General features: G+C 60.8%; 197 protein-coding genes, 3 tRNA genes, 10 pseudogenes and 1 riboswitch. Of the genes and pseudogenes, 92 read left to right on the top strand and 118 right to left on the bottom strand.

Annotated elements, in window-relative coordinates; all coding sequences use genetic code 11:
* The 3 genes from FJW06_RS15805 to FJW06_RS15795 all read left to right on the top strand — a co-directional run.
* Nucleotides 1–2,729, top strand: a 2,729-nt coding sequence (locus tag FJW06_RS15805) for a type I secretion C-terminal target domain-containing protein (protein ID WP_140753154.1), incomplete at its 5' end; no start/stop codon positions are given.
* 72 nt (nucleotides 2,730–2,801) lie between these two features.
* The gene (locus tag FJW06_RS15800) at nucleotides 2,802–3,170 is read left to right on the top strand and encodes a hypothetical protein (RefSeq protein ID WP_140753153.1); all 369 of its coding nucleotides are present in this window, start codon (nucleotides 2,802–2,804) and stop codon (nucleotides 3,168–3,170) included.
* 33 nt (nucleotides 3,171–3,203) lie between these two features.
* Nucleotides 3,204–4,559 carry an ABC transporter substrate-binding protein gene (locus FJW06_RS15795; RefSeq protein ID WP_348644047.1) on the top strand — a complete coding sequence of 452 codons (1,356 nt, stop codon included), beginning with the start codon at nucleotides 3,204–3,206 and terminating at the stop codon, nucleotides 4,557–4,559.
* Nucleotides 4,560–4,569: 10 nt separating this feature from the next.
* Here the strand turns inward: FJW06_RS15795 and FJW06_RS15790 are convergent, their stop codons facing one another.
* The 7 genes from FJW06_RS15790 to FJW06_RS15760 form a co-directional block, all read right to left on the bottom strand.
* A complete protein-coding gene (locus FJW06_RS15790) occupies nucleotides 4,570–5,211 on the bottom strand; it encodes an isoprenylcysteine carboxylmethyltransferase family protein (protein WP_181178338.1) in 642 nt (213 codons plus the stop codon).
* 19 nt (nucleotides 5,212–5,230) lie between these two features.
* Complete coding sequence (locus tag FJW06_RS15785; RefSeq protein WP_140753151.1) at nucleotides 5,231–6,028, bottom strand: sterol desaturase family protein; 798 nt, start codon at nucleotides 6,026–6,028, stop codon at nucleotides 5,231–5,233.
* Between the two features lie 110 nt (nucleotides 6,029–6,138).
* Nucleotides 6,139–6,651 carry a prepilin peptidase gene (locus FJW06_RS15780; RefSeq protein ID WP_140753150.1) on the bottom strand — a complete coding sequence of 171 codons (513 nt, stop codon included), beginning with the start codon at nucleotides 6,649–6,651 and terminating at the stop codon, nucleotides 6,139–6,141.
* 1 nt (nucleotide 6,652) lies between these two features.
* Nucleotides 6,653–7,192: a tetratricopeptide repeat protein gene (locus FJW06_RS15775; RefSeq protein WP_140753149.1), complete on the bottom strand. Its 540-nt coding sequence runs from the start codon at nucleotides 7,190–7,192 to the stop codon at nucleotides 6,653–6,655.
* Nucleotides 7,193–7,247: 55 nt separating this feature from the next.
* Nucleotides 7,248–8,183, bottom strand: a complete 936-nt coding sequence (locus FJW06_RS15770) for a type II secretion system F family protein (protein WP_181178337.1) — start codon at nucleotides 8,181–8,183, stop codon at nucleotides 7,248–7,250.
* Nucleotides 8,184–8,213: 30 nt separating this feature from the next.
* Nucleotides 8,214–9,185 carry a type II secretion system F family protein gene (locus tag FJW06_RS15765; RefSeq protein ID WP_140753147.1) on the bottom strand — a complete coding sequence of 324 codons (972 nt, stop codon included), beginning with the start codon at nucleotides 9,183–9,185 and terminating at the stop codon, nucleotides 8,214–8,216.
* Nucleotides 9,185–10,570: a CpaF family protein gene (locus FJW06_RS15760; protein ID WP_140753146.1), complete on the bottom strand. Its 1,386-nt coding sequence runs from the start codon at nucleotides 10,568–10,570 to the stop codon at nucleotides 9,185–9,187. The genes FJW06_RS15765 and FJW06_RS15760 overlap by 1 nt, the downstream gene beginning before the upstream one ends.
* Before the next feature lie 501 nt (nucleotides 10,571–11,071).
* On the opposite strand from FJW06_RS15760, the gene FJW06_RS15755 reads away from it, so the two are divergent.
* From FJW06_RS15755 to FJW06_RS15710, 10 genes are all read left to right on the top strand, one after another.
* Nucleotides 11,072–11,245, top strand: a complete 174-nt coding sequence (locus FJW06_RS15755; RefSeq protein WP_140753145.1) for a Flp family type IVb pilin — start codon at nucleotides 11,072–11,074, stop codon at nucleotides 11,243–11,245.
* 97 nt (nucleotides 11,246–11,342) lie between these two features.
* Nucleotides 11,343–12,362, top strand: coding sequence for a Flp pilus assembly protein CpaB (cpaB, locus tag FJW06_RS15750; RefSeq protein ID WP_140753144.1), 1,020 nt, complete (start codon nucleotides 11,343–11,345; stop codon nucleotides 12,360–12,362).
* A 51-nt stretch (nucleotides 12,363–12,413) separates the two neighbouring features.
* Nucleotides 12,414–13,859: a type II and III secretion system protein family protein gene (locus FJW06_RS15745; RefSeq protein ID WP_140753143.1), complete on the top strand. Its 1,446-nt coding sequence runs from the start codon at nucleotides 12,414–12,416 to the stop codon at nucleotides 13,857–13,859.
* Nucleotides 13,846–14,157, top strand: coding sequence for a hypothetical protein (locus FJW06_RS15740; protein ID WP_140753142.1), 312 nt, complete (start codon nucleotides 13,846–13,848; stop codon nucleotides 14,155–14,157). The genes FJW06_RS15745 and FJW06_RS15740 overlap by 14 nt, the downstream gene beginning before the upstream one ends.
* Before the next feature lie 67 nt (nucleotides 14,158–14,224).
* The gene (locus FJW06_RS15735) at nucleotides 14,225–15,724 is read left to right on the top strand and encodes a pilus assembly protein TadG-related protein (RefSeq protein ID WP_140753141.1); all 1,500 of its coding nucleotides are present in this window, start codon (nucleotides 14,225–14,227) and stop codon (nucleotides 15,722–15,724) included.
* A 5-nt stretch (nucleotides 15,725–15,729) separates the two neighbouring features.
* Nucleotides 15,730–16,251: a TadE/TadG family type IV pilus assembly protein gene (locus tag FJW06_RS15730; protein WP_246674631.1), complete on the top strand. Its 522-nt coding sequence runs from the start codon at nucleotides 15,730–15,732 to the stop codon at nucleotides 16,249–16,251.
* Nucleotides 16,251–16,892: a TadE/TadG family type IV pilus assembly protein gene (locus FJW06_RS15725; RefSeq protein ID WP_246674630.1), complete on the top strand. Its 642-nt coding sequence runs from the start codon at nucleotides 16,251–16,253 to the stop codon at nucleotides 16,890–16,892. Before FJW06_RS15730 ends, FJW06_RS15725 begins: the two co-directional genes overlap by 1 nt.
* Nucleotides 16,889–18,052: an AAA family ATPase gene (locus tag FJW06_RS15720; RefSeq protein WP_140753139.1), complete on the top strand. Its 1,164-nt coding sequence runs from the start codon at nucleotides 16,889–16,891 to the stop codon at nucleotides 18,050–18,052. Before FJW06_RS15725 ends, FJW06_RS15720 begins: the two co-directional genes overlap by 4 nt.
* Nucleotides 18,039–18,614: a L,D-transpeptidase gene (locus FJW06_RS15715; protein ID WP_140753138.1), complete on the top strand. Its 576-nt coding sequence runs from the start codon at nucleotides 18,039–18,041 to the stop codon at nucleotides 18,612–18,614. The genes FJW06_RS15720 and FJW06_RS15715 overlap by 14 nt, the downstream gene beginning before the upstream one ends.
* Nucleotides 18,611–19,171 (top strand): hypothetical protein, encoded by a 561-nt coding sequence (locus tag FJW06_RS15710; RefSeq protein WP_140753137.1) that lies wholly within the window; start codon nucleotides 18,611–18,613, stop codon nucleotides 19,169–19,171. Before FJW06_RS15715 ends, FJW06_RS15710 begins: the two co-directional genes overlap by 4 nt.
* A 29-nt stretch (nucleotides 19,172–19,200) precedes the next feature.
* On the opposite strand, the gene FJW06_RS15705 is transcribed toward FJW06_RS15710, so the two are convergent.
* On the bottom strand, nucleotides 19,201–19,734 hold the full coding sequence (locus FJW06_RS15705) for a hypothetical protein (RefSeq protein ID WP_140753136.1): 534 nt from the start codon (nucleotides 19,732–19,734) through the stop codon (nucleotides 19,201–19,203).
* Nucleotides 19,735–19,941: 207 nt separating this feature from the next.
* On the opposite strand from FJW06_RS15705, the gene FJW06_RS15700 reads away from it, so the two are divergent.
* Together FJW06_RS15700 and FJW06_RS15695 are read left to right on the top strand one after the other, a co-directional pair.
* Complete coding sequence (locus tag FJW06_RS15700) at nucleotides 19,942–20,652, top strand: thermonuclease family protein (protein WP_181178335.1); 711 nt, start codon at nucleotides 19,942–19,944, stop codon at nucleotides 20,650–20,652.
* Between the two features lie 229 nt (nucleotides 20,653–20,881).
* Nucleotides 20,882–21,628 (top strand): GGDEF domain-containing protein, encoded by a 747-nt coding sequence (locus FJW06_RS15695; protein ID WP_246674629.1) that lies wholly within the window; start codon nucleotides 20,882–20,884, stop codon nucleotides 21,626–21,628.
* Between the two features lie 83 nt (nucleotides 21,629–21,711).
* On the opposite strand, the gene FJW06_RS15690 is transcribed toward FJW06_RS15695, so the two are convergent.
* Nucleotides 21,712–23,169, bottom strand: a complete 1,458-nt coding sequence (locus FJW06_RS15690; RefSeq protein WP_181178345.1) for an NAD-dependent succinate-semialdehyde dehydrogenase — start codon at nucleotides 23,167–23,169, stop codon at nucleotides 21,712–21,714.
* A 173-nt stretch (nucleotides 23,170–23,342) separates the two neighbouring features.
* A tRNA-Thr gene (locus tag FJW06_RS15685) sits at nucleotides 23,343–23,417 on the bottom strand.
* 223 nt (nucleotides 23,418–23,640) lie between these two features.
* Here FJW06_RS15685 and FJW06_RS30155 point away from each other — a divergent pair.
* The 11 genes from FJW06_RS30155 to FJW06_RS15635 all read left to right on the top strand — a co-directional run bounded on the left by FJW06_RS30155 (nucleotide 23,641) and on the right by FJW06_RS15635 (nucleotide 31,574).
* Nucleotides 23,641–23,820, top strand: a complete 180-nt coding sequence (locus FJW06_RS30155; protein WP_246674628.1) for a hypothetical protein — start codon at nucleotides 23,641–23,643, stop codon at nucleotides 23,818–23,820.
* Between the two features lie 139 nt (nucleotides 23,821–23,959).
* The gene (gene murA / locus FJW06_RS15680) at nucleotides 23,960–25,252 is read left to right on the top strand and encodes a UDP-N-acetylglucosamine 1-carboxyvinyltransferase (RefSeq protein WP_140753133.1); all 1,293 of its coding nucleotides are present in this window, start codon (nucleotides 23,960–23,962) and stop codon (nucleotides 25,250–25,252) included.
* Between the two features lie 345 nt (nucleotides 25,253–25,597).
* On the top strand, nucleotides 25,598–26,032 hold the full coding sequence (locus FJW06_RS15675) for a DUF2948 family protein (protein WP_140753132.1): 435 nt from the start codon (nucleotides 25,598–25,600) through the stop codon (nucleotides 26,030–26,032).
* Between the two features lie 5 nt (nucleotides 26,033–26,037).
* A complete protein-coding gene (gene hisD, locus FJW06_RS15670) occupies nucleotides 26,038–27,330 on the top strand; it encodes a histidinol dehydrogenase (protein WP_140753131.1) in 1,293 nt (430 codons plus the stop codon).
* Nucleotides 27,331–27,332: 2 nt separating this feature from the next.
* On the top strand, nucleotides 27,333–27,818 hold the full coding sequence (locus FJW06_RS15665) for a UPF0262 family protein (RefSeq protein ID WP_140753130.1): 486 nt from the start codon (nucleotides 27,333–27,335) through the stop codon (nucleotides 27,816–27,818).
* A 214-nt stretch (nucleotides 27,819–28,032) separates the two neighbouring features.
* On the top strand, nucleotides 28,033–28,482 hold the full coding sequence (locus FJW06_RS15660) for a low molecular weight phosphatase family protein (protein ID WP_281404882.1): 450 nt from the start codon (nucleotides 28,033–28,035) through the stop codon (nucleotides 28,480–28,482).
* A 184-nt stretch (nucleotides 28,483–28,666) separates the two neighbouring features.
* Entirely contained in the window at nucleotides 28,667–28,885 is a 219-nt protein-coding gene (gene infA, locus FJW06_RS15655; RefSeq protein WP_006200926.1) for a translation initiation factor IF-1, read from the top strand.
* A 19-nt stretch (nucleotides 28,886–28,904) separates the two neighbouring features.
* Complete coding sequence (locus FJW06_RS15650) at nucleotides 28,905–29,531, top strand: Maf-like protein (RefSeq protein ID WP_140753129.1); 627 nt, start codon at nucleotides 28,905–28,907, stop codon at nucleotides 29,529–29,531.
* Nucleotides 29,532–29,544: 13 nt separating this feature from the next.
* Nucleotides 29,545–29,766: a DNA gyrase inhibitor YacG gene (gene yacG / locus FJW06_RS15645; RefSeq protein WP_140753128.1), complete on the top strand. Its 222-nt coding sequence runs from the start codon at nucleotides 29,545–29,547 to the stop codon at nucleotides 29,764–29,766.
* A 279-nt stretch (nucleotides 29,767–30,045) separates the two neighbouring features.
* A tRNA-Phe gene (locus FJW06_RS15640) sits at nucleotides 30,046–30,121 on the top strand.
* Between the two features lie 211 nt (nucleotides 30,122–30,332).
* The gene (locus FJW06_RS15635) at nucleotides 30,333–31,574 is read left to right on the top strand and encodes an integrase arm-type DNA-binding domain-containing protein (RefSeq protein ID WP_140753127.1); all 1,242 of its coding nucleotides are present in this window, start codon (nucleotides 30,333–30,335) and stop codon (nucleotides 31,572–31,574) included.
* A gap of 697 nt (nucleotides 31,575–32,271) precedes the next feature.
* Here the strand turns inward: FJW06_RS15635 and FJW06_RS15630 are convergent.
* Nucleotides 32,272–33,168 (bottom strand): annotated as a pseudogene (locus FJW06_RS15630) (aldo/keto reductase).
* A 118-nt stretch (nucleotides 33,169–33,286) separates the two neighbouring features.
* Between FJW06_RS15630 and FJW06_RS15625 the strand changes: the two are divergent.
* The 3 genes from FJW06_RS15625 to FJW06_RS30555 all read left to right on the top strand — a co-directional run bounded on the left by FJW06_RS15625 (nucleotide 33,287) and on the right by FJW06_RS30555 (nucleotide 36,450).
* The gene (locus FJW06_RS15625) at nucleotides 33,287–33,895 is read left to right on the top strand and encodes a TetR/AcrR family transcriptional regulator (protein WP_140753126.1); all 609 of its coding nucleotides are present in this window, start codon (nucleotides 33,287–33,289) and stop codon (nucleotides 33,893–33,895) included.
* A 1,230-nt stretch (nucleotides 33,896–35,125) separates the two neighbouring features.
* Nucleotides 35,126–35,626, top strand: coding sequence for a hypothetical protein (locus FJW06_RS15620; protein ID WP_140753125.1), 501 nt, complete (start codon nucleotides 35,126–35,128; stop codon nucleotides 35,624–35,626).
* A 92-nt stretch (nucleotides 35,627–35,718) separates the two neighbouring features.
* Nucleotides 35,719–36,450 (top strand): hypothetical protein, encoded by a 732-nt coding sequence (locus FJW06_RS30555; protein ID WP_246674627.1) that lies wholly within the window; start codon nucleotides 35,719–35,721, stop codon nucleotides 36,448–36,450.
* Between the two features lie 980 nt (nucleotides 36,451–37,430).
* Here the strand turns inward: FJW06_RS30555 and FJW06_RS30955 are convergent.
* On the bottom strand, nucleotides 37,431–37,694 hold the full coding sequence (locus tag FJW06_RS30955) for a hypothetical protein (protein WP_348644046.1): 264 nt from the start codon (nucleotides 37,692–37,694) through the stop codon (nucleotides 37,431–37,433).
* Between the two features lie 459 nt (nucleotides 37,695–38,153).
* Between FJW06_RS30955 and FJW06_RS15605 the strand changes: the two genes are divergently transcribed.
* A complete protein-coding gene (locus tag FJW06_RS15605) occupies nucleotides 38,154–38,591 on the top strand; it encodes a MucR family transcriptional regulator (protein ID WP_140753124.1) in 438 nt (145 codons plus the stop codon).
* A gap of 79 nt (nucleotides 38,592–38,670) precedes the next feature.
* Here FJW06_RS15605 and FJW06_RS15600 read toward each other — a convergent pair whose 3' ends face one another.
* From FJW06_RS15600 to qatA, 16 genes are all read right to left on the bottom strand, one after another.
* Nucleotides 38,671–38,940, bottom strand: coding sequence for a DUF2274 domain-containing protein (locus FJW06_RS15600; RefSeq protein WP_140753123.1), 270 nt, complete (start codon nucleotides 38,938–38,940; stop codon nucleotides 38,671–38,673).
* 2 nt (nucleotides 38,941–38,942) lie between these two features.
* Nucleotides 38,943–40,166 (bottom strand): TrbI/VirB10 family protein, encoded by a 1,224-nt coding sequence (locus FJW06_RS15595; RefSeq protein ID WP_140753122.1) that lies wholly within the window; start codon nucleotides 40,164–40,166, stop codon nucleotides 38,943–38,945.
* A 12-nt stretch (nucleotides 40,167–40,178) separates the two neighbouring features.
* On the bottom strand, nucleotides 40,179–41,207 hold the full coding sequence (gene trbG / locus FJW06_RS15590; protein WP_140753121.1) for a P-type conjugative transfer protein TrbG: 1,029 nt from the start codon (nucleotides 41,205–41,207) through the stop codon (nucleotides 40,179–40,181).
* On the bottom strand, nucleotides 41,197–41,928 hold the full coding sequence (gene trbF, locus FJW06_RS15585; protein ID WP_140753120.1) for a conjugal transfer protein TrbF: 732 nt from the start codon (nucleotides 41,926–41,928) through the stop codon (nucleotides 41,197–41,199). Before trbF ends, trbG begins: the two co-directional genes overlap by 11 nt.
* Entirely contained in the window at nucleotides 41,929–43,251 is a 1,323-nt protein-coding gene (gene trbL, locus FJW06_RS15580; protein ID WP_140753119.1) for a P-type conjugative transfer protein TrbL, read from the bottom strand. It abuts the gene before it with no gap.
* Between the two features lie 33 nt (nucleotides 43,252–43,284).
* Nucleotides 43,285–44,010 carry a P-type conjugative transfer protein TrbJ gene (gene trbJ / locus FJW06_RS15575; protein WP_140753118.1) on the bottom strand — a complete coding sequence of 242 codons (726 nt, stop codon included), beginning with the start codon at nucleotides 44,008–44,010 and terminating at the stop codon, nucleotides 43,285–43,287.
* Nucleotides 44,007–46,457 carry a conjugal transfer protein TrbE gene (trbE, locus tag FJW06_RS15570; RefSeq protein WP_140753117.1) on the bottom strand — a complete coding sequence of 817 codons (2,451 nt, stop codon included), beginning with the start codon at nucleotides 46,455–46,457 and terminating at the stop codon, nucleotides 44,007–44,009. The genes trbJ and trbE overlap by 4 nt, the downstream gene beginning before the upstream one ends.
* Nucleotides 46,451–46,723, bottom strand: a complete 273-nt coding sequence (locus FJW06_RS15565; RefSeq protein ID WP_140753116.1) for a VirB3 family type IV secretion system protein — start codon at nucleotides 46,721–46,723, stop codon at nucleotides 46,451–46,453. Before FJW06_RS15565 ends, trbE begins: the two co-directional genes overlap by 7 nt.
* Nucleotides 46,723–47,031, bottom strand: a complete 309-nt coding sequence (locus tag FJW06_RS15560; RefSeq protein WP_140753115.1) for a TrbC/VirB2 family protein — start codon at nucleotides 47,029–47,031, stop codon at nucleotides 46,723–46,725. Before FJW06_RS15560 ends, FJW06_RS15565 begins: the two co-directional genes overlap by 1 nt.
* Before the next feature lie 11 nt (nucleotides 47,032–47,042).
* Nucleotides 47,043–48,011, bottom strand: a complete 969-nt coding sequence (gene trbB, locus FJW06_RS15555) for a P-type conjugative transfer ATPase TrbB (RefSeq protein ID WP_140753114.1) — start codon at nucleotides 48,009–48,011, stop codon at nucleotides 47,043–47,045.
* Nucleotides 48,008–48,421, bottom strand: a complete 414-nt coding sequence (locus FJW06_RS15550; protein WP_140753167.1) for a CopG family transcriptional regulator — start codon at nucleotides 48,419–48,421, stop codon at nucleotides 48,008–48,010. Before FJW06_RS15550 ends, trbB begins: the two co-directional genes overlap by 4 nt.
* A gap of 116 nt (nucleotides 48,422–48,537) precedes the next feature.
* Entirely contained in the window at nucleotides 48,538–50,568 is a 2,031-nt protein-coding gene (locus FJW06_RS15545) for a conjugal transfer protein TraG (protein WP_140753113.1), read from the bottom strand.
* Nucleotides 50,569–50,939: 371 nt separating this feature from the next.
* A complete protein-coding gene (qatD, locus tag FJW06_RS15540) occupies nucleotides 50,940–51,695 on the bottom strand; it encodes a Qat anti-phage system TatD family nuclease QatD (protein WP_140753112.1) in 756 nt (251 codons plus the stop codon).
* Nucleotides 51,696–51,781: 86 nt separating this feature from the next.
* A complete protein-coding gene (gene qatC / locus FJW06_RS15535) occupies nucleotides 51,782–53,146 on the bottom strand; it encodes a Qat anti-phage system QueC-like protein QatC (RefSeq protein ID WP_140753111.1) in 1,365 nt (454 codons plus the stop codon).
* Nucleotides 53,143–54,039 carry a Qat anti-phage system associated protein QatB gene (gene qatB, locus FJW06_RS30950; protein ID WP_348644044.1) on the bottom strand — a complete coding sequence of 299 codons (897 nt, stop codon included), beginning with the start codon at nucleotides 54,037–54,039 and terminating at the stop codon, nucleotides 53,143–53,145. Before qatB ends, qatC begins: the two co-directional genes overlap by 4 nt.
* Entirely contained in the window at nucleotides 54,039–55,952 is a 1,914-nt protein-coding gene (gene qatA, locus FJW06_RS15525) for a Qat anti-phage system ATPase QatA (RefSeq protein WP_181178331.1), read from the bottom strand. The genes qatB and qatA overlap by 1 nt, the downstream gene beginning before the upstream one ends.
* 659 nt (nucleotides 55,953–56,611) lie before the next feature.
* Here qatA and FJW06_RS15520 point away from each other — a divergent pair.
* The 5 genes from FJW06_RS15520 to FJW06_RS30150 all read left to right on the top strand — a co-directional run bounded on the left by FJW06_RS15520 (nucleotide 56,612) and on the right by FJW06_RS30150 (nucleotide 60,735).
* The gene (locus FJW06_RS15520) at nucleotides 56,612–56,878 is read left to right on the top strand and encodes a hypothetical protein (RefSeq protein WP_140753108.1); all 267 of its coding nucleotides are present in this window, start codon (nucleotides 56,612–56,614) and stop codon (nucleotides 56,876–56,878) included.
* On the top strand, nucleotides 56,875–58,116 hold the full coding sequence (locus tag FJW06_RS15515) for a hypothetical protein (protein ID WP_140753107.1): 1,242 nt from the start codon (nucleotides 56,875–56,877) through the stop codon (nucleotides 58,114–58,116). The genes FJW06_RS15520 and FJW06_RS15515 overlap by 4 nt, the downstream gene beginning before the upstream one ends.
* 228 nt (nucleotides 58,117–58,344) lie before the next feature.
* Complete coding sequence (locus FJW06_RS15510; protein ID WP_140753106.1) at nucleotides 58,345–59,865, top strand: hypothetical protein; 1,521 nt, start codon at nucleotides 58,345–58,347, stop codon at nucleotides 59,863–59,865.
* A complete protein-coding gene (locus FJW06_RS15505) occupies nucleotides 59,866–60,153 on the top strand; it encodes a hypothetical protein (protein WP_140753105.1) in 288 nt (95 codons plus the stop codon).
* Between the two features lie 342 nt (nucleotides 60,154–60,495).
* The gene (locus FJW06_RS30150; RefSeq protein WP_181178329.1) at nucleotides 60,496–60,735 is read left to right on the top strand and encodes a hypothetical protein; all 240 of its coding nucleotides are present in this window, start codon (nucleotides 60,496–60,498) and stop codon (nucleotides 60,733–60,735) included.
* Between the two features lie 543 nt (nucleotides 60,736–61,278).
* On the opposite strand, the gene FJW06_RS15495 is transcribed toward FJW06_RS30150, so the two are convergent.
* The 15 genes and pseudogenes from FJW06_RS15495 to FJW06_RS15430 all read right to left on the bottom strand — a co-directional run bounded on the left by FJW06_RS15495 (nucleotide 61,279) and on the right by FJW06_RS15430 (nucleotide 74,580).
* Nucleotides 61,279–63,291: an AAA family ATPase gene (locus FJW06_RS15495; protein WP_140753102.1), complete on the bottom strand. Its 2,013-nt coding sequence runs from the start codon at nucleotides 63,289–63,291 to the stop codon at nucleotides 61,279–61,281.
* Nucleotides 63,292–63,647: 356 nt separating this feature from the next.
* Complete coding sequence (locus FJW06_RS15490; protein ID WP_140753100.1) at nucleotides 63,648–64,358, bottom strand: hypothetical protein; 711 nt, start codon at nucleotides 64,356–64,358, stop codon at nucleotides 63,648–63,650.
* A 342-nt stretch (nucleotides 64,359–64,700) separates the two neighbouring features.
* Nucleotides 64,701–64,862 (bottom strand): DUF1403 family protein, encoded by a 162-nt coding sequence (locus FJW06_RS30820; RefSeq protein ID WP_281404881.1) that lies wholly within the window; start codon nucleotides 64,860–64,862, stop codon nucleotides 64,701–64,703.
* An 83-nt stretch (nucleotides 64,863–64,945) separates the two neighbouring features.
* A pseudogene (locus tag FJW06_RS30815) lies at nucleotides 64,946–65,170 on the bottom strand (DUF1403 family protein); the annotation flags it as partial.
* Nucleotides 65,091–65,597, bottom strand: coding sequence for a DUF1403 family protein (locus FJW06_RS30545; RefSeq protein ID WP_246674624.1), 507 nt, complete (start codon nucleotides 65,595–65,597; stop codon nucleotides 65,091–65,093). The gene FJW06_RS30545 and the pseudogene FJW06_RS30815, both read right to left, overlap by 80 nt.
* 300 nt (nucleotides 65,598–65,897) lie before the next feature.
* On the bottom strand, nucleotides 65,898–67,865 hold the full coding sequence (gene rlxS / locus FJW06_RS15475) for a relaxase/mobilization nuclease RlxS (protein WP_140753098.1): 1,968 nt from the start codon (nucleotides 67,863–67,865) through the stop codon (nucleotides 65,898–65,900).
* 218 nt (nucleotides 67,866–68,083) lie between these two features.
* Complete coding sequence (locus tag FJW06_RS15470) at nucleotides 68,084–68,740, bottom strand: lytic transglycosylase domain-containing protein (RefSeq protein ID WP_140753096.1); 657 nt, start codon at nucleotides 68,738–68,740, stop codon at nucleotides 68,084–68,086.
* Nucleotides 68,728–69,276 (bottom strand): S26 family signal peptidase, encoded by a 549-nt coding sequence (locus FJW06_RS15465; RefSeq protein WP_140753094.1) that lies wholly within the window; start codon nucleotides 69,274–69,276, stop codon nucleotides 68,728–68,730. The genes FJW06_RS15470 and FJW06_RS15465 overlap by 13 nt, the downstream gene beginning before the upstream one ends.
* Nucleotides 69,273–69,512: a helix-turn-helix domain-containing protein gene (locus FJW06_RS15460; protein WP_140753092.1), complete on the bottom strand. Its 240-nt coding sequence runs from the start codon at nucleotides 69,510–69,512 to the stop codon at nucleotides 69,273–69,275. Before FJW06_RS15460 ends, FJW06_RS15465 begins: the two co-directional genes overlap by 4 nt.
* 179 nt (nucleotides 69,513–69,691) lie before the next feature.
* Nucleotides 69,692–70,015 carry a DUF736 domain-containing protein gene (locus FJW06_RS15455; RefSeq protein WP_140753090.1) on the bottom strand — a complete coding sequence of 108 codons (324 nt, stop codon included), beginning with the start codon at nucleotides 70,013–70,015 and terminating at the stop codon, nucleotides 69,692–69,694.
* Nucleotides 70,016–70,543: 528 nt separating this feature from the next.
* On the bottom strand, nucleotides 70,544–72,274 hold the full coding sequence (locus FJW06_RS15450) for a ParB/RepB/Spo0J family partition protein (protein ID WP_140753088.1): 1,731 nt from the start codon (nucleotides 72,272–72,274) through the stop codon (nucleotides 70,544–70,546).
* Nucleotides 72,275–72,358: 84 nt separating this feature from the next.
* Nucleotides 72,359–72,769 (bottom strand): DUF2958 domain-containing protein, encoded by a 411-nt coding sequence (locus FJW06_RS15445; protein WP_140753086.1) that lies wholly within the window; start codon nucleotides 72,767–72,769, stop codon nucleotides 72,359–72,361.
* Between the two features lie 14 nt (nucleotides 72,770–72,783).
* Nucleotides 72,784–72,987 (bottom strand): hypothetical protein, encoded by a 204-nt coding sequence (locus FJW06_RS15440; RefSeq protein ID WP_140753084.1) that lies wholly within the window; start codon nucleotides 72,985–72,987, stop codon nucleotides 72,784–72,786.
* Complete coding sequence (locus tag FJW06_RS15435; RefSeq protein WP_140753082.1) at nucleotides 72,984–73,949, bottom strand: zincin-like metallopeptidase domain-containing protein; 966 nt, start codon at nucleotides 73,947–73,949, stop codon at nucleotides 72,984–72,986. The genes FJW06_RS15440 and FJW06_RS15435 overlap by 4 nt, the downstream gene beginning before the upstream one ends.
* A gap of 415 nt (nucleotides 73,950–74,364) precedes the next feature.
* Nucleotides 74,365–74,580 carry a helix-turn-helix transcriptional regulator gene (locus FJW06_RS15430; protein WP_140753080.1) on the bottom strand — a complete coding sequence of 72 codons (216 nt, stop codon included), beginning with the start codon at nucleotides 74,578–74,580 and terminating at the stop codon, nucleotides 74,365–74,367.
* Between the two features lie 85 nt (nucleotides 74,581–74,665).
* On the opposite strand from FJW06_RS15430, the gene FJW06_RS15425 reads away from it, so the two are divergent.
* Nucleotides 74,666–74,926 carry a DUF2285 domain-containing protein gene (locus FJW06_RS15425; RefSeq protein WP_140753078.1) on the top strand — a complete coding sequence of 87 codons (261 nt, stop codon included), beginning with the start codon at nucleotides 74,666–74,668 and terminating at the stop codon, nucleotides 74,924–74,926.
* A 221-nt stretch (nucleotides 74,927–75,147) separates the two neighbouring features.
* Here FJW06_RS15425 and FJW06_RS30540 read toward each other — a convergent pair whose 3' ends face one another.
* The 11 genes from FJW06_RS30540 to FJW06_RS15375 all read right to left on the bottom strand — a co-directional run bounded on the left by FJW06_RS30540 (nucleotide 75,148) and on the right by FJW06_RS15375 (nucleotide 85,634).
* A complete protein-coding gene (locus FJW06_RS30540; RefSeq protein ID WP_246674623.1) occupies nucleotides 75,148–75,585 on the bottom strand; it encodes a DUF2285 domain-containing protein in 438 nt (145 codons plus the stop codon).
* Nucleotides 75,586–75,703: 118 nt separating this feature from the next.
* Nucleotides 75,704–75,961, bottom strand: coding sequence for a DUF6499 domain-containing protein (locus FJW06_RS30535; RefSeq protein WP_246674622.1), 258 nt, complete (start codon nucleotides 75,959–75,961; stop codon nucleotides 75,704–75,706).
* 37 nt (nucleotides 75,962–75,998) lie between these two features.
* Nucleotides 75,999–76,628, bottom strand: coding sequence for an acyl-homoserine-lactone synthase (locus FJW06_RS15415; RefSeq protein WP_140753074.1), 630 nt, complete (start codon nucleotides 76,626–76,628; stop codon nucleotides 75,999–76,001).
* An 84-nt stretch (nucleotides 76,629–76,712) separates the two neighbouring features.
* Nucleotides 76,713–77,462, bottom strand: coding sequence for a LuxR family transcriptional regulator (locus FJW06_RS15410; RefSeq protein WP_246674621.1), 750 nt, complete (start codon nucleotides 77,460–77,462; stop codon nucleotides 76,713–76,715).
* A 274-nt stretch (nucleotides 77,463–77,736) separates the two neighbouring features.
* Nucleotides 77,737–78,903 carry a serine hydrolase domain-containing protein gene (locus FJW06_RS15405; protein WP_140753072.1) on the bottom strand — a complete coding sequence of 389 codons (1,167 nt, stop codon included), beginning with the start codon at nucleotides 78,901–78,903 and terminating at the stop codon, nucleotides 77,737–77,739.
* A gap of 66 nt (nucleotides 78,904–78,969) precedes the next feature.
* Entirely contained in the window at nucleotides 78,970–80,013 is a 1,044-nt protein-coding gene (locus FJW06_RS15400) for a porin (protein ID WP_181178327.1), read from the bottom strand.
* Nucleotides 79,994–80,842, bottom strand: coding sequence for an ABC transporter ATP-binding protein (locus tag FJW06_RS15395; protein ID WP_140753068.1), 849 nt, complete (start codon nucleotides 80,840–80,842; stop codon nucleotides 79,994–79,996). Before FJW06_RS15395 ends, FJW06_RS15400 begins: the two co-directional genes overlap by 20 nt.
* A 265-nt stretch (nucleotides 80,843–81,107) precedes the next feature.
* Nucleotides 81,108–81,992 carry an ABC transporter ATP-binding protein gene (locus tag FJW06_RS15390; RefSeq protein ID WP_246674634.1) on the bottom strand — a complete coding sequence of 295 codons (885 nt, stop codon included), beginning with the start codon at nucleotides 81,990–81,992 and terminating at the stop codon, nucleotides 81,108–81,110.
* A 2-nt stretch (nucleotides 81,993–81,994) separates the two neighbouring features.
* On the bottom strand, nucleotides 81,995–82,921 hold the full coding sequence (nikC, locus tag FJW06_RS15385; protein ID WP_140753066.1) for a nickel transporter permease: 927 nt from the start codon (nucleotides 82,919–82,921) through the stop codon (nucleotides 81,995–81,997).
* Nucleotides 82,918–83,943: an ABC transporter permease gene (locus FJW06_RS15380; RefSeq protein ID WP_140753164.1), complete on the bottom strand. Its 1,026-nt coding sequence runs from the start codon at nucleotides 83,941–83,943 to the stop codon at nucleotides 82,918–82,920. Before FJW06_RS15380 ends, nikC begins: the two co-directional genes overlap by 4 nt.
* A gap of 50 nt (nucleotides 83,944–83,993) precedes the next feature.
* On the bottom strand, nucleotides 83,994–85,634 hold the full coding sequence (locus tag FJW06_RS15375) for an ABC transporter substrate-binding protein (RefSeq protein ID WP_181178340.1): 1,641 nt from the start codon (nucleotides 85,632–85,634) through the stop codon (nucleotides 83,994–83,996).
* A 270-nt stretch (nucleotides 85,635–85,904) separates the two neighbouring features.
* On the opposite strand from FJW06_RS15375, the gene FJW06_RS15370 reads away from it, so the two are divergent.
* Nucleotides 85,905–86,648, top strand: coding sequence for a TetR family transcriptional regulator (locus tag FJW06_RS15370; RefSeq protein WP_181178325.1), 744 nt, complete (start codon nucleotides 85,905–85,907; stop codon nucleotides 86,646–86,648).
* 128 nt (nucleotides 86,649–86,776) lie between these two features.
* On the top strand, nucleotides 86,777–87,091 hold the full coding sequence (locus tag FJW06_RS15365; RefSeq protein ID WP_246674620.1) for a LysR family transcriptional regulator: 315 nt from the start codon (nucleotides 86,777–86,779) through the stop codon (nucleotides 87,089–87,091).
* Nucleotides 87,092–87,232: 141 nt separating this feature from the next.
* Here the strand turns inward: FJW06_RS15365 and FJW06_RS15360 are convergent, their stop codons facing one another.
* Nucleotides 87,233–87,634 carry a hypothetical protein gene (locus FJW06_RS15360; protein ID WP_140753060.1) on the bottom strand — a complete coding sequence of 134 codons (402 nt, stop codon included), beginning with the start codon at nucleotides 87,632–87,634 and terminating at the stop codon, nucleotides 87,233–87,235.
* A 115-nt stretch (nucleotides 87,635–87,749) separates the two neighbouring features.
* Between FJW06_RS15360 and FJW06_RS15355 the strand changes: the two genes are divergently transcribed.
* Entirely contained in the window at nucleotides 87,750–87,926 is a 177-nt protein-coding gene (locus tag FJW06_RS15355; RefSeq protein ID WP_140753058.1) for a DUF3606 domain-containing protein, read from the top strand.
* Nucleotides 87,923–88,108, top strand: coding sequence for a hypothetical protein (locus FJW06_RS15350; RefSeq protein ID WP_140753056.1), 186 nt, complete (start codon nucleotides 87,923–87,925; stop codon nucleotides 88,106–88,108). The genes FJW06_RS15355 and FJW06_RS15350 overlap by 4 nt, the downstream gene beginning before the upstream one ends.
* Here the strand turns inward: FJW06_RS15350 and FJW06_RS15345 are convergent.
* The 3 genes from FJW06_RS15345 to FJW06_RS30140 all read right to left on the bottom strand — a co-directional run bounded on the left by FJW06_RS15345 (nucleotide 88,105) and on the right by FJW06_RS30140 (nucleotide 89,207).
* Nucleotides 88,105–88,314 carry a KTSC domain-containing protein gene (locus FJW06_RS15345; RefSeq protein WP_140753054.1) on the bottom strand — a complete coding sequence of 70 codons (210 nt, stop codon included), beginning with the start codon at nucleotides 88,312–88,314 and terminating at the stop codon, nucleotides 88,105–88,107. The two genes, FJW06_RS15350 and FJW06_RS15345, sit on opposite strands and share 4 nt — an antisense overlap.
* 140 nt (nucleotides 88,315–88,454) lie before the next feature.
* On the bottom strand, nucleotides 88,455–88,613 hold the full coding sequence (locus FJW06_RS30145; protein ID WP_181178323.1) for a hypothetical protein: 159 nt from the start codon (nucleotides 88,611–88,613) through the stop codon (nucleotides 88,455–88,457).
* A gap of 417 nt (nucleotides 88,614–89,030) precedes the next feature.
* A complete protein-coding gene (locus FJW06_RS30140; protein ID WP_181178321.1) occupies nucleotides 89,031–89,207 on the bottom strand; it encodes a hypothetical protein in 177 nt (58 codons plus the stop codon).
* A gap of 451 nt (nucleotides 89,208–89,658) precedes the next feature.
* On the opposite strand from FJW06_RS30140, the gene FJW06_RS15340 reads away from it, so the two are divergent.
* Entirely contained in the window at nucleotides 89,659–89,907 is a 249-nt protein-coding gene (locus FJW06_RS15340) for a hypothetical protein (RefSeq protein ID WP_140753052.1), read from the top strand.
* A gap of 93 nt (nucleotides 89,908–90,000) precedes the next feature.
* Here FJW06_RS15340 and FJW06_RS15335 read toward each other — a convergent pair whose 3' ends face one another.
* Nucleotides 90,001–90,099 carry a putative RiPP precursor gene (locus tag FJW06_RS15335; protein WP_140753050.1) on the bottom strand — a complete coding sequence of 33 codons (99 nt, stop codon included), beginning with the start codon at nucleotides 90,097–90,099 and terminating at the stop codon, nucleotides 90,001–90,003.
* Between the two features lie 140 nt (nucleotides 90,100–90,239).
* On the opposite strand from FJW06_RS15335, the gene FJW06_RS15330 reads away from it, so the two are divergent.
* On the top strand, nucleotides 90,240–90,542 hold the full coding sequence (locus FJW06_RS15330) for a hypothetical protein (RefSeq protein ID WP_140753048.1): 303 nt from the start codon (nucleotides 90,240–90,242) through the stop codon (nucleotides 90,540–90,542).
* Nucleotides 90,543–90,773: 231 nt separating this feature from the next.
* Nucleotides 90,774–91,523, top strand: coding sequence for an outer membrane beta-barrel protein (locus tag FJW06_RS15325; protein WP_140753046.1), 750 nt, complete (start codon nucleotides 90,774–90,776; stop codon nucleotides 91,521–91,523).
* 1,415 nt (nucleotides 91,524–92,938) lie between these two features.
* Here the strand turns inward: FJW06_RS15325 and FJW06_RS15315 are convergent.
* The 8 genes from FJW06_RS15315 to FJW06_RS15280 form a co-directional block, all read right to left on the bottom strand.
* Nucleotides 92,939–93,682 carry an amino acid ABC transporter ATP-binding protein gene (locus tag FJW06_RS15315; protein WP_140753044.1) on the bottom strand — a complete coding sequence of 248 codons (744 nt, stop codon included), beginning with the start codon at nucleotides 93,680–93,682 and terminating at the stop codon, nucleotides 92,939–92,941.
* Nucleotides 93,679–94,653 (bottom strand): amino acid ABC transporter permease, encoded by a 975-nt coding sequence (locus FJW06_RS15310; RefSeq protein ID WP_140753042.1) that lies wholly within the window; start codon nucleotides 94,651–94,653, stop codon nucleotides 93,679–93,681. Before FJW06_RS15310 ends, FJW06_RS15315 begins: the two co-directional genes overlap by 4 nt.
* Nucleotides 94,654–94,708: 55 nt before the next feature.
* On the bottom strand, nucleotides 94,709–95,542 hold the full coding sequence (locus FJW06_RS15305) for a transporter substrate-binding domain-containing protein (protein WP_140753041.1): 834 nt from the start codon (nucleotides 95,540–95,542) through the stop codon (nucleotides 94,709–94,711).
* Nucleotides 95,543–95,805: 263 nt separating this feature from the next.
* Nucleotides 95,806–96,633 carry an alpha/beta fold hydrolase gene (locus FJW06_RS15300; RefSeq protein ID WP_140753038.1) on the bottom strand — a complete coding sequence of 276 codons (828 nt, stop codon included), beginning with the start codon at nucleotides 96,631–96,633 and terminating at the stop codon, nucleotides 95,806–95,808.
* 2 nt (nucleotides 96,634–96,635) lie between these two features.
* Nucleotides 96,636–97,712 (bottom strand): LLM class flavin-dependent oxidoreductase, encoded by a 1,077-nt coding sequence (locus FJW06_RS15295; RefSeq protein ID WP_140753036.1) that lies wholly within the window; start codon nucleotides 97,710–97,712, stop codon nucleotides 96,636–96,638.
* Between the two features lie 31 nt (nucleotides 97,713–97,743).
* Complete coding sequence (locus tag FJW06_RS15290; RefSeq protein WP_140753034.1) at nucleotides 97,744–99,255, bottom strand: aldehyde dehydrogenase; 1,512 nt, start codon at nucleotides 99,253–99,255, stop codon at nucleotides 97,744–97,746.
* Nucleotides 99,256–99,277: 22 nt separating this feature from the next.
* The gene (locus FJW06_RS15285; protein WP_140753032.1) at nucleotides 99,278–100,255 is read right to left on the bottom strand and encodes a flavin reductase family protein; all 978 of its coding nucleotides are present in this window, start codon (nucleotides 100,253–100,255) and stop codon (nucleotides 99,278–99,280) included.
* A gap of 172 nt (nucleotides 100,256–100,427) precedes the next feature.
* Nucleotides 100,428–102,227 carry a helix-turn-helix domain-containing protein gene (locus tag FJW06_RS15280; RefSeq protein ID WP_140753030.1) on the bottom strand — a complete coding sequence of 600 codons (1,800 nt, stop codon included), beginning with the start codon at nucleotides 102,225–102,227 and terminating at the stop codon, nucleotides 100,428–100,430.
* 162 nt (nucleotides 102,228–102,389) lie between these two features.
* Here FJW06_RS15280 and FJW06_RS15275 point away from each other — a divergent pair, with 162 nt between their 5' ends.
* Complete coding sequence (locus FJW06_RS15275) at nucleotides 102,390–102,971, top strand: amino acid synthesis family protein (protein WP_140753028.1); 582 nt, start codon at nucleotides 102,390–102,392, stop codon at nucleotides 102,969–102,971.
* A 310-nt stretch (nucleotides 102,972–103,281) separates the two neighbouring features.
* On the opposite strand, the gene FJW06_RS15270 is transcribed toward FJW06_RS15275, so the two are convergent.
* The 4 genes from FJW06_RS15270 to FJW06_RS15250 form a co-directional block, all read right to left on the bottom strand.
* A complete protein-coding gene (locus FJW06_RS15270) occupies nucleotides 103,282–103,563 on the bottom strand; it encodes a hypothetical protein (protein WP_140753026.1) in 282 nt (93 codons plus the stop codon).
* Between the two features lie 796 nt (nucleotides 103,564–104,359).
* The gene (locus tag FJW06_RS15265; RefSeq protein ID WP_140753024.1) at nucleotides 104,360–104,617 is read right to left on the bottom strand and encodes a hypothetical protein; all 258 of its coding nucleotides are present in this window, start codon (nucleotides 104,615–104,617) and stop codon (nucleotides 104,360–104,362) included.
* A 15-nt stretch (nucleotides 104,618–104,632) separates the two neighbouring features.
* Nucleotides 104,633–105,463, bottom strand: a complete 831-nt coding sequence (locus FJW06_RS15260) for a Crp/Fnr family transcriptional regulator (RefSeq protein WP_246674619.1) — start codon at nucleotides 105,461–105,463, stop codon at nucleotides 104,633–104,635.
* A 374-nt stretch (nucleotides 105,464–105,837) separates the two neighbouring features.
* A complete protein-coding gene (locus FJW06_RS15250) occupies nucleotides 105,838–106,149 on the bottom strand; it encodes a hypothetical protein (RefSeq protein WP_181178320.1) in 312 nt (103 codons plus the stop codon).
* Here FJW06_RS15250 and FJW06_RS15245 point away from each other — a divergent pair.
* Nucleotides 106,139–106,557 (top strand): annotated as a pseudogene (locus tag FJW06_RS15245) (recombinase family protein). The gene FJW06_RS15250 and the pseudogene FJW06_RS15245 overlap by 11 nt on opposite strands.
* Nucleotides 106,558–107,054: 497 nt before the next feature.
* Here the strand turns inward: FJW06_RS15245 and FJW06_RS15240 are convergent.
* Nucleotides 107,055–107,648 carry an NUDIX hydrolase gene (locus tag FJW06_RS15240; protein ID WP_140753020.1) on the bottom strand — a complete coding sequence of 198 codons (594 nt, stop codon included), beginning with the start codon at nucleotides 107,646–107,648 and terminating at the stop codon, nucleotides 107,055–107,057.
* Nucleotides 107,649–107,844: 196 nt separating this feature from the next.
* On the opposite strand from FJW06_RS15240, the pseudogene FJW06_RS15235 reads away from it, so the two are divergent.
* The 3 genes and pseudogenes from FJW06_RS15235 to FJW06_RS30945 all read left to right on the top strand — a co-directional run bounded on the left by FJW06_RS15235 (nucleotide 107,845) and on the right by FJW06_RS30945 (nucleotide 110,339).
* Nucleotides 107,845–108,550 (top strand): annotated as a pseudogene (locus FJW06_RS15235) (SOS response-associated peptidase).
* A 1,035-nt stretch (nucleotides 108,551–109,585) separates the two neighbouring features.
* Nucleotides 109,586–109,792 (top strand): hypothetical protein, encoded by a 207-nt coding sequence (locus FJW06_RS15225; protein WP_140753016.1) that lies wholly within the window; start codon nucleotides 109,586–109,588, stop codon nucleotides 109,790–109,792.
* 184 nt (nucleotides 109,793–109,976) lie between these two features.
* Nucleotides 109,977–110,339, top strand: coding sequence for a hypothetical protein (locus FJW06_RS30945; RefSeq protein WP_181178318.1), 363 nt, complete (start codon nucleotides 109,977–109,979; stop codon nucleotides 110,337–110,339).
* Between the two features lie 169 nt (nucleotides 110,340–110,508).
* Here the strand turns inward: FJW06_RS30945 and ligD are convergent, their stop codons facing one another.
* Nucleotides 110,509–112,278 carry a DNA ligase D gene (ligD, locus tag FJW06_RS15215; RefSeq protein WP_140753014.1) on the bottom strand — a complete coding sequence of 590 codons (1,770 nt, stop codon included), beginning with the start codon at nucleotides 112,276–112,278 and terminating at the stop codon, nucleotides 110,509–110,511.
* Between the two features lie 246 nt (nucleotides 112,279–112,524).
* Here ligD and FJW06_RS15210 point away from each other — a divergent pair, with 246 nt between their 5' ends.
* Together FJW06_RS15210 and FJW06_RS30130 are read left to right on the top strand one after the other, a co-directional pair.
* Nucleotides 112,525–112,872 carry a RidA family protein gene (locus FJW06_RS15210; RefSeq protein WP_140753012.1) on the top strand — a complete coding sequence of 116 codons (348 nt, stop codon included), beginning with the start codon at nucleotides 112,525–112,527 and terminating at the stop codon, nucleotides 112,870–112,872.
* A gap of 1,190 nt (nucleotides 112,873–114,062) precedes the next feature.
* Nucleotides 114,063–114,413, top strand: a complete 351-nt coding sequence (locus FJW06_RS30130) for a PepSY domain-containing protein (RefSeq protein ID WP_181178316.1) — start codon at nucleotides 114,063–114,065, stop codon at nucleotides 114,411–114,413.
* Between the two features lie 51 nt (nucleotides 114,414–114,464).
* Here FJW06_RS30130 and FJW06_RS15200 read toward each other — a convergent pair.
* From FJW06_RS15200 to copC, 3 genes and pseudogenes are all read right to left on the bottom strand, one after another.
* Nucleotides 114,465–115,525, bottom strand: a pseudogene (locus FJW06_RS15200) (HoxN/HupN/NixA family nickel/cobalt transporter).
* A gap of 87 nt (nucleotides 115,526–115,612) precedes the next feature.
* A riboswitch (cobalamin riboswitch) is annotated at nucleotides 115,613–115,803 on the bottom strand.
* Nucleotides 115,804–115,874: 71 nt separating this feature from the next.
* The gene (gene copD / locus FJW06_RS15195; protein WP_140753008.1) at nucleotides 115,875–116,768 is read right to left on the bottom strand and encodes a copper homeostasis membrane protein CopD; all 894 of its coding nucleotides are present in this window, start codon (nucleotides 116,766–116,768) and stop codon (nucleotides 115,875–115,877) included.
* Between the two features lie 86 nt (nucleotides 116,769–116,854).
* Nucleotides 116,855–117,223 carry a copper homeostasis periplasmic binding protein CopC gene (gene copC, locus FJW06_RS15190; RefSeq protein WP_140753006.1) on the bottom strand — a complete coding sequence of 123 codons (369 nt, stop codon included), beginning with the start codon at nucleotides 117,221–117,223 and terminating at the stop codon, nucleotides 116,855–116,857.
* Between the two features lie 343 nt (nucleotides 117,224–117,566).
* Between copC and FJW06_RS30125 the strand changes: the two genes are divergently transcribed.
* Entirely contained in the window at nucleotides 117,567–117,713 is a 147-nt protein-coding gene (locus FJW06_RS30125) for a hypothetical protein (RefSeq protein WP_181178314.1), read from the top strand.
* A gap of 129 nt (nucleotides 117,714–117,842) precedes the next feature.
* Nucleotides 117,843–118,238, top strand: coding sequence for a hypothetical protein (locus tag FJW06_RS15185; protein WP_140753004.1), 396 nt, complete (start codon nucleotides 117,843–117,845; stop codon nucleotides 118,236–118,238).
* A gap of 452 nt (nucleotides 118,239–118,690) precedes the next feature.
* Here the strand turns inward: FJW06_RS15185 and FJW06_RS30120 are convergent, their stop codons facing one another.
* The 3 genes from FJW06_RS30120 to FJW06_RS30810 all read right to left on the bottom strand — a co-directional run bounded on the left by FJW06_RS30120 (nucleotide 118,691) and on the right by FJW06_RS30810 (nucleotide 122,549).
* The gene (locus tag FJW06_RS30120) at nucleotides 118,691–118,858 is read right to left on the bottom strand and encodes a hypothetical protein (RefSeq protein ID WP_181178312.1); all 168 of its coding nucleotides are present in this window, start codon (nucleotides 118,856–118,858) and stop codon (nucleotides 118,691–118,693) included.
* 2,207 nt (nucleotides 118,859–121,065) lie between these two features.
* Entirely contained in the window at nucleotides 121,066–121,950 is an 885-nt protein-coding gene (locus tag FJW06_RS15180) for a hypothetical protein (protein ID WP_140753002.1), read from the bottom strand.
* 53 nt (nucleotides 121,951–122,003) lie between these two features.
* Entirely contained in the window at nucleotides 122,004–122,549 is a 546-nt protein-coding gene (locus tag FJW06_RS30810) for a CatB-related O-acetyltransferase (protein WP_140753000.1), read from the bottom strand.
* Between the two features lie 835 nt (nucleotides 122,550–123,384).
* On the opposite strand from FJW06_RS30810, the gene FJW06_RS15170 reads away from it, so the two are divergent.
* Nucleotides 123,385–123,840 carry a MucR family transcriptional regulator gene (locus FJW06_RS15170; RefSeq protein ID WP_140752998.1) on the top strand — a complete coding sequence of 152 codons (456 nt, stop codon included), beginning with the start codon at nucleotides 123,385–123,387 and terminating at the stop codon, nucleotides 123,838–123,840.
* A 571-nt stretch (nucleotides 123,841–124,411) separates the two neighbouring features.
* Here the strand turns inward: FJW06_RS15170 and FJW06_RS15165 are convergent.
* The 5 genes and pseudogenes from FJW06_RS15165 to FJW06_RS15150 all read right to left on the bottom strand — a co-directional run bounded on the left by FJW06_RS15165 (nucleotide 124,412) and on the right by FJW06_RS15150 (nucleotide 128,349).
* Entirely contained in the window at nucleotides 124,412–125,326 is a 915-nt protein-coding gene (locus FJW06_RS15165; protein WP_140752996.1) for a zinc ABC transporter substrate-binding protein, read from the bottom strand.
* 18 nt (nucleotides 125,327–125,344) lie between these two features.
* Nucleotides 125,345–126,214, bottom strand: a complete 870-nt coding sequence (locus FJW06_RS15160) for a metal ABC transporter permease (protein WP_140752994.1) — start codon at nucleotides 126,212–126,214, stop codon at nucleotides 125,345–125,347.
* A complete protein-coding gene (locus tag FJW06_RS15155) occupies nucleotides 126,211–126,996 on the bottom strand; it encodes a metal ABC transporter ATP-binding protein (protein WP_140752992.1) in 786 nt (261 codons plus the stop codon). The genes FJW06_RS15160 and FJW06_RS15155 overlap by 4 nt, the downstream gene beginning before the upstream one ends.
* A complete protein-coding gene (locus tag FJW06_RS30115) occupies nucleotides 126,993–127,136 on the bottom strand; it encodes a hypothetical protein (RefSeq protein ID WP_181166889.1) in 144 nt (47 codons plus the stop codon). Before FJW06_RS30115 ends, FJW06_RS15155 begins: the two co-directional genes overlap by 4 nt.
* Nucleotides 127,133–128,349, bottom strand: a pseudogene (locus FJW06_RS15150) (GTP-binding protein). The gene FJW06_RS30115 and the pseudogene FJW06_RS15150 overlap by 4 nt, the downstream one beginning before the upstream one ends.
* A 103-nt stretch (nucleotides 128,350–128,452) precedes the next feature.
* Here FJW06_RS15150 and FJW06_RS15145 point away from each other — a divergent pair.
* Complete coding sequence (locus tag FJW06_RS15145; protein ID WP_140752990.1) at nucleotides 128,453–128,812, top strand: transcriptional repressor; 360 nt, start codon at nucleotides 128,453–128,455, stop codon at nucleotides 128,810–128,812.
* A gap of 126 nt (nucleotides 128,813–128,938) precedes the next feature.
* On the opposite strand, the gene FJW06_RS15140 is transcribed toward FJW06_RS15145, so the two are convergent.
* Genes FJW06_RS15140 through FJW06_RS15130 form a run of 3 tightly spaced genes read right to left on the bottom strand, consistent with a single transcriptional unit; the run spans nucleotide 128,939 to nucleotide 131,136 of the window.
* Nucleotides 128,939–129,814, bottom strand: a complete 876-nt coding sequence (locus tag FJW06_RS15140; RefSeq protein WP_181178310.1) for an alpha/beta hydrolase — start codon at nucleotides 129,812–129,814, stop codon at nucleotides 128,939–128,941.
* 4 nt (nucleotides 129,815–129,818) lie between these two features.
* Complete coding sequence (locus FJW06_RS15135; RefSeq protein WP_181178309.1) at nucleotides 129,819–130,142, bottom strand: nitrate reductase; 324 nt, start codon at nucleotides 130,140–130,142, stop codon at nucleotides 129,819–129,821.
* A gap of 31 nt (nucleotides 130,143–130,173) precedes the next feature.
* Nucleotides 130,174–131,136, bottom strand: coding sequence for a GTP-binding protein (locus tag FJW06_RS15130; RefSeq protein ID WP_140752986.1), 963 nt, complete (start codon nucleotides 131,134–131,136; stop codon nucleotides 130,174–130,176).
* 471 nt (nucleotides 131,137–131,607) lie between these two features.
* On the opposite strand from FJW06_RS15130, the gene FJW06_RS15125 reads away from it, so the two are divergent.
* Both FJW06_RS15125 and FJW06_RS15120 read left to right on the top strand, forming a co-directional pair.
* The gene (locus FJW06_RS15125) at nucleotides 131,608–132,135 is read left to right on the top strand and encodes a HupE/UreJ family protein (RefSeq protein ID WP_140752984.1); all 528 of its coding nucleotides are present in this window, start codon (nucleotides 131,608–131,610) and stop codon (nucleotides 132,133–132,135) included.
* A 76-nt stretch (nucleotides 132,136–132,211) separates the two neighbouring features.
* Nucleotides 132,212–132,916, top strand: a complete 705-nt coding sequence (locus FJW06_RS15120) for a hypothetical protein (protein WP_140752982.1) — start codon at nucleotides 132,212–132,214, stop codon at nucleotides 132,914–132,916.
* Nucleotides 132,917–133,010: 94 nt separating this feature from the next.
* On the opposite strand, the pseudogene FJW06_RS30520 reads toward FJW06_RS15120, so the two are convergent.
* A pseudogene (locus FJW06_RS30520) lies at nucleotides 133,011–133,786 on the bottom strand (metal ABC transporter permease).
* A gap of 25 nt (nucleotides 133,787–133,811) precedes the next feature.
* Between FJW06_RS30520 and FJW06_RS15110 the strand changes: the two are divergent.
* The 4 genes from FJW06_RS15110 (at nucleotide 133,812) to FJW06_RS15095 (ending at nucleotide 137,267) form a co-directional block, all read left to right on the top strand.
* A complete protein-coding gene (locus FJW06_RS15110) occupies nucleotides 133,812–134,027 on the top strand; it encodes a hypothetical protein (protein WP_140752980.1) in 216 nt (71 codons plus the stop codon).
* A 109-nt stretch (nucleotides 134,028–134,136) separates the two neighbouring features.
* Nucleotides 134,137–135,012: an FMN-binding protein gene (locus FJW06_RS15105; RefSeq protein ID WP_246674618.1), complete on the top strand. Its 876-nt coding sequence runs from the start codon at nucleotides 134,137–134,139 to the stop codon at nucleotides 135,010–135,012.
* 24 nt (nucleotides 135,013–135,036) lie between these two features.
* Nucleotides 135,037–135,759, top strand: a complete 723-nt coding sequence (locus tag FJW06_RS15100; protein ID WP_246674617.1) for an FAD:protein FMN transferase — start codon at nucleotides 135,037–135,039, stop codon at nucleotides 135,757–135,759.
* Nucleotides 135,756–137,267 carry an RnfABCDGE type electron transport complex subunit D gene (locus tag FJW06_RS15095; protein WP_140752976.1) on the top strand — a complete coding sequence of 504 codons (1,512 nt, stop codon included), beginning with the start codon at nucleotides 135,756–135,758 and terminating at the stop codon, nucleotides 137,265–137,267. The genes FJW06_RS15100 and FJW06_RS15095 overlap by 4 nt, the downstream gene beginning before the upstream one ends.
* A 7-nt stretch (nucleotides 137,268–137,274) precedes the next feature.
* On the opposite strand, the gene FJW06_RS15090 is transcribed toward FJW06_RS15095, so the two are convergent.
* The 4 genes from FJW06_RS15090 to FJW06_RS15075 all read right to left on the bottom strand — a co-directional run bounded on the left by FJW06_RS15090 (nucleotide 137,275) and on the right by FJW06_RS15075 (nucleotide 140,228).
* Nucleotides 137,275–138,618, bottom strand: coding sequence for a HAMP domain-containing sensor histidine kinase (locus FJW06_RS15090; RefSeq protein WP_140752974.1), 1,344 nt, complete (start codon nucleotides 138,616–138,618; stop codon nucleotides 137,275–137,277).
* Nucleotides 138,618–139,283 carry a response regulator transcription factor gene (locus FJW06_RS15085; protein WP_140752972.1) on the bottom strand — a complete coding sequence of 222 codons (666 nt, stop codon included), beginning with the start codon at nucleotides 139,281–139,283 and terminating at the stop codon, nucleotides 138,618–138,620. The genes FJW06_RS15090 and FJW06_RS15085 overlap by 1 nt, the downstream gene beginning before the upstream one ends.
* Nucleotides 139,280–139,609 carry a hypothetical protein gene (locus FJW06_RS15080; RefSeq protein ID WP_140752970.1) on the bottom strand — a complete coding sequence of 110 codons (330 nt, stop codon included), beginning with the start codon at nucleotides 139,607–139,609 and terminating at the stop codon, nucleotides 139,280–139,282. The genes FJW06_RS15085 and FJW06_RS15080 overlap by 4 nt, the downstream gene beginning before the upstream one ends.
* Nucleotides 139,610–139,685: 76 nt before the next feature.
* Nucleotides 139,686–140,228 carry a cytochrome b gene (locus FJW06_RS15075; protein ID WP_140752968.1) on the bottom strand — a complete coding sequence of 181 codons (543 nt, stop codon included), beginning with the start codon at nucleotides 140,226–140,228 and terminating at the stop codon, nucleotides 139,686–139,688.
* 416 nt (nucleotides 140,229–140,644) lie between these two features.
* Here FJW06_RS15075 and FJW06_RS15070 point away from each other — a divergent pair, with 416 nt between their 5' ends.
* Together FJW06_RS15070 and FJW06_RS15065 are read left to right on the top strand one after the other, a co-directional pair.
* Nucleotides 140,645–140,932, top strand: coding sequence for an SDR family oxidoreductase (locus FJW06_RS15070; RefSeq protein WP_210238959.1), 288 nt, complete (start codon nucleotides 140,645–140,647; stop codon nucleotides 140,930–140,932).
* 486 nt (nucleotides 140,933–141,418) lie between these two features.
* Nucleotides 141,419–141,719, top strand: a pseudogene (locus FJW06_RS15065) (transglutaminase-like cysteine peptidase); the annotation flags it as partial.
* Nucleotides 141,720–142,718: 999 nt separating this feature from the next.
* On the opposite strand, the gene FJW06_RS15060 reads toward FJW06_RS15065, so the two are convergent.
* Together FJW06_RS15060 and FJW06_RS15055 are read right to left on the bottom strand one after the other, a co-directional pair.
* A complete protein-coding gene (locus FJW06_RS15060) occupies nucleotides 142,719–143,378 on the bottom strand; it encodes a glutathione S-transferase family protein (RefSeq protein WP_140752966.1) in 660 nt (219 codons plus the stop codon).
* A gap of 269 nt (nucleotides 143,379–143,647) precedes the next feature.
* Complete coding sequence (locus FJW06_RS15055; RefSeq protein WP_140752964.1) at nucleotides 143,648–144,097, bottom strand: Fur family transcriptional regulator; 450 nt, start codon at nucleotides 144,095–144,097, stop codon at nucleotides 143,648–143,650.
* Nucleotides 144,098–144,215: 118 nt separating this feature from the next.
* On the opposite strand from FJW06_RS15055, the gene FJW06_RS15050 reads away from it, so the two are divergent.
* The 4 genes from FJW06_RS15050 to FJW06_RS15035 all read left to right on the top strand — a co-directional run bounded on the left by FJW06_RS15050 (nucleotide 144,216) and on the right by FJW06_RS15035 (nucleotide 147,511).
* Nucleotides 144,216–145,097, top strand: coding sequence for a zinc ABC transporter substrate-binding protein (locus tag FJW06_RS15050; RefSeq protein WP_140752962.1), 882 nt, complete (start codon nucleotides 144,216–144,218; stop codon nucleotides 145,095–145,097).
* A complete protein-coding gene (locus tag FJW06_RS15045) occupies nucleotides 145,094–145,894 on the top strand; it encodes an ABC transporter ATP-binding protein (RefSeq protein ID WP_140752960.1) in 801 nt (266 codons plus the stop codon). Before FJW06_RS15050 ends, FJW06_RS15045 begins: the two co-directional genes overlap by 4 nt.
* Nucleotides 145,872–146,675, top strand: coding sequence for a metal ABC transporter permease (locus tag FJW06_RS15040; protein ID WP_210238958.1), 804 nt, complete (start codon nucleotides 145,872–145,874; stop codon nucleotides 146,673–146,675). Before FJW06_RS15045 ends, FJW06_RS15040 begins: the two co-directional genes overlap by 23 nt.
* Nucleotides 146,676–146,854: 179 nt before the next feature.
* Nucleotides 146,855–147,511: a DUF1007 family protein gene (locus tag FJW06_RS15035; RefSeq protein ID WP_140752958.1), complete on the top strand. Its 657-nt coding sequence runs from the start codon at nucleotides 146,855–146,857 to the stop codon at nucleotides 147,509–147,511.
* A 178-nt stretch (nucleotides 147,512–147,689) separates the two neighbouring features.
* On the opposite strand, the gene FJW06_RS15030 is transcribed toward FJW06_RS15035, so the two are convergent.
* From FJW06_RS15030 to FJW06_RS15025, 3 genes are read right to left on the bottom strand one after another with little or no spacing between them, the layout of a single operon-like run.
* Nucleotides 147,690–148,433: a hypothetical protein gene (locus tag FJW06_RS15030; RefSeq protein ID WP_140752956.1), complete on the bottom strand. Its 744-nt coding sequence runs from the start codon at nucleotides 148,431–148,433 to the stop codon at nucleotides 147,690–147,692.
* Between the two features lie 28 nt (nucleotides 148,434–148,461).
* Nucleotides 148,462–148,605: a hypothetical protein gene (locus FJW06_RS30940; protein WP_348644048.1), complete on the bottom strand. Its 144-nt coding sequence runs from the start codon at nucleotides 148,603–148,605 to the stop codon at nucleotides 148,462–148,464.
* Nucleotides 148,578–149,006 (bottom strand): HupE/UreJ family protein, encoded by a 429-nt coding sequence (locus FJW06_RS15025; protein ID WP_348644042.1) that lies wholly within the window; start codon nucleotides 149,004–149,006, stop codon nucleotides 148,578–148,580. Before FJW06_RS15025 ends, FJW06_RS30940 begins: the two co-directional genes overlap by 28 nt.
* A gap of 402 nt (nucleotides 149,007–149,408) precedes the next feature.
* Here FJW06_RS15025 and FJW06_RS30935 point away from each other — a divergent pair, with 402 nt between their 5' ends.
* Nucleotides 149,409–149,756: a sensor histidine kinase gene (locus FJW06_RS30935; protein ID WP_348644041.1), complete on the top strand. Its 348-nt coding sequence runs from the start codon at nucleotides 149,409–149,411 to the stop codon at nucleotides 149,754–149,756.
* A 1,524-nt stretch (nucleotides 149,757–151,280) separates the two neighbouring features.
* On the top strand, nucleotides 151,281–151,535 hold the full coding sequence (locus tag FJW06_RS15015; protein ID WP_140752954.1) for a hypothetical protein: 255 nt from the start codon (nucleotides 151,281–151,283) through the stop codon (nucleotides 151,533–151,535).
* Nucleotides 151,536–151,800: 265 nt separating this feature from the next.
* Here the strand turns inward: FJW06_RS15015 and FJW06_RS15010 are convergent, their stop codons facing one another.
* Nucleotides 151,801–152,169 (bottom strand): PAS-domain containing protein, encoded by a 369-nt coding sequence (locus FJW06_RS15010; RefSeq protein ID WP_140752944.1) that lies wholly within the window; start codon nucleotides 152,167–152,169, stop codon nucleotides 151,801–151,803.
* Nucleotides 152,170–152,977: 808 nt separating this feature from the next.
* On the opposite strand from FJW06_RS15010, the gene FJW06_RS15005 reads away from it, so the two are divergent.
* Entirely contained in the window at nucleotides 152,978–153,226 is a 249-nt protein-coding gene (locus tag FJW06_RS15005) for a hypothetical protein (RefSeq protein WP_140752942.1), read from the top strand.
* A gap of 32 nt (nucleotides 153,227–153,258) precedes the next feature.
* On the opposite strand, the gene FJW06_RS15000 is transcribed toward FJW06_RS15005, so the two are convergent.
* Nucleotides 153,259–153,654, bottom strand: coding sequence for a hypothetical protein (locus FJW06_RS15000; RefSeq protein WP_140752940.1), 396 nt, complete (start codon nucleotides 153,652–153,654; stop codon nucleotides 153,259–153,261).
* Nucleotides 153,655–153,920: 266 nt separating this feature from the next.
* Entirely contained in the window at nucleotides 153,921–154,568 is a 648-nt protein-coding gene (locus FJW06_RS14995; RefSeq protein ID WP_140752938.1) for an RNA ligase family protein, read from the bottom strand.
* 247 nt (nucleotides 154,569–154,815) lie between these two features.
* Here FJW06_RS14995 and FJW06_RS14990 point away from each other — a divergent pair, with 247 nt between their 5' ends.
* Nucleotides 154,816–155,466 (top strand): outer membrane protein, encoded by a 651-nt coding sequence (locus FJW06_RS14990; protein WP_246674616.1) that lies wholly within the window; start codon nucleotides 154,816–154,818, stop codon nucleotides 155,464–155,466.
* Nucleotides 155,467–155,733: 267 nt separating this feature from the next.
* Here FJW06_RS14990 and FJW06_RS14985 read toward each other — a convergent pair.
* The 5 genes and pseudogenes from FJW06_RS14985 to FJW06_RS14965 form a co-directional block, all read right to left on the bottom strand.
* A tRNA-Asn gene (locus FJW06_RS14985) sits at nucleotides 155,734–155,809 on the bottom strand.
* Nucleotides 155,800–156,102, bottom strand: coding sequence for a hypothetical protein (locus FJW06_RS14980; RefSeq protein ID WP_348644040.1), 303 nt, complete (start codon nucleotides 156,100–156,102; stop codon nucleotides 155,800–155,802). The genes FJW06_RS14985 and FJW06_RS14980 overlap by 10 nt, the downstream gene beginning before the upstream one ends.
* A gap of 102 nt (nucleotides 156,103–156,204) precedes the next feature.
* A pseudogene (locus tag FJW06_RS30930) lies at nucleotides 156,205–156,419 on the bottom strand (alpha/beta hydrolase); the annotation flags it as partial.
* A 45-nt stretch (nucleotides 156,420–156,464) separates the two neighbouring features.
* A complete protein-coding gene (locus tag FJW06_RS14970) occupies nucleotides 156,465–157,238 on the bottom strand; it encodes an SDR family NAD(P)-dependent oxidoreductase (RefSeq protein ID WP_140752934.1) in 774 nt (257 codons plus the stop codon).
* Nucleotides 157,239–157,320: 82 nt separating this feature from the next.
* Nucleotides 157,321–157,929, bottom strand: coding sequence for an NADPH-dependent F420 reductase (locus FJW06_RS14965; RefSeq protein ID WP_140752932.1), 609 nt, complete (start codon nucleotides 157,927–157,929; stop codon nucleotides 157,321–157,323).
* Between the two features lie 110 nt (nucleotides 157,930–158,039).
* Here FJW06_RS14965 and FJW06_RS14960 point away from each other — a divergent pair, with 110 nt between their 5' ends.
* The 6 genes and pseudogenes from FJW06_RS14960 to FJW06_RS14935 all read left to right on the top strand — a co-directional run bounded on the left by FJW06_RS14960 (nucleotide 158,040) and on the right by FJW06_RS14935 (nucleotide 163,107).
* A complete protein-coding gene (locus FJW06_RS14960) occupies nucleotides 158,040–159,083 on the top strand; it encodes a LysR family transcriptional regulator (protein WP_140752930.1) in 1,044 nt (347 codons plus the stop codon).
* A 354-nt stretch (nucleotides 159,084–159,437) separates the two neighbouring features.
* Nucleotides 159,438–160,094 (top strand): hydrolase, encoded by a 657-nt coding sequence (locus FJW06_RS14955; protein ID WP_140752928.1) that lies wholly within the window; start codon nucleotides 159,438–159,440, stop codon nucleotides 160,092–160,094.
* A gap of 151 nt (nucleotides 160,095–160,245) precedes the next feature.
* Complete coding sequence (locus tag FJW06_RS14950; protein ID WP_140752926.1) at nucleotides 160,246–160,914, top strand: alcohol dehydrogenase catalytic domain-containing protein; 669 nt, start codon at nucleotides 160,246–160,248, stop codon at nucleotides 160,912–160,914.
* The gene (locus FJW06_RS14945) at nucleotides 160,872–161,213 is read left to right on the top strand and encodes a zinc-binding dehydrogenase (RefSeq protein ID WP_140752924.1); all 342 of its coding nucleotides are present in this window, start codon (nucleotides 160,872–160,874) and stop codon (nucleotides 161,211–161,213) included. Before FJW06_RS14950 ends, FJW06_RS14945 begins: the two co-directional genes overlap by 43 nt.
* An 80-nt stretch (nucleotides 161,214–161,293) precedes the next feature.
* A pseudogene (locus FJW06_RS14940) lies at nucleotides 161,294–161,683 on the top strand (ester cyclase); the annotation flags it as partial.
* 473 nt (nucleotides 161,684–162,156) lie between these two features.
* Nucleotides 162,157–163,107 (top strand): DUF5996 family protein, encoded by a 951-nt coding sequence (locus FJW06_RS14935; protein ID WP_140753158.1) that lies wholly within the window; start codon nucleotides 162,157–162,159, stop codon nucleotides 163,105–163,107.
* Nucleotides 163,108–163,461: 354 nt separating this feature from the next.
* Here the strand turns inward: FJW06_RS14935 and FJW06_RS14930 are convergent, their stop codons facing one another.
* Nucleotides 163,462–164,157, bottom strand: a complete 696-nt coding sequence (locus FJW06_RS14930; protein WP_140752920.1) for an alpha/beta hydrolase — start codon at nucleotides 164,155–164,157, stop codon at nucleotides 163,462–163,464.
* Between the two features lie 194 nt (nucleotides 164,158–164,351).
* Between FJW06_RS14930 and FJW06_RS14925 the strand changes: the two genes are divergently transcribed.
* Complete coding sequence (locus FJW06_RS14925; RefSeq protein WP_140752918.1) at nucleotides 164,352–165,899, top strand: winged helix-turn-helix domain-containing tetratricopeptide repeat protein; 1,548 nt, start codon at nucleotides 164,352–164,354, stop codon at nucleotides 165,897–165,899.
* A gap of 517 nt (nucleotides 165,900–166,416) precedes the next feature.
* On the opposite strand, the gene FJW06_RS14915 is transcribed toward FJW06_RS14925, so the two are convergent.
* Together FJW06_RS14915 and FJW06_RS14910 are read right to left on the bottom strand one after the other, a co-directional pair.
* Nucleotides 166,417–166,635: a hypothetical protein gene (locus FJW06_RS14915; protein ID WP_140752916.1), complete on the bottom strand. Its 219-nt coding sequence runs from the start codon at nucleotides 166,633–166,635 to the stop codon at nucleotides 166,417–166,419.
* Between the two features lie 207 nt (nucleotides 166,636–166,842).
* On the bottom strand, nucleotides 166,843–167,022 hold the full coding sequence (locus FJW06_RS14910; RefSeq protein ID WP_140752914.1) for a hypothetical protein: 180 nt from the start codon (nucleotides 167,020–167,022) through the stop codon (nucleotides 166,843–166,845).
* 167 nt (nucleotides 167,023–167,189) lie between these two features.
* On the opposite strand from FJW06_RS14910, the gene FJW06_RS14905 reads away from it, so the two are divergent.
* The 11 genes from FJW06_RS14905 (at nucleotide 167,190) to FJW06_RS14855 (ending at nucleotide 179,305) form a co-directional block, all read left to right on the top strand.
* Nucleotides 167,190–168,659 (top strand): inorganic triphosphatase, encoded by a 1,470-nt coding sequence (locus FJW06_RS14905; RefSeq protein WP_348644039.1) that lies wholly within the window; start codon nucleotides 167,190–167,192, stop codon nucleotides 168,657–168,659.
* A gap of 1,470 nt (nucleotides 168,660–170,129) precedes the next feature.
* Nucleotides 170,130–170,852, top strand: coding sequence for a heme-binding protein (locus FJW06_RS14900; protein ID WP_140752912.1), 723 nt, complete (start codon nucleotides 170,130–170,132; stop codon nucleotides 170,850–170,852).
* Complete coding sequence (locus tag FJW06_RS14895; protein ID WP_140752910.1) at nucleotides 170,849–172,726, top strand: methanol/ethanol family PQQ-dependent dehydrogenase; 1,878 nt, start codon at nucleotides 170,849–170,851, stop codon at nucleotides 172,724–172,726. The genes FJW06_RS14900 and FJW06_RS14895 overlap by 4 nt, the downstream gene beginning before the upstream one ends.
* Nucleotides 172,727–172,772: 46 nt before the next feature.
* Nucleotides 172,773–173,576 carry a substrate-binding domain-containing protein gene (locus FJW06_RS14890; protein ID WP_181178304.1) on the top strand — a complete coding sequence of 268 codons (804 nt, stop codon included), beginning with the start codon at nucleotides 172,773–172,775 and terminating at the stop codon, nucleotides 173,574–173,576.
* Nucleotides 173,573–174,106, top strand: a complete 534-nt coding sequence (locus FJW06_RS14885; RefSeq protein WP_140752906.1) for a c-type cytochrome — start codon at nucleotides 173,573–173,575, stop codon at nucleotides 174,104–174,106. The genes FJW06_RS14890 and FJW06_RS14885 overlap by 4 nt, the downstream gene beginning before the upstream one ends.
* The gene (gene coxB / locus FJW06_RS14880; protein WP_181178302.1) at nucleotides 174,103–175,116 is read left to right on the top strand and encodes a cytochrome c oxidase subunit II; all 1,014 of its coding nucleotides are present in this window, start codon (nucleotides 174,103–174,105) and stop codon (nucleotides 175,114–175,116) included. Before FJW06_RS14885 ends, coxB begins: the two co-directional genes overlap by 4 nt.
* Entirely contained in the window at nucleotides 175,113–177,089 is a 1,977-nt protein-coding gene (ctaD, locus tag FJW06_RS14875) for a cytochrome c oxidase subunit I (protein WP_140752904.1), read from the top strand. The genes coxB and ctaD overlap by 4 nt, the downstream gene beginning before the upstream one ends.
* Nucleotides 177,086–177,691 carry a cytochrome c oxidase subunit 3 gene (locus tag FJW06_RS14870; RefSeq protein WP_140752902.1) on the top strand — a complete coding sequence of 202 codons (606 nt, stop codon included), beginning with the start codon at nucleotides 177,086–177,088 and terminating at the stop codon, nucleotides 177,689–177,691. The genes ctaD and FJW06_RS14870 overlap by 4 nt, the downstream gene beginning before the upstream one ends.
* Nucleotides 177,692–178,033, top strand: a complete 342-nt coding sequence (locus FJW06_RS14865) for a hypothetical protein (RefSeq protein WP_140752888.1) — start codon at nucleotides 177,692–177,694, stop codon at nucleotides 178,031–178,033. It abuts the gene before it with no gap.
* Nucleotides 178,030–178,908, top strand: coding sequence for a cytochrome c oxidase assembly protein (locus tag FJW06_RS14860; RefSeq protein WP_140752886.1), 879 nt, complete (start codon nucleotides 178,030–178,032; stop codon nucleotides 178,906–178,908). The genes FJW06_RS14865 and FJW06_RS14860 overlap by 4 nt, the downstream gene beginning before the upstream one ends.
* Nucleotides 178,889–179,305, top strand: a complete 417-nt coding sequence (locus FJW06_RS14855) for a c-type cytochrome (RefSeq protein WP_140752884.1) — start codon at nucleotides 178,889–178,891, stop codon at nucleotides 179,303–179,305. The genes FJW06_RS14860 and FJW06_RS14855 overlap by 20 nt, the downstream gene beginning before the upstream one ends.
* Nucleotides 179,306–179,570: 265 nt before the next feature.
* Here the strand turns inward: FJW06_RS14855 and FJW06_RS14850 are convergent, their stop codons facing one another.
* From FJW06_RS14850 to FJW06_RS14815, 8 genes are all read right to left on the bottom strand, one after another.
* Nucleotides 179,571–180,080, bottom strand: a complete 510-nt coding sequence (locus tag FJW06_RS14850; protein ID WP_140752882.1) for a DUF892 family protein — start codon at nucleotides 180,078–180,080, stop codon at nucleotides 179,571–179,573.
* 73 nt (nucleotides 180,081–180,153) lie between these two features.
* A complete protein-coding gene (locus tag FJW06_RS14845; protein WP_246674614.1) occupies nucleotides 180,154–180,960 on the bottom strand; it encodes a hypothetical protein in 807 nt (268 codons plus the stop codon).
* A 56-nt stretch (nucleotides 180,961–181,016) separates the two neighbouring features.
* The gene (locus FJW06_RS14840; protein WP_040990438.1) at nucleotides 181,017–181,409 is read right to left on the bottom strand and encodes a phage holin family protein; all 393 of its coding nucleotides are present in this window, start codon (nucleotides 181,407–181,409) and stop codon (nucleotides 181,017–181,019) included.
* Nucleotides 181,406–182,020, bottom strand: coding sequence for a hypothetical protein (locus tag FJW06_RS14835; RefSeq protein WP_181178300.1), 615 nt, complete (start codon nucleotides 182,018–182,020; stop codon nucleotides 181,406–181,408). The genes FJW06_RS14840 and FJW06_RS14835 overlap by 4 nt, the downstream gene beginning before the upstream one ends.
* 162 nt (nucleotides 182,021–182,182) lie before the next feature.
* Complete coding sequence (locus FJW06_RS14830) at nucleotides 182,183–182,512, bottom strand: hypothetical protein (RefSeq protein WP_140752878.1); 330 nt, start codon at nucleotides 182,510–182,512, stop codon at nucleotides 182,183–182,185.
* A gap of 2 nt (nucleotides 182,513–182,514) precedes the next feature.
* Nucleotides 182,515–182,874, bottom strand: coding sequence for a hypothetical protein (locus tag FJW06_RS14825; RefSeq protein ID WP_140752876.1), 360 nt, complete (start codon nucleotides 182,872–182,874; stop codon nucleotides 182,515–182,517).
* Complete coding sequence (locus tag FJW06_RS14820) at nucleotides 182,874–184,094, bottom strand: divalent metal cation transporter (protein WP_140752874.1); 1,221 nt, start codon at nucleotides 184,092–184,094, stop codon at nucleotides 182,874–182,876. The genes FJW06_RS14825 and FJW06_RS14820 overlap by 1 nt, the downstream gene beginning before the upstream one ends.
* On the bottom strand, nucleotides 184,091–184,675 hold the full coding sequence (locus tag FJW06_RS14815; RefSeq protein ID WP_140752872.1) for a hypothetical protein: 585 nt from the start codon (nucleotides 184,673–184,675) through the stop codon (nucleotides 184,091–184,093). Before FJW06_RS14815 ends, FJW06_RS14820 begins: the two co-directional genes overlap by 4 nt.
* Here FJW06_RS14815 and FJW06_RS14810 point away from each other — a divergent pair.
* Nucleotides 184,674–186,347, top strand: coding sequence for a M20/M25/M40 family metallo-hydrolase (locus tag FJW06_RS14810; RefSeq protein WP_140752870.1), 1,674 nt, complete (start codon nucleotides 184,674–184,676; stop codon nucleotides 186,345–186,347). The two genes, FJW06_RS14815 and FJW06_RS14810, sit on opposite strands and share 2 nt — an antisense overlap.
* On the opposite strand, the gene FJW06_RS14805 is transcribed toward FJW06_RS14810, so the two are convergent.
* A complete protein-coding gene (locus tag FJW06_RS14805; RefSeq protein WP_140752868.1) occupies nucleotides 186,344–187,333 on the bottom strand; it encodes an alpha/beta hydrolase in 990 nt (329 codons plus the stop codon). The genes FJW06_RS14810 and FJW06_RS14805 overlap by 4 nt on opposite strands.
* Nucleotides 187,334–187,683: 350 nt before the next feature.
* Nucleotides 187,684–188,007, bottom strand: a complete 324-nt coding sequence (locus FJW06_RS14800; protein WP_140752866.1) for a DUF768 domain-containing protein — start codon at nucleotides 188,005–188,007, stop codon at nucleotides 187,684–187,686.
* Nucleotides 188,008–188,338: 331 nt separating this feature from the next.
* Between FJW06_RS14800 and FJW06_RS14795 the strand changes: the two genes are divergently transcribed.
* The 3 genes from FJW06_RS14795 (at nucleotide 188,339) to FJW06_RS30920 (ending at nucleotide 189,292) form a co-directional block, all read left to right on the top strand.
* Nucleotides 188,339–188,872, top strand: a complete 534-nt coding sequence (locus FJW06_RS14795; RefSeq protein ID WP_140752864.1) for a DUF4142 domain-containing protein — start codon at nucleotides 188,339–188,341, stop codon at nucleotides 188,870–188,872.
* A 93-nt stretch (nucleotides 188,873–188,965) separates the two neighbouring features.
* Nucleotides 188,966–189,121, top strand: coding sequence for a hypothetical protein (locus FJW06_RS30925; RefSeq protein ID WP_348644038.1), 156 nt, complete (start codon nucleotides 188,966–188,968; stop codon nucleotides 189,119–189,121).
* A gap of 3 nt (nucleotides 189,122–189,124) precedes the next feature.
* A complete protein-coding gene (locus tag FJW06_RS30920) occupies nucleotides 189,125–189,292 on the top strand; it encodes a low affinity iron permease family protein (RefSeq protein WP_348644037.1) in 168 nt (55 codons plus the stop codon).
* Nucleotides 189,293–190,066: the final 774 nt, after the last annotated feature.

Raw genomic sequence — 190,066 nt, 5'->3', positions numbered from 1 at the left:
GCATCGTGGTGACGGACCTCGACAGCCACACCGCGACCGGCACCCTCACCATCGACGTCAAGGACGACGTGCCGACGGCGAACGCCGACACCAACAGCGTCGCGGCGGGCAGCCATGCCGAGATCTCGGGCAATGTGCTGGTGACAGACGCGGCCGGCGACAAGGCGGACGTGGCGGGCGCCGACGGCGCGACGGTGACCTCGGCCTTTGGCACGGGCGCGGCGCAGGCCGTGACGGCGGCCGGCACGACCATCCAGGGCGCCTATGGCGTTCTGACGCTGCATTCGGATGGCAGCTACACCTATGACCGCGGCGCCAACACGCCCGGCGGCGTCACCGACACGTTCAACTACACGCTCACCGACGGCGACGGCGACACCTCCTCGACGACGCTGAAGATCACGATCGGCCAGGGCACGCCGACGATCACGTCGATCCCGGCGGAAGGCTCCGCCGGCGCGCTGGTCAACGAGGCGGGCCTTGCGACCGGCTCGCTGCATGACGGCTCGAACGCGACCAGCGGCACGATCGCCTTCACCTCGCAGGACGGCGTCGGCTCGGTGACGCTGGCCGGCCATGCGCTGTCGAGCAATGCGGGCAGCCCGACGGTGTTCACCGACCCGGCGACGGGCGGCACGGTGAGCGCCTACTACACCTATGACGGCACCAGCGGCGGCACGATCCACTACAGCTACACGCTCAACACCGCCTATCACAGCGCCACCGGCCCCGACGGCGCCAACATCGAGGCGACGCCGAGCTTCGGCATCGTGGTGACGGACCTCGACAGCCACACCGCGACCGGCACCCTCACCATCGACGTCAAGGACGACGTGCCGACGTTGGGCCTCGTGCAGAGCCAGCAGACCAACGACGACCCCGCCCAGGCACCTGCGGTCGGCACACTCCACTTTGTCTCCGGAGCCGACGGCGTCGGATCAGCCATGACGATCACGGCCGATACAGGCGGCCTGACCTCAGGAGGACACAACCTGGTTACGGTGCAGAACGGCAACGTCCTGACAGCGTATGCCGACGTTGACGGCAGCCACAGCTACACTCCGGGCGACACTGCGGTTTTCACACTGACCGTGAATCCCACCGCTGGCACGTCGGGGCAATATGTGTTCGATTTGCTGGCGCCGCTCGATGGCACATTGACCCCTGTCTCGATCGGGAGCGGCAGTTCCTTCGGCGCCGGCCCAACTTCATCCATCCTGGTGGATGTGAGCAAGACGAACCACGAGCATGTCGTCATGGTGACCGGCTGGGGTGCATCCATCGATAACCAAGGCGACGTTTCGTCCCCAATGTCCGCAAGCCAGGAGGCGGCCTGGCTGGCCGGCGGCAGTCCGCTATTGAAGCAGGACTCGAACGTGAATGGCTCGGCATCCGGTTGGGGGCTGGATAACAACAATTTCGATACAGGGGAGTTCATGCGTTTCGACTTCGGAACGCCGAATAGCTATCCAAACTCTTTCACTAATCCCGCTGGCACCAATCCATATGCGGCGCCGACCGGTATCACAATGGATAGTATCTCCTATGCGACGTTCACTTTTGGTGCGGTTGATCCAGTCACCAATAAGATCGAATTCGTCGCCCATTATGTCGACGGAACATTTCAAGCCTTTACTCCGCCGACCGGCGCTACGTCAGTGACCATCCAATCGCCGACCGGCGTACAGATTGCGTGGATCGATGCGTACGAGTCCTCGGGTTCGACGAAACTCAACCTGACGACCGTCGGGACCGTCTCCACCAGTGTCGACCATACGATCCCGTTTACCCTGCAACTCACTGACGGCGACGGGGATACGACAACGGCCGCGAATTTCTCCGTCCATGTGAAAGACGGCCTGACGCCTTTTGCCGTCGCCACTCCCGTGGTGCTCGATCTCAACCACGATGGCATCCAGACCACCGATCTCACGCACTCCAATGTGTCGTTCGACTACAATGGCGATGGCGTGGCTTCAAAGACTGCCTGGGTCGATTCCCATGACGGCATCCTGGCGATCGATCTAAACGGCGATGGCAAGGTGAACAACGGCTCGGAGATTGTGTTCACCCAGCATGCCCCGGGTGCCGCGACTGACCTTGCCGCGCTTGCGCAGGTCTACGACACGAACCATGACGGCAAGCTGACCGCAGCCGATCAAGATTTCGCGAAGTTCGGTGTCTGGCAGGATGTCAATGGCAACGGGGTCGCGGATGCCGGCGAATTCAAGTCTCTCGCCGCCCTGGGCATCGTGGAGATCGGCCTCGAAAGCAACCACCAGCAGTCGGTGTCCGCAGACGGCTCGGTCGTGACCTACGGCGAAGCCACGTTCACGACTGCCAACGGCCAGACGGGTACGGTGGGCGATATCGGCTTCGGCAATTATGATGGCGTCGCCTCCGGCGCCACATCGACCATAGCTGGCACCTCGGGCGCCGACACGTTCAAGATCGACAATCTGAACATCAAGGATCTGATCACCGACTACCATAGCGCCGAAGGCGACAAGATCGACCTCACCGCACTGTTCGACAAGGCGCCGGCCGGCAACATTGCCGACTATGTGCACTACAACAGCGCGACCAGCACGGTGAGCGTCGATACCGGCGGCTCCGGCAACCCGGCCAACTTCGTCGATGTCGCCGCTGTGCAGAATGCGCCAGCCGCCGGCACGATCAACATTCTCTATGACGACTCGAACCATCAGCAGCATACGGCCACGATTTAGCACTTATGCGCCACCACGCTTCCATGCTAAGCATAAGCAAAGCGTGAATTCGCAATTCGGAGAGGGGCTTACATGAAACATTCCGCAAGATTTCTGGCTTCGGCCGTGACGCTGCTCTTGGCCGGGTCGACGGGCTTCGCCGCCGACATCATCGGCGAGCCGGCGGTGAATTATTGCCGCACCGTCGGCACCTCGGACCTGGTGCTGACCGACAACATGGTCGAGCTCAAGGACCATGTGGTGAAGCTGATGGACGAATCGGTCGCCGTCGCCAACAGTCCGGAATGGATCAACTCGTCGCGCCCCGCCTTCGTCTGGGCCTCGGAAGCCAAGGTGGCCTGCGGCATGGCCTATGGCTATCTCAAGACGAACTACAAGGACGAAGACACGCTCAACAAATGCGAGTGCTTCCACGACCGCATGGTTGAGTACATGCACTGAGCTGACGGGCGTGCGCCGCGCCGACCGTTTGCAATGATGACGATGCAAGCCCGGGTGGAGGCGGATGCCTGCGCGACCACGGCTCCGGCTGGCGCGCATGCCGGCATGACGCGGGCGACCGATCTCCGGCGCAAGTATTGGCGAGCCCTGGCTCTGGCCGTTGCGGCGGCGCTTTGCGGATGCCAGTCCAAGAGCGGCGCGCCGGACGTGCTCGATCCGACGGCGATCGCGGCACCCGCCGGCCAGGCGGGCGCTGCCGCAGCGCCCGCCCAGCAGGCAAGTGTCGAGACCCCAGGCAGTCCGGCATCCGGCAGCGCGACTTCGGGCGGCCCGACCTCGGCCGCCGCCGACGCCAAGGCCCAGCTGACGCTCGGCACGGGGCCGACCAAGGTGGCCATGCTGCTGCCGCTTTCGGCGCCCGGAAGCACGGGCCAGAACGGCCGAAAGATGTATGACGGCGCGCGGCTCGCGATGGCCGATCTCGGCGACAAGCTTCTGACGCTGACGATCGAGGATACGCGCGGCGACAGCGGCTATGCCAAGGACCTCGCGGTGAAGGCGATCACCTCGGGCACGGCGAAGGCCGTCATCGGGCCGTCCGAGCTTGCGGCCGCGCAGCACCTTGCCAAGCTCTCGGGCTCCAAGCGGCCGCCGGTGCTGGCGCTGGCCGACAATTTCGCCGGCGGCCCCGGCGTCTATTCCGTGCTGCTCAGCGAAGCCGACAGCGCCGCGGCAGGCACGGCCGCGATCGCCGGCAAGGGCGCCAAAAAATTCGTGCTGATGGTGCCGGTGGGCGCCGACTCCAGCGCGGTCGAATCCCGGGTGGCCAACGCGCTCAGCATCTATGGTGCCACGCTTGCGGTGACGCTGCCCTATTCGCCGACCGACGGCGGCGCCAAGGTGGTGTCGGACATGAGCTCGCTGGTCGAGGCGCCCGACGCCGTGATCGTCGCCTGCGGCGGCGGCAGCCCTATCGCCGTGCTGGCGGCGCTGAAGGCGAAAGGCATTCCGGGCAAAACGGTGACGCTGATCGGCACCGACCGCTGGCTCGAGCGCCCGGTGGATCCGCTCTACGAGGGCGCCTATATCGCGACGCTCGACGAGAGCGAGACCGGACCGATCGCTGACCGCTTCAAGGCGACCTACAAATATCAGCCCGACGTCAACGTCGCCTATGCCTACGACATGGTGGCGCTGAGCGCGGGCATAGCGAGCGCGGCCGGCCCCGACGGCTTCAACAAGCAGGTGCTGGAGAACACGACCGGCTTCCGCGGCTCAACCGGCCTGTTCCGCTTCCGCGCCGACGGCTCGAGCCAGAGGTCGATGCCGTTTTTCAAGGTGGAGAACGGGCGGTTGAAGCTGGTGGAGAAATCGACGTCGGGGTTTTAGGGGAGCGTCGTCATGCTCCGGAAATGCTTCTTCCCCTTAGTACCGATATCGATGGAATTAGCATGGGAGTGGCCCGCGCATAGTCGTCGTATTCGGGAAAAGCCGACCGCAATACCTTCTCCTCATTGACCAAACGTCGGTACTGGAAAACGAGGGCGACTGCGCAGATCACGATTGTTGCCCATCTCGGATTGCGCAGAACGAGGCCAAGCATAACGATTGCTTCACAAACATAGAGCGGATGCCGCACCATCCGATACGGGCCTTCTGTGACGAGCCGCCTGGCTTGCGCAATTATGCTGAAAGACCTGCCGAGCCACCACAGGCACAAAATGCAAAGTACAAATCCTGCGATAGTGACAAGGTCGGCAACAAGCTGAAGCTGCGGGGCTGTCCAGACGGGAGGGACGGCAATCAAGCTTACCGTGGCAAAGGATCCAATCAGTGCCGCGATACGTGGTTCAAGCCCCCCAGCTGTTTTTACGGGCGAAAGGCGGGCTACTGTGGTTATGATCATGAGCACCATAAAACCAATCGCGGCAATGTCCGCCATAACATCAATAATCCGTGCGGCTGTCCATTCTCCGCTGCGAACGGCTGCGACGAGGCCTGCAGCCTTCAAAGTCACCCAGAACGTGAAATACAGCGTCATCGTAGCGCGACCGACGAAATCACGCGTCGCTGGCGGTGGGAGCTTCATCGGGTTTACCTTTCGGTATTAGTGGATAGGCGAGTTGCTCGACGTAAGTCGATGGAATGGGATCATCGACACCATATCGTTCCGGTAGGGCTGTACCAGGCAGGTGCATAGTTCCAAAGAGCGTATCGATGAATGAGAGCTGAGCGGCGAAGTTCTTATCATATGCAGCGCGCTCTTGGGCGTGATGCCAGTGATGGAATTGCGGCGAGGCGATCAGCCATCGAAACAAACCAATGTTCAATCTGACGTTGGCGTGAAGCAAGACGGCGTGGGCGTGGGAAATGAACGCAAATAGTGCAATCGCCGGACCGCTAAAACCTAGCAAAAGCACAGGCACGAGCGACGCGCTCTTCGTCAGAATTTGATCGACAGGATGAACCCTGTGGGCTGCCAGCCAATCAAGTTCTTCAATACTGTGATGGATCGCATGGAACCGCCACAGAAATGGAACCGCGTGAAAGGCGCGGTGCGCCCAATAAAGGCCAATGTCCGCGATGACGATGATCTCTATGACCTGCAGCCAGATTGGCTGTAGTGAGACGGCGCTGCTAGCATACTCCGGCACAAGGCGACCCACCGTCGTCGACGCGAGTGCAACTGCCGCGTTAAGACCAAGGGCTATCGGGACGCCGTTGAACACGGCATAGATCATGTCGTTGAGGAAGGCTTTCCTGAACATCTTCTGACTAGGCCGCAGAGCGAACAGATGCTCGACCGGCACGAAGATGAGAGCCGTGATCAAGAGTACTTTGAGGTTTAAAAAGTCCATACACCGCCCCGCCGACAAGCCACAATCCAAGCATCGCGCCGATTTTAGCGCAAGCTAATGGTTTCCAGAAGGTTAATCTGGGCCGTGGCTAGCTATGCTAAAGAAATGACTCAGCTGACGACATTGAGGCTGTATGTGATCTGGAGTGCTATCGTGCAGATCGCGGCAGCCGAAATCGGCACGCCGAAAGGCACCACGCGCTTGCGGTCCAAATGCTGAACATAGACTCGGAATGCACCCGCTGGCAGCAGAAATGGGTTTTTCACGAGCATAGCCGTTGCGAGGGCAAAGACCAAAAGGAGCACCGAAAACACGGCCAGCAGGGTGCCGCCCATGAGGAAGGGGGTCACCGCCATCAGCTTGACGTCGCCGGCTCCGACCTTGCGCAGCACCCAAAACGGAAATAATCCGACGAACAGCGCAAACGCCGCAATCGCACTCAATCCCATATCCCACCATGATCCTGCCACGGAAGCTGCGAGCTGCAGAGAACCTACCCCGAGGCATAGAAGCAGCAGCACGTCGCTATTGGAAATTTTTTGGGTGGTGAAATCGCGCCAAGCGATTCGCACGAGCAAGGCAGCAGCCACCACCTTCAGCAGTATTGATACGACGAGCAGCACGTCAGCGCTCGATGTTCTGCACGCTTGAGGATAGCAGCTTCAGATTGTTAGCGACCGTCGGATCGTTAGGCGCGAGTTCATAGGCTTTCAGGAAATTGCCGCGGGCGTCCTGCAGCTTGCCGCGTAGTAAATAGGAATACCCGACATTGTTGTAATATTCCGGCGTCGCGCCAAGCAGCCGGTAGGCGCGGCCGTAGGCCATGTCGGCCAGATCGAAGCGCCGGATGCGGTCGCAGGACGCCGCGAGGCCCAGCCAGGCGACGCCATCATTGGGCGACAGTCGTGTAGCCTTGTAGAACAAAGCTCCGGCATTGCCGTAATTTTCGGAACGGAACTGCGTCTTGGCCTCGGTGATTGCCTGGTCCGAGGCGTAATAATCGACGTCACTGATCGTTTTGAGTCCATCGAAGGTGTCGCCAAAGGCGGTGTAATCGCCTTTGGCCGGTTCGTTAGTGCGCACAACACCGCCGGTGGTAGCCGTCTGGCAGCCGGCAATCGCCATTATCAATAGGCCGGCCGCGGCCGCATTTTGCCATCTCATTCAGATTTCCCCGAGGGTTCCCCGACACCACATTAGGACCAATGCATATGCATAACTAGAAGAAAATGCCTTTCATACGGATGATCAACGGTAGCATGATGACCATCATCACGACCGGAAAGATGCACAACCCTAAAGGGATCATCATCTTGACCGGTAGCGCATTGGCCTGCTCTTCGGCGCGCAGAATTCTCTGACTCCTCATCTCATCGCTGTAAACGCGCAAGGCGTCCGTAAGGCTAGTGCCAAGTTCTTCAGACTGCCGGAACAGAACGGCCAAAGCCCGCGCTTCCTCAAGACCGATTCGGTCTGCGAGTTCGCGTAGCGCCTCGCGCAGCGGTTTGCCGGCGCGTAATTGCAGATTCATGATCGAAAGCTGGATACCGAGCCATTTATGGGTCCCAGCCAGTTCACCGCCCACGCGCTCAACCGCAGCCTCTAGGCTCATGCCTGCATCGGCGCAAGTGATCATCATGTCCATAAAGTCAGGAAAACCGCGACGGTAGACCTGTTTTTGAGCGTTTTCGAAACGATCTAGTGCGATGCTTGGAATGACGATGCATGCGAGCCCGAACAAGGCTGCGCCCGCAAATGCGATGAAGCCCGGCAATTGAGGCGGCAAAAGGCCCGACAGGACGGTATAAATCGTCAGAAAGCCAACACATACAGTGAAGAGACGGGACAAGGTGTAGATGACCGGTGCGCTTGATTGGTGAAAACCGGCCCGGAATAATTTCGCTTCAAGCGCATTTGGCTCGCTGCGTTCCTTTTCCAGCGCGCGGAAATAGGCATCGACGGGTCGCTGTGCGGAAATTCTGTTGAGTTCCTGCTGAGCGCTGAGCGATCGACGATTGGTGATCCCCTCAGACAAAAGGCTCTGCGTAACCAGCCTTCTCGTCTGAAGCACCGGCATCAAAACAAAGGCAGCCACCAGAAAAAGCGCTACTGCCGCCAGGAAGACGGCAATCGAGACCAGCAGGCCTACGTCCATGTTCGAAAACAGGTCTATGGCTTTCTCCCATCAAATATCGAAGTTGACCATCTTGTACATGATAAAGTCACCCAGCAGCGCCCATAGTCCAAAGAGCAGAAACACAGGCATGATAATCGGGCTATCCCAGACATCCCCATAGAATTTCGGAGCGACGACAAGCAAAATGCAGAACATCACGACCGGAAACGACGAGATTATCCAGGCCGACATGCGGCCTTCGGCGGAAAGCGCCCTTATCTTCTGCCGCAGTTTCCGCCGTTCGCGTAATACCGACGAAAGATTGGCCAGTATTTCAGTGAGGTTGCCGCCGGTCTTGGACTGGATGGAGAGGGACACGGATAGAAGGTGCACCCCTTCGAAACCGACCCTCTCCGATAGTTTTCGCACCGCCTGTTCGAGACTGAGACCGAATGTGATTTCGTCTGAAACAATACCGAATTCGGTGCCGAGCGGGTCAGGCATTTCGCGAGCGACAAGTCCGATCGCCACAGTGGTTGGGTGACCAGATCGCAATGAACGCACGATCATGTCGAGCGCGTCTGGAAGTTGCCGCGCGAACTTCTGAATTCGCTTGTCTCGCGCACGTCGTAGGAAAACAAGCGGTAGAACAAGCCCGACGAGCAGGAAGACGATAATCGCGACGATCGCCGAGAAACCCAAAAGCAATGAGAGCAACAGCGCTATCACTAGGCCGGCGAGCAGGAATATTGCCGCGAACGCCAGAGGATTGCCGGTGATGCCGGATTGCGTGTAAAGCCGGTTCAGTGCAACTGCGCCGAAAATGAAATCGCCCGAAGCGGTCAGGCCGCGTTCCTGCAGCAGCCCCTGCAGACTCTGCTCGGCCGGCGCCTCTTCTCCCAATCGCTGAAGCCGGCGGTTGATGACACCGGCCTTTGCTCGCCGCCCCGCAAACGACATATAGAACGACTCGGCTGCCAAGATCACCGACGCCGCTGCGAGCACGTAAATGAAGTAAAGCAGTGTCTGGCCAGTCGGCATCAGAGTGGCACCTGCGGATTGAAGGCGTCCTTGGAAAAATGATGACCAAGCGTCGCGACCTCCTGGGCAAAGCGCGGACGAACCCCAGTAGCCCGAAAGTCGCCTACGATCGTTCCGTCGGCGCCTACATCCCGGCGCACGAAATGATAGACCTCCTGCAGTTGAACGACATTGCCCTCCATCCCAGTGAGTTCTGAAATAGAAACGACGCGCCTGCCGCCGTCGGAAAGACGCTGTGTCTGCACGATGATGTCGATGGCCGAAGCGATCTGTGCGCGAATGGAGTCATTGGTCATCGGCATGCCGGCCATGCCGACCATCTGCTCGAGCCGCGACACCGCATCCCGCGGCGTATTGGCATGGATGGTGGTCATCGAACCTTCATGGCCAGTATTCATGGCCTGCAGCATGTCAAAGGCTTCCTCGCCGCGTACCTCGCCGACGATGATGCGGTCGGGGCGCATGCGCAGCGCATTCTTCAGCAATTCGCGCTGGCGAACCTCGCCCTTGCCCTCGACATTGGGCGGACGGGTCTCAAGTCGGCCGACATGCGGCTGCTGCAATTGCAGTTCCGCCGCGTCTTCGATCGTAACCAGACGCTCCTTGCTCGGAATGTAGCTCGACAGGGCATTGAGGAGCGTCGTCTTGCCGCTGCCGGTGCCGCCTGAAACCAGGATCGACTTGCGCGCCTGCACGGCAATCCGCAGCAGATCGACCATCGGCGGGCGTATGGAATTGAACGTAACCAGGCGTTCAAGTGAATAGGGGTGCTTGGAGAACTTGCGGATCGATACCAACGGGCCGTCGACCGAGATCGGTCGCACCGCGATGTTGACGCGCGAACCGTCGCTCAAGCGCGCATCAACCATTGGTGCGGATTCATCGACGCGTCGGCCGATGGCCGAAACGATCTTGTTGATAATACGCAGCAGATGCGCCTCGTCGCGAAAACGGATCGAGGTTTCCTCAAGCACACCCCGCCGTTCGATGAATACGTGGTTGTGGGTGTTGATGAGAATATCGGCGATCGAATCGTCCTTGAGCAGCGGTTCGATCGGACCAAGACCCAGCATCTCATCGGCGGTGTCGCTGGTGAGTTGATCGAGCTCGCGGGCATTCAGCGGCACGTTTCGGCCGCGAACGAACTCCCGCACGATCGGACGGATCTCATCCAAGATCTCGTCCTTCGATGCTGTCTCGAGCGCGGCGAGATTAAACCTGTCGATGAGATGGCGGTGCAACTCGACCTTCAGCGTCAGGAAATCCTCGCCGTGCGGTTCAGCCTCCGCGGACGGAGCGGCTGCCACGCTATTTACTGGCGCAATCACCGGCGCAGGATGCGGCATCCGCTGCTCATTCGGTCCTTTTATGAAGCGACCCAACATGCCGCCCTAGCCCCTTGCGATTTCCCCTTAATGGAAACTAAGCGTTAACCACGGGGCGGGCAAGCGGCCCGTGGCCCATTATGGATGTATACTTGCAACATAGTTAAAAAATAGAGGCGTAGATGAATCGTTTCATTCGCCTTGCTCCATATTCCATAGACCAAGGTCCTAAGACCTTCGTCGCTGCATAGACCGACCAATGACTCTAAGGGATTAGATATATTAAGTTATGTCGAAATCCTAATGTGGTGGTGGTGCGGCATGGCCAAAGCGAAATTGTGAACGAATGGTTAAGACCACTTGAAAAACCAGGCGAATCAAAGCTTTGTCGGAAAATGAAAGAGCTTTCAGTCGAGTATTGAACGGTTAATGAACTGTTAATCCGTTTGACTCTGCTTTTCCGCGAGACCTAGGATTGAACGTGACGGGGGATGCTTGGGTATGGGGTACATTCCTTGGCTCTGTCTCGTCGGGTTCGAACCTCCAAAGGGAGAAATTGACATGAAGAAGCTCATGACGATGACCCGGCAGTTCCGCGACGATGAAAACGGCGCTGCCATGGTCGAATATACTGTGCTGCTCGGCATCATCACGGTGGCAGTCATCGCTACTGTGGCTCTGGTCGGCACCTGGGTAGGTACCCAATGGACGACGTTGAACGCGGCGCTGCCGTGATATCTTGACGCTATCATCGACGCCGAGGGTACCCTCGGCGTCGATGAGCTTGGGTAACGCAGCGAGCTGCGCAAACGCATTCGGGTGGGGCAAATCCATGCGCGCAAATACCTTAATCATGATCGTGCTTGCCGGCGTGTTCGGCATTTTGGCGGTTGTGCTTGCCAACATGTGGCTGGCAAACCAACGCAGCGCGATGGCTCAGGCAGGTGAGGTTCCGCGCGACACAATTGTGGTGGCCGCGACCACTCTAAAATTCGGAGACACACTGAGCGCAGACAAATTGCGCGAGATCGCGTGGCCCGCGGGTGCCGTTCCGGCCGGTGCATTCAAGACGACCAAAGAGCTTTTGGCCGGAGATGGAAGCAAACAGGCGCTGCAGGCGATCGGTGTCAATGAACCGGTGCTTGCCACCAAGATTACAGGCCCCGGCCAGCGCGCGACACTTTCCGCTGTGCTCGCCGAAGGGATGAAAGCTGTTTCTATCCGTGTAAATGACGTGCTCGGCGTCGCTGGTTTCGTCTTCCCGGGCGACCGAGTGGACGTATTGCTGACCCGCACCGTTCGCAGCGACGAAGGCGCCGACAAGAGCTTTGTCGACGTGCTGCTGCAGAGCGTCAAGGTGCTTGCGGTCGACCAGGTGGCCGACGAAAGCAAAGACAGTCCCACCGTGGTGAAAGCAGTGACAGTCGAGGTCAGCACAAAGGACGCGCAGAAGCTGACGCTTGCCGCTGGTGCCGGCCAGCTGTCGCTTGCGCTGCGCCAGGCGGCAGCCAGCAAGTCCGAAACGACCGAGCGTGTTACGCTCACGGATCTCACGGGAGACACACCTGATGATGTCGCCAAGCGGCAGGCGGCGCTCGAAAAACAGGCCGCCGCGGATGCAGCGGCTGCGGAAGAGCGCAGGCGAGCCGACGCCAGAATCGATGGGCTGGCCAAGGCGGTCGACCAGTTGAGCAAGATAAAGCCGGCCCCAGCTGTGGCGTCGGCACCCGAAGTGCATGAAGTCGTCAAAGAAGTGGTCAAATATGTGCAGCCGGAACCACCGGCGCGGGCGACAATAGGGGTGTTTCGAGGCGTCAAGCTCGAAACCTACGATGTGCCGCGACAAGACTAACGAGGCACAATAAGGTGGGGCTGCCATCGGCAGCAATGAGGGAGACGGGGGATGCAGGGGTTGTGGGTGAAGATAGCGGCGGCCGCGCTATCCGTGATAGCGTTGTCGACGATTTCCGGCCATTCCGCCAAGGCGGCTGATCGCTTCATCGACGTTTCGAACCCGGCCCTCCACCGTGTCTTCGTGCCGGTTTCGCAATCCGTCACGATCCAGGTCAATTCCACACTCGGCGACATCGTCGTCGGCGACGAGAAGATCGCCGACGCACAACCAATGACCGACAAGACGCTCTATGTCATCGGCAAGAGCGTCGGCACCACCACCGTCAATTTGTTCTCGGATGACAAGCGCTCGCTCGGTGCCATTCAGATCGAGGTCGGCCAGGATGTCAGCGACATGGCGGCGGCGATCCGCCAAGTGGCGCCGAAAGCGCGTATAGAGATAGGTTCCCTCAACGGCAAGGTTCGGCTTTCCGGTCACGTCAAGGATGCCGCCACGCTCGCGCAGATCATGGAAGTCGCCCAGCAATATGGGCCGGAAGGTGTCATCAACTCGGTCTCGATCGACGACAGCCAGCAAGTAAACCTGTCGGTTCGCATTTTAGAGGCCAAGCGCAATGCCGGCCGTGATCTCGGCGTCTCGCTCAAGGGCGCAAGCAAAAGCGGCAAAACCATATTCGGAACTGGAGATGCGACGGTCGACAAAGATGGGACGGTACTGGGCGCCGGGGATCTCATCAGTGGCCTGCTTTCCGGCGGGAGTCCGTTCGGCGCGCTGATAACGCGCGTTATCGACAGCAACATCAAGGTGGACCTGATCATCCAGGCGCTTGAGACAAAGGGCGTCGTCAGGCTGCTTGCCGAACCGAACCTGACAACGCTTTCTGGTGAGACCGCCAGCTTCAATGCCGGCGGTGAAGTTCCCATCCGCCAAGTCGTCAACAACGACCAGGTGACCATCGTCTACAAGCAGTTCGGCGTCAATTTGAACTTCACGCCGGTGGTGCTTGACGACGACAAGATCCATATCAAGCTCGCCCCGGAAGTCAGCGACCTGACGGGGTTCACGACTGCCGGCGATCCGATTTTCACCAACCGCAAGCTCGATACTGTGGTCGAGTTGCGCGACGGCCAGAGCTTCGCGGTCGGGGGATTATTGTCGAGCAAGACAACCAGAGAACAGGACCAGGTGCCGTGGCTGGGCCAGGTACCGATCGTCGGTGCGCTATTCCACAATTCCAGCTCGCAGAAGGAAGAAACGGAACTGGTCGTTATCGTGACACCGCACCTCGTGCGGCCGGTGAAGCCGGGGGAGCAACTGGCGACGCCTCTCGACAAGACCAAGCCTGCCAATGATCCTGAACTCTTCCTGCTCGGACAACTCGAGGTCAGCAAGGACATGATCCGGAGGTACGAGCATGGCGACGGTGTCACTGGCCCCTACGGCCATATGCTGGACGTGAAATCGAAGGACAAGCTGCTCTATGTCAAGAAGTAAGCTCCTGATCATCCTCCTCGGCACCAGCCTGCTCGCTGGCTGCGCGGCCGACTATCTGAACAATTACGACACGATGACGCTGGCGTCCGGCGACACGCAGAAGGCCAATCAGTTGCTGCAGACGGTCGACCCATACAACCCGGCCTCCAACAACACAAAGATCGAAGGCGATGGAGCACGATCAGTCGCCGTCGTCCAGAAATACAAACTGCCGCCAAGCACGCCCGCGCCGACCACGAACATGACGGTCAACGTCGGAAGCTCGGGCGTAAGCGAACCGCCTACAGCGGCACAATGAGGTGAACTGCAGGATGCGGCTGGGCCGGGCGAGGAGGGCCTGCGCAAAGGAATAGAAAGCAAGGGGCATGTTGGGGACCATACGCAGATTCTGGCGCGATCAGAGGGGCGTTGCACTCATTCTGGTAAGCGTCATGTTGCCGGCGATTATCGGTTTCTCGCTGCTGTCGATCGATATGAGCCGGGTCAACAACATGCACAACGACCTGCAGAAGGCGGCAGATGCCTTTGCGCTTGCAGGCGCGGCCGAGTTGGACGGCAGTAACGGCGCCTGGGCACGGGCCGAGCGCGCCATGGCGACACTGGTTCATAATGAGAGTTATTTCTCGACGGTCGGAACGAACGGCAGGTTTATCCTCAGCGCCGGGCAGCCGGGAGGCGCTTTGCGATGCAACAGTGCGGGGAACATTTCCTGGTGCTTCCTGAAGACCATTCCCGCCGACACTGCAGCGATCACCACAGCCAACTACGCCAACACCGACCCTGCGGTGGGACAGCTGGAAACCCGCTTTGTCCAGGTGACGGTCGTGCCAACCGGCTTTGCCGCAATCTTTCCGGCATCATTCCTGACCGGCAATACGGCAAGCAACAGCTTCAATGTCGGCGCCTCAGCCGTCGCCGGCTTTAGGACGTCGGTGTGCGACTATACGCCGGTCTTCATATGCAATCCGTATGAGGGATCTCCAGGCGGAGTGTCGCTGGAGCAGGCAGCCACAACGCGGGAATACCGTCGCCGCCAGATCACCCTGCGCAATGATGGTTCCTACCAGCCGGGCAATTTTGCGTTCCTTGCTTCCCCAGACGGCAACGGCGCGCAAGCGCTGGAATTGGCACTTGCCCGGGTGAAACCGTCAGGCTGCTATGCTCAAGATGGCGTCAATACCGAACCCGGACAGAATGCCGGCCCGGTGCAGGATGGGTTGAATGCACGTTTCGGCATCAGCAAAAACTACGTCGGCACGGCAAATGGCCCGGCAGCCAACGTCCGGATGGGCCTCAAAAGCTTCAATTGCAACAACAGCACTACATTCGAAACCGACCCCACCAAGGGCATCGGCCTTGAGGAGGATTCCTGCATATCCGCAGGCAACTGCACCATGATGGGCGGCCGCATGGGGGCGGGCGACTGGAACTTCGCCAGGTACTGGGCAGCCAACCATCCGGGGCGGGCTGTCCCGTCTGCGTTGTCAGGCACGGGTGTCAATCTGCCGACTCGTTACGAGGTTTATCGCTACGAACTCGATCCGGACGGCAACCCTGCAACCAACGACAGCATTGTCGGCGATGCTTCGGTCGGCGGCGAGACCGGCACTCCATCCTGCGGCCAGACGCCCGTCACGACCGTGGACCGACGCATCCTCTACGGCGCGATCATCGATTGCAATGCGATCGGCGGCTTCAACGGTCGCGCCGACAACGTGCCCGTCCATGCCTTCGGCAGCTTCTTCATCACCGAGCCGATCAAGGACGGTAAGAACATCAACGTCGAACTCGTGGACATCACTGGCAAAGGCGGCCGCGGCACCCTCGACAATTTCTTGCGCGACGAAGCGCAGCTTTACCGGTGACGGCAATGGTTCGGCTGATCGCCCGTCATCTCACGAGATTTCGACGCGACCAGCGAGGGGCGGTGCTCGTCGAAATGACCTTGGTCGCGCCGTTGATGCTGATCCTGTCGGCTGGCGTGTTCGAGTTCGGCAACCTGATTCACGACAAATTGCTGATGGAAGCCGGTCTTGACGACGGCGCGCGTTTTGCCGCGCGCTGCAACAGCCAGCTTTACACTGACGCCGGGCTGACGGCGATCAACTGCGCCAATATCGCGGCTAACATCGCCGTGTTCGGCAATCCGGCCGGAACCGGCAGCGCGCGCGTCGCCGGCTGGCAGACGGCGAATGTAACGGTGACCATCGGCACAAACTGCCAGGACGCCGTTGTCGGAGGGGTTACCCAATACCGCTCGGTGACCCCGCAAGTCTGCATCGTCCGGGCGGCTGGCACCTATCCCTATAGCGGCGTCGGGATGCTGTCGCTGATCGGCGTTGGCCCAATCACCCTGAGCGGTCTTCACGAGGAGCGGTTAATCCGGTTCTGATGATGATCAGGCGTTTCGCAAAATCCGAGGACGGCGCGGCGATGGTCGAGATGACCATCGTATCGACGCTGCTTTTCGCGCTGACGCTCGGCTTCGTGGATTTCGGCTATGCTTTCTACCAGTGGAACGCGGCAACGAAGGCTGTGCAGATCGGCGCGCGCCTGGCCTCGATCTCCGATCCTGTTGCGACAAACCTCACCACCGCCGGTCCCACGACGACGCCAGGCGCGCCCGTTGTCGCGGGAGCCTACGGCCCGTTCGCGTGCAGCTATAGCGGCACCATCGGCGCCTGCACCAACAGCGGCACATTCGATGCCACCAATTTCAGCCGAATCTTTCGTGGCGACACGGCCGTGACGAACGACGACGCCTGCCCTGCTATCACAGGCAGCCAAAGGCCCGGCATGTGCCACTTCTTTCCGGGCCTGCGTCGGGACAACGTGGTCATCACCTACACGGCGACTGGCCTTGGCTTTCAGACACGGCTCGGTGGCCCGGTGCCGACGATCACCGTCAGCCTTCAGAACAGGACCTTCCAGTTCTTTTTCCTCCAGGGACTGATGGGGTTCGCCAACATCAACATGCCCTCCATGCTCAGCACCGTCACGGGCGAAGATCTGAAAACGAGTGCGCCATCATGAACGCCATCGACACCAGAGTCCTTCCCACGAAACGCAAGCAGGTCGCGCTATTTTCGTCCGAACCGAATTTCAAGCGGGACGTTACCACCCGCCTCGACGCGCTGGCGATCTATGACGTCAAGGTCTCGGATGCGGCGGAGTTCCTGAAGGGGCCGCCGGTCGACAGCCGGCCCGGCATCATCATCCTCGATCTGGCCAATGGCGAACTACTCGGCAATCCGGGGATCGTCGAGGCGCGTGCGGCCTGGGCGTCGGTGCCATTGATCGCGATCTCGGACGAGCTCACTTCCGAGCAGACGCGCGTCCTGGTGCGCATGAACGCGTCCGACTGGCTGCACAAGCCGCTCGACGCCAAGGAGCTGCTCAACGCCGTCACCTTCCACGACACCGGCAGCCAGGGCACCAAGAGCCGCATCGTCACCTTCATTGCCGCCAGCGGCGGCGCCGGCGCCACCACGCTGGCGATCTCGGCGGCCGAGCATCTCGCCTCGAAATCGGCCGAGCGGGCGGCGGCGACTTGCCTCGTCGACCTCGATTTCCAGAGCGCCAATTGCGGCGCCTACCTCAACCAGTTCAACCAGTTCGATCTCTCCGGCATCATCGGCCAGCCGGACCGGCTCGACGTCGAGCTCATGGACGTGATCAAATTGTCGCGGCCGTCCGGCCTGACGCTCTACTCCTTCGAGCGGCCTCAGCTGCCGTTCGAGCCGCAGGGCTCCGACTTCGTCTTCCGGCTGCTCGATCTCGTCGCCTACCGCTTCGACGACATCGTCATTGACCTGCCCAATATCGAGACGCCGTGGCATGACTCGGTGCTGCGCACGAGCGACGAGATCTTCATCGTCTTCGAGCTCAACGTCGCCTCGCTCAGGCAAGGCAAGCGGCTCTACAAGAAGATCCGCGAATTGCGCGGTAACAAGGTGAGCATCACGCTGGTCGCCAACAAGCACAAGCGCAAATGGTTCGGCAACCACTTCTCGCGCAGCGAGCTGGAGAAGATCTTCAAGGCGCCGCACATCAAGTCGCTGGCGCTGGACAACGCGCTTCTTGCCGACGCGCTGAACCGCGCCATCCTGCCTTCCGAGGTGGACGGACGCGCGCGCTTCAACAAGGACTTGAAACGCATGTTCAAGGAGCGGCTGGACAATGCCCAGCGCTAGGCGCTTTGCTGCGATACAATTGGCCGGCGCCTGCCTCGCCGGGCTGATGCTGTTGTCGGCCTGCGGTTTGGCGCAAGCCGGGTCTGGCCTGCCGCCGCTCCCCGCCATGGGCCCGAGCCTGCGCAAGGCGGTCGCCTTCCCGACCAACGAGCAGCCGGGCACGATCATCATCCGCAAAAACGAGAAGGCGCTTTATCTGGTGACGGGCCCAGGCCAGGCGCTGCGCTATCAGATCAGCGTCGGCCGCGACGGCTTCGGCTGGACCGGAACGGTCAAGGTCGCGTCCAAGACCGAATGGCCGGAATGGCGCCCGCCCAAGGAGATGCGCGCGCGCCAGCCTGAACTGCCGGTGATGGTGCCGGCCGGTCCCTACAATCCGCTTGGCGCCAGGGCGCTTTATCTGTCGCGCGACGGGCGCGACACGCTCTATCGCATCCATGGCACCAACGATCCCAAGGGCGTCGGTTTCGACGGCACGTCCGGATGCTTCCGGCTGACGAACACCGATGTGATCGATCTCTTCAAACGCGTCGCGGTGGGCGCAAAGGTGGTGGTTGAATGACGATGATCAGCGAGCCGGACGTTCCGGCAATCGAACTCGGTCACCGGGAAGCCGCGCCGGGGAAGCCCAGCCGGGCCAGGATGATCGGCGTCATCGCGGTCGGCGCGTTGCTCGTCACCGCCGTCAACGTGGCGGCCGCGGTCTATCTCTATCGCGGCGTCAGCGACCTCAAGGCCATGGAGGCGCGGCTGGGTGAGCTCGGCCAGTTCGAGCAGCGCATCGGCGCCCGCATCGACACCGTCAACAACGGTTTCCAGAGCCGGTTCGAGACGCTGGACCGCCAGCTGCAGGCGAATTTCGGCCAGATCAACGGCAATATCGCCAAGCTGGAGCAAGGCCGGCCCGTCGCCGCCAGTGAGCCCGCGCCCGGCGCGACGGAGCCAGCCATGCTCGACAGCACCACCGTGGCGGATGCGTCCGCGGCCGATGAAAGCGGCGCCGATCCCGCCTCCGCGCAACCTTCGTTCAAGCGCAAGGTCGCGCCTCCCGGCCCCAATCCGTCCTACCAGCGCATCCAGCAGCCCGACGGCAAGGTCTATTACAAGAAGATCAACTGATCGCGCGGGCGGCCGCCTGAGCCGGCCGGCTACAGATCGCGCTGCAGCGAAAGCATGCGGACCGCGCGGGCTTCGGCGCGCAGCTTTGCCTCGCACAGGAACGCGACATGGCAATAGGCGCAGGCCGCGAGACCGAGGCACAGCACCAGGCAGTTCTTCAAGCTGAAGTCGAGCATGAGCGAGAAGTGCAGGCCGTTCGGTATGGTGAAGGCGGCAATGGTGCTCGCAGTTTCCGCACTGCTGCTCAGCGCCATCATCTTGCCGGCGAAGATCAGGGCGGCGTGATTGGCGAGGAAGAAGCCGGCCGACCTCTTTGCCTGGCAAATGATCCAGCAGATGCCCGCCGCGGAGACGACAATGGCCGCATCGACGGCCATCGATCCGCCGAGATAGACGTGCGCCTGCTGCCAGAACATGGTCGAGAACGGGCGCAGCTCGAGCCAGGCGTGCCACACAGCAGGGCTCGCCGGATAGAAGCCGAGAAGCAGCGCCGCCATCCGCTCCGCCGCCAGCAGAAGCAGCATCAGGGCAGGAAAGGCAAAAAGCAGTATCGGCTTGCGCATCGTGTCATCCCCTCGACATCCGACGACCGATTCTAGGCGGCATTGGTTGCGCGACGCTTAACGCAACGCCTTGCTTTTCAAGGAATGTCGCTCATGTCTAATGTATGATCCGGTTCAACGGTCGGGAGGCGCCGTGTCGGCAGGAGCTAATAGGTTGGGCTCGGGCGACATCATCGACAGCCGGCGCGATCCCGCGGAGTGCCACGCGTGAGCAAGGCGGGTCAGTCAAGCCGTCCGCTGCTGGTGTTCGCGCTCGGCAGCCTGGGGCTGCTCGCAGGCATGGTGATGATCGCCGAGGGTAGGCGCTGGCTGCCGCCCGACCCGCCTTCGATCGCGTCGATCGAGGACACTGGCGACCCGAAGCCGACTTCGCCTGCTCCGACGCATGATAGGCGATCAGGCCAGCCGGCGCGCAAGGTCGCCGAGAACCTCATCGCGCCACCGCCGCTCGACCCTTTAGGCATAGAGCGCATCGAGCCGCGCCCTCCGCTTGGCGAGCTCGGGCTTGCAACGGCGCCGAAGACGCCGATGCCGTCGGACTGGCACGAGACGCTGCTCTTCCGCCCGGTCGCGGCCTCCGCGGCGGTCTTCGAAGCCATGGGTCGCATGGTCGCCATCAGTGGCACGGTCGACATAGCCCCCGGCAGGACCTGCACGTTCGACAACACCGCCTGGCCCTGCGGCCAGCGGGCGCGGGCCGCCTTCAACGCTTGGCTGCGCGGCCGGGCGCTCAAATGCCTGCTGCCGCCGGATGCCGACCTTTTCGCCATCGCCGCGCCCTGCGTCCTCGGCAAGCAGGATGTCGGCGCCTGGCTGGTTTCCAACGGCTGGGCGATGGCCGCTCCCACCGGCATTTACGGCGGGGCGGAGGTGGTGGCGAGACATGCCAGGATGGGCATTTTCGGCCCACCGCAATAGCGCCGCCGCGGGGAAGTCGGCGGCCGGTTCAGTCCCGGACCTGCGTGAAAGCAGAATGGTCAGGGCGGTTCGGTACTTTTAAAACTTGGCCCGGTCCAACGGCAGCCGGTGCGCCGGATCCAGCGCTTGCCATGGAGAAGATGCCGATTTGCATCAAATTGTACGCTTCCTTGAAACCGAAATCGTAACGGACCTCCTGTAAGCCATGCGTCGAACAGGAGATTGGCCCTTGACCACGAAAACACCGACCGCGCCTGCTCAAACATGGAAGCAGCTCATCTTGCTGGCCGTGCTTGGCACCGCCGTGTGCGTCGGCCTTTCGCTCGCGCTGAACTACCTGCTGCTTTTCAGCGACAGCCTGACGCCATTCGGCCGAGGGGCTGTTACGGCAATCGTCGTGCCGATCGTCATCGGTCTGCCGCTGTTTGCCCTCGTCGGCTGGCAACAGATCGAGATCCGCCGCTACCGGCAGGAACTCACCAGGTCCGGCACCTATGACCAGCTGACCGGCTGCCTGAACGGCAAGGTGTTCACCTCGATGGTCGACAGGAGGGCGCAGAGGCCGGCCGGTCCGCGCTCGGGCGCCTTTCTGGTCATCCATCCGGAACATCTGGCATCGATCAACCTGCGCTTCGGTCTCGAATGGGGCGACGAGGCCTTGCGGCTGATCGCGTCGGCCATCCGATCCGCGGTGCGCAAGGATGACCTGATCGGCCGGATCGGAACCTCGATGTTCGGCGTCTTCCTGCCGGGCGCGAGCGAAGAGGACGCCAAGGACGTCGGCGCGCGCATTCGCGGCACGGTCGGCGAAATCTATTTCGCGCCGAAAGGCGACAAGGACGTGCTTGCGATCAAAGTCGGCGGCGTCATCTTCGAGCGTGAGCTGGATTTCGAGGACATGTTCCGCTTCGCGGAGGAAGGCATAGCCGAGGCCGCGGACGAAGCCGGCCTGCGGCTGTCGCATGTCACCAACTGAGCCGCCGCGATGAACCCAGCGACCCTCGCGAGCGACGATTCCGCGGCCCATCATTCTTCAATAGCGGCATGGTCGTTTATGCCTCAGATACCGCCCATGCAGAGATATTTCATCTCGAGATAGTCCTCGAGGCCGTGGCGGGACCCTTCCCGCCCGATGCCCGACTGCTTGATCCCGCCGAAAGGCGCGGCCTCCGAGGACATGCGTCCGGTGTTGATGCCGACCATGCCATATTCCAGGGCTTCCGCCACACGCCAGACCCGCTTCAGGTTGGAGGCATAAAAATAGGCGGCGAGGCCGTAGATCGTGTCGTTGGCCTCGCGCACGACCTGATCCGCGTCCTCGAAGCGGATGACGGGGGCCAATGGCCCAAATGTTTCCTCCTGCGCCACGCTCATGGCGCTGGAGATAGCGGTAAGGACCGTCGGCTGGAAAAAAGTGCCCTCTGAGCCAATCCTACCTCCGCCGCAGCGGATCGCGCCGCCTTTTTCCACGGCATCGGCGATGTGGGATTCGATCTTGGCCAAGGCGTGGCCATCGATCAACGGGCCGATGGCGACGCCCGGATCGAAACCGTCACCGACCTGAAGCTGGCGAACCTGTTCGACGAACTTATCGACGAACTCGTCGTGAACGCCCGACTGCACGTAGAGGCGGTTGGCGGAAACGCAAGTCTGGCCGGCATTGCGGAACTTCGCCTGGACCGCACCCTCCACGGCAGCGTCGATGTCGGCGTCGTCGAAGACGATGAAAGGCGCATTGCCACCCAGTTCCAAACTGACCTTCTTGATCTGGTCCGAACACTGGCGCATGAGCAGGCGCCCGACCTCGGTCGACCCGGTGAAGGCGATCTTGCGCACCTTGGGATTGTGGCAGAGCTCGCGCCCCACCGCGGCGCCCTCGGAGGCGTAGACAAGGTTCACGACACCGTCGGGAAAACCGGCCTCGACAGCGAGCGCGAACATGGCGCCTGCGACAAGCGGCGTCTGCTCGGCGGGCTTCAGCACGATCGCGCAGCCCGCCGCCAGCGCCGGCGAGATCTTGCGCGCCACCATCGATGCGGGAAAGTTCCATGGCGTGATCGTGCCGACAACGCCGATGGGCTGCTTGATTACCAGCATGCGGCGGTCCGTCGAGGGCGCCGAGATCGTCTCGCCGTAGATACGGTTGGCCTCCTCGGCGTACCATTGCAGATAAGCGGCCGCATGCGAGACTTCCGATCTGGCCTCGGCAAGCGGCTTGCCCATCTCGGCGGTGAGAATTGCAGCAAGATCATCCGTGTGGGTGACGATCAGTTGGTGCCACTCCCATAGCATTTCGCTGCGTTCCCGGGCGGTCAATGCCGCCCATTCGGCTTGGGCGGCATAGGCCTTGTCGATCGCCGCGCGCGTTTCCTCGACGCCCATGTCAGGAAGTTCCGCCAACAGCTCGCCGGTCGATGGATTGAAGACCTCAAACGTATGTCCGCCAGCGGGCATACCAAGCGCCGGCACACGGTCAATCGCGCCGAACAGGTCGGGGCATTTCAAGTGGCGGGTCATCGGCAGGCGCAGGGGCAATACCGCTTTCCTTCTCGTCAGGCCGGCATATCGGAGACGCCACCATGTATTGCGCACGCGCCGCTTTCATAGGGCCTGGGCAGGATGGCGGTAGACCCACCCTGCATCCGCGAAATGCAATCGGCTGGCGCGGTTGAGCTCGCGTTGAAAAAGGCTGGTGCTGCGAGAGAGGATTGAACTCTCGACCTCTCCCTTACCAAGGGAGTGCTCTACCACTGAGCTACCGCAGCCTGCGATGGCGGCGCTTCTGCCATATCGAACCGGCAAGCGCAAGGCCAAGAAAAACCCAAAGCGTCGCATGCGATTCTTTGCCAACAATCATGCGGCTCGAAGCGGCATGCGCGGCTTATACACCGCCCGAAACCCGCACGACCGCCAGCTTTCATGACATCGCTAGGCCAAAATGCTAGCCATTGCGGAATCGCGGCCGGCTGACCACCGGCCAGGGGTCGGATGATGAACGACAAGGCAAATCCACCGAAAAAAGGCGGCGGCGCGCGCAAGGACCGGCTGGCCGAGGCGTTGCGCGCCAATCTGCAGAAGCGCAAGGCGCAGACGCGGTCGCGGCGCGCGGGCGATGCCGATCAGCGGTCGGAAGGGTTACCGGCTGCTGGAAAAATGCACAAGGACTGACCAAATCAGCCATACTGCCCGGCCATAGTCGGTCCGGTTCCAGGAAAATCCTATTTCTTGAACCAAGCCGGCCAATGGTCTAAGCCGGGCATACTCAACCGATTGAAGCGGCCCGTTCGGGCCGAGGGGACATTTTCTTATGGATCGCATCAGAATTGTCGGCGGCAACGAGCTGGCCGGTACCATTCCGATCTCGGGCGCCAAGAACGCGGCATTGCCGCTGATGATCGCCTCGCTGCTCACCGACGACACGCTGACGCTCGAAAACGTGCCGCATCTGGCCGATGTCGAGCAATTGATCCGCATCCTCGGCAATCACGGCGTCGATTATTCCGTAAACGGCCGGCGCGAGAGCCAGCAGAAAGGCTATTCGCGCACCATCAATTTCTCCGCCCGCAACATCGTCGACACCACCGCGCCTTACGAGCTGGTGTCGAAGATGCGCGCCTCTTTCTGGGTTATCGGCCCGCTGCTTGCCCGCATGGGCGAGGCCAAGGTGTCGCTGCCCGGTGGCTGCGCCATCGGCACGCGCCCGGTCGACCTGTTCCTCGAGGGCCTGCAGGCGCTGGACGCCGAGATCGACGTCGACAATGGCTATGTCGTGGCCAGGACCCGGAACGGCCGCCTCCACGGCAATCGCTACGCGTTTCCGAAAGTATCGGTCGGCGCCACCCACGTGCTGATGATGGCGGCCTCGCTCGCCAAGGGCGAGACGGTGCTGGAAAATGCCGCGTGCGAGCCGGAAATCGTCAATCTCGCCGAGTGCCTGACCGCCATGGGCGCCAAGATCCACGGCGCCGGCACCTCGACCATCACCATCCAGGGCGTCGAGGCGCTGTCGGGTGCCCGCGTGCGCGTCATTCCGGACCGCATCGAGACCGGCACCTATGCCATGGCGGTGGCGATGACAGGCGGCGACGTGATGCTGGAAGGCGCGCGGCCCGACCTGTTGCAGACGGCGCTCGACGTTCTCGTCGAGACCGGCGCCGAGATAACGCCGACCAATGAGGGCATCCGCGTCAAGCGCAACGGCGCCGGCATCGCACCGGTGGATGTGACGACGGCGCCCTTCCCCGCCTTCCCGACAGACCTGCAGGCGCAGTTCATGGGCCTGATGACGATGGCCAAGGGCAAATCGCGCATCACCGAGACGATCTTCGAGAACCGCTTCATGCATGTACAGGAGCTTGCGCGCCTTGGCGCCCACATCACGCTTTCCGGCCAGACGGCGATCGTCGACGGCGTCGCTAGGCTCAAGGGCGCTCCCGTGATGGCGACCGACCTGCGCGCCTCGGTGTCGCTTGTCATCGCCGGCCTTGCGGCCGAAGGCGAGACCACGGTCAACCGCGTCTACCACCTCGACCGCGGCTTCGAGCGGCTGGAAGAGAAGCTCTCCGGCTGCGGCGCGGTGATCGAGCGCATTTCGGGCTGACGCGCGCCAAACGGGTGCTCAAGATAAAATAAGCCTCTCGCGCGTTGGGGGCGGCCAAATTTTCAAAGCCGCGCTGCCCCTCACCTACGCCGGCATCTTTTCCCGTAAGCGGCGAGAAGAGGCTGACTGCAGCCTTGGCGTCTTTCCTGCACGTTCGCGATTGGCGAAATCCCTGACGAAAGCGTCCCTTCTCCCCGTAATAGACGGGGAGAAGGGCCCGGCCGGGCGATGAGGGGCAGCGCGGACCTGGCATGATTGGCTTTGGCTGCATTCGTGCCGAGGTTGCACGGACCGAAAAGACCGCCTAACAGAGGGCTGAAACCAACCTTCAGGTGCGCATTCCGCATGGCAGCTCTCAAGCTCATCGCGCTCGACGACCAGGATCTGAGCATCGTCTCGGCGCATGTCCAGGACGCCGTGATGAAGGTCTCCGACCTCGAATATCTGCCGGCGGCCAAGCGTTTCGTGCTGACCATGAACCGGTTCGTCTGGGAGGCGAAATCCGGCCTGTTCCGCCAGCACAACGAACGGCGGCAGAGCGTCCTGCATTTCGACCGCGTGCTCGGCGCCAAGACCAGCGGGATCCCGCGCGACAAGCCGGCAGAGGTGCTGTCGCTGCTGGCGGTCAGCTTCATCGCCATCAGCAAGCCGGCCGGCATCGTCGAACTGGTGTTTTCGGGCGGCGGCACCATCATGCTCGACGTCGAATGCGTCGAGGCGCGGCTTGCCGATGTCGGCGGCTCCTGGGAAGCCTCCTCGCGCCCGGTGCATAGAGGCTAAACCCAATGGCTATCACGCTCCGCCAGCAGGACGCCGATTTCGAGCAGCGTTTTTCGGCCTTCCTCACCACCAAGCGCGAGGTGTCGGCCGATGTCGAGGCCGCGGTGCGCGACATCATCGCGCGCGTGCGCGCCGAAGGCGACAAGGCGCTGATCGACTACACGCTTAAGTTCGACAAAGCCGATCTCGGCGCGCTCGGCATCGCCGTGTCGAAGGCCGACATCGCCAAGGCCTATGAAGCGGCCGATCCGGCGACCGTCGAGGCGCTGAAATTCGCGCGCGACCGCATCCGTTCGCACCACGAGCGACAGAAGCCGAAGGACGACCGCTACACGGATGCCGCCGGCGTCGAGCTCGGCTCGCGCTGGACGGCGATCGAAGCCGTCGGCCTTTACGTGCCGGGCGGCACGGCGAGCTACCCGAGCTCGGTGCTGATGAACTCCGTGCCGGCCAAGGTCGCCGGTGTCGAGCGCATCGTCATCGTCGTGCCGGCGTCGGGCGGTGTCATCAATCCTCTGGTGCTGGTGGCCGCCGACCTCGCCGGCGTTTCGGAGATCTACCGCGTCGGCGGCGCGCAGGCCGTTGCGGCGCTTGCCTACGGCACCGAGACGATCAGGCCGGTCGCCAAGATCGTCGGTCCCGGCAATGCCTATGTCGCGGCGGCCAAGCGCCAGGTGTTCGGCACGGTCGGGATCGACATGATCGCCGGGCCGTCGGAAGTGCTGGTGGTGGCCGATGCCGACAACGATCCGGACTGGATCGCGGCCGACCTTTTGGCGCAGGCCGAGCATGACGTTTCAGCGCAGTCGATCCTGATCACCGACGACGCAGAATTCGGCAGGGCGGTCGAGCAGGCCGTCGAACGCCAGCTGAAAGTCCTGCCGCGCGGCGAGACTGCCGGGGCGAGCTGGCGCGACTTCGGCGCGGTCATCCTGGTGCCGACGTTAGACGCTTCGCTGCCGCTGGTCGACAGGATCGCGGCGGAGCATGTCGAGCTCGCCTTCGACGATGCCGAGGCATTTCTTGCCAGGATGCGCAACGCAGGCGCCGTGTTCATCGGCCGACATACGCCGGAAGTCATCGGCGACTATGTCGGCGGCTCCAACCACGTTCTGCCGACGGCACGCTCGGCGCGCTTTTCCTCCGGGCTGTCGGTGCTCGATTTCATCAAGCGCAGCTCGATCCTGAAGCTCGGCCCGGAGCAGCTCAAGGCGCTGGCGCCCGCCGCGATCGCGCTTGCCGAGGCCGAAGGGCTCGACGCGCATGCCCGCTCCGTCGCGATCAGGCTGAACATGTAGCGATGTCCGGCCGCAACCAAACCCGCGACAGGCTGATCGACGTCGAGCTCGACGAATCGATCGGACGCTCGACGCCAGACGTCGAACACGAGCGCGCCGTGGCGATCTTCGACCTCATCGAGGAGAACAGTTTTCGGCCGGTCAACGACGACGGCGCCGGTCCCTACAAGCTCAAGCTTTCGCTGGCCGAGTCCCGCCTGGTCTTTGCCGTCAGCCGCGAGGACGGCGCCGAGGTGGTCACCCACATCCTGTCGCTGACGCCGCTGAGGCGCATTGTCAAAGACTATTACCTGATCTGCGAAAGCTATTACGAGGCCATCCGCTCCTCGACGCCAAGCCATATCGAGGCGATCGACATGGGCCGGCGCGGCCTGCACAATGAGGGCTCGCAAACCCTGATGGACCGGCTCGCCGGCAAGATCGAGATCGACTTCGACACGGCGCGACGGCTGTTCACGCTGGTCTGCGTGCTGCACTGGCGGGGCTAGATCAGGATGACGTTTCGTTGAATCGCCATCCTGATCCAGCTCTTTGTTGGGGCATGATCCTTTCCAAAAACCGGTTCCCACTTTTTGGGACCATGCTGTTTTGTTGGAGCATGATCTTCTCCAAAAACCGGTTCCCACTTTTTGGGATCACGCTCTTTTGTTGGAGCATGATCTTCTCCGAAAACCGGTTCCCACTTTTTGGGATCATGCTCTAGTGGCCGCCCTGCCTCACTCGATCCTGTTCTTGTGCGGCATGAATGCCGTACGCTCGCCTATCGCGGAACAATTGGCCCGCCGCATGCTGCCCGCCACCACCTTCGTCGCCTCGGCCGGCGTGCGCGCCGGCGAGCGCGACCCGTTCGTCGACGCGGTGCTTGCCGAGGACGGCCTCTCGCTCGGCGAGCGCCATCCCAGGACGCTCGAGGATCTGGAGGATGATTATTTCGACCTGATCGTGACGCTGGCGCCCGAGGCGCACCATGCAGCGCTCGAACTCACCCGCTTGCTCGCCGTCGAGGTCGAATACTGGCCGATGCCCGACCCGACCGACATCGGCGGGACGCGCGAGCACATCATGGCCGCCTATCGCGACGTGCGCGAGCGGCTGAAGGCGCGCATAAGCCGACGTTTTCTGCTTCCGGAAGCAGAAAACGCGTCGGATTAAGCATGTTCACAAGCGGACGATTATCATATAGGTTCCGCCGCAAATTCCGGCTGGAGTCGGATGATTTCGGGTCTGTTCGACCCGAAATCATCCGACTCCAGATCAAGGGTAGAGCATGATGTCGTCCGAAACTGCTTCGGCATCATGCACTGGCGCCGGAACGCAATCCAAGCAAAGGTATCGAATGCCGAAGGAAGAAGTCCTCGAATTTCCGGGCGTGGTCACGGAACTGCTGCCCAATGCGATGTTCAGGGTGAAGCTCGAAAACGAGCACGAGATCATCGCCCACACGGCCGGCCGCATGCGCAAGAACCGCATCCGCGTCCTGACCGGCGACAAGGTCCTGGTCGAGATGACGCCTTACGACCTGACCAAGGGCCGCATCACCTACCGTTTCAAGTAACAGCCTGGCACCAACCGCGATGAGCACCCTGCAGAAGCTCGTGCTTGCCTCGGGTTCGCCGCGCCGCATCGAACTCTTGCAACAGGCCGGCATCGAGCCGGATCGCGTTCTTCCTGCCGATGTCGACGAGACGCCGTTGCGCGCCGAGCATCCGCGCTCACTGGCCAAACGCCTTTCCAAGGACAAGGCCGAGAAAGCGCTTATCTCGCTGAAAAGCGAGGACGACTATGCGCCAGCCTTCATCCTTGCCGCCGACACCGTTGTGGCGGTCGGGCGGCGCATCCTGCCTAAGGCCGAGACGATCGACGATGCCGTGAACTGCCTCGGCCTGCTTTCCGGCCGCTCGCACCGGGTCTATTCCGGCATCTGCCTGATCACGCCCGGCGGTAAGCTGCGCCAGCGACTGGTGGAGACCAGGGTTCGCTTCAAGCGGCTGCCGCGCGAGGAGATCGACGCTTATGTCGCATCAGGCGAATGGCGCGGCAAGGCCGGCGGCTACGCCGTGCAAGGATTGGCCGGTTCCTTCGTCGTCAAGCTGGTCGGCTCCTATACCAACGTGGTCGGCCTGCCGCTCTATGAGAGCGTGGCGCTGCTTTCCGGCGAAGGCTTCAAGGCCCACCAGAACTGGCATGCTGCGCGCTCATGAGCATAGTCTACACATGAGTTCGGGCGACAAGGTAACGCCGCTGAGGCCGAAGCGGCCCTGCCCCGAATGCGGCAAACCGTCGGCGCGCGAGCACTATCCGTTCTGCTCGGCGCGCTGCAAGGACATCGACCTCAATCGCTGGCTGAAAGGCGCCTATGTCATCCCCGGCCGCGACGGGGAAGAGGAAGAGGACGACACGCCCAAGCCAAGTCCCTCGGCCGAGGACGAGGATTGAGCGGCGGCGGCCGCTGTTATCCAGCAATTTTTCGTTGCGACAAAGTCAGCACCTAAGCTAAGTGCTTGTTTTTACGCAGGTCAGGAGCGGCATGGAGCGCGCACTTTTCCGGGAATTGCTCTTGTTTTTTACGCAATTCCAGGGCGGAAAACCGTTGCACACTTTTCCTGGAATTGCTCTGGACAGCCAAGATACCCGTGCTATAACCCACGCGCTTTCAAGGGGCGTCGCTTGGCGTTCCTCTGAAATCCGGCGGGCGGTTCATGTTAGCCGGCGCAGGCCCAGATAGCTCAGTTGGTAGAGCAGCGGACTGAAAATCCGCGTGTCGGTGGTTCGAATCCGCCTCTGGGCACCATCCCCTTTTCTCCCGATACTCCCTCTCGCCGAAGCCTCTACGCTTCAACTTCTGCAAAGCATTGGAATTACTGACCTTTTCGCAAGATCAGGCGCAGTCAGGCGCATTTCTTGGGATTTCGGTGCATTTGGTCCAACGAGGCGCGGGGGTGGTATTTCCGTTGGTATTGGAGATCCTGATGGTATCGAAACAGCCAAGGGAGGTCTCACGAATGGCCCTTTCTGACGTGAAATGCCGAAACGCTCGCGCCGCTACTAAGCTTGTGAAACTCTCTGACGGCGGTGGGCTCCAACTGTGGGTGCAGCCTACGGGGTCTCGCCTTTGGCGGCTCGCATATCGCTTTGACGGCAAGCAGAAATTACTGGCGTTGGGCAGCTACCCACTCATCTCCCTTGCCGAGGCACGCCAAGCGCGCGATGACGCCAAACGCCTCCTGCTGGGGGGTGTTGATCCCGGACAGGACCGCAGTTTGCGAAAGGCAGGCTCAGCAAAGGACACTTTTCGCTCAATCGCGGACGAATATGTCGACAAGCTTAAGAAGGAGGGGCGTGCCGATCGGACGATCGGCAAGGTCAAATGGCTTCTCGGCTTTGCCTATCCGACAATAGGCGACAAGTGCATTAGGGAGATTGATCCGGCCAGCATCCTTAGTGCCCTTCGTCGCGTCGAGGTTCGCGGTCGATACGAGTCGGCCAGACGACTGCGCTCTACAATCGGGAGCGTGTTTCGATACGCAATCGCGACCGCACGAGCTGAGGCAGATCCGACGTTCGGCCTCAGGGGCGCGCTCATTAGTCCGACGGTGACGCCGCGTGCCGCCATTACCGATCCAAAGGCGTTGGGAGGCTTGCTGAGGGCGATCGACGCATTTGACGGTCAGCCTACAACCCGAGCGGCCCTGAAGCTAATGGCACTGCTGTTTCCTCGCCCGGGCGAACTGCGAGCGGCCGAATGGGACGAGTTCGATTTCGAAAGCTCGATGTGGATCATTCCTGAAGCACGCATGAAAATGCGACGGCCGCACCGCGTACCCCTTTCAAAGCAGGCCACAAGCGTCCTGAGGTTGCTTAAAGAAATCTCTGGTGGTGGATCGCTGCTTTTTCCTGGTGTTCGGTCGGTTTCGCGTCCGATTTCCGACAACACACTTAACGCCGCCCTTCGCCGCATGGGCTACGGCAAAAAGGAAGCTACCGCGCACGGTTTTCGAGCAACGGCATCAACTCTCCTGAACGAATGCGGAAAATGGCATCCAGATGCCATAGAGCGACAGCTGGCCCACATTGAGAACAACGACGTTCGTCGAGCCTACGCCCGGGCTGAGCACTGGGACGAGCGCGTCCAGATGATGCAATGGTGGGCCGATTATCTCGACGAACTCGAGAGCAAAAACGCGCGGCTGATCTCAAGGGATGACGGCAAGCCTGCTGTCCGCCGTCGGGAGAGTCGACTCTGAACCCAACGGCGGCGATTCACCAAACGCCAAGACGAACCCTCAACCTTCGAAGATAATGTCGATTCAAAACATGGAAACTGGAAATAAATGTTGGGTCCGGAGGACGTTCTCACGACATTGATGTTATTGGTGGGCGAAAAACGAGAACTTTCCCCTATCTTTCCGCATGGTTCCGCAGAGTCTCTAGCTGGACCTACCGTTTCTCAACCATCCTGCTGGTATCTGGCGGATGGCGCGCATGCCGTCCCCGGCGGCTATCCCTGCCTGATGCGGTAGCTGACGCTACTTGGCCCATCGGCGGCCGACCGATTTTAGGCCGTTTGCTGCGGGTCCGGTTTTGGCACAGTCTGCAAATAAGCTGCCGTTTGGTTTGCGGGATCGTTTACCGGGTCGTCTCGTCGCGTGTCACCACCCGACGCGATCAAGCATCGAGGACCGGCAAGGCGACGGTTCTCGACCCCGGAAACCGCGCTGCCAGCGTTCGAGCAACTTGGACCCGATCCGCTCGTGGCGTCAGTGCTGAGAACCTCTGTCATCGCTGAAGCTAGGCCTTAGGCGGCCGTCACCTTGGGCGCGTCGAACTCATCGACCTTGCCACCGGTGTAGCCCGGGCGGGCGCCTGCCAGCACATTGTACGGGAAAGCGGGCGGCATAGCGCTTACCTCGTCGAGACGTGCGATCTGCTCGGCCGACAGGCTCACCTTGGCCGCGGCGAGTTGGCATTGAGCTGTTCCACGGTGCGCGGTCCGATGATCGGAAGCGAGCCCTTGACCGCTACCCAGGCGATGGCCACTTCGCCGGCGGTGACGTCGACTTCATTGGCTATCGCCAGGAGGGTATTGAGGATTGCGGTGCGCTGCGGCGAGTTTTCTGGCTGGAAGACGTTGCCACCGAAGCCTTCGCGGCGGCCCGTCGCACCCTATTCGCGATACTTGCCCGTCAGCATGCCGCCGCCGAGCGGAGACCAAGCCACCAAGCCGAGGCCTAGCGACTGGCCCGCCGAGATCAGCTCTTGCTCGCTGGAACGCACGACAAGGCTGTGCTCGAACTGAAGGCCGGCGATCGGAACGGTGCCGCGAAGCTCGGCGATGGTCGCAGCCCGCGCCACGCGCCACGCCGGGAAGTTGGAAAGGCCCGCATAGAGGATCTTGCCGGCGCGGACGAGATCGTCAAAGCCGCGCACGATTTCTTCGCCCGGCGTCACGCCGTCGGCCATGTGAACCCAGAGAAGGTCGATGTAGTCGCTCTTGAGCCGCTTCAGGCTGTCCTCGACCGACACGACCATGGCCTTGCGGCTGTTGCCAGTGACGAGGATGCCGCCATTGGCGCCGGCCGGCATGGTGTACTTGGTGGCGACCACGAAATCATCCCGACGGCCGACGAGTGCATCACCGATGATCTCCTCCGACTGGCCGCCCTGATAGACGCCGGCCGTGTCGATGAAGTTGCCGCCCGCATCGGCATAGGCGTCCAGGATCTTGCGGCTGTCGTCGCGCTCCGCGCCGTAGCCCCAGCCCGTGCCGAAATTGCCGGTGCCGAGCACTAGCTCGGAGACCCGCAGACCCGTGTGCTCTCCGAAAAGTTTGTAACGCATGCTTGTTTCTCCGTTGGGAAGCTTTTAATTGCGATCACAATTAATCGCAGGCAGCGTCTAATTGACTTTGATTGCGACCGCAACTAAAAAGTGAAAAATCTGGCTCGGAGGTTCGAGAATGCGTGTTTCCAAGGAGAAGGCGGCGGAGAACCGGGAGGCTCTTCTGCAGGCGGCGAGCCGCTTGTTCCGCCAGAAAGGCATAGACGGCGTCGGCGTGGCCGAGATCGCCAAAGAAGCCGGTCTGACCCATGGCGCGCTCTACGCTCACTTCTCATCGAAGGATGAGCTAGCGGCCGCTGCCTTCTCCTACGGCTTCGCCGGGAACATGAACGACACTCGCGAGTGGGTGGGCGATCGAAGTCTAGGCTTCACCGATTACCTAGACGGATACCTGTCCCCCTACATGCGCGACAAGGTGGAGACCGGTTGTCCGATGGCGGCCTCCGCAAGTGAGATCGGTCGTCAGGACAGCGCCGTTAGCGAAAGCTTCAAACGCGCGTTCGAAGAGATGGCGACGATGCTCGAGGACTCGCTGGAGGACACGATCCCTCAGACTCAGAAGCGCCGCCTCGCCATCGCCGCGGCCGCGGCAGAGATCGGCGGCATCGCCGTATCGCGCGCGGTCGCTAAGGCCGACGCCACGCTTGCGGATGAGGTGCTGGAAGCGATCCGCGCAACCTTTGCCGCTGCTCCGAAGTGGCGAAGGCGCACCCCGGATAGGCCGTAAGGCCTCCGCGCCGCCTCACCACCTCAAATTCCGCCGAACAAAACGTCTCTGTGGAGCAGGCGCGACCGCTGCGCTCGTCTAAAGATGGGTCGCAATTACCATTGGGATGCATGCCACTCAGTCCCCTTTGGGGCGTCCAAGAAGTCGAGCCCGATGACCAACTTGAGGCGCATAGCTACTATTTCGCCATCGGCCTTGGTGCTCTATCCTAAGGTTACTTTTAAAGGCGCGGTTCACCGCGCCTAGAGGCGCTAAATTGCCAGCGCGCCAGTTTATCGCCACTCCTCGGCGCGATGATGCGCCCTCTGGTTCGTCGCGATTGCCTGCTATTCCACAAAAAACGCCCCGGTTAGACTGGGACGGTTATCCAGTGAACAACGGTCGCAGCACCAGATGGGAAGTGCCTACCGGTACAGGCGCTTCCTTGCAAGATCAAGGATTTGGTCCGACTGCGGTGTCCCCGATACGATCCGGGCCAAGGTCATGGCACCGATCATGGTGGCGTAGTCCACCATGGCTTCGCCGCGAGCTTGCTCGGAAGACGGATCCTGGGCCAGTTCGTCGATTCATCTGTTCGATGACGACCGCCGCCGCCCCCGGGTTTCACTTGAGGACCGGGCGGCCTCGCTCCCAAGGCTGCCATCGGACAGGTGGGCATAGCCGCATCGCGATGCTCACGGCTCAGATAGCGTGACGGCGTCTACAGGGGCGGCAAATCCGGATTGGCTGTTGCCGTCGCAATCGCTGGCATCCGATTGCTTTCTCGCCCTACTAGCCCGGCCAACAAGCCTTTCTTGCGAATGCAATATGTCCCGTCAAGCAGCCTTCAACGCCTCGGAAGTCATTCTTTTTTATACATTTTACTCGGGTATGAATTTTGCTGGGCGGACGTACTGTCTGGTTTCGACATGGTAACACCCCTGCAATCCTGCATCTAGACAGTTGACGGGTAGCTAAATTAGCACTACTCTGACGCCCTACGTGAAAATTTGACATGTGGCGTGGCAGATTTTGCTTTCGCTTATCTGTGTCGTCGGCGTTTGTCTTTGGACGACTTCCGGCGATGTAGATGATGGGTCTTTCTGGATTAGCAGACGTTTTCGGCTTAATCCGGATAGTAGCTGATTTCTCGAATAGGTGCGCTTCCAGAATACTATTGACCTCAGAAAATCCTGAATCACTCAAGTGCATTGAACGTTCAGTTTAATTTTCTCAGGGGAGGATGCCGCGATGGCTAGGGCTACGCTTAATTATCCTGTAGCGTTCGAGGACGAGGACGAGAAGTCCGTAGGGGATATCGGCAGGCTTGCCGTTATATCGGCTCCAGCATTCCACATAGAAGTTGAAGCGAAAAGTGGCCAGGAATGCCATCGCTTTAAACTGGTCACTATAGGGAACTGGCCTGAGGTAAAAACCGAATTCCGGCTTAAATGCGTGAAGATTTTCGGCAAGAAAATCTGTACAAAGGTGCCGGTTATCTACAATCGGACGTGCACAAAATACGCCTTTGTCGATGTTTGCTACCCCACCGGTGAACTAAAAGAGGTGCAAGATTGCGTAGTGAGCGCTGCCCTTGCTGCCGCAATTGCTGCAGTTGTCACCTCTGGTTCGGCAGCCGGTCCGACGTTTAAGGCTGCGCTTGAAGCCTGCCTTTTGGCCAAAGGGGCCAAGTGGGCGGACCAGATCACGGTAAACGCAGGTTGGGACTCGGAGTGCGGCGCATGGCATTGATTCTGGTAAGTGTCAGCCCCGTCTATAGCGTGCTCCACGGGCATCGCAGGTAATGTGACGTGAGGCCTAAAACAAAACTCGGAGGCATCTAAATGAGCGACGGAATTTTTGTACCGTGGCCTTTTCCGTGGAGCCACATGTTTCCACCGCGCTCGACGGCATTTTCCCAATTCATGGCTGCGTCCTTAGATAGTGTGCAGCCCTCGTCGGCGGAGCCGCCAAATGCGATGGATACGGTCAAAGCCAAAGCTGACAGCCTTTGTTCTAAATTCAGCGACTCTCTACCTCCGGTCAGAAGCGCGGAGGTATACCTGGTTGAGGGGGTTGCGCAGGTGAACTTTCCCGAGAGCGCAATGCCCAGCTCTGGCTTCGCCGTGACCACTTCGAAACTGGCAGTGATTTATCCGCCGGAGTTCCTTTTCGTCCTCGATGTCGGGCTTGACTGCCTGGTTGGTGGCTCGGTCTTTTGGAACCCTATAGGATATGGTGATCCTGGTTTCCCGGAGAAAAATGAGATTGCCCTCCGCAGTATTCGAAAGCGCACTGAGCCCGATCTTATTTTTCCTAGTATCGCCGGAAGCCTGATGATGGGTTTGAAGGAAGGTACCCCAGACGGTGAAGTCAAAGATGGACTTATTGATAATGGCCTTCAGGATGTGATGCTTTTCGGCACCTTCGCGACTGCGAATTGCAAGCCATTCCAAGAGCCGACGATCTGTCGTGATCTTGAGGCCGCGCTCCCATTCCTAAAGTATGCGGAGCAGAATACCCTCCGACGGATCATCGACTTCGCCCCGGGCTGGGTTGCGAAAAGATTGGTATGAGTTCGCGATGGCCGCATCGATAGTTTGCCGCAGGACGGCAGTTTTGCTGCAGCCTTGAAAGTGCGTCTCACCGCGGAGGCTTCAATCTTGTAGACCGAGTGACTGATTGGAAGTAGAAATTCTCGAATGAACGGGAGTGAAACATGAAAATCGCACCAGTCCTATTCGCTGTACTTATCGCTTCAGTAAATGCCCACCCAACCCCTGCTCCGGCGGCCACTCGAGGTGGCCTGTGCCCATTGCATTACTTGCCCGTATGTGCATGGAAGAACGGCCACAAAAAGACTTATACAAATAGCTGCTTCGCAAAGAAGGCCGGCGCGATCCACATCCGGCCTGGTGCTTGCAAGAAGTAATGCATGTCCTGCTCGGCTAAGCCGCGAGCCTATCTGGGGGATCGCTTAGGGCTCTGAGCATACCTGATGCTCCTGACCTCGGCCGGGTTCCTGGGGCGGTGCCTCGCGGGTCTAGCTGCGATCTCGCTTGCAAAGTCGCTCAGATGCGGTGGTCATAGGCAACCATCACCGCCCAGGAGAGATCGAACTCGCTGTTGTTGTGGCGCTGCCAGGTAGCGAGGGACTTAAAGCCCTACCCTTGGAGAGATACTCCAGTGAAAAAAAGTGCAGGCACATTCAACGGAACGTCGCTGAGGGCCGATTTTCACGAGGCCCTAACTAAAGCGATCGAAAGTGCAAAAGCCAAGATTCCGACCGACTACGTCGAATGGAGGCTAGTTGAAGCTTCTGGAAAGGAAGGGGGCTTCGTCCTAGTGAAGGAGTTAACTGTTACGATTGAAGTCTTCCTCCCCGCCTAGCCCTTCCGCTGACCGGAGAGGCCGCGGATCTTCGGTCGTATTTTCGCCGCGTTGCGAGGGGAGCGTCGAAGGCCGCCCACCTGTTGGCTTCACGCGACTTTTCGAGCGATGGCCTTGAACGGACGAGCAGCGTGAAAGCATCTGGCCGGACACTTGCCTCAACCTGCTACCACGTCACGGGATGCGCGATTGGGAATCCGGGGCGGGCTCGCGGAGAAAACGCGCCTACGGCAGTGTTGCCTCGGCCGTTGAGGAGGTAATCAAGGAAGATACGTCCTGTGCGGGCTGGTGGGTCGGCCGATAGAAAGTACCGCTCCGGGTCGGCGTCTATAAGGCACTGAGCGAGCGCTCTGGCTAGTTTCCGCGCGCTATCATGAGTCATGTTCGACGGCAGCGGGGCCGTAATATGGACACCCTTGCAGCCGGTCACCTTCGGCCAGCTCTCCCAGCCAGCTGCTTCAAAGATTTTGCGCAGAGACAGCGCGGGCCTCGATTAGCGCACCCCATGGCACGCCTTCGTCGGGATCAAGGTCCAGTACGGCTGGTCAGGGTGAATGCGCTTGCTTGCCCGTGCTCGATGACGATCTCAGTCCGATAGTCATCGTATTTGATCTCATGCAGCCATTCAGAATCGGCAGGAGCTCTCTCGACCAGTGTCGGCGATTGCCTACGTCCCGTGCGACGGCGGACTTTAAGTTGTAAGCACTAAGAGAAGTGCTGCGTAGGCTTTCTCAACCGTTTGATGTAGCTGAAAAGAGGCGTTCTTCAGGCGTCTTTTCTCCAGCGCAAACCTGAAGTCGTCAAGGAAGTTCCCTAGGCCGGCTGTCTTTCTTGCGGATCCGGCGATTGGGCGATATGAACCTATCGGTTTGCATCCAGGAGCGTGACGATGTCCGAAGAAGCCAATAATCTCATCGAACTTACTGCCGATATCGTTTCCGCCTATGTGCAGAAGAACGCGGTTCCCGTGTCTGGGCTGCCCGATTTGATCGCCAGCGTGAATTCGGCATTGTCTAATATTGGCCAAACAGCTCCGGTAGAAGCGCCCGTTCAGAAGCCGGCAGTCAATCCCAAGAGATCCGTGTTCCCGGACTACATCATCAGCCTTGAAGACGGCCAGAAATACAAGTCGCTCAAGCGCCATCTAGCAACCCGACACGGGATGACGCCTGACGAATACCGGGCGAAATGGGGACTGGCGAAAGACTATCCCATGGTCGCTCCAAACTATTCGGCCGCACGCTCAGCGCTGGCAAAATCGTTGGGTTTGGGAAGGAAGGCTGCTCCGGCCAAAAAGCCTGCTGCGAAACGCAAGGCGAAAGCCTAACCTGTAACCTGGCGGACCGATCGCAGAGGACGAAGGCGGCGCGGCAGGTTCAAGCCTGCCCTCCTCGGAATATCCCGCACTACGCATGGTCTGCTGATTGCCGTCCCGGTTTCTCCGACGCGCCGGCGCCAGGTACACCTTCCTTTCTGGCCTTGGCAAAAGCTCGGTCGCTTTCGAGGAACTCCGCCAGCATGAATGGGATGAGTTCGGCCACCGTTTCCGACTCGCCATAGGTCTGGCGGTAAAGCGCCGCATAGTCCTGCAGCGCTTGATTCAGGTCGGCGCGGACAGTGATGGTGATTTTCGAAGGTGTCCGGTCCGGAAGCTTTCCAAGTCTCAGGTTGGCCATGGTTACTCCTGTTCAACTGCATATGGCCGGAGCACGATGTCCTTCCGCACAATAACGCGCAGCGGCCAACCGGGGCGCACGGTGATAGTGGGCTGAATATTGAGGTTCTTTTCGGTGATGCGCTGGCCGGCTTGACTGACGTTCTGCTGGGTGGATTCCCGGATCGCCTTCACCAAGTCGCTTTCGTTTTCCCCAAAGCTCAATTCAGTGCCAACGCCTAGCAAAGTAGCCAGAGCAACGCCCTTGATCAGCTGCCAGGTGTGGAAATCCACCTTATCCTCAAGCCCTGCATAGCCGGCAGCGTCTATTGCGGGCAGATTGTCGATTTCGATGGACGAGCCGTCGGGCATGACAATGCGTTGCCAGACCAGCAACGCGCGTTTTTGTCCGAAGGCGACGACGCTGTCATAGGTGCCGATCAGGCGAGAGCCCTGCGGAATGAGTAGGGTGTTGCCGGTGACGCTGTCGTGCACGTTCTCGGTGACCTGCGCGACGACTAGGCCGGGCAAGTCGGAAGTGATGCCGGTGATGAGGCTTGCGGCGATGACGCTGCCGGCCATCAGCTGATATGGCGAAGCCGGCGTCTGCAGCGCGTGCGGATTGTAGATTCCGCTCGTGTCCTTCTGGTTGATAAAATCGAGCTTGCGCTGCTGGTTGTTTTGGTCGCCCTCGGCCGGGGCTACCGAAACCGAAGGGCGTGCCGCGTCGGATTGTGCGAGTGCCTCAGACGGCTGCTGCCTACTTGGCCCGGCACCTGCAACAGATGTCGTTTCGAGGCGATTTTCGATCCGAAATAGGACTTGCGACTCGCGCGCCGCGATCGCCTGTTGCGCGAGGCGCTGTTCCTCGGCGGATGCCTCTTGCCCCGGTGCAATGCCGAGCTGGCGCTGGCGCTCCAGGATGGGGCGACCGAGATCGCCAGGCAGCGGCGGCCCAAGCACCGGAAGCTTCGGCGTGATCCCGGAATAATCCTTGGGAAGCGCGTCGAGCCCCTCGGCAGTTGGCTTGCGCTCGGTGTTATAGCGGTCTTCCAGCTGGCCTTTGATGCGCCAAGCCGGGCCTTTAAGCGCCACTATGGTGACGCCGAAAATGGCGCTGGATCCAGCTGCCGCGATGGCTATGATCACGCCGCGCCTGAAGCGCACAGCGCGTCGGGGCGAGGCTCGCAGCTGCAACTGCTCCGGATCGAGTTTCGGCGGAGTATTTGGGCGGTGAGTATCGGTCACGGGCCTCTCCCCTCACCTGCCAAGACGCGAAAAGAGTGTTATCCGCCGGGGCGGTTGCCGGCCGTCCGTCCGGGTGATGCGAACCACCTGCTGCTGCTTGGTGCCGAAGCGAAGTTCTGCCACGGCGAACAGGCGATCGACGATGTAGTAGTTGCCGCGCATTCGGTAATTGACGAGTTGGCTGTCTCCATCAGGACCGACAACGAAGAGCGGCGGCGCCTCGCCCTGATCGATCCGACGTGGAAATTCGACATAGACCTTGCTGCCGTCATCGAAGGCGCGCGTCGGCCGCCAGGGCGGCATGTCACCGCTGATGGAATAGCGGAAGCGGATGTTCTCGAGCGCCACATTCGACGCCACCGGCGTGGCAGCCTCAGCTTGAGCGTTGCGCTGGCGAAGCGCAACGATCTGGTCCTCGCTGTACGTCCACGAAATAGCCGCCATTGCGGTCTTCTCGGTGCTTTGGAGCTGCAGGTGGTAAGTCCGCCGTTCCGTCGTGATCACCAGGTTGGTGCTGAGCCCCGGCGCAAAAGGTTTTACCAGAACATGGGTGCGCTGATTGTCACCGGTGCCGCTGACAGTGTCGCCGATGACCCAGCGCACCGTGTCGCCGGCCGACACGGCTGTGAGTTTCTCGCCAGGTTGCAGTGCGATATCGGTGACGCGCTCGGGTGCAGCATAGAGCTGATAGAGCGCGCCATCGGTGAACGGATAGACCTGCACCGCATTGACGTAGCCATACCTGGTCGGTTGCTGCGTCGCCGCTTTGTTGGCATCGGCGACACGTTCTTCAGGGGAACGCTTGTCCTCGACGACCTTGCCTGGGTCCGGTAGTAACTGGCCGGGTAACGGTAAGGGTTTTGGTACCTCGACGATCTTGACCAGCTTATCCGCCGGCTTTTCAATTGCCGCCAGTTTGAAATCGGCAGCATCGTAGGAAATCTCAGGCGGCGGCACCGCCTTCGACGCGCAGGCCCAGAGGACAGCAGCTGAGGCCGACAGTATCAGCGCGGCACGGAACGATGGGGCTCTATTTGTCATTGGCTGGCTCCTTCGAAGAAACGGATGCAGGTGCTGCGCTGTCGAGCTCGCGCGACCAGTCGATGGCGTTGATGAAGACGCCGAGCGGGTTGTTGCGCAGTTGGTCCGTATTGCTTGGCGGGCGGATCACGATGGTGAGGATCGCGGTCCAGCGCGTCGTGCTGGCCAGGCTGCCGCGTTCAAAAACCTGCTCGGTCCATTTGACCTGGAACGAGCTGTTGGATGCCCGAACCACGCTGGTCACCTGCACCGATACGCTGCGCGTACCGATCCGGCCGAAGGGGTCGTTGGCCTTGGCGTATTCGTTGAGGAAGAGTGCCGCGCGGTCGGTGGCAAAGTCGTAGGCTGCCAGCCAGTTCTGCCGCACCAGCACCGGATCGGTGGAGACAGAACGGACATTCTGGATGAAACGACCGAGATGCCAGGCGATCTGGGCGTCGGTGGGTTCATAGTCCCGGACAGCAGGCGCGACAGCGCGCGCCTCGCCGAAGCGGTCGACCTCGACGACGTAGGGCACGACGCGGCTTTGCATCGACTGCCAAACGAGTCCGCCGGAGAGGCCGGTTGCCAAAGCCAGACAGCCGAGAGCCATCAACCGCCAGTTCCTGGCCTGTACTCGGGACGAGCCGATGCGCTCGTCCCAGAGCTGGGCGGCCTTCTGATACGGCGTGACCGGCTCGGGCGTCTTGCCGTAGCGTTGAACGGGTCGTTTGAAGAGCATCTAGTCGTCCTTGTCACTGAGGGAGGGATTGGCGCTGCCGCTAGGCCTGTCGCCTTCACGGACGGCCTGCATTGCGGCGTGGCGATGGGCACGGGCGCTCTGTTCGGACCGCAGACGCCTTGCCCATCCCGGCGCGGCATTGGAGCCGGCAGCGGCCGGGCTTCCGCCCATTGATGCAATCGGCGCTCCGCCCGTCACGGTCCATGCAGCTTCGCGCCCGACATGGGCGTTGCGCCCGAAAGCACCGGAGGCGGATCTTGCTGCTCGCATTGCAGCGCCGCTGGCGGCGCCCGCTAAGCCCTGCATTCCAGCAGTCACACTGGACAGACCGGAATCAGGCGAGGTTGCCCGCCCCAGCTGCCAGGCCGTGGAAGCTGCCGATCCCATGGTTGTGCCGGCCCGGACTGCAGCAAGACTGCCGCTAGCCGCCATGCGCGTGCCGGCAAATGCCGCGCCTCCGGCAACGAGCGACGCACCGGCCGCGGCCGCCGTGGTTCCAAGTGCGGCGCCCGCACCAAACTGCGGCGCCCCGGAGACAAGGCCTGAAGCGATGCCGGGCCCAAAGATGCCGAGGCCAAGCAGCGCTAGCGCGCCGAGCACTTGCGACATGGCAGCGGCGAGGTCCGGCTCCTTGCCTTGCAGCGCGGCAGCGAACTCACCGAAGAGCGTGGAACCGATGCCGACGATGACGGCGAGCACCATCACCTTGATGCCTGATGAGATGACATTGCCGAGCACGCGCTCGGCGAGAAAGGATGACCGATTCCAGAGCGCAAAGGGGACCAGGATAAAACCGGCCAGCGTGGTGAGTTTGAACTCCAGGATGGTGATGAAGAGCTGGATGGAAAGAATGAAGAAGGCGATGATGACCAGGAACCACGCCACCAGCAGCACGAAAATGGTGAGCGCGTTGCCGAAGATTTCCGGGAAGCCTAACAGCTGGCTTGCCTGATCGAGCAGCGGCCAGGCGCCCTCGAAACCCGTCGCGGCAATGCGGCCTGGATGCAGGAGATTGTCTGCGGAGAGATTGCCGGACGAAGCGTTGATGCCGAGACCGGCAAAGGATCGATAGATGATGTCTGCGAGGTTCTTGAAATTGTTCAGGATGAAGGCGAAGACGCCGACATAAAGCACCTTGCGGGTGAGGCGGCCGAGAATGTTGGGCTCGCCGCCGAATGCCCAAGCCAGACCGGCAAGCGTGATGTCGATGCCGATCAGGGTTGTGGCGAGAAAGGCGACCTCGCCCGAGAGCAGACCGAACCCGCTGTCGATATAGCGGATGAACGTCTCCATGAAGCGATCGATGACCCCAAGGTCGTTCATGTCGCCGCCTTCCTTATCGTGAAGAACTGGTGATCAGTTGCCGGGATAGGCCGTGCCGGTGCCTAGGAAGCGCTTCGTGGTCTGGCGGGCGGCTTCCTCGGACTGAGCCTTGCGGGCCGCATCCTGGGCCTCAGCCCGAAACTGCGTCGCAAGCAGCGTCTGGATCTGCATCTGTTGCTTGGTCGAAAGCGCGATCAGTTGGTTGGTGGCCTGGCTTGCCTCGAGCGCACCGGCCGCTCCTTGGCTCCGATTGACGAGATCGGCAAGCAGATCGCCATCACCGCGAACATTCTCGACGATCTGCGACTGGACGCCCATGGTCTGGCGGAACGCCTGCATGGCGTTCTGCCAGCGTTCGCGCGCAGCGGTTGCCACGTCGCTGACCTTGATCGTGCCGTCGTAGCTTTCCGGATATTGCTGGCGCCACTGGTCCTGAAGCTTGTTGAGGTTAAAGCTGAGGCCGCTTGCCTGGTCCATGAGACCATCGATGCGATGGAGCGCGCCGGTAAGCTGGCCGACCGAGGAGAAATCCATATTCCGAAGATTGCGCGCCATGTTCTCAAGCATGGTCGCCTGGTTCTGAAGTGACTGGATCTGGTTGTTGATCTGCTCCAGCGCGCGCGCCGCCGAGAGCACGTTCTGCGTATAGTTCGAGGGATCGAACACAATCAGCGCATAGGCAGGCTGAATGTAGTCGGCTATCGGTTTGGCGATCAGGGAAACGGTGACAAGGCTTGTGAAAAGGCGGCGTCCCATCATGATGATTGCTCCGTGTATGGGTGAGGAAATTGCTGGAGAAGCTCGGCGGCCCAGTCGAGGTCGCGCGCTTTCAGGAAATGAGAGGCAAAGCTTTCTTGCCCGTGCTCGGACAGGATCCTGTCGATCAGCGTCTGTGTGGCCGGATCGGAGGCGCCGCAAAACGCAAGCGTGATGGGACCCAAGCCCAGCTCGAAGAGCCGATTGCCGCGGCGGGATTGCAGATAGTAGTGGCGCTTCGGTGTGGCGCGAGCGATCAATTCGATCTGCCGCTCGTTCAGACCGAAGCGTTCGTAGCCCACCCTCGCCTGCGGCTCCACGGCACGATCATTGGGAAGAAAAATGCGCTGTGGGCAGCTCTCTATGATTGCAGGCGCAATTGAAGAGCCGGCGATGTCGGCAAGCGATTGAGTGGCGAAGATGACGGATACGTTCTTCTTGCGCAGCACCTTCAACCATTCACGGATCCGGGCAGCAAAGAGCGGATTGTCGAGATAGACCCAGGCTTCGTCGAGCATGAGCAGCGTCGGCCGTCCATCGAACCGCTCATCGAGACGATGAAACAGATAGGTGAGCACCGGCAGCACAGCCCCTTGGCTGTGCATCAGTTCCTCGGTCTCGAAACACTGAACATCCGACAGCGCCAAGCGGTCATCGTCGGCATCGAGCAGCCGGCCAAAGGGGCCGTCGAGCGTGTAGGGCATCAAGGCGGACTTCAGCGCATTGGACTGAAGCAGAACGGAAAGACCGGTGAGCGTGCGTTCCTGTGCCGGCGCGGTGGCAAGGCTGCTCAGTGCCGACCAGATTGCCTCCTTCACCTCAGGCGTGATCGTGAAGTTCTCATGGGCAACGAGGCCGGCGATCCATTCGGCCGCCCAACTGCAGGTGGTCGGGTCATCGATGTTGCGCAAAGGCTGGAAGGAAAGCGCGCCGTCCGCACCGAGCGCGTGATGCTCTCCGTCCATGGCGAGTGTCGCCGCGCGTGCCGAGTTGCCTTTGTCGAAGACATAGACCTGCGCGCCGGCGTAACGTCGGAACTGTAGTGCGACCAGCGCGAGCAGCACCGACTTGCCGGCACCGGTCGGACCGACGATCAGCATGTGACCGACATCTTCGACATGGGTGGAAAGCCGAAACGGTGTCGACCCGCTGGTCTTGGCGAAGAGAAGCGGCGGCGCCTCTGTCCGTGTGACCTCAGCGAGATGCTCATTGGTCACCGGCCCGGCCCACACCGATGACAACGGCATGAGATGGGCGAGGTTCAGCGTGTGAACGAGCGGCTGGCGAACGTTGGCATAGACATGGCCAGGAAGAGATCCGAGCCAGGCCTCGACCGCGTTGATGCTTTCGCGGATGGTGGTGAAGCCGAGCCCGTTGACGATGCGCTCGACCGCACGAAGCTTCTCCGCGGCGGCTTGGCGATCCTCGTCCCATACCGTCACAGTGGTGGTGAGATAGCCGAAGCCGACATGATCGGCGCCCAACGCCTGAAGTGCTTCGTCGGCATCGAGCGCCTTGTTGTCGGCGTCGCTGTCAACTAGCGGGATTGGCTCGTTGGTAACGACCTCGCGTAGGATGGCGACGATCGACTTGCGCTTGGCAAACCACTGCCGCCGCAACCGGGTCAGCGTCTTCGTGGCTTCCATCTTGTCGAGAGGGATAAAACGCGTCGTCCAACGATAGGCAAAATCCTGATGGTTGAGGGCATCGAGGATTCCGGGGCGAGTGAGGTTCGGGAAACCAAAGATTGTGAGCGTACGAAGATGCTGATCGCCCAGCATCGGTTCCAAGCCGCCGGTGAGCGGCGCATCGGCCAGGATGCCGTCCAGATACATCGGCGTTTCCGGTACGGTGACCGGATGGCGACGGGTCGAGATTGTGCCGTGTAAGTAAGTCAGTGTCTCGGCATCGTCGATCGCGCGCACTTCGGGCATGAAGCCGGACAGAAGATCGAGCACACGGTCGGTCTCGTCGTGGAACCGCGCCAGCTCCTGATGCCAGTCCCGTTCGCCCTCAGAATGGTGAGCCTCGACGAGCGCGTTTTCCGCCCGCGCCTGGCTGTCCGGCGGCGGCATGAACAGCAATGTCAGGTGATAGCGGCTTTCGAAATGCGCGAGCTTGCCTTCGAAGGTAGCGCGCCGTTCTTCGTCGACCAGCCATGAGGCAGCGTCGGGAAAACTCGAGGCCGGATAGCCAAGTGCCTCAATGCGCTCAGCCTCGAAGAACAGCGCCCAGCCGGATCCCAGGCGTCTGAGCGTGTTGTTTGCCCGGGCGCAAATTCCGATAAGCTCGGCTTCTGTCGCGCTTTCGAGATCAGGTCCGCGGAACCGGAATGTCCGCTGAAAGCTGCCGTCCTTGTTGAGCACGATCCCCGGCGCGACGAGGGCAGCCCACGGCAGGTGATCGGCAAGCCGGTCGGCTTTGCCGCGATATTCTGAAAGGTTCAGCATGCCAGCCATCCCTTCAGGCGAAGATGACGGACAAGGACGGCAGCGAAGTCGGGATCGCGCCTCGCGGCAAAGACTGCAAGTGTATGGCCGGCAACCCAGAGCAGCAACCCTGCAATCCATTGCTGCAGGCCAAGGCCGACTGCCGCGGCCACAGTGCCATTGAGGATCGCCACCGCTCGCGGCGCACCGCCGAGCAGGATCGGTTCGGCAAGCGACCGGTGAACCGGTACCTCGAACCCTTCGATATGCTGCTCGCCGGCGGCCATTAGACGAGCGCCCCGCCGCCGAAGGAGAAGAACGAGAGAAAGAAGCTCGATGCCGCGAATGCGATCGACAAGCCGAAGACGATCTGGATAAGCCGGCGGAACCCGCCCGCCGTGTCGCCGAAGGCGAGCGTCAATCCGGTGGTGATGATGATGATCACCGCGACGATCTTGGCGACCGGTCCCTGCACCGACTCCAAGATCTGCTGAAGCGGTTGTTCCCAAGGCATGCCGGAGCCAGCCGCGTATGCCGGACCCGTGAGACAGAACGCGAGCGCGGTGGACGAAAGAAAGCGAAGCTTCTTGCGCATGAGGTGACCTTTCAAAGCTGCTGGAGTTGCGGAAGCGTGAGCTGGGTGAGGGTGTAGTCGCCGCTGCCGTCGAGACCGATAACCTCGGCGATCGCATCGACGCGGCGCGATGAGCCGCGTCCCGCGATGAAGACGATCAGGTCGATGGCATCGGCGATGAGCCGGCGCGGAACGGTGACAACGGCTTCCTGGGCGAGTTGCTCTATGCGGTAGAGAGCGGAGCGCGCCGAATTGGCGTGAACCGTGGCGATGCCGCCAGGGTGCCCGGTGTTCCAGGCCTTCAGCATATCGAGCGCTTCCGCGCCCCTCACTTCGCCGACGATGATGCGGTCGGGCCGGAGCCGGAGCGTCGAGCGCACGAGATCGGCCAGTGTGACCGAACCCCGCCTGGTTCTCAGGGCAACGCAGTCCTGTGCCGCGCATCGCAGTTCGCGCGTGTCCTCGATCAAGATCACCCGCTCGTCGCATTCGGCGACTTCGGCCAGCAGTGCGTTGGTAAGTGTCGTCTTGCCCGACGACGTTCCGCCAGCGACCAGAATGTTGCGCCGCTCGCGCACGGCCTTCTTCAGCGCATCGGCCTGGAGTGGCAACATGATGCGGTCGGCGACATAGTTGGCCAGCGTGTAGAGTTTTGCCGCCGGCTTACGGATCGCGAAGCATGGCGCCAACACCACCGGCGGCAGCAGACCCTCGAAGCGCTCGCCCGACGGCAGTTCGGCACTGACGATCGGATTATCCGCGTGCGCCTCGGCGCGCACATGGGAGGCGACAAGGCGGATGATGCGTTCGGCCTCGGACGGGTGCATGCGCACGTCGGTGTCGACGCGACCTTCTCCGAGACGGTCGAGCCGCAGCGCGCCATCGGGGTTGACCATCACCTCGATGACTAATGGATCGGCAAGCGCGTCGGTGATCGCCAGGCCCATTGCGGTGCGCAGCATCGCGCGACGGCGATGGTCGGCCTCGGGATGAGAGTTCATCCTTCGCCTCCCACGCCTTTGCCTTTTCCAATTGAGCGTTTCCCGGAGGCAATCTGCCGGCCGACCTGCTCGACGAATTTGTCGAAACGATCTTGGGCGATCGCCTGCGTTGCCCGATCGGGAACGGGTGTGTGGGCATGAAGCGTGATCGAAAACCGGATGAAGAGCGCCAGGCTCTCCAGGATCATCTCGGCATCGCGTGTGACATGCGCTAGGTCGCGCGAAAGACGATCAAGCCTCACGCCGTATCGCCGGTCGAGCTCGTTCTCGCCACGCCGCTCGATGAACGCCTCGATCGCCTTCGCCACGATCGCGGACTTGGTGGTCGATGGATCGCGGCTGAGGTTGTCCAGTTTCTCGCTCAACGCGGGCTCAAGCAGAAACTGATGACGAATGCGGTGGGGTTTCATGCAGCTCGTTCCAGAGGGTCGGCGTTGCGCCGGCGGCAAGAACGAGCATCCGTCAGACGCTCGAAATCACTTATGGCCGTTACTTACGCTGAGGTACGCCTGTCATTGAGCAGCCATCAGAAGCCGGGGACGATATCCTTGTCGTCGCCCCTGCCCTCGTTGATACCGTAAGCGCGTGTCGCGGTGGAAATCCGGTCCATCACGCGTTTGTCTGCAGCCGCCTCGCTATCATCATCGACGGGCTTGAACAGATCTTCCTGATCGAGCTCCTGGGTGACGACTGCCTGTTCTTCAGGCAACCCTGGATGGCGCTGCTGTTGGACGCCGCCCTCGTCTTCGATCGTGGCGCTGTCGGTTTCGCCGTCAGCAACAAGACGGCGATCGACGGTGCGCACCTGTCCGGTCCAATCGTCCTGACGCGGCGCAGGGCAGTCGCAGTAGAGACCGTCGTGAAGAACTGGCGAAGGCAGCATTCGCTCGGTGAAATTGTGATCCTCGTAATAGCGCAGCTTCTTCGCGCGGATCGGCGGCAAGCCGGAAACCAACACCAGCTCATCGGATGGCGGCAGTTGCATTACCTCGCCCGGTGTCAACAACGGCCGCGCGGTTTCCTGCCGGCTGACCATGACGTGTGACAACCAGGGTGCCAGCCGATGGCCGGCATAGTTGCGCATGGATCTAAGTTCCGTTGCCGTGCCGAGGGCGTCGGAAATGCGTTTGGCCGTGCGCTCGTCGTTGGAGGAAAAGGCAATCCGCACATGGCAATTGTCGAGAATGGCGTTGTTCTCGCCATAGGCCTTTGAGATCTGGTTCAACGACTGCGCGATCAGATAGGCGCGAATCCCGTAACCGGCCATAAAGGCAAGTGCCGTCTCGAAAAAGTCGAGTCGGCCGAGTGCCGGAAACTCGTCCAGCATCATCAGCAGTTGATGCTTGCGGCTCTTCTTTGGATCACCCTCCAGCCGCTCTGTCAGTCGCCTGCCGATCTGATTGAGCACCAATCGCACCAGCGGCTTGGTGCGCGAAATGTCCGATGGCGGCACGACGAGATAGAGCGACATCGGTCGCTCGGCATCCATCAGGTCTGCAATGCGCCAGTCGCAGGCCGATGTTGCCGCCGCCACCGTCGGATCGCGATAGAGCCCAAGAAACGACATCGCCGTTGAGAGTACGCCTGAACGCTCATTTTCTGACTTGTTCAGCACCTCACGCGCTGCCGAAGCCACAACGGGATGGACCTGAGGCTCATCCGCCGCGCCGAGGTGGTTGGTGGTCATCATCCGCTGTAGCGTTGCGGCAAAGGACCGTTGCGGGTCCGATAGGAATGTGGCGACACGGGCAAGCGTCTTTTCCTCTTCGGCGTAGAGCACGTGCAGAATGGCGCCGACCAAGAGTGAATGACTGGTCTTCTCCCAATGATTTCGCCGCTCCAGCGCGCCTTCCGGATCAACCAGGATGTCGGCGATGTTCTGAACATCCCGGATCTCGTTCGGACCCTTACGCACTTCCAGCAGGGGATTGTAGCGCGCGGACCTTGGATCGGTCGGATTGAAGAGAAGGCAGTACGAGAACTTTGATCGCCAACCAGCGGTCAGTTGCCAGTTCTCGCCTTTGATATCATGGATGACTGCTGAACCAGTCCAGGAAAGAAGGGTTGGAATGACCAATCCAACGCCCTTGCCTGAACGTGTTGGAGCGAATGCCATGACGTGCTCCGGCCCGTCGTGCCGCAGATATCGATCCTTCAGCTTCCCGAGGAAAACGCCGGCCGGCCGAAACAGCCCTGCTTTTTCGATTTCCTGCTTCACGGCCCATCGTGACGAGCCATAGGTGGTGACCAACCCGCGCTGCCGCGCGCGCCAGAGTGAGCCCGCAATTGCGGCCGCACAGCCTAGGAACCCGCTAGCGCCGGCAAGCATTCCTGCCTCGTCGAAGATTTCGGGCGCGTAGGCGTCGAAATGAAACCACCATTCGAACAGTTTCCAGGGCCTGTAGATCGGCCAGCCGGCTGCAACAAACCATGGCGTCCCGAGTTGCGCCTGATAGTTGAAGGCGTGGGCGCACCATTGAGTTGCGATCCACACGCCAAGAATGACAATGGCAAACACGACGGCAAACTGGCCAACGAGTAGTTTCGTGGGCGTCATCGGCTTTCTCCACCTCGAAGGATGGATCAAGCATCGCGCCAACCGACGATAACCGTAACGTGCCTCACGTACGATCAGGCCCAAACGAAGCGAGGTCGATGCTGATCTGTAGCGTAGGTTCCAGACTGCCCTTCTATGCGACTTTCGAAGCACAAAAGGCTAACATGTAGTACACCCTCATTATCAACGTCAGCAGCGCCGCCTCAGCGCCGCAACCGGCTCGCTTGTGAATGGCTAGAGTTGGCCCGACTCCGGACTGACAGCTTTCTGGCGAAATAGCAGAAGCTGTCAGTCGTGTTGAATCTTGGTTGCTTTTTCAAAAGTGATGCGATCGACATCGCTGCGCGGGAAGCCGTCAGTATGCTCAGAACTCATGGGGACAGCAACGCTCGCAGGTTTCTCACGATCTCGGCCTGTGCCTCATCCAGCTGAATGCCCCATGTCCGGGCCAACTCAGCTACAGCTTTGCGAACATCGCCCGGTGATATTGGAGTCCCGTCACGTTCTATGAAGGGACCGTCGGTCTCTGTGAGCACGCGATCGGATGGCAGCATACCTATGACTCTCCGACCGGCAGGGCTCGCGAACATACGCTCGTTCACGGAGAAATAGCAGCCAAGCGAGAGAGCGCGCCTAGCCTCCGACAAAGTGCCCGAGAACCAATGCAGGACAACACGCCCACGAGCCTGGGGTAGAAGCTCCTCAACATAGTCCAAAACCGGGTTCGCAGCACGAACGCTGTGAACGCTAAGAACCTTGTCACCCTGCTTTGCACACGCCGTCAGAATTCGACGGAAGACCCGGACCTGATCGGCAAAATGGGCGTAATAGGCTGGGCTTGCGTCGAGGCCAACTTCGCCCACGTAGCGCGTTTGGTCGAGAAGTGCCTCGAATAGTGGCACTTCCGACATGCGCTCCGCAGCCAACTGAGGATGCAAACCCAATGCCACGCGCACATAGTGGCCGTTGCGAGCTACCTCCTGGTTTCGCCGAAAGGCTTTCGGGGTCGTGGTGACGGCCAAGGTAGCAACCTTGGCGGTTTCGCAGGCAGAAACGGCCTTTTGGAGGTCTGGATAAAGATCGAGATGACAGTGGAAATCCACCGAACGGGGCGAAAAGGATGTCATCGGAGACGCTTGCCCCATCCTGGCCCATAGGGGAACCCCTCTAGCCGCAAATCTGCCAACCGAAGAGGCAGCTGACCGGCTGCGCCCTACCCCGGCCCGGCTTCCACGCCATCAAGCAACTCTCCGACTTCCAAAATGCCCCGACGAAACACTTCCACGAAATCGTTCAGCTCGGCCGGTTCATCATTCAGAGGTCCTGGGATTCGTGCGAGTGCGCTCGCACAAGCGGGGTTGGCTGAAAGCCTCGCGATCATGAGCTCGAAAGACCGGATGTGTTCGCCTTCAGCCCTCGTTGTGTCTAGCCTGCCTACCTCCAAGTCCGGCACGAGATAAAGTGTCGGATCGTTGGTCGACAGACCTTTCTTCAAGGCTGCGCGGCGAATGAGGCACGGTACACAGGTTCCGCAGTGGCGGGGCGAAAGGCCGCGGTACCGCGCCTTGGCCGGCGAGGAACATGACATCGACAACGGAACTGTCGCCTTCAGGAGCGCCATTTCCGCACATTCCTCAACCATTTCGCCCTTCGTTTTGTGGCGATACGGATTGTCCAGCGTGGCCGCTATGCCGAGACGGTCAAGCAAGGCGTTGAACATTGCGAGATAATGCGGATGGGTGGTGCGTGTGCTCAACGCGCCAAGGCGCAGTGGATCCAAGGGCACGTTCAAACCTATGTAACCGTTCTCGGGAACCACGATGCGAACGTTGCCGGTTAAAGCTGATGCGGCCAACGCCGCCAAAGCGAAGAACACAAATGACCGGCCCCGCTGGGTGTTTTCGATTTCTCCGGTTTGAACCTGGTATCGGTCAAAACCCAACCGGGTCCGCATGACTTTGACACCGACGTTCGAATAACGCCCCTCCAGCTTGCTCCAGACGGCCTTCTGGGCCTTGCTTGTCTCTCCGTCATACCAGTGGCTGACCAAAAGCGGCTTCCTCCCTCCGGCTATGAGGTCGATCGCGCCGATGAGACTGTCGAGACCTCCCGAGAATAAGCAAACTTCATCGAAATGTTGAAGCGGCAACCGGGTCGGGGTCGGGGCGATCTGGTTGAGACTGCTCGGCCGCTGCCGAAAGAAGATCCGCCAGTAGTCCCCGGTGAGGAATCGCAACATCTCGCCCAGCGCGCCGGCCTGTGCCGTCCAAAGCGTAGGGTCGGATACGGGGACGACCAGATCGATTTCGCGTGTCCACCCGTTCTGGGAATTTCGAACACGAGAAACCCGTGTGTCAGCGGCATTGAGTAACGCCGCCAGGATCATCAGATCGACCGCCACTTCGCTTGGCTTGAGGTCATGGGCCTTCAAAAAATCCAAGGCACTGCCGACCCCATATTCCAAGCGCTGGTATGCACCGATAAATTGAACCTCGATCACAGTGGAATCCCGCTGTACGAGAGAAATCGCCGCGTTATCGCCAACGCCCAGACGCGCCACGAAGGTAAAGCGCCTCATGAGTTCTCTCCCAAGATTCGGAGAGCTTCGAACGAGCGTTCATAGATTGTATCGACCAGGCGATCGATGTCCGCCTGTGGCAAACCCCTTAGCACTTGGCCGGAGTTGGTGAACGCATCACGCACCGATCCGTCAACGAACGAATGAAGCTCTTGTTCTATGCGCTGTACGGCCTGGATGTCCTCGGGCAACTTTATCGACCGGGTCCCCAATTCGTTGATCAGCTTTGCCTCGATCGAGCGTGCGATCGTTCCGAGAAAAATCGCATCAAGCGCCGGCAGGGGCAGTGCATCAAGCGGGAGGTCAGTCCCAGTCGTAAGTTCCGCGGCCACGGCAAGCATGGCGTCGCGGGCTATGGCCTCGTCGATCGTTCCTCCGGCCGGACACAAGACATCCGCCAAGGCGGCGAACACCACCGACACCGGCTGTCCGGCCATACTTTCCAGATTGAACGGGCGCAACGCTGAGGCCGCGCCAGTGTCGGCCACGTTGCTGAAGATACCGCCGATACGCGCCGAAACCCCTTTGGAGGGACCCATGATCCGGCTGGCTGCGCGCGCTCCACCCACAGCCCGAACGTATTTGCCGACGCCTCGGCGCAGTGACCGCCCCGTTCCGCCTTGCGCCCGGCCGGCGTGTGTAAAGTCGCTCCTCGCGCTACTCAGGCTGGCGCCCGCTGAAGGAGCCGGCAACGTAGGAAGGGGCACCGACGCTGGCGGCGGCGGCAGGGGGTGTGGCTGAGGACGTCCTGAGGGCGTGGGGCTGCCGGGTGTCGCCTGCGCTGGTGTTGGCTGAGCCGGGGGTGCCGCAGCCGGCGGTTGCGAGACAGGATCTCCCACCCACGTCGGCACGAGGCCACGTCGCGATCCCCGATTGCTCCCAGACGTGCCCATCAGTTTCGCCCTTTGGATTTGGAGGGTTTACTGACGAGCTTTGCGAGCGAGCTCAGCTTAGGATTCCCGGTTTGCTCAGCCCATTGACGGACCAGGGCATCGAATTTCGGTTTCATACTGGCCTCGAACGCTTCAGCCCATCCCGTAAGAACCCAGCCACCGAGTTTGCTGGCCGGCAGCCTCTGTAGGAACTCAAGCAGTGATGCCTGCATGGCTGGTCGATGGGCTGTAAAGAAAGCGAGACCTTCCGCCGCTTGCGGCCGGTTCTGAGTAAGGTCTTCAACGCCGTTGATCTTAGCGACAAGCCCGGCGAACACACGGTCCGCATCTGCCGCCGATAAACCCGCGATTGTGGCAGGATCAGTCGTCCTGATCGCCATTTTCGGGCCTGACAGCCTCTCGATCAGATTTTCGACAGTTCCGGCTAGCGGAGCGGCCGAGAAAATGGCCCGGCGGTCGCGACTGATGAATACATACGGCCGCAGATCAACCTCGGCCAATTTAGGCTCGATCTTGGCCCATCTGCTCGGCCATTCCACGGCCTCGCTTTTGCCGGGCGGCCTCTTGGCGGAACGATGCTTTGCGTCCGTGTCGGGCGCTTCGACCGGATCTTGCTCGAGCTGCCGGACCGTCACCGACCGCCCGTCCGCTCCGGTGTCGCGGGCGATCGCCTCGAAGATGTCCGGGGCAAAGCGCTCGGCGAGCATCAGTTTTGCCAGGACCGGTGCTTTGAGGTCATCGCCAAACCCCCGCTCCTCCGCAATGGCCAGGCGAAGTGCCATGGTGTTGACGAAACGCTTGACCTGGCGCGGGTTGCCGTGGGCGCCTTCGGTCAGGATCGGCGTGATCTCTGATGCAACCTGGATCGCCAGCTCCAGCTCTGCCGCCACTGTACCGACCTTGCGAGTGATCTCCTCGCGCGTGAAGCCCTCCTGCCAAGGCCGCTTGAGCGCAGCCTCCGCGACGTCAAGGAGGTCGGTGAACGCCTTGTCGTTCGGATCGATGCCAGCATTCAGATAGAGCAAAAGCGTCACATAGATTCGGGTCTCTAGGTTGCCGAGGGGTGGCATGCGGAAAGGTACTTGGATCAGCTTCTCGAGATAGCTTCGCGCGTAGCTGTTCACGCCCGAGGAGGCCGGCAGGTCCGGGAAGTGGTCTCGTACGGCGTACTCGATCATCCCTTCGTCAGCGGCGATGACAAACGAAGCCTTGGGCACAAACAGAAACAGCCGGATTGCCTCCAGGGTCGCTATCGCAGTCTTCGGCAGGCAACGGTCTAGGTCATCCACCAGCACGACAAGCCTGTCGATCTTCGCCACTTCAAGCAGATCCTTAAAGTCCTTGCGAAACTGATGGATGCGGTCGGGCGCGCTGTCTTCAGGCTTGTCCGCCTTGAAGTGCTCTTGGGCACCATCAAAGATCTTTTTGAACATGTCCCCGGTCAGCACCGACCGCGGGTCAGCGATGACACTCTCGGCCATCTTGCTTACACCTTGCAGGACATCACCCTGCGGCATGGCGGTGTAGAAGGTAAGCGCTGCGCTCCCCAGGATGCGCGCCACTTTGAACCAGTTGATGCTCTGCAGAACGTCGCCGGCCTTTTCCTTCACCTTTTCGAAGGTGGAACGCTGCTTGAGCAGTTCTGCAACGATCGTTTCGATCAAGACGGCCTTGGCATCGTCATATCCTTCGAACAGCCAACCGTTGAACCTGACGCACAAGGTCGAGTCTTCCTCGGCGAACGCCCGCTCGATCATTAGCAATGCGCTGGATTTTCCGGCGCCCCAATCACCGTGCAGGCCGATGCTCAGCGGCTCAGCCGACTTCTCCCGAATCAACTTCACGACGGTCCGGGCGATAGGCTCATAGTAGAGATAGTCAATATGCGTTTCGTTATCGGCAATAATCATCATTGTCCCCTTACCCATCTATGAATTTGTACTGATTTTCCTGCAATTACAAGAGTGCGGCCTACAAATACGCACCGGGGAAATCAATCGGCCGCCGCCACAAGAACAGACCGCTACTGCGTTCTATTTAAGCCCGCGATCGTCGGAAAAATACCGCCTTTTCGAATAGGACGTAGACTGGCGGTCAGCCATTTTGAGCTGCCCGAGCAGCTCGCGCCCTGCGCAATATACAAATTGGAGCCGCTAGCCAGCTAACCTTAGAGCACAAGGCCTTCGCGGCGATCTGACACGGAATGGAAGTGGAATACAGTTGTTGCAGGCAAACGCAGCTCCCCACGACAATAAGCGCTCCCGCGGAATATCCTTTGGCGAGAACTCAGGAGCAGCCGCTGCGGTCCGCGACTGACCAGCAACGACGAATGCCGCCGTCTCAGCGGCTGCGTCCCAAAAAGCCCGCGATCCATCTTAGGAATGCGGGCTTAGAAACCTCGTAGTCCCACGACGCGTTCAAAACACCCGAGTACCACGCCGCAAATCACCTGACAGAGTAACGCTCAGGTCCTTGCGCGGAGCCGACAAAAAACAAAACTGAATGAATCTTATTGCGTTTTCTCATCAACCAAGTCATCATCTTGCCGTCTACGAAAGCGGAGTAACTTAGAATGGTTTCTTTCGCTGCCGACATAAAACCTCTATTCGATCAAGGCGATATAGACTGCATGACGCCGCAAGGCGTCATACTGGATGACTACGCCTATATGTCAAACAAGGGCGGTGACGCAAAGTACGATGACCACGCAAATGCGTCCCATGTCTATGCGCGTCTAGCTGGCGACGAGAAACCACGCATGCCAAAAGGCGGACCTTTTTGGACTCAAGACAAACTTGACCTTTTCAAGAAGTGGATGGATGAGGGATATGCGCCATGAGATCGCAGCTTTTTGGCGGAGCGGCCTTGCTCTTTTCGATTTCGGTCGCCGCGGCAAATCCTGTCACGGAGATCGGCGGTGATGCGCCTGCCGCGCAATTAGCTCTGACCAATCCCGCTGAGTATGCGTGGCAGGTATTCCTGTTTGTCAATCATCCTGCCCTCTCGGGGGTCGCGGGTAAGGCGGATGGCGCCCTCAACCTCGGAGACGCCACCGACAAGTCTGTGGTTTGGGAAACCTGGGCTCAGGAATCAGGCCAGCGGACCAACACAAGCGAAGTCTATTTGCCGAAAGGTGTCAAACCAAGCGAATGGAAAGATCTGAAGCGGGGTGGAGGCGCCCGACTGCTTAGCCTCGACCCGAGCGCGGAACGGGCCGCCTTCCTAGCGGCGGGCAATCCATTCGGGCAAATAACGCCCTTTTTCGTGGAGGGGGAAGCCCTAAGCCAAGAAGTGCGCATCAACGAGGCTGGTTTTACCTTCATCCGCGACCAAGGCATGTTCAGCAAAGAAGGCCTGGAGGCGCTTTACAAAGCCGCGCGAGCTGCAACACCTAAGAGGGAGTCGATCTCGTTCCCTGCCGGCACGAAGGAGATCAAGGCACAGTGGCTTCCGATCAAGGACGCCGACAAGGGACGCTATTTGTGGAGGACTGCTCGGGTCGATGGCAAGGACGTAACCTACGGACTGGTGTCGTTGCATATCATTACGAAAGACCTGCCGATGTGGGTCTGGATCGATTTTGGACATCGTGACTGCGAGGAGGCAAAGGGAGCCTGTGACAACGGCTGGCTCGCGCAAAATCTTACGCCCAAACAGCAGAAGGCTCTTCTACCGCAAGAGCCCGCCCTGACAACTCCAGTCGATCCAACGGTGCCTACCGGCAGCGTCCGACCGGAAGTCAAAGGCACAGTCTGGGAAAACTATCTTTTGCGAGGGGTTCAGACGGCCTATACGACCCAGTATGGCTTGCCGACGGTTTTGTCGAATCCGGTCATTGAGAACGGCTTCCAGAACTCGTCCTGCATGAGTTGTCACTCACGAGCTTCTGTCGGGCCCCATTTCATAGGCAATAAGGTCAACGCACTCGCCACAGGTGACCCTACCCTTGGGCCCCCTGACCCAGCTTTGTTTGGAGCTGGCCCCGGTTTCGGGACACCCGATCTCCTGGCTTACCTCCAAACGGATTTTGTCTGGTCGGCGCCATTCCGGGCTCAGCCAGTAGATCCTTCGAAATAGCTGGACGAAATGCCTTTCGGATCAACTGCTTAATTGCGTTCCCATAATCTATCTTACGTTAACTGATTTGGGCATCGAAATGCGCTGAACTATCCTTGGCAACCCTTTCAGAGCATCTAGTCCCTTCACTCATGATGTATTCTAGACGCCATTTGAAATAGATCGGAACGATATGTACTTCCCTGATCAGAATGCCAACTAGCCTGTGAGCTCAACTCTGGAGGATGAATGCTTAAAATACTGTCTTTGATAGCCACCGCTATCCTTTTATCCACGTCGGGAGTCCACGCCGACATCTGCGACTCGAAGATTGCCGAGTTCGGCTTTGACTACATCAAGATAAAGACCGATAGCCGACTGCAAACGGCCTACAGGTCTTTCGCTTGCAAACAAACCTGGCAAACTACTCAGGAAGCCTCCCAAGACGGATTTTCCATAGATATCCTAGATTGGGTCGGAATTGATTCCAACAATTTCAGCTCAAGTTACCGCACCTGGAAGGAGCAGAACTGCCACGGCGAAGACAACCAGCTATCGAGAAGTGATGCGCTGGAAATCATCAAGCGGACGCTTAACGGAGAAGCGGCCAAGATCGTTGATATGTGCGTTAACCGCTCCGGGTTTTTTTGCGACCGGACCCCGTTCGTCGGCAAAACCGCGACCATAGTTTGCGACTGGAAACCTGCCCCCGGTAGATTAATCGCGCCCAAATACGTGGCGACGTTGACGCACGCCAAATTTGCGGTAAACGCCTCCGACAGTCCATGGAAGTCGGTCGGGGACTTGAAGGTTGGAAATAATTCGTTCTTGATCGAGCGTGACGGCGACGAGACCGAGGTCGGGTTTTTCCTGGATATTGACTTGCTGGAGTCGCAGACTGTCACTATTCCTCCAATCCCCAGCTACGCAATAACAGCCGTAATAACTAAAGATGTTCTTGCGCAGGACGTAATCGCTCAGGAGAGTGACTTTGCGAGCGAACCTGTTGGATGCACATCGGGCACTTCCTACTCCAAGCGATTTAAGCCACCTACCGGATTTATTGGTCTCTCCGGAACAGCCACAAACGTCATAACGACCTGCGGAAGCTCTGTGGAGCCCAAGCTGAAAGTCGACAACCCCGATCTGGTTGTTTCTGGTGCACTGAATGGCTGCCCCCTTACTCCAGTCTGCCACAACGAACCCGTTTGTGATCCGAGACCTGGTGAGCTGTCCCTGGGGGCGAGCACATTGCGCAAAGCGCAGGAGCAATCAACAGCAGTGACTTTAGCCGAGCATATTACTCCGCAAACGTGCCGCCAGAAGCAGGTTTGCGATGGTGCCGTCTGCAAAGACAATGGTCGCGTTTCGGGTGACGTGGAGCTCCTTTGGGCTAGGACAAAGCTGGTGCAGGGTTCGTCACAGTCGTTTTCCAAGAACGTCGGCGTTGGCGGTGGTGCTGAGTTCAACCCCACGTCGGACGGACAGGCGGGCAGATACCGCTTCACGGCGACGATAACGAATCTGCGTTCTAAAGACGACAGAGATGCGACGCAGGACCCCAATGGATCAGCGTCGCGGATCACGTTGAGTAGCGCAGTCAATGAGCCGAGGGACGTTGTTAGTTTGGGGTCCCAAGATGCGCGGGCAGTATTCACCGCCTCCACCGGGAACCTTCTTATTTCTGTTCCGGGAGCGTTCACTAGGAATTATGCCACACCTCAGACACTGACAACTCTCCGAGCTTTGACAAAGAAGGACGCCCGATAAATGGCTCTTATGAACATTGAGGTGGAAGGCGGTGACGTAAAGGGCAGCCTTCGAATAGATACCACCAAAGAAATTTGGGATGCGGTGACACCCCGCGCTTTTGGGCTGGATGGAGGAAACGTCAAGTTCAGGGATGCCGATTGCCTCTTGCTCGGTGACGGTGCCGTCGCGGCATTAGTGATGATTGGCCTGCGGGTTGATTCTACTGCGGGCGACGGTGGCGCTGGGTCAATGAACGATCCAACGGGCGCAATTCCGGCGGGCGAAATCACGTGGCGGTGCCAATAGGGCTAGGACACCGCCGGCGGCCGAGTCGGACCCATCTTTCGCGGCCATCTGTCAGGTACTTGGCTCGCTCGCGATCGCGGCTCGCCGTGCGAGCTATAGCCCGTCAAGCGCTGCCCACTTCGCGATGAGACGGAGAACTGCGCCGCGGCGACAACGAAGCGGGAAAAGATCACCGAGTACTATGCCGAGTATCCGCTGCTGCTCAAAGGCATCGAAAACTGCATCTTTCTCATCGAGGAATCCCGCGGCGACCATACCAACCGTGATGGCAACTATGCCTAGATCCGCGAGCACCTGCTCAATGAGATCATTGAGCGCTACCACAAATTCCGCGACGCCGAAGTGCAGGCGCGATTTGCCCGGGAGGAGCTCGAATACGCGCTGAAAATGGCCGAATACCAAAGGGATGTGGCCGAGGCTGCCAAGCTGAAATCGCAGCGCTTCAACTTTGCGGGCGGCCTCGCGTGCATAGTTGGCGTGATCCTAGCAGTCGTGCTCGATCTACTCTCGATCTATCTCAGGAAATACTCCTCCTCGACAATCTGCGCGCCAGGCGGCGCGTGGATTTTCACCCTCCGGTAGCTGCCACGGCTTTGCGACTAATCCCTGCGGCTGCGACGGACAGCGGCATCAGTTGATCGCTGGAATTTCTCCCCGAGTTGCCTCTCCTCGGCCATGACCGTCGTATACAGGCGGTCCAAACGGTCGAACTCCGGCTTATGGGCCATAACGCGGCCCGCAGGAGCGCCTCACCGTCGCCTGACATGTCAGGCATCTGCCCTACGGGCATTTTTCCGACACCTTCCTGAAAGTGCGGGAACAGCAGGCCGAGGCGGAGCAGGACATCACGGCGCTCGGGATTGCCCTCAAGAGCCAACGCGAGCGTGAAAGCATTGACGAGCGCTGATTTCGGTCACAGCAAAGCTGATCCCTGACCTCGCCAGCCAAGGTGTCAGCGCCAAGGTAATTGATGAACGCCGCCACCGGCCCTTTTGCCGCCGCGACCAGTTCGAGATCTTCGTGCTGAAGGTTATCGGAGCGACTTCAGCTTTCGCTTGGTCCTTCTGCTTTTTTGCAAACGGCAAGATCATGGATTTGGATGTCCTTGGCGGCGGCGCCTGAACTCTATTTCAAGGCCGCATTGATGGCGGCGATAAGCTTCGCCCACGCGTCACGCTCAGTCTGGCTAAGATCCTGGGCGGAATGGTCCCTGGTCCAGCGGACATAGGCCTTGGCAAGTTTGTATTTCGAAAAATTAGCGCCGCCCTTTGCCGTCAATAGGTCGACCAAAGGCTTTTCCGGTGTGGCCGCCGCTTCGGCGGCTATGTCGATCCCGAGCTCCGTCGCCGCAAGCGGTATAAGAACGTCCCGCAAAAGATCCTCAATCTCGGCTCTGGGCCTCGGCGGGTCGGTAAAGTCCATCGTCCTCAGGATGCGCTTGGCGCCCAGGCGGTGCACCAGCACCTCCTGCTTCGCGGCCTGGTCGCCGGCGTTGTCGGAATCCAGAAGAGCCGCGACCTTCAAATTGTGGGCGATCAGGATCGTCGCGAAATAGACGACCTTGCTCGCGGTATTGGCGGAAATCAGGGCGATCTTGTCGTTCAGGTCTGCGACGCCGCCAACCCGCAACATTTCGGCTGTGGCCTCGAGATACCAGAAATCGGTCAGGCCTTCGAGGATCAGGTTGCGTTGCTGGGCAAAAAGGCTCTGTGCGAGATCGTAGCCCAAGGCCTCTTGCAGCGGCAGGAGGGCGGCTGGATCGGCTGCGGTGATTGTTGTGTGCACCTTGGTGCCGACCTTCCGGTCCGCCATCTCGACGACCCGCACAACATCGAGCTCATTCGGGCCGACCAAGAAGGGCGAGTGTGTTGTGTAGACCGTCTGGTTGGATTCCGAAAGGATGGAAATGGTGTTTCGGAAGTCACGCTGCTTTAGCGCATGCAGGCTCATTCCCGGCTCGTCTAGGAGCAGAATGGCGTTCGCATGGTTGTCCTCGCTCTCGGAGAAAAAGACCACGAAGAACGAGACCAGCCACTGAAAGCCCTCCGATCGCTGATCGAGCTCGATCTCCACACCCAAGCCATCCTCGACGACGACTTTGAGATATTGACCGTCTGCGGTGATCCTGAGCCGGCTGGCTTCCGCCCTTTCCGGGTTGGGGTTCCAGACCTTGACAATCTGGTCCGTCAGGCGAACGCTTGCGGCGTTCAGTTGGTAGGCTCGGTTGTCGAGCTGATCCCTGTACTTCTTCTGAGCGTCCGCGTCCTTGACGCTGGGTTCGGTTGCTTTGCCGAGATTCGACAGCTCGCGCGCCGTAAAGCCGAGAAGCTTCAGGAGACACTGGTTCCCGTAGTCGTATTGGGCGTCATCAAGCAGGTTCTGTTCGACACGCGTCGCCAAATGGTCGAGGTGAATGAGAGGGCGTACGCGGAAATAGTTGCTGAACAGCACGAACACCGGCAGCCTCTTCCGCAGCGCCAGTCTCGCTGTTTTCAAGCGGCCGGCATATTGGCAGCGATCGAGCAGCCTCGTATGTCGCTCCTCTTCCTTCTCGTTACCTTCCTCCACGAGAGCATAATGCTTCTCGAGCCAGGCAACGAGGTTCGTGGCCAGCTCATCTTGGACGTAGTAATTGCGATCCTTGTAGGCCGCTAAAATTCCGTCCAGTTCCTTGCTGGGTAGGGTCTCACCTTCCTTCTGGCGGCTATCCACATGAGCAGCGAAGCGGGCGAGATCCTTTTTCAGTTCCTCGGTTGTCGCTCTCTCTGGAACGCCCTCAAGGTCATGCCACCAGGAATTGTCCAGATTCCGCCCGCAGACATAGGTGCCTGAGCGAAACTCAGACTCAATGGTCTCTTTGTCGCCATCCCCGAGCTCAAAGTGCGCGACAGCGACTTTAATGTCTTCCGGCTTGAGACGTTTGGTGGTGATGTCGTTGTAGCTGCCACGGGGATAATCACGCAGAGCATCAAAACCGGCGATGTCCGAAGGCGCATTGATCTGTTGCAGAGCTTTAAGCAGCGCCGACTTGCCGGCCTCGTTCGGACCGACCAGGATCGTTTTGTTAGGCTCGAACTCAATCCAACCCGAGTCCCTGACGCTTCTGTAGTTTGTAATCCTTGCCTTTTTAAGTCTCATCTACCCCTCCCCGTACTTTCGCGGCCGTTTGTATACGACGCATTTTTTTGAAAGAGAATGGCAACTAGCTCCATTGCCGGTGAATAAAGAAATGACTCGGGGTCACCGAGGACCAAGTGCGCAATCGACACTGAGCTCCCGCGAGTTTCGTCTAAAAGGTCGCCAATCCCGTGAGGGCGAAGGCCTGCAAGTCCTGCAGCGTGATCAGGTGTCGCACTACTCGTAGCCTCCCTCTACCGCTGGGCTGCCACTGGCGGAGTTGACGTTGACCGGGTATGTGCGCGTCGCGTCAATAGGAGCGCTCAAGGGCGGTGAAGCGCGAGCTCTTGAAGCGGCCGCGGTTAATTCCCCTCCCCTTACGGACCAATCGTCTGCGCGATATCGGCCTGGAGCCGCGCGAGCGCCCCGTCGGCTTCCAGCCGCCGTTTCACAGCGGCACTTTCGAAGACAAGGCCGATGAACATCGTCCGCTCGTAGAACCGCAACAGCCATCCCGATTCCAGCCCCGGGCTATCTTCGATCCGGCCGTACCGGTAGCTCAGAATGTCCGGCTCTGCGTCCCCGGCCTGGAGGCTCAGGACGATCTCGTCAGGCACGTTGGCCTTCAGGACATCTGCAAAGACCTCGTCGTCGCGCACCGCGGAACGCAAACCGTGATGGTGGCTTAGTCCTCTGACGATCTTGCGCAGCGTTCCTAGGATTCTGGGATCACTGCCGGGATAAATCCTGTAGCGGTTGCTTGGGTCCTGCGGCACCGGCTGCATCAAGGCATAGAGATCCAGCGCCCGTCTCCGGCCGTCAACCTGTCCGAAACTGCGCATGATTGGGCCGTCCCATAGCTCCTTGACCGCCGGGTTGGCGTCGCCGGCAATCGTGACCACGTTGCGGAAATGCGCATCATCATCTGCAGTTCCGTTGTTGCAGGTATGGCAGGTGGGGATCACGATTCGCTGGAAGCGGCTACTGGCCTTCGAATCCGGATAGAGCCCGCGCGGCACCACGTGTTCTCGGGTGACCAGTCGCAGTTCTCCGCACAATGCACAGCATGCAGGGCGCCTCTTGCCCATTTGTCAGCCCCTTGAAGCAGATTCCGCCAGTCTGCCATGGCAGGCGATCGAGGCGGTAGCGGCTGCCGGTCGTCTGCAGCAAGCACCCCACAGATTAGTGGCTCACATGTTGCGCATCATGGAAAATTGCTCCCTCGGTGCCACGAGGAATCGCCCCCTCACTGGATAGCTGAGGAGAGAGCAAATGAACGAACAACGAATCACGGAAAGCCCGTCGTGGAGTGATCCACGGGGGCAGGTGATGAAGACGCCGGACGACGTGGCGGAGATGTTGCGCCTGAAGGCCTGCGGGTGGGGATTGAAGCGGATCGCGCGGCATTTGGGCTGCAGCATCACACGGGTCTACGTGGCGGCGGACGGCGTGAAGCCGTTCAAGTCGCCGGAGCGGCCGAAACGGCTCGACGGCAGCCCGAACAGCCGGAAGGTGGTGCGGCCGGAGAGCTCGCGCACGGCTTCGAGTTGTTGCAGCCGCTCGAACAGGCTTGAACAGGCGTCGCGCCGCAAAGCGCGATAGGTTTTTGGTCGTCAGCGATACCCGAAACGGCGTCTTTATTCAGGAGCAAAAAATCACCTCGTCGGCGCCCCTTGGCGCGCAGTTTCGGCGCCACCGCCACAAGTTTCTCGCCGCGGCGCGACAGCTCAGCCGCTAACCGGCAGGCATCTGCCGCTGCTACGCAGACCGCCCGCTCAAAACCTTTTTCCCCCGGTCGGATGCGCTTGCCGCCGCCGGCCTCAGCGCGGAAGGCTGTGCCAAAAACCTGCGCCATCAACAGCGGCAGCGGCCGCGGCCAGCGCAGGCTTTGCGCCGGCACCAGGTCGCACAGCCACCAGGCAACAAGCTCGGCATCGGGGCGGATCGCTACGACGCGGGCGGGCCATCGCCGCGGCGGCGAACGGCTCCGGCCGTGGGGACGCCGCCACTTCTTGGAAGTCCTTGGAGAGGTCGGCGAGCGACGCGCCGTCCCAATGGAGGCCAAGTTGGTCGACGATCTTTTCGAGCCGGTCGGCGCCGGCGGCAACCGGCTGCACCGCCAGCTGTCGCCAGACGGCGAGGATCGCGCCAGCGGGATCGGGATCCGCGCCGGTTGGGCGCAGGTGCCAGGCGTCGCGCAGAGCGGCCCGGTCCTCGGCGCGGCCGGCGAGCCGCATGCTGGCGGCGGCGCAGTTGAGCGCCAGCCGCTGGCGCCAGGCGCTGACCCAAGCAGTCTGCGCCCGAGCAAGCACGTCGAGCGAAGCCAAGGCGCCGCCGCCGGCCAGGGCCCAGGCCGGGGTGGTCGGCGGTGCGGCGGGATGGCGGGCAATGGACTGGCTGTGAGGGGATCGAGGCGATTCATGGTTTCGAGGGTAAATGGCGCGTGCACTTTGCGCCAGAATTTCCGTATCAAAGACGCACACCTTGTCGTCGGCGCAAAATGAATGATAATGTTGCCTTATCAGGTATTTAGGTGCTGACGAAACCGGGGCTCATCCGATCGCAGGCGTAATCCTTCCGACTGAGTACCCGTATCGGAGCACAAGCCAAGGAAGTGTGCGGCCATGTCACGAAACGCTCGGACCGCTCCTCTGCCGACCCACTGTCCATGAAATCCCCTCGCCGCTAACGATCCCGGAAACCTCCCTCCCCATGTAGCGGTCAAGCACCGGCCGCCATGGCACAAGCGTGAACTCGCGCGATTTCTCAATGACGGCAAATTTGCCACTGGCAAGTTCGACGGATCGGCGCACCGTGCCCTCGATACGATCACCAGGCCGCGGCTCGGTATAGGACAAACCAAGTTCCTCCGAGAGCTGGCCGGCAACACGGTTCAGCTCGCGCTGGCGCAGCATCGAAATCATGTTGGCGCGATAGACGATCCGGTCCTGCTCTTCCTGGGCGAGGCCTTGCGCAACCAACCACTGCCGCCGGCGGGTTTGCGCCTCCCGCACCTCGCGGCCAAAGCCAGAAACGCGCAACGCCTCCGGCCGATCCGAAACCAGTTCCCGGTCGAGCCAGGTCGCACCGTCGAAGCTTACCTGGCGTTCCAGCGGAATCGACGACAGCTTGTCGACCACAACAGGTTCAACCTTGGCCCGCTGGCGCTCATAGTCGGCAACACGCTCGAGATGGTCCGGCGCGATGATCCAGGTGCCGTTCGGTTCGCGCTCCACGCCGCCAGTGGCGCGCCGGATCGCCTCAAGACGGCGGACATGGGTTTCGGCGAAGCGTTCGGTGGCGGAAGGGTCATGTTTAAGATGAATATCGACATTGTAGCGCCCACCATTCGCCGCGGCGATGTCGGCGATGGTGCGATCGACCTGTCTCGGCTTGGTGTTTCGAGGCGTGACACGGACGATGCAGCCGTCGGGCGTGGGCTCCGTGGCCTCGCCTTTGCCGATCCCGATGTAGTGACTCTTGCCGTCAAGGCCATCGACGATCATATAGTGGCGATCGTTGATCTCATGAGCCAGCCCACGCGCGACAACGCGGCCGACGACGGTCTGGGCATTCTGTTCCACATCGTGCACGACATAGTCGGCGGCGCAACGCGTGAGTCCCCTGCCAGTCAGTTCGCGATGCATGGTCTTGATGATGTCGCCGCGCTCGCCCAACCGACGGAGCATTCCTTCGAGCTCATCGTCCAGGCGCCAGCGGGCCGAGCCGATCTCCGCGGCAAGACCCATCCGCTCAAGCTTTCGCAGCCGCCCTTGGTGCAGCGAGTGGCGAAACGCACTGCGGGCATCTGGCGAGACGAGGCCATCATCATCACGCATTCGCAACAGCTGCCGGTCGATGCTGGTGAAGCGCTCCTGCTGCATCTCCTGGCGCAGACGAAGCTCGATCTCGCGATCTGTGCGTGGACCGAGGTCGAGGCTCACAAGTTCGGCCGCCCGGTCCCGCAAACCAGACGAAATGTATTCACGGGCGATGACAAGATTCTCGCCACGATCATCCCTGCCGCGGACGATGATGTGGGTGTGCGGGTGGCCGGTGTTGAAATGATCGACGGCGACCCAGTCGAGCTTCGTGCCGAGGTCCTCTTCCATCTGGGCCATGAGACGGCGGGTCAGCGGCTTCAGGTGCTCATATTCGATGCCGTCCTCGGGCGCGACGATGAAGCGGAACTGGTGGCGGTCGCCATTCGCGCGATCGAGGAACTCTTTTCCGTCGACGCGATCGTTGTCGGCCCCATAGAGCTCGCCCGGCTCACCCCCGCGCGTGACACCATCGCGCTTGAGATAACGCAGATGCGCCCGCGCCCCCTCAACAGCCTTGCCGGCCAGCTTGACGATGCGCGCCTTGACCATCACCCGACGCTGGCGAAACGCGGCATAGCGGTCGCGGGCTTTGAGGAGCGCCGCTGTCGCTCCGCCACGTCCTGTCCGACTTCCGGCAAAACGGCCGCCATGCCGGTGTTTGCCGCCTGCCCGATTGATCGCCGACCGAAGCTGGTTGGCGTAGCGCTTGCCGGCTTTCGAGCCAATCGACCGGATCCTGCCAAGCCTGGGCTTGAACTCGTCATCCTTCACGTGAGGCCTCCCGGAAATCTGGCGTTAAATCAAACAGTTGCGGGGATCAGCCTCCAAGGCACGCAAACGGCCTCCGGCAGAAACGATGTGCAGACAACCACTTAGCCGCCTCTCGGAGGCAGTGCCTTTATCTTGCCTTCCGCGAACCTGCCCTTGCCCGCCTCCAGCCAGCCATGCCGCGCGCTGCCCTCGCGGGCGATCCGACGGCATGATCCTCATCAGTGCGATCGAAGCGGCACCAAAATTTCGCCGTTCGGAGCGCTGCCAGGAACACCGTCGCGCAGGAAAAAGAGTGATCGCCCGGAGGAGGTTTTCGATGCCTTTTCGGGCGGAGATTTGCCCTTGAACCCATTGATGTCCGAAGCCGAAACCCCTGCGGCGCTGAGCTTTCTGAGGTAGTCGACCGTCTCGTCCGGCAGCGGTCGCCCGCGCTGCAGATGGTCGTCATAGCGCTCTGGCCCAGCGTTGTAGGCAGCGAACAGGCCGGGGAACCCGAAGCGGTCATACATGGCGCGCAGATACGCTGTTCCCGCCAGAATGTTGTCACGCGGATCGTACGGATCGCCGCCCAGGCCCTGCGCGACGCGCATCTCGTTATAGGTCGCAGGCATCACCTGCATCAGGCCCATGGCCCCAGCCCGCGAGGTTATCGGACGTCCATCGAGCATGGTCCTGCCGCCGCTCTCGGCATCCATGACCGCATAGATCCAGCTTTCGGGAATTCGGAAACGTTGGCTTGCTTCCGATACGAAGTGCTGCCACTTTCGAAGCTGCGGAGTATAGGAGATGGCGACCGGCTCAGCGCCCGTCGAGGCGGAACAGGCGCATGGCGCAACGGCGATCATGCCGATCATCAGGAGGGTCACTCGGTCCATAGCGGCACGAGCCTCCCGATGATGTGTTTGGCGGGGACCGGCCCGAAATAGCGGCTGTCAAACGAGCGCGAGGCCTCGCTGTTGAGCAGGAAAAACTCATCCTGCGACAGCGCGCGGCACTCATTCCACCAAGGCAGCGCACGGACCTGCGTATCGGTCGCGAGGCGACGCGCGACGATCTTTCCGCCAATGATGATCGCTTCGTTGAAGGCACAGACATGCTCGCGCGGGAGCGCGGCGATGCGCTTCACCAGCGGCACATTGCGCGGCAGGTAACCGCGTTCAGCAGCAAGATCAGCGGTGAAATCCGGTGCGCGGGCGAGCACCAGATCGCCGCGCGCTGGCGCTCCAGCCACGACGCGATAAAGCCCGATTGGCGCACTTGCCGAGGCGTTCCAGACGAGCACGGGGCTTGGTCTGGCGAAGACCGTAAAAGCAAGGAGGCCTAGGCCAATCGCCGTCGCGGAGATCGCTTTGCGGGCGCGAATCCGCCGCAGCTTACTGCCGATCAGGCGGATGGAAGGTCGCCGGCTCATGAGCGACCTCCGTCATCGGCGCCGGTCTCGTCTTGGCGTCCTTTCGACCACTCGTCGAGCTCATCGATGTGGTAGCGGACATAGCGGCCGTGCTTGCGGAATTTCGGGCCAGCACCCTTGATCCGCATCTTTTCCAAGGTTCGTTGAGAAAGGCCGATATAGAAGGCAGCCTGCGCCGTATTGAGGAACGGGCTGCCCTTCTTGGCGCGGGCGGCGCGTTCGTTTTCGTCGTCCATGATGATCCTCGTTTCGCCTATGGAAGCCGACGGCGAGGATCGGCGAGCGAGAGCACTTGCGGGACGGGCGAAGAGTCGGTTGGGAGTTTTCGCCGCCCCTCGGGCGGGCTAGGTTCGCGCTGGAGGACTTCGGAAGGGAGCCCCCGCGCCGGCGGCGCGAGGGCTATTGGTCTCGCCGGTCAGTCGACCGGGTTCCAGATGATGGCGTAGGTGTCGTCGTCATCCTGGCCGGCGGCACGGCCGAGATTGGCGTAGAGTTTGCGCGGGCCGAACTCGGGGGCTGCGATCGACAGGCTCACATAATCCTTGCCGGAGGCCTCGCCGGTCCTGATCCAGCCGGCGCCAACTTCGACACCTTGCGTCAACACCCGGAAGTCGGGATGGCTGTCGGCGCTCTTGGCCTGGTTGGGCACGATGGCGATGTCGGCGCGGACGCTGAGCGTCTTGAGCTGGCCCTTGTAGCCTCCGTTTTCCTGCTTGGTGACGTATCCGATCGCAGTCATTTCAAGTCTCCTTTTTGGTGCTCGCCGGGGACCATTCCCCTGCGATGGCTGACCGTGATGGGCGCGTCCGGCCCGCCCGAACCCGACAGGGCCGCAGCGTCAGCGGAGGACCCGAGCGGGCGGCTTTTTTGAAGCGCAGCGGCGCGAGGAAGCCGCCGCAGGCGGCGGGGAAAAAAGTTGGTGGCGAGGGTTTCGGGCGGGCTGGATCCGCCCATAGGTCGAAAAGCCAAGCGCAGGGGAATGGTCACCGTCGAGAGCAAAGGAGAGCCCTGAGAACACGCGGTCGCTGCAGCCAAGCAGCGGTCAGGCAGCGACAGGGATGGGATGGCCGGGGGCCGTGTCAACGCAACCGTGCCAGGCAGCAAACGCGCCAACTGCGGAAGCGTCCGAGGTTTGTCCAAGGCTAGCCTTGGGGGTGACTGAACCGGACCGGCGCGGTGTCATCGCGGTCTTCTGCAGAGCGGTCGCTGCGGTCGCTCTTGCGACAAGCGGCGGCGTTCCACATCGCCGCCGCCCGTCATGGATTGATCACTCGGATGCGAACAGGGGCTGGACTTTCGACCATTGGTCGGCGGTGCGGAAGCCACCGCGATCGGTGTAGCTTTCGACCGGGAATTTCAGCCAGCGCGGCAGCCAGTCATCGACCTTTTGCCTGCCATTTTCACCGGCAAGGAAGTCGCGGATGATCTTCTTTTGCGTCTTCACCTTCTCGGAAACATTGCCGTCGGCGACCTGCCTGCCGCCGACATCGGCCAGCATGGCGTTGGCAACGTCCCTGTCGCGCAAAAGGTCGAAGAAGGCATCGTCCGGCTGCCAACAGCCGCGCATGTCGAGGCCAAGATGATTGCCGAGCGCCTCGACGGCGGCGCTGCCGCAGCCAAGCGTTTCGGCCATGACGAGAGCCAGGACATGCATGACATCGTCATCCGAAAGCCCGAGCAGCCGAGCGAAGATGCTGGCGGTGGCGAAGTCGTCGCAATTGCCGCCGGCAACCGGACCATCCTCGTCAGGCTGCCCGAGCAGGGCCAGAACCTCGCGTCGTTTTTCGGCGAAAGCGGCTTGCGCCTTGCTGCCCGCGATGCTTGCCGCCACCGTCTCGTTTGCGGCGCGCTGCGGCTCGACGCGTACCTGCCAGAGGCTCGAGCCGGTGATGGCGTGCGCCACCATGAGGCGCAGGGCGATGCCCGGATAATCGAGCAGCGCGGTGCGCACGGCTGCGTGGCGGTGCAGGTCGACATAGTTCTGCATCGGGCCGCTGAGCTCGGGACGCGACGGCTTGGCCGGTGTCCCGGTCTCCTCGCCGGCCTCGCCGTTCGAACGGGCGCGGCGCGCTTCCTTGCGCGACAGATAGCCCTCATGACACTCGACCTCGCCGCGCTGAGAGACGGTGATCACGACCTTGCCGCCCTTTTTCTTCGGCGTCTTTTCATAATCCCACGAATGGAAATACTGACCCGGTTCGAGCACCACCACATCGGTCCAGCCGGCTTCAAGATAGGCGTCGCGCTTCGCGGCAATCGCCTCGTTCTGCTTCTGCCAGAACAGGTCGGCATCGGCAAAATAGCTGTCGTCGCCGAACAGGTCGGAGACGATCACGCCGGCATAGTTCTCGATGGCAAACAAGGCCACTTTGGTGGAGATCGACTGGCCCCCGAACAGCCATTGCTTCAACTGCCAGCCGCGTGGGGCATGTTGATCGGGATCGGCGAACAGCGCCAGCCAATCCTTCTGCTGCGTCTTCGAGGCCATGGTGAGATGGCGCACCGTTTCCGTGTCGATCTCTTCCCGTCGATAGGCCTCGCGTATCTTTGGCAACAGATCGCCGAGCGCCAGAATGCGCTTCACCTGATGCTCGGTGATGCCGAACGTGGCGGCGACATCAGCTATGGTGCGCCCCTGCCCGATCAGCCGCGAAAACGTTTCCCATTGCGAGACTTCATCGGGGTCGAGGCGGGCGATGTTCTCAATCAGCGAGGCTTCGAGCGCGTCGGCATCGTCGCCATCTTCCATGATAGCGCAGGGCAAGGGCTTGGCCTCGCCACGCTCGTCGGCAACGGTTCTCGCCGCGAAATAGCGTCGCCGCCCGGCGACGATTTCGAAGCTGTCGGGCGCGCCGTTGGGCCGCACCAGAAGCGGCACAAGGACGCCGCGTGCGCGGACGGATGGCAGGATGTCGGAAATGTCCGGCGCGCGCTTGGAATTGCGCATGTTGGCTGCTGAAATGCTTAAATGGTCGATTGCGACATGAGCAAGCTGCATAGTTCTGTCTCCTTTTGCACTGGTTGAAATGCCCTTTCCGCGAGGCCGGAGGCCGAGCGGCGGGCCGGTTTTGCGCTATCGGCGCTATTCTTCCGCCCGGTCGGGCGGAAGCTCGGGAAGGGAAATCGAGAGCGCGGCGGCGGCCTGCCGCAAAAGCCGTTCGGCCTCGGTGATGCGGCCGGCGATACGCGCGGCCTCGGCATAGACCGAGAGCGGAAACCGCGCCGTGAAATACACGTCGCGCTCGATGCCGAGGCCAAGCGGACCTTTGACCACTTCAAGCTCGGCGAGGCTGACGCTGCCGAGTTCCGGGAAGCCAAAGCCGAGATCACAGAGACCGAACAGCGTATCGCCATCGGCGTCGAGCTCGGTCAGGAGCCAGGTCGCTGCTCCGGTCGGATTGAAAAGTTTGACGACCGGGAGATGATCAGTTTCGGTATCGGCTGCGCCATTGGCCAGCAGCCGAGCGCGCAATTCATCGGTGATCAGGATCATAACGAAACTCCGAGTCAAAACAGGTCGAGTTGGTTGCGCTGGGCCTCATCGAAGAGGCCGATATCGAGCGGCTTCTGCGCAGCGCGCGGACGCATTGTCGCCTCCATCAGGAGGCTAAGCCGGTCGCGCGTCGTGACCGGCCGGACGCCGGGAATGAGCGTCTGCTCGCCTTCCGGGGTCGGCTCCGATTGCAGGGAATGAGGATCACGCGCGCTCATGCCGCGATCTCCCCAAGGTCCTCCGCGTCGACCGCGCCGGCCCCGAAAGCGAGCAGGAAATCGGCAGCTTTCGAAGCAAGGCTGGCGGCACGGAAGATGGCGCGGTTGTCCTCGCGCAGCACCGCGAGCCACGAGCCTAGATAGTCGGCGTGGCGCACGGTCGGCTCGATGCCGAGCGTGGAGCAAACGAAAGCTGCGGCGATCTCGGCGACCAGTTCCTCGCGAGCATAGGCCTTGGACCCGAACGAGCCGGACATGTCACGGGCGAGCCGCGTCGGGTGTCCGGTCCAGTGGCCAAGCTCGTGAAAGCAAGTGCGGTAGTAGTCGATCTGCTTGAAGAAAGCCGGCTGGGGCGGCAGCTGAATGAAGTCGCCGGCAAGCATGTAGAGCGCGCGATCGCCGCCGATGCGGATGTCCGCACCGCTCGCGCGCATGAGCGCTTCGGCCTGCGGGATGATATCGCGTTCGGGCAGCGGCTCGGCGTCAGCGTAGAGGTGTTCGGGCAGGCCATCGCATTGCGCGACGTTGAAGACAGTGAAGCGCTTGAGGAAAGGAACGGCCTGCGGCTCGTCGCCATCGGTCTTGGCGCGCTCCTTCTCGCCCTTCGGAACGAAGCGGTCGGCATGCACGATGGTGGTGCCGTGCTCGCCCTTCCGGACATTGCCGCCGAGGGCAAGCGCCTGCCGGAAGGTGAGCCAGTTCTGGCCGGAGTAACCGCGTTCGATCACCGCGCCCCACAGGATCAGGATATTGATCCCCGAATAGCTCCGCCCCGTGGCGGCGTTCTTCGGCAGGCCAAGGGAGGCATTCGCCTTCCCCCAAGGCTGGACCCAAGGCACGCAACCCCGCTCCAGATCAGCGATGATGCGGTCAGTGATCTCCGAATAAAGGCTGCGCTTAAGCGGCTCGCCCTTCTTCCCGCCAACTTCGCCGCGGGCACCATGTTTGCCGGTCTTGCGCATGATCCGATCTCCGCTCGAAAAATCTCGCTGCGCCCTTCCCCGGAAGCGGGGTGGGCGGCGAAAAACGACCGGAAAGGCCTGCCGTCGGAGGCGGCCGGCATCCGAAGGACCGGAACGAAGTGGAGGACCCGGAGCTGAAGCGGAGGGTTGCGGGCCGCCGCGGCGGGCCTAGAAGGGAGAGCCGCCCACACCGCGTCGCCGGGAAGGCCAACCCAAAAAGACTGCGCCGCCTAAAGGGCGGCGACCGTCACAGCCCGGAGGGCTGCCCGCGCCAGGGGGCGAAGCCGTATGGCCGAGACCGCCTGAGCATTGCGAAGGAAAGCGGGCTCGGTTCACGAGCACCTGGTGCGCGCCACCAGGCGCGCAGGCGCTCCTTGACCAGTCCAAAGGCGTTGCTCTGAGGCTGTTGCCAGATCTACCGTGAATCGGGATCGAGCAAATCCGCTGGCCTGACCTCTAGGACTCTGGCCAACTTTGCGACCGTATCGATACTCGCGGCGTAGACCGAGCGCTCAAGCGCGCTGATATAGGTCCGGTCGACGCCAGCCTCATGCGCCAGCGCCTCTTGTGACAGGTTCTTTCTTTGGCGTTGCTGGCGCAGATTGCGGGCAAACACCTCTCGGATCTCCATACATGGGAGGCCACTCTCTTGTCGAGAATTTCACCACGGAGTATTCTCTACAAATCGACACCTGTGAGTAGCTAGCGAAGCAAGAATGATTGAAAATGTAGCCGACGAAGTTCCCTGGGCCGACAGCCTAACCACCTACGACAATGAGCATTTCGCGATCTATCTGAGGCTCCTCGACGCGTGCTCCTACAATGCCAGCGAGGAGGAGATGGCGCACACCATATTGGGTATCGATCCAAGGCAGGAGCCAAGTCGCGCTCGCAAGGCGATCCGTAGTCACCTGGAAAGGACGAACTGGCTGATAACCAGTGGGTACAAGGCGCTGTTCGCAGGGCGTGCGGCATAAGCCGATACACATGAATTTGTTCTGTATCCAGCGGTCATGGGTGAGCTCCCGCGTGTGACCGCCCGCTGGCGCGATCAGGTCAGGATCCGACAGTGCACCGCGACCCTCGCCGCACGATGCGACATTAGGTTCGCTGGTTCGGAAAGCTCCTGGTCGGGCGGAGCCATGGCTGATGCTGATGAACTTCTTCGTGAGGAAGCACTATGCGGAAAGTCAGCATGCTAGCGCATAAATTGCCTGTAGCCGCCGTTTACAAGAAGGCGGCCCCGCCCTATCGCGCGGCGCACGGTGTCGCGCAGGTGGTCTCGGGGATCCGCCCAATCGTGGTCGACGCGGGCTTGCCCAAAAAGGACGACGCCGATCTCGCGATGCGATGCGCCCGCCACGAAGCCATCGAACGCGCGAAGGACAGAGCGGAGCCGCGGCCCGCGCGGCTCGGGCGGAAAAAATCTATCGGCCAGTCTGCCGCTCGACCGGAGCCCGTTCAGGCATGCGATCCCGGTCAGGCTCCGCTTCACGTCCGCCGGCGCCCATAAGATCGTGGAGGTCAGTCGCGCCGGTTCGAGAAGGCTTGCACCCGAAACAGCCAGTTGCAAAGCCTTGGCTTCATCCTCGAACAGAACGTGCTGATGTGCGTCGCCGGAAAGCAGGATGGACATTCGGCAACAGACCTGTGCAGGATCGAAAACTGCGTCGTCACCATTCGGAAAAATCGCGGATTCCGCGACTACCACCAGTACGCTCGAGCATTGGCGAGGACACCAGAAGACGCTCGCGTCACTCTCGCCAGAGCTTGCAAAACAGGACGCCCCACCGCGAAAGGTCGACACCGACGAGCCGAAATTGCGTGCATGCGCTGCCAGAGGGTTGACACTGCTGCGCGTGGCGCAATGCCTCCGCCAGATCGCGCCGAAAGGCTGCATTGCGGCGAAGGAACTCCCATGCCCAGCCGTGGCTGGTCAGACCTTGCGTATAGCCATAGGCGGCTTCATCCTGCCAGTGCGGCACAGCGGGATCAGAGCCTGTCGCTGTCATAATGTCGGTTCCTGGATTGGATGGATGCAAGCCGAGCTCAAGCAACCTTGTTGAGCACAGGTGCCCACAGCACCGGCCCGTTGATGCCGCCGTTGCGCCGGATCGCTGCAAGATCGTCCATAGATACGCGGAGATATCCGGCAACGGCACGCGTGCTCCCGATCGTCTGAGGGTCAGACAGGCGCTCGAGGGGCCAGCCGGCACGGCGCAGAATCCTTTCGATGCGCAGATCCGTCACCGTCACGATCCGGCTCAGATCTCGCGAAAGACCAAACTCGATCATGCCTGCGAAGAGTTCGTAGGTGCCGACGGCTATACCGGCCTGCTTCGGAGCCGACGACGGAAGATCAAGAGCGAAGCGACTGCTTTCCCAAATCCGTGAATCGGCGGGCGCGGGGCGGTTCGCAAGGAGCACGGCGAAGCAGTCGCGCAGCATCGTCGGCCCGGTCGTCGGTAGCAGGCGGACACAGCCGTCAACGCGCCGATCCAGCCCCCGGAGCAGGAGGTAGCAAGGGTTCAGCCCGTCGAAATGATCAACCTCACAATCGCCGTCGGCAGAAACGTCCCAGTTCAGCCTGTCGCTGAAGACGCGGTGCCGCAACCGGTACATCTCCTTAAGCTCGTCAGCAAAATCGGCGTAGCAATCCGGCGTGATCAACTGCAGCATGACAGCGCTCCTCCTCGCTTGAAACAAGCGCGATTGGAGGCGAACGCCGTGACCGGCTCAACCTGCGCAGGTGCACAGGTTGCTTTACTCCCGGCTAAATTTGGAAGGCCTAGATATCGCCAACCGGACAGCTGCTTGAGTGATGGTCCGCACGCCCAGTTTCTTCTTGGCATTGTCGAGATGGAACGCCGCGGTACGCTGACTGATGCCAAGGATATGGCCGATATCCCAAGCCGACTTGCCGCGAGCGGCCCATTTTAGACATTCAACCTCTCTTCGCGATAAAGCGACACCATCCACGACGCCCGTGTCTGTCAGGAACTGGCGCGCGTGGATATGGAAGAAAATTGCAATCAGCTGCAGGACGCGCTCGTACCGTTCAATCGTGCGGAGGAACAATGGCCGAGTTTCATCGGAAGCGAAGGTCAGAGCCGCAAAGTGGCCGCGGTGATCATGAATTGGAATGGTGAACCCGCAGTGAATGCCGAATTGCCTGGCCTCTTCCATCAACTCCTGTTGTCTTGCTGACCATCCGAGATCGCCGCCGTCGGCATGCCAGCTGAACGGATCCTGGCGGCTACGCGCCAGCACAATGACCGGATCGAGCTTCTCGTAAGCGCTCCGTAGATAGTGGGTCGTCCAGGGACAAGGGTAGGTGGAGATCAGGCTCGTGGCGCACGCCAGCTTGGGGGAGGCAAGAAGATATGCGAAGGAAGGCAAATCCAGCGAAGCGGCCGCCTCCGCCAGGGCGGTGCGCAGATCGAGCTCGCCGGAACTGGCTGTCAGTTGTTCGACCAATCTTTGGAAGACGTCATGCACCGCCAGATCCTGCATGCCCCGACGCCGATTGCACCGAACTGCCGATCCCACCCGTTTCATCATCTCGAGCGAGCCAAATGCCTCATACGCTCTGGACCAGATGGATTTTTTTGGCCCTGTGAGTGTCGGGTTGAGGCTAGCTCAGGCCGGCCTCACTCCTGGCATTGAAGCTCGACGGATATTTCCTGCAGTCATGACTGCACGTGCCTGAATGCGCTTACGTTCAGACCCGCGGCGAAAGCAGAAATTCCTCGTCCCATGCTCCCGCCTTCGGCCAGATTGGTTCACCTCATGCAAGCTTCGCTCCGACCAACAGGTCGTCGACCATCGAGGCCCGAAAACTGCTCGTCGCAGGGGTGCCATCGACGTTCAGCAACACAGCCACGGCATGATTCCGATCGCCGGTTAGGGCAACCATATTCAATGCTCCGTTGTCGCTGCCCGAATGGCCGACGAACTTTTGGGTCGTGGTTTCTTCTTCCGTCCAGCCGAGCCCTTGATAAGCATAGATTTTCGGGTCGACCTGTCGCCGCAGCATTTCGGCTACCGCTCGCTCGGACAGAATGGCCCGCTCGCCGGCGTCAGCGCCGATCATCGCCCGCAGCGACGATGCAAGATCGCTGACCGAGCAGCGAAGCATGCCGGCGGGAACGTCGGGATATCCCTGCTGCGGCAGCGCGACCAATCTTCCGTTCTCGAGCTCGTATGGCTTAGCCAGCACATTCGGCGCGAAGTCCTTCAGATACCAATGGGCGTTGTGGATGCCGAGCGGTTGGAGAATGTTGGTTTCCACATAGGAGGAAAAGCTCTGTTTGCTGACGTGCTCGACGACATAACCCGCCAAAGCAACGGCAACGTTGCAGTAGTCCCACTTTGCCCCAGGCTCTGCATTCAGAAACGAGTGCTGTGAATAGGTGGCACCGCCCTTGACAAGATAGTCCTTGAGGAAGCTCGACAGACTCTGTTTGGGATCACCTGGGAAAGAGACGTCGCCGTATCCTTCATCGGAAATACTGGACGTGTGGGTGATGAGTTGGTGAGGGGTGATCGGAATGCGAGGATGGCGCGGATTTCTGACCGGAAAATCGATGAAAGTGTTCACATCGCTGTGGAGGTCCAGACGTCGCCGCTCGAAGAGCTGCACCAGCGCGGAGGCGGTGAACAGCTTGCTGACGGAGGCCAGATGCATGGGCGTCTCAGGCGTGAGCTTTCGCATCTGCTCGATATCGGCAAAGCCAAATGCTGTGGCATATCGCGTGCCACCCTTCTTGGATGCTATCGCAACGGCGGCGCCGGGAACCTTCGCGGCGTTCAAACGTGCTGGAACACTCGCCTCGAAGTCGCGCCGCCAGCTTTCGAAGGACTGGCCTTGCTGGCTGGCCGAAGCATAGGATCGCGGCAATGTGAGCAGCCCTGCCACTCCGGCTTTGAGAAGTGAACGTCGCGTCGAAGTCATGATCTTCCTTCCTTTATCCGAAAGCGGGTCTGCTGATTGGTTTCCGGGCTTGGAGCCTGGACGATGTCAAAACTCGCGCTTGATGCTGACGACGCCGCCGAGCGCATCATCAAAGTCCGACTGCGAGACCGCACCGAAAGACACGTAGTCGAGTTCCGGCGTGATGATGAACCCGGGAACTGCTTCGTAGTCCACGTTGATGGCCAGCGCATATGTTCCCGAATCCGCCAAAGCGATCTGGCTGTTGAAGGTGGCCTTCGGTGAAAGGCTTGCCGAGATGCCACTCCACGCCGCGTAGGTGCCATCCCATGCGCCGAAATAGTTCGGCTTCTCGTGGTCCGATTGATAGCCGCCCATGAGGAAAGCCGAGACGCTGTCGTTCAGTTGGACGTCAAGGCGCACCTTCGCCGCGAATTCTTTGGCAACAGAGTCGTAGCCAAGGACGGTCGCGATCGCACCCCAGTCCTTTCCGAGCTTCACACCCCCGACCAAATGCGGAACGTAGCTGTCGATCAGATGATCGTCGGCTTGCAACTTCTCGCTCTCCTCGCCCTGGTCACCGCTTTCGTCCTTCGTGCCCTGCTCGGCCCCGATCAGGACGGAAAGCCCGCTCCCAAGAAAAGCTGTATAGTTGACCTGATTGGTCATGCCGCCGGCATAAGGAACCACATCATCGTCGAGAACATTGCCGGCGGATCCGAGCCAAGTATCAAACTGCGAATCCGTGGCCCCAACCTCCCAGCCGCTCAGTTCAATCGTTGCTCCGGAAAAGGCGATCCCATCATCGGCACCGTCTGCGAAACTGCCCTCGATGCCGAAATAGGTGCTCAAGATACCGAGCTCCGTCTCGGCTTTGGTGTCCAGCTGAAGCGCGGCCTTTGCAGTCTGCTTCCATGTCTTCGACGGCTTGCCGGTATAGACGTCCGGGCCTGCAGCGACATCGTATTCCACGGAGCCGGTCACCCTCAGGCAGATGTCACTTTGAGGAATGTAGAAGTAGCCCGAACCCATCACCTCGCAGACGCGAAGATATCGATCCGTGTATGGATCAGCGATCGCAACCTGCGCCGCCATGGAAGCGGATGGAACTTCAAACAGGAGAGCGCTCAAGCCCCCCACGGCCAAATCTCGTCTCATCGTTTTCGCCTCGCGGTTTGACGATCGGTTCTGCCTGGTCTCTTGAATGTTCTGGATTTCGAATGCGCACGAAGCCCCCGCTCGCTGCGAGCAGGCGCCGCGTGTAGTCCTGGGTGACACGGCCGGACACGAGGTCTTGGGCTGTGAGTTGTTCAACCGCTTCGCCGTTCTGCATCACCATGAGGCGCCCACACATGTGAGCGATGACAGCGAGATCGTGGCTGACCATCAGAAAGGTCAGACCGCGATCAAGGCGCACTTGCTCGAGCAGGTTCAGCACCTCGGCCTGAACGGAGGCATCGAGCGCAGAGGTAGGTTCGTCTAAAAGGAGGATCGAAGGTTCCAGGATGAGTGCGCGCGCTATTGCCACACGCTGGCGCTGGCCTCCGGAAAGCTGATGCGAATAGCGGAACCGGAACCCAGAGCCCAGGCCTACCTCATCAAGCGCGCGGCGGATCCGGGCTTCCCTGTCGGTCAAGCCATGGATGAGGAGGGGTTCACGTAATAGCCGATCCACCGTCTGGCGCGGATGCAGCGATCCGTAAGGATCCTGGAACACCATCTGGACCCTGCGATGAAAGTGCCTGTCGCGGCGGCCGAGCCACCTGCCGTTGAGAGCGATCCTGCCGGAAGCGATCGGTGCAAGGCCCACGATGGCGCGCAGCAGGGTCGACTTGCCTGACCCAGACTCTCCGACCAGCCCGAAAGATTCCCCTGGCTGTACTTCGAGGCTAACCCGTTTGAGCGCGCGGAAGGAGTTGAACGCAACTTCGAGCCTGGTGATGGTGAGGGCCGAGGTCATGACTGCGGCCCCGCCAAGCCGCTGAATCTGTCTTCACCCGTAATGGGCAGAGCGCCCGCCCCTGACGCTCGGCGGGAGATAAAAGCGCGCGCCCGAACTTCGTCATTCCGTTGGCGAACCCCTGCCCGCGGAGAGCCTTCACCGGCGATACGCGACGCCATCGGCAAACCCCTGCGCTGCAACGCGAAGGGGACATTGCGGCGAGCCATACGCCCCACTATGTCGAGCGAGAGGTCTGTGGGCGTTCTTGTCTTCTGTGTAGTGATCATGCTGCCCACTCCGCTTCGCGCGCCAAAACCGGCAGGGGGTGGCGCCTGGCACCGATTTTCGGCATGCAGTCGAGCAGGCCGCGCGTATAGGGGTGCTGCGCTCGAGCGAGTTCCGAGGCTGGCAATTGCTCCACCACCTTACCCGCATACATGACCGCCACTCGGTCGCAGAAGGACGAGACGAGCCTGAGATCATGCGAGATGAAGATCAGGCCCATCCCTCGCTCTGCCACCAGCCGGTCAAGGATTGCCAGAACTTCAAGCTGGATGGTGACATCCAGCGCTGAGGTCGGCTCGTCGGCGATCAGCAACTCCGGATTGGCAACCAGCATCATGGCGATCATCACGCGCTGGCCCATGCCACCTGACACTTCGTGCGGGTACAGGTCGAACACGCGTTTAGGGTCGCGGATCTGAACGGCGGCCAACATATCTAGGACCCGTTCTCGCGCTTCGACTTTCGAGACCGTCTCATGTGTGCGCAAGGTCTCGACGACCTGGCGGCCGATGCTCATGACTGGATCGAGCGCGTGCTTGGGGTCCTGGAGGATCATGGCGATGCGCCTTCCTCGCAGTGCCCGCCGTTCTCGTGGTGGCAGCGACAACAGGTTGAGGCCACGGAACTCAAGCCTGTCGGCAGCTATCTGAGCCCGGGAATCCGACAGTCCCATGATCGCGCGGCCGGTCTGCGACTTGCCCGAGCCAGACTCGCCGACGATGCCGAGGCGCTCGCGCCCCAAGGAGAACGAGACCCCGCGGACAGCGTGAACTGCACCCCTCTGGGTTGGATAGGCCACACTGAGGTTCTGGACATTTAGCAGGCTGCAACCCCTTGCCGGCGGGTCCGTAATTGCCGTCGGTTCCATATTGGCGGCCGTCATGTTCATTGGTCGGAGCTCCTGGGGTCGAGCGCATCGCGCAGACCGTCGCCGAGCAAGTTGAAGCCAAGGCTGACGATGAGGATGGCGAGACCCGGCGCTGCGGCAACCCACCACTGGTCGAGGATGAACCGTCGGCCCGACGCGATCATCGCCCCCCATTCGGGCAGCGGTGGCTGCGCGCCCAATCCCACGAAACCCAAACCTGCGGCCGTGAGGATGATGCCCGCCATATCGAGCGTCACCCTGACGATCAGGGAAGAGAGGCACATGGGCATGATATGCCGAAGCACAATACGGAACGGCGAGGCGCCTATCAGCTCGACGGCCTTGATGTAGTCGAAATTGCGCACCGCCAGCGTTTCCGCCCTGGCAAGACGCGCATATGGCGGCCAGGAAGTAATCGCGATGGCCAGCACGGCATTCTCGATGCCGGGGCCAAGCGCGGCGACGAACGCGAGAGCCAAGACCAGTTTTGGGAAGGCAAGAAAGATATCGGTGATGCGCATCAGAACCGCATCGATCCACCCTGCCGAATAACCTGCCAGCGTGCCGATGACCAAGCCTATAGGCGCCGCCGTCAAGGCGACGAGGACGACGACAAATAGGGTGATCCGCGAGCCGTAGATGACCCGCGAATAGATGTCGCGACCCAGGTCGTCCGTGCCGAACCAATATTCCGGGGAGGGCGGCAACAGTCTGGCGCTCTTGAGATCACCGACGACGGGCGAGTGGGTCGCGAGCAGGTCGGCAAAGCAGGCGATAAACAAAAGGGATATGATGATGAAAAGCCCCACCATTGCCAGCTTGTTGGCGGCGAAATCTCGCCACTTCACGTAAAACCGGCCGAGGCTGGCTTGCCATCGCGAAAGAGGCCGTTCCGAAACCAGCCATTCACGTAACGCCATCGTTGATGAGTTTGTTGTGCTCATTGCGCGTTCGTCCGTGGGTCGAGTAGGCGGTACAGCAGGTCCGAGATCAGGTTGATGGCTATGAAAACCGACCCTATGACCACGGTGCCGCCTAGCACCGCATTCATGTCGGCGTTCTGCAGCGAGTTGGTGATGTAGAGGCCAATACCGGGCCAGGAGAAAACCGTCTCCGTCAACACGGAGCCTTCCAGAAGCCCGGCATAGGAGAGCGCGACCACCGTCACCAGCGGCACTGCCGCGTTACGCAAGGCGTGCCGCCAGATGATACGTGCTTCCGAAAGCCCCTTGGCACGAGCAGCGACGATGTACTCCTGTGTGAGCTCGTTCAGCACGAAGGAGCGCGTCATGCGGCTGACATAGGCAAGCGAGACATAGCCAAGCAGCGAAGCCGGCAGCAGGATGTGGCGTAGGACGTCGTAGAAGACCTCCCATTGCCGCTGCGCTGCAGCATCCACGAGATAGAAGCCGGTGAGGGGCACGAAGGAGTATTCGTAGGCAACGTCTATGCGACCTGGAAACCCCACCCACTGCAGCTTGGCATAGAAGAGCAACAGCGAGAGCAGGCCGAGCCAAAAGATAGGGACCGAATAGCCGATCAGCCCGACGACGCGGACGATCTGATCGGCAATACTGTTGCGCTTGACGGCAGCCAGCACCCCGAGCGGAATTCCAAGGACGGAGCCGATTAAGGTACCCAGCGTCGCCAGTTCGATGGTGGCCGGGAACACCCGGCGGATGTCATCCATCACGGGGTTGGTGGTCAAAACCGACCTGCCAAAATCGCCGGCCAGCACGCTTTTCAGATAAAGGTAGAACTGCTGGACGAGCGGCAAGTCGAGCCCCATCTCGCGACGGGTTCGCTCCACCACGCTGGCCGGCGCCCGATCCCCGAGCACCGCCAACACGGGATCGATGGGGATCACCCGACCGATGAAGAAGGTTACCGCCAGCAGCCCAAGATAGGTGGCAGCGGCGACGCCGATGAACCTGATAGCGAACGCGAGGAGGGCGGAGGCATCAATGCCCCTTGACTCATTCCGCGGCGTGGCCGGGCCGGGCGATTCCACCGGGCTTATTCCTTCGCCACGTTGCCGAGATAGTTCGTGTCGAAGCTCGGACCGAGCTCAAATCCCTTGACGTTGCTGCGCACAGCGGCAACCTCGATCTGCTGAAAAATGATCACAAAGGGGCTGGTATCCAGAACCTCCTTTTGGAGATGCCGGTACATCTCGGCACGTTTGCCAGTGTCCTTTTCTAGGAGAGCGGCCTCCGTCTGCTTGCTTAACTCCGGCACGTTCCACGCGTTGCGCCAGGCAAGAGTCTGGTTTTTGCTGTCGTCCGAGTTGTCAGTGTTGGAGGCGAAGGTCTGGGCATTGGAATGGGGATCGAAATAGTCCTGCCCCCATTGGCCGATATAAATGTCGTGGTTGCGGGCGCGATATTTGGTCAGGGTCTGCTTGTCGTCCCCAGGAATGATTTCGATCTTCACTCCCGCCTCCCCGGCGGTCTGCTGGATCGATTCTGCGATGCCGGTCACAGGCTGACCACTGCGCACATCCATCGTGACGGACAAGCCGTCCTTCAGCCCAGCCCTGTCCAGAAGCTCCTTTGCCTTTGCCACATCCAGCTTGAAGGGGTTCTCCTCCAATTCGCCGAGGACACCCTTCGGCAGGAAGGTCTGATGGATCTCACCGATTCCCCTGATCAATGTGGTCCCAATGGCATCATAGTCGACGAGATATTTGAACGCCTGCCGCACCTCGGGCCTGGCCAGCTTCTCATTCCGCTGGTTCAGGCTGAGGTAATAGATCGTCCCCTTAGGCGCGCTGCTCAGGCTGATTTCGTCGTTCTTCGCCACGGCATCGAGGTCGTTCGGGTCCAAGTTACGGGCCACGTCGATGTCGCCAGCTTCCAGCGCGAGCCGCTGCGTCGAACTTTCTTTCATATGACGGTAGATGACGCGGCTGAGCTTGGCCTTCTCACCCCAAAATTGATCGTTGCGGTCGAGGACGAGCGCCTCGTTGGCGCGCCATTCCCGAAGCTTGAACGGCCCCGAACCCGCTGTATGCGTCTTGAGCCAATCGTTGCCGAAATCATTGTCATATCTGTAGTCGTCGTTTGGAGCGACGGCCTTGAGGTGATCAAGCACAAGCTTCTTGTCGACCACTGAAGCCACGGTCGAGGCTAAGCAGTTGAGCACAAAGGTCGGGGAGTATGGTTCGTCGACCGTGAGCGCAAAAACGTCAGGGCCCATCGCTTTGGCCCTTTCGGTCACGTTATCGCCGGTAAGCCCGAGCTGCTCGATAATAAAGGCTGGGGTCTTGTCGAGCCTGACCACGCGCTCAAATGACCAGGCAACGTCCTCGGCGGTAATTGGATTGCCGGAGGCGAACTTCAGGCCCGACCGCAACTTGAAAGTATAGGTCAAACCATTGGCCGACACTGTCCAACTTTCAGCCAGATCCGGCTTCACCTTAGTGGTATCGGTAAGATCGAACCGCACGAGAAGATCATAGACATTGGCGTTGACCTCGGCTGCTGACAGCTCGAAGGCTTCCCCAGGATCCATCGTGATCATCTCATCGAGGGCAAAGGCTTCGACCAGCGTACCGATCGGCGTGCCGGCAAACGTAATTGCCGGAAGCATCAGCAACACCAAGAAAGTGATGCCGACCAGCCATCGGCGCGGCTGATAAACGGCTTGTCCCATCATCATGTCGACTCCTCCCTGCTTTGTCGGCGCTAGCCGCTCCAGACCGCCTGATGGCCGTGCCGAGGACACCGGGGTGCGCCCGGGCCCGTGACCCGCACCCCGGCCTACCATTCAGACGGGCCACCTGCTGGCGAGTTTTTGTCCGGCGGACAATAAAGTTATGTATATACTTTTGCGATGTCAATCGGGATTTTGCGGTTGATCTTCTGTCGACACTTGCGGCGCGCAGCTGATTGTGCCCTCTGGGGCTCACAGCAGCCGAGATTGCCAATGACGAATAAGACCGGAGCGACGAAGCGTTATGTGGGCCGCGCCGCAGCCATCGGCTTGAATCGGGACCGGGTCGTTCACGCCGCCATTGAACTGATCGACGAAGAGGGTCTGGAGGGCTTTTCAGTGCGCGCGCTGGCGCGTCGCCTGAATGTCTACCCGGCTGCTCTCTATTGGCATGTCGGCGGCGACAAAACGAACCTGCTCGCCGAAATTTCAGGCTCGCTGATTGCCAGCCTGATGACCCTCGAGGACCTCCCCGACGACTGGCGCCAGACGATCCGCATTCTGTTCCATCGCTTCCGCGCGCGCGTTCATGAACATCCGCGCGCCGCACCCCTGCTTGGCCCGCACATCCGCTCCAACGGCGCGCCCAACGCTGCGTGGGTCGAAATCGTGCTGAAGGCGCTGACCCAAGCCGGGTTCGAGGGCCGGGGGCTCGTCGACGCCTTTAACGCCGTCATCGGTGCACTGGAAGGCTATATCACTATGGAATTGGCCGCTGAGGGAGCGACGGAAGGGTCGGCATGGGTGGAAGCCTTCGATGCCGGTCTTAGCGCGCTCGACAAAAGTCGCTTCCCATTGGTCACGGAGCACTTGCCACAGATGTACAACCGTTCCTTCGTAATGCGTTGGAAAAGCGGAGACGAGGCGCCGCTCGATGGCGGTTACAACTGTTTGATCGAAACCCTCATTCTAGGCCTCGAAGCTCAGACCAAACGTGGCGGAACAGGTGCCCGCTAAGTAACGGTCGTCACTAACACCGGCTCTCAATTCGTCGTGTCCCGCGCCTGAAAAGCAGTCCGTTTGGCTTCCGATCGACTTTCGCAGCATTCTCGGAATGCGTTGTTCAGATCGCCCGCGCCGGAAGCATGTCGAGAGCCGCGCATACCTATAACGTTCCCAAGTCCACGCTCAGCCACCACCTGCAGAGATTGGAGGATGCGCTTCAGGTGCAATTGTTCGTGCGAAAGAGCCGAGGGCTGGAACTAACGGACGCCGGGCGAGAGTACCTCGACAACTGCACGGCCATTTTCGACAGCTGCGAGAACGCGGCCAGCGCTGCGCAGCGCGCTCACTCCTCCATCAGCGGGAGTGTCGGTGTTATAGCCAGTTCCGAATTTGGGACGGCTATCATCGGCGCTGCGGCACACTTCCTCCTGCGGGACAACCCGACATCGACATAGACGTGAAGATCATCCCGAACGACAAGCTTATCGTGGGTGATTTCGATTTCGACTGCATGATCTATGTTGGCGAGCCTCCAAACTCGGCCCTGATGCGTCGAACCCTGGGGGCCATCTTCCGTTAGTGCTCGCTAATTGAGTTCAGTCGGTCCGCCAGATCTCACAGTAGATTCGTTGCTTGGAAACTGTTTGATAGAAGCTTCCGCCGGAAATTTTCCGCGCCCCCAACGATCTGGCATGAACTCGCTCTGGTTCTACGTCTGACTGGGGGCCAGTGAAGAACTCCACCCATTTAACGTTCGGGGGCGCTTTTGCCCATTTGGTCGATACAGTCGTGCCTTTTGGCGCATAGGCCGCAGGGCCGGATTGGGGCATCCGGCAGGATATGGATACAGGGATGAGGCCATCCTTCTTCTTCTGATCCCACGCCGTGAACGCTGGCGTAGTGCCATAGAAAGGCTTGCCATCGACTTTTTTATAATCGCTGACGCAGCCTGAAAGAGCGAGCGCAACAACCGCCAATGTTTGTATCTGCTTAAACATTTCACCCCCCACGGACATTTGCGTTGATCATTGAACGCCATGCAGGTGAATTGCAACGGCTACCTATACGGCGCGTTCTCACCCGCGAGCGGATTGATGCCTCGGAGTTACGTACATGGCAGACGACACAGCCAAGCAAGACTTTCGCGACCGCAATCGGGTTTCAGCCGACGAAGGCTATGAGGTGGAGTACTTCGCCCAAAAGGTCGGCCTGTCCGCCCAGCAGGTGCGCGAGTTGATCAAAACGCATGGCAACGACCGCGGGACGCTGGCAAGGAAGCTCCAAGGATGACAAGGCTTTCCGATCTCGGCCCTCCGAAAGGGGTGACGGTGCACTGCCCGTCGGAGGCTAAGGAGGATTCAGATTTCTATCGTTGCGAAACCTGCGGCCAAATCGTCGATCTCAAAGACATTCGCCAGGTCATGTGGCACCAGTTCGAGGGCGAGCATGAGCCGCTTGAGCTGGACAGCTAGTCGGATATGCGCCGATAGCGGAAGCGATTGCGAATGCGGTCGTTGAAAAAGCGGCCTTTGACGAAGGCCGACCGGAATGCCGCGTAAGTTTCCGGCGGCACCTCCTCGAATTCATAACGCTTGCCGCTTGCCGCTGGCCACGAACCAGACGGAGAGAACTCTGGTCGCCGGTCGTATTCGGTTTTTTTGATCGAGGTGGACGGCATGGCGCACAACACTGCTTTGCAAAATCGCAAACGATCCGACTGCAGCTTTTGTTTCAGGAGCTCGGAACCTACACTCGAAACACCTGCCGGTAACTCTTGAGCGCAACGGCGACTGGATGTGGCGGGGCGCAGGCCGCCGTCTAGTTTTTAGCCAAGAGATTCTTCGCCTCGCGGACAAGCGAACTCCAGTTCCGGCCCAACAAGGCGACGAGCTCCAGAGCTTGAGTTTCGGTAATGCCGATCTCCCGGACGAGCCTTTCCAGGATCCCGTCCTGCGGCGACTTGCCATCCGCTGGCATTGCTGCGTCCCTCCGGTCAATTTTGGGCTGCCCCGGGCCTGAACGACGATTAACATTTGATATGGTTCCCAAGGAACGGCGCCTGTGGATATTGATCGGCGGTTCACCAGGCTTGAAGCGCGCCGTGAGTCCAGTGCTCGCCGATCCGGGAACAAGCCTTTGCGATCATTGTTCGTCGGTTGAGCGAACGGAGCGCAGTGCATGAAAAGTTATGTAGTCGAGACAATGGCCGGTGAAGCTGTGACAGCCAATCGAAGATAGCCGAAACGCCGCTGGATGCCGCCAGGATAGGAACCGGCCGCGAGGTCCACGAGAGGCGCGACGAGTTGGAGTGGGTGCGAGTTACTGACGAAGCCGACGCCGCCGTGTTTTGGTTCGCGTTCAAATGACCTTTGGTGGAAGCCCGTCCGAAAGCGGCTAATGCAGTCGCCTTCTCTGGCGGTCCATGTCGTTCAGCAACGAGGCCAATTGGTCTGCGATCTTGAAACGAAGGCCTTCCAGCACAAGACCTCCGATTTCGCAGGTGAGCCCCGTGTCGAGGTCGACCACCGACCAAGTGCCTTCCGGATCAAGGTCGATGTCGTAGCGATGCATCCATCTCACGGACGTGCACAATGGCAGACGAACTCCTGCCAGCGGAAAGCCCGTCACAGCTACTTAACGTAGGCGACGGTCCTTCCTTAGACTTTCTCCAGCGGCTACACCCCTCCAGGGGTTCGACCCGTTGTTCCCAACTCAGCAGCGCGCGATATGTTCCATTTTGCTACGCCAAGCTGCCGTCGCGCTGCTGCATTGCTTCGAAGATCGCCACGACGAAGCCGGCGCGCGCGCTCATCAGTGAAGTATCACCTCTGACAACACGGCCAGAGCGACGGAGATCGGCACAGCCAGCAGAAGGCACAGTTCAACGATCAGTGTTTCTTTGTCACTAAACATCAGAAAGGAATGTACTCGGCTGGGGTAAAGTTCCGGCCAAGCGCGAGGGGCAGCTCAGCAACCTTTTTGGCGAGACAGCGTTGAACTGCCCGAATAAAAGGAGGTTTTCATGCAGGGCAGGAGTGCAACGGCACCAGCTTGGGCGGAAACCTATGACCCAGCGGAACTGGCGTTAAAGCACGGGCTAACGATTGAGCAGGCCAGAATCGTCATCAATTCGAACGGCCCTTCAAAACAAAAATGCGACGTCAGCGCGGTTGCTTTCCGTCGCGCGCTAGACATGTGCGGCAACGGCAAACGCGCAAGCCCGCGCAAACGATCAGGCGCAGCCCACGACCAGAACCAGGTGGCAGAATAACCACTCACTTTGCCGACATAGTGGTGGAGCGAGGGTTCACAGAGCAATAAAAACCCGCCGACCGAAGCCGACGGGCCTGGCATTCTTTAACCATCATCCAACAGTGATGGGCGGCGGCGCCGACGGTCCAGCAACGATGGCAGAAAGCTTGGCCTTGCGAACAAGAACAGGCTTTTCATAGGTCTTCTTCATCAAAAGTCCCCCGGTTGGTCCCTCATAACGCGACGTAACTGGCCCGCGCTATCGGTGGTTGTCAAGCAGGAAGGGAACCCCACGTGGCAACAAAAGTGGTTCTCTGAGAGTTGGGGTTCTGTCCAATGGGCCAGAGCAGCATGACCAGATATTTTTTCCACGTCGACAACGGCACTTTCATCCCCGACGAAGATGGTGTCGATCTCCCCGATCTGGATGCGGCGCGGATGGAAGCAGTGCGCGCTGCCGGCGAGATGATAAACGACGCTAAGCAGTCCTTCTGGGACCATATGACACCGTGGATCATGAACGTGACAGATGACCAAGATCGGCTCCTGTTCACGCTCCAATTCGCCGCAAAAGTGCCGTCAGGAGAGGCCCGTTACATCCCCGGCAGCAGTGAGCACGAAACAAAAAACCCGCCGGACGGAGCCAGCGGGTGAAAGGTTGGCATGGTTCCCGGTCCCCGCCGGGGTGACGGGGGTGAGCGAAACCATGATGCGCGCAGTCTGCGGCAGATGCTTTCACAAACGTTAAGCGGTGGACGCGCCTCAGAGACGCGCAACCCTCGCCGGTGCAACCCCTGATTTTGTCGCCGTGCGACATATCCGCCACAGTACAAAGCTCATGATACTGCTAAGCTCACCTTGGGTTCAAGTTGGGGAGCAAATACCTTGAGAAAACTTCTAGCGTTAACTGCAGTGGTCGTGTTCAGCACAACAACTGGCTATGCGGCTGACTTGGTTACTCCGGTTGCCGGGTCGGCTTACGACTGGAGCGGCATTTACGCCGGCGCACACATAGGCGTCGCCACTGGGACCGTCAGTGCGACCGACTTTACTCAGCCGAGCGGTGGCTTCTTCACCGATCTGGTTCCAGCGGGGACCGAGGGGTTTCATTTCCGCGATACAAATATTGCTGGTGGCGTACATGTTGGTGCCCAGTATCAATGGGACCAATTCGTGTTCGGCGGTGAAGCCTCTTGGACCGCGACTGGCATCCGGAAGACGATTGTCAGTCCCTACTTTCCCGACACCGACACCGAGACCGGCAGGATCCAGCACTATGCGACGGTGGTTGGTAAGGTCGGCTATGCGTTCGACCGGTTCCTGGTCTACGCCAAGGGCGGCTATGCAGGTGGCGAGGTAGGGTTCAAGGCAAGAGACAACGATGCTTTGGTTACCTACGAGCAGAACGAGTGGCACAACGGCTACGCGCTAGGTCTGGGGGTCGACTACGCCCTTACCGACAAGCTTAGCCTCGGCATCGACTACACGCACATCAATCTCGGCTCAAAGACCAGCACCGGGAACAACGTGTTCGACGACGGCTCCCTGGGCGACAATCCCGAGACGTATAAGGTCAAGGCCAGAGCGGACGCTGTTATGGCTCGCCTCAGCTATAAGTTCGGCGGCGGTTTTTAGTCGAACTTTTCGCAAGCGGGCGATGTCCGCCGGATTTGGTCGACTAAGTACACGTTCGTGACATCGGATCGGATTGGGATTCGTCTGCAAACGGACGGTGCACCCGACGGCGCCAGAGAGTGGTCGAGTACGGCTAGGCGCTAGATTTAGCCGGCTACAGCCAAGGGTGCCTACGCTCCACGACCGGCGAGGCCAGGAGCGGCGAGCGGTCTAATGGGTTGGCAAGTTCAAAGTGCCCTGGACTAGCGCGCATCGCATTCCGACAGCGAGCGCTCCCCGAGCCGGCCGCTCGACATCATGAGCCGCCGGCTTGTCGCGCAGAGCAGCTATTCCAGCGATCCGCGGAGGACGTGTAAGCACATGTCAACTCCTGCGACTTAGGCCCGGTCGTATCTGCAGAACTGCTCGTGGCGCGGTAAGCTAGATGCGACGGCGTCCGCGCGGCGTGCGAAAGCCTCTGCTGAAGTCAAGCAGCCTCGGAGCGGCCCTTGACAAACGCTGACCGGGACGCCGCACAAATGCCGGAGGGACTTCCTCGAAATAGTAGTGCTTGTCGAGGGCCACAAACCAGACTGACAAGGTCTTACTTGCGGGATCGTACTCGGCTTTCCTGATCGAAGTAGGCGGCATGGCGCAGCCGCTGGTTTGCAATTCGCAAACGATCGGACCCTGGCTTTGTTTCAGGAACACCAGCCTATAACGCCGCCATGAAAGCAACTGCGACATACGATTCGGAGACGGGCACAGTCACGCTGGAGAAGGGAATCTGGCGAGGAACGTTCCCCCTTCGGGGACGTGCCGAACTGGCTGAAGTTCTATCGGCCGCAGACGGAGCGGTATCCTGCGCTTGGGGGCAACTACGCGCCCGATGCGAAATGTCTTGACGTGCTGGCGACCGAACTCCGCAGGTGGTGGCCTATGAATAGTCATCGTCCATTCAGCTAGGCCGGGGTGCCAAGCGCACGCGTGCCTCGAGCAGGAACAAGGCTTTGCGATCATCGTTGCTCGGTGACCGATGGGAGCGCAATGCACGAAAAGCTATGTGGTCGAGACGATGGCCGGTGAAGCGGTGACAGCAAGTCAAACGGTGATAGCCGAGACACCGCTGGACACCGCCAGAATAGGAACTGGCCGCGACTTCCAGGCGAAGGCGCGACGAAATGGAGTGGGTGCGAGTCACCGACGAGGCCGAGGCCGCTGTGTTTTGGTTCGCCTTCAAAGAGAAAGCTGCGTCGTCCAGAAAAAGCTCGCCGACAGAGCCGACGGGCTCCCAAGGCTGTTGCGTAGTTATGTGGACACGACGGACGGCGGCGCCGAAGGCCCCACAACGACGGCAGAAGGCTTGTCCTTGCGAACACGGACCGGCTTTCCGGTTTCCGAAAACTTCACTCGAAAACGGCCTTCTGCTGGATGGTTTAATGCTTCAGTATCTGGCTGAGGAACAACTTTGTCCGATTATGACGCGGGTTGCCGAAAAACTCGTCGGGGGTGCCCTCCTCAAGGATCTGTCCGGCGTCCATGAAGATGACGCGGTCCGCAACCGCGCGGGCAAAGCCCATCTCGTGCGTCACGCACACCATCGTCATGCCGTCACGGGCCAGCCCCGTCATCGTCTCCAGCACCTCCGAGACCATTTCCGGATCGAGGGCCGAGGTCGGCTCGTCGAAGAGCATCACATCGGGTTTCATGCACAGGCTGCGGGCAATCGCCACGCGCTGCTGCTGGCCGCCAGAAAGCTGGACGGGGAACTTGTTCGCCTGTTCGGGAATCCGGACCCGCTCCAGGAACTGGAGCGCCGTCTGGCGCGCCTCGACGGCCGAAACACCTTTGACCCACATCGGCCCGGCCATGCAGTTCATCAGCACCGTCATATGCGGAAACAGATTGAAGTGCTGAAAGACCATGCCGACATTCGAGCGTACGGCCGCGACGTTGCTCATCCTGCCATGCAGCGCGACGCCGTTGACGACGATCTCGCCCTGCTGATGGGCTTCGAGGCGATTGAAGCAGCGGATCAGTGTCGATTTGCCCGAGCCGGAAGGCCCGCAGATGACTATGCGTTCGCCCTTGTGCACCGTCAGGTTGATGTTCTTCAGAGCATGGAACTGGCCGTACCATTTGGAAACGGCCCTGACTTCGATGATAGCCTCGGTGCTCATCGCATCTTGCTCCTGCCATAGTGCCGTTCGATGCGGGACTGGATCAGTTCGAGGCAGATAGACAGCATCCAATAGATGATGGCGGCGGAGATCAGCATCTCCATGTGCTGGAAGGTCTTCTGGCCAAGCGTGCGCGCCAGGAACATCAGCTCCCACACGCCGATGACGGAAACCAGCGAGGAATCCTTCAGCATCGAGATGAACTGGTTGCCCGTCGGCGGAATGATCACCGGCAGCGCCTGCGGCAGGATAATGCGGCGCATGGTCAAAGCGAAGCCGAACCCCATCGAGCGCGAAGCCTCCCACTGGCCGCGGTCGATGCTCTGGATGCCCGAGCGGAAAATCTCGGTCATGTAGGCGCCGTAGCACAGCGACAGCGCCAGGATACCGGCGGGCACGGCATTGATGACGAACCCGAGCTGCGGCAGCCCGAGATAGATCAGATAGACCTGCATAAGAAGCGGCAGGCCGCGGAACAAGGAGGTGTAGAAGCTGGCAATGGCATAGGCGAAGCCATTGTTGGAGAGCTTGGCGACAGCGCCGGCCACGGCAATGACTGAGGCGATGACGATGGAAATCGCCGAGACATAGAGGGTGGTGGCGACGCCCTGGGTGATCAGGAACGGCAGCTTCTCGCCGATGAAAGGCAAGCTGAGGTGGAACGTTTCGAAGAAGGCCATGAACAGGAGCAGCAGTTCCAGCCACACAATGCCGATCTGCAATTTGAGCGGCGCAAAACCAATCAGCACGACGTTGAGCGTGAACATCACGGCAATGGCAAAACCGATGGCGAAGCGCCCGTAGATGCCGCTCGTTTGCGGTTCGCCGATCACCGGGCGCATGAGTTCGGCGAAGCCGGTGCCCGACAGGTTGAAGGCCATGAAGACCAGCAGGACGACGCCAAACATCGTCGCCACGAACCAGGGCTTGTGAACGAGGACTTCGGCCTCGACGGTATCCTGATAAAGCATCTTTTCAGCACCGGCGGTTCGGCGGCCTGCTGGTGGCAGGCCGCCCTTGGAGAGATTAATTCGTCTTCGAATAATCTTGGCCGTACCATTTTTCCGACAAGTTGCTCATCGTGCCGTCCGCCTTCATCTGCTTCACGGCCTCGGCGATCTTGGCCGACAGTTCCGGGTCGCCATGCTCGATGGCGATTGCCAGCGGTTCGTAGAACACCGGATCGCCGACTTGCTTGATAGGATAGCCGGCCTTCTCGGCATCGAGGATGGACGGCAGCGACGAGACCACCGCATCCAGGCGTACGCCGTCGCCAAGGCGAAGGTCGTCGAGGGCTGTCGTCGAATTCTCGTAAGAGTGCACTTCCTTCGGATTGAGCTTGTACTCGAAAGGTGGCGCGCCGGCGGCGTCGAGCGTAAGATCTTTCTTGGCATAAGCTTCGAAAGTGGAGGTGCTGGTGGCGCCGACCACCTTGCCGTCCAGGTCGGCGAGCGTCTTGGCCTTGCTGTCCTTGTGCACAGCGACCGCTGCCGGGGTATAATAGTACACCGCCGGAAAATCGAAGATCTCTGCGCGCTTCTTGGTCGGCGTCATCGAGCCGACATGCATATCCCAACGACCCGCCCAGTTGCCGGCGGTAATGATGTCCCATCCGGGCGTGACGAACTCGACCTTGACGCCGAGATGCTGGCCGATCGCCTTGGCCACGTCGACGTCGAAGCCGTCGAGTTCATTGTTTGCATTCACGAACGATTGCGGCGCCCAATTGGCATCGGTCGCAACCTTGAGGGTGCCGGCGGCCATCACGCGGTCGAGCACCGCACCTGCGTGGGCGGGATAGGCGCCAAGCGCCAGCGCGAGTGCTGCCATCGTCAGCTGTCGTCTGTTCCAGAATGTCATTTTCGTGTGTTCCCTTGTTGTTGTTCAGTCTCATGCGTTTCATGCCCGTTCAGCGGTCATGATCTCGCAATCCCTGCCGACGGGTCGGCGCCGTCTCGACGGCTCGTGGATTTAGCGACGCCAGCGCCGGCCCAGTCTTCCGCCGCCGCGGAGGATGTTTGCCTCCGTCGTTCCTTCGCTCACACGAAAAGCTCTGGCTTGTTCCCAGCGAGGTGCCACCCGGCGCTTTGAACGAAACACCCTCCCCTGCTCCGCGGAGACCGCTACCCACGCGCGAGATCTCCTCTCCTGCAGCAGGCACCCAACAGGAAGTCGGCCATGGTTTCGGCGACGAGAGCCGGCGCCTCGATCAGGATCGAGTGGCGAAGCCCGGGCAGGATGGCGAGCTCGGAGCCCTGTACCTGTTCGTGCATCAGCCGCGCCATGCGAGGACTGGATCCCTGGTCGTTCTCGCCGGTCACGATCAACGTCGGGCAGGTGATACGGTCGAGGATGCCGCCGAAGTCGGTTTCGGCGAGAACCCGGTAAGCCGCGGCGTAGCAATCGCGGTCGTTCTCGGCGTCGCGCCGGCGCAGCTCCGCGATGATGTCAGGGTTCCTGTCCTGAAAATCCTCCGTCAGCCAGCGCGACAACGAGGCGGCGTGGTGCGCCGGGGCGTCGCTTACCATCAACGTCGCCAGCCGGCCGCGCACCGCATGGCGTTCCTCGAGCGTGCGGCCGGCGATCGTCGACAACAGCACCAGTTTTTGCAGCCGCTCCACATGCGTCAGCGCAAGGCGCTGCGCGATCAAGCCGCCCAGCGAAAACCCGGCAAGATTGAAAGTCGCGAACCCCAAATGGTCCGCCAGCGCCAACGTCTCGCCGACGAAGTCGTCGATCTCGTACCGACCTTTGACGCGGCTGGAGCGCCCGTGTCCGCGCAGATCGAAGGCAAGGACCGCGAAGCGATCCTTGAGCCGCTCGGCTACGCCGCTCCAGGCTTCGAGGTAGGAACCGACGCCATGGATGCAGACCAGCGGCACGCCGCCCTCGCCCTCAAGACGCCAGTTGAGCAGCACACCTTGCACATCAAGCTGACCGGAGCGGGCCATGATCACGCCCTCGCCACCTGTCGCGCCTTGTCGCGCTCGCGCGCGGCGAAGACCGGCATCACCTCGTCGACCCAAAGCTTGATCGTCTTCTTCTGTAGCTCAAACGGCAGGTTGAACGTCAGGCCGAGACAATACTGGTCGACGCCGGCAGTCTCGTAGTCGAGCAGCTTCTCGATCACCTCGTCCGGGGTGCCGAACATGAGGTTGCGGCGGATGTTCTCGGGATTGTAGTTGTCCTTGCCTTTGACGCTCTCGTAAGGCACCGCTTCGGGAAAGCCGCTTCGCACCGTGCCGATATTCTGGAACAAGTTCTCGAAGGCGCGGCCATAGTCGATGGCATGCCCGACCGCGACCTCCCAGTCTTGCGCCCGGTCGTAGACGCAGGTGCGCCGCTGCATCATCAGGCGCGGCCGCGGTACTTCCGGATGATCGGCAACGGCCTTGCGGAACTTGTCGCCGAGCACGCCGATCTCGGCCGGTGGTGCCGACAACGGCGTCGACAGGATCGAGGCGCCGATGCCGACCGCCCAATCGAATGTGCCGGGGTCTCGCGCGGCCACCCAGATCGGCGGGTGCGGGTTCTGCAGCGGCTTCGGGACGCCAGCGGCCACAGGGAACTTCCAGTAGTGGCCGTCATGGGCGTAGTCTTCGGCCCACAGTTTCTTCACCGCTGGCAACAGCTCCTTCAGATAGGCAACGCCTTCCTGCTGCGGCATGCCGCCGGCCATGCGGTCGAACTCGTACTGATAGGAACCGCGCGCGATGCCGAACTCCAGCCGCCCGCCCGTCAGGTGGTCGCAAAGCGCCGCCTCGCCCGCCAGACGGATCGGGCTCCAATAGGGGGCGACCAGCGTCGACGTGCCGAGCCTTATCTGCTCGGTGTGCTGCGCAAGCCAGGTCAGCGTCATCAGCGGATTGGGCGAGATCGTGCATTCGAGCGTATGGTGCTCCGCCGTCCAAAGCGTCTCGAAGCCGCCCTCGTCCGCCATGCGCGCGAGCTCGAGCAGATTGCCTTTCACCGTTGCCATCGGGGTGTCGGGTGAGAAGCGCTCCATGGTCAGCGAAACCGCGAATTTCATCTGGGTCTCCCGGTTTGGGTCGGGTTCATGGTCAGCGAAGGCGGATAATGAAGGGGTCCTGCATGGCGCCGGAATAGTCGATCACGACGTTTTTCAGGCGCGAGAACTCCTCCATGGCGTCGAAGCCGCCGCGCCTCCCGTAGCCGCTCTCCTTGAAGCCGCCATTGGCGGACATGAAGGAAGAGGCGCGATAGGTGTTGATCCAGACCGTGCCGGCCTCGACATTCCTTGCGAAGCGCAGCGCGCGATTGATGTCGCGCGTCCAGATGCCGGAGGCGAGCCCGTAGCGCGTGTCGTTGGCGAGCCGGATCATCTCGTCCTCCGACGAAAACGGGATCACGCCGACGACAGGACCGAACAGCTCCTCCTGCATGAACTCCATGCTGTTGTGGGCATTGATCATCACGGTCGGCTCGAAATACCAGCCGCCGGCGAGCTCGTCCGTTTGCGGTCGCTTGCCGCCGGCCGCTATCCGCGCGCCTTGGCGCACGCCCGAGGCGACATAGGTTTCAACCTTGCCAAGCTGCGCCGACAGCGCCAGCGGGCCGACGTCGGTTTCCTCCAGCATCGGCAGGCCGACACGCACCCGCCTTGTTCGCTCGACCAGCGCCTCGACAAAGCGGTCATAGGCGCTCGCCTCGACGAAGCAGCGCGAGCCGGCGACGCAGGTCTGGCCCGCGGCCGCGAAGACTCCCGATACGACGCCGTTCACGGCATGCTCGACATCGACGTCACCGAAGACGACATGCGGCGACTTGCCGCCAAGCTCCATCGAGCAAGGGATGAGATTCTGCGCCGCATTGGCGGCAATGCGCCGCCCGGTCCCGGTCGAGCCGGTGAAGACCAGTTTGGCGATGCCCGGATGGCGCGTCAGTGCTTCGCCCGCGACAGCTCCCGTGCCGGTCACTACATTGACGACGCCGGCGGGAAAGCCCGCCTCCATGATCAGCTCGGCCAGGGCAATCGTCGAGGCCGAAGCATGTTCCGACGGCTTGATGACCGCCGTGTTGCCAAGCGCCAGGCACGGCGCCAGCGTACCGGTGAGCAGCATCAGCGGCGAGTTCCACGGCGTGATCATGCCGACGACCCCGATCGGCTCGCGCAGGTTGAAGTTCAGCATGTCGAGCTTGTTGACGGGGATCGTGTCTCCAAGCAGCTTGTCGGCCATGCCGGCGAAGTAGGTGTAGCTGTCGGGCATGGCGCGCATCTGCGCCCGCATTTCCTTCAGCAGCTTGCCGTTATCGCGCGTCTCGATCAGTGCCAGCTCGTCGGCATTCTCCAGCACCAGTTCTGCGAGCCGTCGCACGAGTCTGCCGCGGTCGGTCTGGGTCATGCGCCGCCAGGCCGGATTGGCGAAGGCAGCCCGCGCGGCCTCGACAGCCCCGCCAACATCCTCGGCGGTCGCCTCGGCGAATTGGTACCAGGGCCTGCCGGTGGTCGGGTCGAAACTGTCGATATAGTGCCCGCTCCTCGGCGCCACGAACGCACCGTTGATGAACAGCTTTTGGCGCGAGCCTTCGAGCGATGCGACCGTCGTTTTCATGCCGTCTGTCCTGCGTGGATTGTCATTCGGACTCGGCCTGCGTCCACGAATTCGACTGGCCGTCGATCATCGCGACCCGGCCGCCGTCGCCGGAATCCATGTAGATGCCGAACCGTTTGTCCTGCCGCTCGCGAGCATAGCGGCGCAGCATGGCGCGCAACTCGGACGTGGCGATCCGCTCGTAGGGCAGCGCGTCGACGGGAAAGAAGGCATGGCCGTTCGGCAGCGCGGCTTCCGCGCTCGCGTGGCTGAGCTCGGCACGGTAGATCAGATAGCCAGGATCGCTGTCGGCGATGTCGAAGACCGAATAGACGAAAGTGGTTTCAGGGATGAGGCTCAGCGCCTCGCCCCCATCCAGCACCAGTTTGCTGTCCGCCTTGCGGCGGCGCGCCGTCGGCAGCACAAAACCGCCCTTGCCGTCGGCACGCAAGAGGACGCGGTTTCCTGCTTCGACCAGATACCCGATGATCATGTCCTGCGAGGCGAGCCAGCCGGCAGGCAGCGGATCCTTCACGCTGGCGTAGCGGCCGCGGCAAAAACCCAGCGGCGCCGACGGGCTGGTGCCGAAGGCCTGCACCTGGCCGATCAGGATGATGTGGTCGCCGGCCTCGACACGGTTGTGAACGGTGCAGTCGAACCAGGTCAGGCTGTCCGTGAGGACCGGCGCGCCGGTATGGGCGCGGTCATGGTTCACCGACTGGAATTTGGAGGCCACCTTGGACGCGAACACCGATGCCACATCGGCCTGCGCTTCATGCAGGAAATTGACCGCGAAGGACTGCGTCTCGTTGAACGCCCGAAAGCTCGACGCCGATTTGCCGACGCAGACCAGAAGCAGTGGCGGGTCTAGCGAGACGGAGGTGAAGGAATTAGCTGTCATGCCGCGCGGATTGCCGTCGCAGTCGCGTGTGGTGATAACGGTGACACCGGTGACGAAGGTGCCGAAGGCACGACGCAAGGCGATCGGATCGATCGTCCTTTGTGCCACCGCATCGGTCATTGTCTTCCTCCACATCGTTGATTCGAAGGTAGGCAGGAGCCCGCGCCCGTTCTTCCTCCGATCTGTAGGAAAGGGCTCGCGATGGGCTGCTGCCAACCCGAGCAAGCGGGAGCGCGACGCTCACGTGTCTGGGTACCGGATGCGATATGACGGCAGGAGTGTTGGGGCGCTTCTAGCGGACGACCGGCACGCGGCTGTCGATGATGCCGCTGAGGCGGATCGCCAACTCAACCGCGAAACGCTGTTCAGGCGTGTCGAGCTGGATGCCGAACAATTCCTCCATCCGCGACAGGCGGTAGCGCAAGGTCGTGACATGCAGCCCGATGGCATCGGCGCAGGCCTGGCTGCGACAGCCTTCGCGCAGATAGGCAAACAGCGTGTCCAGATAGGGCGTGCCGTGCTCGCGATCATGCGCAATCAGCGCGCCGACGCTTTTGTCGACGAAGTTGCGCACATCGGGCACGTCGGCGGCGGCCACGAGCATGGGCAGTGGACCAAAATCCTGGCCGGTGAAGACTCCGGTGCGTCCGAAGGAGCGGCCGATGCGGATCATGCGACGGCAGCGTTCCCAAGCGGTCGGGTAATCGGCCAGTACGGTGCATGTCTCGGAAACCAGCACCGCCGGCTCACGCCCGAAATAGCGGCCGAGCTCTGCGGCGATCTTGCTTGGCAATTTCGCCAAACGCAGGCCGTCCTGGCCACCATCGTCCGCAACGAGACAGACAAGGCCGCCTTCGACGGCAATCACCGTGCCCGGCACGGCTGCCTGTTCCAGCAGACGGACCAATGCATGGTGGGGATCGGCAAGATCACCGCCGCCGTCCTTGGCCTCCTCGGCGTAGTCGACGACGATCACTTTTTGCGGCGTGGTCAGGTTGACCCCCAGCCGGCGGGCGCGACTGACGATATCCGCCTCATCTCGCCAGCGGCGCTCCACGACTTCCAGGAAAAGCTCGGTCAGCGATCTGGTTTCGAAGCGGAAGCGGACGAAGCTGCGCATCATCTGCACGCTGAGTGCGAATTTGGCGCTGTCGAGCAGCATCTGGTCGAGTTGGCCAGACTGCTTGGGCGTCGGAAAAATCATCAGCCCGCCAACCACTTCATCGTCGATGGTTAGCGGCTCGACCCGCACCGAAAGCCTGACCCGGTGCTTGCCGTCGTCAACGAACAGCGTCTCGTTCTGGCGTGCGTCCGAGGCCCCGCGCGCGACCTTGACGATCTGCCGGTTGAGCACGCCGCCGACGGCCTGTTGCCAGGCGGCGGCATCGAAATGCGCTTCGCTCGGCGAGCGGCCGGCCACGACCAGGTTGGCGTGGAAATCGACGACTACGACCGGGTTGGGCAGCAGCTCGCCGACCTTTCCGGCGAGAGCGGCCACTGATCCTTCCGACAGGGCCTGCTGCAGCAGCGAGGTGTGTGCAGATAAGGCGCGCTGCAGGCGCTCGCCGGCCTGCTTCTCCTGGTGCAGGCGGTGCTGTTTCTCCACCGCGATCTCACCCAGATGCACGATCATGCCGATGAAGGCGATATCCTCGGCGCTCACTTCGGTGATCTCGCGCGAGACGACCGTCAGCACCATCGGCCGTCCGTCCTCGTCGACGCAATTCATCGGCATGACAAGCACGCTGCGGTAGTCGCGCTCGAACGCCTCGCGGCGGTAGCCGGGAAACTCCTCCGACACCCGCGCGTCCCTTATGTAGACAGGTTCATTGCGGTTGAGCGCGACGATCGAAGGACTGGTGGCGAGTTCCCAGCGATCCGGCAAGGTGCGGTGAATGAGCGTCGGGTCATGGCGCACGATCACGTAGGCGTGGCCATGCGGCGCATCGATGCTCATGATCGAGCCCAGCGTCCATTTGGCATGGCGGCAGGCTGCCAGCACGAGGTCGCGCAGCACCGACTGGAGATCGCCACCCGAATTGATGAGGCTGGCGGCGTCCCGCAAAGAGAGAATTTGCGACTCCTGATCCACGCGCGTCTTCCGCCCCGCGAGGGGTCAATTTAAGCCGCCGCGGATATACCAACGCTACACTGCTTCCAAGCGCGGTGCACGCCGATTTTTCCTACGAACCGGAGGAATACCTGGTCAGCCGGCCCGAATAGGCTGAGCCTCCAGCAACGAGGCCAAAAAATCATGGAATTGAGAAAAGTCTGCACCTTTATCGAGGAAGTGCATATCGAAGGCGGCAAGGCGGCCGCCAAGCCGGTAACATCGATTGTCGTCGCCGGCGTGGTGCGCAATCCCTGGGCCGGACGCGGCTTCGTCGAGGACCTGCGGCCGGAGATCGTGGCCATCGCACCCCGTCTGGGGTATGAACTTACGCGTCGGCTGCTCGAGCTTATGGCTTCCGAGCGCATCGAGAGCTACGGCAAGGCAGCCGCCGTGGGGGTGGCGGGCGAGATCGAGCACGCTTCCGCGATGATCCACACGCTCCGATTCGGCAACGTGTTCCGCGACGCTGTCGGCGGCACGACCTATCTCGAATTCTGCAACACGCGCAACGCGCCGGGCGCGCTGCTGTCGCTGCCGATGATGCACAAGAGCCAGAACGGCCGCCGCTCGCATTTCATCACCGCCAACTTTCAGATCGCCGACGGTCCAGCCGCCGACGAGATCGTCGTGGCCATCGGCGCGGCGGACGGCGGACGGGTCCACCCGCGGATCGCGGACCGTTTTCAGGACATGAAAGAGATGGAGCAAGAAGCCGCGATGTAATGCCATCATCGCATTCCTTGCGCGTCGCCTGCTCGGAAGAGGAGCGAGCGCCATCTGCGACATCGGCGGCACTTACTGGCCCGAGATTGCGGAGGACCGGGACGACGGTACCGCCGACCGCATGCTGCCGGAGTGAGCCGAATCGACTGTACGCCGACTGCCTATAGACGCGGATCATTCTGGCGGCGCTTGCGGCCCCCTTCGCGCCTGCGAGACAGCCTACCAGAGGTATTTATCAAGAACTCAGCATCAATTTGTTCTGCTTCTAACTGTCACGTATGAGTAAATGCCCCTCGTAAATTCACTATCCTCAGATGGCATAAGATTGTTTTGGCTGAAGTCCGCCAATTCCTCTTTCATGCGCAAGGCGCTGACTGAACGACGATCGGCAATTTCGACCGGAAGTCCAAACTCTGGCATTGAGGATCCCGACAACGCCCGAACATATTTGAAGGTCGTGATCTCCGAGAGAGGCTTCCATGAAGCTCACGACAGAGCCGTTCAGATCGTGGACATATTCAGAGGCTTGATAAACGTCTTCAATAATCAAAACCGATACGTCGGCGCGTTGAGCTCTCTTGAAAAGAGACATGCCGTCAATCGGTTCAGAATCGGTCCTTTCCGAACCCTCCACAATCTGGATGGTTCGCTTGCCACACCTATTTATTGGTATGAGCCGCGTTGGTCCCATGACCTAAAGTCGCCTTCATTCGCCGGAGGACCTCACGCACAGCGTCAAAACATCCGGAGTTGGTGGGAAAAGATTGACCGGAACCCCTCCGGCATTCTGTTTACCACGGCCTCACCATGTACTGCCGGGCGTTGGATGGTCATGAACCTGACGAAGCCCTATTGGGCCTCTGGTCTTGCTTAGAATACCTCACGGATACCCAAAACATGGGACATCTCACGATCTTACCGCCAAGCGGACAGCAGTTTTAGTAGCTGGCGACGTTGAGACCATGCAAATTGTGCAACACGTCCGACGCAGGCGAAATTCGGTCGTCCATCTCTCTATGACGAAGACGGGCGCATGACAGTCTTTCAAGCCGATTTCCTAGTCCGTGATGCGCTGGTCGCGTACATTTTCAATCGCGGGAACCATAACACGCGAGAAGACCTTGCTGCGTCACTCGACATGCCGTAACCGGTATTGCTGGCAGCACAACAGGGTATACCCCCGGGTGACGTAACTTCGCCAGTGTCGGCAGCCGTAACATCAGATCAGCTGGTAGCCATTTGTGACAGCCAGCTATCAAACCTAAAACCTGATGTAACAGGTCCGACCGCTATGCGCCCCGTCCTGGTGGCCGCCTGACCAAATTTCAAAAGATGGGGATGCAGGGAGTTCGCGTTCCTGCATGTGGGCAAGACATGCAGCTTGACCATCACCGCAAATCGCTGGCCTCTTGGTCCCTCAGTTGCGTATGCAGAGACAGGCTAAATCTCGCCAGCTTCTCACCATGCTCGTCGCGGATTTCGATGAATAACTGCTGGCCATTGAGGTCCTCAAGGGCTTCTCTCGTCAGGTCTATTAAACCTTGCATGGCCTCACGACGCGCATTCTCGATGCCATCGCATTCGATGCCCACCTCATCCTTGAGTACAGTGTCGCGGTCACCGCTGTCGAAGAAGTATCTCGCCATCGAGCCAGCTCGCCATCACAATGTTTTCGCGGTCCTTTGGTGCAGGTAGGTGGCGTCAAAATCTCCTGCTCGGACAAGCTCGCCCCAGTCAACAGCATGAAATCGCGACCCGTCGGTGATTATCAACCCGTCTCGTCGCAATTCCTGAAGCACTCGGTTCACGTGCACGGTGGACAAGCCTAACGCATCGGCAAGCGCAGTCTGGGTGATCGGAAGCTCCGCTACATGATCCTCAATGAGCCCCATGGATTGAAGGCGGACGATCAGTTCGCAGAGAATGTGAGCCATGCCAGCATAGGCGTCGCGCCTTCCGAGATTGGTGACCCATTCTCGATAAATCGCTGCGTCGATCAGTGTCGAGCGCCAAAGCACAGTTGCTATGGAGGCATGTTGATCGCAGACCGCTTGCATGGCGTCATGCCGCATGAAGCCTAGGGTGGCGCGAGTGAGGGATGAGAAGGTGCAGTCGAGAACCGAGAGATGCATTCCGTGCAGATCGGGAATATCTCCCGGGACAAAGAATGAGGTGATCTGCCGTTTGCCCTCGCCGGTAAGCTTGGTTGATCCCACCAAGCCCTCCAACACGACAAATGAATGAGTGGGTCGATCTCCCTCGCGGACAATGTCCTGATTGGCCTGATAGTCCTTCTTTAGAAGTGGGATGCCTTCTAAGATAGCTATCTCTGACTGGGTCAGGGCGGAGATGTTCTGAAGCTTACGGATTAAAACATTCGAGGACGGGTCGTGTGCCAAATCATGTGACCGGATTGAGTTACGTGCCGAACTTGCCCCGGGCGCTAATGTTCCCACGTCATTAGAAATCGGCTTGCGGACAAGCGCGAGCACTTAGAAATGCGCCTACGGCGGAGATTCCGGCGACCTCAGCTTGATGGCTTTCGCCTCTCGAAGCAGGGAGGACCAATTCGTACCGACGAGCGAGATCAACTCCAATGCCTGTGCCTCGGTGATGCCGGTCTCTGCCCGAAGCCTCGGTACGAGGCCGCGATCGGATGCAAGCGCATAGGATGGCCCCCGAATAACATCATTTGATATTCGTTCCGATCTATGCCGCTGATTTTAAAAGCGCGACTTGCTGCGCATTCATTTCCAGGCGCCTCATTGGCATTTGTGGAGCGGGGGATCAGATGAACCGTATCTGTTTGCCCCCGGTGGACGTGGATTGCCGCTCAAGCGCAATTGAGCAGCGGGGCTGAACGACGTCAGTAAACCCCCACGGCAATGACGAGGATGATTCCGATAGCCGCCAAGGCCATGACCGCGACCATTGCGGCCTCGAACAGGCCGCCGCCGTTTCTTATGCGGTTCATCATGCGTCCACCCGTGCGGCCCCAGTCTTTTTCTCCTTCCAAAGGAAGACCGAAACCTGTTCCTGCGGAATCACAATTGTTACCGGTAGGTAAAAAGTGGTTTTGACTGGCCTGAGCTGTTGAAGCCGAGGCGCTTAGCGAGACGAGCAGCGAGGGCGCGAAAGGAGCCCGGCCCGGTTGTACTGGACAGAAATTGGCGACCATCATCGACTTCCTGAGGCCGGGGGATGAGCTGGTCGTCAACCGTCTAGATCGGCTCGGTCGTGACACCCGCGACGTTCTCAACTTGATCCATGAGTGCGAGCAACGAGGGGCGTTCGTGACGGTCCTGGACCCGCACGTCTCAACGCGCGGCGAAATGGGCCATATCGTGCTTACAGTGTTAGGCATGGTCGCGCAGATGGACGCAGGTTCATCAAAGAGCGGCAACGCGAGGGCATCGAGCGAGCCAAACGCGAAGGAGTGCGTAAGGGCGGCAAACAGCGCCTCGATAGAGGACAGGTGCTGGCGCTCAGTGAGGAGAACTATAGTCCAACGCAGATTGCGAAGCTGGTGGGCTGCTCACGGATGCAGGTCTATCGAATTCTGAACGAACGCGGAGTGGCAAGATAGGCGACGTTGGCGCCCGCCCCCGCGCTCATCCGCTGGTTTGGGGCCGGGTCACGATAGTGCCGGGCTTGTGATTGGTCTTGTCTTAACATCTGGGCCCATAATGGCCTCCGGTCAGTTGTGCCTGCGGATCGTCTAGAGCCATGCCACAAGAGCCCATCCGAATTGACCAGTTTTGGGATAAGAACCCGCTGGTAATGCCATGGATGGAGAAATTCCTTCCGATGGATCGTATGTGGCAAGATGCGCTCGCCACGGTAATGGGTATTGCTGCTATCGTTTGTGTAGATCTAGCGATGCTATCCCTATTCGTCCCAAATAACGTATTCACCGGGATTGTATGCGTGTTGCCCGGCGGCTATCTTTTTGGAAGTTTCAATAAGAGAATGTCACGTGCGCAGAGGAAATTCTTCCACGCCAAGAGAGACGAGGGAAGAATTGACAGCGCTAACAGTGCAATTGCCTCAAGCGGCTCCGTCGCGGAGAGCTAGCCCCAACATTCAGCCGCAATTGCCGAGCAGCAACGGGGAGACTTTTCGCAGAAGCGCGCTGCTTTGGCAGAAGCTCCACGTCGCCGGACCGCCAAGCTCCTTGACGGCAGTGTCGTCCACTACGGACTCTAGGGTCACGAGGTGGAACGAATGTGCCTCCCGTGCATCCTTCGCTTTGCCCACATGGCGCAACATTTTATCCCCCGGAATGTTCAAAACCAGCATGACAGTTGCTTCCGGGTGGCAGTAGTGTGGGTCATATCCGATCCCGAGCAGCAGGGACGCAGATCGATCAACCTCAACCTCGCCTGTTTCTTCTCTTAGCTCCCGTTCCGCCTCAACAAACAGATCTATTGGACCATCTTTGTCTTGCGCGTCGGCATACCCGCCGACGAAGTACAGAGCTCCGGGATTCTGCTCGGCATCGAGCGCTCGTTTCGTAACGAGCACATGACCATCATTGCTGAGAGCCACAATCGTGATACCCATCGGATCGGCGCGGCTGGCATTCGGGAAGCGGCGTTCAAATCCAGGATCCCTGCTTGCCACGTATGCCGACAGGGCGGTGCGCTGGAATCGCAGATCGATGTGACCGTCACTCACTGTCACGGAATGCAGGCGAATGAGCGATCCGTCGAAAGCCTTGGGATGGCTATCTTGGAACCTATTCCAGGTTTCCTGCCGATGAATGAGGAGTAGAGGGCGAGTTGCGCGGACATGTTCGCCTTATAGCTCGTACCCAACAGTAGGCGACGCGGATATCTGGCGGAAGGCTCGGCGATAATGCAGATTGCGAAGTATGTGTAACCTCTACAACATCACCACCAGTCAAGAAGCCATCCGCCAGTGGACGCGTACCCTGCGAGACGTCTTGGGCAACCTAGAGCCATCCGTTGATATCTATCCCAACCAATTCGGCGCTGTGGTGCGCAACGCCGCGGACGGCCAGCGCGAACTCGCCAATCTCCGATGGGGAATGCCGACACCGCCGGAGCGGATCAGGGGCAACGCGGATTCCGGTACTACCAATGTCCGAAACCCTCAATATACCCACTGGCAGCAATTTGTCGGCGTCGAAAACCGGTGCGTTGTGCCGGTAACGGGCTTTGCCGAACCGAGCCCAACCCCAAACGACAGGGATCCAGAGACCGGCATACAGCGAAACTTCTGGTTCGCATTGAACGAGGAGCGCCCGTTGTTCTTCTTCGCTGGTTTGTGGACGCCGTGGCACGGAGTCCGCAAGGTCAAGGAAGGCCCCCGCGACCATCAGGTCTACGGCTTCATGACGACCAAGCCGAACGCGCTGATTGCTCCCATTCACGAGAATGGCAATGCCGGTCATCCTGACCACGCAACAGGAAACCGAGACGTGGCTTACTGCGCCGCGGTCGGAGGCGAGGCTTTTGCAGCGGACAGCACCTGACGATGCCCTGATCATGGTTGAGAAACCCGCCACGCAGATCAAGGTTCCGCAGCAAGCACCGGCTCAGGGGTCCTTGTTCTAGCCCGGTGGATGGCGACTATGAGATTTTTGAATACGGTCTTCGTGAGCGCCACGGTCGTTCTTTTCGGTATGACCTGCCTGCCAATAGCGTCGTGGGCTAAGTTGAAGGACGACCAGCGAGCCGAGCCCGTGGATTGCCGCCCAATGACCGAGGCGGATAACGCGCTCGCAAAACTGCGCAGTTTCCAGGTCACGTGGAATGTTTCGTATACCCTCTACGGGCGGCGCGAAAAGATACATGCGGAAGCCTTTACCGACAGCGGTTTGCAATACACGCGGAAAGCGCCTTACAAGTTATGGGCGGTTAAGCCATCTAAGCTGATTAACCCGGAGCATTCAGATTGTCACAGGTTGCGTGAGGAAATGCTGGACGGGGCGAAAACTGTCGTTATCTCGTACGTTAAATACTATCGGGGGTACGATCCGAGGCGATATAAATGCACCGGTTGGATCGAAGTCCCAAACTATAGGAATAGAAAAATGGAATGTGTGGGGCTGGGAGTCCCCGGACCTGATGACCCTGTGCTGAATTTAAAGCTGGAAATGCAGTGGTTTTATCGGACCGACATTAAGCCTCCGGCGGTTCCAACAGGTAGGTAGCAGAGTCGTTATTAGTCGTTTGGCGCATCATCCTTCCACATCACCCGCCGCACAATACGAACTCCTACAAGCCGCCTAATCTGTATGTTCACGCGCTGCGCGGCGCTGGGCAGCAAAATGTCCACGTCGAACTCCCGACGACGACAGCGCTCACACCGCATATGCCGCTCGACATCCCAGAACGGAATGTCCCCCATCAGCTTGGCCAGATCACCCGGCAGATAGTGCCGCGTAACGTTGCAATTGATGCAGCGAACACGGATTAACTGCCCGATCTCATGGGCTCGGTTTAGCGTCTGAACGACGCGTCGAGTTCTGCTGCTGGGCTCAGGCATGGTCCACGCATAGGAACCTGCTCCTCGCCGAGTCAATTCGACCTTGACAATTTTGTTCCCGTTTTGTTCACTAAGAGCTTGGACAGCTAGGAGTCGGTGAAATGGACCACATTGTCAGGCTCGACAGCCGCCAAGAGGCTGCGCTTCAAGCTACGGCCGATCAGTTCATTGCCCTCCACAAAGGCGATACATTGAAGGCGCTTAAGGAGATGATCGTGCTGAATGGCCGTCTTCAGCAGCGGCTTGATGCTCTGTCATCATTACGCTCCACGGCCTCCTCCTCAGACCGAAGGGCGGGAGCAACATGAGCGACGAAATCAGATTGCCACCGGCGGAATACGCGACCGCTCCCGGCGTCCACCACCATTGTTGTGAGCATCCTTCTTGCGGCAAGGATGCGGGTTGGGGCTTTGCCAAGCCGAAACAAGAGCCGCACTGGTTCTGTTTTGAGCACCGGGGAGACGGAGAGCGATTCCTTTAGGGAAAAACGACATGGACCGGAAACCACCTCATATGCCTACGGGCGTGTCAATTGGAATGCTCAGCGATGGCGAAGACAAGGTTGGAGTGCTGACACTTGAAACGTTGGGAGAGGACATCGCAATTGCGATCAACCTGCAGGCGGTGGATGTAATCACCAGAGCTCTCAACGAGCTCGGTCAGGAGTTGCGTAAATTGTTACCAGAGAAAGGCACATCGATGTCTCGCCACCAGTTTGTGGAAGAGTTGGAAAAGCCGCCGATCACATCAGCGACGCCTCGCGAGCCGATCTGCAGGTGTTGCTTCGCCGCGCCGCGCTGTTGTTGCGGAATGTTGGCGGAGTCGCCATTCAGCCCGGCACGGGTGAGATCCTGAACGATCTGGCTGCTGAGATGGGTAGGCCGAAACTCGATCTGGTGGAAACAATTTTGGCCGAGTGGTTGACGGCCAATGCCTATCGGCCAGTGCCGCATGAGTTGGACGAGGAAAGCCCTGCGGAAGGCAGCGCCTGAGCAGCGCCCCCCTGCTATGCTCTTTCTTACAATCAAGCCGCCCTTTGAGCAGCGGGCTTGAACGGATGGCTCATGGTGAAAGCGTCCGGCCTAATGCCTGCTTCAACCTGTTTCCATGTAACTGGATGGGCAATCGGAAAGCCGGGCCGCGATCGAGGTGAGAACGCACCAACTGCGGTGTTGCCTCGGCCGTTGCGAAGATAATCAAGAAAAATGCGGCCTCTCCGCGCTGCCGGGTCGGCTGATAGCAGGTACCGGTCAGGAGCGGCGTCAACGAGGCATTGCGCCATCGATCTTGCCAGTTTGCGGGCACTGTCATGCGTCATCTCCGCCGCTAGCGGGGCCGTGAGGTGGATGCCCTTACCGCCGGTGACTTTCGGCCAGCTCTCCAAGCCCGCTGCTTCCAGGATGCCACGCAGCGACAGCGCGGCCTCGATCACCGCCTCCCATGCCACGCCTTCCCCTCTGTCAAGGTCGAGGACGAGCTGGTCGGCGTGTTCGATGTCGTTAATGGTAGCGTTCCATGGATGAAGCTCGACGGCGTCCATTTCGACCAATCCAAGTAAGCCGTCGAGATCATCTACCCAGACCCGGACACCTTCGCCACCCTCGCGCTTTTGGACCCGCAGCTGGCGCACCGAAGCTGGGATCGGGGGCAGCGGCCCCTTGTGGTAGAAGGTGGCCCCATAGGCATGGCGAACCAGCTTTAATGGTCGGCGACCTAGATGGACCAACGCTCTGTCGGCGACCCGCCGCCAATAGCTCGCCAATTCCTCCTTAGAAGGCGCAACAGCTTCGGGCAGAAGCTGCAGGACGTTCTCGCGAGGAACGCCATGTTGGCCTTCCATCCTTCGCTTGGAGGGCGATGGTGGCTTCGCCGGGATGGTTTGGAGATCCTCGCGTAATCCCTTGAACACCGCCTCGCGTAGAATGCCGCGATCCGTCACGCCGCTGAATTGCACCTCGGCCAGGACCTCTGGCTTGACCCAAGTCGCCTTCGGTTTCTTGATCGCCTCCGATAAGGAAGACTTCTCTATGATCAGGGGATCAAGCCGGTCCCGAACGCGCCGGGCTTCTTCAAGCGTGTAGCCGCTTTGCGCCTTCCCGGCATAAAGCAGCCGGTCGCCTTGCCACCTGCCGATGTACAGTGACGCGATGCGGCGGGGCTGCGCGCCGAGCTTTTCAACGAACGCGACAATCGGGAACGTGTCGCTCTTTATGCATTTGATCTTGAGCCAGCTTGTTTGCCGTCCTGAGCGATATGGGGCATCGGCTCGCTTGGATACGACGCCCTCCAAGCCCATTCTGCAAGCATGATCGAACACGTCCTTACCGGTTACATCCAGATGCTCGGCATAGGTCAGCGTTGGAGCCGTTTCTTGCAAAAGGCTTTGCAGCGCGGCTTTGCGCTCAATGAGTGGTCGCTGTCGAAGATCGCGGCCGTTGAGGTGCAAAAGATCGAACGCGAAGAACATGAGCTTTGACGAGTTCGGATTCCCCAGCTCGCGCTCGAGAGCTTGGAAGTCCGGCAAGCCAGTCGCGCCGAGGACGACCGCTTCGCCATCGATGATTGCGGATTTGATCGGGAGGGTCGCAGCAGCCTGAATGATGCGCTTGTAGCGGTGGGACCAGTCGTAGCCCCGGCGCGTAAAGGCGCGCGCCTGCCCATCCTCAATGACAATCTCGGTTCGATATCCGTCGTATTTGATTTCGTGGAGCCATTCGCCGCCATCAGGAGCCCTCTCGGCCAGCGTCGGTGACTGGAATTCGATAAAGGCGAGTTGCCCCTTCGATTTACTCATACACTCAGCACTCCCTAACCGGATTCAAAGGTCGCAGCCGCGATCGGTTCCGGGAATTTTAGTAAAAGTGCATGTGTCCCCTGCTGTGGATGTCAGAGTTTGAAAGCTCTGCCCGTCGGCGGCTGCCGTCCTCACAGCGAGGTCCCACGGAACATTTTGCCACGAGCCGCTTTCCTTTCAGCATAGGCGGAGACCAGCGCAAAACAGACCGCAGCGCACGCATGATATCTCGAACGCAGGCTGACAATGGCCAAGATTGAAAGACACCAGAAGAACGAGAAGCTCAGCCGGATGGTCGTCCATAACGGAACGATCTACCTTTCCGGCCTGACGGCCGACGACAAAGAAGCCGACATAGCTGGCCAGACCAGGCAGATATTGAGAAAGGCCGATGCGCTTCTGGAGAGTGTTGGCGCCGACCGATCGCAGCTGCTGTGCGCACAGATCTGCCTGAAGGATGTCGCGGATTTCGACGCGATGAACAAGGCTTGGGTGGACTGGCTCGGTGCCGAGCCGCCGGCGCGTGCCACGGTCGGAGCGAGCTTCGCGCTGCCCGATATCCGTGTCGAAATCCAGCTAACCGCTGAAAGCTGACAGAGGCCCCGCGTTTCGATCCGCATGCCTGGGTCGACCAGTCTGCCAATCCGACCGCAATGCCTCGAAGATGATGTCGCGCCCACTGTAGGGGCTAGATGAGAGCGCTCAGGCTTCCAATCCGTTCTCCATCACAATTCGAAAACCGGAAATGGGACGTTGCTTCTATAGTCGCGCCTGGTCGAGGGCCCTTGCTGTTCTGGCCACCCTTCAACTTGACTGGCGGTCCGGCTCTTGCGCTGTGCAACGGCTTCTCCGTGTCTGGTCTGCGACCTCGATGTCGATCATCAGCCGGCATCTGAGGGACGCCACGGTTCTGAAGGTTGGGCACGCTTCGGAAACGGCGCTCGGACTGCGAACGCGACGTCCGGCCATTGCGGCCTTCTGATCCGGCTGGCCGAGAAATCGCGATCCGCCTTCTCATGTTCAAATCGCCGCGGATCGGAAAACCGTCTTCTCCTCCTCCTACGTAATGGATGCTAGCAAACGCCTTTCCAGGAGGGGATGGTGGTCAAGCGCACTGCGAACTTTTAGCGACCGACTATGTTCCTGACGGGTATCGCTTCCTCCGCAATCGACGACATATCGGCAAATGTCAGAGTCCACGCGCGTCGTGGTGGACGTCTCCGTTGTCGGCTATGTCGAAGAAAAAACGTGGCATAGCCACTTATAATCCATGTGGAGAAGGTTCTAGCCACCAGCGGATTAGGTGCCCGCCGCCTGTCTCTGCTAACCGGCGACGGGCTGGTGGTTAGCTACATCCCTGAAGGATCGACCAACCACCTAGCCTCAATTCAGGCAGACCAATCGGGTTCCGGCAATCTGGGCCGGTATTCGCATACTTCGCCGGGAATGGTCTTTCCTCACTCGGGAAGCAAAGTTCCTTTGGGGAAAAATAGCTCGTAACCCGATGTTCGGTCAGTCACGCACTCATGAGGGGGCGCCCGGCTTGCTCGGGGCGGGTACGTGCGGCTCTTAGCGAAGCAAGCCGGGCTTCGCGTCCAAAGGTGGCAACCTGGCTGACGCGCCGGCAGAGTGTCGGCTTGCCAACCCGCAATCGCGACGGACTTTGGTCCGATCGGATGGGACTTTTTTTGGGGCTATCTTCACATGTGATGGCACCGATACCAGCAACCCGTTCGGCGACCGCACCGTCCATATCGAGCGCTATACCGGCAAGGTACTTGCAGATGTGCGCTTCGCCGACTACGGGCTTGCAAGGCGATGGCGGTGGGCATCGCCCTGCACACCAAGCCAATCTCGGCTGGTGGAACACAGCGCTTAACGTGTTGTTCTGCCTGTCGATCGTCGCCATGGCGCTGTCAGGCGTCGTGATGTGGTGGAAGCGCCGGCCGGCAGGGCGTCTTGGCGCACCGCTCTATCCGAAGAACTACCGGGCGCCGGCAGCCATCATCGTGATCGCGCTCGCGATTTCGGTCATCTTTCCGCTGACGGGGCTGGCGATCGTTGCGTTCGCCATCGTCGATTTCCTGATGCCCAGGCGCTTCAAGGAGGCTGGCTTCCAGCCCGCGGGAGCCTGAACGGGCTGCGGCAAGGCCCGCTTGCACAACGCAGGCGGGCCCTGCACGCAACTACTTCCGGACAGCCGACACAACATCGGCCTCGTCGAGGCCTTTCGCCTTGTAGACGATGTGGGAGACTGCCCAGGCGGCGATGAAGATGCCGATGATGGCGAAGCCCAGATTGTTGAAGTTGTCGTTGAGCGTGCCGACGCCGTCCCAGAATCCGCCCGACAGCCCGAGCTTATCGCTGACGAGGCCGAGCGCCTCGATGCCGCCGATCAGCACCGCGACGATGACACCAGCGTGATGGTCATGTTGTAGTACAGCTTGCGGATCGGCTTGACGAAGGCCCAGTCGTAGGCGCCCAGCATCATCACGCCGTCCGTGGTGTCGACCAGCGACATGCCGGCCGCGAAAAGCACCGGGAAGACCAGGATCGCCTCGAACGACACGCCCCTTGCGGCCTGCGTGGCCGAGACGCCGAACGTAGCGACCTCGGTCGCCGTGTCGAAGCCGAGACCGAACAGGAAGCCCAGCGGGAACATGTGCCAGCTCTGCGTCACCAGCCTGAACATCGGCCGGAAGATGCGGGCGAGAAAGCCGCGATTGTTGAGCAACAGGTCGAGGTCTTCCTCGACATAGGCTCCGCCGGCCCGGACACGGCGGTAGCTTTTGTAGATCGAAAGGAAGATCATGATGTTCATTGCCGCGATAGCGAGCAGGAACAGCGCCGAGATGCCGGTGCTTATCGTGCCGCCGATGTCTTGAAAGCTCTGGAAACTGCCGAGCAGGGACGCCGCTCCGGCGACCGCCGCAGCGACGATGACCACGATCGCGGAATGACCCATGGCGAAGAAAAAGCCGACCGATACCGGTCGTTGGTTGTCCTGCATGAGCTTGCGCGTGATGTTGTCGACGGCCGCAATATGGTCGGCATCGACGGCGTGGCGCAGTCCCAGGCCGTAGATGACGAGCGCGACGCCGAGCAATGCCGGTTTGTTGTGAAAGGCGATGAAGGCCCAGATCCAGGCGCCGATGTTGAGGACAGTGAGTACGCAGTAGATTGTGACGAGCCTTGCCTTCAGGTCCGGCGTGCTTTCGTTGAATAGTTTCGATAGAGCGGTCAGCATGGTTTCTGCCTTAGACGTTGCTGTCATCGCAGGGGACTTGCCCGCCTCTCAGTCGGGCTCGCACACCGGATCACCCGTCCGGTGTTCTGCTTTGACGTCCGGGATGGCAGGTCTCCTGGCTCGCGGCTTACCACCGTTTTCGACTTCCCGACCCATGCGACCAGTGGCAAATGAAAACGGCACGCCGCTTACAGTTGCGGGGACAGCCACGGCTTGAGATCTCTCCGCACCGTGTTCCCTTTTGATCCCCGAGGGGAACCATCGGCGCCAAATTCGCCACAGCGCGGCGCATTGGTCAACGGGTATCTTGGGTATCACAGCTTCGTGTGACGGGTGCCTCAGCGACCCGTCACTGCAGTCCGGCGGGATCGAGCATGCCGAAGATCGAGACGAGCAGGATGGCTGTGAGCCCGAGCCCGATCTCCGCTAGCGTACCGGTTCGAATCGCCGCTACGGCCGCTGCCCAGTCGCGGCGGATGCGGGGTACGAACCAGTAGCGGTTGAGGATCGCCAATGCTGTCATCACGGAGACGACGGCGATCTTTGCCGTCAGCAACACCCGATAAGTCGAGCCCCAGCCCAGCGGCGGCCAGCCGACGATGAAAAAGCTATTCGCCACACCGGAAAGGATCGCCAGCGCGACCGCCCAGTGGCCGGCCGTCGAAAAGCGGCGAAGCGCGACCGATGCCTCCGCCCGAGAGGGCGGTTGGCCGAAGGCGGAGAGCACAAGGAGGAGCGGCAGGAGCGCGCCGAACCATGCCCCGGCAGCCAGCACATGAAGCATGTCGTTGAGCGGGTGCGCGACGCCCTGCCATCCCTCCTGCATGACCGCGTGGCCGCTGAGCGCAAGCGTTGCTAGCGCCAGGCCCGATGTTGCCGCCGTCGCTGCCAGTCGGTGGCGAACGGCAAGAAATTGCGCGATCACCACCACGACGACGCCGGCAAGCTGCGCCAGCCACGCCTTGCCGACGCTGGTCGACGTGATGACATCCATCAGCATCTGCCCGTTCGCGGCATCCGGCCAGCCTTCGCCGATGATCGCCGCCTGAAGAGGCAGGGCCAGAAGCGTCGTCACCGCCGCCAGCCCGGCTGCCGCGAGACGCGAGGCCGCCAGCTTGTCCGATACCTCTTTGGCCAGACCTTCCGGAACAAGCGTCGCCAGATACCCGAAGCATCCCCACAACGCCATCAGCGCTCCGTCGTGCAGGAAGCGGCATGCCGCGAGCAGCGTGTCCGGGCTCATCGAACCGCTTTCCTGCGCATGGAAGGAGCGTCTGTCATCGGCGCGAACGGTGGCGGGAACACCGACGGATTCCCACCGTCTTGCGATCAGGGCTTCACGGTGAATTTGTAGGTGCCGTGGGTCTTGTGGCCGTCCTGCGAGAGCGCGTGCCATTCGACCTTGTAGTTGCCCGCGCCGAGTCCAGCGGGAAGGTTGACCATGAAAGTCTTGTCGCCATCCATCAGCATGTCGCCGTCGGTCTTGATTTCCTTTTTGTCGGGTCCGGTCACCTTCACGCCGGTGAACTTCAGATTGAGCTCCTCGCTGAACTTGAGGTCGAGCTCAGTCGGCGCGTCCTTGACAGTCCCGTTGATGGGCGGCTGGGCCGCCTCCAGCTTGGCATGGGCGTAAGCGGGGTTCGACAGAGTGAGGGGGGCAACGGCACTGAACACTGTTGCAAGTAAGATATTGCGCATGGATTTCTTCCTTGGTGCTCTAACGACGGGATAAGGCAACGACTCTTCCAAGCGCGCGGTGACAGAGCAAGGCATTTAAGGGGTAGGCTCGCAAACAAACGCGTGATCTGGGTTTGCCTCCCCATACCATTGCAGGTCTCAGGCCGAGGCAAGCTTCAGCTTGGTAGTGCGACCAGCCCGCGCCGCAGTCGAATGGGCAATGGCAATGGGCTTCGCAATACCGAGGTGAAGCCGGAAACGAAGTGACCACTTTGAGTGGGTTCTCCCATTATCCGTCCACGTCACCCAGCACGATATCGACAGATCCCAGTACAGCCGTGACGTCCGCGAGCAGGTGAGTGGCTTGCCCGCGCTCAAGGCGGCGGAAGCGCATGGCGCGCAACATGCCGCGGGCCTGCGCTGCCTCTATCTGGACCATGCCATCTTTCTCGACCTGGGCTCCGCGGTGGCAAGACCCGGGGAGCAGCCGCCGACGTTGTTGGCTGGCTGAGGTACGAGCCCTGTCGCGATCCTCTTTCGAGGCGCCGGCGTGCGAGCCCCTTCCCTCAAACTGTGTGCCCCTTTCCCTGGATGGTCCGCCTGATCCAGGAAGCTTGCACAAGGGATGTCATAGAGCCCGATGACCATGGTCGCTGTAGGTTTTGCAGCAACAGCGAGGGGGATTCAAAAATCCCTGTTTCGTTCTATGGTTGCCTCGAAGAAATCGCAGGTGGCAACCATGGAAGCGATCTTTGACGACATTGCAGCAGCCCTGAAAGCCCCGCCCATCGCGCTTGCGGGCTCGCTACGCGCTTTGGCGCTGCGTCTGGCCGAAAGCCGCGAGCGCGGCATGAAGGCTCGCCGGCAGATCAACAAGAATAGCTCCGAGCAGGTGATGCTTGGCAAGTTCATCTTGAAGGGAAAGCCGGCGCAAGCGCGCGCCGGTTCGACTGGAAAGCCTCGCCGGCGCTGGTGGGCCTACGGGCGGCAATCGGTCTTCGATCGTAGTAACCGTCCGGTCCCTGCACATAGTTGAAGTAGTGAAGTCTCGCGTCATGTCGGGTTCCTTCGGTTTGTGGGCGATACTTCGGATGGCGCCTCGCCGCTCTTGGGCCAAGGCCAAAAGCCCTACTGGTCGTCGCAGGTCGCGAGCTGGCTCGGCAGCACTCTCAGTGCGCAGGAATTTTGCCCGCAGCGCGATCTTTCGATCAGGAGCATTGGAGCTGTGGATGCACCATCTGGTGAGCAACGATGACCTGCGCAAGCGTGCGAAAAAGCTGCAGAATTTGTGTCGCAAGAAGACCGGACGCCAGCGCAAGGCGCCGCAGCCGAAGGGTCCCCAAAGGCGGCCGCGCTATCAGCGGTGGGATCGCGCTTCGGGCGTTCTGGAGCATGCATGTCGAGGCGATGAACTGGAGCGGCATGGGCCATGCCGAGTACGCCGCAGCGCTCGACCTGATGGTGGGACGTCGCCACCCTTGGGCAGGACTACTTTTTCAGCAAAAGCGCTTCACGCACCAGCGACGGCGGATTGCTCATACCGAGCAAGTCGATAAGCTCATAGGCCTGTGTAGGGGTGATGCCAGTTCTGTCTACAAGCCAGTTGACTTGCTTTTGCTTAGCAGTCTGAGTTTCGCGGCCGCTCTCGCTGGACATAGCTTTCCTCCGGTTGGGCGAAAGCCTGATCGTCTCTTCCAAGCGTCCGTTGCCAGTTATGCGCGGGCGACCAAAACAGATTACGCCTTAACAAGACTTATGCATAGCGTTATGGAATCCGGTAATATCCCAGCTTGATTTAGCGTTGTTAGAATTGTCGGCAACTGTGGGCCGTATCAGCGTTATGGGGGCAAGCGGTCGATCCATAGGGTGTAGCTGCCCAACTTCGGCGCAACGGCGTCCATCTTCTCGCAAACGTGTTCCATCGACCTTTGCAGCGGGTTTGGACAATGGGATGGGGACCACAGTTTGAGCTGGTGTCGTCCGTCGTCGGCTTCCTCGCCAGTGGCGATGCCGATAACGCAAACGGCGTTGCCAATCACGTCGGCGGGTCTCGCTTCTGGCCTTTAGGTCCGGTTGGCATCTGGCTTGCCACTACCGGAATCCGGCTGGGTCTGCCAGCAGGAACGATATCCAACGCACGCTGCCCAATACGCGCCCGTGTGCAGCGCTTGGCCCTTACCCGTGTGCCGCGCGGGGCAGAAACGCAATCATGCTCCTTCTGCTTCGACTACGCAAATTTAGCTGTTCCTAACGAAAGCCCGTCGCAGCTAATGAGCGTAAGCGACGGGCCTTCCTGCGACTTTTTCCAGTCCAGCGGCTAACCCCCGGGGGGACCGACCGCCGCATAGACAACAGCGCGGCGTGCAATGTGTTCCATTTTGCTACGCTAGCTGCCTTCGCGGTTCTCCATAGCCTCGAAAATCACTTCGAAAATGCTGTCGATTCTGCGTTAATCTCGGGTACTGGGATGCCTTCGCGCTCCGCCGCCTTCACCAGGTCGTCCGTCACTGACCGCGACAGGAAACCGCTGGTCAGCGTAAGCTTGGGACTAGAACTTTAACCTTAGCTATCCCATCAACTTGCTCAATGGTAATGCGCTCGTTGCTCAAGTTAGGCAGCGTCGACACGCTTCTGGTTCTTACGTCCTCCAAGCGATCTTGATCTAAAAGCTCCTTCGCCCGTGCTGTCTTTAGCCGTTCCAATTGATCGATAATGATCTCGACAATGGCGTTCTCCAGTCCGTGGTACACACAAATATCGCCATAAATGATTGCCACTTCAAGCCTGCCAACAGAAATGCTCTAGCGGCAATGCTTCTAACTGCTTCGCGTATTCAGGAATTTGCCGGGTCGCACCTGGTCTTCCTGTTCCTGATCGAGACACCGGGGTCCAGAACAGGCTTCCGTCATCGGGAAAGGGAGGGCTCTGGTCGACTGCCTCGCTCCCTGCCGCCACATATGCACATTGAGTAGGGAGAGCGCGTCGCCCGCCGCCAGAAACGGTCTGGAAGACTCACCAGCGCGCGAGACGGGTGACAGACGGGGTGAGGACAGCGGAGCCTGCCAGCGGCCTGTTGCGGGTCGATGAGAAGTTGCGGTAGATGGGCTCGGCTGTTAACCGAAGCGGGTATGCTATTCGCAAATCACAAGCGCTGCCCGGAAAATTGAAGTGCGAAAGATGACTAATCTCGTAGGGCCGAAAGGATTGATCACTAGCATTGTCGGCTTCGGCACATTTCTTCCTGCGTTGTTGTTTAAAGTTATTATTTGATTTATCATAATAAAAGACTTTCCTATCATGGATCGGCAAGGGCGATATCTGACACGCTTTATATCTAGTCGAAAGAGAGAATGGAAAATTCTGCTTTTCCTCTGGTTTTTAAGTGTGGGTATGATGCTTGCCACCGCCATAATGTCAAAGTTGTAGCTTCTCCGCTATCAGCCTCCTTGGGCGAAATGAATTTCGTGCCAGCCGTAGGAAGCGCGTTTGGATTTAGAGTATCGGCAGCGCTCGACGCTGCCAGCCGTTTGCAAATGAAGTTCGTTGCCGCGAATGACAAGGGCGCGGCCAAGCCGACTAACAGAACGACCGCAACTGTTTTGGGACGCACCCTCAAGCCCACCACACTTTTTCCATTTTAATTTAGCGGCAATGAACATAGCACCTCAGCTACGAGCCCACCAGCGTGCGTTCTCGGCGACACGGTGTTCCCTCAACGTGTCAGGGCCGTGCGTGTCCTCACGCCTGTGGCCCTGCAGCCAGCGTTTCTGACCTGATTCTTACGGTCGATGATCGGCCGCAGCCTCAGCCATTCACGGGTAGAGTACTTTACCAAGAGCGCGGCATTGCCAATTCACAACTGGTCAGCATCGGCGCTGAAGCGCCGGTTCTAGCAGCCGCAAGACCGCTTCGCGCTTTCTCGCCTTTAAAGACAAGTCTCCGTCCAGGCCGACCTCATGGAGCCAAGTTCCCCGCCATTCGCAATAGGCCTGTCTGAGTTCGACCCCCGGCAAGGCAGCGAATGAAGTGATCGGCCGTTGCGGCACCGTGTTTGGGTCCGCGTGCCGATAAAGCACGTTCCAATTTGCACCGCCAGTATCTAGACGGTTGGCGAACCAGTCGAGCCCGAAATCGAGAGGCTCACGGGCGACCGCATCAAATCGAAAGAAGCAGTAGCCAGCCCAGAGAAACCACCGCGCGCCTGACCAACGCAGATCACCGTAAAAGGCCGCGTCTTTAAGGGGTTGGAAGGGGTCACATGGCTGCGTCGGGAAAAGATCCTGGTCAAGGAATCCGAATGCTGCCGGCGCGGCCGGCTTCAGAATGTTGTGCCACATCCAATTCATCGCAGCGCCGTGAGACCGGCTGGCATTTCTTGCTGTCCATGGATTGACAGGGAGCCTGACATAGACAGCGCCATGACTCGCGCATACTTGCTCGTTCTCATCGGCGGCGGCTTCACCGATGCTGTTGTCAGCAATGATGTGCAGATCGTGGCGAACCAGTCCCCTCGCCAGTCGCAACTGCATATCAAGACATTGAGCATCGCTGACTGCTATCGTCAGCAGCACACGGCGGTCCCGAGCGGCGGCGCAAATAGCCTGAATGTCGCCTTTCCGTGCTCGTTGCGACAGAAATCGTCCGTCAATAGCTCTATAGCGAATAGATTTGTATGCATGGGTAATCGGCCGAAGGCGGCTCCAATCCCGCAATTTGTACTCTCCTAATGTGATCATGGCGGCGGCCATTCCCTCCAACGGCAGCGCAGGCGGTGGGTGCCCGCCTTTTTCGCGAGATAGAGCTACTGGTATTTCGAGACGAAATCGGACACTGAGTGGTGAAAGTCGGGCATGGCGGCTTCAATCTTTTCATCGCTCCAGTCCCACCACCGAATGGCGAGCAGACCGGCTATGACTTCTGGCTCAAAGCGATGTCTGATCAGCCTCGCCGGGTTGCCCGCAACAATTCCGTAGGGCGGCACATCCTTTGTGACAACCGAGCCCGCCCCAACAACAGCGCCATGGCCAATCGTCACGCCGGAAAGTACGATGGCGCGAGAGCCTATCCACACATCGTTGCCGATAGTGATCGGCCCCTTTGTCAGATCTCGGTCCGCGCCGGCGAAAGGATACGTCGAGACCAGTGAGATGGGATGCTCGCCGGCGGCTATGAAAAGAACGCCCGCGGCGATCGAGCAGTAGCTTCCAATGATGACAGGTGCTTCGGCCGTCGCTTGGAAGACGTTGCTGACATCAACGCCGTAGGTTTTTCGCCCAACAGTAACGTGCTTGCCCGGATAGGGCTTTCGCATCCCCAACTTTGTACGCAATTCTCTAAACATCGCCATCAGGCGTCGATAGCTCAGTATAGCCAGAAAACCAAGCGACTTAACATCCTGTAGAGGGCGGCACCCCAAGGTCGGTCATCACGCCCCGATCATTGAGCGGCCTTGCGATCCTGAGCTGGCGTTGGCCTTGGCCAGAAAGCCAAGTTAGCCATAGTCTGGGAAGCCAATTTTGGCACCGAAAGCGGAACGGCGGCTTCGACGGGCAACAAAAATAACGCCCGCTAAATGTGAGCTTTCAGGAGCTTGTCCATCTGGGGCCGGGAAAGCTGAGATGGCAAAGCTTCAGCGATACCCGGAGAGCCGAATGAACATCCCAAAAATGCCCGTTTGGCGCCGTTGCGTCGAGAGGAGATAGCGCTCGCCGTTGTTGAAGGCCGCCCTTCAACAGCCGCTGCGGCGCGGACCTATGGCGTGACGGCGAAGGTCGTGGCGCGCTAGGTCGAGCATTTCGTGCCGGAAGGACCCGCCGGGATGGCAATACGGGTTGCGATGACCGACATTGGACGCAGAATTGCCGTTTGTACGTCAGCCATTTGGAGTCGCTAAAGCCCCGTTATCAGTAAGGCGAACGTGCCACAGCTCTATGCCACCAAACGTCTCCAAAGCCGAATCTAGTGTCCGACTTTGTCCACAAGCACCCGCAATTCGGGCTGAGGCGCGACCCAGAACGTTCGAAATGCTTCCAGGAACCCCCCAGGCGGATCAAATGCCCCCTGAGAGTGGCCGCCCGCCAGAGCCCAATCTAACAGTTTCAGCAGCGCTATTTGGCGCCGCCCAAAATTGCGATATAGGACAAGTGGCGAAGCGGATTTGACCCAATACGAGGAGCGAATACTTGAGCGAACAAAACGAAGCCGTGACGGCCGATCTTGTAGGGCTGACGGCAGACCTTGTCTCTGCCTACGTCAGCCAAAATCCCATGCCCGTCGCTGGGTTGCCGGACCTCATCGCCTCGATCCATTCGTCGCTGTCAGGCCTTGGCCGGCCGAGCGTGAGCGCGCTTCCGAAGCAGGATCCGGCTACCAATCCGAAAAGGTCGGTAACACCTGACTACATCATCTGCCTTGAAGACGGGAAGAAATTCAAATCACTGAAAAGGCATCTTGCGGTGCATTATGGGCTCACTCCAGACGAATACCGCGAAAAGTGGGGACTGAAGCCGGATTACCCGATGGTTGCGCCGAACTACGCAGCTCAAAGATCTACGCTCGCGAAGGCGGCGGGGCTCGGACGCAAACCGCAACCTACACCGGCCCAAAAGGGGCCGCCCAAACGAAAGCCTAGGACTTAGTGATGGCTGGCGTCAGTGCATGGGGCGCCGGGGCGGCAGTTAGCTGATCGAGACCGTGAGCCAAGCCACGTTTACGCTCTATGCTGAGCGTCGCGGCTAGCAGAAGAGTGCTTCTTCAATAGTGGGTCTCTACAAAACCCCCAGAATGAGAACTCGTATCAAGTTTGCACTAATGCGGATCGAGGCACCCTGCGTCCACATGTGCACGTGCGCAATTCGGCCGGCGCAATACAGAAAAGACGAAACCTCAAAAGAACCTCGGTCGGTCTCCTGATTGTAGATCCGTCCGGTGACGGCTTTTAGGCCGGTTCCGGATCGGCAGCTTTTGGGTCGAAGGCATGGCCAAGGCATGTAGGGCGCTGCCGCCGCCGCGCCGGCGCCAGCAGAATTCAGCGACGCACTTTGCCGGCAGCGTCGGTGGTTGTGCGGACCTTCACCGGCTAGCGGGACGAGCGATCGCAGCGCACTGGCCGTCATCGACCACCTGCCAAGTGCATCCCTCGAGATCAAGAAGCAATAGCGCGAGGGCCCCGGCTCCACCGGGCCTTTCACCACTCGACGCACGGGCCCCCTACTTCGCAGCAACCTTCTGCTTAGCCATGGCAGCAGCCAATTGGTCGACGTTGTATTTGAACATCCTGGCGTAGGTTGGCGCGGGACCGTCCTCCTTCGAAAGGGCCTCGACGTAGAGCTCTCCGCCCGCTTCGGCGCCAGTGGCGCCCGCGATCTGCTTGACGAGACGCGGATCGTTGGAGTTTTCAAAGAAATAGGTCTTCGCGCCTTCCTTCTTGATCTGCCCGATCAGCTTGGCGACGTCGCCGGCCGAGGCCTCGGACTCGGTCGACAAGCCAAGCGGCGACAAGAAAGAAACTCCGTACTCACGTCCGAAATAGCCGAAGGCGTCATGGCTGGTCAGCACCTTGCGCTTCTCCTGCGGAATCGGGTCGATCTTGGAACGCGCGTAGGTGTCGAGTTCATGGAGCTTCTTCATGTATCTCTCGGCATTCGCCTTGAAATGTCCTGCCTCCTCGGGATCGGCCGCCTCGAGCGCCTTCTCGATGTTGCCGACCCAGACCTCGACATTGACCGGGCTGTTCCAGACATGCGGATCGGTCACGGTCTTGCCGTCCTCATCCATCGTGCGGGTCTTGACGCCTTCGGAAGCGACGACCGGCGTTCCGGTGTAACCGGAACCGCTGATCAGGCGATCCATCCAGCCCTCCAGTCCTTCGCCACTGACGAAAACGACATCGGCGGCTTTGAGGTTCTTGGCGTCGTCCGGCGTCGGCTCGTATTCATGGGGATCGCCGTCGGCCGGTACGATTGTCTTGACTTCGACATTGCTGCCGCCGACTTCCTTGGCCACGTCGGCAAGCACCGTGAAGCTCGCAACGACATGCAGTGTCTTCGCGGAGGCAGCGGCCGCCACCGCCAACACGGCAACAGCGCTCAGCCCAAGCGTGGCCATCATGTTCAGTCTTCTCATCGAGACTCTCCTTGGTGATCAGCCCGTAAGGTGTGGGCGGGGAAACAGGCGCCGCACGGCACCCGACGGAGCGGCAAGCAGCGAGACGCAATAGAGGAGGCTTGCGGTCAGGATAATGCATGGTCCCGAGGCGTAGCCGAGATGGAATGAGGCGATCAGCCCGATGAAACCGGAGAGCGCTGCCGTCGAAGCCGCGACGATGAACATTCCGGGCACGCTGCGTGCCCATAGCCGGGCAATCGCGGCGGGCAGCATCATGAGCCCCACCGCCATGAGCGTACCCAGGGCCTGAAAGCCGGCGACGAGATTGAGAACGACCAGGAAGAGAAAGACGAGATGGTGGAGCGGCCCGCGTCCGCCGACCGCGCGAAGAAATCCGGGGTCGAAACATTCTGCGATCAACGGGCGGTATACGATCGCAAGGATGATCAGCGTGAGCGAAGCGATCGTCGCGACGAGGTAAAGCGCCGGCGCGTCGATCGCGAGGATGGTGCCGAACAGTACGTGCAGCAGATCCCGGCTCGATCCGCGCAGCGAGACGATCAGCACGCCGGCGGCGAGCGACGTGAGATAGAAGGTGGCGAAACTGGCATCCTCGCGCAGCGACGTCGTGCGGCTGACGATGCCCGACAGGATCGCAACGGCGAGCCCGGCGATCAGCCCGCCGATGCCCATGGCCGTCAGCGAAAAGCCCGCGAACAGGAAGCCGACCGCCGCGCCGGGAAGCACGGCATGGCTGAGCGAATCCCCGACCAGGCTCATACGGCGCAGCATCAGGAGCACGCCGACCGGGCCGGAGCCCAGTCCAAGGCAGAAACAGGCGACAAGCGCCCGGCGCATGAAGCCATAGTCGGCGAAAGGCGCCAAAAGCAGGTCGTGGAGGCTCATGCCGCCTTATTCCCCGGCCGGTGACAAACCTCGGCAAAGTCGTCCCAGTTTTCCGCCATGGCTCTTGCCTTGAGCAGATTCTCTGCGGTCATCACCGATGATGTCGGACCCCATCCGATCGGTTCGCGGGCGATCAGCAGCGTTTCGGGGAAATGTGCCCGCACCTGCTCGAAATCATGCAGGACGGCGATGATCGTGCGGCCGTCGCGGTGCCAACGCAGCAGGATATCCATCAGGTCGCGCGTGGTCCTGGCGTCGATGGCGGTGAACGGCTCATCGAGCAGGATGACCCGCGCGTCCTGCAGCAGCAACCGGGCGAACAGCACACGCTGGAACTGCCCTGCGGACAGCGAGCCAATGGGACGACGTTCGAACCCCTCCAGGCCGACGGCCGACAGCGCCTCACGCGCCTTCGCCGTGATCGCCGCGGTGATACCGCGAAACGCGCCGACGACGTGCCACCCGCCGAGCATGACCGTGTCTCCGACGCTCAGCGGGAAACTGCGGTCGATCTCCGCCGCCTGCGGCAGGTAGCCGAAGTCGCGCGAGGAAAGTTCGGCGTGGTCGATATGTCCTTCCACGACAGGGAGCTGGTTCATCAGCGCCTTGACCAGCGTCGATTTGCCGGCGCCATTCGGGCCCGCGATCGCCGTCATGCTGCCCGGAAGAAACGAGCCGGAAAGATGATGCACGGCCGGGCGCCGATCATAGGCGACTGTCACGTTCGACAGGCTGATGAGGCGGCCGCCCGCCTCGGCGGCTGCGGGATCTGTGTTGTTCATGCCAGCGACACCGCCCAGGCAACCGCCAGCCACAGCGCGACGATGATGAGGACCAAGACCCCCAGACGCTCGAACGCGGACCAGACGAGGAAGCTGCGGGCGAAGATCGTTCGCCCCGCCGAGATTCGTGGCCAGTTCATGCGGCTTCCTCCGTCCGGCGCGGAAACGGATCGGACAGATGCTTCCATTGCGCCGGCGAGAAAGTTTCGGCGGCAACCAAGCAGGAATCGAGTTTATCCCGGATGCGCGCTTCGTTCATCGGGTGCATTCCGATGAAGGCGATCTCCTGCCGGCGGTCTCCCCAAACCGGATCGAAGTAAGGCAGCATGGACTGGCGCCAGCCGTCGTTGTCGGGCCATCTGGCCTTCGAACCGCCGACCACCAGAAGCCGCGCCGGCCGCTGCGGACCAACGCACCAGCCTGGCTCAATTCGCCAACATGCCGCGGGCGCGTGGCCAGCCAGCAGAATCCCTTGGCGCGGACGACGCCCGGCCATGCGCGGTCGATGAAAGCCTTGAACCTCGTCGGATCGAAGGGCCGGCGCGCCCGGTAAACGAACGAACTAATCCCGTATTCCTCGGTTTCGGGAACGTGTTCGGAAAAGCCGTTCAGCTCCTTGAACCAGAGCGGATGCTCATGCGCCTTGTCGAAATCGAACAGGCCGGTGTCGAGGATTGCCGCAAGGTCCACCCGACCAAAATCAGTCTCGATGATCCGCGCATCCCGATTGAGCGCACGCACGATCTTTCGCGCGGCGTCGAGGTGGCCCGCCGTCGCGGCCGACACCTTGTTGAGCACGATGACATCGGCAAATTCGATCTGCTCGACCAGCAGATCGACAAGCGCGCGGTTATCCCCATTGCCAAGCGATTCACCGCGATCTTTCAGGAAATCGCTCGAGGCGTAGTCCTTCAGCAGATTGGCGGCGTCGACCACGGTGACCATGGCGTCGAGCTTCGCCACGTCCGACAGGCTGACGCCATTTTCGTCACGAAACTCGAAGGTGGAGGCAACCGGAAGCGGCTCGGAAACGCCGGTGGATTCGATCAGAAGATTGTCAAACCGGCCCTGCCTTGCCAGCGCCTGAACTTCCTTCAGAAGGTCGTCCCTCAAGGTGCAGCAGATGCAGCCATTGGTCATCTCGACCAGTTGCTCGTCGGTCCGCGACAGGTTCGCCCCGCCGTCGCGGATCAGCGACCCATCGATGTTGACCTCGCTCATGTCGTTGACGATCACTGCGACCCGCCGACCCTGGCGATTGCCGAGAATGGTGTTGAGAAGTGTCGTCTTTCCGGCGCCGAGAAAGCCGGAAAGGACGGTCACCGGTAATTTGCGCCCTGCCTCTGCCTGCATCTGATCTCCGGTAGATTTCAATTCCAGTTGACCCTTGGGTAGGTTATGTTATTACATGGGTCAACAGAAAGTTATGTTATTTTATAACAGGAATGTGAACCGAATGCTCGATCTCAATCGCGTCGGCACGATCCCCGGCGGTCTGACCAAGAACCAGGCGCTCGTGCTGGAGATCATAGAGAAGGCAGGTAAGCCGATCGGCGCCTACGAGATTTTGAGGGAACTTGGGCCTCGGGGGATCAAATCACCGGTGCAGGTTTACCGGGCGGTCAACAGTCTTATTCAATGCGGTATCGTCCGCAAGGTCGAGAGCATGAACGCCTTTGTGCGCTGCACCGACGCGCACCCCCATCGTGGACAAACAACGATCCTCGCGGTCTGCGACCGATGTGGAACTGTTGTTGAACACCACGACGAGACAGTCGATCGTCGTGTGGCCTGGGCCGAGCAAGAGGCCTTTTAGGTCGATACTGTCGCCATTGAACTCAAGGTGCGCTGCGCCAGCTGCAATGCCTCAGCTTCCTGAATCAGCAACCACAGGTCACGGTAACGCCATACCCGGCATCGCGAACCGGCCACCGATCCGACCTCAGTCGGATTCGAGGAGAAACGGGTGGATCGTCTCCCAGGTCTGGTCCGGAAACTCCTCGTAGAATGAGAGCTTGCCGCGCGGCAGTACGACGGTCCGCACATTCGTCAGCGATGCCAGGCCCGTCATCTCCGCCTTGGACTTGCGTGGGGTTCCGCCGCCGTAGACGACGAGTATCTTCGTCGAGATTCGTCTCACGCTTTCCAGGAAGGCATCGCGATCGGTGAACGGATCGAGTTCCCCGGCGACGAAGCGGAAGGAAGCGTAGCGGGCGCCGAGCGCGTCGGTGACGGTGCGTTTTTCGGCCATGCGCTCCGGCGTCAGCCAGGCCGGATCGGCATAGACATGGCCGCGCGCCATCATGCCGATGACAAGGCTGTTCACATTGAGCCGATAGAGAAAAGACCCGGCAAGTGGCAGGTCGACGGCCTTGGCCAGCCCGCGAAACAGCGCCATGCGCCTGCCGGTCATGGTTGGAAGCGGCCCACGCCAGGTTGGGGACAGCAGGCATAGGCGACCGAAGCCACCCGGATTTTCGGCGGCCACTGCCAGCGCATAGCCCGCGCCATGACCGGCAGCGATGGTCGCAGCAGGCTGAACGACACTCTGCGTCACGAAGCGCAGGAATGTACGATAAAGTTCCGGGCGCCAGGCAATCCTGGGGCGAGGCAAGGCGCCGAAGCCGGGCCAGTCGATGGCCGTCGTGGCAAAGGATGCGCCGAGCCGCTCCTGCAGCGGTCGCATTTCGGCGCGGGTCGAGATCGAGCTGAGCGCCGGCAAAAGGAGCAGGTTCTTGCCCGTTCCAAAACGGCTCAGGCCGACGGCAACCTTTTTGCCGTCCGCAATCCATTCAATTTGATCCTCGATCCAGTCCATGCCTTCAATGCTGTTTGGCGCTGACCTTCGGGGATGAACTCTCCGCATTTGCGTCGAGAAGCCGTTGCCCGATTTGCAGCGCGAGCGCGATGTCGGGCTCTGCAATCATTGCCGCGGCCTTGCCGACGCGCAAGGAGCGTATCGGCCGCTCCAATATGCTGATGACCGTCTCCAGGTCAGGACAGCCGGATTCGCGGCAGCGAACCTCCGTCACGGTGATTGCGACATCTTCCTTCAGATCAAGCCCATCGCGTATCCATTGTTTGATCCTATCGGCATGAGATGATGAAGGCCCCCGTCTGGGCGCAAAGGGATTGACGAATTTCACCAGCTTCGCGACCTCTCGTGATAGGCGAAGATCACGCCCGGCACCCCATGAACCCGCTCTCGATGATACCCTTCGGCAGATTGCGACCGATGAAGACAAGACGACTGGTCCGTTCCTCATCAGCCTTCCACGGTCGCTGGTGATCGCCTTCCAGCAGCATATGGACGGATTGCACCACAAAGCGGTCGTCGTCGTCCTTGAAAGCGAGAATGCCCTTCATGCGCAACATGTCCATGCCGAACTGCTGCGTGACCGTCTGCAGCCACGGCAGGAATTTTTTCGGGTCGAGGGGTTCCCTGGCGACCAGGGCGAAGCTGGTCACATGGTCATCGTGCTCATGCTCGTGGAACTCGTCGAGGAAATCAGGTTCAACTTCGAGGATACGGTCGAGGTCGAACGAATTGCGGCCGAGAACCTTGTCGAGATCGACGTCGCAACGCTGTGTGCGGTGGATGGAAACAGCCGGGTTGATGCGCCGGATGCGGCTTTCGACCTCCTTCAGGTCTTCGGCCGAGACGAGGTCGGTCTTGTTGAGCAGCACAGTGTCGGCGAAAGCCAACTGCTCCTGGGCTTCGTGCGCTTCGTCGATCTCGCCGAGCAGATGCTTGGCGTCGACCACTGTCACGATGGAATCGAGCCTGGTCTTGGAACGAACGTCCTCGTCGACGAAAAACGTCTGCGCGACCGGCGCCGGGTCGGCGAGGCCGGTCGTCTCCACCAGGATAGCGTCGAAACGGTCGCGACGGCGCATCAGGCTGTCGATGATGCGGATCAAATCGCCGCGCACCGTGCAGCAGATGCAGCCATTGTTCATCTCGAACACTTCTTCGTCGGCGTCGACGATAAGATCGTTGTCGATACCGACCTCGCCGAACTCGTTGACGATGACGGCAAACTTCTTGCCGTGATTTTCGGACAGGATACGGTTCAACAGCGTGGTTTTGCCCGCGCCGAGATAGCCGGTCAGCACGGTCACTGGAGTCTGGGTCTGCATGGCGGGAAACTCCGTTGAGGGGCGGTTTTCATCTTGTTATCGGTTATAGTATAACGTATCAAGCACAAAGATGTGAGTTTGGATGAGTGTCCACACGCACGATTTCTTCATAGACGGCGGAGCTCGTTCGTTCCTGATAGATGCGAGAGGCGGGGCGCCGAAGAAGAGAAATCATGGCCGTGTCTGCCGTGCCCGCGGCGGGCAAGTATGGTCCTCGCCGTGCTGGTCTGACTAACCTAGCCGCCAATGGCTGCAGCTTGTCCGCTTCTCGGTCTGGTGAATAGCGCGTAAAAGCCCTGTCCTGATGATCCCATCAATGGCAATTTGCGTTTTTGGCAATGGTAGCGGGACCGTGAATTGGCGATTTTTGGAGTGGAAGCGGGAGCCCAGCCCAGCGGCAACCGAATTCAGGGGGGCCGGCATTTTTGCAGCCTCGCGGCAGTTGCAACAGCTCTGACGGCCGGATCCACAATGGCGCAAGCGCATATCATTCAATCGGGGACGGGTGGATTTGGCAGCGGCTTCGAACATCCGCTGACCGGGGCTGATCATTTCCTGGCCATGTTTGCCGTAGGACTGTGGGGCGCCCAGATCGGTGGGCGTTCGATCTGGACGCTGCCGGTGGCATTCCCGCTGATCATGGTCGTAGGCGGGATTGCCGGAATAGCAGGTGTCCCGCTGCCCGGAGTTGAGATTGGCATTGCGCTGTCAATCATCGCCCTGGGGCTGGCCATCGCCTGCGCCTGGCGGCCGGCGGAATGGGTTGCGTTGCTGATGATTGCCGTGTTCGCCATCTGCCACGGACACGCCCACGGCGCCGAACTGCCGAATGCAGCCGACCCGGCCGACTATGCAATCGGCTTCGTCATCGCCACCGGCTTGATCCATCTGCTGGGTATCGGATTCGGACTTCTGCTGGGCAAGGCCTTCGGCGGACGGTTGTCGCAGGGCCTGGGCGGATTGATCGCGGCGGGAGGCGTCTATTACCTTGTCGCCTGAAACATATCCCAAGCGATCGGCGTGGCGATTCCTGCTTCGATGGTCAGGCCCTGTCGTAGCTGTCGCCGGCGTTGCCATGATCGGCGCACTTGCGACGTCTTCGGAAACGACGCAGACGTCCTGGTGGATCCTCAACAGCGCCCTTTCTCCTGAACGCGTCTTGCCGCTGGTCGGATTGGGCCTTGCCACCGCTCTGGTAAGCCTGAGGCTTGGAGTTCTCACGCTCGTGGCATTGCTGCTGGGCGAGGTGGTCGGGACTCTGCTTTACGATCGATTCCTTGATGTGATGGCCGGCGTACGGGGAGCGACGACTCACGCTTTCCTTACCGCGCCATTTTCGATGCTGATAATCGGCATCGTTCTCGTCGTTTCCGGTCGTTTCCGAACTTGCACAATACCCGCCGCGGCGTTGCTCATCGGCGCGTTGTTGGCAGTCGTCACAAAGTTCACCGACCCTACGTTGAACGATCTCCGAATACCGCTCTCGGGGACGATCATCGCCCTTTGGATCGTTGTCGCCGTCGGCCTTATTGGGCGGATTTTCCCGCCTGCGTGGTACACGATCGGCACACGCATTCTGGGCAGTTGGCTGGTCGCGATCGGGCTCCTCCTTGGAGGAACGGCGATCGCCACCAAGCCTCCAACAACCATGCCCCAACCATCGGGGGCTGCTCCCGCCGATGGATTGCCCACTGGGAAATACCGCTACGAGCCTCCTGTTCAGCAATTTACGCGTCCGCGCGATTCCTTGAAGCAGGGCGAACACAAGCTGATGCCGTGAACGGTATCCCGGCCAAAAAAACATCTTGGTCGCGTGGCTGCGGCAGGCCGGCTGCTGCTCTGGTGTTCCACGCTTTCAGCCGTTCATCAGGGAGTCATTGCGCCGCCTTCAAGCGCCGGATAAGACCGGCGCCCAGATAGGCAGTGGCACCGAGCGATGTGATCCAGAAGCTCGTCGGCCAGTCTGTTTCGAACGCAAGCCACAAGCTGGTCCAGGCGATGGCGACCGCTAGCGCGATCGAGACAAGGATGCCCCGTAGCACACCGCGGGTCAGGCGCAGCGTCGTTGCCGCCGGGGCGACCATCAGCGCGAAGACGAGAAGCACGCCGACGATTTGGGTGGCTTCAGCCGTCGTCACGGCGACAATGATCATGAACAATGTCGAAACCAGATCGAGGCTCACGCCCTTGGCCTCCGCCAGTTCAGGCTGCAGGCTGGCGAAGAGCAAGGGTCTGGAAATGAAGGTCAAGCCGACCAAGATCGCCAGGGAAAGCACTGCAAGGATGAGGACCGTCCGGAAACTGATGCCGAGCACGTTCCAAACAGGACATTCGTCGCCTGGGACGCGAAAGCGGTGTAGAAATGCAGGAAAAGCAAGCCGAGACCGAGCGAAAGCGTCAGCACGATGCCGATCGCGACGTCGCGATGCGCTCTTTCGCCCAGAAGGCCGATGCCGATGCCGGCCAGCACGGTGAAGATAGTCAACCCGAAGAATGGCGACAGGCCGAGCAGACCGGCGCCCGTTGCGCCGGGAAATCCGACATGAGCCAGCGCATGTCCTGCGAAGGTCTGGCCTCGCAGCACGAGGAAATATCCTACCGCCCCGGTCACGATGGCAACGACCGTGCATGCGGCGAAGGCGTTGCGCATGAATTCGTAGTCAAACATCGTGAACATGCGCGGCGCCCTCCAGTTCAACGTCGTCGGCCATCACGAAGATGCGTCCGCCTACCCGCACCACGTTGATGTGCGTTCCATAAAGCTTCGACAAGACCGGACCGTTGATGACCTCGTCGACGCTCCCGATCGCGGCGTTGCCGTTCCCGACTGTAACGGGGTCGCGCTCTTTTTTTCAAGTTTCGCCGCGATTGCGCGATATGGGGTCGACTGAAGCCTACCGTTGGGGCTCGCGCCGACAAATTCTTCCCGGGCTGAACCGCGGTGACAGCCAGTTGTCAGCTTGGTCATGGGATATTGCGTTCTAAATAGGCTGCGGAGGCTTGATTGTCGCAGGCTTCAACGTGGAAATTCAGATCCCGATGAAACAAATTGCCCTTTCGCTTTTCGTGATCGCTTCTTCGGGCGCCTATGTCTGGGATCAGGCCGGCAAGGCCCCCAGCGGCGAGGTGATCGACACGGCATCTGCCAATACCGCGGAGGAGGCCGTGGAGCAGCCGATCGGACCGGCGCCTGCTTCGGCCACGGCCGTCGCGCCGCCTGCGGTGCCGTTGCCTGCGATGGAACGGCGGAGCGTGCGACCTCCGGCGACGCCACCAGCCATGGCGCGCAGCGAAACCACGGCCGCGATCGCTGCGCCCGCCTCGACGCCGTCGGCCGCCGCAACACCGACAGCAGCCGAAAAGTCTCCGTTTGCAGTCGGCCAGCTTTCGCCAACGTCCATCCCGCCGGCTAAGCAGACGCCGGCTGGCCTCGTCGATGACGCTGCGCCGCCGACAGCAGTGTTCGCAGTAACGCCTACCATCTACATACCCATCCCCAGGCCGAGGCCGGATTATCCGCGAGCAGTTGTTCGCATCATCAAGGCCGGCATGAAGCCGTCCGTGAATCCAGCCACGAAGGCGGCTGGCCACCGCTTTACCGACGGCACATACGCTGGTCCTGTCACCGATGCCTACTATGGCCACATCCAGATTCAGGCGTCTATCCAGAGCGGCCGCCTTACATCGTTGAAAGTGCTGAAATACCCGAATGACCGCCGCACCTCGATCAACATCAACCGCCAGGCTTTGCCCATGCTGCGCGACGAAGCGATCAGCGCGCAGAGCGCTAACGTTGACATCATTTCGGGCGCAACGTTGACCAGCAAGGCCTTCAGACAGTCGCTCGCTGGCGCATTGAAGCAAGCATCGACCTAGTCCATGCGCGACACGAGGATATTGATGGGCATGCCCATCACCGTCGATGTCGGCGGTGCCTCGGGTGGCGTGCTTGTCGACGCGGTCTTCGACTACTTCGCGCACATCGACCGGCGATTCAGCACCTACAGAAGCGACAGCGAGATTGCGGCCATCAACCGTGGCGACCTTCCGGTCCGAGAATGGAGCGGCGAGATGATGGAAGTGATGGCCCTCGCAGCGCGGACGAAAACCGAGACGGACGGATATTTCGACATCCGCGGGCCTGATGGTTCGCTGGACCCGTCCGGCATCGTCAAGGGGTGGGCCATCCGCAATGCGGCCCGAATTGTTGGCGCAGCAGGAGTTGGCGATTTCTTCATCGAGGCGGGTGGCGACATCCAGTCCTGCGGCAGGAATGCTTCGGGCCTCGACTGGAGCGTCGGCATCCGCAATCCCTTCAATGCCGACGAGATCATCAAGATCGTCTATCCGCGCGGGCACGGCGTCGCAACGTCGGGCACCTATGTACGCGGACAGCATATCTACAACCCGCTTAGACTTGGCGATGCGATCACCGAGATTGTCAGCCTGACCGTCATTGGATCAGATGTGTTCGAGGCGGACCGTTTCGCCACCGCCGCCTTTGCCATGGGCCGCGACGGCATTCTGTTTCTCGAACAGACGGCGGGCGTTGAGGGGTACGTCGTCGGCAGCAATGGCCGCGCCACGCCGACAAGCGGCTTCGGAGCCTTTTGCCAATCATGATCAAGGCCATCGACCGGTTTCTCGACCACCAGACCATGTACCGGCTAGTCCTCTATTACTTGATCGCCTTGCTGGGTATGACCTTCGCACTTGGTTTCTTGAAGCTCACGCCGCATGCTCCGTTCGCGCTCGCCTTCACGACGGGGGTGATGCTGGTCGCCTGCTGGATCACCAACAGGGTTTTTGCTGTTGTGTTCAAGGTCCCGGCCAACAACGAGTCCGTCTACATCACCGCCCTCATCCTGGTGCTCATACTTGATCCGGTGGCCGCCACGGACCTCAAGGGGATCGCTGCAGTCGTGTTCGCCTGCGTCTGGGCGATTTCATCCAAGTTCATCCTCGCCATTGGCAGAAAGCACCTGTTCAATCCGGCAGCGCTGGGTGTCGCCCTAAGTGCACTGCTGCTTGATCAGCCGGCCACTTGGTGGGTCGGAGGCAATTTGCCATTGCTTCCCGTTGTGCTTGCCGGCGGACTCCTCATCGTGCGCAAGCTGCGCCGGCTCGATCTCGTCGTCACTTTCGTCGCCGTCGCGCTGGCAATGACCCTCTCGACGACCGAGTCGTCGCAATATGCGACCGCACTGACGGAGACGCTGGGCTCGTCGCCGCTGCTGTTCTTCGCCTTTGTGATGCTGACCGAGCCGCTGACGGCGCCGACGATGCGCTTGCCTCGTATCGCCTTTGCCACGATCGTCGGTTTCCTGTTTGCCCCCAACATCCATGTCGGCTCGTTCTACTTCACGCCGGAGTTGGCGCTTCTGACGGGCAATCTCTTTGCATACGCTGTGAGCCCAAAGGGACGCCTCGTGTTGACGCTCGAACGCATCGAGCAATCGGCCGTCGACACCTATGACTTCATCTTTAGCTCGCCACATAGGCTCGCCTTCGAGGCAGGCCAGTTTCTTGAATGGACACTTGGTCTCGACCATTCGGACAATCGTGGCAACCGCCGCTATTTCACGGTCGCATCTGCACCCACGGAGCAAACAATACGACTTGGCGCCAAGTTCTATCCTCGATCGAGTGCCTTCAAGCAGGCGCTGAGCACGATGAAGCCTGGCAGCACGATCCACGCCTCTCAGCTCGCCGGCGACTTCATCCTGCCGGCCGATCCTGAAACCAAGATCGCCTTCTTGGCCGGCGGTATCGGCATCACCCCATTCCGCTCGATGCTGCAATATCTCATCGACATCCATGAGAAGCGCCCAATTGTCGTGCTCTACGGAGCCGAGACCCAGCAGGACATCGCCTATCGCGACGTCCTTGACACTGCAAAGAGAGAACTGGCCGTAAAAACGGTCCTTGCCGTCGCCAGGGGAGCCGAGCGCGGCCAATATCCTGGCTACATTGATGCGCGCCTGGTGCGCCTCGTCATCCCGGACTACATGGAACGGATATTCTACATTTCCGGTCCGCAGGCCATGGTCAAGGCGCTGCGAGAGAAACTGCTGGCCATGGGCGTTCGCCGCTCGAAGATAAAGGTCGACTACTTCCCGGGCTTTGCCTGAGCGCCGGTCAAGCGTGCCGGGGCAAGGCGATGGTCACGATCAGGCCGGGATCGGCATTAGCCATCGTCAGGCTGCCGCCATAGGCTTCGACAATGTCTGAAACAATGGCGAGGCCGAGCCCGCTGCTCCCGCCCTTGCCGTCGAGCTGCACGCCGCGCGACAGCGCGGACTCTTGGTCCGCATCTGGAATGCCCGGGCCGTCGTCGGCGACCGCGATGCTAACCTCGCTGGCGGTTGCAAATGCGCGGACGTGGACCGAGGATTTTGCGAAGCGAGCCGCATTCTCCATTAGGTTGCCCAGGATCTCAGACAGGTCGCCTTCGTCGACCGGCGCCATGAAATCCTCTGCGACGTCTACAACGAACGAGAGCTGCTTACCGGCTGGCGTGCGCTTGACGACGCCGATGACGCCCGCGGCAGCCTCCCTGACCCGACATGATGTCTTGTTGGATACCTCGCGAGCCAGACGAGCCCGGGCCAGTTCCCGTTCGACATGGCGACGGATCGCCCCCGCGCTCTTCTCGATCTCATAGGCGAGCACGGTTTCGCCCTTCTTGCGCAGGGCTCGAATGTCCGCCGACAGCACCTGCAGCGGCGTCTTGAGCCCGTGTGCCAGGTCGGTGGCACGACCCCGGGCTCGTGCAAGAGCCTTCTCTTGCGCATTGAGCAGACGGTTGATTTCGTCGGCGAGCGGCTGCACCTCGCTCGGGGCCGCCACGTCAAGCCGCGCCGTCCGCTGCGCGATCACGTCTCGGACGGCGACCCTCAAGTTTTCAAGGGGCGCGAGACCAACGGTGATCTGGATGAAGAAAGCTGCCATGAGAGCAGCGGCGAGCACGATAAGCGCTGGCGCGAGATCCCAGACATATTCATTCACCGACATCTCCACGCTGCGATGGTCTTCGGCCACGATTGCACGAAAGGACCGACCATCGGTATCGGTGATGGTGCGCTCGACAGCAATGGTGAGCTCGTTGCCCGGACCTTTGAGCTCCTCGATCTTTCTCAGTTCGCCGCTGTCGACCAGATCCGGCAATGTCAGCTTTGCATCCCATAAAGAACGCGAACGGACCAGACTGTGGCTGGCCAGATCTTCCACCTGCCAATAGTGGCCGGACAATGGATTGTTGAAGCGCGGATCGGTCAGGTCCGATGTGACCGAAAGCCGGCCGTCGGCCGCGAAGCTGGCCGCGCCGATCAGTTCGTTGAGATCGACGGTCAGCTCACTGACTATGCGCCGTTCTACATTCAGTTCGAACAGATAGCGCAGGCCGACCCCGGCAATGGCAAGGGCGATCAGGATCGAGATGGTTGCCGCCGACCAGAGCCTGAAGCGGATCGAGTCGCCCATCAGGACGGCTCGTCGGGCATGAAATATCCGAACCCGCGCCGGGTCTCGATGACATCGTTGCCGAGCTTGCGGCGCAAGCGCCCGACGATGACCTCGATTGCGTTGGGATCGCGGTCATTTCCTGAGTCGTACAGGTGCTCCGCGAGTTCGGTCGGGGCGACAACGCGTCCGGCATGGTGCATCAGGAAGGCCATCAGTCGGTATTCAAGCGGCGACAGCGCGACGGGAACGCCGCGCAGCGAAATACGCATCTGGCGCGTGTCCAGTATCAAAGGTCCGGATTTCAGCACTGGCGCCGCCTGACCCGTGGAGCGGCGCAGGATCGCACGCAACCGCGCCAGCAGTTCTTCCATTTCGAACGGCTTGGGCAGGTAGTCGTCGGCGCCGGCATTGATCCCTTCGACGCGCTCGGTCCACAGGCCTCTTGCCGTCAGGATCAGGACGGGAAAGCGGCGCCCATTGGCCCGCCAACGTTTCAGGACCATCAGGCCATCGAGTTTTGGCAATCCGAGATCCAGGATCGCCGCGTCATAATTCTCGACGTCACCTGCAAACCAGGCGGCCTCTCCATCGCGCACCATGTCGACGGCCATCCCAGCCGACTTGAGCGCGGCCGCGACGTCGCCAGCAATACGGGGTTCATCCTCGGCGAGGAGAACCTTCATCGGTCGCCTCTCCGGCTTCGCATCAGCGCCCCGGCACCGGCGTCCACATCGACGATGCTGCGGTGTCCGTCGGCGGCAACGATCTGGAACCGATAGACCCATTTGTCAGCAATTCGGATGAAATCCACGGCGACAATGTCGCCGGGGACAGCGACATGAACCACGCCCAGGATGGTTGACAGGCCTTTTATTTCGCCGCGTTCGTAGAGGTCGCGCGCCCGATCATGATCGCCGTCATCATCGACATCCGCGCGCGCCGTGGACGGGCCTGCAAGGAACACCCCATACAGACCCACTATCGCCAGGCACTTCAGTGTGGACCTCATCCAGGAATGATGTGTCCCAGTGCGCAGGCATTGCAAGCGGTAAGTCGCCGCCTGCAGCTCACGAGGGTCACAGCGATCAGGAGGCACTTTTCCCCGGCAGCATTCGCTTAAGCACATCATCCTTCCAGACATAGTGATGCCAAAGGGCGGCAACCGCATGCAATCCGGCAAGGATAAGGATCAGATTGGCGCAAAGGCTATGCAGTTCCCTGATGAAACCAGCGGTGGCGCGGTCCGCGGAAACCGGAGCCGGGATGGTAAAAAGGCCGAAGAAACTCAAGACATCGCCCCGGTACCAGGTGAGCACGATACCGAGCACGGGGATGGCCACGAGCAGCGCGTAGAGCAGAACATGCGCGATCCTGGCCGCCAGACGTTCAAGCTTTGACATTTCCAGCGGCAGACTTGGCGTTCCCAGCGCCAGCCGCAGGCTGATTCGAATAACAACCAGCGCGAAGAGCAGCAGCCCAAATGAAATATGAAGCCACCAGACGAACGCGCGACCGGGATCAGCGCGCGGGAAGACATCGGCGACGTAGGTCAGGCCATAGAGGCCGATGACCAGCAGAAAGACGGCCCAGTGAATGGCTTTCTGGGAGCTGGCATAGGTAGGATTCATTCGAGGTTTCCAGTTTGAATATTTTCTTAGACAGTAGCGATGGGCCAAATCTTTGTCCGACGGGCGAACACTCGGAGGACTTGCGCCTGCGAGAACAACGGTCATGACGAGCCGCATGCGATAATCCCCGTCGATGATCACATTCCGGCATAACCAGTTTTTGGATTATGGCGAACACTGGATCATCCAAACACTGGATCATCGAACCTGTCGGGACGCTGACAATGTGACGCCCGGATGGCGCACGGCAAAGGCGATTAGCGCAGTGACTTGCTCCCTGGGATGGGGACAGCCTTTGGGCCGCAAGCGTGACCAAGTGAGCCGATAGCACCCAATCGGCGATTCACCTCTTTACCGCCGTTTGGCTCGCCGCCGCGTTGCCCAAACCTACTCTTCAGCTCCCGAAACGGCTTCAGATGAAATCAGCAGCCTTGGAACTGGGGCAATACGGCATCACCGTCAACGCCGTGATTCCTGGCTTGGTCCATACGCCGCTCACGCGCCATAGGCAGCGCTACGCGCAAGCAATCGATGATTTGTCCAATTCTGAGCCGCTGGAGCAGCTAGAAGAGGAGGCAAAACGAAAACTTATCGTTAAATCCCCGCTCGGTCTGGCTTGGCTCCTACCTGAATCAATCGCGCCCGCGGTCGTCTTTCTGGCCAGCGACGATGCCTCTATGGTTCTGGCGCTACATACGACGTGACAGGCGGCGACAGCGCGAACATCACCGCCTGAACTCGCTAGCAGGCCTGCTTAAGACCGATCCGAAAGCCAAATCGTGAACCATCATGTCCTGTAGGGCGAATGATGGTCCGATTCGGCAAGCCTGGGAGATCTAGGCATCCGATGGCATCGAACCCGAGGTCGAGGTCAATGCCCCAGGCCAGTCCGATAGGATCATTGCGTCCGGCAATGCCTTCACAAACGACGGCACGGTGAAGGCGCTGGCCGGCACGGGCAACTATGCGCCGGAGACCTAATACACCATACTCACCGCGAATGGTGTGGGGGACCGCAGCGGCTCCTTTGATGGCGTAACCTCGAACCTGGCGTTCCTGGATCCCTCGCTCAGCTACGACGCCAACAACGTCTGCCTGACGATGTCGCGGAATGCCGTTGCGTTTCAGAACGTCGGCGTCACCCCGAACCAGACTGCCGCTGGCGGGGGGCATCGAGAGCCTCGGCCTGGGACTGCAAGATCTACGCGTTGTTCAAGCGCAAGCTGCTGCTCGATGCCGGATTTCCGCGGCAAGCGCTGCTGATGACGATCGTTTACGACCTGGACGGCGTGCGCATGCCATCCTCACGGTGAAGACTGATCGGGGCGATTTCATTCTCGACAATCTCGTCGACACATCCGCTCCTGGGATGCCACGGGTTACTACTTCCTCAAGCGCCAGTCGCAAGAAAATCCGAACATCTGGCTGTCGCTCAATCTACGCGGCGATGCCGCTTACAAGCCCGACCAGCAAGCTCAGGCAAAAAACTGATCTGATCATTCCTTGCTTACTACGGGGATGCCTCCGGCAGAAGCTCGAGTCGATTCACGTAACTTGCTTGGGCACGAAACATTGCGCGCCGCTAGTTGGCGCAAATTTGCGGGTATTCTACAAAAGCATACGGAGCTGGTCAAAGCGGACTGAGGCACGGATGGAAAACGAAAATCGGAAAGCAGGTCTTGTCGTTGGCGGGACAGGAATGCTTGCCGAGGCCACGCGCTGGGTCGCGGGCCGTTACTCGCCGACATTGCTAGTTTCTCGACATGCAAAAGATTTTGCACGGGCGACCCGAGATACGTTCGGCTAAATCTTGATTGGAAACGGTCAGATTTTGTCCCGCCATGACAATTCTACCACCAATTTTCAAGGCGCTGCTGTGGATCCATCGCCCTGAGCGCGTTCTGGAAGCGCTGATTCCAATCCTGCCTTCGAGAAACACCGTTCTCGTGCTCGGAAGTATGGATGGCCGCCCTGGCTTTCTTAAAAGCGCTGGAGGGATAGCGACAGTGCGACTTGGCTCCGTAGCGACTGACTCTGGTCGACGTTGGCTCAAGCACGAAGAAATCTGTGCGGAAGCGATCGAGGGTCTGCGAGATGGGAAGTGCCACATAGTTGGGGAGCTAACTCCGAAACGATAAATGAGGTGGTTAGAGAATGACCGTGCTTGCAACGGCGGCTAGCCTTGTCGGGACGAGTGTAGGCCCATTTTCACCGGCATCGATAGAGTGCCAGTGCCATGAAAACATACGGCTAATCGGATCGCCCTTGCGCGGCTCCGCGATGCTTTCGGCTATTGTTTCGCGACGCCGCGACTCAGCTCCTGTCGCTAATCGTCGAGGCCCATATCATCGCCCACGACAAGCCTGTGGTATCGAAGGTGACTGCGGTGCCGTGCCCTTGAGCCTGCCGCAGATCCGAGGCAACATCGAGACGCCGGATCACGTGGCGCCGGCCTGTGACGGCTTGGCGGTAGGCTCAACTAGCAGACATTTAGAGGATGTCTGCAACGGCGACCCCATTGCGTTCGGCGCAAAGACTCCGCGTGCGTTGCCATGCGGGGCGCGCGAGAGCCCTCGCGTAATACGCGCCCAACCGCGGGTAGGGTTCGAGAAGATCGGTCTTGCCAACCTCGCGCAGGGCGGTGGCGAGAAGAATGTCGGCCACGGTGAACATTTCGCTGGCGATCCACTCGCGGCCTTCGAGCCGACGCTCCAACCCGTCAAACCAGCGGCAGGCCTCCCCGACAAGAATCGCCCGCCGCTCGAAGGCACCGACGCCGCCCATGCCCGCGTCGATCCCATCGATCTGAGACAGCGGCCGCTCGACGGTTGCCAGCGCGGCAAAGCACCATTGCACCACTTCCATACGCCCAATGAAGTCAGTGGGAATCAGCTTGCCAGCCTTTTCGGCCAGATAGAGTACAATCGCGCCTGACTCGGCGACGATGACATCATCGTCATCGATGACAGGTACCTGGCGGAAGATGCTGACCTGGCTGTATGTCGGACTATCAAGCTCGCCGGCGACGAAATCAAGGGCGCGAAATCGATAGGGCAACCCGACTTCCTCAAGCGCCCATTGCGCGCGAAGATCGCGGCCATGGCCAAGCATCTCAGGATAAACGCGTCCGAAGCCATAAAGCGTGATCATTGAAATCCCTCAGTATATGTCGGCATCCATCTCCAAGACGTGGAAGAGTGCTCGGTTCCGACATTCGCTTTGAGATTTCTCGATTAAAGTTGTTCCTCAGGGCCGCCCCTCACCTCAGCCCGATAACCGCTTGCGGTTCGCCTTGTCCCTTTTCGATAGGCAGCCGCCACCGATTCCAAGTTAGCTCCAGCGGCTACCATTGCCTCGCCTGGCTCGCGGCCTCCATCTTCTCAAAGATCATTCGCTGAGCTTCACGTTGCGCCAGCTTCCTAGACTTGGGTTTTAGTGGTCGCCAGGGAAGCTAAGCCACTGCACCTGGCGCAGCGCATCTTGAGTTCAATGGCAACAGTCTCGACCTCAAAGGCTTCTTGCCTCGCCCAGGCCTCAAGCCGCCGATCGACTGTGTCGTCGTGATGCTCGACAACCGCCCCGCATCCGTCGCAAATCGCGAGGATCGTTGTTTGTCCGTGATGGGGATGCCCGTGGGTGCAGCGGACGAACGCATTGATGCTCTCAACCTTATGGACGATGCCACATTGAATCAGGCTGTTGACCGCCCGGTAGATCTGCACGGGTGACTTGATCCCGCGAGGCTTCAGTTTCCCCAAAATCTCGTAAGCGCCGATCGGCTTGTGCGCCATGACGATGGTATCCAGGACCAGCGCCTGGTTTTTCGTCAGTCCGCTGAGAATCGGACCTGCCGAGAGTGGGTGGGGCATCAATTCACATTTCTGTTATGTGATAACATCGCTTTCTCGTTGACCAACGTAATAACATAACGTACCCAATGGTCAATCGGGCGACACGGGTTGCCTCGCTCTGCAAAGGGAGAAAGACATGCGTTCCTTTCCATTCGTGGCTGCGCTGATGTTCGCGGCGACGTTGTTGGCAGGTGGTGGGGCTTGCGCCGAAGAAAAGGTGAACATCGTCGCGGCCGAGAATTTTTACGGCGACCTTGCCCGCCAAATCGGCGGCAGCCATGTTTCGGTAACCAGCATCCTCTCCAATCCCAACGACGATCCGCATCTGTTCGAAACCAGCCCCTCAACGGCGCGGATGATCGCCGACGCCAAGATCATCATCTACAACGGCGCGGACTACGATCCGTGGATGGACAAGCTTCTTTCGGCGTCGACCGGCACGCAGCGCACGACGATCGTGGCCGCGGATTTGGCCGGCAAGAAGTCGGGCGACAATCCGCATCTGTGGTACAATCCGGTGACGCTGCCGGCGATCGCCAAGGAACTCGCCACCGATCTTTCAAAGCGCGACCCCACCAATGCGGCGCACTACCAAGCCAACCTGACGAAATTCCAGTCTTCGCTCGAAGCGATCAACAAGCAGATAAGCGACGTCAAGGCGGCCTATGGCGGAACACAGGTAACCGCCACGGAGCCGGTGTTCGGCTACATGGCTGAAGCCCTCGGCTTCAAGATGCTGAACTACGATTTCCAGATCGCGGTGATGAACAATGCCGAGCCGAGCCCGACCCAGGTGGCAGCATTCGAGAACAGTCTGAAGGACGGGTCGGCCAAGATCCTCTTCTATAACTCGCAGGTGACGGACGAGGCGACGACGCGCCTTCTCGACATTGCCAAGCAGAACAAGGTCACCGTCATAGGCGTAACCGAGACGGAGCCTGCCGGCCAGACGATCCAGTCGTGGTTCGCCGGTCAGATCGGCGATGTACAGAAGGCGCTTGCCGCCCGCACACAATGAAAGTCATTGCCTTCGACAGGGTCACCTTGACCTATGGGGGACGCCGGGTACTTTCCGACGTCTCCTTTTCCATTCCTCAAGGAGCGTTCGTCGGGCTTCTAGGCGCCAACGGCGCCGGCAAGACGACTATGCTGCGCGCGATCCTAGGGCTTTTCCGTCCGGCCAGTGGCGCCATTTCCGTTCTTGGCCGGCCACCGAGACGCGGCAATCCTGCCATAGGCTACATGCCGCAGGCGCGCCGCACCGTGGCCCACGCCGGCATCAGCGGCTTCGATCTCGTCGTCACGGCGGCGGGTGGCCATCGCTGGCACTGGCCGGTTGCGTCGGCCACAGAGAAGGACGCGGCCTGGCAGGCGCTCGACGAGGTCGGGGCGGCCGACATCGCCAGGCGGCCGTTCGCGGAACTATCGGGGGGCGAGCGGCAGCGTATCCTCATCGCCCAGTCGCTGATCGGCAACCCCAGGCTGCTGCTGCTCGACGAGCCTCTGATCAGCCTTGATGCCGCGCATCAGCGCACGACCATCGAACTCGTGCATGAAGTGGGCAAGCGGCTGGGCATCGCCGTGGTCTTTTGCTCGCACGAGATCAACCCGCTGCTGCGTGTCGTCGATGCTGTGCTCTATCTCGGCAACGCACACGCTGCTATCGGCAGCGTCGACGAGGTGATCAACGGTCCGGTTCTGTCGGAGCTCTACGGAACGCATATCAACGTGGTTCGCGTCGCCGGACGCATCTTCGTCATGGCCGATGACGTCGAACTGGAGGGTGCAGCGCATGTCCACGATGTTTCACTATGAGTTCATGCGCAACGCCTTCGCCGCATGCACCGTTGTCGCGATCGTGACCGGGGCGGTCGGCTATTTCCTGGTGCTGAGAGGCCAGACCTTCGCCGGGCATGCGCTGGCCCATGTCGGATTCCCCGGCGCGACCGGCGCCGGCTTGCTCGGCCTGTCGCCATTCTTCGGGCTGACCGTCTTCACCGTCCTGGCAGGCATCGGCATCGGGCTTCTGGGGGAACGGGCGCATCGCGACGTCGCGATCGGGATCGTGCTGACTTTCTCGCTCGGTCTCGGCCTGCTCTTCCTGCATTTTTATACAGCCTTCGCGTCGCAGGCGACGAATGTACTGTTTGGCAATGTGCTCGGCATCAGTTTGCGGACCGTCATCATCCTTGCAGCTCTGTCGGTGGTGATCCTGGCCGCTTTGATCTTCATCTCCCGGCCCTTGCTCTTCGCCAGCCTGCAGCCCGAACTGGCGGAGGCGAAGGGCATTAACCTCGATTTCGTCTCGACCATGTTCATGATCATCGTCGCCGTGACGACCGCCGAGGCCACGCAGATCGTCGGCGTGCTTCTGGTTTTCGCTCTGATGGTCGCGCCGGCGGCAACGACGCTGCGGCTTTCGCGAGGGATTCTGCGAGGCATCCTCCTTTCGATAGGCCTTGCGGTCGCCATCGCCTGGATCAGCCTGTGGCTTGCGTTCGAAACAGACTGGCCGACAAGCTTCTGGATCACCTCGCTCGGTGCCGCCGCCTATCTGGTCGCGGGCATCATCCAACGCGTGAAGGCGACCCATTGATCTACTAACTGGAACCGCATCGGGCCTCATTGTCGGGCGACGGGTTGGTCGATTGTCTGTGCGGCCCTTCAACGCGCCTGAACACGCGTGATGCGCTCAGTGTTGGCGCGGTCCCAATTTCGCCGGCTTTCTGGCGATTGTCGGGTCCATCTCCGAAGTCGATGGAATCGCAGCCCGGAATGCATTTGAAACGGCAAGCAGCCATGCTGGCTTCGGCCCTCGCGGCCACGTTCGCTTTGGTCGAGCAGGCCGAAGTGCACCCACATGTCTTCGCCGAAGCCCGCCTCGACGTCATCCTCAGCCAGGATCACCAAAGTGTGACGGCGCTGCGCCACCTTTGGCGCTTCGACGACCTGTTTTCGAGTACAGTGATGATGGAGTTCGACAAGAACTCCGATCTGAAACTTGACGACAAAGAGCTCAAGGAAGTGGCCGACACCGTCCATTCCTCGCTGGCCGAGTTCAACTACTTCCAGCTCGTCACCCAGGACGGCAAGGACGTGCCCATGGTGCCGCCGGCGCATCTGATGGCCAAGTTCGAGAACGACCAGCTGATCATCCTGTTCGAGTCGCAGCCGAAGGCGCCGATCAAACTGACTGGCAAGATTGACATCGGCGTCTACGATCCGACCTTCTATACGGCGATCGACTTCACCGACGACGCGAACCTCACAGTCAAAGGCCTGCCCTCGACCTGCACCAAGAAGGTCATCCGTCCCGATCCTGACGAGGCGATCAAGGAAAACCAGAAGACCCTGACGGAGGCGTTCTTCAACGATCCGACAGGCACGAACATGAGCAAGATCTTCGCCACCAAGCTTGAACTGAACTGCTAGACTAGCTCGATATATTTCGCCGGTTACGGCGTATCGGCAACCGCATCCATTCGGGCGCGCGATGGGCGCCGCTGCCTTCATCTTCGTCGTTGGCCAGCTGCTTCTATCGGGTAGCCTGTCGGAGGGCGTCTAACGGCCGGAAGGCGCTACCGGTCGTCAGCGACGACGTATGCTATGTTTACGGCATCGGCTTGTGATCGTGCGGTGAGGAGTCGCGAGGTCGACCCATTTGAGGTGCAGGCTCAGAGCGATAGCTCCCGGTGCCGATCCCCTCGTCTGGAACCACCAAAGATTGAGGCAAGGCTGCCGGGGGCTTGGCGGCGATCGCCGTGCCGCCAAGCAGAAGTCCGATCGCGACCAGCCAGCTGCCCAGGATGCGTGCGCCGATCCCAAACCAGGCGGGCCGGAGAAGCCGCCCGGTGAGGCCGACGGCGACGATGACCCAGAGGGCGACGACGGTACCCAACAGCGCTATCCGGGGATCGTTCAAGGTGGGGTCGGTGAGCTTTGTGACGACAGCAAGCAGCGCGCCGACGGGCAATGCCGACAGAGGGATCGTCCAGGTCCTGAACCGGCCGGAAACGACGAGGACGATGCCGACGATCAGCAGCGAGAACGGGGCGGTGAGGAAAGCGTGGGTTGTCGCGCCCGGAACATGAGCCATAAGGGCGAGGTATGGATCGTAGATCAGGGCTCCGGCCACCTCGCCCAGCAGAAAGGCCGCGACGGTGAAAACGACGGGCCTTGCACCCATCAGGGCGGTTGCAATGCCAAGTCCGACGAGCGGCAGAATGCGCTCGGGCGAAAGGGCGCTGTTGAGCACCCACCACGACGTCTGCGTCCGTTCGGAAAACACTGCCAGCGCAGCGACCACGGCGAGCCCGGCGACAGTCAGGACGGGGCCGGACCATCGAACCAGCAATCGCCCCGCCGAACGGCTGGGATTTGCTTTAGGCCGAAAGGAAATAGACGCCTCCCGCCGCGATCAACCCGCCCAGGCCCCGCGACAATCGTCCGCCGAAGGCCTTGCCCAGCAGAAGTCCGAATCCGATGCCCAGCAGGTGGATCAAGCCTGTCGCGATGACGAAGCCGATGGCATAGTCGGCCGGGTCGGCCGCGTACGGCAGTTCCGCGCCGTGCGCGTAACGTGGCAGATGGCGAACACGGCAATCATGAGCAGCGCGACCCATTCCGGTGGCCGCCAGGCGCATGCGATGGCCAGCCCCAGCGCCAGGATCGACAGCGCGATGCTGATCTCGACACCGGGAAGCGGGATGCGCGCAATTCCGGCGATGCCGCCCATGACCATAATCAGCGGGAATGCGACCGGCAGCGTCCAGATCGAACGCCCGCCGATCTGGGCGCCCCACAATCCGACGGCGAACATCGCCAGGAAATGATCCAGCCCGGTGAGTGGATGTTCGAAGCCGCTGCCAAATCCACCACTGCCCGATTGAACGATATGCGCGTGCGCCATCGTGGATATGGACGTCAACGCCGCTGCAGTTGTCGTGAGGCGGCAAAAATGCCGGCACCTCCGAATTCGGTTCCGGCTGGGCGGGGCTGCTGCTTCCACTCGAAAAATCCCCGTCATTCACGATCCTGCTGCCATGCCAATGGCAACTGCCATTGTCGAGTCATCAGGACAGGGCTTATACGCGCTATTCGCAAGACAGAGAAGCGGACAAGCCGAGGCCAGGTCAGGCCATGCTCAGTCACACGGGGGCAGGCCAGGGTCCGTGCTTGTCCACGAGGACCTGCGCATACGGCCATTGCTAGGGCAGCGCTTCCGTTCAATATGGAATGACCTCCGCCCCTCCATGAGAACAAGCGTCGTCGTGCGAGCCTGCCCATCCTCAATGACAATCGCAGTTCGATATCCGTCGTATTTGATTTCATGGAGCCACTCACCGCCCGTCAGTTAGAAGTGAAGTCGTATATCGAACAAAAGCAGGAGATATCAGACCGCCAGAAGTTGCTGATCCGGGAACTCCATCATCGCGTGAAAAATACGCTTGCCAGCGTGCGGGCCATGATGAGCGCAACCGCACGCAACAGTGGCAAAGTCGAGGATTTCGTTCGCGATTTTTCAGCAAGGATTGTTTCGCTGGCCGACACGCACTTCATGCTGACGGAACGGCTTCCTTGCAGAAGTTGCTGGAGGGAGAACTTCGCCACTACGATACGAGGGACGCTCCGCGCGTTACGCTCGAGGGGCCAGAAGTGGCCCTTGTCGCGGATATAGCGGTTCCCGTTGGCATGGGCTTCCACGAGCTTGCGTCGAACTCGGCAAAGTTCGGTGCACTCTCGCGGCCAGGCGGTCGTCTTGACATACGCTGGACGGTCGAGCGATCCGGTCAGAATCCAGTCGTGAGGCTAGACTGGCAGGAACGGAACGGTCCTCGGGTGCGCAGGCCGAGGCGCCGGGAGTTTGGCACGACGCTTCTCGAAAAGGTTGTCGCTGTACAGTGTCATGCCAATGTCGAATTGCATTACCGCCCCGACGGCTTCCATTTCAATATGGAGTTGCCCCTTCGTGTGACCCGATTGGTGCCGACGTACTAAAGCAGAGCGTGGAACGGTCTACTAAAGCGGGTCGCGATCTTCAGATTCGCTCTATCGCTTTATTGGTTTTGCGTGTGCATTTTCCGCAAAACCGCTTCGCACTTTCGGAAACATGCTTTAAGGGCGCCTGAAGATGTGTTGCGCTTCCGTTGCTTAGGGCTGGGTCCTCGGAGTACTCATCGGATCGCCTGAAATGCTCATATAGGCTTTATCGCCACTAAAAAGCGTCATCGTGCCGAGCTGTTGACCGGGTCCCCGCCTCGACTCGCTGTCTCGGCCCTGGTGGCGCTTCACCACAAGACCGGGCTGGCCGGCCGGGCTGTTGCCCCTCTGGCGTTGGCGCATGAGGGATGGAGAGAAGCGTTCACCGCAGAAGATCCGGCAGCCACAGCGCCCTGGCGATGTTCCTGATTCACGACGTGCTCGCCTGGCCGCAGAATGGCGGCTTGGGCCTTGTTTGGGAGGAGATTGCGGCACCACCCCACCGACGCGTCGACAACAAGGATTTGGAACGCTGGCGGGTGATGCAACAATTCGGAAACAGCTTCAGGTCGCTGCAACGCGATTGTTCGGCGCAAGGTGAGGATCGTAGCTGAAGCCCCCAACGTCACGGCCTCACGGTTAAGGGGAGGCTTTCCGCGATTGTCGAGCAGGGTGGCATCCCTCAACGGTCATGCAATCGATTGCAAGCGAGATTGTGGCGCACCTCTCCCTGGCAGCGGTCACAATCTACCGTTTTACCGGGACACCCTCTTCTGTGGGTTCCTCCCGGGCAACAGGTGCCTGCCGACGCATCCCACCTGCTGCAGACGAATATCTTGGCACCTCCGTGACAGGTGGAACATGCGAGAGATCCGGTATTTTCAACATCGCTAATGCACATCGTGCCGATTTGGCGAATTAAGCGCCTCTGGCAATTATCTTTTGATAGATGCACCCAAAAATGGTTCGGCCGCCGCCCCGACGCAGCTCCGATGCCTCTTGCCGCCAACGGTGCGCCTTTTGATGACATCGAGGCCGAACGCGACCGCGTTTGCCGAACCACACCGCTGGAGTCGATGAGGCCCGTCGCCACGGGGCCTTTCTCCTCGCCGGCAGGAGCTTCTTCCTTGAACTCGCTCGCAGAGAGAAGTTTTCCGACGTACCAAATCGGCGGAACCGAGGAACGAGATTGCCGTTCTCTCATGCCAATCAGGAGCGCTCAATGTTCAACCCATGGGTCGATCTCTCATTTTCGATACTGGAGGCACAGCAAGTGATCTGGCTTCGAGGTATGCGAATTGCCAGTGGCGGCAAAGCGGCTGAACGCGAAGCCAAGTTGATGATCGGTGAAAAAATCGAGGCTGCCGGCCGCGCAACAATGATGCTCGCCATGGGCGCACCAGCAGACAAGGTTGTAAGTTATTATGGCGGGAAGATTAGGGCTAATAGAAAGCGGCTATTGCGGTCGCCTGCCTGACCTAGCAGCTTGCCACGCACCACCGCGGGGCCCAGCATAAAAGATGAGCTGCAGGATCGCTTCGAAGGTCACTCCCGCGTTGCGCCTGCATTAAGCGCGGCCTGCGTATGCGTGGCAGTGTTCCAAGCGTAACGCAGCAGGCGGTCACCCCGAGTTCGGGGCCAATCCATCGCCGCTGAGTCCGTCGCAATGCCGCCAAGGGCGCATTCTTTCGATATGTCCGGGTCCTAATCGAACATAATCCGAGCGGTACCTCTTTTGGCGATCAACGCTCTCCGAGCTTCCTGAATCCGTAGGCGTCGCCGGTCATCGGCGACGTTTCAGCGGCGAGCCTCAGTTCGACGATTTCGCTGAGCATCGCACCGGCGTGCAGTTTCTCGGGCGGGATGCGATAGATTTCCGCGTAGCGGCGATTGCACAGGATCAGCCGTTCGTCCGGGTCGAAAAAGCAGATGCCTTGCGAGATGCTGTCGATCACCGTCTCGAAGCGCCGTGCCTGTGCTTCGAGCGCCGCGTTCGTGGCTCGAAGCGCGCCCTCCAGGGTTTCGTAGGAGGCAAGGGCCAATTTCGACAGTGTAGCCAGCTCGGGATGGTCCGAAGCCTTGGCGACGCGTCTGGATGGTTTCGTCGCCAAACAGAATTCCTCCGGTTCGGCCTGCTGAGTCATAGAAGTTGGCCGAAATCGAACAAAGGTCCGCGCAAAGTAATCGAGAGCTACTAACTGTCTGTGAACGTCTGCCGGAAACCGGTTCGTTAGTAGGCGCCTGCCGCGACGACCCACGGCATCCATATGATAACCAGCTTCGCAGACGTCTTTTACTGGTTGTTGGAATAGCGAAAATGGGCCTTGAGCGTAAGTGTTGCGAGTAGAAAGTCGGCATTGGCGTGCCAAGTTTGAGATGCTGCATCCCTTTGAGTTCATGCGCCCCAAAGGGATGTAGCTTAAGGCCGACCATACGCCACCCGCTGGTTAGGCCGCCGGTTATCAAAGTCGGTTTGGGCAGCTGCTCGATCGCGACAAGCTTGCACCAACATAATGCTGCCATCTCTGCCTTCGTGCGCTCCCGGATGCTGGAGCGTGAGCCGATTGACGCCAAGGTAGCCAGGCCTGGATGGACCAGCCTGCTTCCCGGCGAAGCCGCGTCAATCATCGGCACGGGTCGCAGCCGACGACGGTCATAGTTGGCGGCCGTCGCTGATTAAAGGACTCGTTACGTCGGTGAGCAGTTGAAGCCGCAGAATGGTTGGCAGCAGCGCGACAACTGCCTGATCGTGCCGGCGCAAGCGCGGATGTCTCGGGCCAGTGTCTGGACTACTGGCCGTCTTACGAGCGCCTGTCGCCTTCGTAGCGGACGGCCTATCTAGACGGGCTAGCCACCGACAGCGCAAACCCCGCGACACCCGTAGGTTATGTGTTCCTTTAGGGTCTGGAGCGCCGGCTCATGCTTGACCCGGCGATCGACGACCGCGATCCCGTTCTCGCCGAAGTCGAGCGCCTGATCTCCGTCTGTGGCGAGATCCGATCGTTCAGGCGCTACAGCGCAGAACTGCTCGGCGCCGCTCGTGCGTTTGAAGTCATGTCGGATCATGAGGGCGAGCCTGCCATTGGACTCGAGGACCTGCCGATCGCATGCGCGGTTCGGTGTGATCGCACCAAGCAACCTGTGCCGGGTGAAGCTCGAAGGCGGTAAGGTCGAGGAGTTCGCCTCCATCGAGGAGCTGGTCAAGGTTTGGGCGGTTGACTAGGCAGCCACATAATCTTGCCCTCGGCTTTCGCGATCGCATCCTCAACCTGATCCCATGCCTGGTTCGCGTGGTCAGGACGATGAGCCCGGATCGCCATCAACGCCGCCAGCATTTCATTAGCAGCAGCTAGAATAGTCGCGTGTGCCTTGCGTTCAGCCTTGATCTTCCGAGGCATTCGATGCGTAGACGGCAATTTGGCGATCAATTTATCGCCGTCTCGAACTTCCCATTGCCCTAAGTGATTCCTGATGGCGATCCAGCGGGATATTTCGTTGTTCACTAAATTCACCACGCGTAGCCGACCGCTTCCCGATCTCGTCGTTGCTAAATTGAAGATGTCAGCAACACAACCCTTGGATTTCAAGTAATGCACGACATCATCAAGCAGATCATCACCACGACCCTGGGCTCCCGGGGATCGATATCGCCATGCCTACGCCTACCGGACGTGGGTCGAAACACAGGCGAAGGCGTGAGCCACCACCAACCTTGTTCGCAAGATGCTGACCGATGCCGAGAGTGCCGGTCTGCACATCTCCGTCACCTGCGGTGGCGAGATTGACTACCGCGGCTATCACGATGCGGCGGCCGAAGCCGCGGAGGCGCCTGCTCCGACGACATCGACATCACCCTTCGTGACTACGGCAAGCCTGTCGGCTGAGCCAGGTGCTCGAGCGTGGCGGTCGCCTCCTCGGCTCTCACCTCCGAAAGCAACACGTCGCGCGGCAGGTCGTAGAAAAGGTTCTGGGCGATTTCCGTATCAATGCCCAGGAAGTCGGCGGCCATCGGGTCGATGTCGTCGGACTCGGCGTTAACGCCGTCCTCCCCGCTCGCGCCGGTCGCCAGGAGATAGGTCTTCGACAATCGCCCGTGGTGGGCGTAGTAGATCGTCGCGGCATCGGCCAAGGGATCCAGCGCCGACTCAGGCAGGGGCGTCTCGGAGCGCGTGGGGCTTCGTGGCATGTGGACGCCGATATTGGAACACACGCGCCGGAAGTAGTTCCTGACCTGGTATTCGCCGTCGCAAATCTCCTCCTCCTGGTTCGCCGAGCTTGGGGATCTCTTCCTCGTTGCGCTCGACCCAGCGACGAAGCCGAGGTTGTCGGTCGCCTTGCCAGGCGCGATCCAGCGGCTGCGCGAGCCGACGCCGATGATCTTGCCGTCCTCGATGACGACCTGGCTGTTGGTGCCGTCGAGCTTCTCGGTGATGACGTAGCCGAAGGACTTGTTGGCTCGGCTGATCTTGCCGAAGTCGACGACCGGACGATCGAAGATCGGGACGGGCATTCTCGTCTCCTATATCAATAAGTGTTTACCTTTTTATAGCGAGCGACGAATTGGAGTGCTGTGGGATCGTCACGGGACTGTGCGCCACACGCAACAGCTGTGGCTTCTATGCATCACCCGAGGGAATAGTCCCGCCGTCGGATGTGGGAGCGTTGACAACGGAAGGTGTCCGCGACATCGCTATCCCACTCGGATGGTGACCTTGGGGCATCCACCCGACCTAAGCAGGCAACAAAGGGTTATTCCCGTGAAACAGATTCTTCTTGCTACCGCTCTCGTCTTGGCTACCAGCACAGCCTACGCGGCTGATGTTTTGCAGGAGGCGCCGGTCGCTGCTTCCTATGACTGGACGGGCGCATATATCGGTGTGAACGCCGGCGGCGGTTTCGGCACGTTCAGTCTTGATCCTGCCGGCGGCGGCCCTGGTGGCTTCGACCTCAGCTCGAGTGGCTTCCTGGGCGGTATTCAGGCCGGTTACAACTGGCAGGTTGGTCAATTCGTCTACGGCGTTGAAGCCGACTTCCAGGGCTCCGACATTAAGGCCGAACTGTCGCTCGGCGGCCCTTCTCTGGAAACAAAGGTTGATTGGTTCGGCACGGTGCGTGCTCGCATTGGCTATACGCCCGTCGATCGCTTCCTGGTCTATGGCACTGGCGGCTTGGCCTACGGTCACGAAAAGCTCGACACATCCGCGCTGGGCGGGCCTAGCTTTTCGAAGACCAGGGTCGGCTGGACCGTTGGTGCGGGCGCTGAATACGCAATCACCAACAATTGGTCCTTCAAGTCTGAATATCTTTATACGGATCTGGGTAAGCAGACGTTCGATGTCGGAGGGCCCGGTGTCGAGGTCAAAGTGCCCTTCCACACCGTTCGCGTCGGTCTGAACTACAAGTTCTGATTTTTCGGCGGACCTGACAGAAAGCCCCGGCAGATTTGTCCGGGGCTTTTTCGCGCTCTGCATCACAAATTCTTGAGCCCGCCGGTTGTTGCGGGCACCTCACCCAAACAGGTCTCCCTGTGTGGGTACAGGCCTGGCTCCGGCTGCTCCACGCACCGCGATGCCCTCGCAGAAACGTGGCATTCGAATTTCGCTGTAGAGTTTTTTCTTGAGGGCTTTCCACGGGCTGACCTCGCTCCGCAGATGACGCCCTGTTGTTCGGCAATTTGGCTGGGAAGGCAGGGCTCGAACCTGCGACACACGGGTTAACAGTCCGCTGCTCCACCAACTGAGCTACATCCCAAGGTGCTCAGGCGCGACCCGAGTTTTTGCGGGCGATAGGCTCGCCTGCACCTTGCGCAGCTGCGGCTTTGATCCGCTGGCGTTCCGGTCCGCGCCCGGAGCACTGTCAGGATCGCCGACACGCATGGTTAGCGCGAACGTCGAGAAGCCGGAGACAATCTGCGGCACAGAGCGGTAGTTTCGCTTCAGTCGACCACGTTTGCCGCCGAGAAAATCCTCCTTGCCAAACCGGGTCATGTTGAAGGACGACGCGCCACGGAAGCGGTCGATCGACTGCTTGGCGTCGTCGACCATCCATAGATTGCGGCCGTCTGGACGAAGCGCGCTCTCAGCAACCGTACGCTGCTGCGGTTCACGTCCTGGTATTCATCAACTAGAAAGCGGGAGCCGCATTGTTGGATGGAAGGCCGCGATGTAGACGACCGCCGACACCTTCGCCCGCCTCGGGCACGACCACGCCGCCATAGGAGTGCCTACGAGCACCACCTGTCCCGCAGCCGCTGCGATAGCTCGCTTGGTGACGGCACGTCATCCGCCGGCGAGGTCGTTGGGTTCTGCATGATCGTGACGTCATATCCATCCTTCTTCGGGATGTCGTAGACGCCGTGCCACTCCAGAGCCCGGTCGGCGCAGGTACACCGGGTTAAGACAATTGATTAGTACGCGAAGCCGCCGATGGTCATTCCCCCGTCGACGATCAGCATTTGCCCGAAAACATAGCTTGAAGCGTCTGAGCAGAGCCAAACGGCGGCTTCCGCAATCTCGCTCGGCTTACCGCCTCGCTTGGCGGGTATGGCGTTCGTTGTCTGCGCCGCAAAGGCTGGATTCTGGGCGCTTGCCGCTGCGACCATTGGGGTATCGGTCCACCCCGGTGCCAAGGCGTTCACTCGAATCCCGTGAGCGGCGTTCTCCATCGCGGCGACCCGCGTCAGCCCATGAATGCCATGTTTCGACGCCGCATAGGCACACATCCCGCCTGGGCCAGTCAGTGCCGCTACCGAGGCCGTGTTGCAGATCACACCACCGCCGCTGCGCTTCAGAAGCGGAATCTCATGCTTCATGCAGAGAAAGACGCTGCGCAGGTTGACGCGCAAAACTTTGTCGAAATCATCCGTGGGATAGTCTTCGATCCGATGCGCACCACCTGTGATCCCCGCGTTGTTGAAGGCAGCGTCCAGCCGACCCGCCTCGGCGGCGATGCGCGAGAGCAATACCGCGACGTCCTCCTCTGACGAAACGTCGACACGGGCGACCTGCGCTTTACCGCCCGCTTTTTCGACGAGAGCCCGGGTCTCCGCGAGGCCCTGCTCATTGATGTCCGCGCCGAAGACAATGGCGCCGCGAGCGGCGAACGCCAAGGCGGCCTCCCGACCTATCCCCGACCCGGCGCCTGTGACCAAAACCACCTTGCCATCGAAATCATTTAACATGACGTGCTCCTGCCGAAACCTTCACTCTCGCGGCAATGGCTTTCGCCATTGCTGCCAGTTGCGTTATTCGTGCGCGGCCAGATCAGGCCATCTTGATCAGATCCTGAGCGACCAGGGTGCCGCCAAACTGCTGCAGATGGCTGGCCTGCCGCAGCGTGCCGAGGTCAAGCGCTGCATAGCCGAGGCGCTCGATGAGAGCGGCAACCTGGGACCTGGCGCCGCCGTCATCACCAGACAATGCCACAACGCGTCGGCCGCCCGCGTGTGCTGGCGGCGCTTCCAGTTTTGCGGCCGGGACCGTATTGAAGGCCTTCACGACACGGGCGCCGGGAAACGTCTCCGCAACGACCTCCGTTGAGAGCCGTCCGCCCAGGTCGGCAGGCTTGAACGACGGAAAGTCAATCGCATTGCTCGCGTCGATCACCAGGCGATTGTTCCAGTTTGCACCCGCGGCATTCGCGTTCTCGACGAACGCCTGAATGGCACCAAAGGGAATCGCCAGGATCACCACGTCGGCGTGGACCACGTCACCGATGGTGGCAGGCCTGATGTTGGGACCGAGTGCGCGGACCATGTCTGTGAGCGACGACGGTCCCCGGCTGTTAGCTACCATCACATCGATGCCTTGGCGCACGAACTGCGTTGCGATGGCATGTCCGATGGCGCCAGATCCGATTATCGCATAAGTCATTTTGCTCGGTCCCTCAAACGTCGGTGGAGTGGTCTGTTGCGTAGGCTAATGCTGCTGACCTAGGGTGCGAAACTTGTAAAAATTCGAGTCTTCTATTCGAGGAAATCGGTATGTCTGATCCCGGCACGCCAACATTTGATCAGTTGCGAGTGTTTCTAACAGTGATCGATGTTGGAAGTTTCGCGGGCGCAGCGCGCCAACTCAACCGGGCCACTTCGGTTATCAGCTACACGATCACCAATCTGGAAGCGCAGCTTGGCGTCACGCTTTTTGAAAGGGATTCCACCCGCCGGCCTCGGCTCACCGACGACGGCAAAGCGCTGCTTTCGGAAGCCCGCAATGTCGCCCTGGGCTTCAATCGATTGCGTGCGAAGGCGAAGGGTCTTCATCAAGGCCTCGAACCGGAGGTTCACGTCGCCCTCGACATGATGCTGCCGGCATCGCGCATCGTTGAGGCGCTCAAAAACTTCCGGGAGGAATTTCCCACCGTCCCGCTCAAGTTGAGGGCGGAAGCATTGGGTGCCGTGACGCAGCTCGTCCTTGATCGCACGTCGATGATTGGCGTTCGCGGACCGCCCGACGTGGAAATCGACGGACTGGAGCGGATCGGCGTGGGAAGTGTTCACCTGGTTCCAGTCGCCGCACCCGACCACCCCCTGGCGTCCCAGGTAAATGTTCTCGGGGCAGGGCGACATCATGTTCAACTGGTCCTTACCGATCGGACGTCGCTTACCGCTGGTGAGGACCTGGGCGTCATGGGCACCCACACCTGGCGCGTCGCCGACCTGGCCACGAAGCACATGCTGCTTCGGGAGGGTATTGGCTGGGGGACTATGCCGGAACCCATGGTCCGCGAAGACCTCGCGTGCGGCAAGCTCGTTTTGCTGGACCTGCCGGACTTCAAAGGCGGTCACTACCGCTTCTTTGCGATCCATCGGACGGACATGCCTCCGGGCCCGGCCGCCTCTTTCCTGATCAACCAGTTCGAATGGCAATCCCACGGCATGAACGGTGGCACCTTTGCATCGACAGATGCAGCCCCGACCATTGTTGTCGATACCTCCGCCCCTCGCGGCGCAGTACAAATCGAAAGCCGGCTCATCCACGGGCGACCGACGTCAAATCGAGCGATGAAACCAAGAACCGCGAGCTAGGCGCCGCCCACTCCAGCGGTCTTAGGGAAGCATCGCTCTGCCGTGACTATCCAAAGATCTCCTTTCTTCATCGGACCGCCCGAGCCATCGGCCTTTCACCGTGGCGACGGCCTCGCCGCGAGACCGCTCCTCTCACGCAGTGCAAGCCAACGGTAGGTCCGATGGTCGGCACGCCTCGTGACCGCTTGTCGATCGCATCGAACGTCACGCGCGACCGTATCTGGCTGTTCGCCTCAGGCGATTACGGTCAAGTCTGAGCCCGTACTAAACCAGATATTCGATCACTTGATTTGAAGATCGATCCATCATGCAGATGAGCGCAGGCCGACTGCGAAAATAACAAAAGGAAATTATATGGCCGCTGCAGTATTCCCCAAGGTTGGTCTTGAGGCGATGTTGACGCCCGAAAATTGCGTCCTTGTGCTCATCGATCATCAGGCGTTCCAGGTTGCGGGTGTTCGAAACATCGACCCGCAAATCATGATCAACAACACGGTTGCTCTCGCGAAGGTGGCCAAGGCCTTCAACGTCCCGACGCTTCTGACAACGGTGATCAAGGATCGCGGTGGTGAGCTTCTCAAGCCGATCCAGGAGGTGTTTCCCGATCAGGTGCCGATCGACCGGACCACTATCAACACGTGGGAAGACAAGGCCTGCGTCGACTGGGTGAAGAAGACCGGCCGGAAGAAAGTCGTCATCGCTGGCCTCTGGACCGAAATATGCCTCGCTTTCCCCGTGATCCAGGCGCTTGGCGAAGGCTGGGAAGTCTATTTTGTGACCGACGCTTCCGGCGGCGTCAGCACCGAAGCGCATGATCGCGGCGTTCAACGGATGATCCAGGCCGGCGGCGTGCCCCTGACCTGGATAGTGTTCGCATCAGAACTCCAGCGCGACTGGGCGCGGGAATCGACCGTTCCGGCGTTGGCGCAGGTGCTCCTGGACCACGGGGGAGCGACCGGCACCAGCCTGGCGTGGGAGTGGCAACTCCTCGGCTCGCACGGCGGAGCCTGACGGCACGGTGAAACCCGCAGCCAGGCTGTCGCGGGGCTTCACCTTTCGGACCTCATGGTTACTGCCGCATGACCTCCCCCGGCCTTCGATCGCTCTTTCAATCCGCATCGAAGTGTAGCCCGGTGAAAGTTCTCATCTCTGGAGACTGGCGATGACGACGATGCGCGCCATTCGCTTTTCAGCCTTTGGTCCGCCCTCGGTCCTGAGCGTCGAGGACATTGCCAAGCCTGTCCCGCAAGCTGGCGAGGCGTTGGTGAAAGTGGATGCTTCCGCGATCAACCCCAGCGACGTGAAGTTTGTCTCCGGCGTGTTCAGTCCGACGCTGCCGCGCACGCCTGGCCGGGACTATGCCGGGACGGTGGTCGCAGCTTCGAGCCGTTGGGCGGGCAAATCGGTATGGGGCAACGGCGCCGGTTTCGGCATCGGCCGCGACGGCTCCCACGCCCAGTTTGTCGCCGTGCCGGAAGATTGGCTTTCGGAGATGCCGGCGAACCTCTCGGTGGAACAGGCCGCCACCGTCGGCGTCCCCTTTGTCACGGCGTGGTACGCGCTTGTGGTGGCGAGTGATATCCGGGCCGGCGAAACGGTACTCATCACCGGTGCGGCCGGTGCCGTTGGCCGCGCGGCGATCCAGATTGCGCACTGGAAGAAGGCCCGCGTGATCGGTGCCGACATCAACATGAGCCAGGATTCTGAGGCGGATGTCTTCATCAACACGAAGACCAAAGACCTGCCCACCATGGTGGCGGCGCTGACCGAGAACAAAGGTGTGAACTTGTGCTGGACGCCGTCGGCGGGCCGGTCTTCGAGCCCGCGATGAAGTCAATGGGTCTGGACGGTCGTCAGGTGGCGATCACAAGCGTCGGTTCGCGCCGCGTCGAATTCGATCTGATGGACTTCTATCACAACCGGCAACGTTTGATTGGCGTTGATACCGCCAAGCTCACAGGCGTGGAAATCGCGGCGATCCTGAACGACCTTCGCCTTGGTTTCGAGAGCGGCGCGTTGCGACCGTCGCCGGTCAAGACCTGGTCACTGGATGATGCGGTGAAGGCCTATGAGGTGGTCGCCGCCGGCGATGCCTCGGCAAAACACATCCTAAATCCGCAAGGAGCTTAGCCGCTTCACCATTACAAGAAGGATCCGCTGATGTCAGACTCCGAAGCCAACAAAGCCGTCGTGCGTCGCTATTTCGAGATGTCAATTCCGGCGACCTCAGTCAGCTCGCCGACATTGTGTCGCAGGACTATGGCGACAAGCTCGAGGGGCAGACGTCAGGGATTGAAGTCATCCGAAGTTACCTCGAAGGCCTGAAGGCCAGTTTCCCCGACTTCACCTGGACCATTGAGCAGATTATCGGCGAAGGCGATCGGGTGGCGGTGATGAACCGCGTCAGCGGCACCCAGGTGAATGATTTCGGGGACATCAAGGCGACCGGGAACCGCGTCGATTTCGCGGCCTTCCAGTTCTACCGGATCGCCGATGGCAAACTCGCGGAGCACTGGGAAGTCGCTGACTCGCCAAGTTCCAGGAGCAACTCACCGCAAAACCTGCCGCGTCGGCCTTCAAGTCCTTCCAAAATAACCTGAAGGGCTGATCTCCAAACGACGCATAGAAGCGGCGTATTGTTGAACCCGTTGTCCGCGGCCAGGGCGAACGCCGCATCGGCCTTAGCCGAGCGTCGTTGCAGAGATTGGACATCATGTGCTGAGCTGACACGCCCCAAGCGGCGCGGTGCTGCGCATCGTTCACCAGCGGCGTGTGTCATGCTCGTCAAGTGCGAACACCAGCCGGGGTCAATGGCTGAGAGTCGACTTCGTGGCCTCCCAGACCGAGTTGGCCCGTCAAGCGCCTCAAGGAAGATGTGATGCAAGGCTCGTCCATTGGCGAAGCCAACGCTCCGCCATAGCCGCAAGCCGGCGACCGCCATGTGGCATGCTGGTCGCTCACGAATATCGACCATCGCTCCGAGCCCCGAATGGGCTGCCAGTATGCAGGCACGTTCCCTATAGTGCGCGTCTATCGCGGCCTGCAGTCAATCGCATCGAACCCAGGAGAAGCCATGTCGTCTGCCACGAAATCGGAACGCTGGCCGGATCTCCCTTTCGCCGCCTGGAAGGACACATATGAAACCCTACACCTTTGGACTCAGATCGTCGGCAAGATCCGCTTGATGCACGAGCCTTGGCTGAACCATTCGTGGCATGTGCCTCTCTATGTGACGGTTCGCGGCTTGACGACCTCGCCGATTCCCATGGGTGGGCGAGCAGTCCAAATGGATTTCGACTTCATGGACCATCTGCTGTGGCTGAGGACGAGCGACGGTCACATCCGCCAGATTATGCTCGCGCCAAAGACAGTGGCGGAGTTCTACGACGAAGTGCTGGTCGCGCTCGACGAACTCGGGCTCACGACGCCGATCTTTGGCCGGCCATCCGAGATCGCCGACGGTATTCCGTTCGAGCAAGACCGAGTCCACGCCTCCTACGATCGCGACTATGCCAACCGCTTCTGGCGCATCCTGCTCTCGACTCACGAGGTCCTTTCGCGATTTCGCACCGGTTTTCTGGGCAAGGTCAGCCCGGTCCATTTTTTCTGGGGCGGCTTCGACCTAGCGGTCACGCGCTTTTCAGGCAAACGGGCGCCGCGGCATCCGGGCGGCATTCCGCACTTGCCCGATGCCATCACCCGGGAGGCCTATTCGCATGAGGTGAGCAGCGCCGGGTTTTGGCCGGGCGGCGGCCTCATCGACTACGCAGCCTTCTATTCCTATGCCTATCCTTCCCCGGAAGGCTACGCCTCCGCGGCGGTCCAGCCGCAACAAGCATTCTTCTCCAAGGAGTTCGGTGAATTCCTCTTGCCCTACGACGAGGTACGTCAGGCTGGAAGCCCGGAAGCCATGCTCATGTCGTTTCTGCAGAGCACCTACGATGCGGCGGCCGATCTCGGCAAATGGGATCGCGATGCGCTAGAATGTCCCGTCGGCGAGCCCTGCCGGCCACGCCCGCTTTAGATTAGGTCCGCAACGGTGACGTGGCAGATAAGGCGTCCTGGCCGAAAGCTGCTGCTTCGCGACATGATCGAAAGAAAACTTAGGCAGCCAAGTTTGCGAACCGCTTGCCGTATTCCGCCGGCGTCACGCGCCGGTGTCGCAGCCTCTCTTGGACGGCTCGCGGTGAGGTCGAATTTTTGCGTTTATAACCCCTTTCGACGAGGTTGTGGTGGCACCTTTCGTCGGTTCTGCCGCGCAAAGACGCTAACCTTGGCAATGTTTCGTGTATTCCCTCGTCAACACGGATGCAAAACATCCTTCGCATAAATCACTCGGGCGCCCACCAAGCGCCCGAGTGATCTTAGTAAATGGGTTTCAGTTCCTCGCGCCGACGGCCTGCCTGATGAGATCGGCAACGGCCTTGGGGTTGGAGACGTAGACAGCGTGGCTGCCGGGCACTTCCACTGTCGTCGCCTTGGCGCGGGTGGCCATCTGGCGCTGCGCCAACGGCGGGATCATATGGTCGTCGGTGGCGACGAGGTACCAGGACGGCTTCTCCTTCCAGGCCGGCTGGGTAACCTTGCCTTCCAGCGCCGCCACACCCCACGGGACCTGCGAGTCCGCCATAAAGGAGGCGAGGGAAGGACGCACGTCGGCGGCGAAGGATGCGGCGAACTTTTCCTTATCCAGCATCAGGAAGCCGTCGACGGGCGGCAGGATCGGCGGCACCGAGGCGCCGGGAGGCGGGTTGGCGATCAGCGCCGAGACGGACTCGCCAGCATCGGCCGCGAAGGCCGCGATATAGACGACGGCCGAGACTTTCGCATCGGTCCCGGCCTCCGACACCACGAGGCCGCCATAGGAATGGCCGACGAGGATGACATTGTGCTTGGCTTCGGCGATAGCGCGCTTGGTCACCGCGACATCGTCGGCGAGCGAGGTGGTGGGATTCTGGGCGATGATGACCTCATGGCCGTCCTTCTTGAGCTCGTGATAGACCCCTTCCCAGCCGGAGCCGTCGACGAAGCCGCCATGTACGAGGACGATGGATTTTGCAGTGTTGTTCGACATTTGAGTTCTCCTTTTTTCAAAGCGTCGGCAGATGAAAGCGCTATTTGCAGGAGGACTATGCGACGGCGCGGCCAAGCTCGCTTTGAGACGGCCTTCAGGAGGTCTTGATTTTCGCTTGAGATGCCTTTGATTTTGCGTCCACCAGCCGGCTATATAGTTGAGCGCCTTTTCGGCGCGGCTTGGAGCAGATTGTTTTGTCATATCATTTTGAGGATTTTGCCCTGGACGGCGAGCGGCGCGAGCTGCGCCGAGGCAACGACCTAATCTCTGTCGAGCCGCAAGTATTCGACCTTTTGCAATATCTTATCCGCAACCGCGACCGGGTGGTGAGCAAGGACGACCTGGTCGACGCGGTCTGGCAGGGGCGCATCGTCTCCGACGCCACTTTGGCGAGCCGTGTCAACGCCGCCCGTACCGCGCTCAAGGATAGCGGTGAGGAGCAGCGGCTGATCCGAACCATCCTGCGCCGTGGCCTGCGCTTCGTCGGCGCTGTGCGCGAGGAGCACGCAGCGGCGAAGGCCGCGCCGGAGCAGCCCAGGTCCGACCTCGGCATTCCGGCCCGTCCCTCCATCGCCGTGCTGCCCTTCCAGAACATGAGCGGCGATCCGGAACAGGATTATTTTGCCGACGGCATGGTCGAGGACATCATCACCGGATTGTCCCGCATCCGCTGGCTGTTTGTCATCGCACGGAACTCTTCCTTCACCTACAAAGGCCGCGCGGTTGACGTGAAGCAGGTCGGCCGCGAACTCGGCGTGCGCTATGTGCTGGAAGGCTCGGTGCGCAAGGCGGGCAACCGGGTGCGCATCACCGGCCAGCTGATCGATGCTGACGACGGTAGCAATATCTGGGCCGAACGCTACGACCGCGAGCTGACCGACGTGTTCGCCCTCCAGGACGAGATCACCGTCTCCGTGGTCGCGGCGATCGAGCCGAACCTGCGCCGGGCCGAGATCGAGCGCGTCAGGCGCGACCGCCCCGACAGCCTCGACGCCTATGATATGCTTTTGCGCGCCCTGCCCGACGTTTACACCTTCATGCCGCAGGGTGCCGTCAAGGGTCTCCCGCTGCTCCACCAGGCCTTGGCTATCGAGCCGGATTACGCGCTGGCGCATGGCTTCGCCGCCTGGGCGCACCAGACGCTGTTCATCCGCGGCGGCCTGCGGAGCGAGCACCGCGACAAGGCCGCCCGCCACGCCCATGCCGCGATCGAACATGGAGCTGGCGACGCGATGGCGCTGGCGCTGGCCGGCTTCACCATCGGCCTGGTCGAGCATGACCGCAGGCTCGCAGACGAGGCGTTCTCGCAGGCCCTCGCCCTTAGCGCCTCTTGCGCCTTCGTCTACGCCTTCGGTTGCGTGCCGGTGGCCTATAGCGGCGATGCGGCGCGCGCCATAGCCTGGTGCGAGCAGGCCATGCGGCTCTCCCCGCTCGACGCCATGAGCTGTATACCGCAAGGTGTCATCGGCTTCGGCAATTTCCTGTCGGGGCGCTACGAACAGGCCGTCACCGCCGGCCGCCGCGCGGTGGAGATGAACCCCGGCTTCAGCATCCTGCATGGCTGGCTAGCGGCGCCGCTGGCAAGGCTCGGGCGCATCGAGGAAGCCAAGGCGGCGGGCGCACGGCTAATGGCGCTTGACCCGCATTTCACGATCGGCGGCTGGTCGGCGGCGGTGGGCATAGCGCCCAGCATTCTGGGTGAAGTTACCGGAGCCATGCAGTTGGCCGGTCTGCCAGACTAGGCGGACGGCCAAGGAGTCGATGTCGAGCTCTCGGCTCAACGGCTCTCACGACGGACCTCACAATACGACCAGCCTTCACGCTGCCCGATCCGAGAAAATGCTTGTGAGCGCGATGGACGGCTCGTCAGAGGCAAGGCCGAAACGGGCTTCACGCATCTTGAGGAGCTGGCAGCCGCGAAGTCGCTGTCCGAGCGCTTCGAACTACAGACCGCTTTCTTTCACAAGCAGATCGGAAAAATCCGCCGAGCAGGCCAGGAGGCCTCTAGGCCGCGATGATGAGGGCTGGCAAGGATATGTCCAAGCGAAGGGACGCAAGGCTCCATGATTGCCTCAGGCATCCGAGACCGAAGGCCATGCCTGTCTCTGGGGTGTATTGCACCTGTCTTCTCCCATTTGGTCGGACGGCGTTTGTCCGCCCGACCGCTTCGGAGTGATATCGCTGGTTTCGAGGTTTCCAGCTTGTCCGCAACAAGTTGCAGAGTGATCAACAATCACTAGGACGCAGCGGCTCGCCTCGCTAAGCGTCGCCGCTCACTCGGCCCGCGATAGCGAACGCCTTTCCGTGGTCCGGGTCGGCGTTAGCGATAATCGAAAAGAACGCCGCACGGGCGATGTCCTTCTTTGACGCGTCCGGGTGTTCCTTCCTTGCCGCCTTCAATAGTTTTTTCGGCGTAATATCGGGCGCCACAATCCGCATCAGAGTGTCGCTGATCGTCTGTAATTGCGTTGCATCCATTGGGAAACTCCGTCCCTGGCCCTCCGCCAGGAACTTTAGCAGAGCGCCTTCGTTAGCTGAAACTAAATTCACGGTTACGATGGAAGACGAGTCAGCGCACGTTCCGGCTGCGTCGGCTGTCTCATAGGGCGAAAGCGCTTCTCGGCAACGGCGTCAACCCGCCGGCCGGCCAGTGCCGCTCGGAAACGCGGAAGCCATGCCGACGGTTCAGTCTTCCTTCAAATCTTCGGCTTCGTCCTTGAGCTTGGTCCAGTCGGCACCATGCTTTCGCAACAATGCACGCGCCTGTTTCGGCGTGACGGCGGCAATTTCCGTCAGGTGCTCTACCTCCAGCTCTTGCCCCTTCACCACGCGGCTCGCCTCCTTCTTTTTTTCTTTGGTGGCCATCTACCTGTGTCCTTCTCTCGCATCATCGGATGAACGAGGACCGAGAAGTGTGGTTCCGGCTCGCGCATTGTCGTCTGCCGGCTAGACTCCGCCCCGGTTGGTCGACGCGAGCGGTTGTTTGTGACAGCTTATGACGCACCATGCGGGTTGGGACCCCTTCGATTGTCGTGAAGTTGCGCGGCGCCGAGGACATCATGCAGGAAACGGAACTCAAGCTCGAGCTTTCGCGGGCGGGTGCGGGAGCGCTCCTCAAGAAAAATCCGTTCGGATCTTCGCCTACCGTTCTCCAGCAGAGATCGATTTATTTCGATACCCCCGGATGGGATTTGTCCAAGCGCGGACTATCGCTCCGTATTCGGCAATCGGGAAACGAAAGGATACAAACCGTCAAAGCCGGCGATGGCTCCGCCGGATCATTCGCACGCGAGGAATGGGAACAACCGGTCGCCGGCGATATACCGATACTTGACGATCCGCAAATCCGAGACCTGCTTGCAGGGGCTGGCTCCAAACTCTCGCCCTTGTTCGAGGTTCATGTCAAACGGCATCGTTGGAATGTGACAGACGGCGACGCCACGATCGAAGTCGCTTTGGATCTTGGCAAGGTCGTTTCAGCCGATCGCGAGGCGCCGGTCTGCGAGATCGAGTTGGAAACGAAGGCGGGCTCGCCGACAGCGCTGTTTGCACTCGCCCGGAAAGTCGACCTGATCACGCCGACGCATCTCGGCGTGCTGAGCAAAGCGGAACGGGGCTACCGTCTGCTCGGCTCGGTGCCGGGTGCTGTGAAATCGGCGGCAACCCCGCTCACTTCCGAAATGAGCGCGGCAACGGCTTTCGCGCGCATTGCTGCGGCCTGTCTCAAACAGTTTCGTCTCAATGAGACGGCGCTGGGCTGGTCTCGCGATGCCGACTCCCTGCACCAGGCTCGCGTGTCGCTGCGACGGCTGCGCTCCCTATTTTCGATCTGTAAGTCCCTGTTCGACGACAGCCGTTTCGACCACCTGCGAGAAGAATATAAGTGGCTTACCTCGGAACTTGGCGACGCACGCAATATTGACGTGATGATCGACCGCGCTTCGAGCAAGGCTCTTTCAAGCCCTCTTCAAAACGCGCGAGACGACGCCTATACGGCGGTCGAAGCATCGCTCTCCTCGGTGCGCGCGCGTTCCCTGATGATCGATTTCACCGAGTGGATTTCCATCCGAGAATGGCGAACCCAATCAGACGAAATGTTGCAGCAGTCGTCGAAGGATTTCGCCTCGGACGTATTCGATAAATTTTGGAAAAAGGTAAGGAACGGCGGCAAAAATCTGATCAATGCCGATGACGAGACCCGCCACAAAGTGCGCATTGCCGCAAAGAAACTGCGCTATGCGGCAGAGTTCTTCGAGCCGCTCTACAACAGCAAGGCGGAAGCTAAACGCCATCGACGGTTCATCGACGCGATGAAGGGCCTTCAGGATCAACTCGGCAGTCTCAACGATATCGCCACTGCCCCCGATATGCTGGCGTCGCTAGAGCTGTCGGACATGGCTGGTGCGAAGGATCTCTTCAGCGCCGACGACAAGTCCAAGCTTCTCAAAGAGGCCGCGGAAGCATACGACGCCTTTGTCAATACCAGGCGCTTCTGGCGCTGAGGTCGCATGTAGAGGGAGTGACTCCGGCACAGATATGCCCGCCGCTGCGTTCACAAATGCAATGGCCGCTTCTTGCGCAAACTCAACGCAATCCCGGCAATGTCCGCTTTCGGCGAATGGAGAAGTCCACAGTAACGACTGACGTTAGGCGCGAAGCTGACGTTCAAGACGTTGTCAGGAGGTCACTTCGGTCAACTTGCGCCATGCGCTTGACGAACTTTGACTGCCATGCGAGCTCGGCAGTCAAACTGACCGAGCCGGTGCCCGCGAGTAATATTCAGGAACCGAACCAATCCACAGAAATATTTTGTTGGCATTTTTGTTGGCTAGCGCTGCTATTTGTTGAGTCTTAACTATCTGAAATGACAGCCAGATTTCCTCGATTTGGATTCCGCCTCTGGGCACCATCACCTCACGTTGAGAACAACAATGTTCGTGCCCATGCGCGGGCAGAGCATTGAGCGCGGGACGTGGCAAGCCTGCTACTCACACGCCATCACGACGGGCTACTTTGAACCATCGGCGAAGGTTCACCACACGCCGAGACGAACTTCCAATTTCCGAAAATGATGCTGACCGGTCGAAAGAACCCCGGACTGGCCGGCCAATGTGGCAGGACCGGAGGATGTGTCGAAGTTTTGATTTTATGCGCTCATGGCGGGCAAAGATCAGAATGCCACTCGTGCGGGTCCGTGCCGTTCCGCCCTTACTGTTGAATCGCGATTTAGCCGATCGACAATACCAATGCATCCCCTGAACCGCACCGCATGCGCAATTACATACAGTGGCAAATCCTAATAAGGAAAAATACGCCCACTCCATAAGGGATGACGAGAAGCCCGAGGGCGATCCAATAGCCCGGCTGCGCCATTGCGGCGAAATCTGAACGAAGCTGTTCCATTGCCACCCAACGATGGGCCAACATCGTTGTTCCGAGGAGCAACCACCCGAGCGGCATATGGCCTTCCCGATTTGCCGGCAATGGGCCGGCAATGGAAGGTGTTCTGAGCGTCCAACTCCAGGCAGGAACAAGCTGTGGGGATGTTGGCTGGCTCCGCTAACGCCAGAACAGGTCATGGCTGCCCGAGCCTTGTTGAGCGACATTGGGTGCGGCTTGGAGCAAAACTTGATTTGAGGGAAGCGTGTCCGCGTTCGAGCGTGGTGGCCCGTCTCCCCTCGCCGGAAGAGCTGCTTGCCATGCGCCAGGCTTTTCAGGCCGCCGGCATCGTGTTTTTTGGACAGAATAGCTCCGGCAAGCCTGTCCCCGATTGCAAAGCCCGGCTCGCGTCCAGTCGCCAAATCTTACTGATTGCCAGGCGCCAGCGGACTTGGTCGGCTAAGAACCTTTTCATGATTGAGGAACAAAGCGGCCGATTGCCGGTTGGATAACGTCAACAACGTTATCTGATCATGGCTCATCGTCAGCTTACGTCACTAACCTTTGGGTTTCTTATCTTGGCGTTTGGCTCGATGCAGCAAGGCGTCGCTCGCGCCCAGGCGCCCTGCCCGGCCGATCACGACAAGCTGCTCTCGACCTTGAAGGCCAATGTGAAGGCGAGCGGCGGTCCTGCGAATGGCGGCTTCGAGACCAATGAATGGGCGGCAATCGTTGCCCGCGACGGCACTGTCTGCGCCGTTGCCTTCAGCGGTCCGACGGCGGATGCACAGTGGCCCGGCAGTCGGCTGATCGCGGCCGAGAAGGCCAACACGGCCAATGGGCTCAGCCTGGCCAACATGGCGCTTTCGACAGCCAACCTCTATGCCGGGGTACAGCCGGGCGGGCCGCTGTTCGGCCTGCAGACCACTAATCCGGTCAATCAGGCAGCGGCTTACGCAGGCGACCCCAAGACGTTTGGCAGCGCCAGCGATCCGCTGATCGGCAAGCCGATCGGAGGCGTTGTCGTATTCGGCGGCGGCCTGGCTCTCTACGACGGCAAGGCGATCGTCGGTGGTCTCGGCGTCAGCGGCGATTCCTCATGCGCCGACCACAATGTCGCCTGGCGCGTTCGTGCAGCCCTCGGCCTGGACAAGGTTCCGGCGGGCGTCAACCCCAATCGCAAGGATGCCATCGTCTACGATCTCGATCCCGGCGGGAAGAGCGCCTCCGGCTGGGGCCACCCGCTTTGTGCCGGGCACGAGGCCGATATAGCGGCGGAAATCGGTTCCGGCGTCGGAGGTTCGGCGCCGAAATGAAGCAAGCAGCGCAACCGGCACCATCCTGCGGCGACGCCCAGCTGACCAGGCGCGCGTCGGCGTCCCGAAAACATTCTCCGGGCGCCCTTGCAGCCATGCTGTTGGTCTGCGCCCCCTTGCTGACAGCCGCTTCGGAACCGCCGCCGGCACCCGCGATCTCACCGCCTGCCGCAGCCGCGCCGCCCGATGACGGGCAATGGACGATGCCCGCCAAGAACTACGCCTCGACCCGCTATAGCGAGCTCGCGGAAATCAATGAAGGCAACGTCAAGAACCTGCAGGTCGCCTTCACCTTCTCGACCGGGGTGAACAAGGGGCAGGAAGCGGCGCCGCTGGTGGTCGGCAGCACGATGTATATCGTGAGCCCGTTTCCCAACATCGTCTACGCGCTCGACCTTTCCAAGCCTGGCGCGCCGATGAAATGGAAGTACGAGCCCAATCCCGAGCCCGCCGCACAAGGGGTTGCCTGCTGCGACGTCGTCAACCGCGGCGCTGCCTTCGCGAACGGGCGCATCTTCTTCAACACACTCGACGGCCACACCATTGCGCTCGATGCGAACACCGGTCAGCCGATCTGGAACGCCCATATCGGCAACATCAATATCGGCGAAACCATCACCATGGCGCCGCTTGTGGTGAAAGGCAAAGTGTTGGTCGGCAATTCCGGCGGCGAGATGGGCGTTCGCGGTTGGGTGAAGGCGCTCGACGCCGGCGACGGTCATGTCGTTTGGACGGCCTACAACACCGGCCCCGACAAAGAGGTGCTGATCGGCCCGGATTTCAAGCCGCATTACGACATGGACAAGGGCAAGGATCTCGGTGTCACGACATGGCCGCCGGAAGCCTGGAAGATCGGCGGCGGCAACATGTGGGGCTGGATTTCCTACGATCCGGACCTCAACCTGATCTTCCACGGCACGGGTAACCCCGGCCCCTGGAATCCGGATCTGCGGCCCGGCGACAACAAATGGACGTCAGGCATCTTTGCCCGCGACCCGGACACCGGGGCGGCGAAATGGTTCTATCAGTGGAGCCCGCACGATCTGCACGATTATGACGGCATCAACGAGCAGGTCCTGCTCGACATGAACTGGCAGGGCAAGCCGCGCAAGGTGCTGGTCCGTCCGGAACGCAACGGTTACCTCTACGTCCTCGACCGGACCACCGGCGAGGTCCTGTCGGCAAAACCTTATGGTCCGGTCAATTCCAGCAAGGGCGTCGACCTCAAGACCGGCCGCCTGATCGAAAACCCGGACAAGCAGACCGGCACAGGCAAGGTCGTCCGCGACATCTGCCCGACCGCGTCGGGCCTCAAGGACTGGCAGCCTTCCGCCTTCTCGCCGAAGACCGGCCTGCTCTACATCCCGCATAACAATCTCTGCATGGACGAGGAAGGCGTCGAGGTGAACTACATTGCCGGCACGCCCTATGTCGGAATGAACGTGCGCATGATCCCCGGGCCCGGCGGCAATCGCGGCGCCTTCACCGCCTGGGATATCGCGGCGGAGAAACCCGCCTGGAGCCTCAAGGAGAACTTCCCGGTGTGGAGCGGCGCGGTGGTGACCGCCGGCGACGTGGTCTTCTATGGAACGATGGAAGGCTGGTTCAAGGCGGTGAGCGCGAAGACCGGCGACCTGCTTTGGCAGTTCAAGACCTCGTCGGGCATCATCGGCCAACCCATCACCTATCGCGGGCCCGACGGCCACCAATATGTCGCGGTATTGTCAGGCGTGGGCGGCTGGGCCGGCGCCATCGTCTCGGGCGATCTCGACCCGCGCGACGCCAGCGCCGCGCTCGGTTTCGTCAACGCGATGAAGGACCTGAAGAACGCGACCACGGCGGGAGGCACGCTTTATGTGTTTCGTCTGCCCTGATGCATTCGGCTTGATCCACAGCGTGGCCCGGAAGGCGTTCCCACGAATGGCGCTCGGCGTCGGCGCGCTTGCCTTGCTGCTCTTGCCGGCGACAGCCGGTGCTCGTGAGCTCAGGGTCTGCGCCGACCCGAACAACCTGCCCTTTTCCAATGCCGCCGGTCAGGGCTTCGAAAACAGGATCGCCGAAATTGTCGCGGGTGATCTCGGCGCCAAGCTGACCTACACCTGGTGGGCGCAACGCCGCGGCTTCGTGCGCAACACGCTGAAGGCGGGCCTCTGCGATCTCGTGCCCGGCACACCGGCCAATCTCGAGATGCTGCGCACCACGAGGCCCTACTACCGCTCCTCCTATGTCTTCGTGACGCGCCAGGACAGCCCGGACGTGACCTCCTTCAACGACCCGCGGCTGCGCGACGTGCGTATCGGCGTCCAGCTCATCGGTGACGACGGCGCCAACTCGCCTCCTGTGCAGGCGCTTGGCCGCCGCGGCATCGTCGGGCATCTCATCGGCTACCCCGTCTATGGCGATTACTCCGCTCCCAATCCTCCGGCGCGCATTGTCGAAGCGGTGGCGAACGGCGAGATCGACCTCGCGGTGGTCTGGGGTCCGCTCGCCGGCTATTTCGCTCAGAAGCAGAAGGTGCTGCTGCGGATCACGCCGGTCTCACCTCGCATCGACGGGCCGCAATTGCCGCTGATGTACGACATCTCCATGGGGGTTCGGCGCGAGGACGATGCGCTGCGCAGCGAAGTGAACAGCGCTCTCGCCAGGCACAAGGCCGAGATCGACGCGATCCTGACGCAATATGGCGTGCCGCTTCTCGACATGGCCGGGAGTCCGGTGCAATGAAACCGGCCGCTGCCACGCTTCTCTTGGCGATCTTAGCGCTGGCGGCATGCCAGCGCGAGGAGCGGGACACGCGCCCGCAATCGGCGCTCGGCTCCGGCGAGCAGCCGACGCCGGTGACGACTCTGGAACCCGGCGGGCAACGGCCTTCCCCCACAGACAACAAGGCGGCGAGCTTCGAGGCCAATGCCTTTCATCTGAGCGAGGGCAAGCGCCTGTTCGGCTGGTTCAACTGTTCGGGGTGCCATGCCAATGGCGGCGGCGGCATGGGCCCTGCGCTGATGGACGAAAAGTGGATCTATGGCAGCTCGATGGAAAGCATCCATGCCACGATCCGCGACGGCCGTCCGAACGGCATGCCGAGCTTCCGCGACAAGATCCCGGACGACCAGATCTGGGAGCTTGCGGCCTTCGTTCGCTCGCTGAGCGGCAACGCGCCGTCCTCCGCCGCGCCTTCCCGCAATGACGACATGATGGTGCATCCCTCGGAAAACCGCATGCCGGATGCCGCCACGCTGGGGAAGTCGCCGTGAAACGCTTGGCCTCGATTGCGTTCGCCACGGCAATCGCCCTGTTTCTTCAGGGATGCGCGGGCTGGCAATCGGCGCTCGACCCGAAGGGCCCGGCAGCGAGCGAGCTGGCATGGCTGATCTGGTTCTTCACCGGGCTCTGCGCAGTGGTATGGGTGCTGGTGATGGCCGCCCTTGCCGTGCCGCTGATGATGCGATCGCGAGAACGCCTAGAGCCGCTTGTACTTGACGCGGGCGCGGACAATCGGAAGCTGCGCGTGGTGATGACCGCCGTCGGGCTGACCGCCGTGATCCTGGTCGGGCTGACCTTGCTGAGCTTCTTCGCCAACAGGACGCTTGCCGCGATCGGCTCGGACGCCGCGCTGACCATTCGCGTCACGGGCCATCAATGGTGGTGGGAGGTGCGCTACGAAGACGCCACGCCGAGCCGCATCCTGACCACGGCCAACGAGATCCATATTCCCGCCGGTGAGCCGGTGCGGCTTCTTCTCACTTCGACCGACGTTATCCATTCCTTCTGGGTCCCGAGCCTTTCCGGCAAGCTCGACCTCATTCCCGGCCGCATGAACGTGCTCGACATCAAGGCCGATAAACCCGGCGTCTATCGTGGCCAATGCGCCGAGTTCTGCGGTGCGCAGCATGCCAATATGGGCACCTTCATCATCGCCGAGCCGCGCGCAAAATTCGATGCCTGGTGGAACGATCAGCTGCAGCCGGCCGCCGCGCCCTCCAACGACGAGGCCAAGACCGGCGAGGATCTCTTCCTGAAACGCCCCTGTGTGATGTGTCACAAAATCGGCGGCACGCCCGCGGGCGGAACCGTCGCGCCCGATCTCACCCATGTTGCCAGCCGGCAGACGCTCGCGGCCGGAACGTTGACGATGAGCCGCGGCAATCTCGCTGCCTGGATAGCCGACCCGCAGGGCGTGAAGCCCGGCTCGCATATGCCGGTGGTCGATCTCAGCGGCGATGAGCTCAACGCCATCGTCGCCTATCTCGAGGGGCTGAAATGAGCAGCGCGGATCTCACCAGCGAACGCGATCTGCCGCCGGAGCGCGAGGCGTCCGCCAAGGGCGATGTCGCACCAGAGCGCGACGGACCGCGCGACACCGGCATGGATGACGCCAGCCTGCATCGCTGGCTGACGCGGACGTGGCGCACGCCTCCCGGCATCATCGGCGCGCTGTCGAGCGTCGACCATAAGGTCATCGCACGCCGTTATCTGGTCACCGCCTTCCTTTTTCTATGTCTGGGTGGGCTCAATGCCGTGGCCATGCGCATCCAGCTCTCAGGCCCGCAGCGCGGCCTGATCGGCCCGGATCTCTACAACCAGCTGTTCACGATGCACGGCGTTACCATGATGTTCCTGTTCGCCGTGCCCATTGTGCAGGCGACCGGCATCTATCTGGTGCCGTTGATGGTCGGCACGCGCAACATCGCCTTCCCCCGCCTCAATGCCTTCAGCTACTGGGTCTATGTCTCAGGCGGCCTCTTCGCCTGGGTGTCCTTCGCCCTCTCGATGGCGCCGGATGTCGGCTGGTTCGCCTATGTGCCGCTGTCCGGCCCGGAATACGGTCCAGGCAAGCGCGCCGATGTCTGGGCGCAGATGATCACCTATACAGAAGTGTCCTCGCTGGCGGTCGCCGTCGCCACCATCGTCACCGTGTTCAAACAGCGGGCACCCGGCATGTCGCTCGACAAGATCCCGCTCTACGTCTGGTCGCTTTTGGTCACGTCCTTCGTCGTCGTCTTCGCCATGCCGGCCGTGATGATCACCTCGACCTTCCTGATCCTCGATCGGCTCGTCGGCACGCACATCTTCAACCCCGCCGAGGGCGGCGACGCGCTGCTGTTCCAGCACCTGTTCTGGTTCTTCGGTCATCCTGAAGTCTACATCATCTTCCTGCCGGCGACCGGCATGGTCTCCGCCATCATTCCGGCCTTCGCCCGGCGCCCGGTGTTCGGCCATCTCGGTCTGGTCCTGTCGCTGATCGCCGTCGGTTTCCTGTCGTTCGGCCTCTGGGTCCACCACATGTTCGCGACTGGGCTGCCGAAGCTCGGCGCCAGCTTCTTCACCGCCTCCAGCATGATGATCGCCATCCCCAACGGCGTTCAAATCTTCTGCTGGCTGGCGACTCTCTGGGACGGCAGGCCGGTGATCCGCACGCCGCTGCTGTTCGTCTTCGGCTTCTTCTTCATCTTCGTCATCGGCGGCCTCACCGGGGTCATGCTGGCCTCCGTGCCGCTCGACCTGCAGGTGCACGACACCTATTTCGTCGTCGCTCACTTTCATTACGTGCTGATCGGCGGCGCGGTCTTTCCGCTGCTGGGAGCTGCCTATTTCTGGTTCCCCAAAATCACCGGCCGCATGATGAGCGAGCGCCTCGGGCGCTGGCATTTCTGGCTGGCCCTGATCGGCTTCAATGCAGCTTTCTTCCCCATGCACATCGTCGGTCTCTGGGGGATGCCGCGCAGGGTCTACACCTATCCGGCCGAGCTTGGCTGGGGGAACATCAATCTCTTCATCAGCGCTGGCGCGGTGCTCTTCTTCCTGAGCTTCGTGCTGTTTGCCTTCAACCTCGTCCACAGCGCGTTGAAGGGTGCGCCGGCCGGCGACAATCCCTGGGACGCCGGCACGCTGGAATGGGCGACGTCCTCGCCGCCGCCCAGCTACAATTTCGCGCGCATCCCGGTCGTGACGAATGTCGAGCCGCTCTGGGCCGAACGCGAGGCGCTACCCGTCGCGACCGGGCTTCGCGTCGATGCTCGCGAACTGATCATCTCGACAGTGGCGGAGGCCCATCCCGACATCCGCGAGAAATCGGCGACGCCGTCGATCTGGCCGCTGCTGGCGGCCATCTCCGTGGGCGGCACCTTCCTCTACTCGATCTTCACACCCTGGGCGATCGTCTGGGGCGCCGCGCCGATCGCCGTTACCCTGATCGGCTGGTTCTGGCCGAAAGGCGATCCGGAGGACGAGGAATGAACCAGCGCCCCGCCATGGATATTTCCGGCCTCCCAACATTCGGACATGGGCCGCGCAGCCCGACCTGGTGGGGCACGCTTGGCTTCATGGCGCTGGAAGGCACGGGCTTTGCGCTGGCCGCCGGGGCCTATCTCTATCTCGCGACGTTGTGGCCCAACTGGCGGCTAAGCGCTCCGCAGCCCAACCATTGGCCGGGAACGATCGTGACGCTGCTTCTCATCGTCAGCCTGGTGCCGAACCATATGCTCAACCGCTACGCCAAGGAATGTGCGATCGGGCCCGTGCGGATCGGCATGGTGGTGATGTCGCTGCTCGGCGTCGCACCGCTCATCGTGCGCTGGTTCGAGTTTCCGGCGCTGAACATCTATTGGGACACGAACGCCTACGGCTCGATGCTCTGGGTGCTGCTCGGTCTCCACACCACGCATCTGATCACCGATGTCGGCGACACAATCGTTCTGACGGTGCTGATGTTTACGCACCATGGCTATAGCGGCCGGCGCTTCGGCGATGTCGGCGACAATGTTTTCTACTGGGACTTCGTGGTCCTCACCTGGATCCCGATCTACCTGCTCATCTACTGGATACCGAGGTTGGGCTAAATGCGCGCGCTGCGGCTAGGCACGTCCTGGGGTGGTTTGTTGTCGGGGCCATTGGCCTGGGCAATCTCGACGCAGCTGAACTATGCGCTTGTGCACTGGCAGTGCAATCGGCAGGTGCAGGTCGTGCTCCCAGTGGCGCTGTTGCTTGCGATATTTTCGCTGCTCGGCGGCGCGCTGTCATGGCGGGCGAAGCAGCAAGGCGGCGCCGCCTTCAAGCCGGAGCGCACCCGCAGCACCGAGCGTTTCGTCGCCGATCTCGGCATGCTCGCGGCGTTGCTGTTCGCCCTCGTCATCGTCATGCAGGGCAGCGCCGCGCTCATCCTCGACGAGTGCCTGCGATGAGCCTCGAAGCGTTCTTCTCGACTTCGATCTGCTATGGCGCCGGTGCGCCGGAAGCCGGATGGACGTTGGCGTTTCCCATCACGCTTCCCTTGGCAGCGCTCGCGCTTATTTATGCGCTCGGCGCAAGCCGGCTGTGGCGCCGCAGCGGCCGGGGCCGACCCGAGCGGCTACGCCAGGCTCTTTTGTTCGCCGCCGGCTGGGGCGTATTGACGGGAGCGCTGGTGAGCCCGATCCATGCGCTCGGCGAGCGGGTGTTCTCAGCCCACATGATCGAGCATGAATTGCTGATGGCCGTGGCCGCGCCGCTTCTTGTCGCCGCCTGCCCCGGCGCGGCCTTGATGTGGGCACTGCCCACCACACTTCGGCGGGGGACAGGAAAACTCACCCATGGCAAGGTGCTGCAGGCGGTCTGGGCGTTTGCGGCTCGCCCGCTCAGCGCGACGATGCTTCATGGAGTAGCGATCTGGATCTGGCATATTCCGGCGCTGTTCGAGGCAGCCCTGCAGCAGGGCGTGCTGCATTATGCGCAACATGCGAGCTTCCTCGGCACTGCCTTGCTGTTCTGGTGGGCGCTTCTGCCGCGCTCTGGCCGACAGCAAACCTATGGCAGCTCCGTCATGCATCTTTTCTTCACATCGCTGCATACGGGCCTGCTCGGGGTGCTGCTGCTGGTATCGCCCAAACTCTGGTATCCGGCGAATGCGTCCGGCGCCGCGCTCTGGGGCCTGAGCCCCATCGAGGACCAGCAGCTCGCCGGGCTGGTGATGTGGGTTCCGGCCGGGCTCATCTATGGCGGAGCAGCCTTGCTGCTCGCCGGCCTCTGGATAAGCAACAGCGGAACCAGGGAGGAAACGCATGCGCTCCGACCTGGCTAGGCTTATCGGGGGCGCCGTTGCCGCGATCCTGCTGCTCGCCGCGGTCGGCACCGCGGCGGCCTTATGGACCAACCGGCGCGATCGCGTCCGGCACGAGTCGGATGTGGCGACCGGAGGCGTGGGCGCGCGGGCCATTCCGATCATGACCGCGAATGGCTGTTCCGGCTGCCATACGATTCCCGGCGTGCCGGGCGCGCAAGGCCAGGTCGGGCCGCGCCTCGACGGCAGCCTCGCCGGCCGCGTCTATATCGGCGGCGTGCTGGCGAACAATCCGGAAAACCTGATCCGCTGGATCCGCTCGGCAAGGGAAATCAACCCGCACACCGCCATGCCGTCGACGAGAATCACCGAGCAGCAGGCGCGCGATATCGCGGCCTATCTATACGGGCTGAGATGATCAGCAAGGGACCGAGCCGCGCGCAGGATCATCGCGGTTCCAGGATGAGAATGACAAAACAGGCAGACAGGCCGCTCGTCCGCGCTTCCGCCCGGAATTGGGTCAAAACAAGAAATGAGGTGGTTCGCCGATTCCGTGAAACAGTGAACCGCTCTGGAGCATTTCACCGTTCGCGGAAACGGTGAAATGCTCCAGAGCCTTTTTTTACGCAATTCCGACGCGGTAAACCGCTCACACTTTTCCCGGAATTGCTCTAATCGCCGTCTCAGCGCTTGGCGCTGTCGCTGTCTGCCTCCGCACGCGTCAGAAACGTCTGGGTGACCTGCGGAAGGTGGTCCTTCAGCCACTCGGCCATGGCTTCCTCTTCGCGCAGGTTCTGTTCGCACACGCGGGCAATCTCGGTCTCGCCTGCGGCATTGGCCGCGGCGATGAGGATCGTATAGGACGCGATTTCCATATGCTCGAACGTGTAGCTCGCTAGAGAGCCCTTCATGACCTCGTCGCCGGCGAAGACGCCGCTGATCGACTGCGCGGTTGCGGTCAGCTTGCCGCCTGCGTCCTTCAACATGGAGGACCCTTCGTCAAGACCATCCAGACAGGCCTTCAGACGTCTGGCCTGCTCTTTCGTTTCTTCCAGATGACTGCGAATTCGTTCGCTGAGTTCGGGGTAACTGTCTATCCGACTCAATTGGCCCGACAGCATCGTCTCGGCCTGTTCCTCCATTGCGTGAGCGTCCCTCAGCCATTGGACAACCCATTCGCGCGATTCAGCCATTGCGGTATCTCCATCAGTTTGGCGCCCGAACCGAGGGCGGCGCGCATTGTTCCTTGAACGTTTTGAAAAGCGTCTACGATTTCCGGGACGACGACGGGTCGGACCCGGAGAGTTTCTCCCGCATCGATTCGTCGGTCTTGTCGGCCGCGGCTTTGACGACGCCGCCGACCTTGTCGGCCAGCGTGCCCTCGCTCGAGGCCTGCCGTCCGGCTTCGTCGCTCGCCGTCTGGTAGGCTTCGGCCGCGACTTGCTTTGCAGCTTCGAGGCCTTCTTCCAAAGTCTCTTCGGCACGTTCCCGAAGCCTCTCGCGATAAGCACCCAATCGCTCGTCCTCGAGCTCCGTGTGGGGCAGCATGGCGCCGATCGCAGCTCCGATAGCGAGGCCTACGGCGGCCGCAGCGAGAGGCTGGTCCTGAAGCAGATTGTGCGCCGAACGGCCGGCGCTCGTCGCCAAATCGGCCGTAGCCGCCGCCGAGCTCGCGAGTTTCTCCGCCGCACTGGTCGCCATGTCCGACACCGTGCCGGCTGCTTCGCTTGCCATTCCCGAAACAGTTCCGGCCGCGCCGCTGGCGGCGTCGGCAACAGAGCCTGCCGCATCCGACGCGCTCGAAGCCATTCCAGCGCCGAACGCTCCATGGTCAAGGCCAGGACCGCGCCGCGTCGCACCATCGGTACCGGCCGAGGTGGCGGAAGTGCCGCTGCCCAACATCAGCCAGGCCAGGCCCGCGCCGATCACCGTCAGCGGCAACGGATTGTCCCGTACCTGGGTCTTCAGGTTGTGAAGCATGTCGGAGCCAGCGCCGCCCCTGAAAAGCCCGGTAAACTCGTCGAAGAGCTGCCCGGGGGTCATCTTGTCGCGAATGGAGTCGGCGGTCGCCACCACCCTTGCGCGCGTAGCTTCCGCCTCGCGTTCGAGCTCGGCTGCGGATCTCTCTGTCATCTCGCTTGTTCCTTGATCACGTTCACGTCACGCTTGAGCTGTTCCTGGGTGCGGTCCGGCGCGAGCTCGGAAGGCGCCATGCTCGCCATGCCGGTCCGCAACAGGATCACGCCAAGCACGGCCACCACCACGCCCACGAGCAAAGCGGACCACCCGGCGCCCAGACCGAGGCGGGCCAGGGCGATGACGAGCGCCTGCAACAAAACCAGCAACGCTGCGAGCAGGCATATCGCACCGCCCAGCACCTCGACGGCGCCTGCGCCGGCCTTTGTCGCATTCTCCGAGATCTCCGCTCTTAGGAGCCTCGCCTCCGTTTGCACGAGCGTGCTCACCTGTTGCGCCAGATCGGCGACCAATGTGCCGAGACTTGGATTATCTTGAGTGCTCATTTCTTCAGCTCCGCTGCCTTGCCCGGTATGCCGCCGTCGGAACCCCAGTTGGCTCGGGATTGATCCCGGCCGGCGCTCGTTGCCATGCCGGTTTGGCGGGGATGTTCGCGCGAGGCTGCGCCCGGCGTCGGACGGCGCGTGCCGGGCGGCGAGGCCTTAATGAAGCGGCCAAGCGCCAATCCCGCCAAGACTGAACCGGCAAGAAGCGCTCCAGGATTCTGGCGGCCAAAGGACTGAACGTCTTCAAGCACCTGCCCGAACGGCTTCTCCTTCAACGAGGAGGACAGCCGCTCCAGTCCGTTCGCGGCATCCTGCATGAATTTCGAGGCCGCGCTCTGGTCGCTGTCGGCCAGGTGATCGCTCGCGGCGCGCAGGGCGCCGCCGAAAGCCGACAGGCTCGATCCGATATCGCGCTGCGCCTGCCCGGTCTTTTCCGCGACAGCCTGCTGGGCTTCGCCCGCATACGCACCGGCCCTGCGGGCGACCTCGTCGCGGGCATCGTGCAGCGCTTCGCCGGCGCTTTGGGTTTCTTGCTGGATCCTGTCGGAAACTTCGTCCTTCGCCTTGGCGAAGTCGGGGGGCTCGCGGCCCCGATCGTTCTCGCGCTGCATGGTGCCTCCTAGTGAAAACCGAGGAAGGAAAGCACCGCGAGCACAACGACGATCAGACCGATGAGATAGATGACACTGTTCATGGCGCAGCCTCCTCGATGCCACTCCGAACTTCGCGCCGACTGCTATGTTCCCCCGCATGGGCAGCTTTTTAGCGACTTGTCATTTGCCCTTGGGCTGCGCCTTCAAGGCGGCAAGCTCCTCGTCGGGGCAGAGCAGCCTGGGGCGCGCCGGATCGGAAACATCGATCTTCTCCCAGGGGATGCGATAGAGGCCTTCGCGACGTCGCAGCGCGAAGAGGTCGAGCAGTGCAGTGCCGATGGTCGAAGCCGACAAGCGCTCGAACGCGGCGAAGATCCCGACATGGAATTCGGTAACGACAAGGTCGCCGCCGTCCTGTTCGGCGATGATCTCCTCGATATAGCCGATGCTCCTGCCCTGCTTGGAGAACACGCGCCTGCCGGCAAGGTGATCGAGGTGCACTGTCGCCATGCTCACGCTCCCGGGATTCGCCCGACCACATGTTCGCGCAGCCATTCCTGCCAGGCGAAGATCCTGGTCCGGCGCACATCGATGTCGAATTCGATGTCGACGCCGATATCGCGCACCTTGTTCCACGCGATCCGATGCGGATGTGCCTGCCGCTTGCCGCTCAGTCTTGCCGCAAGCCGGGCGGTCCATCGTCCGGGCGCCGGGCCAAGCCGTCGCGCCAGCGCAATCGAGCCAAGTTCAATGGCGATGACCCTGGGCGGCTTGCCCGGCCTCAGCTCGGCGACGATGCTGTCCACCTTGCCGATCTTGACCTGCTCGCGATCGACAACCTGCTTGTCCAGAATATCGCGCAGCAGCTGCATCAGGTGCCTCCGAATATCTGCAGCGGAATGGTCACCACGGCCAGCACGAAGCCGAGCGCGATGACGAAGATCACAGCCGCATTGGAAACCAGGCCGTTGCGATGCTCGCCGACATAGCGGTCGTCATTCAGCAGGAAAAGGAATGGCACGACTGTCAGCGGCAGGCTGGCCGCCGTCAGCGCCATCGAGAAGATGGTGAGCTTCAGCGGATCGAGACCGAGTGCTATCGGAACGGCGGCGAGGAAGAGCGTCAGCGTGTAGACCAGACTAAAACCGGGATCGTCGCGCGGCTTGAGATCCTCTCCCCAGGTCCAGCCGAACCCTTGTGCGACGAGATAGGCCTGCTGCAAAGCCAGTTCCAGCGCCGCGCCAAAGCAGGCGATTGCCAGCGAAGCGACGAAAAGGACGAAGCCCCAGAAGCCGAATATCGGGATCAGCATCAATGGCAGCTGGTTGTAGTCGTCCACTTCGGTAATGCCATGAGCGCCAAGCACGAGCGCGGCCACAATCAGAACGCCCACGGAGATCGTGCCACCAAAACTCATGCCTAGTCCGGCAATCGCCCGATTGGTGCCGAGATAGCTCTTGTCCCACTGATCCTCAATCGCGCCCGAGGAATAGAACATGAAGAGGTAAGGCGAGATCGAGGCGCCGAGAATGCTGACGGCCATGAACCAGTATTTTGCCGTGTCATGGTGCGGCAGGCTGGGCACGGTGCCAACAGCCACCTCTTTCCATTCGGGCCGGAGCATCACGGCAGCGACGACGAAGCAGAGAGTGACGAGACCAAGCGTCGACACCCCCTTCTCGATGAGACCGAACGTGCCTTTCCACAGCAGCAGCCACGCCAGGAATGCGGCCGGCAAGGCCCACCATTGAAAGCTGATCCCCGTTGCAAGCTCGGCGGCAATGGCAACACCGCCGATCTCGGCGGAAAGCACCAGAAAGTTGACCAGCAAGGTCGCAAGCAGCGGCCAGATGAACGCGTTGAAGCCGAACCGTTCGCGGATGCCGTCAGCGATGGTGTGATGACTGACCGCAGCGAAGCGGCCCGCCATTTCGACCAGGAAGATGATGCAGATCGTGCCGAGCACCACCGCCCAGATGAGCTGGAAGCCGAACAGCGCGCCGGCCTGTGCCGCCGTCGCCATCGACCCGACCTCCAGGAAGCCGCCCACGCTGGTGACGACACCGAGCGAGATCTCGAGCAGCTTCTTCATCGGCCCGGCGAGAAATATTGTCGATAGGCGGTGGCGAGGTCGCCTTGCGCGGCGCGAAGCTCCTGTTGCGCCTGGCCGGCCTGTGCATGCTGTTCGGCCTCGACCGCGCTCTTGGCCCGCTTTGCCGCGTCCGACAATCGGCTGAGAGCCTCTGCCACCGCATCCCGCTTTGCCTTGTCGGACGGAGACGCCGATTCCACCTGCCGGCCGGCGTCGGCGAGCGTCTCGGCAAAGGATTGCAAGGCAGAGGAGGCGTAGCGTGAGGGCGCGGCGCCGGCGAGCCAGGCATCGTTCACCAGCACCGCCGCCTGGGCCGTCGAGGCTGCAAGCTTCGATTGCTGGTCCACGGTTTCGGACGAGGAGCAGGAGGCAACCGCCAGCGCCAATACGGGCAGAAAGGTCCAGCTCTGCCAGGCAACGGTGCGCAACATCTTCCCCTCATTGCAATCGCTTGAAATCACGATGATAAAGCTCACAGCAACGGGAAAGTTCCTCGGTGCTCGGGATCCGGAGCATCGAAGCTGGCCGGTTTCCATTCCCGGACATAGCTTCGCGAGTTTCAACTTTGTCGGAACGATCATGAACCGCGAGCTTGCCAAGACATTGCCTGAGCGCGCCAGAAGCTGGGCAATCGCGCTCACCGAACAGAAGAGCGTCACCGGCACGCAGGGCGAGGCCGCGTTCGGTCCATGGCTGGCGGCGCGGTTGCGGGAAGATCCCGCCTTCCGCCGTGCGGATATCTGGACGATCGAGGTCGAGCCTGGAGACGGCCGGCATTGCGTGGCGATGCTGCTCCGCGGGACCGGCCGCTGGACCGTGCTTCTGACCGGTCACTACGATACGGTAGCAACGCGCGACTATGGCGAACTGGAAGAGCTGGCCACGCGGCCTGAAGCCTTGACGCGCGCCTTGCGCAATTCCCTGGCGGACGCCGATACACCCGCCGCCCGCCTGGCCCGCGCCGATCTGGAAAGCGGCGAGTATCTGGCCGGACGCGGCTTGCTGGACATGAAGGCCGGTCTCGCCGCCGGGTTGGCGGTTTGCGCGCATTTTGCCGAAAGCACCAACACCGCGGGCAATCTGTTGTTCATCGCGGTGCCGGATGAAGAGAACAATTCGGCCGGCGCCCGCAAGGCAGCCCCATCGTTGCCCGGCATCTATGAGCAGCACGGCCTCGACCTTGTCGCGGCAGTCAATCTCGACGCGATTGCCGATGACGGCGACGGCTCGAAAGGGCGCATCATCGCGCTCGGGACAGTCGGCAAACTGCTTCCGAGCGCTTATGTGGCTGGCGTTCCGACACATAGCGGTTTCCCGCTGAACGGCATCAACGCGGCGGCACTCGCCTCTTCCATCGCCGCGCATGTCGAATGGGCGACCGAACTCACCGAGGATTGCGGTTCCTCGGCCGGCACGCCACCGAGCCTGCTCGGCATCCGTGACGGAAAAGCCGGATATGACGTTACAACGCCGGCAAGCGCTTTCGCCACGTTCAATGTGCTGAGTTATCGCCGCACACCGGATGAGGTGCTCGACCGCTTCGACCGGCTCTGCGCGGAAGCCGCGTCGAACCTTCTGGGCGAACTCAAACGCCGAAGCCAGACTCCGGACGCTATCGAAAATCTCGCAAATCCCGTCCCGCTCTACCGGTTCGAGGCGCTGGTCGAGCACCTCGGCGCAGACGAAAGGGACAGGCTTGATGCCTACTCCGCCTCGATCGCTGGCGGCGATCTTCCACTGCCGGAGAAATGCCGGCTGGTCACGCAGGAAGCCTGGGGTCTGAGCCGCCTCTCCGGTCCGGCGATCGTCACCGGTTTTGGCTCGATACCCTATCTTCCGACGAATCTTTCCGACGCGCCGGCGGCTGCGCGACTAAAAACGGTGGCCACGCAAATTGCGCGCGACTCGGCCGAGCGCTATGGCAGCACCATCGCTTGCGCCGATTATTTCGCCGGAATCTCGGACATGAGCTTTTTCGGCGAGGCAGCCGAGTCCTCGCTCGATATCGTTGCCCGCAACACGCCGGCCTGGAAACACAGCGTCCGCTGGACGATGCGACAGGGTCTCGCCAACCTGCCGACGATCAATATCGGTCCATGGGGACGCGATTACCATACGCCGCTTGAAAGACTGCATATGGGCTACGCATTTGAGGTCCTGCCTCAAGCCATCCGGGACTTATGCGCTGGCCTGCTGCAGCCATCCGGTTCCCGACCGGATGGCTCGTCGCAAGGCGACGCGGGCGTGTCTTAGGGACGGGAGAGTTGAATAGAAGCCTCAGAAGCCGGGTCGGCAACGCTCGCGAGAGCGGCAATCTTGTCGATCATCGCCAGAACCGCCTGCGGTTCGCTTTGATGCACCATATGTCCGGCGTCCCCGACGATATCTACCAGCGAGTGGCCTATCTCGGCGTGCAGCCGTAGCGCCTCGGCCTTGGCATCGAACAGCTGATCGCCGGCGCCGGCAATTATCCCGACAGGAATGGCGATGTCGGCATATCGACGATTTGGGAACAGTGCCGAGGCAAGCATCAGGAAGGACTCCGCAGAGATGGACCGCAGCTGCGAAGGGCGGCTCGCCAGCCCCCTTGTCATTGCCGCAAAAGGCGCCGCGACGGCCGCCGGGTGGAATATCTTCTCCATCGCCCAGCGCCAGTTCAGCCTGACCAACGAAGGCAGTACGGCGTGACGCAAAACCGTCCCGACCAGCGGGATGGCCGGCAGCGCCGCTATGGCAAGCGCCAGCCTTGGCGGCGGATAATGATAGCCAGCGACAACGACAACACCGGCGACGGATCGGGGATGCCGACGCGCCATCTCGAGCGCCACGGCGGCTCCCCATGAGTGCCCGACAACCACATAGCGATCAATGCCAAGTTTTTCGGCCGCGGCCTGGATGAGATCGGCCTGGGCGCCGGCGGTCCAAGGTCTGCCTACCGGGCGTGGGCTCAGGCCGAAGCCGGGTCTGTCAAGGGCAAGCACACGATACCTGGCAGCGGCCTTGCCGAAGATGCCGCTTGTCGTGAAGTCCTCCGCCGAAGCGCCATTGCCGTGCAGGAGCAGCAACGGCTTCCCGTGGCCCGCTTCCCGGAAATGCAGCTTGGTTCCGCGGAGATGGACGAAGCGCCCGGGCGTGCGTCCGGCCAATGTCCGTCTCGCGAGAAGATTATTGTAGAGCGCCAGCCCAGCCGTTGCCGCTGCAAGCAACAGGAGCAGGTTCCGCCTGGACCTGGTCGTCACGAGAGCAGTCACGTCGCTGTTCGCGATCAGGCCGACCCTTTCTGAGGCAGTTCGGTCTCTTCCTCGACCTGATCCCGCAGCGCCTCTCGTCCGGGCTTTCGATCTTCAGCCCCAGGCGGGCGCTGTTGCCGTTCCAACTCGCGATCCACTGTCTTGCGCGATCCTTCCGCGGGGTCTTGCTCCGGCAATGTCTCTGTTTGCCGCTTCGCCTGACCGCTTGATCCGGACGCGGCAGGATCACTTTTTCCGGGGGACTTTGTCATCGTGTTCTCTGTTCGACCGCATGGCTGCCGTGGATGAATCGGGAGCCAAACCTTTGGCGTCAGCCTTTGTTCCGCCGCGGCTAACCCTCACCGCAGACGCTCGGCCTCGTCCGGCGTCTCATTGCCGGGCTCGGAATCTTCCAGGGCGTCGATAACCGGTGCCAGTGAATTCTCCTCATCGGAATTCGAGGCCGTCTCCCCATTCTCTTTCCCGGTTCTATCGAGGGCGCGTTGGATGGCGTCTTCGATGTTGCCGACCTCCTGCTCCCGCACTTCGCGGCCGTAGCCGGCGGCGTCGGCGTCTTGCTCGAACTGCTGCGCCAGCATCGGAACGCTGACCTCGGTGTCGGCAGGCAAATTGCCGACATTCTCCTCCAGCCAGCTGCGCAGGAATTCTTTCGTCGCGTTCATGGAGTTTCTCCTCGCAGCGAAATAACCGGTCGGTGGCACCGAGGTTCCGCTGATCGGAAGCCGCGCGGATCGATGGGCGGTTGGGAGCTCGAACATCTCGCGAGATTCAGGGAGCTGGTCGATGGCAGCTCGCTCAGCGCGGACGAGCTTTACCGGCGGGCGACGCAAAATCGCTACAGCCACGCTCCCGAAGCGCTCAACCTCGGAATGACAGGCGGCGTTCTGCGTAGATCAGGAGACGTGGAACACTCCCTGGGGGTTACGGGCCTGTTTGGTGCACGGGAACAAACCAGCTTGTCTTCGGTTGGGAAGCCACAACGGAGACAAATCAATGAAAACGTTCGCTCTGACGGTCGCAGCGGTTATGCTTGCATTGCCGGCCATGGCCCAGTCGACTTCGACCACGGAAAAGACCGGCGTGAATTCAGTTCTGGGCGTTGCCCCGTCGACGCAGGATTTCGTTACCGAAGCAGCCACCAGCGACATGTTCGAGATCGAGTCCAGCAAGCTGGCGCTCGAACGGTCCGACGATGCGACGAAGGCCTTTGCCAAGCAGATGGTCGCCGACCACGAGAAGACCACCGCCGATCTGAAGGGCCTCGTGACCAGCGGGAAGGTGAAAGCCACGCTTCCGACGGCCATGACCGACAAGCAGCAGTCGACCCTCAACGATCTGAAGGCGCTGCAGGGCAATGACTTCACCAAGCAGTACCACTCCGATCAGGTCGATGCGCACAAGGATGCGGTCGATCTCTTCAAGCGCTACAGCGAGGGTGGCGAACAGGCCGATCTGAAGGCATGGGCAGGAACGACATTGCCGCATCTGCAGCACCACCTGGACATGGCCAACGGACTTAACAAGTAAGCCTGCCCTGGCTCGGCGACGCGCAGGGAGCGCCGCACCTCGCGTCGCCAACCGCCTGGCGGGAACCGGCATTGCTCTCAGTCGTTCGCAGGCATGGCGACATTGCAGCTTCGAGAAGCGCTGACCAAGGTCGGCACGTTGACGTCCCGGCCAGCGGCCTTTTTGATTCTGGGCGGCTACACTGTTTGTTGGCTTGTCTTTGAACGGGAAACGCTTGACTGGCACGGCGCGGCGACGCTGATCACCTAGGCAATGACGCTGCTTATCCAAAGGGCCGAGCATCGCGACACTCAAGCCCTCCAGGCGAAACTCGATGAGTTGATCAAGGCGAACGATGAGGCTCGGAACGAGATCGCCGAAGTGGACGACAAAGAGCCGGAAGAGATCGAGGAGATGCGAGGCTCCGGCGAACGAAGCTGACAAACCGTCGAGCCGCGCGGCCACCCTGCCGAGTCCGCCCGGTCCGGCGAACGACCTCGCGTATCCTGCCGACCTGCGGATGGGGATTGGGCCGCCGGCGTCTGATCGTTCGCCGTAATAGTGCCTGCTCTGCTGCCAGTGAGCGGCTCCAGATCTTCATCCGTTCGTACGGCGTAGATTTAGCAGATACTGATCTGCCTTCACCTAGCCAGCTGTGTCACAACGGCTGGTTAGGCCCGGCGGTCACGGTCACCCAAACGACGGCTGCCGAGCCACAGGGCAATGCGTCCACCTCTCGCGGTTCCGCGTTGGTCGCCGTTACCACGGTGGCGCCATGACACCCGCTGAAAGAAGTTTCAAGGATATCCCAGCCATCGCGGGCCTGCCTCGATCGATCAGTCCCATGCCATCCAAGACGAACGGGCCGTGCCGGAACCGCAGTTTAGCGTGCTGTCAGAAGTGGCTTTCTTCCCCACGAAAGCCTGATGGTGACACCCCGAGCAGCGAAATAGCTAACCCACGTCCTTCGTTCAAAGGGCGATACCATTAGCCGCACCTGATATGGGAGTTTCCAGCCGACCTTCGCAAGGTCGGTTAGGCCCGGCGGTTCACTCCGATCCACCCCAAAACGGCGGACTGTCGGGCCGCTCTGGTCGGTGGCCCCTGGTACGTGTATCGGCCGCCGGCCGGCGACATCCCCGGCCTTTGACAGGAATAGAACCGAATGAATTTGACGGTGTTTGGGATTGGCTATGTCGGTCTCGTCCAGGCGGC

It is taken from the genome of Mesorhizobium sp. B4-1-3, assembly GCF_006439355.1.
GTDB lineage: Bacteria > Pseudomonadota > Alphaproteobacteria > Rhizobiales > Rhizobiaceae > Mesorhizobium.
The sequence above is the reverse complement of the archived record's forward strand: the minus strand, read 5'-3'. Positions and strand labels throughout refer to the sequence as shown.

Bases quoted from the DNA above. Each gene is read 5' to 3' on its own strand.
- FJW06_RS15800 (WP_140753153.1), top strand. From the start codon at position 2,802: ATGAAACATTCCGCAAGATTTCTGGCTTCGGCCGTGACGCTGCTCTTG.
- FJW06_RS15795 (WP_348644047.1), top strand. From the start codon at position 3,204: ATGATGACGATGCAAGCCCGGGTGGAGGCGGATGCCTGCGCGACCACG.
- FJW06_RS15790 (WP_181178338.1), bottom strand. From the start codon at position 5,211: ATGACGCTGTATTTCACGTTCTGGGTGACTTTGAAGGCTGCAGGCCTC.
- FJW06_RS15785 (WP_140753151.1), bottom strand. From the start codon at position 6,028: ATGGACTTTTTAAACCTCAAAGTACTCTTGATCACGGCTCTCATCTTC.
- FJW06_RS15775 (WP_140753149.1), bottom strand. From the start codon at position 7,192: ATGAGATGGCAAAATGCGGCCGCGGCCGGCCTATTGATAATGGCGATT.
- FJW06_RS15770 (WP_181178337.1), bottom strand. From the start codon at position 8,183: ATGGACGTAGGCCTGCTGGTCTCGATTGCCGTCTTCCTGGCGGCAGTA.
- FJW06_RS15765 (WP_140753147.1), bottom strand. From the start codon at position 9,185: ATGCCGACTGGCCAGACACTGCTTTACTTCATTTACGTGCTCGCAGCG.
- FJW06_RS15760 (WP_140753146.1), bottom strand. From the start codon at position 10,570: ATGTTGGGTCGCTTCATAAAAGGACCGAATGAGCAGCGGATGCCGCAT.
- FJW06_RS15755 (WP_140753145.1), top strand. From the start codon at position 11,072: ATGAAGAAGCTCATGACGATGACCCGGCAGTTCCGCGACGATGAAAAC.
- cpaB (WP_140753144.1), top strand. From the start codon at position 11,343: ATGCGCGCAAATACCTTAATCATGATCGTGCTTGCCGGCGTGTTCGGC.
- FJW06_RS15745 (WP_140753143.1), top strand. From the start codon at position 12,414: ATGCAGGGGTTGTGGGTGAAGATAGCGGCGGCCGCGCTATCCGTGATA.
- FJW06_RS15740 (WP_140753142.1), top strand. From the start codon at position 13,846: ATGTCAAGAAGTAAGCTCCTGATCATCCTCCTCGGCACCAGCCTGCTC.
- FJW06_RS15735 (WP_140753141.1), top strand. From the start codon at position 14,225: ATGTTGGGGACCATACGCAGATTCTGGCGCGATCAGAGGGGCGTTGCA.
- FJW06_RS15730 (WP_246674631.1), top strand. From the start codon at position 15,730: ATGGTTCGGCTGATCGCCCGTCATCTCACGAGATTTCGACGCGACCAG.
- FJW06_RS15725 (WP_246674630.1), top strand. From the start codon at position 16,251: ATGATGATCAGGCGTTTCGCAAAATCCGAGGACGGCGCGGCGATGGTC.
- FJW06_RS15720 (WP_140753139.1), top strand. From the start codon at position 16,889: ATGAACGCCATCGACACCAGAGTCCTTCCCACGAAACGCAAGCAGGTC.
- FJW06_RS15715 (WP_140753138.1), top strand. From the start codon at position 18,039: ATGCCCAGCGCTAGGCGCTTTGCTGCGATACAATTGGCCGGCGCCTGC.
- FJW06_RS15710 (WP_140753137.1), top strand. From the start codon at position 18,611: ATGACGATGATCAGCGAGCCGGACGTTCCGGCAATCGAACTCGGTCAC.
- FJW06_RS15705 (WP_140753136.1), bottom strand. From the start codon at position 19,734: ATGCGCAAGCCGATACTGCTTTTTGCCTTTCCTGCCCTGATGCTGCTT.
- FJW06_RS15690 (WP_181178345.1), bottom strand. From the start codon at position 23,169: ATGACCCGCCACTTGAAATGCCCCGACCTGTTCGGCGCGATTGACCGT.
- FJW06_RS30155 (WP_246674628.1), top strand. From the start codon at position 23,641: ATGATGAACGACAAGGCAAATCCACCGAAAAAAGGCGGCGGCGCGCGC.
- murA (WP_140753133.1), top strand. From the start codon at position 23,960: ATGGATCGCATCAGAATTGTCGGCGGCAACGAGCTGGCCGGTACCATT.
- FJW06_RS15675 (WP_140753132.1), top strand. From the start codon at position 25,598: ATGGCAGCTCTCAAGCTCATCGCGCTCGACGACCAGGATCTGAGCATC.
- hisD (WP_140753131.1), top strand. From the start codon at position 26,038: ATGGCTATCACGCTCCGCCAGCAGGACGCCGATTTCGAGCAGCGTTTT.
- FJW06_RS15665 (WP_140753130.1), top strand. From the start codon at position 27,333: ATGTCCGGCCGCAACCAAACCCGCGACAGGCTGATCGACGTCGAGCTC.
- infA (WP_006200926.1), top strand. From the start codon at position 28,667: ATGCCGAAGGAAGAAGTCCTCGAATTTCCGGGCGTGGTCACGGAACTG.
- FJW06_RS15650 (WP_140753129.1), top strand. From the start codon at position 28,905: ATGAGCACCCTGCAGAAGCTCGTGCTTGCCTCGGGTTCGCCGCGCCGC.
- yacG (WP_140753128.1), top strand. From the start codon at position 29,545: ATGAGTTCGGGCGACAAGGTAACGCCGCTGAGGCCGAAGCGGCCCTGC.
- FJW06_RS15635 (WP_140753127.1), top strand. From the start codon at position 30,333: ATGGCCCTTTCTGACGTGAAATGCCGAAACGCTCGCGCCGCTACTAAG.
- FJW06_RS15625 (WP_140753126.1), top strand. From the start codon at position 33,287: ATGCGTGTTTCCAAGGAGAAGGCGGCGGAGAACCGGGAGGCTCTTCTG.
- FJW06_RS15620 (WP_140753125.1), top strand. From the start codon at position 35,126: ATGGCTAGGGCTACGCTTAATTATCCTGTAGCGTTCGAGGACGAGGAC.
- FJW06_RS30555 (WP_246674627.1), top strand. From the start codon at position 35,719: ATGAGCGACGGAATTTTTGTACCGTGGCCTTTTCCGTGGAGCCACATG.
- FJW06_RS15605 (WP_140753124.1), top strand. From the start codon at position 38,154: ATGTCCGAAGAAGCCAATAATCTCATCGAACTTACTGCCGATATCGTT.
- FJW06_RS15600 (WP_140753123.1), bottom strand. From the start codon at position 38,940: ATGGCCAACCTGAGACTTGGAAAGCTTCCGGACCGGACACCTTCGAAA.
- trbG (WP_140753121.1), bottom strand. From the start codon at position 41,207: ATGACAAATAGAGCCCCATCGTTCCGTGCCGCGCTGATACTGTCGGCC.
- trbF (WP_140753120.1), bottom strand. From the start codon at position 41,928: ATGCTCTTCAAACGACCCGTTCAACGCTACGGCAAGACGCCCGAGCCG.
- trbL (WP_140753119.1), bottom strand. From the start codon at position 43,251: ATGAACGACCTTGGGGTCATCGATCGCTTCATGGAGACGTTCATCCGC.
- trbJ (WP_140753118.1), bottom strand. From the start codon at position 44,010: ATGATGGGACGCCGCCTTTTCACAAGCCTTGTCACCGTTTCCCTGATC.
- trbE (WP_140753117.1), bottom strand. From the start codon at position 46,457: ATGCTGAACCTTTCAGAATATCGCGGCAAAGCCGACCGGCTTGCCGAT.
- FJW06_RS15565 (WP_140753116.1), bottom strand. From the start codon at position 46,723: ATGGCCGCCGGCGAGCAGCATATCGAAGGGTTCGAGGTACCGGTTCAC.
- FJW06_RS15560 (WP_140753115.1), bottom strand. From the start codon at position 47,031: ATGCGCAAGAAGCTTCGCTTTCTTTCGTCCACCGCGCTCGCGTTCTGT.
- trbB (WP_140753114.1), bottom strand. From the start codon at position 48,011: ATGAACTCTCATCCCGAGGCCGACCATCGCCGTCGCGCGATGCTGCGC.
- FJW06_RS15550 (WP_140753167.1), bottom strand. From the start codon at position 48,421: ATGAAACCCCACCGCATTCGTCATCAGTTTCTGCTTGAGCCCGCGTTG.
- FJW06_RS15545 (WP_140753113.1), bottom strand. From the start codon at position 50,568: ATGACGCCCACGAAACTACTCGTTGGCCAGTTTGCCGTCGTGTTTGCC.
- qatD (WP_140753112.1), bottom strand. From the start codon at position 51,695: ATGACATCCTTTTCGCCCCGTTCGGTGGATTTCCACTGTCATCTCGAT.
- qatC (WP_140753111.1), bottom strand. From the start codon at position 53,146: ATGAGGCGCTTTACCTTCGTGGCGCGTCTGGGCGTTGGCGATAACGCG.
- qatB (WP_348644044.1), bottom strand. From the start codon at position 54,039: ATGGGCACGTCTGGGAGCAATCGGGGATCGCGACGTGGCCTCGTGCCG.
- qatA (WP_181178331.1), bottom strand. From the start codon at position 55,952: ATGATGATTATTGCCGATAACGAAACGCATATTGACTATCTCTACTAT.
- FJW06_RS15520 (WP_140753108.1), top strand. From the start codon at position 56,612: ATGGTTTCTTTCGCTGCCGACATAAAACCTCTATTCGATCAAGGCGAT.
- FJW06_RS15515 (WP_140753107.1), top strand. From the start codon at position 56,875: ATGAGATCGCAGCTTTTTGGCGGAGCGGCCTTGCTCTTTTCGATTTCG.
- FJW06_RS15510 (WP_140753106.1), top strand. From the start codon at position 58,345: ATGCTTAAAATACTGTCTTTGATAGCCACCGCTATCCTTTTATCCACG.
- FJW06_RS15505 (WP_140753105.1), top strand. From the start codon at position 59,866: ATGGCTCTTATGAACATTGAGGTGGAAGGCGGTGACGTAAAGGGCAGC.
- FJW06_RS15495 (WP_140753102.1), bottom strand. From the start codon at position 63,291: ATGAGACTTAAAAAGGCAAGGATTACAAACTACAGAAGCGTCAGGGAC.
- FJW06_RS15490 (WP_140753100.1), bottom strand. From the start codon at position 64,358: ATGGGCAAGAGGCGCCCTGCATGCTGTGCATTGTGCGGAGAACTGCGA.
- FJW06_RS15470 (WP_140753096.1), bottom strand. From the start codon at position 68,740: ATGGACCGAGTGACCCTCCTGATGATCGGCATGATCGCCGTTGCGCCA.
- FJW06_RS15465 (WP_140753094.1), bottom strand. From the start codon at position 69,276: ATGAGCCGGCGACCTTCCATCCGCCTGATCGGCAGTAAGCTGCGGCGG.
- FJW06_RS15460 (WP_140753092.1), bottom strand. From the start codon at position 69,512: ATGGACGACGAAAACGAACGCGCCGCCCGCGCCAAGAAGGGCAGCCCG.
- FJW06_RS15455 (WP_140753090.1), bottom strand. From the start codon at position 70,015: ATGACTGCGATCGGATACGTCACCAAGCAGGAAAACGGAGGCTACAAG.
- FJW06_RS15450 (WP_140753088.1), bottom strand. From the start codon at position 72,274: ATGCAGCTTGCTCATGTCGCAATCGACCATTTAAGCATTTCAGCAGCC.
- FJW06_RS15445 (WP_140753086.1), bottom strand. From the start codon at position 72,769: ATGATCCTGATCACCGATGAATTGCGCGCTCGGCTGCTGGCCAATGGC.
- FJW06_RS15440 (WP_140753084.1), bottom strand. From the start codon at position 72,987: ATGAGCGCGCGTGATCCTCATTCCCTGCAATCGGAGCCGACCCCGGAA.
- FJW06_RS15435 (WP_140753082.1), bottom strand. From the start codon at position 73,949: ATGCGCAAGACCGGCAAACATGGTGCCCGCGGCGAAGTTGGCGGGAAG.
- FJW06_RS15430 (WP_140753080.1), bottom strand. From the start codon at position 74,580: ATGGAGATCCGAGAGGTGTTTGCCCGCAATCTGCGCCAGCAACGCCAA.
- FJW06_RS15425 (WP_140753078.1), top strand. From the start codon at position 74,666: ATGATTGAAAATGTAGCCGACGAAGTTCCCTGGGCCGACAGCCTAACC.
- FJW06_RS30540 (WP_246674623.1), bottom strand. From the start codon at position 75,585: ATGTCCATCCTGCTTTCCGGCGACGCACATCAGCACGTTCTGTTCGAG.
- FJW06_RS30535 (WP_246674622.1), bottom strand. From the start codon at position 75,961: ATGACAGCGACAGGCTCTGATCCCGCTGTGCCGCACTGGCAGGATGAA.
- FJW06_RS15415 (WP_140753074.1), bottom strand. From the start codon at position 76,628: ATGCTGCAGTTGATCACGCCGGATTGCTACGCCGATTTTGCTGACGAG.
- FJW06_RS15410 (WP_246674621.1), bottom strand. From the start codon at position 77,462: ATGCAGGATCTGGCGGTGCATGACGTCTTCCAAAGATTGGTCGAACAA.
- FJW06_RS15405 (WP_140753072.1), bottom strand. From the start codon at position 78,903: ATGACTTCGACGCGACGTTCACTTCTCAAAGCCGGAGTGGCAGGGCTG.
- FJW06_RS15395 (WP_140753068.1), bottom strand. From the start codon at position 80,842: ATGACCTCGGCCCTCACCATCACCAGGCTCGAAGTTGCGTTCAACTCC.
- FJW06_RS15390 (WP_246674634.1), bottom strand. From the start codon at position 81,992: ATGACGGCCGCCAATATGGAACCGACGGCAATTACGGACCCGCCGGCA.
- nikC (WP_140753066.1), bottom strand. From the start codon at position 82,921: ATGAGCACAACAAACTCATCAACGATGGCGTTACGTGAATGGCTGGTT.
- FJW06_RS15375 (WP_181178340.1), bottom strand. From the start codon at position 85,634: ATGATGGGACAAGCCGTTTATCAGCCGCGCCGATGGCTGGTCGGCATC.
- FJW06_RS15370 (WP_181178325.1), top strand. From the start codon at position 85,905: ATGACGAATAAGACCGGAGCGACGAAGCGTTATGTGGGCCGCGCCGCA.
- FJW06_RS15365 (WP_246674620.1), top strand. From the start codon at position 86,777: ATGTCGAGAGCCGCGCATACCTATAACGTTCCCAAGTCCACGCTCAGC.
- FJW06_RS15360 (WP_140753060.1), bottom strand. From the start codon at position 87,634: ATGTTTAAGCAGATACAAACATTGGCGGTTGTTGCGCTCGCTCTTTCA.
- FJW06_RS15355 (WP_140753058.1), top strand. From the start codon at position 87,750: ATGGCAGACGACACAGCCAAGCAAGACTTTCGCGACCGCAATCGGGTT.
- FJW06_RS15350 (WP_140753056.1), top strand. From the start codon at position 87,923: ATGACAAGGCTTTCCGATCTCGGCCCTCCGAAAGGGGTGACGGTGCAC.
- FJW06_RS15345 (WP_140753054.1), bottom strand. From the start codon at position 88,314: ATGCCGTCCACCTCGATCAAAAAAACCGAATACGACCGGCGACCAGAG.
- FJW06_RS30145 (WP_181178323.1), bottom strand. From the start codon at position 88,613: ATGCCAGCGGATGGCAAGTCGCCGCAGGACGGGATCCTGGAAAGGCTC.
- FJW06_RS30140 (WP_181178321.1), bottom strand. From the start codon at position 89,207: ATGCATCGCTACGACATCGACCTTGATCCGGAAGGCACTTGGTCGGTG.
- FJW06_RS15340 (WP_140753052.1), top strand. From the start codon at position 89,659: ATGCAGGGCAGGAGTGCAACGGCACCAGCTTGGGCGGAAACCTATGAC.
- FJW06_RS15335 (WP_140753050.1), bottom strand. From the start codon at position 90,099: ATGAAGAAGACCTATGAAAAGCCTGTTCTTGTTCGCAAGGCCAAGCTT.
- FJW06_RS15330 (WP_140753048.1), top strand. From the start codon at position 90,240: ATGACCAGATATTTTTTCCACGTCGACAACGGCACTTTCATCCCCGAC.
- FJW06_RS15315 (WP_140753044.1), bottom strand. From the start codon at position 93,682: ATGAGCACCGAGGCTATCATCGAAGTCAGGGCCGTTTCCAAATGGTAC.
- FJW06_RS15310 (WP_140753042.1), bottom strand. From the start codon at position 94,653: ATGCTTTATCAGGATACCGTCGAGGCCGAAGTCCTCGTTCACAAGCCC.
- FJW06_RS15305 (WP_140753041.1), bottom strand. From the start codon at position 95,542: ATGACATTCTGGAACAGACGACAGCTGACGATGGCAGCACTCGCGCTG.
- FJW06_RS15300 (WP_140753038.1), bottom strand. From the start codon at position 96,633: ATGGCCCGCTCCGGTCAGCTTGATGTGCAAGGTGTGCTGCTCAACTGG.
- FJW06_RS15295 (WP_140753036.1), bottom strand. From the start codon at position 97,712: ATGAAATTCGCGGTTTCGCTGACCATGGAGCGCTTCTCACCCGACACC.
- FJW06_RS15290 (WP_140753034.1), bottom strand. From the start codon at position 99,255: ATGAAAACGACGGTCGCATCGCTCGAAGGCTCGCGCCAAAAGCTGTTC.
- FJW06_RS15285 (WP_140753032.1), bottom strand. From the start codon at position 100,255: ATGACCGATGCGGTGGCACAAAGGACGATCGATCCGATCGCCTTGCGT.
- FJW06_RS15275 (WP_140753028.1), top strand. From the start codon at position 102,390: ATGGAATTGAGAAAAGTCTGCACCTTTATCGAGGAAGTGCATATCGAA.
- FJW06_RS15270 (WP_140753026.1), bottom strand. From the start codon at position 103,563: ATGTCTCTTTTCAAGAGAGCTCAACGCGCCGACGTATCGGTTTTGATT.
- FJW06_RS15265 (WP_140753024.1), bottom strand. From the start codon at position 104,617: ATGGCGAGATACTTCTTCGACAGCGGTGACCGCGACACTGTACTCAAG.
- FJW06_RS15250 (WP_181178320.1), bottom strand. From the start codon at position 106,149: ATGGTCGCCAATTTCTGTCCAGTACAACCGGGCCGGGCTCCTTTCGCG.
- FJW06_RS15225 (WP_140753016.1), top strand. From the start codon at position 109,586: ATGGACCACATTGTCAGGCTCGACAGCCGCCAAGAGGCTGCGCTTCAA.
- FJW06_RS30945 (WP_181178318.1), top strand. From the start codon at position 109,977: ATGGACCGGAAACCACCTCATATGCCTACGGGCGTGTCAATTGGAATG.
- ligD (WP_140753014.1), bottom strand. From the start codon at position 112,278: ATGAGTAAATCGAAGGGGCAACTCGCCTTTATCGAATTCCAGTCACCG.
- FJW06_RS15210 (WP_140753012.1), top strand. From the start codon at position 112,525: ATGGCCAAGATTGAAAGACACCAGAAGAACGAGAAGCTCAGCCGGATG.
- FJW06_RS30130 (WP_181178316.1), top strand. From the start codon at position 114,063: ATGTGCGCTTCGCCGACTACGGGCTTGCAAGGCGATGGCGGTGGGCAT.
- copD (WP_140753008.1), bottom strand. From the start codon at position 116,768: ATGAGCCCGGACACGCTGCTCGCGGCATGCCGCTTCCTGCACGACGGA.
- copC (WP_140753006.1), bottom strand. From the start codon at position 117,223: ATGCGCAATATCTTACTTGCAACAGTGTTCAGTGCCGTTGCCCCCCTC.
- FJW06_RS15185 (WP_140753004.1), top strand. From the start codon at position 117,843: ATGACCATGGTCGCTGTAGGTTTTGCAGCAACAGCGAGGGGGATTCAA.
- FJW06_RS30120 (WP_181178312.1), bottom strand. From the start codon at position 118,858: ATGTCCAGCGAGAGCGGCCGCGAAACTCAGACTGCTAAGCAAAAGCAA.
- FJW06_RS15180 (WP_140753002.1), bottom strand. From the start codon at position 121,950: ATGGCCGCCGCCATGATCACATTAGGAGAGTACAAATTGCGGGATTGG.
- FJW06_RS30810 (WP_140753000.1), bottom strand. From the start codon at position 122,549: ATGGCGATGTTTAGAGAATTGCGTACAAAGTTGGGGATGCGAAAGCCC.
- FJW06_RS15165 (WP_140752996.1), bottom strand. From the start codon at position 125,326: ATGAGAAGACTGAACATGATGGCCACGCTTGGGCTGAGCGCTGTTGCC.
- FJW06_RS15160 (WP_140752994.1), bottom strand. From the start codon at position 126,214: ATGAGCCTCCACGACCTGCTTTTGGCGCCTTTCGCCGACTATGGCTTC.
- FJW06_RS15155 (WP_140752992.1), bottom strand. From the start codon at position 126,996: ATGAACAACACAGATCCCGCAGCCGCCGAGGCGGGCGGCCGCCTCATC.
- FJW06_RS30115 (WP_181166889.1), bottom strand. From the start codon at position 127,136: ATGAACTGGCCACGAATCTCGGCGGGGCGAACGATCTTCGCCCGCAGC.
- FJW06_RS15145 (WP_140752990.1), top strand. From the start codon at position 128,453: ATGCTCGATCTCAATCGCGTCGGCACGATCCCCGGCGGTCTGACCAAG.
- FJW06_RS15140 (WP_181178310.1), bottom strand. From the start codon at position 129,814: ATGGACTGGATCGAGGATCAAATTGAATGGATTGCGGACGGCAAAAAG.
- FJW06_RS15130 (WP_140752986.1), bottom strand. From the start codon at position 131,136: ATGCAGACCCAGACTCCAGTGACCGTGCTGACCGGCTATCTCGGCGCG.
- FJW06_RS15125 (WP_140752984.1), top strand. From the start codon at position 131,608: ATGGCGCAAGCGCATATCATTCAATCGGGGACGGGTGGATTTGGCAGC.
- FJW06_RS15120 (WP_140752982.1), top strand. From the start codon at position 132,212: ATGATCGGCGCACTTGCGACGTCTTCGGAAACGACGCAGACGTCCTGG.
- FJW06_RS15110 (WP_140752980.1), top strand. From the start codon at position 133,812: ATGCGCGGCGCCCTCCAGTTCAACGTCGTCGGCCATCACGAAGATGCG.
- FJW06_RS15100 (WP_246674617.1), top strand. From the start codon at position 135,037: ATGGGCATGCCCATCACCGTCGATGTCGGCGGTGCCTCGGGTGGCGTG.
- FJW06_RS15095 (WP_140752976.1), top strand. From the start codon at position 135,756: ATGATCAAGGCCATCGACCGGTTTCTCGACCACCAGACCATGTACCGG.
- FJW06_RS15090 (WP_140752974.1), bottom strand. From the start codon at position 138,618: ATGGGCGACTCGATCCGCTTCAGGCTCTGGTCGGCGGCAACCATCTCG.
- FJW06_RS15085 (WP_140752972.1), bottom strand. From the start codon at position 139,283: ATGAAGGTTCTCCTCGCCGAGGATGAACCCCGTATTGCTGGCGACGTC.
- FJW06_RS15080 (WP_140752970.1), bottom strand. From the start codon at position 139,609: ATGAGGTCCACACTGAAGTGCCTGGCGATAGTGGGTCTGTATGGGGTG.
- FJW06_RS15075 (WP_140752968.1), bottom strand. From the start codon at position 140,228: ATGAATCCTACCTATGCCAGCTCCCAGAAAGCCATTCACTGGGCCGTC.
- FJW06_RS15070 (WP_210238959.1), top strand. From the start codon at position 140,645: ATGAAATCAGCAGCCTTGGAACTGGGGCAATACGGCATCACCGTCAAC.
- FJW06_RS15060 (WP_140752966.1), bottom strand. From the start codon at position 143,378: ATGATCACGCTTTATGGCTTCGGACGCGTTTATCCTGAGATGCTTGGC.
- FJW06_RS15055 (WP_140752964.1), bottom strand. From the start codon at position 144,097: ATGCCCCACCCACTCTCGGCAGGTCCGATTCTCAGCGGACTGACGAAA.
- FJW06_RS15050 (WP_140752962.1), top strand. From the start codon at position 144,216: ATGCGTTCCTTTCCATTCGTGGCTGCGCTGATGTTCGCGGCGACGTTG.
- FJW06_RS15045 (WP_140752960.1), top strand. From the start codon at position 145,094: ATGAAAGTCATTGCCTTCGACAGGGTCACCTTGACCTATGGGGGACGC.
- FJW06_RS15040 (WP_210238958.1), top strand. From the start codon at position 145,872: ATGTCCACGATGTTTCACTATGAGTTCATGCGCAACGCCTTCGCCGCA.
- FJW06_RS15035 (WP_140752958.1), top strand. From the start codon at position 146,855: ATGCATTTGAAACGGCAAGCAGCCATGCTGGCTTCGGCCCTCGCGGCC.
- FJW06_RS30935 (WP_348644041.1), top strand. From the start codon at position 149,409: ATGGAGCCACTCACCGCCCGTCAGTTAGAAGTGAAGTCGTATATCGAA.
- FJW06_RS15015 (WP_140752954.1), top strand. From the start codon at position 151,281: ATGTTCAACCCATGGGTCGATCTCTCATTTTCGATACTGGAGGCACAG.
- FJW06_RS15005 (WP_140752942.1), top strand. From the start codon at position 152,978: ATGCTTGACCCGGCGATCGACGACCGCGATCCCGTTCTCGCCGAAGTC.
- FJW06_RS14995 (WP_140752938.1), bottom strand. From the start codon at position 154,568: ATGCCCGTCCCGATCTTCGATCGTCCGGTCGTCGACTTCGGCAAGATC.
- FJW06_RS14980 (WP_348644040.1), bottom strand. From the start codon at position 156,102: ATGGTCGACGACGCCAAGCAGTCGATCGACCGCTTCCGTGGCGCGTCG.
- FJW06_RS14970 (WP_140752934.1), bottom strand. From the start codon at position 157,238: ATGTTAAATGATTTCGATGGCAAGGTGGTTTTGGTCACAGGCGCCGGG.
- FJW06_RS14965 (WP_140752932.1), bottom strand. From the start codon at position 157,929: ATGACTTATGCGATAATCGGATCTGGCGCCATCGGACATGCCATCGCA.
- FJW06_RS14960 (WP_140752930.1), top strand. From the start codon at position 158,040: ATGTCTGATCCCGGCACGCCAACATTTGATCAGTTGCGAGTGTTTCTA.
- FJW06_RS14955 (WP_140752928.1), top strand. From the start codon at position 159,438: ATGGCCGCTGCAGTATTCCCCAAGGTTGGTCTTGAGGCGATGTTGACG.
- FJW06_RS14950 (WP_140752926.1), top strand. From the start codon at position 160,246: ATGACGACGATGCGCGCCATTCGCTTTTCAGCCTTTGGTCCGCCCTCG.
- FJW06_RS14935 (WP_140753158.1), top strand. From the start codon at position 162,157: ATGTCGTCTGCCACGAAATCGGAACGCTGGCCGGATCTCCCTTTCGCC.
- FJW06_RS14930 (WP_140752920.1), bottom strand. From the start codon at position 164,157: ATGTCGAACAACACTGCAAAATCCATCGTCCTCGTACATGGCGGCTTC.
- FJW06_RS14915 (WP_140752916.1), bottom strand. From the start codon at position 166,635: ATGGATGCAACGCAATTACAGACGATCAGCGACACTCTGATGCGGATT.
- FJW06_RS14910 (WP_140752914.1), bottom strand. From the start codon at position 167,022: ATGGCCACCAAAGAAAAAAAGAAGGAGGCGAGCCGCGTGGTGAAGGGG.
- FJW06_RS14900 (WP_140752912.1), top strand. From the start codon at position 170,130: ATGCAGCAAGGCGTCGCTCGCGCCCAGGCGCCCTGCCCGGCCGATCAC.
- FJW06_RS14895 (WP_140752910.1), top strand. From the start codon at position 170,849: ATGAAGCAAGCAGCGCAACCGGCACCATCCTGCGGCGACGCCCAGCTG.
- FJW06_RS14890 (WP_181178304.1), top strand. From the start codon at position 172,773: ATGGCGCTCGGCGTCGGCGCGCTTGCCTTGCTGCTCTTGCCGGCGACA.
- FJW06_RS14885 (WP_140752906.1), top strand. From the start codon at position 173,573: ATGAAACCGGCCGCTGCCACGCTTCTCTTGGCGATCTTAGCGCTGGCG.
- ctaD (WP_140752904.1), top strand. From the start codon at position 175,113: ATGAGCAGCGCGGATCTCACCAGCGAACGCGATCTGCCGCCGGAGCGC.
- FJW06_RS14870 (WP_140752902.1), top strand. From the start codon at position 177,086: ATGAACCAGCGCCCCGCCATGGATATTTCCGGCCTCCCAACATTCGGA.
- FJW06_RS14865 (WP_140752888.1), top strand. From the start codon at position 177,692: ATGCGCGCGCTGCGGCTAGGCACGTCCTGGGGTGGTTTGTTGTCGGGG.
- FJW06_RS14860 (WP_140752886.1), top strand. From the start codon at position 178,030: ATGAGCCTCGAAGCGTTCTTCTCGACTTCGATCTGCTATGGCGCCGGT.
- FJW06_RS14855 (WP_140752884.1), top strand. From the start codon at position 178,889: ATGCGCTCCGACCTGGCTAGGCTTATCGGGGGCGCCGTTGCCGCGATC.
- FJW06_RS14850 (WP_140752882.1), bottom strand. From the start codon at position 180,080: ATGGCTGAATCGCGCGAATGGGTTGTCCAATGGCTGAGGGACGCTCAC.
- FJW06_RS14840 (WP_040990438.1), bottom strand. From the start codon at position 181,409: ATGAGCACTCAAGATAATCCAAGTCTCGGCACATTGGTCGCCGATCTG.
- FJW06_RS14835 (WP_181178300.1), bottom strand. From the start codon at position 182,020: ATGCAGCGCGAGAACGATCGGGGCCGCGAGCCCCCCGACTTCGCCAAG.
- FJW06_RS14830 (WP_140752878.1), bottom strand. From the start codon at position 182,512: ATGGCGACAGTGCACCTCGATCACCTTGCCGGCAGGCGCGTGTTCTCC.
- FJW06_RS14825 (WP_140752876.1), bottom strand. From the start codon at position 182,874: ATGCAGCTGCTGCGCGATATTCTGGACAAGCAGGTTGTCGATCGCGAG.
- FJW06_RS14820 (WP_140752874.1), bottom strand. From the start codon at position 184,094: ATGAAGAAGCTGCTCGAGATCTCGCTCGGTGTCGTCACCAGCGTGGGC.
- FJW06_RS14810 (WP_140752870.1), top strand. From the start codon at position 184,674: ATGAACCGCGAGCTTGCCAAGACATTGCCTGAGCGCGCCAGAAGCTGG.
- FJW06_RS14815 (WP_140752872.1), bottom strand. From the start codon at position 184,675: ATGATCGTTCCGACAAAGTTGAAACTCGCGAAGCTATGTCCGGGAATG.
- FJW06_RS14800 (WP_140752866.1), bottom strand. From the start codon at position 188,007: ATGAACGCGACGAAAGAATTCCTGCGCAGCTGGCTGGAGGAGAATGTC.
- FJW06_RS14795 (WP_140752864.1), top strand. From the start codon at position 188,339: ATGAAAACGTTCGCTCTGACGGTCGCAGCGGTTATGCTTGCATTGCCG.
- FJW06_RS30925 (WP_348644038.1), top strand. From the start codon at position 188,966: ATGGCGACATTGCAGCTTCGAGAAGCGCTGACCAAGGTCGGCACGTTG.
- FJW06_RS30920 (WP_348644037.1), top strand. From the start codon at position 189,125: ATGACGCTGCTTATCCAAAGGGCCGAGCATCGCGACACTCAAGCCCTC.